The sequence below is a fragment of the Herbaspirillum sp. DW155 genome, from assembly GCF_037076565.1.
Taxonomy (GTDB): domain Bacteria; phylum Pseudomonadota; class Gammaproteobacteria; order Burkholderiales; family Burkholderiaceae_D; genus Herbaspirillum.
The window spans coordinates 3,152,499-3,383,184 of the sequence record NZ_AP029028.1 but is presented as its reverse complement, the minus strand read 5'-3'; the positions used below and the strand labels follow the sequence as shown (position 1 = coordinate 3,383,184).

The following is a 230,686-nucleotide window of genomic DNA, read 5'->3' as shown; positions in this document are numbered from 1 at the left end:
ACTAGCGAGGACACAAGAAGCACGGTGAAGAATCTGACTATCTGCGAACGCGGAAGCAAGAGCAGCAAATGCCAGTAATCTCATTAAAGCGGCATCAGTTTAACCCCGGATAACGGTTCAGCCTTCACGATTCAAGGTTGGGGATGCCATGCAAGCTGCTGGCAAGAAGGCAGTGACCATCAGGTCGTCTGTATGTTGAAAACTAGAACCCATTTCATAAATAGGCGTGAGTGCGAGCGAGTCCCGTTTGGGATGAAGTGCAAGGCGCGAATTTGGGTCAAGACTGGGCGTCTTGACCCAAATTCGTAACGCAGCAATTCGCCCAAACGGGCCGCTCCCTGCGGGTTCTGTCCAGAAAGGGCGCTGGCCGCGTTGCGCTCCTTGCGTGTGGCACCGCCACACGACGCGTCGCGCGCCTTGCCAGCGCCCTTTCTGGACAGAACGCATCTCACGCCTATTTATGAAATGGGTTCTAAAGAACCATATTCATCTTGGAGCGCACAATGCCTGATGAAACGAATAAGCCTGGTGGCAATAACGAATTGATCGATCGATTCGAACTGGAAAAATTTGAATATCTGGTGGCCACCAGAGAGCATGAAACGGCCGGACGGCAACTGGTATTTCTGCTCAATCAGATCGATGCCGCCTTCGGCGGCTATGGCGATAAATTCAAGGCCAGTGCCAGCGGCACCAGTCCATCCGAAATTACCGTCCATCTGGCCACCCGGCTGGCCGGTGCGATCACGAGCCTGTTTTCCGATCCGGCCTTCCATGTGACCGAGGAAGGATTCAAGCAATTGATGGGGCTGCACCGCTGGCTGGCCACCATGTTTGCCATCAGTCCGTATCGCAACGGTGACCATATCATCCGCAACCGTAACGAAGTGGGTGGGCTGGTTCACCCCATTCGCCTGAACCCGCAGAACCTGGCGGTGTTTTGCCTGAGTTTCTATCCGGACTCCGATACGGAACCTGATTTCGATGTGCTCTGGAATTTCAGCCCAGACGCGACCTGCATGCTGGCCATGGCCTTGCTGAGCCATCGCGCGCTGCCGACCGAAACAGCCCATGCACGCCGTGAGTTCCTGCTGGAGTGGCTCCCAGAAAAACTGAGGACGGTCAACAGTCTTCATGCCATCCCCGAACGCATATTGCACGACGTGTATATGCACAGTTCCTATGCGGATCGCTCGGACAAGCATCTCATCAAGGCAGAGATCGGCCGGATACTGCGCCAGGTGCTGCTCGACAGCGGCTATGCCGAAATGACGGAACTGCCGCCGAAGCGGGAGAAGGCGGTGATCGCTGTGGTGCTCGAATGGTTCAGCCGACATCACAGTATCTACCGCACGCACTCCACCACCATCAATGCGCTGCGCGAGAAATATCATGTCGTCGGTATCGCGCAGCGCCACACAAGTGATGAAGTGACGCAGAAGGTCTTTGACGAGTTCCACGAGATTTCAGAAGCCAACCCCGTCAAGGCCTGCTATGACCTGCTCAAGGAAATACGTCCGGACATCATCTATTTCCCTTCCGTCGGGATGTTCCAACTGACGATGTGGCTGGTCAATATACGTCTGGCCCCCTTGCAGCTGATGGCCCTGGGCCATCCTGCGACCACCCATTCCCCGATGATCGATGGCGTACTGGTCGAGGAGGATTATGTCGGCTCGGAGCAGTGTTTCAGCGAAAGACTGCTGATGATTCCGAAGGACGGCTTGCCCTACATTCCGCCGGATGGTGTCAGACGTGCACCGGCCCGTAATCGTGTGCATCGCGATGAGAAAGCCCCGATCAGGATTGCGATCTGTTCATCGGTCATGAAGATCAACCCCGGTTTCATCCGCACCCTGGCCGACGTCAGCCGTCGCAGTTTCCGACCGGTGCAGTTCTGCTTCTACCTGGGGCTGGGCAAGGGCGTGACTGCGGAATATGTGCGACAGACCATCCTGAAGACACTGCCCGATGCGCAAGTGAATGACCATATGGAGATCGACGCTTACCAGGCCTCGCTGAATTGCTGCGACCTGTTTGCCAATCCGTTCCCGTTCGGCAATACCAATGGCTTGGTGGATACGGTGAGACAGGCCTTGCCGGGCGTTTGCCTGACCGGTCCGGAAGTCCATACCCATATTGATGAAGGCCTCTTCCGGCGGCTCGGTTTGCCCGATGAATTGATTGCAGCGGATCGCCAGGCGTATGTCCGGGCCTTGCTCCGTCTGATTGAAGACGACGCTTATCGCAACGCGATTCATCTGCGCTTGCTCAATGAAGATGTGGAGCAGGTGTTGTTCCGCGGGCAGCCGGAGAAGTTTGTTGGCGTCGTGGATGCCGCCTATCGGCAGCGGCTGCAGACCTTGAAGGTGGCCGCGTGAGCTCGCGCGGTGTTGGCAGGCCCGGCGCTTCGCTGATGAAGCGGTTTTTTTTGTTGCGATGAAAAATCTGATTATTTTTCTCTTTGCCGGGCTGTTACAAAACAGTTCGGCCAATTTGCAAGCCTATGTCGGCCAGTGCGTCTTTCCCAGACATGCCGTGGCGGATGATGGCAATCTTCGTTTCGCCGCTGAGATTCCCATTTTCCGCACGGCCAGTGCCGCAGGTGAACCCAGCATCCTGCAGGTGTTTGCCCCCTTCAAGATTGCCGAGGTGGACAATGGCCTGATCCAACTTCTTGAAGTGCCGGGCAGCGACCACGAGAATCCGCTGGCAGGCAGGCCCTTGGGCTGGGCGCATCCTTCCGATTTTGAAGAAGAGGATCCGCGCAATTGCCTGTGAGCGGGCAGCGCGACGAAAGCCACGGGCGGGGTGCGATGCGGGCCTTTGGGCAGCAGGTTGAGCATATCCGGACCGATGACACCGGGCATGTGGATGTCGAGGGTCGCGATGCATCGACATGACAGGCCCTGCAACGCGGTGACCATGACGGGATGATCCTCTGCGATGATGTTGGTGAACGAAAGCATGTCTTAACGCTTGCCGCCCCGCCTGCCGGCCTGCAGCAATTCACGCATGGCCTGCAACGGCAGTTCACGGCTGCGGCCCCGGCGCAGCACCAGCGAGAACTGTGACTGGTAGCCGAACTCGGAGGGCAGCAAAACCTTCAGCCGTCCCTGATCGACCCAGGACTGGGCATAGTGTTCGGGCAGGTAGCCGATGTAGCGGCCCGACAGGATCAGGATCAACTGCGCTTCCATACTCTCCACGGTGGCCACGCTGCGCTTGAAGCCGTGCCGGCTCAGTTCGGTCTGGCTCCAGTAACTGCGGCTGACCACATTGAGTTCCGAGACCATCGAGGCGCGCAGGTTCCGCTGGTGAAAACAGGGATGTCGGTCACTGCAGTACAGCCATTGCTGTTCGCGATAGAGCGGCTGATAGACCAGGCCGTTGGCCTTGGCCGGGAAAAAGCCGACTGCGATGTCGAGATCATTGTCGAGCAAGCCCTTCTGCAATTCGTAGGGACTGCGAATGAGCAGGTTCAGATGCATGGCGGGGTACTTGCTGGAAAACACCCCGATGGCTTCGGCCAGCGGCAAGGACGGGTCGGTCACCGTGGTATCCAGCACCCCGATCTTCAAGGTGCCACCGAGTTCTCCCTTGAGCGATTGGGTATAGCGCTCGAAACTGTCTACCTCACCCAGCACACGCAGGGTCTCCGAGAGCAGCAGCTCGCCCTTGTCGGTCAGCGCAAAGCCGCCCCGTCCGCGTCGGCACACGGTAAAGCCGACCTCGCTTTCCAGTTGCGCCATATAGGTGCTGATGGCCGATGTGGTCAGGTTCAGCTCCTGTTGCGCGCGGGCAAATCCCTGGTGGCGTACTACCGTAGCGAATATCCGCAATAACTTGAAATCAATGCCTGGCGTCATAGAAAAATCATCGGTCGGGTGGGCGGTCGGGAGCCGCCTGCGGCTCCTGACATTAGTTTCGGATTTTAACAACTTATTATTTGGTTACAGCTATCTTTTGAGAACTATTGCCCATTGTATATTCGCCTCGTCGCAGCATGATGTTGCTGCCAGATCAAGGGTGATACGCAATGTCCAAAATCTTCCACCAGCCCCAGAGCGGCAATGACATGCCGCGTTTTGCCGGCCGTTCCACCATGATGCGCCTGCCCGCGATGGACAGTGCCGCAGGCCTGGATGCCGCCTTCATCGGCGTGCCGCTGGATATCGGCACCTCGCTGCGTGCCGGTACCCGTTTCGGTCCGCGCCAGATCCGTGCCGAATCGGTCATGATCCGCCCCTACAACATGGCCACCGGTGCCGCACCATTTGATTCGCTCTCGGTCGCTGACATCGGCGACGTCGCCATCAATACCTACAACCTGCTCGAATCGGTTCGCGTCATCGAGCAAGCCTATGCCAGCCTGCTGGCGCATCCGGTCATTCCGCTCACGCTGGGCGGCGACCACACCATCACCTTGCCGATCCTGCGCGCCATCGCCCGCAAGCACGGCCCGGTCGGCCTGGTGCACGTGGATGCCCACACCGATACCAACGACGACATGTTCGGCGAAAAAATCGCCCACGGCACCACCTTCCGCCGCGCCGTGGAAGAGGGCCTGCTCGATTGCAAGCGCGTGGTGCAGATCGGGCAGCGCGCGCAAGGCTACGCCAGCGGCGATTTCCAATGGGGCGTGGATCAGGGTTTCCGCCTGGTGCAGGCCGAACAATGCTGGCATCGCTCGCTGACGCCGCTCATGGAAGAAGTGCGCGCACAGATGGGTAGCGGCCCGGTCTATCTGAGCTTCGACATCGACGGCATCGACCCGGCCTGGGCGCCCGGCACGGGCACGCCCGAAGTCGGCGGCCTGACTTCCATCCAGGCTCTGGAAATCGTGCGCGGATGCCGTGGCATGAATCTGGTCGGCTGTGATCTGGTGGAGGTCTCGCCGCCTTATGACCTGAGCGGCAATACCTCGCAGCTCGGCGCGAACCTGCTCTACGAAATGCTGTGTGTGCTGCCCGGTGTGAGCTATCGCTGAGAGCGATCGTATGGAACTGAAGATATTGCGCTCCACCTGGGGCGTGCAAGTCCCCTGGAGTACCTGTGTGGCGCAGCTGCGCGAGGCCGGCTGTACCGGTCTGGAGGCGCGCCTGCCGATGGTGGCGCAGGAGCGGCGCGCATTGCGTGATCGCCTGCAGGCCGATGCGCTGGATTACATCGCCACCGTCTTCAGTGGCGCCGATGTCATCCCGCGTCAGGCCGACGGTCCGCAGGTGCATTTGCAGCATCTGGCCCGGGCCTTCGATGCGGCGGCGGAATTGAATCCGCGCTTCGTGAATCTGCTCGCCGGCAACGACCGCTGGTCCTTGTCCGAGCAGGTCGATTTCCTGGGCCGGGCGCAGGCACTGGCCGACAGCGCCGGCGTGCTCTGCTGCTTTGAGACCCATCGCGCCAGTTCGCTCTACAGTCCTTGGGTCACGCTGGACATCGTGCGCCAGCTACCGCAACTGCAATACACCGCCGACATCAGTCACTGGGTAGTGGTGTGCGAGCGCTTGCTGGATGATCCGCTGGATGACCTCACGCCGTTCCTGCAACGTGTGCATCACGTCCAGGCGCGCGTGGGCTACGCCCAGGGACCGCAGGTGCCCGATCCGGCCGCGCCCGAATACGCCCCCGAGCTGGCGTTTCACCAGCGCATCTGGGAGACGATCTGGGCCTTCCAGCGCAGCAAAGGCTACACGACGACCACGCTCACGCCCGAGTTCGGCCCGGATGGTTACCTGCATCTGCTGCCTTATACCCGCAGTCCGGTGGCCGATCTGTGGCAGCTCAATCACTGGATGGCGCAGCAGGAGCGTGCGCATTTCGGGCGCTGGTCGCAGCGACACGGCGTTCTCTCTTCGTAACCGATGCAGTCTCCACCTATCTGAGGACATTGACCATGCACACCGGACAACGCAATTTCACGGCCTTGCCCGTGATCGATATCCGTGGCCTCTACCACGATGATCCCGCACAGCGCCAGGCAGTGGCCGAGCAGCTCGGGGCGGCGGCGCGCGATGTCGGTTTTTTCTACATCGTCGGTCACGGGATTGATCCGCAGCTCATCGCAGGCTTGCGCACAGCCAGCCGCGATCTGTTTGCGCAGGAGATGCAGTGGAAGATGCGTTACTACATCGGCGACTCCTGGGGCCATAAAGGCTACGTGCCCGAAGGCGAAGAGGTCTATTCGAAGGGCCGGCCCGATCACAAGGAAGCCTTCGACATCGGCTACGAGGTGCCCGACGATCATCCGCTGGTGCTGGCCGGTACGCCCCTCATCGGCAACAACAAATGGCCCGATCTGCCTGGTTTCAGGGAGGCCGTTTCCCGCTATTACGAGGCGGTGTTCGCGCTGGGTCGCACCTTGTTCCGTGGCTTTGCCCTGGCGCTGGGACAGCCCGAAGATGCCTTCGAATCCCTGGTGACCTGCCCGCCCTCGAAGCTGCGCCTGATCCATTATCCGGTCGACACGGAAGCGGTCGATGCGCCCGGTATCGGCGCACATACCGATTACGAGTGTTTCACCATGCTGCTGTCGGATCAGCCCGGCCTGGAAGTGATGAACGACCAGGGCGCCTGGATCGATGCGCCGCCGTGTTCGGTGGCAGGTGAAGAGGCTTTCGTCATCAATATCGGCGACATGCTGGAAGTGATGACCGCAGGCGCCTTCCCGGCGACCTCGCACCGCGTGCGCAAGGTCCGGCATGAACGTTATTCCTTTCCGCTGTTCTTCGCCTGCGATTACCACACCCGCATCCGCCCGTTACCGCAGTTTGCCGGCGCCTCGTCGGACGCTACCAGCTATGGCGAGCTGACCATCGGTGAACACATGTATTCGCAGGCCCAGCAAACCTATACCTACCTCAAGCGCAAGGTCGAGGCCGGTGAGATGACCCTGCCTGCGGCGGCCCTGAAGCCCGGCAGTTTCGGTTACACCCGGCCCAAAGCCACGGAAGGCCATTGAGCTTCCGTCCTTGCTCTGCGTTTTTTTTAATTTTTCAGCCCGTCACTCAAGGAGTCCAGCATCATGAGCCCCACCTTCCGCAGCGCTTCGTTCAAGCGCGGTCTGCTTACGTTTGCCTTGTCCGCCTTGCTGCCGCTGGCAGCGTTCTCGCAAACCATCGTCCCCGGCCAGCTCAAGGTCGGCATGGAAATCACCTATCCGCCGTTCGAATCCTGGCAAGGCGACAAGGTGGTCGGTTTCGATCCCGAGTTCGCCGAGATGCTGGGCAAGGTATTGAAGGTCAAGCCGGCCTTTGTCGATACCAAGTTCCCCAGCCTGATTCTGGGTCTGGGCAGCGGGCAATTCGATGCCGTCATTTCCGGCATGTACATCACCCCCGAGCGCACGGCCCAGGCCGATGCCATCGCTTACGGGCGCACTGGTGCAGCCATCATGGTCGACAAGGATGGCGGCGTGATGCCCAAGACCGAAAACGATCTGTGCGGCCTGAAGGTGGGCCTGCAGGCCGGCACCAGCTGGGTCAATGCGTTGAAGAAACTCTCCGGCGACTACTGCGCCGCCCACGGTAAGCCAGCGGTGATCGTGAGCGAGTTCCCGACCGCACCGGAAGTCTCGCAAGCCCTGCTGTCGAAGAACATCCAGGCGCAGATGGAAATCGCCGGTGCCGCCAAGATGCTGGCCGAACGCAGCAGGGGCCGCATCGTGATCAGCTCGCCTGCACTGGTCTATCCGCAGACGCTGGGCATCTACGTGAAGAAGGGCAATACCGCGCTTTACCAGTCGCTGCAAAAAGCGCTGGCAGCAAGCCAGGCTAGTGGCGACTATGCGGCCCTGATCAAGAAGTACGATCTTGAGCCGGTGGCGGCCAAGTAATTTCCAGTCTGACCCACCAGGAGCCCTCGCATGGCATTAGATTGGTCGTATTTCTGGTCCTTGTTTTCGATGGGGATCTTCTGGCGCGCGTGCATCACGGTCGTCGAGCTCGGCTCGCTGGTCTGGGTGCTGGGGATGGTGCTGGGCTTCTTGCTGGCCTGTGCCCGCACCTCCGGCACGCGCTGGGTCAGCTGGGCGGCAGGACTCTACATCTGGCTCTTCCGCAGCCTGCCGCTGCTGGTCGTGGTGGTGGTGGTGTTCAACCTGCCGCAGATTTTCCCGATGAGCCGCAGCATCGTCGGCGATCCCTTCTTTGCCGGCCTGGTCGCCATGGTGCTCACCGAAGCGGCCTACATGGCTGAAATCCATCGCGGCGGTCTGCAGTCGGTCGCCCGCGGTCAGCGCGAAGCCGGACGGGCTCTGGCGTTCAGCCTGTTTGGCACGATGCGGCTGATCGTCATCCCGCAAGCGTTCCGGATCGCCTTACCCACGCTCATCAACGAGTACGTCACCATCATCAAGCTGACCTCGCTGGTGTCGGTGATCTCGCTGCCCGAGTTGCTGATGACGGGGCTGCGGCTGTATTCGCAGAATTTCCTGGTGATGGAAACCCTGCTCGGTGTGGCTGTGTATTACGTGATGCTGGTGACCCTGTTCAGCACGCTGCTGGGTTGGCTCGAGCGCTGGCTGGATTTGCAGAAGCGCCACCCCGCGACCCTCAGCGAGGCCGACTGCAGCGCCTTGCGCACGCAGCTCGGCGCACCTCCGGCCGCGCCGGCGGTGACCCAGGCGGCAGGCCAGCCAAGTGCGTTGGAGCTGGTCAACATCCACAAAGCCTATGGCGTGCATCAGGTGCTCAAAGGGGTGAACCTGAGCGTGGGCGCGGGCGAGGTGATTTCCATCATCGGTCCCTCGGGTTCCGGCAAGACCTCGCTGATCCGCACCATCAATGCGCTGGAGAAGATCGACCAGGGCGAGATCATTCTCTTCGGTGAAGGCTATATCAGCGCCACTGCCTCGCTCGACAGCAGCCTGGTGCGCAATGGCATCGCCCGTATCGGCATGGTGTTCCAGGGCTTCAATCTGTTCCCGCATCTGAGCGTGCTGGAGAACGTGTTGCTGGCGCCGCGCTATCACCGCCAGCCGGCCGATCCGGCGTTGCGGCGGAGCAAGGCCCTGCAACTGCTGGACAAGGTTGGCCTGCTGGCGCACCAGCACAAATACCCGCACCAGCTCTCCGGCGGGCAGCAGCAGCGGGTGGCCATCGCCCGCGCGCTGGCCATGTCGCCTGATGTGATGCTGTTTGACGAACCCACCTCGGCGCTGGACCCCGAACTGGTCGGCGAGGTGTTGAAAGTGATCCAGGATCTGGCCCAGGAGGGCATGACCATGGTGATCGTCACGCACGAAATGGACTTTGCACTGACGATCTCGGACCGCGTGCTGTTCATGGAAAACGGCCTGGTCCAGCTGGACGCCTCGCCCCAGCACATCCGCCAGGCAACGACAACCGACGCCGCGACGCTGCGCGTGCGCCGCTTCATGGGATTGGACGTTTGAGATGACGATGACTTCTGAGGAACTCAGCCTGCGCCGCGACCTGGCCGCCGCTTACCGTCTGGCCGCGCTGTTCGGCTGGGATGACACGCTCTACACGCATTTCTCGGTACGGCTGCCGCGCGCGGCCGATGCCGCACCGGAGGATGATCGTTTCCTGATCAATCCCTTCGGGTTGATGTTCGACGAAGTGCGCGCCAGCGATTTGCTGGTGGTCGACCTGCACGGCCGCGTGGTCTCCGGCAGCGCCGACTACAACGTCGCCGGTTTCACCATCCACAGCGCAGTGCACATGGCCCGTGAGGATGCACATTGCGTACTGCACACCCACACCCTGGCTGGCATGGCGGTAGCGGCCTGCGAGCGGGGGCTGCTGCAGCTCAACCAGATCAGCACCGAGTTCTACCAGCGGGTGGGCGTGCATGCCTATGAAGGCGTGGCCTTCAATCTGGAAGAGCGCGTACGCATCCAGCAATCGCTGGGTAAGAACGTTGCCTTGCTGCTGCGCCACCACGGTTTGTTGTCGGTGGGCACGACGGTGGCCGACGCGTTCTACGTGATGTTTTACCTTAACCGCGCCTGCGAGATTCAGATCGCTGCCGCGCAGATGGCCGCCTTGGCCGGGCCCGTCAGCGAGATACCTGCGCCGCTGAGCCAGCATGCCTGCAAGCAGTTTCAAAGTGTCGAGCATGAGCGCCACATCCTCTGGCAGGCCTGGCTGCGGCGCCTGGACCGGATCGATCCTTCTTACCGCGACTGAGGGGTCCTGCATGTCGACCTTGCTGCTGTGTAGTGCCACCGATGACCTGAGCGATCTGCACGCGGTCTTTCGTGAACACGCCGCGCGCCGCATGCCTGGGCTGCAGGTGCGGCTATGGCCGGATCTGCCCGACCCGGCCGATGTCGAAGCCGTTGCTGGCTGGTATCCGCCTGCGGCGGTCATCGAAGGCTTGCCCAATCTGCGTCTGATCTCCTCGATTGCGGCGGGGGTCGATCATGTGCTCGGCCCGGCGCGGGCCCATCCCGATATTCCCGTCTGCCGTATCGTCGATCCCGCGCTGGCCGCAGGCATGGCCGAATACGTGCTGTGGGCCGTGCTGTATTACCACCGTGCGCTGGACCAGGCGCTGCAGCAGCAGGCGCAGCGCGTGTGGAAGATCCCGGCGCAAAAGCCCGCGCATCAGACCCATGTCGGCCTGATGGGACTGGGTGCACTGGGTAGCCATCTGGCGCGGGTGCTGCGCGATCAGGGCTTTGTCGTCAGTGGCTGGTCGCGTTCCGAGCATCACATCGATGGCGTCAGCACTTATGCCGGTGATGATGCGCTCGCCACATTCCTGCAAGCGCCCGATATCGTGGTCTGCCTCTTGCCGCTGACCCACGCCACCCGCAAGCTGCTCGGCCGCAAAGTGTTTGCAGCGATGAAGCCGGGCGCCGCGCTGGTGCATTGTGGCCGCGGCGAGCATCTGGTGGAGGAGGACTTGCTCGAAGCGCTGGACCGGCAGCACTTGCGGGGGGCAGTGCTGGATGTGTTTGCGCAGGAACCGTTACCGGCATCGAACCCCCTGTGGACGCACCCGCGCGTGGTGGTCACGCCGCACATGGCCTCGAGTGCGCAACCTGAGATTATCGTCGGGCAGATTCTGGATAATCTGCAGCGGGTGCGCAGTGGGCAGGCGGTCCTGCATGGCGTTGATCGCGGCTTGGGGTATTAGAACCCATTTCATCAATAGGCGTGAGATGCGTTCTGTCCAGAAAGGGCGCTGGCCGCGTTGCACTCCTTGCGTGTGGCACTGCCATACGACGCGTTGCGCGCCTTGCACTTCATTCCAAACGAGACGCGCGCGCACTCCGGTCTATGGATGAAATAAATTCATTTCGTATCCTGGAGGATATTGATCAACTGCGCGATATTCTCGATCTCCAGCTTGTCGAAGAGATTGCTCTTGTGCGCGCTCACTGTCTTGGCGCTGATGAAGAGCGAGTCGGCAATGTCCTTGGCCGGCTCGCCGTTGGCCAGGCGTTTGGCGATCAGGTATTCGCGCGGACTCAGGCGCGCCACTTTCTCATGGTGCGGGTTATTGAATCCTGAGAGGGCAGTCTGGACTGCTTCATCCGAGAAGAAGCTGCGGCCATTGCAGACGGATTCGAAAGCGCGCAGGAAATCCTCCACCCCCACGTCCTTGGTGACGAAGCCGCTGGCACCGGAGCGCAGCGCGTTGACTTCCGTCTCCAGCGTTTTGAGCCCCGTATAGATCAACGCCACGGGCGAGCTGCGATGCGGGCCTCTGGGCAGCAGGTGCAGCATATCCAGACCATTGATAGTAGGCATGTCGATGTCGAGGATCACGATGCATCGACGTGACTGCTCGTGCTTGACGATGTGCTTGACGGCTGTCTCCACCTGATCGAAGACGCTGATCTTGTTGACCCGTGAATGGTTGATCAGCAGGCCCTCCAGAGCCATGGCCACGACGGGATGATCATCCACGATGATGATGTTGAAAGAAAGCATGGGTCTTACCTCCGTTGAGTCATGCTGTGCTCGCCGCTATTGCTGCAATTGGCGGCCAGACGGGCGGATATGTCGATGGGGGCTCATGCCCGTTTCTACGAAGGGGGTGCTGTGGAGTCGGCCCGGCGTGGCGCCATGAACACGCCAAAGACATGCGGCATTGGATTATTGCTGTGTGTTATTGCTGTGTGCTCAAAGAGCGTTCTAGTCTATTTGAAGGCAGGTCGTAACGATATAAGAAATGTACGGTGTTGAATTAGGATTTGGCCTATTTCATCTGAATTGGCAAGGTTAATAATCGTTCCGATAGTGAACATCCCGTCAGAGCCGACCAAACTTGATATCGAAAATACGCAAGTCACCTTGCGGATTGGTATCAGGCGCAATCGGGCAAAGGAATTCTTTTACACTCGGAGATTAAAATCGTTCGTCTTCTGATCGTCCCGGCCCTAGGCATCTGCTCGTGGATGCAATACGTTTCTTCCGCATTTACTACTCAGACTTCTTCGCTGACCGCCCTGTGGATACTTCTGCTGTTGCTGCCAGCGTGGCATCGTCATCTGCGCTATGGCCTGGCTGTCCTGGGGTTGGCGCTGGGATGGCACTGGACCATGTTTGCCGATGCCTCCACTTTGTTGTTCTGGGGCGCGGCTTGCCTGAGCTTGTCCTGGCTCGCGTGGCGCAGGCATCCTGCGCTGCGCGTGGATTTCTACGACGCGCTTGCGCTCACTGAGGCAGGGCCCGCATGGCGGGGCATCGCCCTGTCGTTGTTGATGGCGCTGGTGTCCGTCATGGCCGTACCGGCGACGAGTATGGGCAAGCGTTTCGCGGATTTCTCGGGCATGGCGATCATCGTCTTGCAGATGCTGCCCGTCTGCTCCCTGCTGATGCCGCGCACGCAAGCGTCTGCACCGGCGCACCGCGACAGCGAGCGCCGCCGCGAGACGTTGCTGTGGTGGCTGTGCTGCCTGCTGGTCTTCCTGCTGGTTGCAATGGTCGGCGAGGAGATCACCTTCATGGGCATCGTCGATGGCGCCGTCCTGCTCTGGCCGATGATGATCTGGGCCTGCCTGCGCCTGGAGCGCACCAGCGTCTGTCTGGCCATCCTCCTCATTCCCGGCGGCACGATCTACATGCAGCATGCCGGCACCGGCGGCACACCCGCGCCATTCATGATGCTCGGCGCCACGGGGGTGTCACTCATCCCGGCGGTGCATGTGCTGGGCGCGATGGTCCTGTACGGCTGGCGTTGCTGGAGTCTGGCCCCAAGCGAAGCGGCAGAGCGCTACGCCGCTGCCACCCCCGCCTTTGCGTTGCGGCCCACGCTGCTCAGTTGTGCCTGCGCCTTCCTTACCGGGGCGGGCGTGCTGGCGTTTTCGATGCAACAGGCGGGCTGGCAGGCCGGCTTCGTGCTGGATCGTCTGGTCGGGGAAACCGACAGGATCCTCTCCCACGCCGAGACCGGTCTCAAGGACATGCTGGACCAACATATCAGCAGTGGTAGTGGCAACTGCAATGAAGCCGACAAGGCCTATCTGACAGGCAAGGCGCGCCAGATTGCCTTCGTGCGCGATACCGGTATCCTCGATGGTGCGGGCGAAGCACTCTGCCACAGTGGCGATGGATTGCCGCAGGCACTGCTCAGGCGGCAGGTACCGGAGGGCCTGTCCTACCTGATCGCACCGTCCACGCAGCAACAGAGGCTGGAGGTGGCGCTGGCCTACCGCAGCACGGATGGCGTGACGGCCTATGCCTTGCTGGATATCCCGGCCATCACGTGGTATCTCAGCGGATTTTCCCGCCAGAGCGATGAGAGCCTCGTGCTCAAGATCGATGGGAGCGACATCGTGCGGCAGGATGGCGAGGTCAGCGGTGGTCGTCTGGTGCGGCGCACGCTCAAACGCGACGTCCCGCATTTCCTGCTGGAAGCCCGTCTCACCATCGGCCAGCGCGCCATTCTTTCCGGCTCGGTTCCGTACGCCGCTGCGCTGGTCAATCTTGGCGCAGTCATCCTCATCATCGCCATCCTCATCGCCAACCTGCGCGAACAGGAGCGCCGCGCCAGGATCAAGGCCAGAGCTGAGGGAAAGGCCCGCAGCGAGTTCCTGGCCATCATGAGCCATGAAATCCGTACGCCCTTGAACGGCCTGCTCGGCAATCTCGAACTGCTCAAGGTCGCCGCCGCAGACCTGCCGGCGCAGCCGGGGTGTTCTGCTGCGCTGGAGGATGCCTGCGCTTCATCGCGCACGCTGCTGGCGATCATCAACAATGTGCTCGACATGTCGCGCATCGATGCCGGCCGCATGGCACTGGAGCGCGCGCCTTTCCTGCTGCACGAACTGATGGCACGGGTCATGCAGATCCACGCCACCAATGCCCGCAACAAACAGCTGGCGCTGGTGCCGGAGATCGATCCGGCATTACCGCAATGCCTGCTGGGGGATGCAATGCGCATCGAACAGATCCTCGGCAATCTGCTCAGCAATGCCATCAAGTTCACACCGCAGGGCGGACGCATCGTACTGAGTGTCGCGCTGGCCGGGCAGGGCGCATCGGGTGTGCAGGTCGATTTCTCTGTGCAAGACAATGGCGTGGGTATCTTTCCTGAACACATGAAGCGCCTGTGCGAACCCTTCTACCAGGCTGTACCGCAAGCGCAGGGCGGCATCGCGGGCAGCGGCCTGGGATTGAGCATCTGCCACAGACTGGTGGCTCTGATGGGCGGACAATTTTCCGTGAGCAGTCAGCCGGGAGAGGGCGCGCGGTTCATGTTCTCTTTGCCTCTGGACGAGGCCAGGATGCCTGTGACCCAACATTCGCCGAGCGAATCCACGCTGCCCACGAGCTCTCCCGTGAGCGATGCGCCGTGGTCGCGACAATCTCGCAGCAGGCTGCCGGTGCTGGTCGTGGACGATCATCCCATCGCACTGGATCTGCTGGACCGTCAACTGGCCCAACTGAGGATGCAGGCCGTCGCGGCCACGGGGGGCGATCAGGCGTTCTCGCTATTGCTCGAAGCCGGTCCCTTTGCCGCCTTGCTGACCGACCAGAACATGCCCGACCTCAGCGGTATCGATCTGGCCAGGCGGGTGCGCCAGCATGAGTCGCACCCGGACCGGCGCCTGCCCATCATCCTGTGCACGGCCGATCTGACCCTGCAAGCCGATGCACTGAAGGCCGACGGCCTGATCGACGATGTGCTCGTCAAGCCCTATACGCTGGCCGAACTTGCAGCGTTGCTGGCCCGTCACCTTGGCGTCGGCGATGCCGTTGCGAACGCGGCGACGACGGACGCGGGAACGCAGCTGTCCATCCGGTGGAAAGGGGGCAATGTCAAAATGCTGCTGGCTACTGCAGCAGGGGATCGCCTGGGCGCGGCGCGGCTGTTGCGGGCATTGCATCATGCGACCACCACCGATCTGGCGGTGCTGGCGCGTTGTCTTGATGCGTGTGATCTACAGGGGGCAGCCAAGTCGGCTCATCGCATCAAGGGCGCCGCACGCATGATAGGTGCGCATGAAATGGGCGAGGTGAGTGAGCGTTGCGAACGCGCCGTCAAGGAACAGGAGTGGCAAGAGGGTATGATGCTGTTGCCGGCACTGGAAGCGGCCAATGAGGAGCTGCTGCAGATCGCGGCGCAAATGGCCTCCGGATGAGCCGGTCGGGCACAGGACATGTTCAGTGGGTCGGATCGGCGTTCAGGCCCAGCACCGTTTTCCGGAATTCCTCCTTATCCTGGGGCACGTTGTAGAGATAGCCTTGCTGCAACTGGCAGCCCATGTTTTCCAGGATGAGCCGCTGTTCTTCCCGCTCCACGCCTTCGGCAATCACGCTCAGGCCCAGCTCCCGGCTCAGGCTGATGAGCGTGCGCACGATCGCCCCGCTCTTGGCATTGCTGGCGATGTCGTTGACGAAGGAGCGGTCGATCTTGATCTGGTCGATGGGCATGTCGTGCAGGCAGAGCAGGGAAGAATAGCCCACCCCGAAGTCATCGAGCGAGAAGCGCACGCCGATCTCGCGCAGTTGCTGCAACCGGGTCGCCGTGCCGGCGATGTCATCGAAGATGGCCGTCTCCGTCAGTTCGAACTTGAGCTTGCTGGCGGGCGCCTTGAACTCGTGGATGATCTGGCAGACCGAATCGACGAAATCGCTCTGTCGAAATTGTCGCCCGCTCACATTCACTGCCAGCACCAGTTGGCCGAAATTGACATCGCCCTCCCATTCCTTGAGCTGCTTGCACGCTTCCCGGATCACCCACTTGCCGATGGCGCAGATCAGCGAGGATTGTTCGGCAACAGGAATGAACTGCTGTGGTTCCACGATGCCCCGCGTGGGGTGATGCCAGCGTATGAGTCCTTCCGCGCCGATGGGGCGGCTGTTGCGGTTCACCTGGATCTGGTAGTAAAGGCGGAACTGGCCCTGTTGCAAGGCGTGGTTGAGTTCGTTCTCGATGGCGCTGCGCTGTCTGGAGGCGTCTTCCATGCACGGGGTAAAGAAACTGACCTGGTTGCGCGCCTGCACCTTGGACGAATACATGGCCAGGTCCGCCTGCTTGAGCAGGGTTTCCAGCGCGTGCTGCTGATCCTTGAACAGGGTCACGCCGATACTGGCGGTACAGCTGATCTCCATATCCGGTGTGTGCGGCAGCGCGATGCGGTAAGGTCTGCTCAGGCTGATCCGCAACCATTCGGCCAGGGCGCTGACGCGGGCGTGAGCGGCCTCTGCATCCTCGCCCATCTGCTCCAGCAGGAGGGCGAACTCATCGCCGCCGAGCCGCCCAGCCATACCGCCTGCACTGACCGCAGCTTGCAGGCGCTGGCTGACCATCATCAGCAAGCGGTCGCCCACCAGGTGGCCGAAGTTGTCGTTGATGTCCTTGAAGTGATCCAGATCGACCAGGAGCAGGGCGGCATGCTGCCCGATCAGCGCGGTGCGTTGCCGTGCCATGGTGATGCCCTGGCTCAGCAGGATGCGGTTGGGAAGCCCGGTCAGCGGGTCCAGGTGCGCCGACGGCAGAGACGGGCTGTCGGCAGCAACTGGCATATCCTGATAGGTCACCACGCTCAGTGCGCTACGGTACAGATGCTCGGCCTTGATGCGATAGGGAACCTGGCGACCTGGCTCGGGGCGATGGCAATTTGCGCTATAGGTCGGCTGCTGGCTCGTGATCACGGCACGCACGCCCTTGGCGATCTGCGCCGCCACCTGCGGAAAGCCGGAAAAGGAACTGTAATGCGACAGCAGATGGAAGTAGTCCATGCCAAGGATGCTCGGCCAGACATCGAGCTCCTGGCCAGGGTAGAGAAAACCCTTTACATCGCCATTGACGGCCACCACGGTGCCGCGATTGTTGAGGATGCAGATGCCCAAGCCCACGTCCTGCCCGCCTGCTGCGCCGGGCGCACCGTCCATCATCGGCAGTCCGGCTGTATCGCGGACCATTTGGCTGGACACGTCGTCCCTGCGCGTATGCTCTCCAAATTGATGACTCCACTCGTCGCCGTTCATCTTCACCTCTCGAAAAAATTTGATGATCTCAGTGTTGCAAGCCCGGGGGCAGCTTTGAATGAGAAGGAGATTAGTTGGCATCGAGAATTTTCCTAATAATGGCTAGGACAGGTTTGGGTGGGGTGGCGGCTGGTGGTCTCCAAAATAGAAAAGGCCGACTGACTTGCGTCAATCGACCTTTTCTATTCTGCTGCGCACTGAGGCCCTCGGTCACGTCCCACGATCCCGTCCGGTCTTGCAAGGCCGGACTTTCTCATCCCTCCCGCAAGGCGCGCAGGCGCCTTGTTCGTAGACCCCAAAACGCAAAAGGTCGGTTGATTTTCATCAACCGACCTTTTATGTATTGGTGCCCACGGAGGGACTCGAACCCCCACACCTCGCGGCACATGGACCTGAACCATGCGCGTCTACCAATTCCGCCACGTGGGCTTTCGGCAAGTGCGGTAAAACTGCATTGCTTGAAAGAGGCTGCATTCTAAGGGCAAAATTTCATGTTGTCATCTTTTTTTTTTAAAGTTTTTTTGTTCTTGAAATCGCTGCTCTAGAACTCAAGAGCAGGGGTCTGGAACTCATGTCATTAACTGGCATGAAATGCATGCTGCTACAGCCCGGCCGCCGATGCGGCGGCCGGGTCTTTGCTCAGTGCCAGTTTGACGCCAGCACCGGCGCCAGCGCCGTCCGCTGAGGCGGTGGCAGCACTGTCGTGCCCGCTGGTGGCGCGCTAAAACCGCTCATGGCCTGGACCAGTCGTTCTACATCCTTGTTGACCAGGGTGAGGCCATCGGCGGCGCTGATCCGTTCGATCTGGGCAGCACTACCGGCGTACCAATTTTCGATGATGGTCTTGTCTGAGGTGCCGATGACGGAGATCTCAAGATTGTTGCCGACATGGCTGAACCATAAGCGATCACTGGTGATGTCGCTGCCGAATTGGAGCAAATCAGCGTTGCTGCTGGTGTAGTCAAAGTCGCGGATGGTATCGACGCCATCGCCCTGATTGAAGAAGTAGGTGTCGTTGCCGTAGCCACCGCTCAGGTAGTCATTACCTTTTCCACCGGTGAGGGAATCATTGCCATCACCACCATCGAGGCTGTCATTGCCATTGCCGCCCATGAGGGTGTCTTCGCCGGCACCGCCAGACAGCCTGTCATCACCGTCACCACCGTCAAGGGTATCGGCAAGCTGTCCGCCGGAGAGGGCATCATTGCCTGCCATGCCGTACACGCGGTTGGTCTGGTCACCGAGTCCAGTCCAGTTGTCGCTGTTCGAACTTCCCTTCTGCGTCAGTCTGGAGGCCAGGTCGGAATAAGACCAGTTCGTACCGTCAGCAAAGACCAACTTCTCAATCCTGTAGTAGGTTCCTGAGAAGTAGTTCGCGATGGTAATGGCATCCGAATCCCAGGTCAGGGTGAGGTGATCGCCGGACCGTTCCAGCACGGTATCTGCAGCCCATCCGCCGGAGAGGACATCATTGCCTGCCATGCCGTACATGCGGTTGCTCTGGTCACCGAGTCCAGTCCAGTTATCGCTGTTCGAACTTCCGCTCTGCGTGAGCCTGGAGGCCAGGTCGGAACAAGACCAGTTCGTGCCGTCAGCAAAGACCAACTTCTCAATCCTGTAGTCGTTTCCTGAGAAGTAGTTTTCGAAGGTAATGGCATCCGAACCCCAGGTCAGGGTGAGGTGATCACCAGACCTTGTCAGCACGGTAGCGGCAGCATCGATGCCGGTACCGAGCTGCAGGGTGTCGATGTTGCTGGTGGTGTAGTCATAGTCACGGATGGTATCGACGCCATCGCCCTGATTGAAGAAGTAGGTGTCGTTGCCATAGCCGCCGCTCAGGTAGTCATTACCTTTTCCACCGGTGAGGGAGTCGTTGTCACTACCACCATCGAGGATGTCATTACCATTGCCACCCGTGAGGGAATCATTGCCATGGCCTCCATCGAGGATGTCATTACCATTGCCACCGATGAGGGTGTCTTCGCCGGCACTGCTATACAGCCTGTCGTCACCGTCACCGCCGTCGAGGGTATCTGCAGCCCATCCGCCGGAGAGGACATCATTGCCTGCCATGCCGTACATGCGGTTGCTCTGGTCACCGAGTCCAGTCCAGTTGTCGTTGTCCGAGCTCCCCGTCTGCGTGAGCCTGGAGGCCAGGTCGAAATAAGACCAGTTCGTGCCGTCAGCAAAGACCAACTTCTCGATCCGGGAATAGTTTCCCGAGAAGTAGTTTTCGATGGTGATGGCATCAGAACCCCAGGTCAGGGTGAGGTGATCGCCGGACCTTCCCAGCACGGTAGCGGCAGCGTTGATGCCTGCGCCGAGTCGCAGGGTGTCAATGTTGCTGTTGGTGTAATCGTACTCGCTGATGGTGTCGACGCCATCGCCCTGATTGAAGAAGTAGGTGTCGTCACCATAGCCACCGCTCAGGTAGTCATTGCCTTTTCCACCGGTGAGGGAATCATTGCCATCGCCCCCATTGAGGCCGTCATTGCCATTGCCGCCGATGAGGGTGTCGTTGCCGGCATATTGCCGACTGCATCAGTTTGAGTGGTAGTGTTATAAGCCAGCTTGATCGAGCTAATGCCTGCCGTATTCAAATCGATCAGTTCACCGTTGTCGGTGAGTGGAATAGCCCCTTGAATCTCAGGACACGAAGACTCTCTTAAAATAGAGGATAGTCTTATGACCAGTTTTACGACTAGGCAAACCGTGGAGCACATCGAGATTCTGACCGAGCCGGAGCGTCGCAGAAGACGCACGCCCCAAGAAAAAATAGCCATCGTCCAGGAGACCTTGGCTCCTGGAGCTTCCGTATCAGCCGTTGCCAGGCGACACGGGGTGAACGCGAACCAGGTGTTTGGTTGGCGCAAGCAGTACCAGGAAGGCAGTCTGACCGCCGTCAAGGCTGGCGAGACGGTAGTCCCGGCCTCGGAGCTGGCCGCGGCCATCAAGGAAATCAAAGAACTGCAGCGGCTGTTGGGCAAGAAGACCATGGAGAACGAGATTCTGCGCGAGGCCGTCGAATGGGGCCGGTCAAAAAACCTGATTGCGCGCTCGCCCTTGCTGCCGGAGGACGACCAATGAAAGTGGTCTGTGACGTTCTCGGTGTGGCGCGCTCTGCAGTGGCAGTAAAACGAGCCCGGAGCCCGGAATGGCGAGATGGCCGTAGTGCTCGCAAAGTCGGCGACAGCGGCTTGCTCGAAGAGATTGAGCTGTATGTCGCGAGCTTGCCGAGCTATGGCTATCGCCGCATCTGGGCTTTGCTGCGACGTAGCCGGGAATCTCTGGGGCAAGCGTGCGTGAACCATAAGCGGGTCTATCGCGTCATGCGAGAGCACGCGTTGCTGCTGCGCCGACCTGGTGTGAGACGCGACAATCGACGCCACGATGGTCGCGTAGCGGTCAAGCAAAGTAATGCGCGCTGGTGTTCGGACGGCTTCGAATTCCGTTGTGATGACGGGGCTGCATTGAGAGTGACGTTTGCACTGGATTGTTGTGACCGTGAAGCCATCAGCTGGGCGGCCACTACCGGTGGGCATAGCGGGGATGTCGTGCGCGACGTGATGCTGGCCGCCGTGGAGCAGAGGTTTGGAAGCACGCAGACTCCACAGGTGATTGAATGGCTCAGCGACAACGGCTCGGCCTACATCGACCATCGCACACGCAGCTTCGCTCGCGAGCTGGGATTGGAGCCCTTGACCACGCCCGTGCGCTCGCCACAGAGTAACGGCATGGCGGAGCGGTTCGTAAAAACGATGAAGCATGATTACATCGCCTTCATGGACAAGCCCGATGTGCCTACGGCGCTCACGCATCTGGCCTCTGCCTTCGAGCAATACAATGAGCGCCATCCGCACAAGGCCCTGAAATACCGCTCGCCTCGCGAGTTCAGACGGGCTGCAGCATCAGTAACTTAACGATGTCTGAGTGTCCTGAATTGCGGGGGCAACTACAGTGAGACCGTCGCTATTACGATCCTGCCATAGTCTGATGCTGGAGAATGCTGCATCTTCTGCGCTGAAAAGGCCGTCGTTGTTGCTATCCAGGTCGGCTAGGGCTGCGAAGCCATGCGGGGCAAAATTGCCGTTGGTCAATCGCGTATGGTCGCCGAATAGTTCCGCTCCACTGGTAATCTTCCCATCTCCGTTGAGGTCACGTGCCAGCAGTGCATCATCGCGATTGATCCATCCGCTTTGTTCGGCAAAGCCGGAGAGGTCGTGGTCGAAATGGACTCCCGCGCTTCGTGCGATCGTCTCGATACCATCGCCATCCAGATCGACAATGAGCGGATCAATATTACGACTGTTACCCCATTGGTCGTAAATGTTATCAATCGGGTCCCGATTACGACCTGTTGAATTTCGCTCTGGATGTCCCAATGCTTCGTTTGCGATCTCGCTGATACGTTCCAAGGCACCAACTGTCCCGTATTTCTTTTGTAGATCCTCAAAGGTTTGTGCGATCAATGCTTCGGTGTTCATGTTCTCCGAGAGGTCGTCGATCTTGTGGGCGTTGTAACCTGCCCTTATCAGGGCGTTGAGAATGACTTCAAGTGCTTCATACATATTTGCTTACTCCTTATCGAATAGTTAATTGGAAGAGCAGACGATGAAAACAGATAGGGATATGTACACTGCTCCGTAACGGTGCAATGGGTATTCCTACCCTCAGTTCCACGGATTTAAAAAACAAGCCGTAGAAAAACTCTGAATTTTTAGTTGCTACAAAAAGCCAGGGAAAAAGAAAAAGCGAATGAGTGAGAAACCTAATGAATAAGAAAGTGCACGCAAGAAGAAAATGCAAACACGGTTGGATGAATTAGGGCTTATGCGATGATGGCGAATCTCCAGCAGAAGTGATGCAGACGCAAAGGGCAGTAGAAATAAGGTGATCGTCAGAAATCTAAAGGATGAGATGGCTGTTTTATTGGTCAGATAGAGTGCGACACTGGAAGTCACGCAACCACCGATAAACCAGATGAATTCTTTAATAAAAAGGTGTTCCAAGCCGATTGGCGTCGCGTACTTGCGCAACCCATGGAATGGGCGCGTAAATATGGAAAACACGACTTCTAAAAGAGATCGGAGAAAAATAGATAGGAGTTCTTCCATGTTGTCCCATGAGTCATAAGAAAGGCCGCCTTCTGGATCGCCCCCCAATCTTGGTCGTGGATCATGCGAGCGGGAAATAAGCACTGGTCGACGTCAGTTTTTCCACCCACCGCCCCATCTCAACAAACAGCGCCACCCCTCCCGCGCCAGCGAGATAAGGCCCGAACGCCATCACCTGCCCGTGCTCGGGACCGCGCAATCGCATCTGCAACAAACCGACCACTGCCGCCGCAGTCGAGGCCAGCACGATGATGGGCAAGAGAGGCGACCAGCCCAGCCAGGCGCCGAGGGCGGCCAGCAGCTTGAAGTCGCCGTAGCCCATGCCGTCCTTGCCGGTCATGAGCCGGAATATCCAGAAGACGCTCCACAGCACCAGATAGCCGGCAGCCGCGCCCCATACGGCGTCATGCAGGGGCACGAAGGTGGATGACGCGTTCAACAGCAGACCCAGCCAGAGCAAGGGCAGGGTGAGGCTGTCTGGCAGGATCTGGTGATCGAGGTCGATGAAGAAGAGGGCGGTCAGCGTCCACAGCAGCACCAGTGCGCCCGCAAGTTGCACGGTCGCGCCGAAGTGCCAGGCGGCTCCGCCCGAGAGCAGGGCGCTGCCCAGTTCGATGAGCGGATAGCGCAAGGGGATGTGGACCCGGCAGCCGGCGCAGCGCCCACGCAGGAACAGATAACTCACTACCGGAATGTTTTCCACCGCGCGTACCGGGCGTTTGCAGGCGGGGCAGTGCGAGGCCGGCCTGGCCAGCGTCATGCGGGGCTGCGTAGTGTCGCGGACCTCATGCGCATCGGGGTCGGCATAGTCGGCCTCCAGCATTTGCGGCAGGCGATAGATCACTACATTGAGAAAACTGCCGATGCACAGTCCACCCAGCGCCGCCAGGGCAGTGATGAAGACAGGATCGGTGAGAGGCACGAAGGCCGGTGCGATCATGCGATATTCCTTGAAGGGGAAAGAATGCGTTGGCGCAGCGCGGCCCGACTGTCTACATGGCTTGCCTGAGCAGATGGCGCAGGCGACCGATGACCTGTGTGGCGTAGCGGGCGCGCTTGTCGGGGCTCACGGCGTTGTAGGCGCCGATGGCTTCCCAGCTCACGCCCATGCGCTGGAAATTGGAGCCGAGTATCCAGGCGCCGACGTGGATGTTGGTGCAGGCGTCCAGGAGATCGGCTTCGCTGATGTGGTAGCGCGCCAGAAAGCCCAGCCAGCTGGAATTGATCTGCATGAGGCCGATGTCGCGGGTGCCGTTGCGATTGCGGTGCAGGGCGCGCGGATTCATGCCTGATTCCTGCTGGGCGATGGCCTGCAGGATGAGCGGTGAGACGCCATAGCGCTGGCCTGCCTGTTCGAAGCACAGATCGGTTGCCCGTGCGAGGCCGGCGCTCCCGGCGCCGGCCAGCAGGGCAATCAGCACGATGACGTTGCGGGGCCACCGCATTCAGTGTTGCTCCTCTGAACCCGGGGTGACCGGCTTGACCACCTGTGCGGCGGCGAGGAAGAACGCCGGCGCCCCCAGCACCATGGACAGCATGATGGCGCCGGGGTAGCTCAATACCTTGAAGTGGCCCAGTCCATAGGCCAGCAACAAGCTTGCTGCGCACAGCAGAGGCAACGTGGCCGAGCGTGCCCGACTGCGGGTGGCAGTCGGCAGCACCCCGCAGCGCTTGCGCCGCAGGCGGAAGAACAGGCAGCCCAGTACGAACGGGCCGCCATAGGCCAGCAACAGGAACAGTAGAATCAGCGTCATGTCAGTAGCCGGCATCGCTTATTCCGCCATCAGATAGGTGCGGCGGATTTTCTTGAACATGACCAACTGGTAGTAATGGACGCCCCCGTTGTCACTGCCACCATCGTTATAGAAAGCAAAACTCAGTTCGTTCGGCTTGAACAAGACTTCTCTTCTGTTGGGCCCCTTACCCGTTCCGCCATCGTCATCGAGGTAACAATTCTCGCACGTGTAAGCGGGCCTTCTGAAGATGGGAGTGGTCCATTCCGCCGGATTCATGGGCGTATCAAAGACGAACTTGGCAAAGCTGTAGTTCTCATCCGGGTACTTGCCGCCCGAAGGTTTGGACGTCATGTAGAGGCCGCCTTCGGGGCAGAGCGACAAGGTTGGCGGGGCGGTGTTCCAGGAGTTGATGGCTTTGCCGTTTTTCCAGTGCTTCAGAAAGACCGGCCCCCTGACCACCTGGCCCCAGCAGAACGGGCCGTAGAAGAATATATTGCCTGAGCCGTTGTACCAGTCCTTCCAGGAAAAATCGACGGCCAGATATTCGTTGTAGTCGACAGATTCATCCGTATATTTCTTGAACGGCACCCGCCACTGCGCGCCGCCGCTGTCATTGGCGGTACACATCAGGATGCCGGAATCGGCGTCTTTGTTGTTACGCGCCAGGGAATTGATCTGATCGGTATTGCAGTTGGCGCCTTCGCTGGCGAGTTCCGCTTTCGGACGCGCATAGATACTGGACGACCAGCTCAGGCCGCCGTCGCTGCCTGCCTGGCAGACCAGCAGATTGGAGACCCCGTTGGCGGTCGTTTCAGCGGCCATCATGCCTTTGGTGGAGCAGGGCTGTTTCGCGACCTGGGTATTCAGGGCGGCCGCTTGCCAGCTGCCGCCCCTGCAGATCGCCATCAGGCCGTCAGGCAGATAGGCGGCTGCGCCATCGGGACTGCATTTGTCGCCGACCTTGACCTCCTTGAGGCCATATACATCACTGATGGCGGCCTGCCAGGTGCCGGCCGAGCACATCACCAGGCGTCCGTTGCCGTCTTGCGCCAGGGCCCTATCCTGTGCGCAACTTGCGCCCTGCGAGACGAAGTTTCCGTTGGCCTTGAGCATGGCGCCATGACCGGAAAGCTGGGGGCCGTTTTCGACGTTCACTTGGCCGGTGCGCACGCCGCTGATGGCGTTGACCTCGCCGGCCACCTGCAGTGAGTTCTGCATCGTCACCGGCTGTTCGAAGGTGGCCGGTCCGCGCACCACCAGCGACCGGATGTCCGTGGCGCCCTGCACCACCATGTCGGCCAGCGCGGTCAGCTTGCCTTTGACATCCAGCGTGCTGTTGAGCTGGACGGCGCCATCGGCGGTCAGCGTCTGCGTGGTCAGCTTAACGGTACTGACGTCCTTGGCCTTGATTTGATTGAGATTGGTGATGGAATGATCTGCAAAATCCCAGTCCGCAGTGGGCTTGAGCGTGCCATCGCGCCGGACCATCTCCAGCGAGGCAGCGGCGGCAAAGCCGTTGCGCCAGGCCATGATGCCGGGCAGGCCGCGCGTTGCGCCCGCCACTTTCTGTTGCACCGGATTGGTTGCGCTCCAGGCACCGGCGTAGCCCTTCAGGTCGAACTGGGGGTTGATACTGCTGTCAGGGGAACCGCGGTCAGGCAGGCCCGAACTGCCGCCGGCACCGCCCGACATGCGCAGCAGCGCAGACATGTCGGCGTTGACCAGCAGGTAGGGCTGCATATTGAAGACCAGCGATTCGAGATTGACGTCGGTGCCGGCCGGCACGCGCTTGATGATGATGCCGTAGATGTTCTCATGCGCGGGCGCCGCGCCGCCACCGGCAGCGCTGGTGACGACCTTCGGGTTGACCGGCAGCAGCGGCCCGGAGGGAATATCGGCAGGCACCATGCCCAGCGCCTGCAGGTCGGCCAGTGTCGGCTGCAGGATGTTGCTGACCTCCCGGGTTTTGCTGGCGCCGGCGGCGTCGGTGAAGGTAGCCGTGAACTTGCATTTCTCGGTCTCGCTGGCAGGCGTCGAATAGCTTGCAGTGGCGCATTTGTCGGGGTGTTTGATGCGGTCGATGAGATTCGGATAGTACAGCGTCATGTACAGGCCTATGCCATCGTTGATGCGGGAGTAGATCGTGTTCTGCGCCTCCAGTACGGCAGTCTGGCGCTGCTGCGTGGCCCAGTCGGTGCCGACCACGCCGACGCCGCCCAGCACCGCTGCGGTCGCCACGGCCTGGCCGAGCGCGAAACCGCGTTGCCGAAGGCGCTTGCCGCGCCATTGGGTATCAGGGGAGGGGCTGCGCCGGGTCAAGGGCAGGAGCCGCTGTGAGATGCGATGAAGTAAGGGTGTCATCATTTCCTCTGCGAAGTTTGTTGGGTTTTCTTTTGCACAGCACTTTGAAGCTGCTGCGTGGTGGCCATGAAGCCCAGCAGCATGGACGCCAGCGCGACACCGCACATCAGGAGCATCACGCTGTTGAGACGGGAAGAAGATTTTTCAATGGAAGTGGCGATGCGGTCGATGGAGCCGGTGCCGATCTTGACGAACGCTTCTACCGGATCGCGGCGCTCGGAGGCGTCCATGATGCGGTCTTCCAGATCCTGGTTGAGCACGCCGGTGCTGAAGGCGGCGCCAAAGTTTTCTGCATTGGCCGAGCTGATGCCTCTGAGGATGCTGCGCAGGTGCCAGCGCATCCACGGTGTGGAATAGCGCACCGCCTGTTCCAGAGACGAGCGCAGCGAAATGCCCGAGCGCATCAGCGAGGCCAGCGAGACGATCAGCATGGCGCCGGAATAGTCGCGATAGACGCTGTAGGGCAGGCGCCTGTCGAAGAATCGTCGGCTGGTGCCAGCCCAGTGGGCCAGCGAATACAGGAAGGCGATGAAGAGGACCACGTTGATGGCGATGATCGCCACCCCGTACTGGCGCACGCCATTAGCCACCAAGGCCAGCGCCTGGCCCGAAGCAGGCCATTCGTTGACGGGCATGATCGATTCCAGCACCGGAATGGCGTAGAACGAAAAGCCCAGCAAGATGGCGTAGAACAGCATGATCAGGAACAGCGGATACATCACCGCACCCTTGATGGCGGCGGTCATGCGCTCGGTCTTTTCCACCGTCCCCGACAGGAATCGCAAGCCCTCGGCCACGCTGGCGTCACCGGCGGTCTGGGCGGCATCGAGCATCATCAGTTCCGACGCGGGCGCCACGCCCTCCAGGGCGGTGGCCAGCGAGCCGTTCATGACGTTCTTGAGGATATGGCGATAGAGCAGGGCCATGCCGCGGTCGCGCTTGCGGGCGCGCTGCTCATACTTCTTGAAGGTGGAGAACAGCGGCACCCTATCCTCCAGCGACATCGCCAGGTCGAAGTAGAACTCGGCCCGGCGCGCACGCAGTTGGCGCTTGGCCATGTGCAGTTGCAGGCGTTTAAAAAAATTCATGGCGTTCCTTTTTGTACGAGCTGACGGAAGGCCTTGGGATGACCAAAGATGCTCTTGAAGTAATAGGGGTCGACCAGACCCTGCGCTACGTTGTAAAGCGCATGGCCCCAGGCGGCCTTGCCCCGCATGTCGGCCGCGTCGAAGGGGGCCAGCCGGGTCGAGTAGTAGTGGTCGCGCGCATCCAGGTCACGTCCGGCCAGCAACAGGCGCAGCAGGTCGTTGTCGGGCGTGATCACCTCGGCGGCCACGCAGACACCGCTGGTGCCGGCATGTGCCAGCGCGCTGTAGTCCACGCCGGGGATGCGGCAATGCGCGCAGCCGGCATCGCTGGCGCACATGATCCTGTCGGTGTTCAGACCGAACAGCGTTTCGTAAGCGGCCAGCTCCTCGGCAGGCAGGCGCAATCGGGCGGGCATCTTGCAATGCGGGCAGTTCTGGGGCAGCAGCGCCTGATAGACCAGGATGGACAGGAATTCCGGATTGCAGACGGCGTGCCGGTCCAGTCCCACCATCTTGGAGGTCAGGCGCGAGACGATGCCCAGCGCTGAAGTGGCGTGCACGGTGGTGAAGATTTTGTGGCCGGTTTCGATGGCGGCCTGAGCGATCTCGCCCGAGAGCGGGTCGCGCACTTCGCCGAACATGCCGATATCCGGGTCCAGCCGCAGGAAGGCGCGCATGGCGTTGAGGAAGGGGTTCTCGGTGCCGACCTCGTTGGTCCGTTGCACCGACAGATGGGTCACGCCAGGCACGATATATTCGACCGGGTCTTCGATGGAGATGATCTTGCGCTCACCGCCGGCCGCCATCATCGAGAGCATGGAATTGAGCGTGGTGGTCTTGCCCGAGCCGGTCACGCCGGCCACGAACACGCCACCCCAGGCGGCCTGCATGGCCAGTTCCAGCTGCTCTACCTGGGTGGGCAGGTAGCCCAGTTCCGACAGGCTCTTGACCTTGGTGGAGGAGCTGGCGCTGGAACGCAGAATACGCAAGACCACATCGAAACCGCCCACCGCAGGGTGGCTCTGGTAGCGCAGCGTGTAGTCCTTGTCCTTGTCGCGGATCGGGATCATGGCCTGTTGCGGCAGGCGGGCATTGAAGGCGGCATCCGAGCGTGACAATTCCTCGGCCAGCACGGTAAAGGCCGCGCTGACGGCATCGATAACGATCTGCGCCGGGTAGTTGCCGATGCGGCGCATCACCCCACCCACGCGGGCATTGAGCAGGGCATGGTCGCCGCGCACTTCGAGATGGGCATCGCTGGCGCCGATCTCGATGGTGCGCCCAACCATGTCGGCGAAGTAATTCAGCGGCTTGGATTCAGCGATGATCAGGTCGATGCCCGATACCGCCTTGGTAGCGGCATCTTCATGCGTGGCGGCGACGTGATATTCGAGGATCTCGAAGACGATAGGTTCGGCCGTAAAGAACATGCGCGGCATCCTGTCTTTGCGCTTGAAGTTGTCGAGGATATGGAACCAGTCCGCAGACAGGTTCACCCCCCTGGTCGCCACTACCGCAATCACATCCTCCTCTATGCTCAGCACGGCGATGCGCTCGCGATTGACGCTGCGGTTTTTTTCTGCCGGCCACATCTCCAGTACGTCACGGAACTGGGGCAGATCTTCGGCACGCCGCAGATGCACCATTTCCAGTCCGGGGGACTGGGTTTTTCTGAGGAGGTTGCTGATGGCATTCATTTGCGTGACGCGGCTGCCGCGTTGCCAGGATTGATGCGATCACCCGAGGGCTGAGGCTTGCCGCCGAATTCCAGCGCGCGGGCGCCGCCCGGCAACTGGCTGGCCAGCAGACGGGCCTGGGCATCCGGGGCGGCCAGCGAGCGCGAATCACCCCCGCCCTTGGGTACGGACAGGAACAGGCAAGTCTCCTTTTGCTGGCATGCCAGTAGCGTGCTGCCTTGACTCGTGCTTCCCGCCCGGGTGCGGGCAGGCGGGCTGTTTTCCGGCGGCTGCTTGCTCAGGAGCACACCTTCTTCCAGCAGCGCGATGTGTTTCCACGGCCCCATCTTCTGCAGCGGGCCGGGCACCGTCACCACGCGCGACTGGCCGTTGACGTCGAGTTCGGCCTTGTAATTGCGGTCGGTTCCATACAGGGCCAGCAGTACCGGATTCTTCTCCATCACCGGCGCAGCGGCCGCAGTGCTGTCCTTGCCGGCATTGTTCCTGGCCGGATTGAGTTTGGCGGCGAATTCCCGCTCGCCGGCCTGCTTGGCAAGCCTGATCATGTCGCCCACGGTAGCGTTGGGCTTCAGGCTATCGGCCGTGACGGCCGGCGTGCTGGCGTCTTCCGCGCGGGCGCTCGGCAGCGCGCCCAACAGCAGCGCGGTCAGGGCGATCATCGGTGCGGCCATCGACGCCGCCATCGACGTCCATTCAGAAGTCTTTTCCTTTTGCATAATATTTTCCTGAGAGCTTGAAACGGGTCTTTTCTACGGACGCGGCCGTTTGGTCGGCGTCGAAATCGACGGTGAAGGTATCGACGGCCACATAGTTTTCCAGTGCGATGGCATGCAGGGTCCACAGCGGCCCCTCGATGGTCCAGACAGCGTTGACCACCGGGCGCACCAGCTGGTTGACATCGCTTTGTCCGGCAAACAGTTGCGCTGGCTCTACCTTGATCTTGATGTCCACCATCGACAGGTCCTGCAGGATGCTGAAGAACTTGGTGGACACGGCGCTGCGCAGCGGCAGCGTCGAGCGCATCAGTTTGGGCGGCGGTGTTGTCGAAGCGGGTGTGGCCGCTCGCTCGTCGTGCAGGCGATGCTGGGTCACCAGCGTGGCGCTGGTCAGATCCTCGGGCTTGAAAACGTCGTATTCCGGCTTGCCCAGCGCCGAGGCCGGCAGCGCCTGCCCGAACTCGGCGAAGTTGCCGTAGCTGCGCCGCCACGTGGCATTGCACAGGGCCGGGGTGCACTCCACCTTGTTCAGCCGCCAGCCGTTGATCTGCAACGGAATCTGCCGCAGGCCGGCGATCATCTGCTGCAGCGTGGTTTGCCCGGTGCCGGTGACGGAGGCAAGAGCGTCGTCGATCTTGCCGTCGTAGACGATGTTGGGATCGTTGGCGATACGGGCCTGCTCTTCGGCGATCTTGCGGTCCCGCGCCAGCTTGTAGGTGACCGCACCGGCGACGGCTCCCACCAGCACCGCCGAGAGCGCCATGACGGTGAGGATCTGCCTGATGTCGGGGATCTTCTTCAGGCGCACCTTGGCATCGGCTTCCTCCAGCACCAGGTCCCAATCGATCTCTTCCGCATTGCCCAGCAGATCGACCGCGCCCAGCCGCCGTACCGACTTTGCATCGGCCAGCTGCAGGAAGGTATGCAGCCGCTCGGCCACCAGCTCGGTACTGCCGATGACATCGAAGCCTGGCACCGGCTGTCCGTCGCGCAGGGCGATCAGGCAGCTGCGTTCGGCGTCGATATGGAAGGCGAAGAGTTCTTCGCCGCCGAGCGAACAGTTCTTGCTCAGCAGGAGCGCCAGCGAGGCCAATGCGCCGCGTCCCTTGCCGTGACCGCGGGGCGTGGACGCGAAAAATCCGATCTGCGTACCGTCGGGGGTGATGCAGTAGCTGCGCTCGCCCTCGGTCCGCGCCTGGGTGAAGAGCTTGTGCTTCTCGCCCCGGCTCAGCGGCACCCAGCGCAGACCCGCCGCAATGGCCAGCTGCTCCTTCTGGAAGATGCGGCTGTGATCGACCCGCGGCACCGGGGCTGCTTTCCTGGCCGGTTTCTTGTTGAGGAGTGTCTTAAACATCGGTCAGCCGTGGGGTAATCAGGATCACGAAGGATTGCCGGATATTGGACGCGGTCTTGCTGGCCGCCAGGCCATCGACGCTGCCGGCGTTGCTGGAATTGGCCTGGTTCTGGTCATACCCGAGCATGACCAGCGTTTCGCCGGAGGGCACGACCATGCGTTGGCCCACGGTGAAGGCGTTGATGTTGGGCAATTGGATGGTTTGTCCGGACGAGCTGAAGGAGGGCAGACCCTTGAGGCTGGAAATGTTGATGTAGGTCTGCAGCAGCACCTGATTGGAATCGAGCACCACCGGCAGGAAGGCCAGGGACATGCCGGTGTTGATCTGCCCCGGCGTCAGACTGGGACCGGTCGTGTTGACCGCACCCACCAGCGCGCCGCTGACTACCGCCGCCTGGGTCTGCTTCAGATAGGCCTGCTGGTTGATCACCTGCAAGGGAACCGACACCCGGTTGGAAGTCACGGCCACACCGGAATAGGTGGTCGAGACCCGGCCGAAGGTCTTGAGCAGCTTGATCAGCGCGGCGTTGCCATTGCCGTTCTGGTAGCCGATCGTAAAGGGGCTGCCGGACTGGCTGGGCAATAGGGCGTCAGGGGTGGAGGATCTGAAATTGTTGCGCACCACGTTCCAGTCGATGCCGGCCGAGAATTCATCGTTCAGCTGCACCGACAACACCTGGATCTCCAGGCTGACCTGGCGCAGCAGCGACTTGTTGACCTGTTCGATGTAATTTTCCACGCCCTTCATCGCCTCGGCGGCATCGGTCACCGTGACCACGCCCGATTTGGAATCGACCGAGAACTTGCCGCCACCGGAGACCAGCGCACTCAGGGTTTTTTCGATGCCGCCCCAAAAGTCGGACTCGAAATCCAGACTGGCCGATCCGCCGCCTCCGCCGCCCCCGCCGCTGCCACCACCACTTCCGCCGCCCCCGCCACCGCCGCTGCCGCCATCGACGGAAGCCGACAGATTGGCGGTGTACTTGAAGGAGGTGCTCAGGGTCTTGACGAAGAAGGTGCGCGTGCTGACGCGATAGAAGAGGATGCGGTCATCCTCGTATTTCCACTGCAGGCCGGCGCGCACGGCCACGTAGTCCAGCAGACCGGCAAACGTTCCCGCGTAATTGAGTTCATAGGTATTGCCGTAGGCCTGGTTGCTGAAGCTCAGGTCGCTCAGGCCCTTTTCGCCAAATGCACTTTTCTCGCCTGCGCCGCCCTGTGGGCTAGCGCCCGGCGGTGCCCCCACGGTTGCGGCTGTCGCGCCAGCGCTGGCGCCGACGGTGAAGCGTGCAGCCGGCATCAGGGCGTCCGGTGTGAGCAGCATGGGCACGCCGGTCTCGCTGGCGATCCGTTCGACGATGGTGGCCAGGGAATATCGTCCGGGGAAGCGGAAGGCTACCTGGCGCATCGCCTCCGGCAGGGCCGCCTCGCGCGACAGCGGTATGGATCGGGTGGCGATGATGAGGCGCTTGTCCTTGACCGCATAGGCAGGTCGGGGTTGCGGCGAGGTCAGTTCGCCACGGGAGGTTTCGGTGCGCTTGATGGTGTCGTCCAGTGTCCGGTCGGCCCGTTCCCAGGTACTGCATCCGCTGCACAGGACCGTGGCGCTCACCAGGCAGGCAAGCGTGCGCTGGCGTAAGGACGGTAAGGAGGGCAGCGCGACAGGCGAGATGGCTGGCAGACGTAACGCGCTCAGAGGGGGGATGATGTGTTCGATATTCATAAGTTACCTCGATGGCCCTTAGCGGGCCTTGCTTTCCAGATAGCTGCCGATGCGGATGATGCGCAGCTCGCTATTGATGCGGGCCTGCACCGGATGGTCGGTCACGGCCAGCGACTCCACCACGGCGCTGACGACCTGCTCGATACGGCCCGACAACTGCAGTTCGGTCTCGATGGGGAAATCGCGGGGGGCATCCCATAACAGTTGCCAGCCGGCCTCGTGGCCCCAGCGCTGCAACATGCGGCGCACCGATACGTCAGCGCGCCGCACCTGCCATTGCTGCACGCCCGGATCAGGCTGCGGGCCCAGCGCGGAGATGCTGATGCCATCGGACAGATCGGGCGTGACCGGGGTGCCATTGGGCAGCCAGACCGAGGCACGGGCGAGGGCGCCGGTTGCCGCCGGCGCGTCAGGAGCTTGCCCGGCCGCCTCTTGGGCCAGGGCGGGTAGACACACAGCCATCAGCGCGAGGGCGCCTAGCCAGTGACGCGGGCGGCTGGCAGAACGGTCAGATGGCGCAAGGGGAGATGAGAGCATTTTCATAATTGGATGATTTCTTCACAGCGCATGCTTTTTGCCCGCGAGGAAAAGGTTGAAATAAGGCTGCCTGGTTTCGCACAGGTTGCGCAGGGCCAAGGGGTTGATGGGGGTATAAGGAGAGTTCTTCAGCACTTGCACATTGGGTTGCGCTGCGCCGAGCAGATTGTCCGTATTGAGTGCGACCGCGTTGCTGACACGTTGGGTGTCGGCGGCGGCCGCGCCGGCCAGGGTATGACGCAGGGAGGCGGCATTGAGGCTCGATTCCAGGTTCTGCACGATGTCGGCGCACAGACGCATGGGCAGACCTGAAACCTGTAATACCCAATCGCTGTTTTGCCCGGTGATGAGCGGGTCAAGGAACAGCCGGCCGCCCCAGCTATTGGTAATCTGGAGATTGCCGTCGGTGTCGGTGCTGACGTATGCCCGAGCTACGGCATCGCTATTGGTCAGCACATTGTTGTTGATGGGAGCGCTGTTGTTGTCGCCTACAAAAAAATCCTGCAGGGACACCATCGTCTGCTGTAAAAAAAAGGAAGACGAACTCACCAGGGCTTGATCGAGTTGCTGGCGTAGCACCACCAGCGAGGACAACACCAGAATGGCGGCAATGGCCATCGAAACGGATAACTCCACCAGCGTGAAACCACGCTGGTGCAGCCCCTGCATGGGGGCCTCGCCTGGGCGGCCATCAAGGTATTTGGCGCTGCGGCGCAGAGGTAAGGTGAGGCGTTTCATCGTAGTTTGGATCTCACTAGCAGTACACCAAAGTTGTTGCCGACGGCATTGCATGCCTGCCCCAGCGTATTGGGAGCAAGATCGGTGTTCAGGTTCTTGGCGAAGATCGGGGCGCTGCCGCCAAAGCCTGCGGTGACGATGATCGCGGGAAGGGCGGTGTTGATGCCGAGGCTGGGTGCCCAGCCCACAGGGTTGGCCATCCCGTCAGGAAAGACCACCAGCGCATCCGATAGCGGCTCGGCCTGGAACAACAGGTCGCTGCAATACTTTGCAGGGACCGCGTTGAGATACAGCCCCCAGGCCATGAACCCGCCGTTGTTGATCGGAGCCACACCGATGGCGCCGCCGAAGGGATGGGTCACGGTCACGTTGTCGGTGCCGGCGTTGTTGATGATGAACTGGCGGAAAGCCCCGAAGGACACCGCTTGTCTCAGAGACAGACCGTTATAGTTGGACAGCTGGGCATAAACATCGTTGATACGCTTGATGGCATCAGCATTCTGCACGGCGAAGTCGTTGACGCGCTGCTGATCGATCAGCGACATCGTGCCCGCGACGCTGGCCAGCACGATCGTGCCGGCCAAGGCCAGTGCGACGGAGAGCTCTACGAGCGTGTAGCCGGACTGGATTTTTCTCATCGGAATCCTTAAAGGACATCAATACCGATTCCTGAGAGAACCGGCATTGAGCGAAACTTTTTACCGACGGATTACTTCCAGTTGACCAGGCCGATGCTCACGCTGGGTCTGTTAGTACCGCAGGCGCGGGCATCGGCCATCGCCGGAATGTCCAGTGAGCCGTTTGCGAGGTGGCCTTGAACTACTGCAGCGCCACCTGTGGCAGCTGCTGCATCCGCACCGCCCTGTGTGACGGCCTGTATGCCGGCGAGGGTCAAAGTGGCAATGCCAGCCGCAGTAATGGAACGGGTTCCAATGGCACCCTCAGGTTGCACAAGAATTGCCCGCACGCCGGTGGCAGAGGCGGACGAGACGATATCGGCACAGGAGTTGGTAGGAATGCCAGCGAAGGTGATGACGTAGCCAGATGAGGTACCCGCCCCGCTGAAATCGGTGGCGACATCCACGGTGGTGGGAAAGCCGAAACGGTTGCTGGCGCGACGGTTGCCGGTAGCACCGGTAATGTCAAAGACGCCCTCAAAGGCACCGAAGCCAATGGCCGCATCGGTGTTCAGACCGACGTAGTTGGTGGAGCGGCTAAAAATTTTATCGATCTGGGTCATCACGCGTGGAATGGAACTGACCACATCATTAGCCCGCGATTGCCGCAGTACCACCTGCACCAGTGCAATGGCCGAAACCAGCAACACCCCGGCGATGGCCACCGCCACCGACAGTTCGACGATGGTAAAACCGCGTTGCGCCTGCCGCAGGAGGCGCGCCTTGTTACGTATTGTGTGAGTGACAGAGGACATTTTTGTATTCCTTAAAACGTAGCAGAGGCCGACGTAAAGACGGTCGGCCAGGTAGACAATGGGATAGGTGAAAATCAGATGCTCCGGGGAGAGTCATCTCGTGTCTTCATGCCTTTGTTATCAACTCTATGTGGGCATGGAGACTGTCTTGGCGGTCCAACTCCCCTGTTTTTTTGATGTCGTTATTGTGTTAACTCGGTGATTTATGTCATCGCTGGGCTAACTCCTTTCTCGAGGGTCAAAACGTTTGGCCTGCACCGGCAGGACGAAACGGCGGGAGTAACTCAGTATTCGCATGAAGCCGGGCACGCGGAATTGCAGGATGTCGTCTCTGACCACAGCAAACAGGTTTTGCACCGAGATCAGCGCATTGACGTCGGTGTTGCTGGAGAGATGGCCGATGAAGAAGTTTTCGGTCTGCGTCAGCAGCGAATAACTCACCGACATGGGCGACTGGGTGGAATAGACGATGCCGATGCCGAACTTGGCGCCTTCCTTGGCAAAGCGTGCATAGATGTCCGTGGTGCTCTTGCCGGCGGCATCGACGGGAAAGATCATGTGCGCCTCTTCGAAGTAGATCTGCACATAGCGTCCGGCCAGGGTGTCGGTGATGAATTTCTGCTCCTGCTGCTGGAACACGGCGACGGAAATGATGCGCGAAAAATAGCGCACGATACGTTCACTGGCCGCACCCAGATCGATGATGACGGTCTTGCCGGTGTCGATGGCGCGCAGGGTGTCATGCAGAAAATCGCTGGCCCTGGGCGAGTGAAATTGCAGGCATTCGCGCAGGAAGTAGGGACCCACGCCATTGTTCTGGCAGATCAGCCCCTGCATCACCCGGTCTTCTTCGTCAAACAGTTCGGTGCGACCGACGCGCAGGTTGGGATCGTTGGCATACTTGAGCGAAAAGGCCGAGAGCACACGGATTTCTTCGGTCATCTCGGTGAAGCTGGCGGGCATCGGCGGTGGCGCCTTCGCGCGGATGGCCTGCCAGGCTGCCATGCGCAGTGCCTGGGTGAACCCCACATTGCTCAGTCCGCGCACAGCCACTTCGGTGCAGACGGTATCTCCCGGTTCGAAACCTGCATCTTGCAGCAGCGTCCAGAACAGGCAGAGTTTGCGAAAGGCCGCGGCGCTGTCATCGGTGCGGGCATTCTTCAGGGCCGACAGCGCCGGCAGGCGAATCATGAGGAAGTTGCGTACTTCGGCAATCTCCAGCACCGAGGGGCTAAGCAATTCCGAAAAGATCGCCAGGGCGTGTTCCGGGATGTCGTAGAAGTTGTAGCGCAGGAACTCGCCGTCACCGCGTGGCTGGGTCGAGAGGAAGTACACATGTACGCGCTCGGGGTAGGCCGAGGCGATGGAGAAATTGCCGTCCTGGGGATTGTCGTTGGCGTATTCGCCGTTCACGTCGAAGACCAGTTGACCGACGTGGCGGCTCTCACGGGTGGCATTGAGCACGCCCTGCATGAGCAGCTTGACCACGTTGGACTTGCCCAGGCGGGTCTTGCCGAACATGGCGGTGCGCTTGCCCACCACTTCGTTGACGCTCATGGCGACCGGCACCGTGTGCGCCTGCTTGCCGAGATGTTCGCTCCACCGTAGATGGCCCAGTTCGAAGGTTTCGCCGGGCTCGCCGGACAGCGCCAGCAGGGCGCGCATGATGGTCTCGGGCAGGACGTGGCAGGTGCAGGAGGGCGCCAGCAACAGCGTGCCATAGGCGGGCAGGCCGGCATGGTAGGCCAGTTTTCCGCTGCGCTGCTCGATGCGGCAGTTGCCCATGACATGGCAGTGCAGTTCGTAGAGGGCGGTGTCGCGGTTGGCGGCGCCGCTGGTACCCGCTGCCGATGATGAAACATGCTTGAAGTGCATCAGGATGAATTCCTGTGCGCCGTCGCTGATCCACTCAGGCGAAGCGATGGCAAGGAATTGACCGGGTACGATACCGGCCCGGTGCAGCTGCTCGTAAGAGGAGCTGACAATGACATCCAGCCCGGCGTTGTATTGGATTTTTCCCAGGCTATTTTCTTTTGTGAACAGCATATCGTCTTGCTCAGATTGGGTTGGGGCACCGTGATGCGGCACGGTGTTGAAACGGGGTTAAGTATGAAGTTGAGCGATTCCGTTGTTTATGGGCGGGGGCTTAAAGAAAGGTAGGAAAATTCTTATCGTGGATGGCCGGGGAAGGGGGCGCTTCCCTGCCAGACCGTCCGGTGGCGTTGCGGCGATGTCGGTGGAGTGCGTTGCAGGGCGGGCTGACCAATACCTTTGTCCAAATCAATCAAGGTAATTCTTTCGCCAACTGGAGCGCGTGGTCGACGCAAACCGCGGTGGGCGGTTTCTATGCCAAGAACTCTTGTGCTGCGCTGGCGATGGGGGATGTCAATGGTGACGGTCTCCCAGATATCGTTTGTGTATATGACTATGGTTCTGGTATGACGGCCACGGCCGTACAGATTAACCGTGGGAATTCATTTGCCAATTGGGCGGTGTGGGGTCCTACAACAGGCCAGGGTGGGTTCTATGCAAAGAACTCATGTCGGATGTTGAAGGTGGCTGACGTCAATAATGATGGCAAGGCCGATGTGATCTGTGTCTACGATTACGGAAATGCTGCCACCGTCACGACCGTTCAATTGAGTACAGGCAATTCGTTCACACCTTGGACATCGAAGTCACCGTATTTGCCCAACGGCTTTGATGCAAGTTCATGTACTTTATTGACACTCAGCGACGTCAATGGCGATGGTGCGCCAGATGTCTTGTGCCTATACGACTACAGAAATGGGCAGGCTATTTTTACTGCGCAGATGGGAACGCCGGTCAGCTACGGACATAGTCGCGTCTATATCAATAATTGGACATCTACGTCGATGTTTTATACCACCACGGATAACAACGGGGTCTACACCAAAGATGCTGGGGCCAACGCGGCCGCCTATCCTCGTATAGATCTTCACGGCCCTGTCAATGTAGTGCATTTCATTTCCACAGAAAACGGCGTGGGTGGTTCCTTGCGATCAGAGTATCGCTATGGCGGCCTGAAGTTGGATTTGACCAGTGGCCGTGGCTTGCTGGGGTTCCGCTGGATGCAGATAAAGCAATTGGAATCCGGACTGACGTCTTACACCGAGTACTCCCAGGATTGGCCGTACACAGGGCTGCCGGTATTGGAAAAGAAGATGCTGGCCAATGGCGGCAATGGCGGTGTGCTGAGCCAGACGACCACCAGCTATGGCTGCAATGATCCGTCTGCAGGCAGCACGACGGCTTGCACGATAGCCCCAGGGAAACGGTACTTCGTGTATGCGAAGCAAAGCGTGGAAAGCAGTTGGGACTACAACGGCACGGCCTTGCCGGTGATCACGACGAGCAGCGAGTACGACAACTGGGGCAATGTGACGAAGGTGGATGTGACCACGGATGACGGCTTCAAGAAGAGCACAGTGAACACCTACGCCAATGACAGCGTGAACTGGTATCTGGGTCGTTTGCTGAAATCGAGCGTAACGAGTACGTCACCGTAAGCCGAAGTAAAAATAAAGAGATTCAGGGGGAGCGGTGCAGAGCACTGCTCATCAAGCAAAGCTAAATGAGAAATACAAAGGGGTAGTACTGTGCGCAAACGGCCATGGCATGGCGTATTGGGTAAGACTTTGTTGGGCAGTTTGCTGGTATTGGGCCAGGCGCAAGCGGGCACGATGACGCGTACGTCGTCCTTCGAATATGACGCGGCGACGGGCCTGCTGACCAAGGAGGTCATTGAGCCGGACAATGCGCAATTGCGTCTGGAGACCAGCTATACCTATGATGTGTATGGCAACAAGGTCAGCGCGACGACGAGTTCGGCGGCCAGCGGAGCAGCAGCGGTTGCGCCAAGGACGAGTGGCACCACATACGATGCCAACGGACAGTTTCCCGTCACGAGTACGAATGCATTAGGGCAGAGCGAAAGCCGGACCTATGATGCGCGCTTCGGCAAGGTCACCAGCCTGACGGGCCCCAACGGCCTGACGACGCAATGGCAATACGACAGCTTCGGTCGCAAGACCCGGGAGATTCGCGCCGATGGTACGCAGACCAAATGGGAATACTTGTACTGCTCCGGCGTGAATGGTGGAACGATCCCTTGTCCGAGCTATGGTGTGTATGTGGTGGTGACGACCCCGCTGGCATCGGACGGTACCACCGCCAACGGCCCATGGTCGAAGGTGTATTTCGACAGCCTGGATCGGGAAATCAAAACGGAGACGGTGGGATTTGATGGCAGCAGTATCGTCGCCAAGGACACGCAATACGACAGCCTGGGCCGTGTATCTCGGACGAGCCTGCCGTATTACGCGAACCAGACCCAGCAATGGAGCACGGTGACCTATGATGCGCTGAGCCGGGTGGTGCTGACGACCGCACCCGATGGAAGCCAGTCGCAGACGACCTACAATGGCCTGACGACGACGGTCACCAATGCGCTGAACCAGACGCAGACGAAGGTCAAAAATAGCCAGGGCCAGGTGGTCAAGGTCATCGACGCCCAGAACAACAGCCTGACCTACCAATACGATGCCATCGGCAACCTGGTCGCCACCAAGGACCCGAATGGGAACGTGGTGCAACTGAGCTACGACCTGCGCGGCCGCAAGATCGGCATGGTCGATCCCGACATGGGGACATGGAGCTACGAGTACAACGGCTTTGGAGAACTGATCCGCCAGACCGACGCCAAGGGCCAGGTCAGCACGATCAGCTACGACAAGCTGGGCCGGATGACCAGCCGCTCTGAGCCGGATCTGGTGAGCACCTGGACCTATGACAATTGCGCCAAGGGAGTAGGCAAGCTGTGCAGCGTGAGTTCGGACAACGGCTACCAGAAGACGAACAGCTACGACAGCCTAGGTCGCAACGTCAGCACCAGCACGACCATCGATACCGCCTATGCGGAAGGGGTGAGCTACGACGCGAACGGCCGCATCGCCACCCAGACGTATCCGACGGGCCTGGTGGTGAAATACGTCTACACAAGCCTTGGCTACCTGAAGGAAGTACGCAACAACCAGACCAATGCCCTGCTGTGGCGAGGGGACACTCAGAACGCCATGGGCCAGTTGCTGCAGCAGACGTATGGCAACAACGTGGTGACACAGCAGGTGTTCGAGGCGACGACAGGGCGCTTGAAGAACATCTACGCCGGCGCGGGCAACAGCGTGCAGAACTTCAGCTACCAGTACGATTCGCTGGGCAACATGGTATCGCGAGCGGATGGCAACCAGAACCTGACGGAGACCTTCCTGTACGACAGCCTGAACCGGTTGACCAATGCGGTGGTGAATTCGCCGCAGGCGGGGTTGTCGAGCACGAACTACAGCTATGACGCGCTGGGCAATATCACCAACCGCAGTGACATGGGGAGCTATGTCTACGGTGCGGTGAATGGCCGTCCGCATGCGCTGAAGGAGTTGAACTTCATTCACGGTGGCAAGCTGCAATACACGTATGACGCCAATGGTGCCTTGATCGCGGAGGTGGCCGTTGATAGCACCGGTGCGGTGATTGCGGACCGGGGCCGTACGGAGAGCTATACCAGTTACGGCATGTTGAAGACGGTGAGCTCGCCTAGCGTGGCCCTGTCCTTCGTGTATGGTCCGGATCATCAGCGGATCAAGCAGGTAGCCCCGAGTGCGACGACGATCTACCTGAACCCGGACAACACGGGTGGATTGTTCTACGAGAAGGACATCAAGGCGGACGGGACGGTCGAGCACAAGCACTACATCACGGCGGGTGGTAGTGTGATTGCGCTGATCAAGCAGACAGGCACGACGCAAACCATCAATTACATGCACCGAGACCAACTGGGCTCGACGACGACGATCACGGACGAGTCGGGCAATGTGATTGAGCGGCTGGCGTATGAGCCCTTCGGCAAGCGTCGTCAGGCGGGTGGTGCGACCGATAGCGAGGGGACGGTTGTTGGGATCAATACTGACCGAGGATTTACGAACCATGAACACCTGGAGGAACTGGGCCTGATCCATATGAATGGTCGGGTTTATGATCCCGCGCTGGGGCGGTTCATGAGTGCGGATCCGTATATCCAGGCACCGGATAATATCCAAAGCTATAACCGATATGCATACGTGTTCAATAGCCCGTTGACGCTGGCTGATCCGAGCGGATATATCAGTCTGGGTAGTATATTCAGATCTACCCGCAAGGTGGTAAGCAACGTTTGGCAAACGGTTAAAGATCTGAAGCAGCCTATCGCGACCATTGGATGTACGGTTTACACAGGAAGTGCTGGCGCATGCGCTGCACTCGTTACCAAACTATCTGGTGGAAGCTGGAATCAGGCAGTGAAGGCTGGCTTGGTGGCAGATGCTACTCAGTCAGCGTTTTATATGGTTGGTACGTATTTCCCTGGTGCAGCGCAGATTGGAGCTACTCCAGCTTCTGTTTTCCAGAACACTGTGGGCCATGCTGCAGTGGGTTGTGTTTCGTCGATGCTTGGTGGTGGAAGTTGTGGTTCAGGGGCGCTCTCGGCGGGGATCGCTGCTGCCTTTGGAAACTACAATAACGGTGGGGACATCACTCAAAGTGGTTTCTCGAAAGATCCGTATATTGCCGTGTTTCAAAACGCCGTAATTGGAGGAACGGGGTCAGCACTAAGTGGGGGGAAGTTCGGAAATGGTGCTGTTACAGCTTCGTTCGGATACCTCTTTAATCAGCTGAAACATAATGGCCAAGACCCCAATGCACGTGGCAATATTGGTGTTGAGCAAGCAAAAGAGATGTATCTCGAACGGGGGTATTCCATAGAGGGAGATCAGGTAGACGCATACATAGATGGGCGACCGAAGCGAATTTACGATTTTGTCGTCAGAGATCCAGACGGGACGTTGCGAGGAGTTGAGGTTAAAACTACTATTCTTCATTTTTTTAACTTGAACGTTCAACAGGTGACCTTCGATGCTGCCGTATATGAGAATGGTGCAAGTTCCAGACTTGGACAAATTACCTCCGTTGGATATGTCGGGGTTGGTATGGGGATATATCCTAAGGAATTCCAAACGGTGGCCTTGAAAGCTATTTTGTTTTCAAAAGGCGTGGTATTTGACGTAATTACTGGATTGAAAGTCAAATGAAAAAACATGGACTACTGATTGATCGATTTGAAAGCCTTGGGTTTAGGTTGCTTCCGGGGCAGAAAATTAATACGAGCGACATAAGTTATTTTGCTTGTGACGATACCCGAGAGACGAATATCGAAGCATTTATAGCGGTTCGTTATCTTTCCCGGACTCAAAGATATGAATTTGACTTTGGCTTCGAATCCCCAGCTATTCGCTCATTTTTTCGAGGCCAGATGCCGAATTTGTCTCTTGAATTGAAGTCGGCTATCGAAAAGATGAATCAAGAGAGACCCTATTGCTGGTTCACTTTGCCCCTCATATGGCAAGCAATAAACTATCGCTTGAACTTGAACACCAAGGAAGTAGACTTAACAAATCTGTGCGCAGGGGCGCTTAAATCATTCAAGGAAAACGTTCTATTGTCTGTACGATCTGATAAAGATTTGCTCGATGTTTACTTGTCAGATATCCCTCCTTTTGAATGGAAATCCAGTACAAGTTACTTTGCTCGTTTTTGTCAAATCGCATATCTGGTGTCGAATACGAATTCTGATTTTGACTTGGCGGAGCGGCGAGTTTCAGAGAAGCATCGGTTTATGCAAGCGTCAGATCTTTACGGTGCCAAGCTAAAAGCGGATTTTTTTACGAAATTGGTTGAGTTCATTCGGGGGCGTAAGTAGTACAAAAAGCAGGTTGAGCTATCGACCGATCCGTCCCCGCCTCGCACACGATCATTGGTGAAGTCGCGGGCCTGAGGCGCTTTACTACGCATCAGTTCCTTCTGGCTTGCATAGGCGCTGTCTCCGTACACACGTCGCTCCTTGCCGTGCAGTAACGACGTCAACGCATGCTTGTCGTGCACGTTGGCCGACGTCACCATCGCGCTGTGCACCAATCCGCTTTGGCTGTCGACTCCAATGTGCAGTTTCATACCGAAATGCCACTGCTTGCCCTTGCGCGTCTGACGCATCTCCGGATCGCGTTCCTTCTTTGCATTCTTGGTCGAACTCGGTGCAGCAATTAAGGCAACGCTGAACAAGTAAACGAACTTATTTTTCATCCGTTATAGAGGTATCAGAAAGCGGCGAGGAAAGAGCGATGAAACAACAAACCTTAGCGATGGCGCAAGATCAGGGCTTCGAGCAGCACCGCAAGCCGACGAGACGGGAAGTGTTTCTGGAGACGATGAATCGTATCGTTCCGTGGTCGTCGCTGTGCGCGGTAGTAGAGCCGTACTATCCGAAGGCTGGTAATGGAAGGCCGCCGATCGGTCTTGAGCGGATGTTGCGCATTCACTTTTTGCAGCACTGGTTCAATCTGGCGGATCTGGCGTGTGAAGAGGCGTTGTATGACAGCGCCAGTTTGCGACGATTCGTCGGGATTGATCTGGGTCGAGAACCTGTTCCTGATGCCACCAGTGTGCTGCGGTTCCGACATTTGCTGGAGCGACACGAACTGGGCGAGGCCTTGTTTGCCGCTGCAGGAAAGATGTTGCAGGAAAGCGGGATGAGCCTGAAGGCAGGTACGATAGTGGATGCCACGTTAATTGCTGCACCGAGTTCGACCAAGAATGCAAAGAAGGAACGCGATCCGGAGATGCGTCAGACGCGCAAGGGCAAGCAGTGGCATTTCGGTATGAAACTGCACATTGGAGTCGACAGCCAAAGCGGATTGGTGCACAGCGCGATGGTGACGTCGGCCAACGTGCACGACAAGCATGCGTTGACGTCGTTACTGCACGGCAAGGAGCGACGTGTGTACGGAGACAGCGCCTATGCAAGCCAGAAGGAACTGATGCGTAGTAAAGCGCCTCAGGCCCGCGACTTCACCAATGATCGTGTGCGAGGCGGGGACGGATCGGTCGATGAGGTCAAGCGGAGGAAGAACCGTCACAAATCGAAGATTCGCGCTCGCGTTGAGCATGTATTTGCGGTGGTCAAGCGGTTGTGGGGATTTACGAAGGTGCGTTATCGCGGCTTGATGAAGAACGGATGTCGTGCGTTCACCGCTTTGGCGTTGGCCAATATTTACCTGGCTCGCAGTCAGCTGATGGGACAGGTGCGTCCATGACGGGCGCTGGAGGGCGAAAATGCCCTCAAAGTCGCCCGTAAGTGCAGCAAAAACATAGAAATCTCGCCGCATTGAAATGCGTTGTGCTCTATATCTCGCGTCATCAGCGCAATCGAATGCTAATTCAGCGAAGCCTTAACGTGGCATCCACTATCGTGCCTGTCTTCAGGCTCATCCCGCTTTCCTGCAACATCTTTCCTGCAGCGGCAAACAAGGCCTCGCCCAGTTCGTGTCGCTCCAGCAAATGTCGGAACCGCAGCACACTGGTGGCATCAGGAACAGGTTCTCGACCCAGATCAATCCCGACGAATCGTCGCAAACTGGCGCTGTCATACAACGCCTCTTCACACGCCAGATCCGCCAGATTGAACCAGTGCTGCAAAAAGTGAATGCGCAACATCCGCTCAAGACCGATCGGCGGCCTTCCATTACCAGCCTTCGGATAGTACGGCTCTACTACCGCGCACAGCGACGACCACGGAACGATACGATTCATCGTCTCCAGAAACACTTCCCGTCTCGTCGGCTTGCGGTGCTGCTCGAAGCCCTGATCTTGCGCCATCGCTAAGGTTTGTTGTTTCATCGCTCTTTCCTCGCCGCTTTCTGATACCTCTATAACGGATGAAAAATAAGTTCGTTTACTTGTTCAGCGTTGCCTTAAGCTTGCAAGAGAGCGAAGGTGCGAGGGAGGTCCAAGTTATCAATGGGTTTAAATATCAGAACAGGGGTTAGCTAAGTGTATTGCCATCTTTTGAGAAAGCCATTGACTCGCCGGATATTGTCTGGCTTCGTATTGATCGCAGGTAGTTTGCTTGCCACCATCGTCAATGGGCAAATGAGCACGCCGGGTCAATTTCAGGTTAGCGAATCGGGGGGCGCAACGTACACGATCCCCATTCAGATGCCTCCGGGGGGCGGGGGGATGGAGCCGAAACTAACCCTGAACTACAGTAGTCAGGCCAATAATGGATTGCTCGGAGTCGGCTGGAGCTTGGGAGGCCTCGGGGGTATTTCGCGTTGCCCCAGGACGATGGCTCAAGACGGTGCTCGAGGCGCGGTGAACTACGACCTGAACGATCGCTATTGCTTGGATGGGCAGTGGCTTATCGCCATCAGTGGGGCGAACGGTGGCGATGGTACTGAATATCGGACGGAGCGGGAAAGTTTCGCGAAGATCGTGTCATATGGATCTACCGGCAATGGCCCGGCGTGGTTCAAGGTATGGACTAAGTCCGGACAGATCATGTCTTATGGTGCGACGAGTGATTCTTCAATTAAAGCTTTGGGTAAAGTTGCCGTCAGATTTTGGGCGCTCAATCGTATTGAGGACACCGTAGGTAACTATCAAGCCGTCAGCTACTATCAGGATGGCTCAACGGGAGAATTTTATCCGGCGGCTATTGACTACACTGGTAGCTCCAAGGCTGCCACTCCGCCAAAAAATACGGTGCAATTTGTTTATGAAGGTCGGGGAGATGTCACAACCTCCTATATGGCTGGGAGTCTGATCAAAAACACGGTCAAGTTGACACAGATAAAGATGTATAGCTCCAAGGTTCTGGTATTCAATTGGGTCATCGGATATGGAGTGGTCTCGCCCGGAGATGCCTCGAAGATTACTTGGATGCAGATGTGCAATAGCGAGAATAGCTGTTTGCCTGCTATGCAGTTGGATGTCTGAGCAAGGCTGTGGACGCTGGTGTCAACCCTGCAGGAGGTACAAGTCAGGCGGTAAGAATTCGAGCAGCCGGAAAGGAATCGCATGGTAGCTTCATGGATGCTTGTTCTTCTTGTAAAGCACTGCTTGATTATTTTGGAGTGGAACATTAATGGATATTGTGATTGACTTCGTCGAAGCAATGCAGAAGAAGTTTGGGCATGCTGAAGCTTTTCGCCGTGTTTGCGGCTTCATGACCGCATATCTCGGTTTATTCACTTTGCCTTCAGTTGCAGCGGACGCTCTAGAGGTTGCCACGCGCTTTCAGCGATCCCAAGCTTCGGCGGAACAGCTTGAACGCGCCCGTATTCGATGCTGGGAATCTCTGGATGCGAAGTCTGCAAGTACAGATTTTTCGCAACCAGATATTTGTGCGATACGGGCGGCAATATGCTTCCTATATGCTGAGCCGCCGTCCGAAGACGTCGCTGAATTGCTTAGCTGGTTCTTAACTCTTGTAGCGAAAATGGATGCGAGCGAGGGCGTGCCGGATTCTACTTCTTTTCTCCAAACCTATTTCTCTGGGCTTCAGTAGTGTAATGACCCAGCCAAATCTGCTCACATCAAGCAGCTAAAGCAAACGCCTCAGCCGGTGTCTTCATGCCCAGCGCCTGATGCGGCCGGCGGTGGTTATAAAAACCGATCCAGTCGCCAATTATTCGACTGGCGTGTTGCAACGTTTCGAAGCGATACCGATGAGCGCATTGCTCCTTCAGGGTTCCGATGGCGCGTTCGACCATGCCATTCTGCTGCGGGCAATGCAGCGTGATGAACTCCTGCTGCAGTCCGTAACTGCGGACCAACGCTGTGTAACTACGGCTGGTGAACACTAGCCCATTGTCGGACCTCAGCAAGAACGGCGCCGTCACGCGCTCCAGCGAACCATAACGCGCGATCAGCGCTTGCTCCAAGGCTGACTCTGCCGTCTTCGACTTGCCCGAACGCGACAGATGCCAGCCCAGTAATTCCCGCGTGTGGCAATCAATCACCAGGGCCAGCACCGCCCAGCCATCACGCCCTGTCCAGATGCGACACAGATCGGTGGCCCAGCGCTGGTCTGGTCCTGTGGCTACCTACGGCAAGGCCTTCACCCAGGGACGGAAATCAATTGGACGCTTCTTGACCTGCCAGCCTTTGATCTGGAAGATCCTAGTACATCGCAAAGCATTCCCACCATCAAGTGCCACAGGGGTAAAATGGCCCCCAAAACGCAAAAGGCCGGTTGATTTTCATCAACCGGCCTTTTATGTCTTGGTGCCCACGGAGGGACTCGAACCCCCACACCTCGCGGCACATGGACCTGAACCATGCGCGTCTACCAATTCCGCCACGTGGGCCTTCTGGCATCAGCGATAACTTGCTGTGCTTGAAAGAGGCTGCATATTAAGGCCTCTGAGCCTGATGGTCAACACTTAATTGAAAAATTTTTTATTCTTTTTCGCAGCTGCCATCCATGCCCATCAACCACCCAGATAAGCCTCCACCACCTTGGGATTGTCCAGCAGATTCGCACCGCTATCCTCCAGCACGATCTTGCCCGTCTCCAGCACATAACCGCGTTGCGCGATGCGCAGCGCCTGACGCACGTTCTGTTCCACCAGCAGCACGGTCATGCCGGTCTTGTTGATCTCCTGCACGATGCGGAAGATTTCCTGGATGATCAACGGGGCCAGGCCCATCGACGGTTCATCCAGCAGCAAGACCTTGGGCTTGGCCATCAGCGCCCGGCCAATGGCCAGCATCTGCTGCTCGCCGCCGGAGAGATTGCCCGCCAGTCCGGCCGCACGGTTCTTCAGTACCGGGAAGAGGGAATACACCCACTCCAGGTCACGCGCCACGCCGTCCTTGTCACGGCGGGTGTAAGCGCCCAAGGCCAGGTTTTCTTCGACGGTCAACGTGGTCAAGGTCGCGCGGCCTTCGGCCACCTGCACCACGCCGGATTCGACGATCCGGTGCGGCGACATCTGCAAGAGGTCTTGCCCGTTGAGCAGCACGCGCCCGCGCTGCGCCTTCACCAGTCCGGAGATGGCCAGCAGCGACGTGCTCTTGCCGGCGCCATTGGCACCGACCAGCGCGGTGATCTCGCCTTCGTTCAGGGACAGGCTGATGCCTTTGACCGCTTCGATGTGGCCATAGGCCACTGCCAGGTCCTCGACCTGCAGGATGGGTTCTTTGTTGCCGCTGGCGCTCATGCTTCTTCCTTGCCGAGATAGGCCTCGATCACTTCCTGGTTGTTCTTGATCTGGTCCGGGGTGCCCTCGGCGATGATCTTGCCGAAGTTGAGCACGGCGATGCGCTCGCACAGGCCCATGACGAAACGCATGTCATGCTCGATCATGAAGATGGTGAAACCGCGCTGCTTGATGTTGACGATCTCGCTCATCAGCTCGGTCTTCTCAGCCGGGTTCATGCCGGCCACCGGTTCATCCAGCAGCAACAGCCTGGGCTTGGTCGCCAGCGCACGGGCGAACTCCAGCTTGCGTTGCTCGCCATAGGAGAGACTGTCGGCCAGCATGTGCGCCTTGTGATCCAGGCGCACCCAGGACAGCAGTTCCAGCGCGCGTTCACGCGCTTCCTTCTCCGCACGGCGGAAGCCGCCGAGATTGAAGAGCATGCTCGCCACGCCATAGTTCAGGTGATCGTGCATGCCGACCACCACGTTTTCCAGCAGCGTCATTTCCTTGAACACGCGGATGTTCTGGAAGGTGCGGGCGATGCCGCGCTCGGTGATCTTGTGCGGGGCGACCGCGCCGATGTCGTCATCATTGAAGCGGATGCTGCCGGAGGACGCGCGCAGCAGGCCCGTGATGAGGTTGAAGACCGTGGTCTTGCCGGCACCATTGGGGCCGATCAGGCCGAAGATCTCGCCTTGCCGGACGTTGAAGTTCACGCCCTGCAGCACTTGCAGGCCACCGAAGTTCTTGCTGATGTCGTTCAGTTGTAAAAGCATTACTTCACCTTCTTCTCAGCGTTGCGACCCAGGAAGGCGCGGATGCGGCGCGGATCCCAGATGCCCTTTGGCAGGTACAGCACCACCAGGATCAGGATCAGGCCATTGATGGCCAGGCGGAAGTCCTTGAAATGACGCAGCACTTCCGGCAGCAGCGAGAGGATGGTCGAGCCTATCATCGGGCCGATCAGGTTGCTGGTGCCGCCGAAGACGGCCATGGTCAGGATGTCCACGGCATTCTCGAAGCCATAGTTGTTGGGGCCGATGGTGAAGGTAAAGTGCGCGTTCAGGCCACCGGCCACGCCCGCGATGGCCGCACCGATGACGAAGGCCAGCAGCTTGTAGCCGGCCACGTTTACGCCCATCAGGCGCGCGGCGATCTCATCTTCCTTGATGGCCTCGAAGGCACGGCCGATCTTGGAACGGCGCAGGCGCGCCAGCGCATAGATGGTCACGCCCAAGAGCAGCACGATGTGCCACCATTCGGTGATCGGCGGCACGCCGTTCAAGCCCATCGGGCCGCCGGTGATGTCCAGGTTCAGCACGATCACCCGGACCACTTCGCCAAAGCCCAGCGTTGCCATGGCCAGATACACGCCCGACAGGCGCAGCGTCGGGATGCCGATCACCAGCGCCACCAGCGAGGGCAGCACGCCGCCGGCTGCCAGCGCGATGGGGAAGGGCATGTCGAACTGCATCGTCAACAGCGATGCGGTATAGGCGCCGATGCCCATGAAGGCTGCATTGGCCAGCGACAGCAGTCCGCAGGACAGCGTGACGTAGATCGAGAGTGCCAGCATGGCATTGACGCCGATGCTGAAAATGACGGTGTTGTAGGTGGCCCAGAAGCCATCCCACCAATCCATGAAGCCCATCTTATGCCTTCCTTTCCAGCACTTTGCCAAACATGCCGGAGGGTTTTACCAGCAGGATCAGGAACAGGAGGCCAAAGGCCACCGCGTCGCGGAAGTCGCTCGAGATATAGGCCACCGTCAGCACTTCGGCAAAGCCGAGGAAGAGGCCGCCGATCATCGCGCCACGGATATCGCCCATGCCGCCCAGGATGATGACGGCGATGCCCTTGTGCAGCATCGGCTGGCCCATGAAGGGCGAGATCGCATTGAAGGACACGCCCACCAGCACCCCGGCCGCGCCACCCAAAGCCGCTGCGGCAAACGAGGTCAGCAGGAACAGGCCCTCGACGTTGATGCCCAGCAGGTAAGCCGCCTTGGGCGACTCGGCGATGGCGCGCAGCGCGCGGCCCAGCTGGGTCTTGCGCATCACGCCCAGCAGCACCACCATCAGCACGAAGGCGATCACGATGATCGCCACCTGCACGGCGGTGATGTGCAGGTTGCCCAGGCTCACGCTGTCTTCAGGGATGGTGCCCTGGGGGAAGCGTTTGTTCTCGGCGCCGAAGATACCCTGCGAAATGTTGGTGATCATGATGGCCACGCCAATGGTGGCGATCATCGGGATCAGGTGCGGCGCATTGCGGCGGCGCAAGGGCTTCAAGACCAGCACGTCGATGATGAGGCCCAGGAGGCCCGTGGCCACCATGGCCAGCAGCAGGGCCACCCACAGGGGCAGGGCCATCTGCTCCACCAGCAGCAGGGCGGCATAGCTGCCCAGCATGAAGATGGCGCCGTGCGAAAGATTGATCACGCCCAACACGCCAAAGACCAGCGTGAAACCGAGCGCGAAGAGCGCGTACACGCTGCCCAGCGAGAGTGCATTGATGAGCTGTTGTTCTAACATGGGAACCTGCAATAGGTGAGGTGACGCCGGGCGCCGCGTGGCGCCCGATGACTTGCGAGCGGTCGCCGCCGGTGGTCCGGCAGCGACCGTCTTTGCAGCCTTGGGCTGCTTACTTCAGCAGGACGAACTTGCCGCCCTTGGCGATGTTGACGATGGCTTCCTGGTCTGCATCGAAGCCGACCTGCTTGCCGGCCACGGCCGGGGCTGCGCGGAAGGCGAACTTGCCGGTGGCGCCATCGATCTTGACTGCCGGCAGCGCGGCGCGCACGGCGTCACGGTCTTTGGCCAGGTTGCCGGTGAGCTTCACGCTCTTGATCGCATCGGCCATGATGTACATGGCGTCATAGGCTTGCGCGGCGAACTGGTCAGGGTCGGAACCGAACTTGGCCTTGTAGGCCGCGATGAAGGCCTTGTTGGCCGGGGTCTGGTTCTCGGCCGACCAGGGGCTGCCCATCAGGGTGTTGTCGCCGGCATCCTTGGCGATCTCGAACAGCTTGGGCGAGTTCAGGCCATTGCCGCCGATGAAGGGCTGCTTCATGCCCAGCGCGCGGGTCTGCAGGATGATGTTGGCGGCTTCTTCAGCCAGGCAGGAGCAGACGATGGCGTCCGGGTTGCCGGCCTTGATCTTGGTCAGCTGGGCCTTGAAGTCGACGTCGCCCTTGGCATAGGCCTCGGTGGTGGTGACGGGGATCTTCTGCTGTTCCAGGGTGGCCTTGAAGACGTCGTAGCCGGACTTGGTGAAGGCGTCGTCGTTACCGTAGATCACGGCGACCTTCTTGATGCCGAAGTGCTTCACGGCGGCCTTGACGGTGACAGGCAGCACGTCGGCTTCCATCACGGAATTGCGGAAGGTGAAGGGGCCCATGGCCGTGATGCCGTCAGCGGTATTGCTGGTGCCGAACACCACCACCTTGGCGGCATTGGCGATCGGGTCGGCGGCGAAGGCCGAGTTCGACAGGGTGGGACCGAAGACGGCCAGCACCTTGTCCTGGAAGATCAGCTTCTTGAAGACGTTGATGGCTTCTTCCTTCTTGCCTTGTTCGTCTTCGATCACCAGGGCCAGCTTGTCGCCGTTGACGCCGCCCTTGGCATTGATCTCTTCGGAAGCCAGCGTGAAGCCGTTCTTGATGGCTACGCCATACTTGGCGGCCGGGCCGGTCAGCGCTTCGGCGACGCCCAGCTTGATGTCGGCGGCCAGCGCGGCCGAAGACAGGGTGGCACCGATCAGCAGGGCCGGAATGGTCTTGAGCATGGTATTGAATTGCATCGAGTTCTCTCCTCAGTTAGATATTGTAGAAATCGTCCGCATCACGCTGCGCCGTGCGCAACAGCGCGGCGCGACGTCATGAGGCGATTTCTTCATCGAGGATGATGCAAAAGGCGCCCGGGATGGCCGGGACTTGTGCTCCATCCTCTGAAGACCGTTTTGCGGTCTCTTTCGATACAGCCGCCGCAGCCTGCCAAGGCAGGCTGCGCCAGCACTTACAACCCGCTGCAACGCGCCCGGGTAGGGCGCGCCAGAGCGGCATGCGAACATCGTCCGGCCAGCGGACGAGGGGTGGTGCTCTTCTTTGATGCTGGCGCGCAAACCATCTGTTCCCGTTCGGACTGAGTAGGCCCGAAGGGCTGTATCGAAGGCGCAGCGACTGCGCGCCTTCGATACGCGGCTGCGCCGCTACTCAGTCCGAACGGGTGAACGATGGCGCCATGCGTTCGTTTCAGCGGTTAGTTCAGTTCCTTGCGCAGTTGCGCAATGGCCGCACGCACCTGGTTGGGTGCGGTGCCGCCGATATGGTCACGGGCGGCCACCGAGCCTTCCAGCGTCAACACGGCAAAGACGTCTTCACCGATCAGGTCGGAGAAGGCGCGCAGTTCATCCAGCGACAGGTCGGCCAGATCGCAACCCTTGTCCACGCAGGTACGCACGGCGTGGGCGACAGCTTCGTGGGCGTCGCGGAAGGGCAGGCCCTTCTTGACCAGGTAGTCGGCCAGGTCGGTTGCCGTGGCATAGCCTTGCAGGGCCGCCGCGCGCATGGCTTCGGGCTTGACGCTGATGCCGCGGGCCATGTCGGCGAAGATGCGCAGGGTATCGGTGAGCGTGTCGACGGTATCGAACAGCGGTTCCTTGTCTTCCTGGTTGTCCTTGTTGTAGGCCAGGGGCTGGCCCTTCATCAGGGTCAGCAGGGCGATCAGGTGGCCGTTGACGCGGCCGGTCTTGCCACGCGCCAGTTCGGGCACATCCGGGTTCTTCTTCTGCGGCATGATCGACGAGCCGGTGCAGAAGCGGTCGGCGATATCGATGAAGCCCACGCGCGGGCTCATCCAGATCACCAGCTCTTCGGACATGCGCGAGATGTGCGTCATCACCAGTGCCGCGGCGGCGCAGAATTCGATGGCGAAGTCACGGTCCGAGACGGCATCCAGCGAATTGCGGCAGACGTCATCGAAGCCCAGGGTCTTGGCCACGCGCAGACGGTCGATCGGGAAAGTGGTGCCGGCCAGGGCAGCCGCGCCCAGCGGCAGGCGGTTGATGCGCTTGCGGGCGTCGATCATGCGTTCGGCATCGCGGCCGAACATCTCGACATAGGCCAGCACGTGGTGGCCGAAGGTGATCGGCTGCGCTACCTGCATGTGGGTGAAGCCGGGCAGGATGGTGTCGGCGTGCTGCTCGGCCAGGTCCAGCAGGGCCAGGCGCAATTCGCGCAGCAGGCCGATGATGTCGTCGACCGCGCCGCGCATGTAGAGGCGGATGTCGGTAGCCACCTGGTCGTTGCGCGAACGGCCGGTGTGCAGGCGCTTGCCGGCGTCGCCCACCAGTTCGGTCAGGCGCTTCTCGATGTTGAGGTGGACGTCTTCCAGGTCCAGCAGCCATTCGAACTGGCCGGACTCGATTTCACCCTTGATCTGGGCCATGCCGCGCTGGATGTCGGCGTAGTCGGCCGCGCTGATGATGCCCTGATGGGCCAGCATTTCGGCGTGCGCCAGCGAGCCCTGGATGTCGACCTGGGCCATGCGGTTGTCGAAGAACACCGATGCGGTATAGCGCTTGACGAGATCGGAGACGGGTTCAGAAAAGCGAGCCGACCAGGCTTCGCCCTTTTTAGCAAATTGGTCTGTCATATCAGGGAATTCCGGAGAAGGGGCGATTATAGCAAGCACAACTGCGCCAAGCCACGGCAATGCAGCCGGAAATGCTGCCCGGCGCGGATTTTTCGCGTTTTCCTGCGCCCGGGGCGCGGTTTTTTTGCGTCGTTGTGCCAGTTCTTTTTCGTCCATTCCCAGCCGCTGGTGATCGCGGCTTCTCCCTGCGTAGCAAGAAGATGAACGAATCAGCGAGTTTCGCCGTGGCATCAGTGCGGCTTGTTGTTTTTGTGCCCGCCTTCCGGCCGCCAGAAAAAGCCGTGGGTGACTGACATTTGCTGACGTTATACTGAAGGCGCGATGACTGATCCGGGAGAAGTTCTGCAGGTTTCCGGAGAAGAGAGGGCTGCCAGCTACGGCGCAGCCAGGATGATGCCGGGGCCAGTCGGCGTCGTGGGGGGCATCGTCCGGCCGCACATGCCACGGGGGTGGTCCTGATAAGCGCTCAAAAGCGAGATGTCTGGGGGTCGTCTTACAGGAGAGAAGCATGAAATTGGAAGCACTGTTCCAGCAGCAAACTGCCTTGCCGAGTATTCCGAAGGTGGTGCAGGAAGTCATCGAAAGTTTCAACAACGACGCGGTTTCGATTGAACAGATCGCCAGGAAGCTGGCCGCCGACCAGGTGCTCAGCGCCAAGATCCTGCGCCTGGCCAATTCGTCCTATTACCATGTCTCGCGCACCATCGGCACGGTCGATGATGCCGTGCTGATGCTGGGTTTCATGACCGTGCGCACCCTGGTGATCAGTACCGGTATGGCCGGCAGCTTCAAGAAGCTGCCCGGCGTGGACCTCAAGCTGTTCTGGCGCTACAGCCTCGATACGGCCATCATCGCCAAGTGGCTGGCCAAAGAGGTCAAGCTCAATGCCGAATTTGCCTTCACGGTGGGGCTGATGCATGCCATCGGCCAGCTGGTGATGCATGCGGGCATGCCCGAGCAGGCGCTTGAAGTGGACAAGGTGGCCGGGCCGCTGGATGCGCGGCGCCTGGATGTGGAGCGCACTTCCTTCGGCTACGACTTTGCCGACGTGGGTGCCGAACTGGCGCGCCGCTGGCGTTTCCCGGACGAGTTCGCGCAGGTCATCAAGGCTTTCCCGCAGCCGCTGCTGGGGACTTACGATCCCTTTGCCGCCCTCATCCACGTGGCCGCCTGGCGCGCCCGCGCCGAGGAACACAAGTACGACGCCGACGAGCTGGAATCGACCTTCCCGGCCGAGGTGGCCGGCCGGTTGGGCCTGAGCTTGCGGACCTTCACCGAAGCGATGCCGCCGCTGGACGAGCTGAGCGAGGGCATGCGCGACATGCTTGACTGATCTGCCAGGGCACCGGCCGGAGAGCGCCGGTGGACGGTGGTTTCCGGCCGATGTGAAGAAATACGCCGAAGCAGACGACAATGCCGGCTCCCGCAAGGGGCCGGCATTGTTTTTGGTGAAGCAAATTGCCGAAATCCGGGCTGCGCCGGACCGCCGGGCCGCCGGATCGCCGGGCCGCTCAGTAATTCAACTTGGCATCCAGGAAGTTGAGCATGGAGCGATAGGCCTGGCTGCGCGCATCCGGGTTGCCGCCGCTGGTGACGCCTTCGCCGCGTTTGCTGCCCACTCCGGAGACGTCCATGCGCACGTGCACCGGCAGGCCGGGGGCGTCGAAGTCGTGGTAGGTGTCCGGATACAGGCGCAGGGCGATCTCGGTGTCGCTGCCCTGCATCTTTTGCTCGATGGCTTCGCAGGCCTGGGGCGGAGTCCAGTCATCGTTCTTGCCCATCAGGATCAGCAGGGGCGCGGCCGGTTTGAAGGGCTCGCTGGTCTTGGCGTAGGGGCGGCAGTCCGGATAGAAGGCCACCGCCGCGCGCGGCTGGATCTTGCGGATGGCCACGTCGGTCTCGGCCAGGTTGATCGAGGCCAGCAGGGTCGAGGCGCCATGCGACCAGCCCAGCAGGGCGATGCGCTTGACGTCCACGTCCGGTTGCGAGGTCACCCAGTGCATGGCCGCTTCGACGTCGAAACGGCGGTTCATGGCGCTGGCCTCGCGCTGGGCCACGGTGTCCTGGCAGGTCGAGCGGCGGCCGCGCGGGGTGAAGCTGTCCGGGAACAGCACGTTGTAGCCGGCGTCGGCCAGTACCCGCGCCATGGCCAGGTGGCGCGGCGTGAATTCGCCCCGGCCATCCTTGACGATGCTGTAGAGACCACCGCAGCCATGCAGTGCAATCACGGTCGGGAACGGTCCCTTGCCCGATGTTTTGCGCGCCTTGATCCACACGCCATAAAGCGGGGTGGCCTTGCCCCCCTTCTGGTCCACACTGGTGAGCGAAACGCGGCTTGCCTCCAGCGGCGCCGCGTTGGGTGCGGCGTGCGCCCAGCTGCCGGTCAAGGCCAGCGATGCTGCCATGCAGAACGCGGCCAGCGGTTTTGCCCAATGTCGCATGATGTCTGATTCCCCGAGTCGATGCCAGGCCGCCGTCCGCCGACCTTTCCCACCCCTGGGGAAGATGGTCGGTGAAGCAATATCCTTCACGGATTACGACGGCCGGATGTATTTGATATGTTCAGCTTCCATTTTACAAAAGTGAAGCGTCGAGCGGCAGCGAAGAATCGTTTTTGCGCTGCAAAAACCTGATTCAGCACAGGCGCATGGGCGCAGCTGTGCGCCGCCCGCAACAGCTTGTTGCTTCGTCAAATGTCAACTGAGCCATCTGTTATCGGCATGTAAAGAGCGAACTTGAGACGGGGCGTCTCTTCGCTGGACAAGTTCAGGATGCCACCGCGACAACGCGGTGCGGCGGCATCCCCGGGAAGCCCGGCTTCAGAGGTCGATGTTGAGGGTGATGGCCGCATTGCGGCCCGGTTGGGCCGCCCGCTGGAACAGCACGGATTGCGAAGTGGTCAGGCCGCGCACGGTGGCGTAGTCCCAGTACTTGCGGTCGGTCAGGTTATAGATGCCGGCGTGCAGGGTCACGTTGGTGCTCAGCTTCCAGTAGGTGGAGAGGTCGAACAAGGCATAACCGGGCACGTTCACGTAAGCACCACTGGTCGAAGAGACCGACACGTCATCCGCGCTGGCGCGCTTGGACTTCACCGCCGTCATGATGAGGCTGGCGCCGTATCGGCCCGCGGCGTCATCGTAGGCCGCACGCAGCGTGCCCTTGGCCGGTCCCACGGAATTGACCGAGCCGCTGGCACCGGCATCGTTGCGCGAGCGGCCGGCCGACACGCCGACGCTGCTGCCCAGGCTGTAACCGCGCAACGCAGCGGCATAGGTGCCCAGGTCCAGCTGGGCCGACACTTCGGCGCCATAGATATCGACATTGGCAATGTTCTGCAGGCGATAGGCCAGGGCGGTGCCGCTGTAGGTGGTGGTCTGGTAGTCGATGAAGTTCTTGTACCGGGTATAGAACAGCGAGGTGTTCAACGTCAGGCCATCGATCAGCTCACCCTTGGTGCCCAGCTCGAAGGCATCGCTGGTCTCGTTCTTGAGATCGGGATTGCCCAGGATGGCATAGAGGAAGGCCGAGCTGGCGTAGGTGGAGGAATCGTAGGTGCCGGTCTTCTCGGCAGCCGTCGCCACGCGCACGCCGCGGCTGTACTGCGCAAAGAAGTCGTAGGTCGGCGCCAGCGCATAGGCAAAGCGCAGGCTGGGTGCCAGGAAGGCAGTATGGTCGGACTTGATTTCGCTGGCGGCGCTGCCGACGTTGGACAGGTAATTGCGCAGGTCGCCGGGCTGGGTGTGCCAGTACTCGGCCCGCAGGCCCGGGGTCAGCGTGGCACGCGGGGTGAGGTGCCATTCGTCGCGCACGTAGGCCACCAGCTTGTTGGTGCGGGTGGGAGCCATGCGGTCCTTGGTGTAGGGGTAGCCGCTCACCAGCGCGCCGGTGGCATTGGTGTAACGCGCTTCGGTCCAGGGGCGCTGCTCATCCAGTGTGCTCAGCGATAGGCCATAGAACAGGTCATGCGCACCCATGCGCTTGCTGGCATCGGCGCTCAGTCCGGCGCTGGTGGTGGCCAGGTAGGTATCGATGCGGCGGGTGTAGCTGTTGGTCGAGTTGGCGGCGATGGTGTAGTCCTCCTTCTTGCTGTCCTGGTAGAAGGCCTGGATGCGCAGCTTGTCGAAGGCGGCGATGCTGCCGGCTGCGGGGGTGTATTCGTCCTCGACCTGGAGGCGATGGCGGCGCGTGGTCGAGTACTGGGTCGCGCCGGCCGGATAGGCGCTGTAGGTGGCGCCGTCGAGAATGCGGTTGTCGGTGCGGTCGTAGAAGTCCAGCGTCACGCCCAGCTTGTGGTGCGCCAACCCTTCGTAGAAGGCCTTCAAGAGGATGGCATCCGAATGCCAGTTGTCGCGGTTGCCGTCGCTGACGTCCTTGGACTGGGTAAGCGCACCATCGCGATTGGAATACAGGGCCAGCAGTTTCCAGTCGCCCATCTTCTGTGCCGTGGTCAGGGCTTCGGCCCAGGCCTGGTCGGCCGAGGTGTAGCCGAGTTTGGCGCCGAGATAGCTGGTCTTGCCGCCGCTCAGATAGTCGTCCGGCGATTTGGTCTGGAACGAGACGCGCCCGCCCAGGCCGGTGGCACCGTTCTCTCCCGATGAGGTGGTGCCGGAGATGATGTCGACCTTGCGGAAGAGTTCGGGATCGATGTAATCGCGGCCGATACCCACGCCGGTGGCCTTGAGGCTGTCCGGCAAGGGCACGGCCGAGGGCAGCTCGATGCCGTCCACGTCCAGGCCGATGCGGTTGCCTTCCACGCCACGGATGTTGTAGCCCGACGTGCCGCTGCCATCCCACAGGTTGGCCGCACCGCTGAGGGCGGAGGGGGCGCTCACCAGCGGCTGGTAGCGGATCACGCTGGCCATGTCGGTGGTGCCGTTGCGCTGCAGGTCTTCCGCGTTCAGCGAGGTGGCACGACTGGTCTTGTCCGCCGTCACGCTGATTTGCGGGAGGCTGCCTTCGCTACGGGCATTGTCTTCGGCATGGGCCGGGTTGATGGCCAGTGCGGCCAGGGCCAGCTGGATGGCGATGGTCAGGTTCTTGGGCAGGGGACGTGCCGGGATCGGCGCTGGCGCGCGCCGCTTGATTGCTGCAATCATTGCTGCTTCCTCTTCTAGTCTTGTGGGTACCGCCGGCGTTAGCAGGATCGGCGGCGTGATGGATCATCAAATCGCTGACGCTGTTTTCATCGGTACCGGCGGGTGGACTAGAACAAGTGGCTGGCTGATTCACCTTTCGTGAATGAGTTCTGCATTCTAGGATTAAGTTTTTGCAAAGGCAATGCAATTAATAATCATTTGCATCTAGAATATATTCGTCCGAGTCGGGAGTGTCCACGTCGGTTTGTTTTCTTTTCTTCAGGGATCCAAGGACGTGAACACTTTTACCTCCAACTCCACCTCCATCGACACCATCGCTGCGGCGGATTCGAATCATGCGAACCATGATCGCGCCGCCTCCCTGAAACAGGCCACCAGCCGGGCCCATGAGGCGCTGGATGCTGACATCATGCGCTTCGATCCCTTCGGCTCGGCGCAACGCTATGGCTGCTTCCTGCAGATGCAATATGCCTTCCACCGTGATGTCGCGGCCCTGTTCGAGGATGCCGCGCTGAACCGCTTCTTTCCGCGTCTGAGGGAGCGTTCGCGCCTGACGCAGGTCATCGCCGACCTGCAAGATGTGGGCGTGCCGCTGCCGGAGCTTCCGGCGCCGGTGTTCTCTGCGGGCAGCTTCAGCCTGCCGGCTGCGATCGGCTGGTTGTATGTCGAAGAAGGTTCGAATCTGGGCGGGGCGTTTCTCTACAAGATGGCGGCCCGGCTCGGTCTGCACTGCAACCATGGTGCGCGCCATCTGGCGCCGCATCCGGAGGGCCGTGCGCCCAACTGGCGCGGTTTCGTCGCCCAGCTCAATGCCATCGCGCTGGATGCTTCTGCCGAGGCGCAGGTCATTGAGGCGGCGGGTGACGCTTTTGCACGGGTATCGTCCCATGTCAGGCAGTTCTGCCGCGTTCCCTCGGCGGGGATGGCAGCGTGACCAGGCCTGCGGCCGGACAGGGCGATGCGGGAGTGCGCAGGCTGGTGCAGTGGGGCTGGCTGCTGCTGGCTTATGCGAGCCTGGCCGTTGGCGTGATCGCCATCTTCATTCCCGGACTGCCGACCACGGAGTTCATCCTGCTGTCAGCCTGGGCCGCCAGCCGGGGCTCTCCGCGCCTGCAGCACTGGCTGGAAGGGCATCGCCTGTTCGGACCCATGATCTACAACTGGCGTCATGGCCGTGCCGTGACGATTCGCGCCAAGCTCAGCGCCTCGCTGACGATGATGCTGTGTCTGCTCATCATGGGGCTGACCATCCATCATCACCGCTGGATCATCCTCCTGGCGGCACTCGGCATGGCGCTGGGGGCTGCGTGGATGTGGTCTCGCCCCGCGCCCGCCGGGAGCGGGAAGGCTGAGAACGCCCTGCCCGAAAAAAATCCCCCCGGTGCATGACGCAACAGGGGGATGGGAGGCCGGGCGCTTAGCGCTGCTCTGCCTTGTTTCTCTCCTGGCCCGGACTCATCCTGTGTTGCGCAAGCCCGCCGCCACGCCATTGATGGTGAGGTGGATGCCGCGCTGCACGCGCTCTTCCGGCGTGCGCTTGGCCGCTGCGGTAGCACGGTGGCGCCTGATCAGCTCGACCTGCAGGTGGTTCAGCGGATCGAGATAGGCAAAGCGGTTCTTGATCGAGCGCGCCAGCAGCGGATTGCCCGACAGGCGTTCCTTGCTGCCGGTGATGGCCGAGAGCATGGCGCTGGTACGTTCATGCTCGTCGGTGATGCGGCCGAAGATGGTGGTACGCAGCTTGCGGTCGGCCACCAGCCCGGCATAGCGCGAGGCCACGGCCAGGTCGGTCTTGGAGAGCACCATGTCCATGTTCGACAACAGGGCCGCGAAGAACGGCCATTCCTTGCACATGGCGCGCAGGGTGGCCAGGCGTTTTGCGCTTTCCTTGGCGTTGCCGGCTTGCTCCAGCCAGCCCGAGACCGCGCTGCCGAAGCCATACCAGCCCGGGAAGAGCAGGCGGCACTGGCCCCACGAGAAGCCCCAGGGAATCGCGCGCAGATCCTCGATGCGCTGGGTCGCCTTGCGCGAGGCCGGGCGCGAACCGATGTTCAGTTGCGCGATTTCGGCAATGGGCGTGGCCGCGAAGAAGTAATCGGTGAAGCCCGGAGTCTCGTAGACCAGGTTGCGATAGGCGCGATAGGCACGCTCCGACAGTTCTTCCATGACACGCTCGAACTCGGCCAGCTTCCTGGCTTCCTTGCCATCGGTGGCGGCCGGCATCAGGCTCGCTTCCAGCGTGGCGGCGACCAGCAGCTCCAGATTGCGGCGGCCGATTTCCGGATTGGAGAACTTGGAGGCGATGATTTCACCCTGTTCGGTCAGACGGATCTGGCCGTTGACCGTGCCCGGCGGCTGCGCCAGGATGGCCTGATAGCTGGGGCCGCCGCCACGGCCGACGGTGCCGCCGCGGCCGTGGAAGAGGCGCAGCTTCACGCCGGCTTCATTGAACAGTTCCACCAGCTGGTTCTCGGCCTTGTAGAGCTCCCAGTTGGAGGTGAGGAAGCCGCCATCCTTGTTGGAATCCGAATAGCCAAGCATCACTTCCTGCAGCTTGCCGTGCTTGGCGATCAAGCCCTTGACCTGCGGCAGGGTCAGCCATCCGCGCATGATCTCGGCCGCACAGCGCAAGTCGGGGATGGTCTCGAAGAGCGGAATGACCATCAGCTCCAGTTCCTGCAGTTGGTTGCCCTCGATGTGCAGCAGACCCGTTTCCTTTTGCAGCAGCAGGACTTCCAGCAGGTCGGACAGGGTTTCGGTGTGCGAGATGATGTAGTTGCGGATGGCGCGCTCGCCATAGCGGCGGCGGATTTCACGCGCGGCACGCAGGATGGTCAGCTCGGAATTGGTTTCATCGGCGTACTGCAGGTAGGGCGAATACAGCAGGCGCGGGCGCGACAGTTCGCCCAGCAGCAAGGTGATCTTGCGTTCTTCGGTCAGGCCCGCGTAATCGGCCTCGACCTGGGCCTTGGCAAACAGCTCGGCCAGCACGCGCTCATGCACGTCGGAGCTTTGGCGCATGTCCAGCGTAGCCAGGTGGAAGCCGAAGATTTCCACGGCACGCTTCAATCCGGCCAGGCGCGGCTTGACCAGCGCGGCACCGTGATGGGCCTGCAGCGAGGCCACCAGCACCTCCAGTTCGGCCACGCATTCGGCCGGGCTGGCGTAGGGCGCGGCGGTGCCGATTTCCTGGCGCAGGATGTTGACCACGCCCAGCGAACGGGCCGTGGCAGCCAGGCGCGCATAGATGCCGATGAGCGCACGGCGGTAGGGTTCGTCGGCGCGGTGCTCGGAGTGATCCGGCGAGGCATCGGCCAGGGCCAGCAGTTCCGGGCTGGCATCGACCATCAGGGTGGAGATGGACATCTCGGCCCCCAGCGTGTGCACTTCGTCGAGGTAGTAATCGAAGATGGTGGTGGACTGGCGCTTCAACGCATGCTGCATGGTGGCGGCATTGACGTTGGGATTGCCGTCGCGGTCGCCGCCGATCCAGCTGCCCATCTGCAGGTAGGGCGGTAGTTCGGTGGGGCGGGTCTTGGCGCGCGAGGGGAACTGGCTGTCGATCTCGGCTTCGATGTCGTCATACAGGGCTGGCAGTTCGCGCAGGAAAGTGATGCGGTAGTAGGAGAGGGCGTTCTCGATCTCGTCGGCCACCGTCAGCTTGGTATAGCGCAGCATGCGCGTCTGCCACAGCGTGGCGATGCGCGCGCGCAGCAGTTCGGTGTTGTGGCGCAGTTCGCGCGGGGTCAGCGGCAGGTCGCGTTCGGCCACCAGGCGGGCAATCTCGCGCTCGGCGTCCAGGATGGACTTGCGCTGTACTTCGGTGGGGTGGGCGGTCAGCACCGGTGAGACCAGCGCTTCCTTCAGGAAACTGCGCACTTGCGCGCCCGAGACCCCGGCATCATCCAGGCGCGAGAGGGCATAGGCCACGCTGCCGGGCTGGGCTTCGGAACCGGCCAGCAGGTGCGCACGGCGGCGGCGGTTGTGGTGCTGGTCCTCGGCAATGTTGGCCAGGTGTGAGAAATACGAAAACGCGCGTACCACCGAATTGGTCTGGTCGCGGGTCAGTTTCTTCAAGAGCTTGTCCAGTTCGGCACCGGCTTTGGCATCGGATTCGCGGCGAAAACGCACGGCGGTCTGGCGGATGGTTTCCACCACCTCGAAGACTTCATCGCCTTCCTGTTCCCGCACGACTTCGCCCAGGAGGCGGCCGAGCAGGCGGATGTCTTCCTTCAGAGGCGCATCCTTGTCGGTGCTGCGCACGGGTTTGGTGGCGGGTTTGCTGGCCGTGCTGCTCTTGGCGGCAGCGATGGAGCGGGGCGTGGATGTGGAGGAACGGGCACTGCGTTTAGTTGGATTTGTAGTCGCCATGATCAACGGTTGCTGCGGTTTTCGTGAGAGAAAGTCGTGCTGGTGGATCGGATTGCCGTAGGTGTGCGTGCTAGAATTTGCCTCGTTTTTTGTATGCGTCTCGCTTCTGGTCTCGTTTCTGGTTTGTTTGATCGATCGTCGTAGCGGGTCGCTCCTGATCGCTTTTTTTAATCGTATTGTTCAGTCTGGATTCGCCGGTCTCCTGCTTTCCTTGTCTCCTCTGCCGCGTCTGCTACGACTGAATCGGAAAGCCTGTCTTGAAAGAATTTCCTCCTTCCAACATCGTCATCGTCTCGCGTGAAAGCCGCCTTGCCATGTGGCAGGCCGAGTACGTGCGGGACCGTCTGGCCGCATTATATCCGCAGTGCAGCATCAATATCCTCGGAACCACCACGCGGGGCGACCAGATTCTTGATCGTGCGCTGTCCAAGGTCGGCGGCAAGGGCCTGTTCGTCAAGGAATTGGAAGTAGCCATGGCCGAAGGCCGCGCTGATCTCGCCGTGCACTGCCTCAAGGACATGCCGATGGACCTGCCCGAAGGCTTCGAGCTGGCCGCCATCCTGGAGCGCGAAGATGCGCGCGACGCCTTCGTCTCCAATGACTACGATTCGCTCGATGCCCTGCCTGAGGGCGCCATCGTCGGCACCAGCAGCCTGCGTCGCCAGGCCATGATCGCCGCGCGCTATCCGCAACTGGTGGTCAAGCCGCTGCGCGGCAATCTCGATACCCGCCTGGCCAAGCTGGATCGCGGCGACTATGCCGCCATCATCCTGGCCGTGGCCGGGCTGAACCGCCTGGGCCTGAAGGCGCGCATCCGCTCCTTCCTCGATCCCGAACAAAGCCTGCCCTCGCCGGGCCAGGGCACGCTGGCCATCGAGATCCCCGAGGGCCGTGACGATATCAGGCGCCTGCTGGCACCGTTGCATGACGAGCCCGCTGCCGTGGTGTCGGCCGCCGAGCGCTCGGTTTCGCGCATCTTCGGCGCCAGCTGCCAGATTCCGCTGGCCGCCTATGCCACGCTGGACGGTGAACGCCTGCACCTGCGCGCCATGATCGCCACGCCCGACGGTGCGCAAGCCGCCGCTGCCGAGGCCGAGGGTTCGCCGGACGCCCCCGAAGCCCTGGGCGCGCAAGTGGCCGCCCTGCTCAAGTCGCGCGGTGCCGACGCCATCCTGGCGCTGTGCAAGGCCCAGGCCGATGCCGCTTCTGCCTGAGAGCGCAGCGCCGTTGCCGGTGGTCGTGACGCGACCGCTGCAACAGGCCGGCGGCTTTGCCGCGCGCGTCCAGCAACTTGGACGGCGCGCCGTGGTGTTTCCGCTGCTGACCATCGGTCCGGTCGAGGATGCGACCGAACTCAAGGCCACGCTGGCGCGCCTGCCGGAATTTGCGCTGGTGGTCTTCGTCAGTCCCAATGCCATCGATGCCGCCTTTGCGCATCTGCAGGGCTGGCCGCGCCAGTTGCCCATCGGCATCGTCGGCGAGGGCAGCCGGGTTGCCTTGCGCGCGCATGGCGTGGAGGGCTGCAACGCCACGATCTATGGTCCGCAGCGCGCCGACAAGATGGATTCGGAGGAATTGTTCAAATCCCTCCCCTTGGAACAATTGCGCGGCAAGCGCGCTCTGATCGTGCGCGGCCAGGATGGTCGGGATTTCCTCAGTGAAGCTTTGCGACAACAAGGTGTCGAGGTCGAGCACGTGACCGCCTACCGCCGCCTGGCGCCCGAACTGGACGCCCCGGGCCGCCTGCAACTGCTGGAATTGCTGGACGGCGGCGCCGACTGGGTGATCACCAGTTCGGAGGCCTTGCGCAATTTGCTTCATATGGCAAGACTAGCCGGGGGCGAGGAACGTGTGGTAAAACTGCAACGACAACGCATCGTCGTCTCCCACCACAGGATCGCCGAGACCGCGCGGGAGCTGGGTTTCGTGCAGGTCGACCTGACCGGATCGGGGGATGAACGCCTGCTTGCCGCCCTAGCTCCACCCGCTCCCTGAGCGGCCGCGTAATTTGCCGCGTTACAATCCAGCCCATGAACGAACAGCAACCCATTCCCCAATTGCCGGAGCCTCAACCGCAAGCCAGCCACACCGCTGGCACTGCGGCCCCGCAGGCGTCCTATACTTTCACTCCTCCGGACGGCACGGCCGTGCTGCGCCGCCGCCAGCGTGCACAGACCGTCGTGTTGCTGCTGGTCATCGCCGGCCTGGGCGCGCAGTGGTGGGTCTCGCATACCGAACTGCGCGACCTGCGCAGCGAAGTTGCGCAGCGCCTGCAGAATGGCGACAACAACAGCAATGAATTGAAGGGTGTCTTGAAGTCGGTACAGGAAAGCACCAAGGAACTGCAATCCAAGGTCAGCGTGCTCGACAGCAAGCAGGCCGAATCCCAGAGCCAGCAACTGGCGCTGGAGCAGATGTACCAGGATCTGAACAAGAACCGCGACGACTGGGCCCTCTCCGAAATCGAGGAAGTGCTCTCCACCGCCGACCAGCAGCTGGAACTGGCCGGCAACGTGCAAGGCGCGCTGATCGCCCTGCAGAACGCCGACAAGAGCCTGTCGCGCTCGGACAAGGCGCAGTTCATCGCCATCCGCCGCGCGCTGGCGCGTGACATTGAGCGCCTCAAGGCTCTGCCCACGGTGGACATCGCCGGTATCGCCGTGCGCCTGGACAGCGCCATCGGCCAGGTCGACAACCTGCCGTTGCTGGTCGATGAGCGTCCGGTGGAATCGGCCAGCGAGCCCAAGCCGCAGCCGGTGAAGACCGCTGCCGTCGACAAGCCGGCCGCCAAGGGTGACACCAGCCACGCCAAGACCCGCGCCGAAGCAGCGCCCGCCGAAGCTTCCGCCTGGTCGCAATGGCTGGCCGGTGCCCGCGAAACCTGGCAGAGCATGAGTACCGAGATGTGGTCCGAGCTGCGCCAGCTGGTACGTATCCGCGAAGTGCAGACGCCCGAAGCCATCCTGCTCTCGCCGGGTCAGGCCTACTTCGTGCGCGAGAACCTCAAGCTGCGCCTCTTGAATGCGCGCCTGGCACTGCTCTCGCGCAACGAGTTCGCCTTCCGTAACGACCTGGCCTCGGCCCAGGACACCATCGCCAAGTATTTCGATACCCGCGCCAAGCAGGTCCAGACCATCCAGGCGCTGTTGAAGCAGGTGCAGGGCAGCAATGTCTCCATCCAGTTGCCGACGCTGGCCGAAAGCCTCAATGCCGTGCGCAACTACAAGGCCCGTCCGTGAGCCGCTGACGGGAACCTGATATGAAAATACTGCTCTGGCTTCTGACCCTCTTCGCGTCCGCCATCGGCCTGGCCGTGCTGGCGCGCTTCAACCCGGGCAATGTGGTGCTGTTCTATCCGCCGTACCGCATCGACCTGTCGCTGAACTTCTTCCTCTTCGCCCTGCTGGCGGTGTTCCTGACCATCTACGTGGTCATCCGCGCCATCCGCCTGACGCAGAAGTTGCCCGGCCGCGTGATCGCCTATCGCCGTGCCAAGCGCGAGAACGAAAGCAACAAAGCCCTGCGCGATTCCCTGAAAGCCTACTTTGAAGGCCGCTTCGGCCAGGCTGAAAAATCGGCCACACGCGCCGCCGACCTGCCCGACAACGCCGGCATCGCAGCGCTCGTGGCCGCCCGTGCCGCGCACCGCATGCGCCAGGGCGACCGCCGCGACATCTGGCTGGCCAGCACCGAAGTCGATCCGACCTTGAAGGCCGCACGCCTGATGACGGCACTGGAACTGCAAGTGGACGAACACCACTTCAAGCAGGCGCTGGAAACCGTGGAAGAGTTGAACGCCAACGGCACCCGCCACATCCAGGCCCTGCAATGGGCGCTCAAGGCCAACCAGCAAGCCAAGAACTGGCCCGAGGTACTGCGCCTGGTCCAGACCCTGGACAAGCGCAATGCCCTGCATCCGGCCCTCTCCAATCGTCTGCGCGAGATGGCCTACGACGCCTTGCTGTCGGACCGTTCGCACGATGCCGAATCGATCCGCCTCTTGTGGAATGGCGTGCCCGGTGCGGACAAGCTGAAACCCTACATAGCGGTGCGTGCCGCCCACGCCTTCTCCAGCCGTGGCCTGCATGATGAAGCGCGCAGCCTGCTGGAGCGCGCCCTGGCGGCCGACTGGGACATCCGCCTCTTGCGTGCCTATCGCGAATCGACCGCCGAAGCCGGCTCGCCGGCCTTGCTCTCGCAGATCGAGCATTGCGAATCCTGGCTGGCCAGGAATCCGACCGATGCCGAACTGGCGCTGACCCTGGGCATGTTCTGCCTGCGCCAGAAGTTGTGGGGCAAGGCCCAGCGCCATCTGGAGCAAGCCTTGTCGGATGCCATCGAGCCGCGTACCGTGCGTGAATCTCACCTGGCCCTGGCCCAGCTGCATGAAGCCCTGGACCAGCCCGATCAGGCTGCCGGCCACTACAAGCAATGCGCGCTGGCCACGGCCATCCGCTGAACTTGTTGTCGTGACGAATGACCAAGGCGGAAGCGGCGCAAGCCCTTCCGCCTTTTTCATGGCCGCTACCGGGCACTGTCATGTTGGCGTAAGTTGCACCGGCCAAGATGCCGGACAGGTGCCGAATGCCGCTATAATTGCGGCTTTCCGATGTCAGGCTTGCCATCCATGAGCATTAAGCCCCGTTTAATGCTGTTTGATTCAGCGTTAATGCTGATGCAATGCCGACCGGAAACCGCTTTTCCGTTTCTTTCCCTAGTGAGAATCCCATGAGCCTGAACAACGTCCCCGCTGGCCGCGACCTGCCCAATGACTTCAACGTGATCATCGAAATCCCGATGAACGCCGATCCGATCAAGTACGAAGTGGACAAGGACACCGGCGCCATTTTCGTCGACCGTTTCATGGGCACCGCCATGCACTATCCGTGCAACTACGGCTACATCCCCCAGACCCTGTCGCAAGACGGCGATCCGGTGGACGTGCTGGTGATCACCCCGTTCCCGCTGATCCCTGGCGTGGTGGTGCGCTGCCGTCCCATCGGCGTGCTGAAGATGGCCGATGAATCCGGCATCGACGCCAAGCTGCTGGCCGTGCCGGTCGACAAGATCCTGCCGATCTACACCCACTGGCAGAAGCCGGAAGACCTGAACGAACTGCGCCTGAACCAGATCAAGCACTTCTTCGAACACTACAAGGATCTGGAAAAGGGCAAGTGGGTCAAGGTCGAAGGCTGGGAAGGCCCGGACGCCGCCCGCGCTGAAATCCTGGCCGGTGTGGAAGCGTTCAAGAACGCCAAGTAATTCCCCGTCAGCAAGGCATAAAAAATCGCCCGACAGGTTTGTGCCTGTCGGGCGATTTTCATTTCATGACCGGCATGTGGCCGGTCGATGCGGTCAATGTCTGGTCAATCCAGCTTGGCCGCGTGCTCGCGGGTTGCATGGAAGGTGATCTCCGGCCAGCGTTCCTGCGTCAGGCGCAGGTTCACGCCCGAGCTGGCCAGGTAAGCCATGTTGCCGGCCGCATCGATAGCCAGGTTGGCACCGGCCGAGGACTTCTCGAAGTCGGCCAGTTTCTTCTTGTCATCGCAGCTGATCCAGCGGGCGCTGCTGATGCTGGTGCCTTCAAACACCGCATCCACGCCATATTCATTCAGCAGGCGGCTGGCCACCACTTCGAACTGCAGCACGCCCACCGCACCCAGGATCAGGTCGCTGCCGGTCACCGGCTTGAAGACCTGCACCGCACCTTCTTCGCCCAGCTGCTGCAGGCCCTTGTGCAACTGCTTGATCTTGAGCGGATTGCGGATGCGCGCCACGCGGAAGAAGTCCGGGGCGAAGTAGGGAATGCCGGTGAACTGCAGCATCTCGCCTTCGGAGAAGCTGTCGCCGATCTGCATGTTGCCGTGGTTGGGCAGGCCGATGATGTCGCCGGCATAGGCTTCTTCCACCTGTTCGCGGCTGGAGGCCATGAAGGTCACCACCGACGACACCTTGATGTCGCGGTTCAGACGCAGGTGCTTCAGTTTCATGCCGCGTTCGAAGCGGCCCGAGCATACGCGCAGGAAGGCGATGCGGTCGCGGTGCGCCGGGTCCATGTTGGCCTGGATCTTGAAGACGAAACCGGAGAAGGGCTCCTCCGTCGGCTTGACCTCGCGCACGGTGGCGTCGCGCCCACCCGGACCCGGGGCCCAGTCCAGCAGCGCATCCAGAATCTCGCGCACGCCGAAGTTGTTGATGGCCGAACCGAAGAACACCGGGGTCTGCACACCGGCCAGAAAATCGTCCAGGTTGAAGGGATGGGAGGCACCATGCACCAGTTCCACTTCCATCTTGAGCTGTTCGATTTCCAGCGGGAACATCTCGGCCAGCTTGGGATTGTCGATGCCCTTGATGATTTCCACGCTGCCATTGGCGCGCTCTTCACCGGCCTTGAACAACATGATCTCGTCACGCAGCAGGTGATACACCCCACGGAAATTCTTGCCCATGCCGATCGGCCAGGTCACCGGCGCGCACTGAATCTTCAGCACCGACTCCAGCTCATCGAGCAGTTCCAGCGAATCGCGGGTTTCGCGGTCCAGCTTGTTCATGAAGGTGATGATGGGCGTATTGCGCATGCGGCAGACGTTCAACAACTTGATGGTCTGCTCTTCCACGCCCTTGGCGGCATCGATCACCATCAGCGCCGAGTCCACGGCAGTCAACACGCGATAGGTGTCTTCGGAGAAGTCCTGGTGGCCGGGGGTGTCGAGCAGGTTGACCACGTGGTCGCGGTACTCGAACTGCATCACCGAGCTGGCCACCGAGATGCCGCGCTGCTTTTCGATCTCCATCCAGTCCGAGGTCGCATGGCGGCCGCTCTTGCGGGCCTTCACGGTGCCGGCCAGCTGGATCGCGCCGGAGAACAGCAGCAGCTTTTCGGTCAGCGTGGTTTTACCGGCGTCGGGGTGGGAGATGATGCCGAAGGTGCGGCGTCGCTTGACTTCGCGCGCGATCAGGTCGGACGAGACCTTGGGACTGGCGCTGGGCGCACTGGCGCCTTCATCGGCTGCGCCGGTGGCATCGGTGAGTTCGTTGCTGGGTTCTTGCATGGCGGATCGGTCGGGGTCGGAGGCCGCAGGAACGCGGCCCCTGGCGCGGCTGGACGATCCAACCCGCATGGCCGGCCGGCGCGCACTGTCCCTGTTCAATCCAAGGAGGCGCCGCAGGCCCTGTTCCGTAAGCTCTGGAAAACCGGGGATTATAACTGAAGCGGCCCGCTTGCCCGCATGTTTGCCGGATGGCAACGTGCCGGGCAGGCGGGGCCAGGCCCGGCAACATTCACTCAGGAACGCTCGTCGCGGCGCTCATCACGCCTGTCCTCGCGCCGCTGGTGGGCTTCGCGCTGCTGGGCTTGCAGCTGGTGCGCCTGCTGCGCGCGCTGCGCGGCCTGATGCTGCTGTTCACGCTGCTGGTTCAGCATCTGTTGCTGGCGTTGCGATTCATGCAGCTGCTGTTGCTGCTGGCGCATCTGCTCTTCGCGCTGCCGTTGCTGCATCTGCTGCTGCACCTGTTGCTGGTGCTGCTGCCACTGGCGCTCCTGGCCCTGCTGCTGTTGACGCTGCGCCTGTGCCTGCTGTTCACGCTGGCGCTGCTGCTCGCGCATCATCTGCTCGCGTTGCCGCAACTGGTCATTGGCCTGCTGTTCGCGCTGGCGTTGCTGATCGATGGCCTGGCGCTGGCGTAACTGGTCCTGCTGTGCTGCGCGCTGCTGGAGGTTATCGACCACCGGCAACGGATGGGCTGCATTGGCCTGCAGCGACTGTGCCTGCGGCCCACGCGCCTGCGGCTGAGCCTGTACCAGACTCTGCGCCTGCGGCGGCGACAGCGGGCGCTGTCCCGGCGGCGGCGCCAGGGCAGGGGCCGGCTGCTGGGCATAGCGGCCACCGGCGTAGCGGGCATCGTGATGCCATACCACCGGGCGCTGGCTCATCGTTGCGTTGCCATTGATCGTGACGTTGTTGTTGACGATGCGATTATTGATGACGTTGGTGTTGTTGACGTTGGTCACATTGGTGACGTTGTTGATGCGCGTCTGGGTCACCAGCACCTGACGCTGGTGCCAGTCAGGACGGGCATCGCCGAAGACCGCGCTCATCACGCCGATGCCCACGCCAAAGCTGATGCTGGCCGAGAATCCCGGCTCATAGCTGGGCGGACGATAGCGCGGCGGCGGTGCCCACACCACCGGCGGGGCGGACGGCCACCACCAGCTGCCATACACTACGGTCGGGTTGTAGTAGGGCACATAGACCACCTGCGGATTGACCGGCACGATCTCGATCACCTCATCCTGCACCACCACGCGCTGCTGCGGACTGGATTCGAGCGTGCCGGCAATGCGTGCGCGTTCGCGCAGGTTCTGCACCGTATCCATCACGGCCGGCTGCTGTCCCAGGAAGGCCTGGCCCAGTTGCTGCATCCAGTCCAGGCGGTCATTCATCATCGCCAGCACCGACGGAAACTGCACCAGTGCCTTCACGCTCGGATCCCACGGCATCGGTGCCACGGCGCGTGCCAGGCCATCCCCCTGCAGGCCGGGCCGCGCTTCCACGAAGCGCTGGGCTTGTACCACCTCCAGCGGATAGGTCGAGGCCATCAGCACCTGGGCCAGCAGCGAATCCGGATACAGCGCCACGGGCGCCAGCATCTGGTCCAGCTGCTGCTGGGTATAGACCGCCGGTGCGGGCGGGGTAGCGGTCTGTGCCTGCACAGGCATGCCCGAGACCAGCGAAAAGACCAGGCAAGCGGCCCAGGCCAGGGTTGATTTGTTCATGTCGTTCTCCTTGCGGGAATAGGTGCGACGGAAGAGCTGACCGACCAACTGCGGCGTCCAGCGCACCACGTTGAAGCTATGGTCCGTCAGTGCGGACCGGCAAGGTGTAACGGAAGTGCAAGCGATGTTTCAGTCAAAGCGTCGCCGCTTTCATCGCGTTGCCGGACGGAAAGTCTTGCGCAGGGCGGGGTAGCCTGTGGCATCATGAACGGCCACGGAACGAATCTCATCAGCGGCATCGAGCCATCGCGCCCTAAGGATGTGCGCCCCGATCCCTCGCCAATGACCTCACCGGGCTTCGCTACGGCTCGCCACGATGGGCCGCAGCGGCGTCGCACCGGAAGAGGGGAAACGTTCTAAACTGTTTTCGCAAAAGATCGCGTGCAGCAGGCAGCAGGTACCAAGGCAAACTTTTTACGACAACAAGCCAACAAGCAAGGAACGACCATGAGCCATCACCTGATCTGGCGGCGCGATGATTTTCTCATCGACACCGATCCCGACCGGCTGGACATCCCCCTCATCCATGACGTACTGACCCATTCGAGCTGGTCTCCCGGCATCGACCTCAACACCGTGCGCACGGCGCTGGCCAACAGCCTGTGCTTCGGTCTTTATCGCGGCAAGCAGCAGATCGGCTTTGCCCGCGTGGTGACCGATCACGCCACCTTCGGTTATCTGTGCGACGTCTTCGTCGTCGGCGACCTGCGCGGCCAGGGCCTGGGTCGCTGGATGATCGAATCGGTAAATCAGCATCCGACCCTGCAGCGACTGCGCCGCGTCATGCTGACCACCTCCACCGCGCCCTGGCTGTATGCCAGCTGCGGATTCGAAGCCATCAATCGCGGTGACTTCGTGTGGCATATCTCGCGTCCGGATATCTATCGCCAGAACGCGCAGCAGTAACTTCTTCCTCTTCTGAATCAGCGGAGCGCAGGTTGGCTCCGCTGCTTTCTTGTCCAATGCAGATCGGTGGTGGGGAAAAACTTAGTTTTTTTTCTTCACGGACGGCTGTATCGCCTTTTCCCTATGTCGTGCCGTTGATTTCCGCATGTGATTTCGCGCCGCGAGAGAAAACCTTGTTTTTCCGGATTACCTAAGTTTTTTTATTGCATACGCCGCCTTATACGCGTCTTTGCGGCGGATGCAACTAAGTTTTTGCGATCCATTGATTCAGTGTCATTGCGCGCGCCGCAAAGATGATCCGTGTCAAGAATCGACCAGATGTGAAGTTTTAAAATTTTCACAGACTTATAATTTTTTGACACCCTCATTTCAACCCATCGATCCGCTATCCCGGCATCGACGCGCGACACCTGATCATGACCATTGCCAACAAACTCCGCCTTCTGCTGCTCGCCGTCGTCCTCGGCCTGGTCAGCGTCACCGGCCTGAGCGTCTACCACAGCAACCGTATCGCCGATGCCGCCAGCTACTCTTCCATGAACACCGTGCCCAGCCTGCTGGTGCTGGGCGAGGCGGGCGAAGCGATCTTCCGCATTCGGGTCGGCATCTGGCGCTATGCAGCTGCCACCGATCCGGCCACCCGTGCCAGGCTGGAGCAATCGATGAACCTGCAGCGTGAGAAGGTCATCGCCGCCTTCGACCGCTATGAGAAGGAAGATATCTCCGATGCCACCGATCGCCAGTTGCTGCAGGACGACCGTGACACCTTCGCCGACTATGAGAAAAACCGCCAGACCGTCATTGCCCTCGGTGCCCAGGGCAAGACGGAAGAAGCCCTGAAAGCCGTCGAGCAACTGGTCGTCCCGCCCGGCGACAAGCTCATCAAGGCCCTGGCTGCGCATCGCAGCTACAACGATCAGCTCGGCCAGCAGGGCGTGCAGGCCGCGCGCACCAGCCTGCGTTCGGCGGTGTACCAGGCCGTGCTGATGAGCCTGGCGGTGTTTGTGGTGGTGGGCGCGGTGAGCCTGCTGATTTCGCGCACCATTTCCAGGGCCCTGGGCGAAGCCGTCCTGGCTGCCCGCGCCATCGCCAGCGGTGACCTCAGCATGCGCATCCGCCGCCGCACCAACGATGAAGTGGGGCAGTTGATGCAGGCCATCCAGCAGATGACCGACAGCCTGGTGCGCATCGTCAGCAACGTGCGCAACAGTGCCAACACCATCGCCACCGCCACCGCCGAGATCGCGGCCGGCAATCTCGATCTGTCGGCCCGCACCGAGGCCCAGGCAGGTTCCATCGAAGAGACGGCGGCGGCCATGCAGCAGCTCACCACCACCGTGCGCCAGAATGCCGACAGCGCGCAGCAGGCCAATGCACTGGCGGCCTCGGCCTCCAGCGTCGCCGCCGAGGGCGGCCAGGCCGTGCAGCAGGTGGTGCAGACCATGGAGGCCATCAATACTTCCTCGCTGAAGATCGTGGACATCATCAGCGTGATCGACGGTATCGCCTTCCAGACCAACATCCTCGCCCTGAACGCCGCCGTCGAAGCCGCCCGCGCCGGCGAGCAGGGGCGTGGCTTTGCGGTAGTGGCGGCCGAAGTCCGTTCACTGGCGCAGCGCTCGGCCGCTGCCGCGCGCGAGATCAAGGAACTGATCGATGATTCGGTCGGCAAGGTGGAAAGCGGCAGTCATCTCGTCGCGCAGGCTGGCCAGACCATGCAGCAGGTGGTCGACAGCGTGCGCCGCGTGACCGATATCGTCGGACACATCACGGTGGCCAGTGCCGAGCAGAGCGATGGCATCGTTCAGGTCAATCAGGCCGTGGCCCTGATGGATCAGTCCACCCAGCAGAACGCCGCACTGGTGGAGCAGGCTGCCGCGGCATCACAGTCCATGCGCGATCAGGCCATGATGCTGGCCGATGCGATGGCGGTGTTCAAGCTGGGGCATCAGGTGCAGATGATCGGAGAGGGCGAGGCGCCACAGGATAGCGTTACCACGACGCGGCAGGAGGTATTGGCGCTGCCTGCCTGATTTGGGTCTGCGGACTGGCTTGCCTCCCAACCAAGTGCAGGTGATCATTCTTCAATGAAACAACAAGGGCGCATCTCTGCGCCCTTGTTCAGGTTGATGACGAACCCCGTGTTTTCGAACACGGGGTTTTGTTTTTCAGGCGCAGGTAATTTGCAGATGGTCGATGGCGCAGAAGCCAAGCAATGCGCTCATTTTTCTCTGTAGCCACTTTTGTACGCTGGCATAGGCGTTCAAGCCCGGTAAAAGCGCGCGCAAGCGCGCCACCAGCAGGGCAATCTTCTTCATGTTCTGGGCCGCCGCCGCCAACAAGCACTGCTCGGCGACCTTGCGCAAGCCGCGCATGCGGGCATAGCGATGTCCGTGCAATTGCTTGGCGTCGGCGAAGCTGCGTTCTACCGTTTCCTTGCGTCGGGCATAGATGCGCTTGCCCCATTCGGTACGACGCCGATCATCCACCTTCTCCTTGGAACGCTCCCACACATGGCGCGTCACCACCTTGACCGCATTGGCGCTATTGGTGCATTGCTCGCGTACCTTGCAGCCCCGGCATTGTTCAGGCTTGGATTTGTATTCCCGATACCCCTGCCGATTGGTGGTGCTGTAGTGCAAGGACTGGCCCTGCGGGCAGATGTATTCGTCACGGTAGGCATCGTACTCATACGCCCGTTTAAAGAATGTCCCCGGCTTGTGGTTGGGTGTGCGGTAGCCCATCACGCCGCTGATCTCGCGATTCTCCAGTCCCTGGCAGACGGCCGGTGTGAAATAGCCAGCATCCAGGCCAACGGCCTGTACATCAAATCCGAACGTCTGGCGCTGACGATCCAGGCGTGCCAGATAAGGTTGACTGTCATGGACTGAGGCGGGCGTGACATGGGTATCGGTAATGATGCAATGCTTGGCATCGACGGTGCGGTGATCCAGGTAGAAGAAGCCCTTGGGCTTGTCGTCGCGCACCATGTAGCCGCTCTCGGGATCGGTGCGACTAACCTTGATCTCTTTGGTGGGCGGCTCATCATCATCGTCACGTTTGAGCGGCTTCTTGCCATGCTCGGCACGGTCGATATCCACAGCCGCATCCAGTTCGGCCAGATAGGCCGAGGGTGTCTGGGCAACTTGAACGTAGTCGAACTTGTTCTTGTTGGCGTTGGCCTTGAGGTGGGTGCTGTCGCTGTAGAGCACACGGCCATCGACCATGCCGCGTCCAATGGCCTGGCGCACGATCTCGTCGAAGATGTCTTGATAGACGGTGGTATCAATGAAGCGGCGGCGCCGGTTCTGGGAGAAGGTGGAGGAGTCCGGCACCTTGTCGGTCAGACGGAATCCGGCAAACCAGCGATAGGCCACGTTGACCTGGACCTCGCGGATGAGCTGGCGCTCGCTGCGGATACCGAAGAGGTAGCCGATGAACAAGAGCTTGAAGAGTACCACCGGGTCCAGTGCCGGGCGGCCATTGTCGGCGCAATACAGATGCGCCACCTTCTCGCGGATGAACTCGAAATCCACCGCCGCGTCGATCTTGCGCAGCAGGTGGTCCTTGGGCACGAGCATCTCGATGGTCACCATCTCTAACTCGTGCTGGGCGGCTGTCGGTTTTTTGAGCATGACCGATTAAACAACAAAGCCTTGGCTCTCGCCAGGGCTTTGTCATCAATCTGAACAAGGGCGCATCTCTGCGCCCTTGTTGTTTTCATCGTCTGCCTGGAGGGATCAATGCGACGTCGCTTCTCCGGTCTTCTCCGGCATGGCCGAGGAATGATGGCTGCTGATCAGCCAGTCCCGGCCATCCCATTCATAGGTGAAGGTGTAGCGGGCATGCACGACCTGGCCGGTGGTGCCGAAGGTGAAGCTGTAGAGGCCGGCGTCGATGGCGGTATTGCAGCCGATCCAGAGCCAGCGCTGGTCGATCTTGCCGACTGGTTTGTTGTGCAGGAAGTGTTCGAAGTAATCGATGCGCTCTTCGTTGGTAAAGCGGGGCTTGTTGGAAACGGTCGGCAACAGCAGCGAGCGAGGGGCATAGTTGGCGGCCACGGCTTCGGGCTTGAGCGTTTGCAGTGACTGGTTCCAGCGGTCGAACAAGCCGGCGATTTCCTTTCCGCTGGTGACCTTGCAGACCGGGTTGTTGCCGGGGCCTGCAATTGCCATGTCCGGCGCGGGATTGGGCGCTTGGGTCGAGGCGCAGGCGGTGAGGATGAATGCCGATGCGGACAGGCAAAGCACTGATTTCATGTTGGTCTCCCTGGTGATTGATGTATTCAGGTGTTACGCCGGGCATTTTACGAGCCTGCCGGTCAGCATGGCAAATGTCTGACCGGAGTCGTTGCCAAGACATCACGTCTTCTCACAATGGGTGCTTGCTGCACAACAGACAACAGCCTGCCTCAGGATGCCCGTCTGATAAGGTGAAAGGAGACAGCCACCACACCCAGGGCCGCCACGAATACGATCACCATGAACAGTGACTCACTTCTGTACTTTCGATCCAGCTCAGCTTGTGTGGTCGGAGTGCCGTGGTAATAGTTCACGCCATCTGACGTGGCAATCGCCACCAGCGTCTTTCCGCAAAAGCCAGCTGTGATCTCCTTTCCGGCGATTGGCTTGAGGTGTTCATAGAGCGGGGGGCATTGTTTCGTGCAACCGGTGAGGTAGGTGCGGCGAAATGTCTTTCCTTCTCCGCTCTCGATCACGACTGTTCTTCCAAGATAGTGGACGATGCCTTGTACTGATCGGTCGGCGGTGGTGTGGCCGGAGTCCGTGGTGGTGCATGTGTCTGCTTTGGGGGGATGGAAGACTCCCATCAGGAAGGGCGAAATGAAGAGGATGTACAGTACGCCAAAAAATACGCCTAGCAACGGCCCCGTTAAATCCTGATTGGATGATTTCATCATTGAATTGCAGTAGAAGAACGCGATCATTACTTCATAGTTCACTATTTCCGAGCCGACAAAATATGGAAAAGAGTGAACTCCGGCATGGACGTATTTTTATATGGTTAACGGCAAGATCTACATAGAGGAAGACGCGGCCAAATCATATGGTTATCAAGCTCGCTGGTATCGGGTTGAGTCGACTGCAGAGCAGGGTGGTCTGGTCGGGCCAGTGGGAAAACAGGTGCATGTATATTATGACCCGCATGCTTCGGGGCGCTCTGTCCTTGCTCGCCAAGGAGGCAGTTAAACATGGCCTCTAAGTATGGGTATAGGTGTGATACAAACGGCCATGCTGAGAATCCGCATGGTGTTCAATCAGTCTTAATCCCTGGCTTTTAAACGATTCAGTCAGTTCCCGGCCGGCATAGGCGCGCTGATAAAACTGCCAATGCTCCGTGCTGCGTTTCGGCCCGTCTTCTTTCGAGACGGTGAGGGTAGACAGGAATAGCTCATTTCTTTGCTCTGTTATCTGGGTTTGCGCAATATGGGTATAGCGGGCGTTTGCAAAGGTCCACTCGCCTCGACAGTCAAAGTATTTTGAGGAGTGGATTGAATCAACGTCGTAGGCATCGATGAGGAGGCGGGCTGATGGATGCCTGATAAGCGCCGCCTTGAGTGAATGAGCAGCCTGGTCTACCAAGGTATTGCTGTGAAGATAGGCCGTGACAGCGCCCAGCACGACGATCGTGTCGAAACATTCTCGAAAGGGAAGCTGCGTTATATCGGCCTGTATGGCTGACACGTTGGGAAGTCTCTGTCGTCCGATGGCTAACATTTCCGGGTCCAGATCAACGATGACCCAAGAGGAATCGGCGATGGATTTGGCAAGCTCAAAGTAGCTGCCGATCCATAATACTTTTGAAGATCCTTTGATTACCTTATCAAGTCGCGTGTGGTCCAGCCAGTGACTGGACCACGCACTGTAGTAAGCGTTGAGGAACAAGGCTCGGTCAGACGGCATTACGCTGCCAGTCATGCTGCAACAATTCGGAAAGAACATTTATCGCCTTTTTCGTAACTCCGGTAAGGCCGCTTCGGAATAAAGGGTCACATGAGGAGAAAGAAGGACATCGTGTCGGGCACATGGCACCTAAGGTAAGCGGCCCTCTTCGTTTTCATAGACGTGCATTGCCACGCCTTCAATGCTACGGCCTTCCATCGCCATGCACAATGCGTTGCAATTCATAATCGGGTCGCTGCACTTTTTGACCTGCGTCCAAATTAACTGTTCGCCCCAGAGCGGAGACCCCGCTACGCGCCCATTGTTGCCTCGTTCAATTTTTCTCCGCACGTCAATACGGCTCAGCGCCAACGCTTACGTTCAGTATCGCTGTGCTTGGGATGTGCTTTGCACTGTGGGTGCGGTTTTGGTGCAGTAGATGGATCAAGAGGCGACTTTGACGCGGTGAGCGCGTCCCGCCTGATGAATCGCCGGGTACCTGATATGCAAGGAAAACGAGCCAGAGAGATGGCCTGCCCTGAGGGACTCGAACCCCCGACCTATGGCTTAGAAGGCCATTGCTCTATCCAGTTGAGCTAAGGGCAGTTCGGCGTGGCTGGCGGTGTGATGCTGCGCTGATGCGCTACCGCCAACGATCCAGAAAAGAAAACGGGCTGTCTGCGACAGCCCGTTTTTGATGAGTGGTCGGAGTACAAGGATTCGAACCTTGGACCCCCTGGTCCCAAACCAGGTGCGCTACCGGGCTGCGCTACACTCCGAGAAGCGAGATAATAACAGCATCCCTCGCAAACGGTCAACTGCGTTCACGATTTCCTCCTCTCATCGCCTAAGCTGCCGTCTCACGCTCCCTTGCTTCGGCCGCTGCCAGCACCTTGATCTCCACCATCAGCTTCTTGATCTCCGGCACGCAGGAACCACAATTGCCGCCCGCCTTCAGGCAGGCCGTGACCTGACTCACCTCGCTCAAGCCCTGCTCGCGGATGGCATTGCAGATGGTGTTGCGACCCACGCCAAAACAGGAGCAGACGGTCGGTCCGGTGTCGGCACCTTTCTCGATGGGCTGGCCTACCAGCAGGCCCACGCGGTCGGCCTCGGCCAGCTTGTCCTTGGCGAACAGGCCCGCCAGCCACGAGCGGGAGGGCAGGTCAGGGCGGGCCGACATGAACAGGCACATGTCGATGCGGTCATCGACCACGTGCACGGCACGATAGCTGCCGTCGCTCAAGTCTTCATATTCCAGCCAGTCGGCATCGTCCGCCTGCACGCCCAGCAAGGCGCGCGCCCAGGCGGTGTGGTCACTGATCTGATTGCGTCCGGCCAGTTCATAACGCACGAAATCACGGCCCTGCACGCGCGTCCAGTGCGTGATGTCGTCCAGCTCCAGCGCATGGCGGGTCAGGATGAAGCCATGCCAACCCACGCGGAATTCCTCGATGGCTACCGGCGTGTGCTTGAACTCCGGTTCGCCCGAGACCGGATCGACCACCGGATTGACCACCGCACCCACGCGCGCATCGGAAGCGGACTGGCCGTTCCAGTGGATAGGCACGAACACCGCACCACGGGGAATCCCGCCGCCATGCTGCACGCGCGCCACCATCGCGCCCCAGCGGCTGCTGATGCGCGCCAGGCCACCTTCGCGCACACCATACAGCAAGGCATCCTGCGGGTGGATGTCGATGAAGGACTCGGGGATGTGGCTGGCCAGCGTGGCCGATTTGCCCGTGCGCGTCATGGTGTGCCAGTGGTCGCGCACGCGGCCGGTGTTGAGGATCAGCGGGTAATCCTCGCAAACGGCGTGTCCCGGCGTGCGCGGTGCGGTCGGCACGAAACGGGCGCGGCCATCGGCGTGGGTGAAACGATGATCTTCCAGTACGCGTGCCGTGCCGCTGATGCTGCCATCGGACAAGCGCTGCACCGGCCACTGGATCGGTGTCATCGCGTCATAGCCAGCCTTGTCCATCCCCGTCAGGCCGGAGAGATTGAAGACCCGGCGTGCGCGGCGTGCATGCCCTGCATCGGCTTCTCCATTGCGATGCGCGGACAGGCGCGCATGTTCATCGAAGATCGCATGCGGGCCCTCGAAATCAAATCCCGCAAAGCCCATGCGCTGTGCGACGTCGCAGATGATCTGCCAGTCACCGCGTGCCTCGCCCGGTGCCGTGAGGAAAGCCCGCTGCCGGGAAATGCGGCGCTCGGAATTGGTGACCGTGCCATCCTTCTCGCCCCAGGCCAGCGCCGGTAGCAGCACGTGAGCGAAGGCATTGGTATCGGTGCGGGTGATGACGTCGGAGGACACCACCAGCTCGCACTTCTGCAAGGCACGCTGCACCAGGTCGGCATCGGGCAGGCTCACCAATGGATTGGTGGCCATGATCCACACCGCCTTGATGCGACCTTCCTCGATGGCGCGGAACATGTCCACGGCCTTCATGCCCGGCTTGTCCGCGATGCGCGGGGATTGCCAGAATTCCTGCACGATCTCGCGGTGCAATGGCTGGTCCAGGTCCATGTGCGCGGCCAGCATGTTGGCCAGGCCGCCGACCTCGCGTCCGCCCATGGCATTGGGCTGACCGGTGATGGAGAAGGGGCCCATGCCGGGCTTGCCGATGCGGCCGGTGGCCAGATGGCAGTTGATGATGCTGTTCACCTTGTCGCTGCCCACCGAGGACTGGTTCACGCCCATGGAAAAACCGGTAACGACTTTCTCGTTCTGGGCAAAGGCTTCGTAGAAGGCCAGCAGATCGTCGAGGCCGACCTTGCAGATCCGCGCTACCGTGGCGGGATCGGCGCAATCGGCATCGGCCATCGCCAGTGCTTCGTCAAAACCATTCGTATGCGCGGCGATGAAGGCATTGTCACGCAGGCCGCGATGAGCCAGGTAGCTCATCAGTCCATTGAAGAGCCACACATCGGTGCCTGCCTTGACCGGCAAGTGCAGGTCCGCCAGTTCGCAGGTCGCGGTGCGGCGCGGGTCGATCACGATCAGGCGCATGGACGGGCGGGTTTCCTTGAGCCTGGCGATGCGCTGGAACAGGATGGGGTGGCACCACGCCGCATTCGATCCTACCAGCACGATCAGGTCGGCCAGTTCCAGATCTTCATAGCAGACCGGTACCAGGTCTTCACCGAAGGCGCGCTTGTGTCCGGCCACTGCCGAGGACATGCACAGCCGCGAATTGGTATCGATGTTGGCGCTGCCGATATAGCCCTTCATGAGCTTGTTGGCGATGTAGTAGTCCTCGGTCAGCAACTGGCCCGAGACGTAGAGCGCCACTGCATCGGGTCCATGCGCATCGATGATGGCCGAGAACTTGCCGGCCACGTGGTCCAGTGCATGATCCCACGAGACCTGCTGCAGCTGGCCCTGCGCATCGCGCAGTTGCGGATGCAGCAGGCGGCCATCGAGGTCGACCGTTTCACCCAGTGCCGATCCTTTGACGCACAGGCGGCCGAAGTTGGCCGGGTGCTGCGCATCGCCCTGGATGCCCAGGCTGCCATCCTGCTTCATGGAGGCCGTCACCCCGCAACCCACGCCGCAATAGGGGCAGGTGGTCGATGTGGTGGTCACGGCCAGGGCCAGCGGAGTCTGGGAGAGATTCATTGCTATCCTTTGTTACTAATTGCCGTCGGTAGCCTGATGGCTAGGCCGCATGCTGGCACATGGCCTGTCCGAACGGCAGCTCGCGCCGGAAGGCGCTGATGTCGCGTCCGCTCTGGATCAGGTCGAAATACCACGGGCCGTCCTTGACGTCACCATACAGCACCGCACCGACCAGGCGTGTGCCGCGCAGCACCAGCCGCTTGTAGATGCCCCGGCGCGGGTCGCGTACTACCAGGTCTTCGGTATCCTCGCCGCCGATGAAATCGCCCGCCGAATAGAGGTCCACGCCGGTCACCTTCAGTTTGGTGGCGGTGGCCTGCTGCACATAGCGGCGATGACCGGCACCGGCCAGATGAGCACCGCAGACGCGCGCCTGATCCCAGATCGGCGCCACCAGTCCGAAGGTGGCCTTGCGGTGCTGCACGCATTCGCCCACGGCATAGATGCGCGGGTCGTAGGTCTGCAAGGTGTCGTCGACGATGATGGCGCGCTCGCAGTGCAAGCCTGCCGACTTGGCCAGGGCGATGTTGGGACGCACGCCCGCCGTCATCACCACCAGATCGGCGGGAATGCTGTTGCCATCCTTGAAGCGCACGGCGGTGACGCGATCCGGGCCGACGATCTCTTCGGTATGGGCATTGAGCAGGAAGCGCAGGCCCTTGTCTTCCAGCGCTTTCTTCAGCAGGGCGGCGGCGGGTTTGTCGAGTTGCTGATTCATCAGCGCATCGGTGACATGCACCACGGTCACGTCCATGCCCTGGCGCATCAGGCCATTGGCCGCCTCCAGCCCGAGCAGGCCGCCGCCGATCGCCACCGCATGGCGATGGGTGCGTGCGGCTTGCAGCATGGTGTCCACGTCCTGGATGTCGCGAAAGGCGATCACGCCCGGCAGTTGATGGCCCGGCACCGGGATGATGAAGGGCGTGGAACCGGTGGCCAGCAGCAGACGGTCGTATTTCACCGCCAGGCCGGAGCGCGCATGCACGGTGCGCTGGCGGCGGTCGATGCGTTCCACCGGATCGCCCGCATGCAGGGTGATACCGTTGTCGTCGTACCAGGCGCGCGGGTTGAGCATGATGTCATCGATGCTCTTGTCGCCGGCCAGTACCGGCGAGAGCATGATGCGGTTGTAGTTGCCGTGCGGCTCGGCGCCGAAGACGGTGATGTCGTAGAGGTCCGGTGCCAGCTTCAACAATTCCTCCACCGTGCGCATGCCGGCCATGCCATTGCCGACCACGACCAGCGAGGGCTTGGCGGTCGTCATCTCAGCCACCGATCCAGACTTTGCCTTCATCGATGCGCGCCGGCCAGGCGGGTACCGAGTTGGCGGGTTCTTCCAGGCACTGCCCGGTGGTGAGATCGAAGTGATGCTTGTAGATCGGCGAGGCCACCACGATGCGTTCGCCCAGATTACCCACCAGTCCGCGCGAAAGCACGGCGGCCTGCGCATTGGGATCATAGTTGCCGATGGCGAAGACACGCGGCTGCGGCTCGCCCTGGCTGCGGTCGATGACGTGGAAGATGGCTACCTGCTGGTCGCCGATCAGCGCGGCCACGCCGGTATTGGGGACGATCTCTGCCAGTTCGCAGACGGGGGTCCATTGCTTGATTTGTTGGTCGCTGTGCATGCGGTGCTCCTCATGGTTGTACGGCGGGTGCGCCTTCGATACGCGGCCTTGCCGCTACTCAGGACGAACGGTTCCTTCTTCATCGACCACCGTTCGGACTGAGCAGTCGCGCCGTGACGTATCGACGGCGCGACGATGGCCGGATATCACACGGTCTCGACGACGACGGGAATATCGAGCAGCTTCTTCTCGGCCACCGTGGCCGGACGGATCTGCCCGCGTTCCTCGACGAACCTGATGTTGCCGTCGGCCGCCTTGCTGTTGACGAAGTGGCGGAAGCGCTTGCGCGTTTCCGGATCGGTGACGGCCTTCTTCCATTCGCACTGGTAGGTGTCGACCACGCGCTGCATCTCGCTTTCCAGCTCGGCGGCGATGCCCAGCTTATCATCGATGACCACGCTCTTGAGGTAGTCCAGCCCGCCTTCCAGATTCTCGCGCCAGGTGCTGGTGCGTTGCAGGCGGTCGGCGGTGCGCACGTAGAACATCAGGAAACGGTCCACGTAACGGATCAGCGTGGCTTCATCGAGGTCCGAGGCGATCAGTTCGGCATGACGCGGCTTCATGCCGCCATTGCCGCAGACGTACAGGTTCCAGCCCTTCTCGGTGGCGATGATGCCCACGTCCTTGCCCTGTGCTTCAGCGCATTCACGGGTGCAGCCGGAGACGCCGAACTTGATCTTGTGCGGCGAGCGCAGACCCTTGTAGCGGTTTTCCAGACGCACGGCGAAGCCCACGCTGTCGCCCACTCCGTAACGGCACCAGGTCGAGCCGACGCAGGACTTCACCGTGCGCAGCGACTTGCCGTAGGCATGGCCGGTTTCGAAACCGGCAGCGATCAGTTCTTCCCAGATGTCGGGCAACTGGTCCACGCGGGCACCGAACAGGTCTACGCGCTGGCCACCGGTGATCTTGGTGTAGAGGCCGTATTTCTTGGCGATCTGGCCCACGGCGATGAGGCCATCGGGCGTGACTTCGCCACCGGCCATGCGCGGCACCACCGAGTAGGTGCCATCCTTCTGGATGTTGCCGAGGAAGTAGTCGTTGGAATCCTGCAGGCCCGCGTGTTCCTTCTTGAGCACGAAGTCGTTCCACAGCGAGGCCAGTACATTGGCCACCATCGGCTTGCAGACATCGCAGCCCAGGCCCTTGCCATGCTTGGCCAGCAGTTCATCGAAGCTCTTGATCTGACCTACGCGCACGAGGTGGTGGATTTCCTGGCGCGAGTAGGGGAAGTGTTCGCAGACGTGATTGTTGACTGCCAGGCCCTGCTTCTTCATCTCGGCCTTCATTACCTGCGTGACCAGCGGCACGCAGCCGCCGCAAGCGGTGCCGGCCTTGGTGCAAGCCTTCAGGTCGCCGATATTGGTGACACCCGAGGCCACCGCCGCACACAGCTGGCCCTTGGAGACGTTGTTGCAGGAACAGATCTGCGCCGATTCCGGCAGCGCATCCACGCCCAGGCCCGGCTTGGTCTTGCCATCGGATTGCGGCAGGATCAGGAATTCGGGCGACTCCGGCAGTTCGATCTTGTTGAGCATCATCTGCAGCAGCGTGCCGTATTCCGAGGCATCGCCCACCATCACTGCACCCAGCAGGTGCTTGCCGGATTCAGAGACCACGATCTTCTTGTAGATCTGCTTGCGTTCATCGGTGAACTGATACGAGCGGCTGCCGGCCTCCTTGCCGTGCGCATCGCCGATGCTGGCCACGTCCACGCCCATGAGTTTCAATTTGGTGCTCATGTCGGCACCGTTGAAGGCCGGGACTTCAATGGCTTCATCGCGGTGCGAGAGCAGGTGCCTGGCCGCAGTGCGGGCCATGTCGTAACCGGGGGCGACCAGGCCGAAAATCTTGCCGTTCCATAGCGCGCATTCGCCGATGGCATACACGGCCGTATCCGAGGTGAGGCAGCTGTTGTCGATCACGATGCCGCCACGGTCGCCCACCTTCAGACCGGCCTGGCGTGCCAGTTCGTCGCGCGGACGGATGCCGGCGGAGAAGACGATCATGTCGGTTTCCAGGTGCGAGCCGTCTTCGAAATTCATGCGATGGGTGTGCTGCTTGCCATCGACGATCTCCACCGTATTCTTTTGCGTATGGGCGGTCACGCCCAGTTCCTCGATCTTCTGGCGCAGGATGCGGCCACCGCTTTCGTCGACCTGCACGGCCATCAGGCGCGGGGCGAATTCGACCACGTGGGTGTCCAGCTTGAGGTCGCGCAGGGCCTTGGCGCATTCCAGGCCCAGCAGACCGCCGCCGATGACCACGCCGCTCTTGGAACGGCTGCCGCATTCCAGCATCGCTTCCAGGTCTTCGATGGTGCGATAGACGAAGCAATCCTTGCGCTGGTTGCCGGCCACGGTCGGCACGAAGGGGTAGGAGCCGGTGGCCAGCACCAGCTTGTCATAGGTCAGGGTCTCTTCCACGCCGGCCACGTTGACCCGCACCTGCTTGCGTTCCAGGTCGATGTGCTGGGCCTTGGCGTTGAGCTTGAGATCGAACTGCACCGCGCTGCGGCCGGCATCGAAGAAGCCCGGCGCCACCAGAGACAAGTCTTCTGCACTCTTGCCGGCGAAGAATTCGGAGAGGTGCACGCGGTCGTAGGCCGGGCGCGGTTCTTCGCACAGGATGGTGACCTTGAGGTCGCCTGCGCCGCTCTCGGCCAGGCATTCCAGGAATTTGTGGCCGACCATGCCGTGGCCGATGACGATGATGTTCATGGGGTATCTCCTCAGGCTGCAGCTTTGTTGTCGGCCAGGACGGCTTCGCCGTGCTTGTCCGACGCAGTGAAACGGATGGCCACGGCGCACAGGGCCGAGAGGGTCACCAGCACGCCCAGCATCGACAGGGTTTGCTGGGTATTGCCCAGGCCCTTCATCAGGAAGCCCGCCAGTACCGCACCGACGTTGCCACCGGCACCGATGATGCCGGCCACGCCACCGAGTGCCTTGCGGTCGATGAAGGGCACCAGCGCATAGGTGGCGCCGCAGGCCATGTGGGTGAACAGACCAAAGCACAGCATGGCGATGACTGCAGCGACCACGCTGCCGGCATGGGCGAACCACAGCAGGCCCAGGCCTTCGCCCAGCATCATCACGAAGAGCAGGGTGGCGCGGCGGTTCAGGCCGCCACGCAGGGCCACCTTGTCGGAGATGAAGCCGCCCAGGGCGCGGGCAAACAGCGCCAGCAGGCCGAAGCTGGCGGCGGCGAGGCCGGCCGATTCCAGCGAGAGCTGGAAGTGTTCGACGTAATAGATGGCGGCGATGTTGTGGATGAAGATTTCCACGCCGAAGCAGGCGCCATAGGTGATGAAGAGCATCCACACGCGATAGTTGGCAGCGGCCGCACGGAAGCTGGCCCAGCCGCCGCGCTTGCCGCTTTCGATGGTGGTGCCGGCGGCGCGCAGGTCGTCATAGTTGCCGTCCGGGCAGTCCTGGGTAAAGCGCCAGTAGAGCGCGGCCATGATCAGCATCAGCACGCCCGGCACCAGCAGCGCAGCACGCCAGCCCCAGCTGTGCGAGACGCCCAGCATCAGCATGGCCGCCATCAGCAGCGGCATCACGCCCTGCGCCACGCCGCCACCGGCATTGCCCCAGCCGGCCGTGGCCGCGTTGGCGGTGCCGACCACGTTGGGCGCGAACATCACCGAGGTGTGATATTGGGTGATGACGAAGCTGGCACCGACCGCACCGATGAGCAGACGGAAGAACAGGAAGCTCTCATAGCTCTGCGCGAAGGCCACGCCGATGACCGGCACGGCGCCGGCCAGCAAGAGGCCGGTGTAGGTCTTGCGCGGGCCGAAGCGGTCGCACAGGGGGCCGACGATCAGGCGCACCAGGATGGTCACGGCGACTGCGGCGATATTGATGTTGGCGATCTGGCCCGGGGTGAGGTGGAACTCACCCTTGATCACCGGCATCAGCGGTGCGCAGGCGAACCAGGCGAAGAAGCAGACGAAGAAGGCCATCCAGGTCAGGTGGAAGGCGCGCATCTGGGGCGTGCCCAGGGAGAACAGCGCGATACGATTGGATTTGCTCATGTCGGGTCCCGTGAAAACAAAAAGGCGTCCGCTCAACGCCGGGAAACCTTCCCGGTCTGAGCGGACGCCGTTGTCCGTATGCATTGCAGATCCATCGTTAGATCAGCATCAATTTGGTGGATCGTCCTTGATCCTGACGATCAATGAGCAAAGCCCGTGCCAGCCTGTGGAATCTGGCCGGAAAGTCCATCTGGAGCGGGTTTGCGGGGAGGAGGGCAGAACTGCGGCGCGACAATGGCAGGCAGCCATATCACCGATATATATCATTGCATGATGTATCAGGGGGCAGCCTGCGCATTCGTGGTGCAGTGCATCGTGGCAGTGCGCCGCCGACGTGCGGGGCGGGTCTGTTGCCGTAGGGCTATGCCGGGTTGGGGCGCGGAGGGACAAGCGCTTTAGCGCGGCTGGAAGGCAATGAGCGCCATGCCTGCCAGCGCGACCGCTACCCCGGCGCAATCCCAGGCCGAGGGCCGTACGCCATCCACCGCCCACAGCCAGGCCATGGCCACGGCGATGTAGACGCCGCCATAGGCCGCATAGACGCGGCCGGAAGCGGCCTCATGCAGCGTCAGCAGCCAGGCGAACAAAGCCAGGCTGGCCGCGGCCGGCAGCAGCAGCCAGATGCTGCGGTCCTGCTTGAGCCAGAGGTAGGGGAGATAGCAGCCGACGATTTCGGCCAGGGCGGTACAGAGATAGAGGAAAACCGTTTTCATGCGCCGGTGGTTCAGTCTTCTTCGCGGGCGCTGATGTCGGCGCGCTCATCGTCGGTCTTGCGCATCCATTGCTGGTGCAGGAAGTGCTCCAGCGGACGGCCCACCAGGAAGAGGATGAAGATCAGGCCGGTGGCCATCAGCGCTACCAGCCACCAGCCTGCGCCGCAGACGATGCCTACGGCCGCCGTGACCCAGATCGAGGCGGCGGTGGTCAGGCCGCGCACCTTCTCGCTGCGCTGTTCATGGACGATGACCCCGGCCCCCAGAAAACCGATGCCGGTAATGACGCCCTGAATGGCGCGGCTGACGGCATCGCGGTTTTGCTCGTCGGCATCCAGCGCGAAATTCATTGCCGCCAGGGTGACCAGGGCGGACCCCAGCGCCACCAGTCCCAGGGTCTTCATGCCGGTCGGTTTGCCGCGCAGGTTGCGGTCGATGCCGATGGCGCAGCCGATGAGCATGGCGAAGAGCAGGCGGCAAAAGATTTCCAGGTAATCGGTCATGGGAGGCAGGGGCAGTGAGCGAGGGCGACATTGTAACCCCGGCGCGCTGCGCAATTTTCACCTTCCCCGTACCTGCGAGGCCGCGCACAAAAAAGCCCCGCCAGTTTCGACGGGGCAAATCAGGCATGGCGGGAGACTTTGGAGGCTTCGCCATGCTGCGCTCAAGTATCAGACAGCAGTCACTAGCAAGCGCCGGGCAGCGTCATCCACGTATCGGTGGCTGCTGCGTCAGTGTGATTGTTGATCAGGAACCCGAACCACCAGCGCCTCCGGCACCACCGCTGCCGCTACCGCCCGCTGCACCGCCAGCACCTGCACCCGTACCACCGGCACCGCCTGCTCCGCCTCCGACACCGCCGTTGCCGCCCGGCGAGGTTCCCAGCGCGCCATTGCCGCTGCCCGTGGAGCCGGAATTGTTGCCGGACCGGGACTGATGGCCGCTGCTCTTGTCCGACTTGTTGTGGTTGCGCATGCTCCTGCTGGAGGAAGAACTGCCTGCGTCCGAGGCGCTATTGTTGGGCGTGGTCTGTGCGCCGGTGGCACCGGCTGCGCCCGAGCCGGCCGCGCCGGAGCCGGAACCTGCGCTACCGCCTGCACCGGAATTCTGCGCAAAGGCGCCGGTGCTGAAAGCGGCGACCACCAGGGCGGTGCCGAGGAATTTCAAAGTCGGTTTGGACATGGGATTCTCCTAGGGTTGTTGTGGGGGCGTCCCGCCATCGCGAGCCGTTGGAGCCATACTAGGACCTGCCCCGATGGGGGGCAGTCGGACGCAGTTTCAAACGCATGTCGGTGCTTTCGTACCGGGATGACGGCGCTTGTTGTTGAGCCGCGCAGTCCATCGCGCCGGTTTCACCGATGAGCAGGCGCTCACGGCAGTGTCTGGCGCAGTTCGCTCGGACTGATCCCGTAATGCTGGCGAAAGCGCATCGCAAAGCGCGAGGGCGAGTCGTAACCGCAGGCTGAGGCAATGTCGGCAATCGGCAGGGACGAGGCCTGCAACTGGTCCAGTGCCAGCCCCAGCTGCACCTTGTCCAGCAGTTCCCGAAAGCCGGTCTGCTCGCGTGCCAGGCGCCGGCGCAGCGTCGAGACGCTGCAATGAAACGCTGCGGCCACGCGCTCCAGGCTGCGTTCTTCGGGGGCCAGCATCAGCAGATGTTGCTCGATGTGGTGGCTGATGGCGTCGCCCCGTTCACGCAGCAGCCCGCCGATGGCCCCGCGCAGGCTCAGTGCCAGCAACAGACCCTCGGCGGCCTGGCACTGCAGTTCGACGGCGGCATCTTCGCGGATGCAGTCCTGCAGATGGCGCCAGGCGCGCAGGACATCGGCATCCTGGGCCACGCTGCTGACCGCACTGGCATCGCGCGCCTGCACCCCCTGACCGGGATAGTGCAGACGGAAGCGCTCGATGAGCGCCGACGGCAACGAAATCATGTCAGCCGCATACTCGCCCCCCTTGGGCAGGTTGGTGACGTTCATCTGCGTGCCGGGCGCGATGAGCAACAAGACATCCTGGCCACACAGCAGATGGCGATGGCCCCATTGCAGGCGCTTCTTGCCCTGGCGCACGTGGCAGATGCTGGCCAGGCCGATGAAGACCTGGCGCAGTTGCTGTTCGTGACGGGCGCGGATGCGGGTCAGCGTGGGGCGAGGACCATGTGCGAAGGGCAGGATGGCGAGGTCATTTGGCATGTGGGAGATCACGTCCGTAGTAGGCAGTCAGCCGCGCCTGGCCGAGTGCCGAGGCATTCAGGAAGTAGCCGAGCATAGCACCGCTGGCTTGTGCATCCAGTGGCAGGTTTTCGGTTTTCAGTGCCCAAATGACCAATTGATAGCGATGCGGTTTGTCCCCCTGCGGCGGGCAGGCGCCGCCAAAGCCGCTGCTGCCGAAGTCGGTGCGACCCTGCACGGCACCTGCCGGCAAGCCTCGGCCTTTTGCATCGATGCCGCCCGGCAGGCTGGTGGTGGAGGCCGGCAGGTTGAATACGGTCCAGTGCCACCAGCCGCTGCCGGTAGGCGCATCCGGGTCATACAGGGTCACGGCAAAACTCTTGGTGCCCGCCGGGGCGCCGGACCACGACAGCTGCGGTGAGCGGTTCGCACCCATGCAGCCGAAGCCGTTGAAGACCTGCGCGATCGACAGCGTTTGGCCGTCCTTGATGTCGCTGCTGGTGACGGTGAAATCGGCAGCGTGGGCCGACAGTGCAGAAAACGTCAGGGCCAGCGCGGCCAGGCAATTGCGGGGAAAAGACATGAAGACGCTCCAGTCAAGGTTGAGGAGCGCCCATGGTAGAGGACCGAGGACCGCCACATGGTGCAGAAAACGTCAGCTTCGGTGCAGAAAGCGTCAAGGCGCCCCGGTCAGTGCCGGGCGTTCAGAACAGGTTCAGCGAGACCAGGTAATCCAGGCCCTGGAACAGTTCCACATAACGGCTGGCGGCCGACTCATTGATGACGATGAAGCGGGAGAAGTCGAACAGGGCCGGTTCCAGCTGGGCATCGATGGCCTGCTGGGCCGCGAAGCTGGCATAGCTGAGGCCAAAGCCATAGAACTGCTCCTTGAACTGCGGGCTCAGGTTGGCCTCGTCGACCGGATGGAATTTCATCACCAGCCGTGCGTGATGGCTGGCCACCAGTGCGTGCATGGTGCGCAGCGAGCTCATGAGCCCGTGCAGGTTTTTCTGGGATTCTTCGCTGTGCTGGCCGCAGCGCGCCACCATGTTGATGATGTTGGGCAGGAAGCACAGCCAGTGGCGGCCTTGTTCGCGCAGTTTTTCTTGCGGGGCCAGGCTGACCGTATGCACCGCCGGCAGTGCGGCGAAGGCGGCCGGGCAGACGCGATAGGCGCCGCCATACTTCGGACTGGCGGCATCGAACCAGATGGCGGGCACGCTGTTGACCTGCAGGACGGCTTGCGGTGTGAGTCCCAGACGCTGCATCAAGAGGGGCTGGGCTTGCAGCAATTGCAGCAGCATTGCGGCATCGACCGCCGTATCCTGTGCCGGCCGGGCCAGATCGGGATTGCAGGAGGTATTGCCTTCTTCCAGATAGCACACGGTCTGCACCGCCGTGGCCAGCTTGAGCAGCTTGCCCAACAGAAAGCCGGTATGAGGCAGGAAGATGCGCAGCGGCGTCGTCGTCTCGGGCAGTGCCGTCACCAGCCGCGCCAGAAACTCCACGGTGCGCGCAGGATCCCAGATGCCGTCGTCGGTCACCCGCACGAAGGGGGCGTGCCATTTCATGCCGCGCCCGCATACCACCACCGGCGCAACCACCTGACCATCGCGCTCCAGTTGCCGCGCGATGGAATAGGTGATGGGGCTGTGCAGGTAGAGGATGTCCATGAAGATGCCGTGCGCGGCAAGATGCCATCTCGTCATCATCGTGGTAGCCAGCCCCGGTTACCATGGGAAGATCGTTCACAAACGTAACAAGATGTGACGGAATGTGGCCAGGCGCAGCGGTTGGCAAGCGGTGTGCTGCGCGTGATGAATCGAGAGATCGCATGAGCGCCCTGGAATTGTCTTGGGGCGACATGGCGTTGTCGGCCGTCCCGGTGCTGATCAACGCCATCGCATCGCTGGCATTGGGTTTGCAGATTCACCGTCCACTGCTGGTAGCGGCGTTGCGGATGATGGCCTAACTGCTGCTGATGCTCGCCGCCGCCGCGCGAAGTCGGCGGCCATCATCGAAGCCTGCCTGGCACTGGAACAGACTCGTCAGCAAGCGTTGCGTGCGCCGCGCATGGCGGCCATCCGCAGCGGTTTGCTGCCGGTCATCAACCAGATGTCGGCGGCGGGCATCATCACTCGGCCTGGCATCATGACAGGGCAGGTGCTGGCCGGCATGGATGCGCTGGCAGCGGCCAAGTATCAGATCCTGCTCATGTTCATCCTGGCCGGGGCCAGTGGGTTGGCGGCCTTTGGTGCGGCGACGCTCGCCATGTGGCGATTGACGGATGGGCGGCAGCGGTTGCGGTTGGATCGGTTGCGGAATCAGACTCGGAAATAGCCATCTTCATCCGGTGATTGTTTGGTGCTGTGCTTGGCGGCGTTGTGAACGCTCTCGTGCCTCAGCGCTTCGTCGGTATTCATCGTCTTCCCTTCTTCAGGTTCTTCTCATCTCGGAACGTTTGTTTTGCTTGAGATGCGAACCTTTCTTTCTGATTGCCAGGATTTCTGTGGCTCGTTGCGCATCGGGAACTTTCGGTGATATTGCGATATTTCATAAGCTCTGATGCGAGACAAAATTTGTTCGACGGAACTGTAGAAATATCTCGATCCCAATCTCGAATAAATCTTAGAAATTTAGCGTAAGTCGGATTCGGTCAGGAAAATGCTTCCCAATATTCGGATAAAAGTCTGATCATCTCCAGCTTCGTTGCATGGGGGCGATATCGACGTATGAAATGGCGTGACGGTTGGTTCGAATAATTAATTAATAAATTATTTAGCTATTAAAGTCCTGCTTGAAAAGCCACTCTTTATTTTGCTGATCCACGGCTGGAAACGGCCCTATTTCCTTCCCTTTGACAGGACTCTATCCGAATGAAATCGGAGTCGGTATTTTGTCGTCATCAAGATGGCAAGAGCTATGAGGAGAATCGCTCGCAAATTTAGAACCCATTTCATAAATAGCGCCGCATGAGGATGATGGAGAAAGCGAGATGAACGAAGCCTGTGTAATGATCGGCGCAACGCTCCCATCGGGTAAGTACACGCTTGAAGGCATTAAGCCAGGCAAACAGTCGTTCGATCTTCCATCGGCGCCGGTATCGGCGCAGCGCCCGGCCGTCTTGAGTGACCGCTCTTTTTCGATTGCTCTTGTGTGGTGCGATCAGTTCAATGCCTTTGGCAGCAAGTCTTTGATCGAGCGGATCACTATCGTAGGCGCGATCCCCAATAATTCGTTCGGGTCGTCCCACTGTGACAATCTCATCGAGGGTAGCCTCGACAAGGGTGACTTCATGTGGGCTAGCAGAAGACGTGTGCACGCCGAGTGGAAGACCAGTAGCGTCTGCAATAACCATGAGCTTCGTACCCTTGCCCCGCTTGGTCTTTCCGACCTTTGGGCCCCTTTTTTTGCCAACACAAACGTGCCGTCAATAAAGCATTCGGAAAGATTGATTTGGCCAACCTCTTCGAGGTGTTGCGCCAGTGCTTCGAGTATGTGCCGTAGCACGCCACTCTTGACCCAGCGCGAAAATCTTCGGAAGCATGTCGTGCCAGAGGGGAACCGATCTGGCAAATCACACCAGGCCGCACCGGTGCGTAGCACCCAGAGAATCCCGTTCATGACGGCGCGGTTGCTGTGCAATTCCGGGCGTCCACGCCCATCATCACGTCTAGGTGTTTCTGGTATCAGCGGCTCCAGAATCGCCCATTGTTCGTCTGTTAGTTCTTCTCTTCGTGCCATACGAAGAAGTTAACACGCACGATAAAAAGTTAACAGACCCTATTTATGAAATGAATTCTAGTTGTAAATTATTTAGTCGAACCCATTTCATAAATAGCGCCGCATGAGGATGACGGAGAAAGCGAGATGAACGAAGCCTGTGTAATGATCGGCGCAACGCTCCCATCGGGTAAGTACACGCTTGAAGGCATTAAGCCAGGCAAACAGTCGTTCGATCTTCCATCGGCGCCGGTATCGGCGCAGCGCCCGGCCGTCTTGAGTGACCGCTCTTTTTCGATTGCTCTTGTGTGGTGCGATCAGTTCAATGCCTTTGGCAGCAAGTCTTTGATCGAGCGGATCACTATCGTAGGCGCGATCCCCAATAATTCGTTCGGGTCGTCCCACTGTGACAATCTCATCGAGGGTAGCCTCGACAAGGGTGACTTCATGTGGGCTAGCAGAAGACGTGTGCACGCCGAGTGGAAGACCAGTAGCGTCTGCAATAACCATGAGCTTCGTACCCTTGCCCCGCTTGGTCTTTCCGACCTTTGGGCCCCTTTTTTTGCCAACACAAACGTGCCGTCAATAAAGCATTCGGAAAGATTGATTTGGCCAACCTCTTCGAGGTGTTGCGCCAGTGCTTCGAGTATGTGCCGTAGCACGCCACTCTTGACCCAGCGCGAAAATCTTCGGAAGCATGTCGTGCCAGAGGGGAACCGATCTGGCAAATCACACCAGGCCGCACCGGTGCGTAGCACCCAGAGAATCCCGTTCATGACGGCGCGGTTGCTGTGCAATTCCGGGCGTCCACGCCCATCATCACGTCTAGGTGTTTCTGGTATCAGCGGCTCCAGAATCGCCCATTGTTCGTCTGTTAGTTCTTCTCTTCGTGCCATACGAAGAAGTTAACACGCACGATAAAAAGTTAACAGACCCTATTTATGAAATGAATTCTCACTATTGGACGAACTGGGTGCGTTTCTGCTTTGGTTCTTTTGGTTGGGCAAGCTGGCGGAAAAAGAGAGATTTAAATAAGGCGCGCTATGGGATTAATGTCAAATTCTCGAAATGTAAATTTGATGATCTTCATTCTAATTTCAGTTGGATTTGGTGTTGCCTTTGCAAGTCCATTTGCAACGGAAATAGGCGATCAATCGGAAAAATGTTCTTCAAAAATGCGTGAAGAGAATATTGAGGGGTATCAACTGCCAAAGGTGGGAGATGGGGCGATTGACTTAATGGAGGCGCTTCGAATTATTCATGAAAATTTTCTCCTAGTTCGGATGGATTTTATGAATGATGAAAAAATTAAAAGTGTCTTTGGCCCCGGTGAACTCAGTGAAATTGACTTGCATGATCCTTCGGTTACTGCAAAGAAAATGTTGTCTACGGCGAGAATAGATTTATTAGAACCCATTTCATAAATAGGCGTGAGATGCGTTCTGTCCAGAAAGGGCGCTGGCAAGGCGCGCGACGCGTCGTGTGGCGGTGCCACACGCAAGGAGCGCAACGCGGCCAGCGCCCTTTCTGGACAGAACCCGGAGGGAGCGGCCCGTTTGGGCGAATTGCTGCGTTACGAATTTGGGTCAAGACGCCCAGTCTTGACCCAAATTCGCGCCTTGCACTTCATCCCAAACGGGACTCGCTCGCACTCACGCCTATTTATGAAATGGGTTCTAGCTGTTGATTATATTTTGTGGAGGTCAAGACGCTTTGAAGCAACCCGCTTAACAACAAGTAGTTGGATCAAAGTTTCTGCCCAATCCAAAGAAAATGCGTATGAAGCAGACTTAATCGAGAAATACTTGGTACCCAAGCTCACGGGAAGAGATCTCTTAAGAGAACAGGTGCTTACCTCTGTCAATCAGCATGCTCATGCTAGCTATTACAAACGGCGTCCGGCAACGCATCCAAAGGGCTATTTTACTTATCAAGAAAAGCTTGATTCCAAATGTTATCGATCAGACCTGTACTTGCGCCTAGATGCCAATGGTCGATTGATGGACATTGACATCAAACAAGAAGATAAATAAATAAATTTAGATCCAACGATTAAAAAATGCGAAATTTATATAAAAGAATATCGCTTACAAAATTAATTTTGATGATCTTAATTTTTGGATTTCTATACTCCGGGCGTCCATGGGATGAATTCCATCAACATAATCCGATGGAAAGCGATCTGGTTCGATTGGGGCCTATGGAGATTGAGGCGATTCGTGGGAGAAATGCATCTGTGAGGTTTTACTTCAACGATAGGTCTCAGCCAGGATTTCTGGTTGCTTCGTATTCTTTCAATCGAGAATTAGATGTCTTCTCGGTAATTCGGGATCAGAGAAACCAGGGTAAAGCCAAAGCCTATTTATGGATTTATTCAAAAGATGGAAGGACGAGTCTTTGGCGAATAGATATTGGTGAAGTGAATGTTCTCTCCTTTGATGAGGCAAAGAAGAATGAGAAGGGAGAGGAGCGGCAGAGGAAAAGGGAAAATTTTATTGCAGTGATTTTCACTTTATTTCTTATCATGAGTTTTGTTCGCTGGGGCGAGCTGAAGCAACGATGGAGACATCATGACCGGTAGAATTCCATGGGAAGTAATCGCGCAGAAACAAGCTGCAAGGGAGGTCGCGCTAAGATCTAGTCAAGCAGAGGATCTCACAGCCGTTTGGACTTCGTTTTTGACAGTTTCTGGACAAGGTAGTGGAATTTATAGTGCGGCAGGCGACATTAAAACAGCTCTTGTTGATGATGGTATGGTCACTGCCAAGAGCAGAGAGGCAGCCGCTTTTACAGCGGCAGGTAGCACGATACAACTGGGTAGCGGAGCTGCGTCTCTGCTAGTGTCAGGGGCCAATACGTTATCGCGTGCATCTGGACGAGCGACCGCAACGAACTGGATGAACAATCTGGTCAGCGGCCTGCAAGCGCAACTGGCGGGTATCGTGGATGCGCACGGGCAGCCGGTGTATGGCCTGATCACTCCGCGCCTGCCTTCGCTGGGCTACCAATATGATCCTGATGGATTTAATTATTCCAATGGTGCCAAGGGCCATCTCTATCTGAAATGGAGAGATGAAAACGGCCAGGAACAGACCCGCTATTACGATGGCGCCGGCAATCGTAGCGACGGCACCGGCGATACGCTGGTGGGTGACTTCATGAAGCGGGCGCTGCAAGCGGTGGTTCCATCTTGGGAAGCTGAAACGGTCCGCCAGCATTTTCTGCAGGAAGGTTCAGTCGCAGCAGCAATGCCTGCGCACGGGGCGGGAATGCCGGTCGAGGACGCGCAGCATCTGACACAAAGCTTCACAGCACTGACTTTCCAGGCCGTCGCCGCTCCCGGATCGGACAATGCCCCATCCATATTCACGCGAGATAGGTGTCGGTTCACCGCCAGCCCTCGGCCAGAGGGAGAGTTTCGTTCCACGTTGATCTAGATTCGAATCGCTTTGACAGCTTGCAGAAATTCCGTGTACTCGTTGTTATCGCCAGTGATCTCGAAAAAATTTATCGGCTTTAATCCCGAGCAAAATATTTTCGAAATCTCGATAGAAATCGGTCGATTCCAATTTCGAATATATCTTAGGAAATTGGCCTAGTTCGGATTTGATCCTGAAAAGGCTTCCATCAATCTGGGTCAATGAACGAGTATCTCAAGCTTGGTGGTGTGGCAGAGCTGCCGGAATAAAACTTGGATTACGTCGATTTTCTGATTTTCCATAAAAGACTATTTACTCATCCAGTGAATTCAATATTTCCCTTGAGGTGCTCCAGATGAATCTGTGCAAGGCGTTTCCTGTTTTGCTAAATGCAATCTTGATGTTGAGTTCCCATGCTGTCGGCGCGGCAGAAAAAACATTGACGCCTCAGCAGATCGAGGCCAAACGAAAGTGTCCGACGGGACCCTATGATCGCTGCGGAGAGCTGGTGGGTGCCTTCCCAAAATTCAAGAATAATCCTCCTGCGAGTCGCATCATCGGCGGGCGAACGTATTTGATTCCGGCAGACTTTTTTCAAAGCCTTGATCCGACCGGGCAAGGCAATCAATTAACTGCATACTGGATTCCCCTTGCGCACAAGGTAGATGGCAGTGAAATTGCCGGAACTTTGTTCGCCCGGGAAAGTATGAAGTACGGGATGATCTGGCCATTTGGCGTAAGAATTTCAATAAAAACTAATTCTAAAAAAGTTAAAAATCCAAGCACGTATACGAACTGTGCTCCGATCGAAATGGCCAACGAAAAAATCCCGACCAAGATGTACTTCGATATGACGGCTTACAGAGATCGATCAAGAGACTACCATCTGGATACCTGTTACGTATCAGATGATCCGGCATATGAATACTATCCGGGTGTGCCGGTGACTTACAAAGTCTCCTATCCATATAGTCAGCGTAATGGATGGAAGGGTACGCCGGCAGAGGAGAGAGCGGTCGGAGGCTTCGCCATCCACGATGACAAGGTGTATGTGGAGTATATGTTCCAGTCCGCGATGTTTCCTTATTGGAAGGAGATTCATCAGAGTGTTTTAGCTCTCATTAAATCCTGGGAGCGATAAACAATGCCTTATAAATTCACGGACCAACAATTAGAGAAAATCCGGTTGCTCGCGAGCAGCGCTGCGGATACATATAAAGGTGATTCTTCGGCGAAGGGTGCATATGCCGAGGTGTACCAATATATTGCGGATTTGCTTGCCGGAAAAATAGATCAGGTACCTGGATCGGTAGCTCCAGTAACGCTTGGAACCGATGTTCAACAAGTACAGTTGTGGTTTTCCGGTGCCGCCAGAGCAAATGCCGGGCAGGGGCCGTTTTCGGTTTTGATTCGTGAGTACACGCAGGCCCAGGCAGAACTTCGGGGAATGGGGCGGTTTACGGATGCACAAATGCAAACGGCGTCAAATGCGGTTGGTTTCGCGGCGCTGAGTGATGTTCTTTCTCCGGACAATCATGGAGCTCTGATAAGCATTAACGAGATTGCGGAGAAAGATGCCACGGCAGTTGGAAAGGTTTTATTCCCGCGGATCCCCAACGCTGAAAATAATCCAGCTTGGTCCGGCGTAGTTCTATTTGGCATGTTGGGTAGCGATCAGACATGGCGAGTCTATGGGGCAGACGGTCGATACACCGACGTCTCACAATGCATGGATACTGGCTTCGCTCATCAAGCCTTGACCAAGGCGCTGGGTTTTACCGTGTTTGGCGACGATGGCGTGCTTAACGCGAACGTCGGACTGCAAGATCTGGATATCCTGCAAAGGATGTGGACGCTTCAGCACGGAGAAAATAAAAGTACGTCAGGCCTCTCCCCAGGTGCAGTAATTGACGTCACTTTGAGAGAGATGGCTGGGCCATTTCTGAAGCCGGTGGTAAACGCTCAGCAAGTATTGAACACCTTGGCGGCGCGCTACGGGGTGTGCAGTGCGGCGTCACTGTCCGCTGCGACAGAAGAAGTACCATTGGTGATGTGGATTCCGAGGGTGGACGGCAAAGGAGAGATCATTGGCTACTCGGGGGAATCTCCTTCCAGTATCGAATGGAGAGACAGGGGAGGGTACATAGCCTATTTTGACTCCGAAAAAGCGTCGGTAGCGGTAGCAGGCAATGGGGAACAGAGTTGGAGGCTCGGAAATTCAATTCGCCTTGAAAAAAATATGGGCGGAAAAAACGAGGTCTATTTTATTGATGCTGCCAATGTCGATATTCCCATCGTCTCCGGTCATGAGGCCAAGGGCACGTTACCACTGGACAGTGAAAAGGCACAGGCGAACGAGAGCGGTGCGCCGTCAAATCAAGCAAGGTCTTCGTCGAATCCCAACGCTTCTTCCTCATCACATGTCCATGATGGCGGGAGAATATCCTCTGTTGTTGACAAGAATGGACAAGAGCATATCTCCTCTTTTCCGCAGATTAATTCTGATGCTGAACTTGGAGAAGCTCCTTTCTCTAAAGAGCTTGAAAAGGAGGTTCAGAAATCGGTTGACGAGCGAAATATTCGTGACATTGTTTCCCTGTCGAGTGGAATGGATGTTGCTGGTGACCGGTACGTCAGTATTCGTCAATCAATTCAACATCAACTGGATGAGACGACGCTAGCTCTGTTAGATAAACAGCGCGACACTCTAAGCCAGCAGTTGGCTCACCTAGGCTTTGCTGATGCAGATTTCCACCAGATGCCGGACGCCAGTATCGTCATTACCAACAGAGAAGGCACGACGATCGGCCATTTGCAAAGCCAATCTGACGGCTCAATCCGCTACGTTGACGACCATGACAATGGTTTTGAAGTCTCCCCCGATGGCCGATCACAAATGGTCTTCAAGGGCTATAGCGAGAGTGATCGCCAACAAGCCCAACAACTACAATCCGGCCTCGGCGCCGTCCAAAGCGCCCTCTCCCTGATCCAGGCCCTGGAGCAGGGCAATACCTTCTCCGCCGCACTGGCCGGGGTATCGATGATGAACCAGATCATCGCAGCCAGCGGCGGAAACCTGCCGCCGGAACTGGCTTCGATGGTCGGCCCGATGCGCGACATCGGAGCCGGCTTCGGTGCGGTCGCCGCAGCGATGAACCTGGCCGAAGCGATCAAACAGGGTGATGCGATGGGCATCCTGCAATCGTCGGCCAACCTTGGTTCACAGGGTATCCACCTCTATGCAGCGATGGAAGGACTGGAACTGGTCGACAAGGCCGGTAACGCAACAGGTGCTCTGGGCTCGGCAGCACAGGGTCTGGGTATGGTTGCGGCCGGCGTTGGGCTGGTCATGGCCATTGAATCGGGTAATCCGGTGTCGATGGCGACATCAGCGCTGAGCCTGATGTCGAGCGTCGGCATGATCAATCCGTATATCGGGGTCGCCATTGCCATCTATTCGCTGGTCAGCAGTCTTTTCGGCAACTCCGACCAACCGATGCTCGAAGGCCAGGCACAGGCGATCTGGGACGAGAGCGGTACGACCCAGGTTATCACTACGCAGAACAGCCACAATGGCGGAGCGACCGCAACGAACTGGATGAACAATCTGGTCAGCGGCCTGCAAGCGCAACTGGCGGGTATCGTGGATGCGCACGGGCAGCCGGTGTATGGCCTGATCACTCCGCGCCTGCCTTCGCTGGGCTACCAATATGATCCTGATGGATTTAATTATTCCAATGGTGCCAAGGGCCATCTCTATCTGAAATGGAGAGATGAAAACGGCCAGGAACAGACCCGCTATTACGATGGCGCCGGCAATCGTAGCGACGGCACCGGCGATACGCTGGTGGGTGACTTCATGAAGCGGGCGCTGCAAGCGGTGGTTCCATCTTGGGAAGCTGAAACGGTCCGCCAGCATTTTCTGCAGGAAGGTTCAGTCGCAGCAGCAATGCCTGCGCACGGGGCGGGAATGCCGGTCGAGGACGCGCAGCATCTGACACAAAGCTTCACAGCACTGACTTTCCAGGCCGTCGCCGCTCCCGGATCGGACAATGCCCTCATCCATGCCGATATCGACGGTGACGGCTATCTGGAAAAGACCGAGTGGATTGCGGCCAACCAGGGCATCCTAAGCATCGATCTCAACGGCGACGGCAGGATCGGCGCAGGCGAACTGTTGAATCTGGACCCAGCTGCCACGTTGCAGCGAAATAGTTTGCGCTGGCTGGACGCAAACCGGGATGGAATGCTCGATGCACGCGACCCGGCCTTTGCGGTTCTGAAGGTTTGGTTGGACGTCAATCACGACGGGGTCTCGCATGGTGCGGGCGAAAGATCCACGAGCGAATTGCAGGATCTGGCGGCCGCTGGTATTACAGGTATCGACTTTGCGGGCGAAGTGCCGATGTTGGTGAGGGCCGATGGTGCTAAGGTGCGCCTGAATGTCCAGCACCTGACCGGTGACGTCAAGGGTGTGGCATATCTGATGACGCCAGGCGGTTTGCTGGAATCGCAGGAGGGTGGGGAAACGCTTCTCCATGCGATCAATACTCGTGCGTTCGATGGTCAGAAAGCGCATACGCACGGTGGCGATCTGGCGCAGGAGGGCGGCCATGCGCTCATCGAAGTGGGTAATGCTGCGCTCAAATCTGCCTCGGAGCGTACGATCGAGCAGAGTAGTCAGCGCATTGATACGGAAATAAAGGCAGGTGATCGACGTCTTGCTGGTGGCGCTGTCGGCGCGGCATCGGTAGGCCAAGCCGCGACAGCCGGCCCTGCAGCCAGGACGGTGGCGGCTCAGGTGCGTAGCGCGCCACTTGCCTTTCTGCCTGGCAGTGCGACCACGCCCTATCAGCAGTTGCGTCAGGCAACCCAAGAGATGCTTCGCAGCGCAGATAACAGTCTGTTCGGGCTCAATAGTGACAGTGGTGTGCCGCTGGTCGCGGTTGCCGTGGCCGCAGCAGCCACTCAGTGGCCAGTGGTCGCTGCGCCTCAGCAGGCTTTGACGCAACCGACCGATATGCGGGCTGGCGCTTGGATTGCCGAGAGTTCCGCTGCGGAGGATTTGGTGCTGGCAAGCGTCCAGACCGTTGCCGTGAATGGAGAGCAGTCGATAGAAAAGAGCCGGCGTGACAGCGCGGCGCTCTCCGACAGCAATGCTGTTGTAACAGTGCTCTTGCCAGTCTCGTCAGTGAGCAGGGAAGTAGCAGAACTTCGTCCGGAAGAGTCATTTGCGCAAGCGGTCAGCATGACAGTGAACACTGCGCCAGTGACCGTGGAAACCACATCCGAGAGTGAGGTCACGGCCCATGCACCCAAGGTCCGCTACGCAGAGCTAATATCAGCTTCGACTTCTCAAGTTGCTGTATTGGCTGGTCTTACGCTCGACTATCCGACGGTGCTGGGTGAGCACGTCGAGGGCAGCGAGGATATCGGTCTGCGCTTGCCGGAGGCCATGTTGCTGGGCAACGATGCCGCGATCAATGCTGCAGCGAACCCCGAACAGCAGTCGCTGCGTATCACGGCTGTGTTTGACCCTCTGCACGGGCAGGTGTCTTTGGGACGTAGTGCAGACGGCAAGAGTGAAGTCATTTTTGTTCCCGATCAAAATTATCATGGCCCCGCCAGCTTCCGGTACATCGTCACGGATCAATATGGGCTGTCGAGTCAAGCAATGACGAGTCTGGTGATTGCGCCCGTCAATGATGTGCCGCTCATTCAAAACGAAAGCGCGCAAGGCGATGAAGATGGAACGCTGATACTGCGCACAGCCGATCTGCTGGCCAATGATTCCGATGTCGATAGCGCGACAGATGGTGACCAGTTACGCATAACGCGAGTGGGGCAGGCGCTGCATGGGCGGGTCATCCTGGGGGAGGATGGCCTGATTCGCTATTCCCCTGACGCGGATTATCATGGCCCTGCGCAATTTACCTATTGGGTTGGAGATCGTGATAAGCCCGAACTGATCAGAAATGGCGGTGTCGGCAACGAAATCGCCGGTACCGTGAGCCTGAATATTGGCGCTGTCAACGATGCTCCCATCGTGCGCGACGAGTCAGCGTTCGATGATGAAGACAGGATCTTGGTCTTCAGCGTGGCCGAATTGCTGGCCAATGATGCAGATGTGGATGCGGTCAGCGATGGCGACGTATTGCGCATCACTCGGGTCGGACAGGCCGAGCATGGCCAGGTCTTCCTTGGAGATGACGGAAAAATCCGTTTTATCCCTCATCGCGATTACAACGGCCCAGCCCAGTTCACCTATTGGGTCGGAGACCGTGAGCCTGGGCAATTGACCGCGAATGGCGGGGAAGGCTTCGAGACCCCTGGCACGGTACAGCTGACCATCACTCCCATCAATGATGCTCCGGTTGTCTTCAATGAGATGGCCGCAGGCGATGAAGACAATGTTCTGGTCTTCCGTGCCATAGATTTGTTGGCCAACGACGAGGATGTGGATATCGTTACCAATGGCGATGTATTGCGCATCACGCGGGTGGGGCAGGCACAGCATGGCCAGGTTAGCTTGAGCGATGATGGAATGATTCGCTTCACGCCGGACCGGGATTACAACGGTCCAGCCCAATTCAGCTATTGGGTGGGGGATCGCGATCCGGCCGGGTTGATCAGCCAAGGTGGCGTTGGGCAGGAAATTGTCGGGACCGTAAGTCTCTCCATCAGGCCCATCAACGATGCGCCTTTCGTGCGCGATGAATCAGCCTCGGGCGACGAAGACAGAATGTTGATCTTCAGTGCCGCTGATCTGCTGGCCAATGATTCGGATGTGGATGCCGTCAGCGATGGCGATGTATTACGTATCACCCGTGTCGGGCAGGCGCAGCATGGGCAAGCTTTCCTGGGCGACGATGGCAATATCCGTTTTGTGCCTGATCGCGATTACAACGGCCCCGCCCAATTTACCTACTGGGTCGGAGATCGAGAACCTGGGCTATTGAACGCAAGTGGCGGCGAGGGCATCGAGACCGCTGGCACGGTGCATCTGAACATTCTTCCGATCAATGATGCTCCTATCGTCCTGGATGATCAGGCGTCCGGCGATGAGGACAATATTCTGATGTTTCGCGCTGCCGATCTGTTGGCCAATGATTCGGATGTTGATAGTGCCATCAACGGCGACGTACTGCGCATCGCGCGTGTCGGGGAAGCCCAGCATGGACAGGTTTCGTTGGGAGCGGATGGGACGATTCGCTTCAGCCCCGATCCGGACTACAACGGGCCTGCCCAGTTCAGATATTGGGTTAGCGATCGTGATCCAACGCTGTTGGCCGCCGAGGGTGGCGATGGTGTTGAGGTTGCGGGGACGATGTTTCTGAATATTTTATCCATCAACGATCTGCCCGTAGTCACGGGAGAGCAGATCGACAGCGACGAAGACATCGTATTGGAGATTGCGCCGTCCCTCCTGTTGGCTAACGACACGGATGTCGATATCGCCAGCAATGCTCAGGTGCTGCGCATCAGCGCGGTCGGCAATGCGCAGCATGGCTTGGCTGAATTGCTGGAAGACGGAAAGATTCGCTTCGTGCCTGAGCGAGACTATGCAGGTTCTGCTTCTTTCTCTTATCTCGTTGATGATGGTAACGGCGGTCGCGTATGGGCAACAACGTTGATCAAGCTGGCACCCGTCAACGATGTGCCCGATGTGGTCGGAGAGACGATCAGTTTCGATGAAGATGTGATCCAGAATATTGATTCTGAATTGCTATTGGTCAACGACTCGGACGTGGACAATGCGCATGCAATGCTGCGAATCGTCAGCGTCGACGATGCCACGCATGGAGTTGTGACACTCAATTCGGACGGTACTATCGGCTTCGTGCCGGAGCGCGATTACTTCGGTATGGCTGCCTTCGCCTACACGGTGGCCGATGGTGCTGGAGGATTGACCATAGGTATGGCATCGTTGCAGATCAATCCCGTCAACGACGCCCCACGCCTCAAGGGTGAGACGGTGAGTGTGGACGAGGATCAGATCGTCCATCTTGAGGTGAGTACATTGCTTGCCAATGATGCAGACGTCGATAACGATCATGCCCAACTGCAATTGACGTCGGTGGGCAGGGCGGTGCGCGGTGCAGTGCGGCTGGAAAATGGCGAAGTCATCTTCACGCCCCAGCTTAACTATTCGGGACCGGCCAGTTTCAGTTACGTGGTGGAAGATGGTGCCGGCGGAAGAAGCGAGGCCAGAGTTGACCTGCAATTCAACGCCGTCAACGACGCTCCCGTGGTCAACGATGAGCAACTCAACGGCAAACGCAATCTGAGCTACACGCTGACCAAGGCGGCGCTGCTGGCCAATGACAGTGATGTGGAGAATCCCCAGTCGCTTTCCATCGTGGGCGTACGCGCCGCCACCCATGGCACGGTAGTGCTCAATGCCAACGACACGATTAGTTTTTTGCCGGAGGTCAATTATGCCGGTGTCGGTAGCTTTGAGTACGTCGTCCGTGATCCGGATGGCGCGCAGTCCATTGGGACGGTGCGTATCGATTTTTCTCGTGTCAACCAGAATCCGGTGGCTGTTGACGACAGCTTTGTGGGCTTTGAGGATACGGCATTTGTCATTGCGTCTGCACAGTTGCTGGTCAATGATGCGGACCCCGATGCTACAGCGACTTCAAGGTTGTCCGTCACGGCAGTGGGCAATCCGATCAATGGGGCCGTGAGCCTGCAGGGAGATGGCAGTATCCGCTTCACACCTGCACAAGATTACTTTGGTGGTGCCAGTTTCAGGTACTTGGTCTCTGACGGGGAGGGTGGTTCGACTTGGGCGACCGCTTATCTCAATGTGCAGACAGTCAACGATGCGCCCGTCATTGAAGATGTGTGGTACGGACGGCCGATCTACGGCTATCGATGGAGTGAGTTTGGTGACGCAGGTTATGCTTGGTTGGTGCCCGTATCCGATGCACAGACGGCGCTTGCTTTGACTTCAAATCCATATGACAGAGTTGCGCTGGCAGACGGTTCATCCAGATCCAATGACCTGATGGATCAGGCCGGAAATGTAATCGGCTTAAGCTTTTATCGTAATGGGCAGCCCAGGCCAATCGCCATTGATACAGCTGACGCTAAAGAGTTTGATGAGGAGAGCTATTTTGAATATCCGCAAGATGATATCTACCGACAAAACGGCAAGGTCATTGCTTATGATCCCGACGGCTCCAGCACCAATCTGAACTTTGCCGTGCTTGCCGGTCCACAGCACGGCCATGCCTGGGTCAACGAATATACTGATATTTCTGCTCCGCCCAGATTTACTCATAACCATGCACCTCACTACGCCATCCCTGAAAAGGCTGCCTGGCAATACTTCAGCCACTATGGTGATCCTTATTCGGGAGCCGATCCTTTTACAATTCGGGTGACTGATGAGCAGGGGGCTGTTGTTGATGCCGTTATTGCAGCCGTGCACACGGGTACTACCGCTGGTAGTGGCGGTGGCGGAAAGTGTCCTATAGTCATTGACCTTGATGGTGATGGCATCGAACTGGTTCGTCCTGATGCATCCCACATGTTCGCCGACCTGAACGGAGATGGCTGGCGCGAACGTATCGGTTGGGCATCTACCGATGATGGCATCCTCGCCTTTGATGCCAACAATGACGCTCGCATTACCTCTGACAAGGAAATTTCCTTCGTTTCCTACAAGGCTGGCGCACGCACTGATCTGGATGGACTGGTTGCCTTCGATACCGATGGTGATGGAAAGCTGACCGCACAGGATGCACAGTGGTCGGCATTTGGCATCCTCCGTGACATGAACAGGAACGGGATTCAGGATGCGGGCGAGTTCATCTCGCTTGACAAGATGGGCGTCGCTTCCATCGGCTTGCAGCGGCAAGGACTCCCCGAGGTCAACCATGGCAGTGTGATCTTCGGAACGAGCGAGGTCGGCTTTGTGGATGGGCGTCGGTCGCTGGCGGGTGACGTGATGTTCGGTGGCGAAATGTCTCCTTTTCCAGATGCCGTCAATGTGCTGCTGGAGACTGTGAGTTCCGTGCGCAATGTACAGCAACAACCGGCGTTGCCTGACGCTTACGGTCTTTCAGGATCTGCTCCTCATGTTGCGCACGGCTCCGTTTCAGCCGATGCCCACTCATCCATGGACGACATGGCCGCCATCCGTCAGATGGCACTATTGTTCAATCAGATGACCTCAACCAGACTGGAGTCCTCCGAACAAGGCCTGACGTTCCTGCCTTCCGCCACCGATACGATCAGTCTGGTCTCCGGAGAGATTCCAACAGCCGGTGACGGTATTTGCCACGACCCATGTGGTGATGAAGTACGCCCCTTGATGACCCTTTGAAGCCTCCATTCGTGGCGATCTACTCATGAAAATCCATCTATCCGAATTGAAGGATATCGACGACATCATGGCTCTCGGTGCGAGGATGCATCAGGAATCAAGGTTCAGGATATATCCTGCACATGTGGACAAATCGCGTGCTTCCATCGAGAAGCTGATCAACAACCCTCTTGTTGGATGTGTTCTTCTGGCGCGTAACCATGCCGGCATTGCCGTGGGCATGCTGGCCGGCTACGTCGTTGATTACTTCTTCAGCGATGCCCTGGTTGCCCAGGATAGCTACTTCTTCGTCGCGCCCGAGTACCGTGGCAGTTCTGCCGCGCTCAAGCTCCTGATCGCTTTCCGGCGCTGGGCGGAGAATCGCAACGCCGCCGAACTGTGCATCAACATGAGCGTAGATGTCGATCAGGAGCGCTTCAACCGATTCATGACCATCTGGGCTTCAGAAACTGCGGTTCCAACTTCACGACGCCGTTGACGGTCCGTCAAAAGGCTTGAACACCAATGCTCCCGGTGCGGAGCGAAGAGAGAAACAATGACGATGGACAAAGACCGGCCACCAGGCCAGGCCGCTGCATTGGAAGACGCAACATACCATGCTGCCGATAGTGCCAATCTGGACCTGCTGCGCTTGTATGCGCAACTTAACGGACTCAGCCTGGACGCCAGACAGTTGGCGCAGTATTTTTCTGAGCCTGACAAGCCAATCGGGCTGGCGGAGATGGTTGCCGCCCTCCACGCTCTGGAATTTGATGCCTCCGTGGAGAAGGGACGAACAGGGCAATTGGGGGCGAGTCTTTTGCCATTGATCGCAGAAGGACGTGACGGGCGTTTTCTGCTGCTGGGCCGCATCGAGGCCGGCGAGGTCGTCGCGCAAGTGGCCGGCGAGGATCAGCCACGCCAGATGACATTGACAGAGTTCGAGGCAGCCTGGACCTGCCGCTGGATCAAGGCAATGCGCCGTGCCAGCATTCAGGAGCAGAATCGCACTGAGCTTCACAGGTTTGGCATCGGATGGTTCTGGCAAGCCTTGCGCAAGTATCGTGGCCTGATGGGAGAGGTTTTGCTGGCATCTTTTTTCGTACAGGTCTTCGCCCTGATCACCCCCTTGTTTTTCCAGGTAGTGATCGACAAGGTGTTGACGCATCGCTCGCTCTCCACGCTCGATGTCATGGTAGTGGCGATGGTGGGCGTCGCCATTTTCGAGGTGCTGCTCACAGGGATGCGGCACTATCTCTTTTCCCATACCACCAATCGCGTGGACGTGGAACTAGGCGCCAAGCTGTTCCGACATCTGATGCATTTGCCACTGGCCTTCTTCGAGTCGCGCCGTAGCGGCGATACAGTGGCGCGTATGCGTGAACTGGAAAATGCCCGCCATTTCCTGACGGGGCAGGCGCTCACCAGTTGGCTGGATCTGATCTTTGCGCTGGTATTTCTGGTGGTGATGTTTTATTACAGCCCTACGCTGACCTTCATCGTATTGGCCACCTTGCCGATCTTCTTTGGGGCTTCCTGGCTGATCACGCCCTTGCTGCGCAAAAAACTGGAAGACAAGTTCGCCTTGGGCGCAGAAAACCAGACCTTCCTGGTGGAGACCATCACCGCTATGGAAACCCTAAAAGCGCAGGCGGTCGAGCCTCAGTGGCAGCGTGAATGGGAGCGCCGCCTGGGTGATTACGTCAATGCCGCATTCCATGGAGGGCATCTTGCCAGCGCCACCAACCAGTTCATTTCGCTGACCAGCAAGTTGCTGACGGTGATTCTGTTGTGGGCCGGGGCGCGACTGGTGATCGAGGGCGAGCTGACGGTGGGTGGTCTGATTGCCTTCAACATGCTCTCCGGCCGGGTCAATGCCCCTATTCTGAAACTGGCCTCCTTCTGGCAGGATTTTACCCAGATGAAAGTTTCGATCAGGCGCCTGGCCGATATTATGGATGCGCCCGCAGAACCCGCTTTTCAGCTCACTCGCGCGATGCCTTCCGCCATCCGTGGTGATATCAGCCTGCGCGAAGTGACCTTTCGTTACCGGCCGGATGGAGCGAATGTGCTGGAGAACGTGTCGGTCGACGTGGCTGCCGGGCAGATCGTCGGCCTGGTGGGCATATCCGGCGCAGGCAAGACCACGCTGGTCCGGTTGCTGCAGCGACTATATACCCCTCAGCGCGGGCGCATCCTGGTCGATGGCATTGACCTGAACCTGGTGGATGCCGGCTGGCTGCGCCGACAGATTGGTGTAGTAGGGCAGGACACTATCCTGTTCAACCGTTCGGTGCGCGAAAATATCGCTCTTGCCAATAGCGGGCTGAGCATGGAAGAGATCATGCATGCGGCCAGGTTGGCAGGTGCCCATGAATTTATTCTGGAACTACCGGAAGGCTACGATACCGTGATCGGCGAACGCGGGAGCAAGCTTTCGGGAGGGCAGCGGGCACGTATCTCCATCGCCCGCGCCCTGGTTGCCAATCCACGGCTGCTGCTGCTGGATGAAGCTACGGCGGCATTGGATTACGAGTCCGAGCGCATCATCCACGACAATATGGCCGACATCTGCCGAGGGCGCACCGTCTTCATCGTGGCGCATCGCTTGTCGACCTTGCGTCTTGCGCATCGCATTCTCGTACTTGAGCGAGGCAAGATCATCGAGAGCGGCCACCATCAAGAGCTGGTGTCAAGAAAAGGGCGCTATCACGCGCTCTACCAGGCACATCAGGTGCTGGAGGGAGGCCCGTCGATCGTCAACCAGGATCGCACGGAGGCGGCCCATGTCTGAAGCACAGCGTAGCCACCGTGTATCTACCCCTGTTACGGAGATGCATCCGTTCTCGACCGCTGCCATCAACCTGCAGGCGCGTCCGCCGCAGTTCGTGGCGCGCATGATCAGTCTCACGATTTGCCTCATCGCCTTGCTGGTCATCCTCTACGCGGTCCTGGCGCATATCGATATCGTGGTCTCCGCACAAGGCAGAGTCATCCCCTCCGGCAGGAGCAAGGTGATCCAGCCGCTGGAGAGCGGAGTGGTCAAGGAAATCCTTGTGAGGGACGGTCAGAAGGTCCGTGCTGGCGCCGTTTTGCTGATATTGGATCAAACCGCCAGCAATGCTGACCGGCAACGCCTGCAACATGAACTATGGGAAACCGAGACCGACGTGGCAAGGCTGGAGGCCTTGTCCCGAGGAAGCGCTCGTTTAGTACACGCTGAGGGGGTACCCAGGGAAATCGTAGAGAGCCAGCAGGCGATCCTGAGCAGCCGGCTAAGCGAGCAGAACTCAAGGATGGCCTATGCGGAGGCTGAAGTAGCACGTCGACAGGCTGACTATGACGCGATCTTGTCCAGCGTTGAGCAATTGCGTAATAGTCTGCCATTGGTGGAGAAGAAGCATCGGATGCGCGAAGAATTGGCGCAGACAGGACATATCGCAGAAACAGGCCTGATTGAGACCAAGCTTGAACTGATCAATATGCGCAAGGAATTGAGCGTTCAGCAGAATCGTCTGAAAGAATCCGAGGCAACTCGCCGTGCCGCCGTTCAGCAGAAAGCTCAGGCCGTCGCTGAATTCCAGGCAAGGATCTCTTCAGACCGGGTGGAAGCGATAAAGAAACGTAACGCGATCCATCAGGAACTGGTCAAGGCCATGCAGCGCAGTGATCTCCAAGTGTTGAAAGCTCCTCTGGATGGGGTCGTTCAACAACTTGCGGTGACCACGGTCGGCGGCGTGGTCACTCCGGCGCAGGCGCTGATGAGCATTGTTCCCGAGAATGCTGCGCTGGAGGTCGAGGCGCAAGTCAACAATCGGGACATCGGGCATATCCGCGTCGGCCAGCGTGTCATCGCCAAGGTGGAGACCTTCGACTTCACACGCTACGGCTTTATCGAGGGGCAGGTTCAATGGGTGGGAACCGATGCAGTCATGGATCCGAAGCAAGGGCCCGTTTATCCCGTTCGGATTCAGTTGCGGGACTTCAAGACTCCCAATGCCGTGCATGGAAAGCCGGGCATCATCGTCGCGGGAATGAATGTAACGGCTGATATCAAGACCGATGAACGTCGCATGATGGAATATTTTCTTGCGCCTTTGCTGAGGTATAAAGAGGAGTCGATGCGTGAACGCTAATCAGTCTATTCAGACGCCGGCGCGGCCCATGAGGTCGACCAAGGTGGGCAGGCGCGCAGCTTGGCTGGCGGTGGTGCTGATGGGGTTCTCCTCGTTCGCGGACGCGCAGACCATCAGCGAGGCTTATCGTCAGGCCGTGCAGCATGACCCTGTTCTGGAATCCGCCCATCATGCTATGGAAGCAGCAAAGGAGAAACTTCCGCAGGCACGCGCGGGTCTTTTGCCGAATGTCCAGGCGACTTTCGGGACCAATACGCAGCGTGGTGACGTGTCGTTCAGTGATGCGCCATATCTGTCACGCGATGCACGCACACGCTCATGGTCCTTGCAATTGACTCAGCCATTATTCCGCCTGGCCAATTGGGTGGCGCTGGATCAGGCAGATGCGCAGGTCAGGCATGCCGAAGCTGCTTACGCCCAGGCCCAGCAAGAATTGATCCTGCGCGTAGCTCAGGCCTACTTTGATGTGTTGGTGGCCGAGGAAAGTCTGGAGGTGGCGCAGGTGCAATTGGCTGCGGTAGAACAGCAGCTGGCCCTGGCCAAACGCAATTTCGATGTGGGCACGTCCACCATTTCGGATACCTATGAATCCAAGGCGCGTCTCGATCTTGCAAGGTCGCAGCACATCGGTGCGATGCATGTGCTCTCCGGCAAGCGCGCTGAATACGCACGCATTACCGGAGAGGAGCCCCATGCACTGCTGATGCTTGATGCGGATAATGACTTGCCAAAACCCGATCCTGCCGATCTGTCCGCATGGATCGCTACCGCGCGCGAGAACCATCCGTCCGTGCGTCTTCAGCAAGCTGTTCAGGAGGTGGCGAAAAAGGAAATCGCCCGTGCCAGGGCTGCGCACGCGCCTACTATCGACCTGACTGTCTCTCATGGGGGCAACAAAGCTGCCGGGAGCCTGGTTTCGCCGGCCGATATTGATACGCGATCACGTTCAAATCAGATCGGCATACAAATCAATATTCCGATTTTTTCCGGAGGTGCGACCGAATCCAGGGTCAGGGAGAGCGTCGCCCATTACCACAAGGCCCGTGCAGATGTTGATGCCGCAGGCCGGCAAGCCTTGATGGCAGCGCGGCTGGCCTTCAATGCATTTGATAGCGGCAAGTCACAGATCGCCGCCTTGAAGGCGGCGGTACAGTCGAGTATCAGCGCACTCGAAGCCAGCAAGATCGGCTATCGCACAGGCACACGCATCAACATCGATGTACTCAATGCCCAGCAACAATTGGCCAGTGCACGGCGTGATCTGGTCAAGGCCAGATACGAGACCCTCATGGAGGGCTTGAAGCTGAAGGCGGCGGCGGGCGTCCTCGCCGAACAGGACATTTATCAAATCGACGCCATGATGATCAGAAAGATACCGGGACGTATCCAGATCCCGGGGCGGATATCCGAACATTGAACCAGTCCGGTCACGGGTCGGGATACACGGTGAGGTACTTTTCAACCAGTTTCATGGAGCAAGAATGAGCGACGCAGAACAAGAGGTTTCGGGAGAGCAGCTTGGCAAGCTGGCAGAGATGGCCATGGAGCAGGCCCGACGGGTGGGCCAGAAGATTCCGCTACTTGGGCCGATTACCTGGTTGATGATGCAGCAGAGCGCTACCCGGCATGGCTTGATCAGCGATCTGGAATGGCGTGTCATGCCGCCCCTGTTGCTGGACCAGGCCAAGCTCTACTTCCGCCAGGAACTGCCGCTGGCCTTCGTCAGTTGGGCAAGGCTGAACGAAGAGGCTGCGCAGCGCTATCGTGAGCCGCCGCATCGGTTGGCGCCCGCCGACTGGCATGGCGGAGATCAGGTATGGCTTATCGATCTGTTGGCACCTTATGGTGGAGTTCAAGATGTCTTGGACGATCTGCGCAAGAATATCTTTGCTGGTCAGATCATTCGCCAGTTGGCCCCAATGTCTCCGGGAGCGGCCAAGGTCATCAGATGGGAACCGCTTGAGGCTACTGCAGCCCAATAGTTGCTTGATCATTGTTGAGCTGGGTTGCTGATCGGTGGGACGGTGAAGGCGTCGGGCTCTGCTGCAAGGGCAGGATTTGCAGTCGAGCTTTTATAATGATCTCGCCTCCATACTTTCTGCGAGTCATCATGAACCTCCCCCCCCTAGCCATCCTGCTGGTCTTCCAATGCCTGGGCGAAGGCGCCGCGCAATTGCTGGGCCTGCCCGTTCCCGGACCGGTGATCGGCATGCTCCTGCTGCTGATCGCCTTTCTCTCCTCACCACGTCTGGCGCAGCTGATGGAGCCCACTTCCTGGGGCATCCTGCAGCATCTTTCGCTGCTGTTCGTGCCGGCCGGGGTGGGCGTGATTGCCGCGGCCGGCCAGCTCAAGGGCGATCTGCCGGCCATCGTGGTGGCGCTGGTAGTGAGTACCGTGCTGGCCATCGCCGTCGGCGCACTGGTGACCAACGCGGCCATGAAACGCTTCACCAGCGCGCGCCAGGCGCGCAGCGATGAGGAGTCGCACTGATGCACGGCCTGGCTCGCCTGACCGACGTCTGGGTCTATCTCGCCGCCTCGCCGCTGCTGGGGCTGACCACCACGCTGGTGGCCTATCTGTTTGCGGTGTGGGTCTACCGCCGCCTGGGCTACAACCCGCTGGCCAATCCGGTGTTGATTGCCATTGCCATCGTGGTCAGCATCCTCACCCTCACGCACACACCCTACAAGACCTACTTCGAGGGCGCGCAATTCGTCCACTTCATGCTCGGCCCGGCCACCGTGGCGCTGGCCATGCCGCTGTACAAGCAGTGGCACAATTTCCGGCGCGCAGTGCTGCCGCTACTGCTGGGGCTGGCGGCAGGCTCGGTGACCGCCGTCGTGTCGGCAGTGGGGATCGCCTATGCGATGGGCGCCTCGCGCGATATCGTCATCTCCATGGCACCCAAGTCCGCCACCACACCCATTGCCATGGCCATCTCGGAACGCTTCGGCGGCCTGCCGTCGCTGACCGCCGTGCTGGTGATCTGTACCGGCATCCTCGGGGCGGTGCTGGCGCGCTATGTGCTCAACTTCCTGCGCATCGACAGCCATCCGGTGCGCGGCTTTGCGCTGGGCGTAGCCTCGCATGGCATCGGCACGGCGCGCGCCTTGCAGGTCAGTGCCGAGATGGGAGCCTTCGCCGGTTTGGGGATGGGGCTCAACGGTGTCTTCACTGCGGTGCTGGTGCCGGTGCTGATGCCCTTGTTGCTGCGCTGGATGGGACATTGAAGGCGCCGTAAATCATTTACGCATTTCGCAGATCAAGTGTGAACAGGCCCCGGCTTCGGGCACCATGGCGGCACCTTGAATTGCTCCACCAGGAAATCCCGCATGCGCTGCACCTTCGGCGGCAGGTGGGTGCGTGTCGGATAGAGCGTGTGCACGACCAGTTGCTCTCCTGTGGTCCATCCCTCGAACAGTTCCACCAGCTGGCCCGACTGAATGGCGGCGTTGACGATGAAGTCCGGCTGGATCGCAATCCCCTGGCCGGCGATGGCCATGGCGCGGCAGGTGGCGCCGTTGTTGACGTAGACGGTGGAGCGCACGCGCACCTGGCAGGTGTCGCCATGCTCGTGCTTGAAGTGCCACTCGTCGCCACCGTTGCGGTAGCTGTAGGAGATGAAGGGAAAGTCGCGCAATTCCGCCGGGCTTGCCGGCATGCCATGCCGCTGCAGGAACGTCGGCGAGGCGCAGGCGATCATGCGCACCGGCGCCAGCGGGCGCGCCACCATGCGGCTGTCGCCCAGGGTGCTGATGCGGATGGCCATGTCGAAACCTTCTTCGAGCAGGTCGATGGTGCGGTCCGACAGGACGATGTTGAGCGTGATCAGCGGATGCTGTTCGGTGAACCTGCCCCACAGCGGCGCCAGTTGCTCGACCCCGAAATCCTGCGGGGCGCCGATGCGCAGCCGGCCGCAGGCCTGGTCGGAACTGAGTCCGACTTCGCTCTCCGCATCCTGGATGGATTCCAGCAATTCCTTGCAGCGTCTGAAGTAGACCCGGCCCTCATCGGTCAGCGAGAGCCGCCGTGTGGTGCGGTGGAGCAGGCGGATGCCCAGGAACTGTTCCAGTTCCGACACCTGGCGCGAGACCGCCGGTTTGGATTGGCCCGTGACATCTACCGCCGCCACGAAACTGCCGCTCTCGACCACGGCGACAAAGGTTTCCATCGCTTGCAACTTGTCCATGGCTGCTCTCTGATCCGGAAGAAAAATACCGGTCAGCCTGCCACAGACCAGCGGCGTTGCCCATGCTACGTTTGGATAATGGCGCGCCGGCGCAAATCGTTCATCGTACCGTCGCAGCCCAGGCCACGACGTCGGCGGCCAGCCGCGTCGAGGCGCTGCCAAAGGCACTGACCACTTCCGGTACCTTGCTGCCATCGACCGCTTCCACCACCGCAAAGCGCCGCGCGGCCAGCTGCTGGCGGCTGGACGTATCGATCAGGCGGGCATCGTAGACGATCACCACGCTCGGTACTCCCTTCCGGTATTCGGTCTGGAAGGCCGTCAGCGCCCCATCAAGCTCGACCTCGGCTGCGATATTGGTATTGTCGCCAGACAGGCGCGGGAAGCGCCCGTCCGCCTGGAAGGCATCCAGCAGCCGGTCGCGCAGCAACTGCGGTGCCGGGTCGCTCCAGCGCACGCCGGCATAGGACTTGATCACATCGCCTTCGGGCAGCACCAGGATGCGTTCACTGTCGATGCTGCGATTGGCCGCAGGCGTGGCAATGCGCAGCGAGCGATAGGTCGTGCCGGACTGGGGGGAATTGCCGGAGGCCAGCGGCGGCAGGCGATAGACCGTCAGCGGATCGGCCTTGGGCAGGATGGAACACGCCGTCAGGGCCAGGCTGGCGGCGACCAGCGCGGTGCGCAGGAGCGGGGTCATCATGGTTGGAATTCCTGGAGATTGTCTTGGCCCAGCAGGTAAGCGCCGGGATTGCTTTCCAGCTTGCGGCTGATGGACCGCACCGAAGAGAGCGTGCTGCGCAGTTCGCTGATGGCCGGGCCGATCTCGGCCACGCCCTGGGCGCCGTTGTTGAGCGCAGCCTGGTTCTGCTGGATCAGCTTCTCGATCTGCTGGCTGCTGGCGGCCAGCGAACGCATGGCTTGCTGCAGGTTGCCCATGGCATCGTTGCCGCGCGTGGCCAGCAGCTGGTTGGCCGATTGCATGGCCAGATTGGCCTGGCGCGCGGCGGCGGCCAGTTCCTGCATGGCGGTACCGACGTTGCCGCGCTGGGAGGCCAGGGTGTCGGTCAACTGTTCCAGATGGGCCAGGGTCTGATTGAGGCGGCGGGCGTTTTCCGGAGCGAGGAACAGCTTGGCATTGAGCAGCACTTCGTTGACGTTGGAGAGCAGGTCTTCGCCATTGGAAAGCAGCGACGACAGCGGCGAGGGCGAGGCGATGATGACGGGATCACTGCCATCCTTGGATTCCAGCCGCGGACTCTCGGGCGTGCCATTGGTGAGCTGGATCAGGGCAGTGCCGGTGATGCCGGCCAGCGCGAGCTTGGCGCCGGTGTCTTCCTTGATGGGGGCCTTGCCGGTGACGCGGATGCGCGCACGCACCTTGCGCGGATCGGCCGGGTCCAGGCTCAGGCCCACCACGTCGCCCACCTTGATGCCGCTGTACTGCACCGGGCTGCCGCGCGAGAGGCCGCTGACCGCCTCGTTGAAGATCACCGTGTAGTAGTCGACGTCGCGGTCCTGTCCAACCTTGGTCAGCCACAGGCAGAACACCAGCGCCGCCAGGGCGACGAGGATCGTGAAGAGTCCGATGAGGACGTGATGGGCACGCGTTTCCATTAGGCGTTTCCTTGATGCATTGGGGTAGCCGCTGCGCGTAGCGCGGCCTGGCTGGCGGCCCGTCCGCGCGGGCCCTGGAAGTATTGCTGTATCCACGGATCATCGAAAGCCGCCACCGCATCGATGCGGTCGGCTACCAGTACGCGCCTGGCCGAGAGCACCGCCACGCGGTCGCAGATGGCGTAGAGGGTATCGAGGTCATGCGTGACCAGGAACACGGTCAGGCCCAGCGCATCACGCAGGGTCAGGATGAGGCGGTCGAAGGCGGCCGCGCTGATGGGATCGAGCCCGGCCGTGGGTTCGTCCAGAAACAGGATGTCCGGGTCGAGCGCCAGGGCGCGGGCCAGCGCGGCGCGCTTGATCATGCCGCCCGAGAGCGCGGCCGGATACTTGTCCCCGGCGGCGATGGGCAGGCCGGCCAGGGCCAGCTTCATGGCCGAGATGCCGCGCGCTTCGTCGGCATCGAGGCCACCGTATTCGGTCAGGGGCAGGGCGATGTTTTCCAGTACGGTCAGCGAGGAGAACAGCGCACCCTGCTGGAACAGCACCCCGAAGCGTCGTTCGTATTGCGAGCGGGCCTCGGTGGACAAGGCCGACAGGTCTTGCCCGAACACCTTCACCTGACCCGCTGCCGGGTGCTGCAGGCCGACGATGCTGCGTAACAGGACCGACTTGCCGGTGCCGGAGCCGCCCACCACACCGAGGATTTCACCACGCCGCACCTGCAGGTCCAGCTGGTCGTGCACCACCTGGGTACCGAACTGGTTGCGCAGGCCGCGCACGTCGATGATGGACTCCCCGGCGTCCTTGTCGTGAACAGGGTTCACCATCCCATCTCCATGAAGAACAGCGCCGCCAGGGCATCGAGCAGGATCACCACGAAGATCGACTGCACCACGCTGGAGGTGGTGTGCTGGCCCACCGACTGCGCGCTGCCGCTGACCTTGAAACCTTCGTTGCAGCCGATGATGGCGATCACGAAAGCGAACAGCGGCGCCTTGACCATGCCCAGCACGAAGTGGCGGATGCCGACGTCCTGCTGCAGCAGCGAGAGGAACATGGTCGGACTGATGTCCAGCGACAGCGCACATACCATGGCGCCGCCGAAGAGGCCCGACATCATCGCGATGAAGGTGAGCAGAGGCATGGAAATCAACAACGCGATGATGCGCGGCAGGACCAGCAGGTTCACCGGGTCCATGCCCAGCGCGCGGATGGCGTCGATCTCTTCATTGGCCTTCATCGAGCCGATCTGCGCCGTAAAGGAGCTGGCGGTACGTCCGGCCATCAGGATCGCGGTCAGCAGCACGGCGAATTCACGCAGGAAGGAAAAGGCCACCAGATCCACCGTATAGAGACTGGCACCGAAGTCGGCCAGCACGGTGGCGCCCAGGAAGGCCACCACGGCGCCCACCATGAAGGTCAGCAGGGACACGATGGGCACCGCATCCAGCCCGGTCTGCTCGACCTGCGCCACCACGCCGGTGAAGCGCCAGCGCGAAGGACGCCAGAACGAGGCCGCCAGCGTCTGCAGGCACAGCCCGGCAAAGCCCAGCAGCCCGCGCGAACAGGCGCGCAGGTTGAGGGTGGCGATACCGGCGCGCTCCAGCATGTCGGTGATCCAGGCCTGGGAGGGCGGCGCGGCCTTGGGCATGGCGATGGCCTTGGCTTCGGCCACCGCCGCCAACAGGCCGCGCCAGGCACGCGGAAGGCTGCTGTCTTCACCGGTCTGGCGCAGCGCTGCGGGCACGCCCAGCAGATCGACCAGCAGTTTGGCTCCCACGGTGTCGAAGGCGGTCAGTGCAGAAAACGTCAACACCACATCCTCGCCTGCAGCCGGTCGCTGCTGCGCAATCTGGCGCGACAGCGCGCGGTAGTTGCGCAAGGTCCAGTCGCCTTCCACGTGCAGCACGGGCGGGCTGGACGGTTCCAGGCGGAAGGTGGCGGCGGTAGTCAAATCGGATCAGGCCAGCGCGGGCAGAGTTGGAAGAGGGCAGTTTACCGAATTTGCCCGCCGATGCGCAAAAAGCGTCAGCAGGCCGCGCCAAGTATGGCATGCAGGGAGGGTTCTCGCCAGCCGTTGTGCCAGCCGGCTGCACACTATCCCAAGAGGTAATTGCCGGTGTGCAGCGTGGCTTCTACCATGCGCTCTGCCTGGACCCGGCCAGCGCGATTGCACTCCTTCACCCGGCAGAAAGCACCAGGGACGATTTGACGTTTTCTGCACCATGCCGCTTACGGCGCGCTTCTCATGAAAAAACTCATCCTCACTCTTTCAGTGCTGGGCCTTGCCAATGCCGCCCAGCCCGCCCAGGCGCAGACCTCCACCGTCACCCTCTATGGCGTCATCGACATGAGCATGGTCTACACCAGCAAGGTCGGCGCCGGCAACCACAGCCGCGTGAGCCTGGATTCGGGCGACGCCATGGCTTCGCGCATCGGCTTTCGCGGCAGGGAAGAACTGGGCGGCGGACTGGCCGCCATCTTCCAGCTGGAAACCGGATTCGCTGCCGACGACGGCGCCATGGCCACGCCCGGTACCCTGTTCGACCGCAAGTCGGTGGTCGGCCTGAGTGGCCGTTACGGCACGCTCACCGTGGGCCGCCAGACCGATTATCTGGAAGAGATCGGCTTGCAATACAGCTCCTTCCAGATCTTCGGTGGCGGCGGTGTGCGCGCCGGCCACTTCAACAGCCTGGACCGCCTGACCGGCGCGCGCACCAGCAATTCGGTGCGCTTCGATATGGCCGAGATGGAGGGATTGACCGGCAGCCTTTTCTATGGTTTCGGTGAAGTCGCGGGCCAGACCTCGGCCGGGCAAGCCTTTGGCGTGGGGGCCAACTACCGGCGTGGCAATGCCGGCATCGGTGCCGCCTATTACCAGAGCAGGCTGGCCGCTGATGCGCCGCCGTCGTCGGCTGGTGACGCCGACCTGAAGACCTTCACCCTCGGTGCCAGCTACCAGGCCGGCCCGGCCAAGCTGTTCGCGGCCTGGTCGCAGGTGCGCCGTCCGACCCGGCAGCCGCTGGCCGTCACCGGCCTGGTGGCCATCACCAGTGCTACCCGTGCCAACGTGTTCGACGTGGGCGTGGACTATGCGCTGGACGCCAGACTGCATCTGCTGGCCAGCGTCATCCATGACCGCGCCGACCTGGCACGTGCCAATGGCGGAGCGACCCGTGGACACACCACGCAGCTCAACCTCGGTGTGGATTACTTCTTCAGCAAACGCACCGACGTGTATGCCATGGCCAGCCGGCAGAGCGCCAGTGACGTGCTCAATCCCGGCGTGATCAGCGCCGCCTATTCGTCGGCCCCCGCCGACGACAGCAGCCAGAACGTCTTGCGCATCGGCTTGCGGCACAAGTTCTGAGGCCGGGGCGGGACTATCCACCTATCCAGAAATGGCAAAACAGCCTCCGCGTGACGGGGGCTGTGGCGCTTGTGTGGCACGCGGCAAGAGGGCAATGACGGCGGTCAGGCGGCGCGGCATGGGCGTGAGGGAGAGCAAGGGGGCGCAAGCGGGCTTGATCGGCGCCGCGGCAGTCTCATGGAGGTCGCAGGTTTGCCAATTCAGGCTACAGCCGGGCAGGGCGGGAACGCAATAATTCCTCACCACCGTTCTTCACTGATCCGTCCCGACCATGACCTCCTGTACACGTCTTAGCTCTCGCCCTTTGCTCAAGGCCGCATTGACCGCACTGTCGGCCGCCGGCCTGGCCAGCGCCTTGCTGGCACCGCTGCCCGCCGCTGCCCACGGCGCCGCCGCCCACATGTTGCCGCTGAAAAAGACCATGGAAGACTTCGGCGCCACCGTGCGCTGGGATGACTATGCCGGCCTCTGGACCATCCAGCGCAACAGCGTGACCGTGCGTGTCAAGCCGCGCGCCGGTACGGCCCTGGTCAACGGCCAGACCGTGAAGCTGCCGGTACCGCTGGTGATGAAGGGCGGCCAGCCTTATGTCTCCGACGAATTCATCAATACCGTCTTTGCCCCCAGCCTGGACAAGACCTTCCAGATCGAGGCCGTGCCGCATCCGCTCAATCCGCTCAGCGCCGACGAAATCAACGCTACGCTGGCGGTGCTCAAGGCCAGCGGGCGCTGGCAGCCCTCCTATCGCTTCACCGAGATCACCCTGTCCGAACCGCCCAAGGAGCAGGTCTGGAAATTCGCCCTCGGCGATCGCGGTCAGGTCTTTGCGCGACGCGCCGATTTCACGCTGCTCGATGGCAGCCAGGTCATCGAAGGCACGGTGGACCTGGGCCAGCGCAGCCTGGTGCGCTGGGAACCCAAGGCCGGTGTGCACGGCATGGTGCTGGTGGATGATTTCGCTACCGTGCAGAACGCCATGGAGGCCAGCCCGGAATACGCCCAGACTCTCGCCAAGCGTGGCATCACCGATATCAGGAAGGTGGTGGCCACGCCATTGACCGTGGGTTACTTCGGCGGCAAGGATGCCTTGCAGGAAGATGCGCGCCTGCTCAAGGTGGTCAGCTACCTCGATGTGGGCGACGGCAATTACTGGGCGCACCCCATCGAGAATCTGGTGGCGGTGGTCGACCTGGTGCAGAAGAAGGTCATCAAGATCGAAGACAACGGTGTCATCCCCGTCCCCATGAAGGCGACCGGTTACGACGGCAGCGGGCGCGCGCTGGTGCCGCCACCCAAGCCGCTGGACATCAGCGAACCCGAAGGCAAGAACTACACCATCACCGGCAACACCCTGCGCTGGCGCAACTGGGAGATGCACTTCAAGCTCGATTCGCGCGTGGGCCTGATGTTCTCCACGGTGACCTACAACGACCACGGCAAGAAGCGTCAGATCATGTACGAAGGCTCGCTGGGCGGCATGATCGTGCCTTACGGCGATCCGGACGTGGGCTGGTATTTCAAGGCCTATCTGGATTCCGGCGAATACGGCATGGGGACGCTGACCTCTCCCATCGAACGCGGCAAGGATGCGCCCGACAACGTGGTCCTGCTGGATGCCACCCTGTCCGATACCAGCGGCAAGCCGCGCACCATCCCGCGCGCCATCGGGGTATTCGAGCGCTATGCCGGTCCGGAATTCAAGCATCAGGAATACGGCCAGCCCAATCTCTCGGTGGAGCGCCGCGAACTGGTGATCCGCTGGATCAGCACGGTGGGCAACTATGACTACATTTTCGATTGGGTCTTTGCGGAGAACGGCACCATCGGCATCAACGCTGGCGCCACCGGCATCGAGGCGGTCAAGGGCGTGAAGTCCTCCACCATGCGCGACGCCAGCGCGGCCGAGGATACCCGCTACGGCACGCTGATCGATCACAACATCGTCGGCACCACGCACCAGCACATCTACAACTTCCGTCTCGATCTGGACATCGATGGCGAAAACAATTCGCTCACCGAAGTCGATCCGGTGGTGCTGCCCAATACCCGTGGCGGTCCGCGCAGCAGCACCATGCAGACCGTGCAGCGCACCGCCGAGACCGAGCAGCAGGCCGCACAGAAGTTCGATGCCTCGACCATCCGCCTCCTGAGCAACCCCAACAAGTTCAACAAGGTCGGCAATCCGGTGTCCTACCAGCTCATTCCTTATGCGGGCGGCACCCATCCGATTGCCAAGGGCGCCAATTTCTCGCAGGACGAATGGCTCAACAAACGCCTGAGCTTCATGGACCGCCAGCTGTGGGTGACCCGTTATGAGCCGCAGCAGCGCTTCCCCGAAGGCAAGTATCCGAACCGCTCGCACGAGGACACCGGCCTGGGCGCCTTCGTCAAGGACAACCAGTCCATCGTCAACCAGGACGACGTGGTGTGGCTGACCACCGGCACCACCCACGTGGCGCGTGCCGAAGAGTGGCCCATCATGCCCACCGAATGGGTCCACGTCCTGCTGAAGCCCTGGAACTTCTTCGATGAGACCCCGACCCTCGGCTTGAACAAGAAAAAATAAGGCTTCCCAAGCTGAACAATCTTGACCGCCTGCGGCTTTCGCACGGCGGTCTTTTTCACAAGGAGACTCCATGCAGATTGCATCCAACATCATCGGCGGCCAGTTGCGCGCCGGCAGCCGCGCGCTCGATTCCTGCAACCCCGCCACGGGCGAAGTCATGGGCCGCTTCCCGCAGTCCGATGCCATCGAGGTGGCCGCAGCCGTCGCCGCCGCGCGCCAGGCGCAGCCCGCCTGGGCCGCACTGAGCCTGGCTCAGCGGCGCGAGCACCTGCATCGCGTGGCCGATGCCATCGCGGCCGATGCCGAACGCCTGGCGATCCTGGTCACCCAGGAGCAGGGCCGTCCCCTGGGCGGTGTCGGTCCGGATCAGGTGCCGGGCTCGCGCTTTGAACTGTGGGGTTGCGAAGCATGGACGCGCGCCACGGCCAGTCTGGAACTGAGCAGCGAAGTGGTGTTCGAGGACGAGACCCGGCGCGACGAACTGCACCGCAAGCCCTACGGCGTGATCGCCGCAATTGCGCCCTGGAACTGGCCGCTGATGATTTCCATCTGGCAGATCATCCCGGCCCTCTACACCGGTAACACGGTAGTGCTCAAGCCCTCCGAATACACCAGCGTATGCAGCCTGGAACTGGCCCGCGTGATTGCAGAAGCCCTGCCGCCTGGCGTGCTCAACACCGTCAGCGGCGATGGCAGCGTGGGTGCGCTGCTGGTGGAGGATGCCGACGTCAACAAGATCATGTTTACCGGATCGGGCGCGACCGGTGCGCGCATCGTCGCCGCTGCCGCGCGCAACCTCACGCCGACCACCATGGAACTGGGTGGCAACGATGCCGCCATCGTGCTGGACGATGCCGATCCCAAGGCGATTGCGCCGGGCCTGTTCTGGGGGGCCTTCCTGAACATGGGGCAGACCTGTGCCTGCGCCAAGCGGCTGTATGTGCCGGACGCGCTGCATGACCAGATCGTCGCCGAACTTCAGGCCATGATCGCCGCCACGCCCATGGGCGATGGCTTGCAGCCTGGAATGGTCATGGGGCCGGTACAGAACCCGATGCAATTGAAGAAAGTGGCCGCGCTGGTGGACAGCGCGCGCGAAGAGGGCGGCACCATCGTCTGCGGCGGTGTGCTGCCTCAGGGACCGGGCAATTTCTATCCGCTCACGCTGGTGACCGGCTTGCGCGATGGCGCGCGCCTGGTGGACGAAGAACAGTTTGGCCCGGTGCTGCCCATCATCCGCTATAGCGACCTGGAGCAGGCCATCGCCAATGCCAACCGGCTCGACGTCGGCCTGGGGGCGTCGGTCTGGAGCAGCGATACGCAGCGCGCGGCTGCGGTGGCCACCCGCCTGCAGGCCGGCACGGTGTGGATCAACCAGCATGGCATGGTGCATCCCATGGTGCCCTTTGGCGGCAACAAGCGGTCGGGATGGGGGCTGGAGTTCGGCAACGAGGGCCTGAAGGGCGTGACGCAGCCGCAGGTGATCAGTATGAAAAAGTAATCCGCACCGCCCGTTACGCATGCAAAAGAGGATATCCGCGGATATCCTCTTTTGCGTTGCGGCGTTGTTGGCCTGGGCCTACTGGCGAGGCGCACTGGCCTCCAGCTTCGCTTGCCCGCCCTTGCCATAAGCCAGTGGCCGTTCGGCCCGGCCATCCTGCAATTCCAGCGTGGTCAGCGCATCGCGTGCGGCAGCCTTGATGCGCCACTGGCGGCCATCGTCTTCGCTCACCAGCAGCGCACCCGAGAGCGAGCTGGCCATGAGCTGCCGGCCCTCGCTGCGCAAGGCGGTGATGGAGCCGCTGGTGGGTGAAGCGAGCGCCTGCCAGTGCAGGCCGCCATCGTCGCTACGCAGCAGCTTGCCACCCAGCCCGCCCACCACGATGGCGCCGGAGGCGGTGACCACGCCGCTCCACAGAGAAGCCTTGCTGCCGGTGGCCAGCGCCTCCCAGTGCTGACCACCATCGAGGGAGCGATACAGCACGCCTTGTTCGGCGGCGACGAAGAGCGCGCCATCGCGGCCGGGGAACAGATGCAGCAGGTTCAGGTCGCTGCGTTGCTGGCCTGGCGCGGTGGGCAGCTTGACCTGCTGCCAGCTCTTGCCGCCATCGCGCGTGTGCAGCAGCAGGGACCACAGCCCGGCAGCCCAGCCTTCATCGGCATTGGCGAACCAGACCGAGAACAGCGGTTGATCCACCGTGGTATCACTGCGCTGCAAGCGCCAGTGCAGGCCGCCATCGGCGGTATGCAGGATCACGCCGCCATGGCCGGCCGCCCAGCCTTACCGGTCATCGACGAAGCTCACCGAGGTCAGCGTCACGTCCACCGGTACCTGCTCGGCCTGGCGATAGCTGGCTCCCCCATCGTCGGAGAGGATGACGTAGCCATGCGCACCGACGGCGACGATGCGGCTGCCGGCGCGGGCCGCGCCCAGCATCATGTTGTGCAGGGCATGGGCATCGGCGCGCGCCGGGGCCAGGGTGACGGGAGTTGCGGCCTGGGCCAGCGCCGATCCGCAGGCGCCGCCGGCCAGCAGGGCCAGCGACAGCGTGAGGGCAGGTTTGCGGAAGAAAGTCATGAAACGGTCCTTGCGATCAGTGCGCCAGGGCGCTGTTGAGCTTGATGGGCGATTTGCGCGGGAACATCTTTTCCAGCACCACCGCAAACGCAGGCAGGGCGGTCATCGCCATGATGAGGTTCACCAGGAACATGAACGCGAGCAGCTTGCCCATGTCGGCCTGGAACTTGAGGGCCGAGAACGACCAGGTGGCCACGCCGATGGCCAGCGTGATGGCGGTGAAGATGGTGGCGATGCCCACTTCCTGGATCGCATGGTGCAAGGCCTGTTCGATCTCCAGCCCGGCGGCCAGTTGCAATTGCAGACGGTTGTAGATGTAGAACGCATAGTCCACACCGATGCCCACGGCCAGCACCATCACCGGCAGGGTGGCCACCGTCAGCCCGATCTGCAATTGCTTCATGAAGGCATAGCCGATGAAGGTGGCCACCGTCAGAGGCAGGCAGCAGGCGATGATGGCGCGCCAGTCACGGTAGACCACGAACACCAGCAGCACGATGGCGCCATAGACGTAGAGCATCATGGGCAGTTCGGATTTCTCGACTTCATCGTTGACCGCAGCGATCACCCCGGCATTGCCGGCGGCCAGGCGGATCTCCAGCCCCGGCAGACGGTACTGGTCGCGGTACTGCCGGACCGCCGCGAGCACGCCATTGATGGTGGCGGCCTTGTGGTCGGCGAGGAACAGGTGGCTGGCCAACATGTTGCAGTCCTTGGAGAGGAAGCCGCGTACGCGCCCGATTTCCACCGCCAGCGCGGCATAGTTGGCCGCGTCCAGCGGCACCGTGAACATGGCCGGGTTGCCCTCGTTGTAGCCTTCGTTGTAGATCTTCATCTGGTCGGCGAAGGAACTCACCGACAGTACGCCTGGCACATGACGCATGACCGTATCGAACTGGTCCTGGTAGCGGCCGAAGGCGACCTGGTCGCAGGAGTTGGCGGGCGTGGACAGGATCACCGTCAGCCAGTCCAGGCCATTGCCGTAGTTGTCGGCGATCGAACGTGCATCCTGGTTGTAGCGCGCATTGGCGTGCAGTTCCGGGGCGCCCGGCTGCAGCGTGCCGACCAGGCGGTCATGGCTGTACCAGGCCGAGCCGGCCAGCACCAGCAGGGTGAGCACCACGATGCTGCGTGCCACCTTCGGCTGCGCCGAGCGCGACAGCACGGCCAGCCAGCGCCCGCGCGCCTGCTGGGCACGCATGGCGGCATCGGCATAGCGCTGGTCGACCTTGAGCAGGGATGCCGCCAGCGGCAGCATCACCAGGTTGGTGATGATCTTGTAGCCCACGCCGATGGAGGCGGTGATGGCCAGTTCACGCACCATCGGAATGGGGATCATCACCAGCGTCACGAACGACACCAGTGCCGTGACCAGTGCCAGCACACCGGGGATGAGCAGGCTCTTGAAGCTGGCGCGGGCCGCCGCTTCGCAGGATTGCCCGCTGGCGATGCCGCGCACGATGGTATTGATCTGCTGCACCCCGTGCGACACGCCAATGGCAAATACCAGGAAGGGCACCAGTACCGCCAGCGGATCGAGCCCATAGCCCAGCAGGCGCAGCGTACCGAACTGCCATACCAGCGACACCAGCGAGCAGGCCACCGGCAGCAGCGTGAAGGGCAGCGAGCGGCAATACCAGTACACCGCGATGGTGGTCAGCAGCAGTGCCATGGCGCAGAATTTCAGGACGCCTTCGGCGCCATCGGCCACATCGCCGATCTGCTTGGCAAAGCCGATGATCTGGACTTCAAAGTCGGCATTCTCGTAGTTGGCGCGCAAGTCGTTCAACAGCTTGTTGTAAGCCAGGTAGTCGACCTTCTCTCCCTTGGCATCGAACTCGTTGATCTCGGCCACGATCATGGCGCTGTCCTGGTTGCGCGAGATCAGGGTGCCGACGAAGCCACCATTGACGGCGGTGTTGCGGATCTGTTCGATGATCTGCGGCGTGAGCGCCGAGGGGATCACGGTACCGGGAATGACCGGATCGGCGCGAAAGCCTTCCTCGGTGATTTCATTGACGAAGGTGTTGGGTGTCCACAGCGATTGCACACCGAGCCGGCTGATGTTGGGCAGGAACATGACCGCCTGGGTCATCTCGGACAGGCGCGTGAGTCCCTCCCTGGTCCAGATGCTGCCATGGCGTGCGCGCAGGACGATGTTGAGGCGGTTGGCGCCGAGCACGTCATCGCGGTATTGCTTGAAGGTGTCGATGTATTCGTGATGGGTCGGCATCTGTTTTTCGAAACCGGCGTCCATGCGCAACTGCAAGGCGAAGATCGACAGGATCGCGGTGAAGCCCAGCAGCACGAGCAGGATGGGAATGCGCAGACGGAACAGGCGGGCTTCGAGTCTGTCCAGGCTGAACGGGGAAGGGGCGGTGGCCATGGTGCGTTTTTTCTCAGGTGAAGGCAGGGGCCGCCCGCAGGCGGCCGCAAGGGATCAGATCATGCGGGCAAGCGGCTGCACCCGGAGCAGGTGAAGGTCCGGGCGCACCGGCCTTAGAAGTTGCGGCTCACGGTCATGCCATAGAAGCTGCGGTCCCGCAGCGGCTGGTCGAACACGCTGGCGCCGCCCCAGAACTTGGCGAAGTTCAGCGCCACCTGCCACTTGGCCGGGTTCTGGGTAAAGGTGACGGTGAAGTTGGCCATCTTCGCGCCTTCCATGAAGGTGGCCGTGGCGTTGGGCGTGCGGCCCTTGACGGCATGGAAGAAGTAGATCTCCGGGATCACCTGCCAGCCCGGGATCACCGAGCCGTCGTAGACCCAGCTGAAATCGAAGTTGTAGCCATAGGAGGTGGCCGAGCCCACGCCCGCGGTCTTGCCGCCATTGGCCAGCGTGCTGCTGGCGTTGGCGGTGGTGTCATAGCCCCAGCCCCACAGGCCCGCTGCGACCGGGATGCCGTCATAGGAACTCTTCAGGTTGGGATATCGGATCGCCACGGCTTCGGCCATCAGCGTGGCGGTGTCGGCACCCAGTGCCTTCAACACGGCGCCATGCTCGCTGGGCGTCAGGCTCAGCATGCCGGTGACGGCCAACTGGTATCGCTCGGTTTCGACATAGCACTTGCCATTGGTCATGCACAGGCCGCCGTTGGCGTTCGGCACTGAGGTATTGAGCGCGACCGCATCCTTGGGACGGTAGGACAGTTCGGTCCCGATGGCCCAGTTGCCCAGCGGGAAGTTGGCCGACAGGCCGACCATCTTGCGATCTTCCAGATAGGAGTAGCCCAGGCCGCTGGCGGTGTTGGCCGTGGAGAGCACGGGTGACTTGTCGTGGTAGTTCATCACGTACAGGCCGAAGTTCACATCCGCCCCCGGCGGTGTATAGCGCAGCGCCACGCCATATTGGCCGGTCGAGCGCGGGCGGTTGGTGATGGGCACACCCAGCGCATCGGCGCCGCTGCCCACGGTGGCAGTGGACCAGTAGCTGCCCACCGGCGGGAAGTAATTGCTTTCCCAGCCTTGCTGCACGTAGGTCTCCACCGAGAAGCCCCGGCCCAGGCCGGTGGCGAAGTTGACCATGGGCGCGGGCAGGATGGCTTCCTTGAGCTGGGTGCCCGGGTTGGACAGGCGCATCAGGTCGATGGCATTGGTCTGGTTGATGCCACCGGCGATGAACAGGCTCTCGCCCCAGTTCACTACCTGGTTGCCGACGCGGATACGGGCGCGTTCCTCGCCCAGGTCGAAGGATTTGCTGATCCACAGGTCCAGCAGCCGCACCTTGGAATGCAGTTCGTTGGTGGCGTCGTCCGAGAGCGAACGGCCGGTGCTGTTGGCGCCACTGATGTAGCCGCTGGTACTGGTGGCCGAGAAGTCGCGCAGCCAGCTCACGCGGCCGAGGAATTTCACGTCATCGGGCATGTTGAGCAGCAGTTCGTGCGTGCCCTTCAGATAGGTGGTGAAGCGGTCGCCACGGTTGTAGTTCAGGTCGCCCTGGTCATTGAGCGACGACAGCGCATCGGCACAGCCGCCCGGTGCGCCGGCCCCGCTGGCCGCTGCGGCATTGCCACCGCTGCTGCCGATCACCAGGCCGCAAGCCTGTTTGCTGGCGCGCACGCCCACTCCAAGGGATACCGTGGAATCGAAGTTGCCCGACACCGTTTCCCCTTCGAAGGTCATCGCCTGCACGCCGCCACTGCATAAGCTGGCAGCGGCCAGGGCGATGATCTTGTGATGCATTTGCTTGTTCATTGTTATTCCTCTCCCGTTGCAGATGCGTTGGCCCTGGGCTTAGCGGTCGCTGATGGCGCGCAGGTTGTCGGCGCTGTAGAAGCTGGCCTTGGCGCGCGGATTGCCCTTGCCGTCGACATCCCAGGCCATGTCCTTGCCGGTACCGGCGGCGTGCAGGTCGAACACGTAGCGGCCTTCGGCCAGGTTGTACTGGGCAAAGCCGGCCTGGTCGCAGCTGCCGGTTTCGTAGACGGGGATGATGTAGGCTTCGCGATGCTTCCACAGCTTGCCCTGGGCATCGTAGTCGTCGGCGGCGACCAGGTTCCAGCTGTCCTCGTCGATGTAGAAGGTGCGCCTGGGCGCCAGGTGGCGCACGCCGGCCTTGACCGTGGCCTCCACCACCCAGACCCGGTGCAGCTCGTAGCGGCGCGCATTCTCGGCGATGTATTCGTCACCGGCCACCTCCTCGAACTTGCCCTTGAAGTTGGTGGCACCGAAGCTGCCATAGGGCACATACATTTCCTTCTTGCCCACCAGCTTCCAGTCGAAGCGGTCGATGGTGCCGTTGAAGACCATCGGCTCATCCAGGGTGTACTGGTTTTCCATGCCGATCTGCGGCGAGTCGTAGGCATAGGCCGGCATGCGACGCACGCGGCGCTGGCCGGGGAAATAGTAGAAGGTTTCGCCACCGGCCTGGTTGAGGAAGACCGTCAGCGACAGCGCCTGACCCGCCAGTGCAGTGGGCGAGTTGTAGGCGAAGTAGGTGTAATACTCCACCGGTGGCAGCGTGGAGAGGTTCACGCTGCCCTTGGCCGCCCACGGGTAGAACAGGGTCTGCTGCGAACCGGCCTTGATCCACTCGCTGCTGCCCTTGCGCGGGGAGATCGCGGTAATGGTCGACTTCCATTCCTGGAGTACGCCGCGATAGCGCATCTTGCTGTTGTAGATGACCTCGGCGCCGCTCTTGGGCAGCGGGAAGGGGATGCCCGGCACCACGGCCTCGGCCAGACTCCAGCCATCGGCGCCGAGCTTGGCGGCGGTGTTCTTCCTGGTGTTCTCGACCACGAAATCGGGCGCGCTGCAGTAGCGGTGGCTGGGGTAGACATCCATCTTGTAGCCCTTGATCTGCTTGATCAGGGCCACTTGTCCGGGGCTCAGCTTGCTGGCGTACTGGTCCACGTTGGAGGCGTCAATGGTCTCGCTCTTCTTCTCGTCCTTGTACTTGAAAAAGTCGTGACGCAGCTTGCCGTAGGACCAGCCGGGCAAGACCACGTTCTCGTCCTTCCACTCCGGCACGCCATTACCGCCGGCCTTCTCGCCGCCCAGCGGCGTCAGGCTGGCTCCCAGATCGGCTGGCGTGGCGGCGTGCGCGAACGCGCTGGCCAGTGCCAGGGTCACGACGCTCATGTTGATGACCTTCATTGTTCTTCTCCCTGTTGTTGTTCCGAATATGTTTAAGCCGGCGTGCATGCCGGCCCCGATGTGGCGGGCGACGCTGCAGTCCGGATGGATGATCGTCTCCCACAGCGCGCGGGCTGTTCCTGTCGCGGCAACCCGGTCGGGTTGTGCTGCATTCCTGACAAAGAGCTGACGGAATGGGGGGATTCGCTTTTGGCGTTGTCCTCGACAGGTGTTTTTTGGGGAACAGTGGACGACAACGAATGTAGAAGGCGCGCCCCTGCAACTGTTAGCCGCTTTTAGCAATTCTCAGTGGCGGCTCAAGCGTGGCCCGGTCCAAAATGAGGCGGCCATGCCAGACGACAGTGCGCAAGCGGCTTGCGGGAAGGGTGGTGGTGCGCTATCGCGGCCAGGTGTTGCCATGGAAAAGCAAGCTCAATGATGTTGCCTGCTGCAAGTTTGCCGCCGGCGACATGACGATTGTTACCGGAAAAGGAAATAATCAACCATTCGGTCGGTTATATGCAGGTTCCGGCTCGTATTTTGAAAATAGCGTCCACAGAGGGAATTGGTGCCGCGATGCCGCTCATGTCACAGCGTGCGGGCAAGAAAGGGAGGGCCGGCGCAGCGCCGCAGCGTTTTGCCAAAATTGGCTAGGCGCCTGCCCCAAAATTGCTCAGCGTAGCCAACGCTGCGAAGGCGGCAAATGGTAACGAATGATACCAATGCGCCTTTGCGCTGATGCCTTCAGGATTCGGTGACGGTCTTGAGTACCGTTTCCGAAGGCAGGACGCCGAACATCTTCTTGTATTCGGAGGCGAACCGGCTGGGATGGTTGAAGCCGCACAGCGCGGCCAGGTTGCCGATGGTGGCGTGACGCTCGTGGCTGCGCTCGTCGGCGGTACGGCGCTTGATCTCGCGGTGCGCGGCGTTCAGGCGCAGGACCTTGAGGTATTGCAGGGGCGAGATGTCCAGCCGTTCTTCAAAGCAGTATTGCAAGGTGCGGCGGCTGACGTGGGTGGCGCGGCAGACGTCGAGAATGCCGATCTCCTCGCCAGCGTGGATGCGCATGTAGTCGATGGCATTCTGGACGATGCGTTCGCGTCGCTGGCGCGAGGGCAGGGTGGATTCCAGTTCATGGCTGCCGTGGTTCAACGACAGCGCCAGGGCCACATTGCTGATGGCGGTGGAGGCCAGGGCGCGCGGGCTGATCGGTCGTGTCGCCTTGCCGGCCGTGGGGTTGAGCAGGTCGAAGGCGACCGAAAAATAATGCCGCAGCATGCCGGCCGTGGCGGCGTCCAGTTGCAGCACCGACAGGTCCAGCCATTTGCGCACGCTGGCCTCGTCCTGCTCCGGCAATTGCGACAGGAACAGCTCGCGCTGTACCGAGATCCCCTGCAATTCAATGGGACCATTGGTGCGGATATGGTGCGCACGGTTGCCTTCCAGCACGATCAACTGGTCCTGCGTGAGCGGCCGGCCATTGAGCAGGTGCCCCTGCACGGTGGTATTGCAGATACCGATGACCAGTTGCTCGGAGGGCGGGACGATGCGCTCGTGCAGGGCGGTATTGGTGGTCTCCCGGATGAAGGAGAATTCCTCGGTCTCCAGCATGTCCAGCGTACCGACGAAGCGGCCACTGCCCAGTTGCTGGTACTCCTGCTCCCATCCGGTGAGCGTGCTGGCTTGCTCGTCCTCGTCCGAGAACTGCACGGTGTGCACGGAAAAAAAGTCGGAATGCATGGCGCGGGCTCCTTTGTTTTTGGCTGAGCTGATGCAAATTTCGCACCAGCTTGTAAAACGCGCGGAAACGACGAGCCAGGGCGCGCCAGCCTCACGGAGCAGGTCCGGTGGCAGCAGGGGCAGGCAGGGGTGGTTCTCCGTCTCCGTTGTCTCGGAGCGCCTTCGTGGGCGTCTCTCGGACTTTGCTTTTTTTCGCAAATCTACTGAATCAGACGATAAACCACAAGGGCGGATTGGTCACATCAGTATTCAGGAGCATTGCCGGCACTGCGGCAGATGTGCTAGCACATGGGCGGATTTTCGGTGCGGCCCGGCGTGGCAGGATTTTCATTGCGGCGAAGAAAATATGAAGATCCCGTCGCTCGGGTTTTTAGCATGTTTATTCATATAAATAATTTCTGACGACTTTGCCGCCTATGGCGATGCGAAGAAGATTTCACATCGTCCGGAAGCGGCGATGTGGCGGGCTTTCCATGCCGCACCGGCTCAGCACCATGGTGCGATTGTGGGCAGCAGCAAGCTTGGGTTGAATGGCAGCGGGAAGAAGTTTTACGAGTGTTGACACGAATAAATTCGAGATGAGGCCAAAGCACCTGACCGGCAGCAGTGCCGTCCGCAGCGTGCAAATGTGGCCGAACACAAGCCCGATCCGTGTCATTGCTATCGATTCACACCGCTCAGGGAAAATGCCATGACCATCATTATCGCGCCCAATCGGCTCGCGGCGCTGGCTTCGCCGCCGCCGGCCACGTCGGTACGTCAGCGCAAGCCAGCACCGGCCGCGCAGACCAGTTCCGCCAGTTTCGTCCATGCGCCGGCCGTGGCCGGGGAGGGCATCATGCCCATCTCGGCCTTTTCTGCGGACCCGGCGGCCCAGGCCAATCCGTTTTTCGCATCGGTCCCGGCCGCACGCACTGCCCGCACAGGCCGGCGCGATCAGGCCGCACGCACAAAGAACGAGGCGAAGGGAATCGACCTGCCGGCTGCGTCGATGGTCGGGGGAGGGCGTTTGCCAGCCTGGAGCGAGGCGGCTGCCTCCGAGGTGGCCCAGGCCGATCTGGTCAGGGACCGCACGACTATCCCGGCAGCGGGCACGCTGATGATCGCGCCGGGCGAACCCTTGCCGGCCGTGTCCGCAGCGGATGGGGCCGCGCCCGAGCTGGCGCCGGCCGGTCCGGCTATTGCCTTCTCGGTCGGACCCGCTGCTCCCCACCCAGAGCCCGCTGCAGTCCCAGCCTGTCCGGTCGTCCAAGCCGATCCGGGCCAGACGCCATGCGGGAGCACTGACCTGATGCCCCTGGCTGACGCATTCCCCCCTGACATGATCCTCAGCGCCGATTGCGTTCCTGTGCCGATCTCTTTGCTCGTTCCTTGTGCGCTGCCGGTCCCTGTGCCGGCTTGCCCGGGGGCGCCGGCGGGATCGTCCGATGTGCCGTCATCAGTGGCGCCGGCGGTCGCTCCTGCAAGTCCCTCAACGATCTCGACGCTCTCGACGCTCTCAACGCCCTGCGTGCCTACGTCTGCCGCCTATGTGGCACCGCCCGCTGCGGTCTATGCCGCCGCGCCCCCGGAGCCGCCCGTACCCGACAGCAATTTCCGCAGCCTGCGCGACGATGGCAATGCCTTCCGCCTCGACAGCGGCCGCACGCTGAACTTCGGCCCGGGCCAGATCAAGGTGCTTAACAACCGTCCCGGCTGCCTGATCGGCACCGACGGCAATGACCTGCTCGACCCCAACCTGGGCACTTCCAACTACAGCGTCAACATCCAGGCCGGGCCCTTCAGACAGTTCGCCGGAGGCGGCGGTGACGACCTGATCAATGGCAGCAAGGGCGATGACATCCTGTGGGGCGGCGACGGCAAGGATCTGTTGTGGGGCAAGGAGGGCGACGACCAGCTCTATGGCGAAGATGGTGACGACCAGTTGGTCGGTGATGACGGCAACGACCTGCTCTCGGGCGGCGCCGGTGCCGACCATATTTTTGGAGGCATGGGCAATGACCGCATCTGGGGCGGCGACGGCGATGACCAGTTGTATGGCAATGATCTGATCCTCAAGGGCGTCAAGGGGTTGCAAGCCGGGCAGACCGATGACGACCAGATCGTGGGTGGAGCCGGCAATGACAGTATCTCGGGCGGTTTCGGCAACGACCAGCTATGGGGAGGGACGGGCGATGACACGCTCTACGGCGATGACGGCGACGACAGGCTCTATGGTGACCAAGGCAACGACCTTCTCTGTGGCGGCGCTGGCAATGATGTCCTGCAAGGTGGCGACGGCGATGATGTCCTCTATGGTGACAGCCGGCCTGCCTACGCCGCAGTCGCCAATGACCTCGGTGGCGACGACCTGCTTTATGGCGGTGCCGGCAATGACACCTTGCATGGCGGCGCCGGCAATGACCTGCTCGACGGTGGCGCCGGCAATGACTACATGGAAGGCGGCAAGGGCGACGATACCTATGTGGTCGACTGCAGCGGCGACATCGTGGTCGAGCAAGCCAACGAAGGCCGCGATACCGTCATCGCCTCCTGCAGCTACACGCTCACGGCCTATGTGGAAGATCTGCACCTGGCCGAAGGCGGTCGCTTCAACGGCACCGGCAACACCCGGGACAACCTGATCACCGGCAACAGCCAGGACAACCTGCTCGATGGTGGTCAGGGAGCCGACACCCTCATCGGCGGCAAGGGCAACGATACCTACGTGGTCGATGATATCGGCGACAAGGTAGTGGAACTGGCCGGTGAGGGAATCGATACCGTCTACTCCAAGATCAGCCATACCCTGGGCGACAACCTGGAAAACCTGACGCTGATGGACAGCACCAGCGCACAAGCCGGGACCGTCAACGGCAAGGCGGTGTTGGTGTACGGGTTCCCGCACAACGATGACCTGGATTATTCGCAGGGCGACGAAGTGCCGGGCTACCGGGGGACCTGCGGCGAGACCAGCGTGGCCAACATCTGCATCATGTCCGGCCTGCAGGAGACCGAGGCCGATGTGGTCAAGCGCGCCATCGCCAATGGCTGGTGCCGCACACAGGCCGACAACGACGCTTTGCGCGGGGGCAGCAGTCAATACGACCAGATGAAATTGCTCGAGAGCTTCGGCCTGCCGGCCGAGGTCAGCGATGGCTACGACCAGGCCAGGTTGACCCGTCTGCTCAAGGATGGCCGTGGCGTCCTGATCGCCGTCAATGCTGGCAAGCTGTGGGACGAGCCGGATGATGTCGAGGGCGGCGTGCTCAACCATGTGGTCACGGTCACCGGCGTGGCGTGCGATGCCAGCAGCGGTGAGGTACTCGGCTTCTACATCGCCGACTCGGGACGCGGCCAGGTGGCCGATGCCTGCCGCTACCTCTCGGCCGACGACATGCGCAAGGTGGCTGACGCCGACGGTGCCAGCATGGTTTATACACGGGACTCCATCAAGATCCGCAACGAGCACATCGATGCCACCGGCAATGCCCTCGATAACGTGCTGACGGGAAACCGCGGCAACAACATCCTCTCCGGTGGACGCGGCGACGACATCCTCATCGGCGGTACCGGTAACGATACCTATGTCTTTGCCCGCGGCGATGGCCGCGACCAGATCATCGACAGCGATGCCACCCGGGGCAACCAGGATGTGTTGCAGTTCAAGGACATCCGGCAGACCAATCTGTGGTTCAGCCAGGCCGGCCAGGATCTGCAGATCGATGTGCTGGGGAGCAGCGACCGCATCACCATCAGGGACTGGTACCTAGGCGGCAAGAGCGGCGCCGACCATCACGTCGAGCGCATCCGCACCGCCGAGGGCTACACCCTCTACGACACCGATGTGGCCCAGCTGGTGCAGGCCATGGCCAGCTTCGCGCCGCCAGCGCCCTTGCAGGCCGAGTGGAGCAACGGCCAGGCCAGCGCAAGCGGCAAGGTACTGCTGACGGTCAATCACTGAGCGACATGCGGATCGGCGCGCCGCCTGCCGCAGGCTGGGCAGTTGCTGCGGGCCGCGTGGTCGTCCTGCACGACGACAGTCATCTCCTCCTCTTCGGGAACCCTATGAACGAGAGCCATAACGACCCCGGCCAGGCAGTCGTGGACAGCGGTTTGCTGTGCCTGATCATGCTGGCCAAGCTGCACGGCATCGCCGCCGATGCGCAGCAATTGCAGCACCGCTTCGGCCGCCGGCCCTTCGGTGTGCAGAACATCCTGCTGGGCGCGCGCACGCTGGGCATGAAGGCGCGCTGCATCCGCCAGCATCCCGCGCGCCTGGAGCGCACCCCCTTGCCGGCCATCGGCATCGATCATGAGGGCCGTTTCTTTGTGCTGGCCAAGATCGAATCCGAGCAAGGCCAGCCGGGTGCGGGCGCGCGCATGCTGATCCAGCAGCCGGGCCAGCCGCCCCAGGTGATGTCGCGTGCGGAATTCTCCGCCTTCTGGTGCGGCCAGGTCATCCTCATGACGAGCAAGGCGACTTACGCCAGTGAATCGGCGCGCTTCGATTTCACCTGGTTCATTCCGGCCGTGGTCAAGTACCGCAAGGTGCTCGGCGAGGTTTTGCTGATCTCGCTGGTGCTGCAGATTATCGGGCTGGTCACGCCCTTGTTCTTCCAGGTGGTGATGGACAAGGTGCTGGTCAATCACGCCATGATGACCCTGAACGTGATTGCCGTCGGGCTGATCGCGGCCACCATTTTCGAGGCACTGCTCAATGGCATCCGTACCGCCATCTTCGCCAGGGCCAGCAGCAAGATCGATGTGGAACTGGGGGCGCGCCTGTTTGCCCATCTGCTGAGCCTGCCGCTGGCCTACTTCCAGGTCCGCCGTGCGGGCGATTCCATCGCCCGGGTACGCGAGCTGGAAAACATCCGCAGCTTCCTCACCAGCAATGCCATGACGCTGGTACTGGATCTGGTGTTTTCCTTCATCTTCCTGGCGGTGATGCTGTGGTACAGCGTGCCGCTGAGCCTGATCGTGCTGGCTTCCATTCCGGTGTACCTGCTGCTGTCACTGATCTTCACACCGCTGCTGCGCGCCCGTCTGAACGACAAGTTCAACAAGAGCGCCGAGAACCAGTCCTTCCTGGTGGAGACCCTGACCGGCATGGATACCGTCAAGGCCATGGCGGTCGAGCCGCAGTGGCAACGCAAGTGGGATCAGCAACTGGCCGGCTACGTAGCCGCTGGGCTGACCACCACCAACATCAGTCTCTTGGCCAGCGGCGGCGTGACGCTGGTGAGCAAGCTGGTCGGCGTGGGCATCATGTGGCTGGGGGCACTTCAGGTGGTCGACAACGCCTTGTCGGTCGGTGAGCTGGTGGCCTTCAACATGCTGGCCGGGCAGGTCGCCGCGCCCATCCTGCGGCTGGCGCAATTGTGGAACGACTTCCAGCAGGTCGGTATTTCCATGAGCCGGCTGGCTGACGTGCTCGACGCCCGCAGTGAAGTGGCGGGGCATCGCACGCGCCTGCCGCGCGTGACCGGGGCGATTGCTTTCGAGCGGGTGAGCTTTCGCTATCGTCCCGAAACGCCGGAGGTGATTCGCGGGCTGTCCCTGCAGATCCGGCCGGGCGAGGTCATCGGCATCGTCGGTCGTTCCGGTTCCGGCAAGAGCACCCTGGCCAAGCTGGTGCAGCGGCTGTATGTCTGCGAGAGCGGGCGCATCAGCGTGGACGGCCAGGATATTTCCATCATCGATACCGCCTCGTTGCGTCAGCAGATCGGCGTGGTGCTGCAGGAGAATACACTGTTCTCACGCTCCATCCGCGACAACATCGCCCTGGTCGATCCGTCGGCCTCCATCGAGGAAGTGATCGCCGCCGCCCGGCTGGCGGGCGCGCATGACTTCATCTGCGAGCTGCCCGAGGGTTATGACACGCTGGTCGGCGAGCAGGGCACGGGCCTCTCCGGTGGACAGCGCCAGCGCATTGCCATTGCGCGCGCGCTGATCAGCAATCCCGGCATCCTGATCTTCGACGAAGCCACCAGCGCGCTGGACTATGAATCCGAAAAAATCATCCAGGACAACATGCGCCAGATCTGCGCCGGACGCACCGTGCTCATCATTGCGCACCGGCTCTCGGCCGTGCGCGAGGCCGACCGCATTCTTGTGATGGAGCGCGGCAGCGTGGTCGAGAGTGGCCGCCATGATGAGTTGCTGGGGCTGGCCAACGGCATCTATGCCCACCTGCATGCGCTGCAGGCAGGCAAGCCGCTACAGGGAGAATCAGCATGAGTCTGCATCATCGTTCCCAGGCCTGGATGGCCTTGTGGCATCGCTATGGGCGTCGCTTTCTGCAAGCCTGGCGGGAGCGCCATCAGCAGCAGGTGGACCTGTTCAACCAGCAGGAGGCGGAATTCCTGCCGGCGGCGCTGTCGCTGCAGGAGGCGCCTGATTCCGCCAGCCTGCGCTGGACGGCGCGCCTGCTGGTGGCGATGGTGGCGCTGGCGCTGGCGTGGTCATTGATCGGGCAGATCGACATCGTGGTCAGCGCCAACGGCAAGGTCATCGCGTCCGGCCGCACCAAGACCATCGCCTCCGTCGAGGTCGCCAGCGTGCGCGACATCCTGGTGCACGAAGGGCAGCAGGTGCGGGCGGGCCAGCCGCTGGTGGAACTGGACGCGAGCAGTAGCGACGCCGAACGCGACAAGGCCGCCGATGCGGTGGCGCAGGCGCGGCTACAGGTGGCGCGGGCTGCCGCCATGATGCAGGCGGTGCAGCAACTGCGCGCCCCGCACCTGGAGGAGGTGCCCGGCGTGGCGCAGCCGCAATGGGATTCGGTACATCGCCAGCTGCAAGGGCAATACCAGGACTTTCGCGCCCGGCTGGCCCGCCTGGATGACGAGATCATCCGCTACGGTGCCGCGCTGCGCCTGGCCAGCCAGCGCGCCAGCGACTACCGCGCACTGATGGAAGACCATAGCGTTTCGCACCATGCCTGGCTGGAGAAGGAGCAGGCGCGGGTCGATGTGCAGGGCCAGCTGGCCGATGCCCGCAACCAGCGTGCGGCCTTGCTGGCGCAGATCCAGAAGGAGGCACATGACAGCCGCATCGAGGCCGAGAAGATCATCGAGGCTGCCCGCCAGGACCAGCGCCGCGCCGACGAGCACAGCAAGTTGCTGCGCCTGACCGCACCGGTCAGGGGTACCGTGCAGCAACTCAACGTACATACCATCGGTGGCGTGGTGGCGGCGACCCAGCCGCTCATGCAGATCGTGCCGGAGGAAGACAACATCGAAATCGAGGTCCAGATCGAGAACAAGGACGTGGGCTTCGTCGAGGTCGGCCAGGAGGTGGAGGTGAAGGTCGATGCCTTCGACTACACGAAGTACGGCACGCTCCCGGCCAGGGTGGCTTCGGTCTCGCGCGACGCTATCCAGGATGAGAAGAAGGGCCTGATCTACACCGCCCGCATCGCCATGACCCGCAACAGTCTCGACGTGGATGGCCGCCGGCTGGCGCTGTCGCCCGGTCTGGCGGTCAATGTGGGCATCCGCACGGGCAGCCGCCGCCTGATCGAATATGCGCTCTCGCCCTTGTTGCGTCATCAGAAGGAGGCCCTACATGAGCGTTGATCCGCGGTACCGCTGGCCGGTCGTCGTGGGGATGGCGGCCGCGCTGCTGGCGACATCCCCGGCCCGCAGCGGCGAGCCGGGGCGCTTCGATCCCTTGCTCGCGCGGCCGCCCGAACTGGATCATGGCAAGGTGCTGCCGGGCGACCAGCAGGCCGTGGTCTGCACCAGCAGCAGCTTTGTCCCTGGCAAGGTGTTGACGCTGGCGGAGGCGGTGGACATGGCGCTGTGCCACCAGCCGCAGGTGCAGGCCACCTGGGCCAGCATCAAGCTGCAAGCGGCGCAGCTGGGCGAGGCGCGTGCGGCCTATCTGCCCACGCTGGGTGCCGGTGCCAGCCGCTATCGGGACAGCGCCAGTTCGGAGCAGGGCAGCAGCAGCCGTTCGGTCAGCACGCTCTACGCCACGCTGACCTGGCGGCTGCTTGATTTTGGTGGTCGCAGCGCCAACCAGCGTGCCGCCGATGCCTTGCTGCAGGCTGCCCTGGCCAGCCAGGATGCGACCCTGCAAAAGGCCATGGCCGGTGCGGTCGGCCTGTACTACGACGCCCACAGCGCCCGCGCCACTCAACAGGCGCGCGAGCGCAGCCTGCAACTGGCGCGCCAGGTGCTGGAGACGGCCATCAAGCGCGAGCGGCGCGGCGTAGGCGCCTTGCCCGAAACCCTGCAGGCGCGCAGCTTCGTGGCCAGGGCGGAACTGGAACTGGCGCGTGCCACCGGTCAGCACAAGCGCAGCCTGGTGGCGCTGGCGGTGGGGTTGGGTTTGCTGGACGAGGCTGGAGATGCGCCTGCGTTGTCGCTGTCGACGGAGGTGGAAGTAGATCCGCTGGGGCTGGAGCAGAACCTGCCGGGATGGCTGCAATCGGCCAGGCAGTATCACCCCGCCATCCTGGCCGCGCGCGCGCAGGTGGAGGCGGCGCGTGAGAAGGTGAAGGTGACGCGTTCTGAAGGGGCGCCGACGCTGGATTTGACCGCCAGCCGCTTCATCAACGGCCGTCCCAATCAGGGCGGGGGCAGCCGGGGTGAGCGTGAAACGGTGGTGGGACTGAATCTCAATATTCCCGCGTTTGAAGGATTTGCGCGCAACTACAAGATCGATGGCGCGCAGGCTCAGGTTGAATTGCGCGAGGCTGAGCTACGCGATGTGCAGGCGCAGGTGCTGGGTGATATCGCTACCACTTACGTCGAGGCGACCACGGCCTTGCACAGCATGGCCTCTGCAAGGAGCTTGCTGGAGGCGGCGCAGCGGGCGGTGGAGTCGGTGCGGCGCAAGTATGATGCGGGGGCTGCCGATATCGTTGAGATGCTTAATGCGCAATCGGGGCTGAGTGATGCTGAGCTGGAACGCATTCGATCGCTGGGGGAATGGCGGTCGGCGCGGTTGCGGTTGTTGGCCAATGCGGGGGAGATGGGGAGGGCTAGTTTGGGCAAGGCGGGGCGGCGCTGAGGCGAAATCGCTTTTTCGGCGCACTTGGCTTCGCAGTTCGCGGGTTGCGCATGAGGGAAGTGAAGGTGAGCAGACCCCGTGACTGAGCGCTTGCTGTCTTTCATGCCGTGAATGACCAGCACCGGGAGATCTTCTGAAGGGAATTGCCCCAGATCAAGTGCATGCTGACTCGCCAGCGCCGTGGCAGCGGATTGCCCGCCTACCTCTTTGCTGTAGTCCACCATTTCCTCCATCCAGCGAAGATCCTGGCCGTCGTTGCGCGTGGCGACGTTGGCGCGGGCAAAGTCTTTCCACTTGGTACTGGATGCGTCCAGCTCGCGCAAGGTCGCCAGCATTTCCCGGATCAGTGTGTGCCTGCGCATATGCGGGCCGGAATTGATGAGTACCAGTCCTGCGGGAGGCGTGGTCAAGCGTCGTGCCGCCAATGTGGCAATGACCGCCCCGGTGGAATGCCCGACAAGCATGACCTCGCTTTCCGTATGGGCCAGTCGCTGGCACAGCATTTGGGCGATCTCTTCTACACTGCTGTTCGGGCAAGTCCGCATCCAGTCGTAAACCTCGATGGGCATACCGAGCTGTTGAGCAAGTGCATCGAAATTGCTTGGCGGGGTCAAGGTGCCGGGGATCGCAAGGAGCTTTGTCGTCCTGCTGCTGTCACCGCCACGCGACGAGGTCAGCATGGTGGCTTCAATCTTCTGCTGAAGAACAAGGTCGCCATGGTGAGGATGCCCATGGTGCAGGCATACACCGAAACAGGTGTGGAAGAGCCGTATCCTTTCATCAGCGCTGCCGAGATCAAGGGGGCCAGCCCGCCTCCGATGATCGCACCGATGGCATGCCCCAACGCCAGTCCGGAGTAGCGAACCTGTATCGGAAAGATCTCGGCGAAAAATGCCGACTGCGCTCCAAACATTGCGCTGTAACCGAACACGATGCCGAAAACGATCGCCATGAAGACGTAGATGGTTTGGTTGGTGTCCAGCAGCGCAAAGAATACCCAGGCCCATATCGACAGAAAAAGGGCGCCGGCAGCATAGACAGGGCGACGCCCCAGCTTGTCGGATACCCATCCGAAAAACGGGATTGCGTCTGCCACTGCTCAGCGGTTGCATCGACCAAATAGCCTTGTCCAATAAACAGCTCTTGTACCGCAATTTTGTATTTAAGAGAGTCGCCTGTGGCTAGGACGTATTTCACGTCCTTGTGCATGGCGAGCAATTTGGCACCCAGTTCCTGAAACTCATCAACAGTCAGTTCCCCAGCACGTCGCCGCTCTTGGTCTCTGTGAACGCCAACAAGGAAGAGGGCTGCTGCATGGCCAGCCAGATTCGGGGAGTCACCCCTAAGAGTGGTTCTTGGGGCGCCCTTCTTGAGATAAATATCGATTGCTTGGTCAGCACTAACCCCTTGGCGGGCCTCGTAAATAAGTTTGCTGACTTCGGCTTCAAGCCTTTTCCCCTCAAGGGAGGCTGCACGGATGTCCGTGCCCAACGCGCGTTTGAATTCGCTGAGACCGATGGTGTTGCGAACGTCTTTGGGAATGACTTTGCGGAATTGAAGCCCACCATTTGGCAGGCGATAGATATTCGGAGGCAATTTGACCCTTTCGGTCATCAGGGCCTCTGACTGCTTCCGAGCTTTTGTACCTGCCATTTGTACCAACGTAATTCAAAAAGTGCCTGATAGTACGTTAAAACAATGACTTGGGGTAATTGTGGCGGAGGCTGTGAGATTCGAACTCACGGACGGGTCACCCCGTCGGCAGTTTTCAAGACTGCTGGTTTAAACCACTCACCCAAACCTCCTTGCGTGGCAGGCGGGCATGGCGCCCGTCGCACGAGGGCTGCATTATACATCACATCACTTGCTTTGCATCCACCTCGCCATCACCCAACGCACCGGCCCGCGAAGCCCTGAATCAGAACGTTCCCGGATAAGCCCCGCCGTCCATCAACAGATTCTGTCCCGTGATGAACCCGGCCTGCGCACTGCACAGATAAGCGCAGGCATCGCCAAACTCGGCCGGATCTCCAAAGCGCCGCGCAGGGTTGAGCTTGCGGCGCTCGGCCAGCACCTCATCGACCGTACGGCCACTCTCACGGGCGGCGCCCATGGCAGTCGAGCGCAAGCGGTCGGTCTCGAAGGGGCCGGGCAAGAGATTGTTGATGGTCACGTTGTGCGCCACCGTCTTGCGTGCCAGCCCCGCGACAAAACCCGTCAGTCCCGACCTCGCGCCATTGGACAGCCCGAGGATGTCAATCGGCGCACGCACCGCGCTGGAGGTGATGTTGACGATGCGCCCAAAGCCGCGCGCCATCATGCCGTCCACCGTGGCCTTGATGAGTTCGATGGGCGTGAGCATGTTGGCGTCCACCGCCGCAATCCAGTCATCCCGCGTCCACTCCCGGAAATCGCCCGGCTTGGGACCGCCGGCATTGGTGACCAGGATGTCCGGAGCAGGGCAGGCGGCCAGGGCCAAGGCGCGTCCTTGCGGGGTGGTGATGTCGCAGGCGACGGTAGTGATGATGGCGCCGGTGGCGGCGGTTTCTTCGCGGATGGCCTGGGCCGTGGCTTCCAGCGTTTCGGCGCCGCGCGCCAGCAGGGTGACGTGCACGCCTTCGCGCGCGAGCGAGAGCGCGCAGGCGCGGCCCAGGCCCTTGCTCGATGCGCAGACGAGGGCGGTTTTTCCTTTGATGCCGAGATCCATTCTGTCTTCCTTGGCTGAGGGGGATTGCAGGGGCGCACAGGCCGCCAGGACAGCAGGGGCGGGCTGCGCTACACTGTCGGGCCTGACCGGCGGGGCTACTTCTTCATCACCATGTAGATGGCCAGCGCAATGAGGGCGACCACGCCCATCTCCAGCGCAAACACGATGACACCGCTCATGTCAGTCTCCTTTTTTTATCCTTCGATGCGGCCACTGCCATGGGCAGCCGGCCGGCAGAGGCATCACTGTACACCGATGACGGCTTCCTTGTTTTTCTCCGGCGTAGTCAATTTCCTGCTCGGCGGCCTGCTGGGCGCCATGGGCGGTCTGTTTGGCATTGGCGGTGGCCTGATCGCCATTCCGGTGCTGGGCTATCTCTACGGCATGGATCAGCAACTGGCCCAGGGCACGGCGCTGGTGATGATCGTGCCCAACGTGGTCATCGCCTTCTGGCGCTACAAGCAGCGCAACCGCATCGAATGGAGTACGGCGGCGATGATGTGCGTGCCGGCCGTCTTCACCACCTATCTCTCGGCGCGCGTGGCCACGGCGATGGCGGCGCGCAGTCTGCATGTCTGCTTCGCCGCCTTCATGGGGCTGCTGGCGCTGTACTACCTGTGGACCCTGTTGCGCAACAAGCGCAGCGTCGAATCTTCTCTGGTCCTGCCGCGCCGCTGCATTCCGCTGGTGGGCATGTCGGCCGGTGCATCGGCGGGCTTCTTCAGCGTGGGCGGTGCCATCGTGGCGCTGCCCTTGCTGACGGCGCTGTTCGGCGTGACGCAGACGGCAGCGCAAGGTCTGGGGCTGGCGATGGTCACGCCCGGCACACTGGTGGCGTTGTGGACCTATGCCCATGCGGGACATGTGGACTGGTCGGTCGGCCTTCCCATGGCGCTCGGCGGCGTGCTGAGCATTTCCTGGGGCGTGGCGCTGGCGCACCATCTGCCGGAGCGGCGGCTGCGCATTCTCTTCTGCGCGGCGCTGCTGGTGCTGTCGGTCTGGATGATGATCGGCGGCTGAGCCCAACGGTCTTGCCGCGCGCGGCTTCAGGCGCTCTGCTGGTCGAGCAGGGAGACGATCTTGTCCTCTGCATCGGGCCGGGTCATCTCTTCACGGATGAAATCCACCAGGTTGCGCGCATGCGGCGAGAGCGTATCCATGTTCTGGAACACCAGGCTGCGTTCGCGCACGCTCCACGGGTCGCTCAGTTCCACCACCGACAATTGCATGGTCTGCTGATGCCGCTGTGCCGCTGAGCGCGGCAGGATGCCGATGCCGACGTTGGTCTCGATCATGCGGCACATGGCTTCGAAGCTGCGCACCTGGATGCGCAGCTTGAGCCGCTGGCCATGTTCGGAAACGATCTTGTTCAAGAAATGCTGCAAGGTGCTGCCCTCGTGCAGGCCGATGTGTTCGTATTCCAGCGTATCGAGGAAGGGCAGGCTGCCGGCGCCGGCCAGCGGGTGTTCCAGCGCGGTGGCCAATACCAGGCGGTCAGTGGAAAAGTTGAGCACCTGCAGTCCGTCGCCCTGCACCGGTCCGGCGACGATGCCGATGTCGGCCGTGCCTTCCTGAATGCCGCGCAGGATGTCGTGGTTCAGGCGCTCTTCCAGCGCGACGTTGACCTGCGGATGCTTGGCCAGGAACTTCCCCAGGATCTCGGGCATGAATTCGGTAACTGCGGTGGTGTTGGCGAAGATGCGGATGTAACCCTTGATGCCGTTGTTGTACTGCTGCATGTCGCTCTTGAGGTGTTCCACCTGCTGCATGAAAAGCTGCGCATGATGCAGCAGCGTCTGCCCGGCCGGGGTGAGTTGCACGCCCTTGCTCTCGCGATAGAGCAGGCGGGTGCCGAAGCGGGTCTCCAGTTCCTTGATGCGATGGCTGGTGGCGGCCAGCGAGAGGTTCATGCGCTCGGCGCTGCGGGTCAGGCTGTTGAGTTCCGCGATGAGGATGAACAGGCGCAGGTCGGTCAGATCGAAAAGCATGATGTCTCCCGGAAGGATCGCTGAGTTGGCCGAGCGGGCTGAGGACGTGTCGGCGATATCGTTATTGGCCCATGCATGCTACGCCGATTTGCGCCGTTTCATGCGGCCTGATGCAGCTTCGTTGTGCTGCGCCGCCGCAGTTCCTGACCGGGCCTGCCTTCAGTTCTGCGTAAGGCCCCCTTCCAAAAATACAGATTGTCTGCGGCGCGTCGCGGCCACACACTGGCGCCCAACCGATAACGATGCGAGCAGACATGTCCCACCCCGACCTCGATCTCGCCCTGCTGCGGCAGTGGCTGGACAAGACCGACACCCTGCATGACCAGATCAGTCCGGCCCTGGCCGCTGCGCTGGCCGCCACGCTGGATGGACCGCGCCGGCCGATAGCGGGCGATGATCTGCCGCCGCTGTGGCACTGGATTTATTTCTGGAATGTGTGCCGCCAGTCCGACGTGGGGCCCGATGGTCATCCGCAGCGCGGTGGCTTCCTGCCACCGGTGCCCTTGCCGCGCCGCATGTGGGCCGGTGGGCGGCTGCGTTTTGCCGCACCGCTCCCCATCGGCGCACAGGCCGAGAAGGTCTCGCGCATCGCCAGCGTGGAGGTCAAGCAAGGGCGCACCGGGGCGCTGGCTTTCGTCACCGTGCAACACACCATCCGTCATCAAGGCCAGGTCTGCCTGACCGAAGAGCATGACATCGTATACCGCGATCTGCCGCAGCCCGGCGCACCGTTGGTTGAGCCGCGCAGCGCACCCACCGATGCGCTGTGGTCGCGCCGGATGGAGCCGGACCCGGTGCTGCTGTTCCGCTATTCGGCGCTGACCTTCAATGGTCATCGCATCCATTACGACCGCAGTTATGTCACCGAGGTGGAGGGCTATCCCGGACTGATCGTGCATGGCCCGCTGATCGCCACCTTGCTGGCCGATCTGGTGGCGCGCGAGAGACCACATGCGGTCCTGCGCGAATTCAACTTCCGCGCGGTGGGCACTCTCTTCGATACCGAAGCCTTCACGCTGTGCGGCAAGCCCGCAGTCGATGGCAGGAGCGTGGCGCTGTGGGCGCAGAACGAGCGGGGCGAGCTGGCCATGCAGGCGCAAGCCCTGCTGGACTAAACGATATAAATCATTTGAATAATAATTTGGTGGAGACCCTGCATGTCGTATCAAGCCGTTCCCGATGCTCACACCGACCTGCGCGATGCCGTGCGCGACCTGTGCCAGACCTTTGTGCCCGAATACTGGCGCAAGGTCGACGAGGCGCGCGGCTATCCCGAAGCCTTCGTCGATGCGCTCACCAAGGCCGGCTGGATGGCCGCGCTGATTCCGCAGGAATACGGCGGCTCCGGTTTGGGGCTGACCGAAGCCTCGGTCATCATGGAAGAGATCAATCGTAGCGGTGGCAATGCGGGCGCCTGCCACGGCCAGATGTACAACATGGGCACGCTGCTGCGCCACGGCTCCGAGCAGCAGAAGCAGCACTACCTGCCCAGGATCGCCAGCGGTGAACTGCGCCTGCAATCGATGGCCGTGACCGAGCCCACCACCGGCACCGACACCACCCGCATCAAGACGGTGGCGGTGAAGAAGGGCGATCGATACGTGGTCAATGGCCAGAAGGTATGGATCTCGCGGGTACAGCATTCGGACCTGATGATCCTGCTCGCACGGACCACGCCTTTGGAGCAGGTGAAGAAAAAATCCGAAGGCATGTCCATCTTCCTGGTGGATCTGCAGGCGGCGATTGGCCAGGGGCTGGAGGTGCGGCCCATCCTCAACATGGTCAACCATGAGACCAATGAACTGTTCTTCGATAATCTGGAAATTCCTGCCGAGAACCTGATCGGCGAGGAAGGACGGGGCTTTCGCTACATCCTCGATGGCCTCAACGCCGAGCGCACCCTGATTGCGGCCGAATGCATCGGCGATGGTTACTGGTTCATCGACAGGGCCACGGCGTATGCGAAGGAGCGCGTGGTGTTCGACCGGCCCATCGGCATGAACCAGGGCGTGCAGTTCCCGATTGCCGATGCCTATATCGAAATCGAGGCGGCCAACCTGATGCGCTACCAGGCTTGCGCACGCTTCGACGCACAGCAGAACTGCGGCGCCCAGGCCAACATGGCCAAGTACCTGGCGGCCAAGGCGTCGTGGGAGGCGGCCAATGTCTGTCTGCAGACGCATGGCGGCTTCGGGTTTGCCTGCGAATACGACGTCGAGCGCAAGTTCCGCGAGACGCGGCTGTATCAGGTGGCGCCGATTTCGACCAACCTGATTTTTTCCTACGTGGCCGAGCATGTCCTCGGTTTGCCACGGTCCTTCTGAATCCGGCCGATCAAGGGAGTCTCCATGCCGCACGCGCCACGCCCGCTGCAGGGCATCACCGTCATCAGTCTGGAACACGCCATCGCAGCGCCGTTCTGCACGCGCCAGCTGGCGGACCTGGGCGCCCGTGTCATCAAGATCGAGCGTCCCGGCGCGGGCGATTTTGCGCGCGGTTATGACACGCGGGTCAATGGCCTGTCCTCGCATTTCGTCTGGACCAACCGTTCCAAGGAGAGCCTCACGCTCGATCTCAAGGATGAGCAAGGCAAGCGCATCATCGATCAGTTGCTGGCCGGGGCCGACGTGCTGGTACAGAATCTGGCGCCGGGTGCGGCTGCCGGACTGGGGCTGTCGGCCAGGGTGCTGCAGGCGAAGTATCCCGGCCTGATCGTCTGCGATATTTCCGGCTATGGGGAGGACGGGCCTTATCGCGACAAGAAAGCCTACGACCTGTTGATCCAGAGCGAGGCCGGTTTTCTTTCGGTGACCGGCACGCCCGATGAAGTGGTCAAGGCCGGCTGCTCGATTGCCGATATCGCTGCCGGCATGTACGCCTATTCCAACATTCTGGCCGCGCTCATCCAGCGTGGACGCGATGGACGCGGCAGCCACATCGATCTGTCGATGCTGGAAGCGCTCACCGAGTGGATGAGCTTTCCGTTGTATTACGCCTATCAGGGGGCCAGCGCACCGGCGCGCTCTGGGGCGGAGCACGCCACCATCTATCCCTATGGTCCCTTCGCCGCGGGCGATGGCAAGACCGTCATGCTGGGCTTGCAGAACGAGCGCGAATGGAAGGTCTTCTGCGAAGTGGTCTTGCAGGATGCCGCCCTGGCCGGCGATGCACGCTTCTGCAGCAATGCGCTCAGGCATGAGCACCGCGAGGTCTTGCGCCAGCTGATCCTGAGCGTGTTCGCCGACATGACGGCCGAGCAGGTAGTCGCGCGGCTCGATCAGGCGCACATTGCCAATGCCCGCGTCAACACCATGCACGACCTGTGGCAGCACCCGCAACTGGCCGCACGCGAACGCTGGACCGAGGTCGATACGCCTGCGGGCAGGGTCGCTGCGCTCTTGCCGCCGGGCGCCAATGACCGCTATGACTACCGCATGGATGCCATCCCTGCGCTGGGCCAGCATACCGACGCCATCCTGGGCGGGCTGGGTTACGACGCCGCTGCCATCGCGGCGCTGCGTGAACGGGGAGCGGTGTGATGGCGCCGCACATCGGAGCGGCCAGCAGCTACCTCTTCGTACCAGCCAGTCGGCCCGAGCGCTACGCCAGGGCACTGGAGAGCGGCGCCGATGCCGTCATCGTCGACCTGGAAGATGCCGTGGCGCCCTCGCAAAAGGAAGAGGCGCGCGCCACGCTGGCGCGCTGGCTGCAGGGCAATGGCCCGCAACCCCGCCTGTGGGTGCGGATCAACGCAGCCGATACCGAATGGCATGGCGATGACCTGTTGACCTTTTCTGCACCATCGATCGCCGGCATCGTCCTGCCCAAGGCGCAAGAGGCGAGGGTGCTCTCTTGCATTGCGCGACGGCTGGCACGGGGATGCGGCCTGATCGCCCTGATCGAAAGCGCAGCCGGCCTGGCCGCCATGCGCGAGATGGCAGCCGTGCCGGGCGTAGAGCGGCTGGCCTTCGGTTCCATCGATGCCCAGGTGGACCTGGGCATGCAATGCGGACCGGAGGAAGAAGAGCTGATGCATTTGCGTGTGGAAATGGTGATGGCGTCCCGCCTGGCCGGTATTGCGCCGCCCATCGATGGCGTGACTACCGATTTCAATGACGATGCCTTGCTGGCGCGCATGGTGCAGCGGGCGCGCCGCCTGGGCTTCGGCGCCAAGCTGTGCATCCACCCGCGTCAGGTGGCCGTCGTCAGGCGCGGCTTCATGCCCGGCGAAGAGGAGCTGGCCTGGGCCGAGGAGGTGATGGCGGCCGTGCGCGCCGGTGATGGCGGTGCCATTTCGCTCAAGGGTCAGATGATCGACAAGCCGGTGATCCTGCAGGCTCAACGATTCCTGCACGCGGCCGGGCGCTGGTTTGATTGAGCTCGGATCGAGGCGGGCATGGCTCGTGTAATCTAGGCGTTTTCCAACCTGGAGGGAGACGACACCATGAAGATCCATGCCGCCGTGCTGCGCGAAATGACCGAGGTCCAACCGTTTGCGGTAAGCCAGCCGTTGAAGATCGAGGAACTCGACCTCGATGCCCCCGGCCCTGGTGAAGTGCTGGTCAAGATGAAGGCGGCCGGCCTGTGCCACTCCGACCTCTCGGTCATCACCGGGGTGCGTCCGCGCCCGGTGCCGATGGCGCTCGGTCATGAAGCCTCGGCTGAAGTGGTGCAGGTGGGCAGCGGCGTGACCGACCTGCGTGCGGGGGATTTGGTGGTGCTGGTGTTCGTGCCCAGCTGCGGCCATTGCCTGCCCTGTATGGAAGGCCGCCCGGCGTTGTGCGAGCCGGGTGCTGCGACCAATACCGTGGGCCAGTTGCTGAGCGGCCAGCACCGTCTGCATGACGGCAGCGGGCATGTGCATCATCACCTGGGGGTGTCGGCCTTTGCCGATCATGCGGTGGTGTCGCGCCGCTCCTGCGTGAAGATCGAGGCCGACATCGATCCGGTCGAGGCCGCGCTCTTTGGTTGCGCCGTGCTCACCGGCGTGGGCGCGGCGGTCAATACGGCCGAGGTCAAGGCCGGCACCACCGCCGCTGTGCTGGGCCTGGGCGGCGTGGGGCTGTGCGCCATGCTGGGCGCGCTGGCGTCGGGTGCGCGCGAGGTGATCGCGGTCGATCTGCACGACAGCAAGCTGGAGGTGGCGCGCGCACTCGGTGCCACAGCGACCGTCAACGCCCGCGATCCGGACGCGGTGGAGAAGGTCAAGGCGCTCACCCGTGGCGGCGTCGATTACGCCTTCGAGATGGCAGGTTCGGTGCAGGCCATGGAGGCGGCCTATCGCATGACCCGGCGCGGCGGCATGACGGTCACGGCCGGCCTGCCGGCACCGAACCAGAACTGGGCCTTGCAGCAGGTCAGCCTGGTGGCCGAGGAGCGCACCGTCAAGGGCAGCTACATCGGCTCCTGCGTGCCGGTGCGCGACATCCCGCGCTATATCGGCCTGTACCGGGCCGGCAAGCTGCCGGTGGACAAGCTCATGGGCGAGCGCCTGGCGCTGGCCGACATCAATCGCGGCTTTGACCGCCTGCACAGCGGGGAGGGACTGCGCGACCTGATTGTGTTTTAACCCCGGCCGGCCGAGGTCATCGGTCTGCCGGCTTCACCCCCGAGGAGACACGCATGACCATTACCAGAATGCGGGCGGCACTGACCGCCTGCGCCTTTGCCACGCTGGGCCTGTCGGCCACGGCGGCGCTGGCCCAGCAGACCATCGTCATCAAGTTCAGCCACGTGGTGGCCAATGACACGCCCAAGGGCAAGGGCGCGGAACGTTTCAAGGAACTGGCCGAGAAGGCCACCAACGGCCGCGTCAGGGTCGAGGTCTATCCCAACAGCACGCTCTACAAGGACAAGGAAGAGCTGGAAGCGCTGCAGCTGGGCTCGGTGCAAATGCTGGCCCCGTCGCTGGCCAAGTTCGGGCCGCTGGGCGCCAAGGAATTCGAGGTCTTCGATCTGCCTTACATCTTCCCCAACAAGATGGTCTTGAAGCGCGTGACTGAAGGCCCGGTCGGGCAGGGCCTGTTTCAGCGACTGGAGAGCCGTGGCATCAAGGGCCTGGCCTACTGGGATAACGGCATGAAGGTGATGACGGCCAATCGTCCGCTGCACAAGGTATCGGACTTCCGGGCGCTGAAGATGCGCATCCAGTCCTCCAAGGTGCTCGATGAACAGTTCCGCGCACTCAAGGCCAATCCGCAGGTGCTGGCGTTCTCGGAGGTGTACCAGGCCATGCAGACCGGTGTGGTCGACGGCAGCGAGAACACGCCCTCCAATGTCTACACGCAGAAGATGCATGAGGTGCAGTCCAACCTGACCGTCTCTGACCACGGCTACATCGGCTATGCGGTGATCGTGAACAAGAAATTCTGGGATGCCCTGCCGGCGGACGTGCGCAGCCAGCTCGAGGGCGCCATGAAACAAGCCACGGTCTACGCCAACCAGATCGCCCAGAAGGAAAATGACGATGCCCTGGCGGCCATCAAGGCCAGCGGCAAGACCAGGGTCTATACGCTCAGCGAGGAAGAAAAATCCGAGTGGCGGCGCTCGCTGCTACCGGTGCACAAGAGCATGGCTCCGCGCGTGGGGCAGGATCTGATCGATGCGATTTATAAGGAAAGCGAGGCCGCAGGGGTGAAGATGCAGTGAGCCCGATGGCCGCACAGGCGCGCAGGACGGCCGGCAGCGATGCGGGCCGTTTTTCATTGCGCTGCGCGCAGGACAGAAAAACTTATTTTTTCTTGCGTTCGCGGATGTATTGCTCGGCGGCTGTCACGGCATTCTGCAGTGCTGCCATCTTGGAATCGCCTGGCTTGAAATCGCCGAATTCATGCGTGGTGCGGTCCGGGAAGTCGATATGGACGAAGGCAGTCCATTTGCCATCGGTACGCAATACGGGAGTCAGTTTGATCGTCGCGTCGGAATACTTGCACGCGATGGCGCCTAGAGTGGTAGACATCTTGCTTCGAGGGGGGGGGCGGCGGCCAGCTCTGCGGTGGCCGTCGCCATAGGTTTTGTATGGCAAATCGAAGTGCCATCATGCCACAGTCGGCGCAATCTTGCCGCAGCCGCGCAGCCGTCTTTACGCGCATTTACGAGCCACCCTCTTGACGGCAGGCGTTCTGCCCCGAATGGAGTTGGCCGGTGCGGGCCGCCCCGTCTGTCCCGCGATGGCCGATACGCGAGTCAGCGGGCGCGCAACATCAGGTCCAGGTTCTGCACGGCGGCACCGGAGGCTCCCTTGCCCAGATTGTCGAACACCGCGCACAGCAGAATGTGGCCCTCGGCAGCGTTGCCGAATACGCCCAGCGTCATGTCATTGCTGTCGTTGTGGCGGGTCGGGTCAAGCTGGGCGGTTGCGGCGCTCTGTTGGGCATCCAGCACCGCGACGTGGCGCATCCCGGCGTAGTGCGCCTGCAGCGCGGCGCGCAGGCTCTCCTGTGTGACGTGCGCCGGCAGCAGGCGCGTCTGCAAGGCAATGGAGAGGACGATGCCCTGGCGGAAGGCACCGTAGCTGGGCACGAAGATGGGCCGCTGCGACAGGCCCGCGTAGCGTTGCATCTCGGGCGGATGCTTGTGCGCCAGCCCCAGGCCGTACAGCACGTAGGGCGCGGCCTCGGCGGCAGCGGGGCCTTCGTACTGTTCGACCTGGGCACGGCCGCCGCCGGAATAGCCGGAGACCGCATGGATGGTCAGCGGATAATCCGCCGGCACCAGGCCGGCCTGCACCAGCGGACGCAGCAGGGCGATGGCACCGGTCGGGTAGCAGCCGGGATTGGTGACCCGCAGCGCATCGGCAATGGCTTGCGGCTGTCCAGCGGCCATCTCCGGGAAGCCATACACCCAGCCCGGCGTGACGCGATGGGCTGAGCTGGCGTCGATCACGCGCACGCCGGGATTCTCGATCAGGCTGACGGCCTCGCGCGCGGCGGCGTCGGGCAGGCACAGCAAGGCGATGTCGGCGCTGTTGAGGGCCTCGGCGCGGCGCCGTGCATCCTTGCGCTCGGCAGCCGGCAGGGTCAGGATGCGCAGATCGTTGCGGCCGCGCAGGCGTTCGTGGATCTGCAGGCCGGTGGTGCCTTGGTCGCCATCGATGAAGATCAGGGGAAGAGTACTCACGGTTTGCTCCAATGCAGGGATGGGCGCCGAGGAAAAACGGCCGGCGCTTGCCGAAGAGCTGCATGGTGCGCGCAATCGTATAATTGGAAAAGTTGAATATCACAAAGAGATCGTTCAGTTTTCCTGAATGTCGCCTGGATTGCCCCGGAGTCTTGTCATGCGTGAATTGAGCCTGGACCGCCTGCGCACCCTGGTCGCCATCGCCGACCTGGGTTCCTTTGCCGCCGCCGCCCGCGAGCTGCACCTGGCGCCCCCTACGGTAAGCCTGCACATCAGCGAGCTGGAAGAGCGTATCGGAGCGCCGCTGCTGTTGCGCCAGCGCAGCCAGGTGCGGCCCTCGGGTATCGGTGCCACCTTGATTGCACGCGCCCGGCAATTGCTGGCGGCTGCTGATCAGGCATTGGAAGAAGTGGAGCGTCAGGTACAGGGGCTGGCGGGGCGTGTGCGGCTGGGCGCCTCCACGGGCGCCATCGCGACCCTGCTGCCGCAAGTACTGGAGCGGCTGGGCCAGCGGCATCCGGGAATCGACGTACAGATCCACATCCTGACATCGCAGGAAACCTTGTCGCAACTGACTGAAGGGCGGCTCGACATCGGTCTGGTGGCGCTGCCGCAATCGCCAGTGGGCGGCTTGACCGTCAAGCCCTGGCGGCGCGATCCGGTGATGGCATTTCTGCCGGCGGCGTGGAAGGCGCCACGGTGGGTGACGCCCGCGTGGCTGGCGGCGCAGCCGCTGATCCTCAATGCACCGGAGACGCGGCTCTCGCGCCTGACCGGTGAATGGTTTGCCGGCGCCGGAGAAAACCCGATGCCGCGTATTCAGCTCAATTTCAACGATGCGATCAAGAGTCTGGTGGCGGCCGGTTATGGCGCGACGTTGTTGCCGCACGAAGCCACTGCGCGGGCCAGCGCGGTACCGCTGGATCCGCGCATCGTCATGCGGCCATTACGGCCGGCGCTGTGGCGGCCACTGGGTATTGCGCATCGCGCCACCCAACTGGAACCGGCCACGCGTCACGTACTGGAAGCGCTGTGGGAGATCAAGCCGTTGAAGATGGCGCGTTCGCGTTCGTAAGTGCTGCTGTGGTGAGGCTGCGGGTTCAGGACACGGCGGGCTGGTGCAGGCGCTGCTGCACGCAGCGCGTGACCATGGCCATGTAATCGGCCGTGCGTGCGGGCTTGGCGGCATACCAGATGCGGCTGTCCTGCTCCTGCGCGAAATCGGTGGACAAGGGCGCCGCCGTGAAGAGCACCAGTGGGATATGCGCCAGTTGCTGGTAGACGCACAGGGTGCGCAGCAATTCATAGCCCTCCGTGCCCGAGAAGCTGCGCGGGTCCAGCAGGATCATGGCCGGCAGGTCCCTGCTGCGGCACAGCGCCTGCGTGAGCAGGGAGGCATTGGCCAGCTCGGCATCATCGAACCATTCGAACTGGCAGGGCAACTGGCTGCGCCAGAGCGCAAAGCGCGCAGTTTCGATGGCGTCCAGGTCGGCGTCGATGACGAGGATGCGGGGCAGGTGATGAGTCAGGGACATGGCGGCCTCCTTGCTGGTATGGAGGCATCTTAGGAGAGCTGCGCCGGGAGGGGTATCAGGAGCTTCCTGATGGGCTTGCCTGCACGCGAGCGACGCGGGCCAGCCGGAGAAAAGAATGTGGGGAGGGAAGCGCCGGAGCGACGTTCAGGCGCCGTCGCGGGCGCTGTTTTCGAACTGGCGGGCGTATTCGGCGCGACGCGCCTGGTCGGATTCGATCAGCAGGCGATAGCGGGTTTCCGAAACGCGCTGCTGCAGCACCGCCGCGTAGCGTTCGCGCTGCAGCCATTCGATGATGATCGAGGCAGTGGCGACGATGACGGTGTAGACCAGGATCAGGAAGATGTCCTTGTCATTCAATCCGTCGATCGTGTAGTAGGGCTTGCGGAAGAAGAACATGGCCGTGGGGATGCTCACGGCCAGCAGGCCCAGGGAATACAGATAGCCGAAGAGATAGCTCATCACGATGCAATTGACGGCGAAAAACAGCATCGACAGCGATTCTTCGACAAACGGTGCTAGCGCATAGCGCAGTCCGAACGCCGCCACGAAGCCGAACGTGCTGACGTACAGTGGCCGGAAGCCCTGCGGGCGCCAGCTCTTGGCGTTCTTGAGTCGGATCAGGCTCATGATGGTTTGGGAATGGGGGCGGGTCGTGTCCATCTTCATTGACATCGCACCGTGGTGCAATGGGATCATGTTAAGAATGTTGTCTGTCAAAAGGCTGACCGGCGGCGCAAGGACGCGTCGTTGTTGTTCCTGTGCATCAACTCAGTAGCGCCTGTCCTTCAGCGGTGAGGAGTGGGCGAGATATTTGCGGCTGATCTCGTTGCCGTGGATTTCGATGCTGCGCTTGATGAACATCACGGTTTCATTGGTGACGATCTCGCGTTCATTGTCCACCGTGATGATGTGATAACAGTCGCCCAGCCAGACCACCTTGCGCACCTCGGCATTGATCTGCTGCAGGATCATTTCGGCGTTGCGCGGCGAGGCGGTCTCGTCGTCGATGGAATGGATGATCAGGGTATCGGTGCGCACCAGCGGCAGCGAGCTGCGCACGAAGGCGATCATGCGCAGTGCCGCGCGCAGGTGGCGCGCCGGAATGGAGGCCGCCCCCACGGCTGCGACGCCATCCTTTTCCAGCGCGGCAGCCACGCGCCTGCGCATCTCGAAGTTCTTGATGCCGTAGGGTTCGCTTTCCTTGTAGGACCAGTTGCGCAGGCCCAGGTCGTAGACCACGGTGAGGAGCTTCCAGTACCAGGGGACCGACCAGCCGTCGTATTGCAGCACCGGAGAGAGCAGTACCACCGAGAGCAGCTCCTTGCTACGCGCAGCCACTGCCAGCGCCAGCGTGGCACCCATGGACAGGCCGCACAGCGAGACGGTACGGAATTCTTCCTTCAGCCGTGCCACCCGGCTCTCGACCACGGCGCACCAGTCTTCCCAGTCGGGTGAGACGCGCGGATTGGTCAGGGCGGCGGAATAATTGTCGATGTTCAGCGGGATGACGGTGCAGCCGGCCTTCTTCAGCTGCTTGGGGATGGAGCCCATTTCCAGTTGCGAACCGCACAAGCCGTGCAGCAGGATCACTGCGTGGTCCTTGTGGGGACCGCCATGACGCTCTTCGGTGGGCCGCTCGTCGGCAGGCTCGGCAGTCCTGCCCCCCGGCCCGCTGGTGTGAATGGATGACAGTGAGTCCATAAATCTTCAAACGCTTTTCGCACCTTGTCGGCGCGGCCTGGCGAATCGTTCGCCTCCCGTTCAGTACGAGTAAGCGGGACGACGCTTGAGCGCGTTCTGTTTCCCGGCTACCAACTCCGCTGCCGTCCAGGCGGATGACTTTGGGCGAAAGTCTAACTGTCTGAAAGGAATGTTGCCAGCGTTTATCAGATGCACTCCCGGAAACGCCGGGGGAGGGTGGCTTGTATTGCTATCCGGCAGGAAAATGACAATCCGATGACAGGATAACGTTGTAATGGCGCAATGGGTGCACAAGACTTCATATTTTGGCCAAAACAGGCGGAGGGAGGCCGGATGTTGCCGCGTAGCGACAGCCCCAGCAAAAAGCCCTTCGAGCGAACTCGAAGGGCCTTGTTGAACAGGTGGAGCGCGGTCAGCGGGATCAGCCGCGGCCTTCCAGGTGGCCATTGACCACGCGCACCTGGTCGCCGACGCGCCAGTTCTCGCTGCTTTGCGGGAAGCTGCGGGTCTTGCCGTTTTCCATACGGACATCGACCACATAGCTGGTGGTGGCACGCACATTCTTTTCGACCTCGTTACCGGCATAGCCGCCGCCGACGGCACCGGCGATGGTGGCCAGGGTGCGGCCGGTGCCGCCGCCGATCTGGTTGCCCAGCAAGCCACCGACCACGGCGCCACCGGCAATGCCCACGCCGCTGGTGGGGGCGGTATGGCGCACGGCGCGCACGCCGATCACTTCACCGCAGCTGCTGCAGATGGCCGGCGCGCGCTGCGCCGCCGGGGCTGCCGCCTGGGCCGGATAGGCGCCAGGCTGCGGCTGGTAGGAAGTCGATTGCGGGGCCGGCTGCTGCGCCAGCGCCTGCTGTTGTTGCGGCGCAGTCTGAGCGGGTTGCTCCAGGGCCGCGACCTGCTGCGGCGAATTGGCGCTCTTGGAGCTGGGCAGCAGGCCCGTCATGGCGGCCACGCCGATCAGGCTGACCAGGATGACGGCCACCGATGCACCGGCGACCAGCGGATGGATGCGGCCCGACGACGGCTGGGAGGGTTGGGCCAGGGCGTTGTTGTTCGCATTCAGGTTTTGTGGGGTGTTGGTTTCCATGATGACCTCTCTAGTTGTTCTGTTGTCGTTGATGAGTGGATGACTGGATTATGGAGTGGTCATGGGCCAAAAAAAATCCCGATTCTGTGTCAGTTGTAAGGACATGTAATCCTGCAACAGCGGCCCGTAAAGCGGGTTTGCGGCAAGCAACGGCAGGCGGAAAGGGGGGGCTGTGATGCGGGGCGCGCAGCAGGGCAATGACGATATCAGCCCGGGAGTGGCGCAGGGGCGCCGTCTCCCGGTGCAGCGGGATCAGTCTTCGCGGCGCAGGTGCGGGAACAGGATCACGTCGCGGATGTTGGGCGAGTCGGTGATGAGCATCATCAGGCGGTCGATGCCGATGCCGCAGCCACCGGCCGGGGGCATGCCGTATTCCAGGGCACGGATGTAGTCGGCGTCGTAGTACATGGCTTCTTCGTCGCCGGCGTCCTTGGCGGCCACTTGCGCCTGGAAGCGGGCGGCCTGGTCTTCGGCGTCATTCAACTCGGAGAAGCCGTTGGCGATCTCGCGGCCGGTAATGAACAGCTCGAAGCGCTCGGTGATGCCGGCCACCGTGTCGGAAGCGCGCGCCAGCGGCGAGACTTCGACCGGATAGTCGATGATGTAGGTCGGGTTCCACAGCTGCGATTCGGCCGTTTCTTCGAACAGCGCCAGTTGCAGCGCACCGATGCCGGCACCGGCCAGCGGGGCCTGGTCGGTCTTGACGCCGAATTTCTTGAGTTCGGCGCGCAGGAAATCGATGTCGGTCAGTTGTGCTTCGGTGTAGTTGGGGGCGTACTTCAGGATCGCGCCGGTGATGGTCAGGCGGTCGAAGGGCTTGGACAGGTCCAGCTCGCGGCCCTGATAGGTCAGTACCGCAGTGCCGTGGGCGTCGATGGCAGCCTGGCGGATCACTTGTTCGGTGAAGCCCATCAGCCACTGGTAATCCACGTAGGCGGCGTAGAACTCCATCATCGTGAATTCGGGATTGTGACGCGGCGAGACACCTTCGTTGCGGAAGTTGCGGTTGATCTCGAAGACGCGCTCGAAGCCGCCCACCACCAGGCGCTTCAGGTACAGCTCGGGGGCGATGCGCATGAACATCTGCATGTCCAGAGCATTGTGGTGGGTGATGAAGGGCTTGGCCGCCGCGCCGCCCGGGATCGGGTGCAGCATCGGGGTTTCCACTTCCATGAAGCCGTTGGTTTCCATGAAGCGGCGGATCGACGACATCGCGGCGGTACGCGCCTTGAAGGTGCGGCGGGTCTCTTCGCTCATGATCAGGTCGACGTAGCGCTGGCGATACTTCATTTCCTGGTCGGCCAGGCCGTGGAACTTGTCCGGCAGCGGGCGCAGCGACTTGGTGATGAGCTTCAACCTGGTGACCTTGATGGACAGTTCGCCGGTCTTGGTCTTGAAGAGCGACCCTTCGGCGCCCAGGATGTCGCCCAGGTCATAGTGCTTGAAGGCGGCCATGGCTTCTTCGCCGGTGACGTCACGGGTCACGTAGAGCTGGATGCGGCCGTCGGCGCGCGCGCCCGAGGCATCCTGCAGGGTGGCGAAGGCGGCCTTGCCCATGACCCGCTTCAACATCATGCGGCCGGCGACGGTGACGGTGACCGGCTCGGCTTCCAGGGCTTCGTTCTCGAAGCCGTCATATTTCGCATGCAGGTCGGCGGCGTTGTTGGCCGGACGGAAATCGTTGGGGAAGGCGACGCCCTGCTCGCGGATGGCCGCCAGCTTGGCGCGGCGCTCGGCGATGATGCTGTTCTCGTCGGCTGCCGGCTGGGCGGCGGGGGTGTTTTGCGTGGTCATGGTTGGAATTCTTGAAGGTTGAACGGTCGGATCGGCAAGAGCCGGCCGCGCAGCAGGACCGCGCGGCCGCGTGGATCAGACGCCCTGTTTCAGCGAGGCCGCGATGAAGTCGTCGATGTCGCCATCGAGGACGGCCTTGGTGTTGCCGGTTTCGAAGTTGGTGCGCAAGTCCTTGATGCGGGACTGGTCCAGCACGTAGGAGCGGATCTGGTGGCCCCAGCCGACGTCGGTCTTGGAGTCTTCCAGTTTCTGCTGTTCGCTCATGCGCTTGCGCAGTTCCAGTTCGAACAGTTTGGCGCGCAGCATGTCCCAGGCTTCGGCCCGGTTGCGGTGCTGGCTGCGGTCGTTCTGGCATTGCACGACGATGCCCGAGGGCGCGTGCGTGAGACGTACGGCGGAGTCGGTCTTGTTAATGTGCTGGCCACCGGCACCGGAGGCGCGGTAGGTATCGACACGTACGTCGGCCGGGTTGATCTCGATCTCGAAGGATTCATCCACTTCGGGGTAGACGAAGAGGCTGGAGAAGGAGGTATGGCGGCCATTGGACGAGTCGAAGGGCGACTTGCGCACCAGGCGGTGCACGCCCGTTTCGGTACGCAGGAAGCCGTAGGCGTATTCACCCTCGACCTTGATGGTGGCGGTCTTGATGCCGGCCACTTCACCGTCGGACTGTTCCAGGATCTCGGCCTTGAAGCCCTTGCGTTCGCAGTAGCGCAGGTACTGGCGCAGCAGCATGGACGCCCAGTCCTGGGCTTCGGTACCGCCGGCACCGGCCTGGATGTCGATGAAGCAGTTGTTGGCGTCCATGGGGCCGCTGAACATGCGGCGGAATTCCATGTCTTCGACCAGCTTCTTCAGGTTCTCGGCATCGGCTTCGATGGCGACGATGGTGTCCTCGTCCTTTTCCTCGCGCGCCATCTCGAAGAGGTCGCGGGCATCGGTCAGTTCGCTATCGATCTTGATGAGGGTGTGGACGATCGCTTCCAGCGATTTCTTTTCCTTGCCGAGGTCCTGGGCCCGCTTCTGGTCGTTCCAGACGTTGGGGTCTTCCAGTTCGGCGTTGACTTGTTCGAGTTTCTCCGACTTCACATCGAAGTCAAAGATACCTCCGAAGCTCGGTGGCGCGGGTGGCCAGATCATCGAGCAAGGATTGGAGGGAATTGAGGCGTTCTGCTTCCATGATGGTTTCTTTTGCGATCAAACCTTGAATTATACAAGAGGAGGAGGGCAGTTTCACCCCCGTCACGCGCCTGTCATTTTCCCTCGCTACCATCGGCGCGCTTGTTTGACTGACAAAATACTGACGGCAGCGTCCGCCGCTGCCCGACATCTGCTAGCCACTTCCGGAGAATACTCGATGAGACAGCCTGCCCCCACCGCCACCCCCGCCGTCGCCGACCAGCCGCAAGCCGGCCGCCGCAACCTGCTCAAGGCCCTGGGCGCTGCGCCCCTGTTGCCGCTGACCGGCGGCCTGTCGGCCTCGGCCCTGCTGGCCGCGTGTGCCACTCCGGGCACGGGCAAGCCCTTCGCCTCGGCGCGCTTCACCGGCATGCCGGCCCCGACCCTGGACAACCCGGCCGCGATGGCGTCCACCACCGTCGGTTCGGCGCTGGAAGTGACCTTTGCCGATGGCAGCAAGCAGAGCTACAAGCTGGCCTACCAGCCCTTCTTCATGACCGGTGACATGGTGCCCGACGGAAAGGGCGGCACCATCCTGGCCGGCGGCTACCTGGACATCAACAACCAGCCCATCATCGACCGCTCGGTGCCGGGCAAAGAGCGCCAGTTCTATTCCGACTGCCCGGATGGCTCTTCGCTGCTCACCGTGGCCGGTGCCAAGGTGCCCGGCGTGAAGGGCAATGCGGTGTTTGCCGTGGTGCAATTCGAATACACCACGCGCGACCAGAAGCAGGCCGCCATGTACGGCCAGCTGCCGTCACCCATTGCCGTGCTGACGCTGGACCAGGACCCGTCCTCGGGCAAGCTCTCGCTGGTGCAATACCACAACGTCGATACCTCCCGGGTCAACGGCCTGTGGATCACCTGCGGCGCCAGCCTGTCGCCCTGGAATACGCACCTGTCGTCGGAAGAATATGAACCGGACGCCTCGGCCATCGCCTCCAATGCGCAGTTCAAGGCCTTCAGCAAGAATCTCTATGGCGACGAGAACCGCGCCAATCCCTACCACTACGGCCACCTGCCGGAGGTGACCGTCAACCCGGACGGCACCGGCTCCATCAAGAAGCACTACTGCCTGGGCCGCATCTCGCACGAACTGGTGCAGGTCATGCCCGACCAGCGCACGGTGTTGATGGGCGACGATGCCACCAATGGCGGCCTGTTCATGTTCATTGCCGACCGCGCGGCCGACCTGTCCTCGGGCACGCTCTATGTGGCGCGCTGGGAGCAGGTCTCGGGCGTCGGCCCGGGCGCCGGCAAGCTGTCCTGGGTACGCCTGGGCAGCGCCACCAGCGCCGAGGTCAAGGCCATGGCGGACCGCTACAAGGCCGCCGACATCATGGACATCCGCACCACCGATCCGGCCGATGGCTCCTTCTCCAAGATCCCGTTCAATGGCAAGTTCAACTGGGTGCGCGTCAAGCCCGGCATGGAGAAGGCCGCCGCCTTCCTGGAGACCCACCGTTATGCGGCGCTGGCCGGTGGCAGCCTGGGCTTCACCAAGATGGAAGGCACCACCGTCAATGCGCGTGACAAGATCGCCTATTCGGCCATGTCCTATGTGCAGACGTCGATGCTCAATGGCTCCGGCCATATCAAGGTCGAAGGCCCCAAGGCCGGTGCCGTGTATGCCCTGAACCTGCGCGGCGGCCAGCGCGATGCGGCGGGCAAGGCCATCGACAGCGAATGGGTGGCCATCGACATGGCCCCGCCGGCGGCCCTGGTCGGTGTGGACCTGAAGACCCCGGATGCACTGGGCAACCTGGCCGACCAGGAACACATCGCCAATCCGGACAACATCAAGTTCTCCGAAAAGCTGCGCACTTTGTTCATCGGCGAAGACAGTGGTATGCACGTCAACAACTTCCTGTGGGCCTACAACGTCGATACCAAGGCGCTCACCCGCGTGCTGTCCTGCCCGGCGGGTGCCGAATCGACCGGTCTGCATGCGGTCGACGAGATCAATGGCTGGACCTACGTGATGAGCAACTTCCAGCATGCCGGCGACTGGGAAAAGGGCTTGCACGACAAGGTGAAGGACACCCTCGATCCGCTGGTGCGGGCCAACTACAAGGACCGCTTCGGTGCCACGGTGGGTTACCTGACCGGGTTGCCGCATATCGGCAAGGCCTGATGTGAAGTAAAAGGGTTCACCCTGAAGGCGGGTGGACGGAACACATTCTGCCAGGATCAGTCCTAGGAGTTCGTTCCGTCCCGCCCGCCGATGAACAGAAAGCCGCTTTCCTCCCTGCTGCTCTCGCTGCTGTGTGCCACCCTTCTGGCCGCATGCGCCAGTACTCCCGCGCCGCATGGCGAGGTCAAGGGCGCCCCGGCCAGTTCACGCGAGATGGGGCAATCGGACAGCAACCGCGTGGCCACCCTGGCCATGCGGGCCAACCTGGATAGCCTGTATCTGTTGATGTCCAAGCTGTACCGGCGCAATCCGGCCGAATGGAAAAAGACCGCCCCTAGCCGCGAAGAGGCAGAAAAGAAAGTGCGCCAGGCCATCGAAGAGCGCCAGGCCTGGCCCGAGTTGCAAGGCAAGCGCGACATCCAGGCCATGACCCTGGCCTTGTCGGCGGAGTTCAAGGGTGACCGGGTAGCCGCCTTCATCGATGCCACTGCCGATATGATCATCGTTGCGCACGGCAACAAGATCGAATTCTTCCTGGTCGACGGGCTCGATGCCCAGCATCTCTACAATGCCGCGCGCAACGTGGAAATTGCCGCCTGGATTCTGGCCAGCCGGCGCAATGCTGCGGGCGCGCCCCTGCTGTTGTCCGACGAGATCGGCAACGAGGCGCGCAATCTGAGTTTTGAACGTGAATTCGGCAAGATCGTCGGCCGCCTGGACCTGATGGCCGAATTCATGACCGAGCGCTATCGGCGCGCCGGCATCAGTTATGTGCAGAACCTGCTGGGCGGCTCGTTCCTGCAGTTTCTGCCGGTGCGCTGAGTTCTTCTGCCGCTGCCGGCCGCGCCGGGGCAATCACGTAGCAGCCGCGCCCGTTGCCCTTGGCGGCGTACATGGCCTTGTCGGCCGCTTGCAGGAGGCTGTCGGCATCACAACTGCCGTCACAGACGGCAATGCCAACCGACACCCCTAGCTGGAATACGCCCTGAGGCAGGTGTAGCGGCTCGGACACCACCCTGATGCATTTTTCGGCCAGCACCTGGGCGCCAGTTTCAAAGGGCCGGCCGAGGTCGGTGACGAGCAGCACGAATTCGTCTCCGCCCACCCGCGCCAGGGTGTCGCCGTGGCGCGCCACCTGGCGCAGGCGCCGCGTGACTTCCTGCAGCACCTGGTCGCCGGCCTTGTGGCCGAGGGTGTCGTTGATGGGCTTGAAGCCGTCCAGGTCCAGGAACAGCAGCGCCACGCCATTGCGTTCGCGGCAGGCGTGGGTCAGTGCGGCTTGCATGCGCTCGGCCAGCATCATGCGGTTGGGCAGGCCGGTGAGCACGTCATGATGGGCCTGGTGCTGCAGTTCGGCCTGATGCATCTTCAGCCGCGACAGCAAGCCATTGAAGGCCATGGTCAGATGTCCGACTTCATCGCGCCGCTCCACCGGCAGCGGCGACAGCGGCAGCTCGCCGCGCGTCATGCGGCGGGCCAGGTCGGCGGCGCGGTGCAAGGGACGGAAGAACCAGAAATACGCCCCCAGCACCAGCGCCAGGATGATCACCGACTGGATCAGGCCACCGCGTCCGATCAGGGCGCGCGTACTCTCGGCTTTGGGCACGGCCGCCGCCAGCGGCAAGCTCACGGCGACCATCCAGTCGGTGTCCGGTACCGAGGCGAACGCCTTGATCTCGTTGACGCCATTGGCCGCCCGGCCCACGCCATTGCCACGGAAACCTTGCAGGGCCTGGTCCATCAACGGATCCTGGCCGGCAGGGGGCAGCAGCGTCAACTGCAAGGCCTCGTCGCTGGAGGCGATGACCATCCGCTGCGCCGGCGCAATGAGCAAGAAGCTGCCGGTGGGTTCCCGCCGCGCCCGCTGCAGGTGATCGAGCAGGCCCGGCGCGTTCAGTTCGTGGCTGCCGCCCATCACGCCGACGATCTGGCCTGCGGCGTTGCGCAGCGGGGTCAGCATGGCGATGACGGGTTTGCCGGAAACCGGATTGGCCAGAGGCGGGCAGATCACGGTGTCACCCTGCAGCGCCCGCTCGAAGTCGGCGTACCGGGTCAGTGACAGGGCACGACCCCCGTTGAGGGTGGGGTGGTCCACCACGATGCGGCCATGGAGGTCGGCGATGAAGAGGCCTTGCCCGAACAAGGGCAGCAGTTGCTGATGGCCTTCCAGCCAGCCGCGTGCCGCCGCCGGGTCTTCCTGCAGGCCCTGGGGAAGGTGCCGCGACAAGCCTTCCAGATAATGAACGCGCTCCTGCAGACGGTAGCCGATGTCCTCGGCCAGGTAGGTGGCGATGGTGCTTTGCTGGTCGGCGGTGACCTGGGCCTGTTCTTTTTCCAGGAAGCCCACCAGCAGGTAATAGCGCAGCACCGCACTGCCCACGATCAGCGCGAGGCCGAACAGGACGAGCCGGGTCACCAGGCTGCAATTGAAGCGCTTGATCTTCATTCGGGGTTTGATGTTGTTGTTATGGCGGGAGCGCCCGCGTAGCCAGCTTCCCTCAACGCTGGCCGAAAGTCGTCCCGGTCCGACATTGTGCCATTGCAACCAAGCGCCTGGCAGCCTTTTTTGTACACTGTTGTCAGTCTGCGATCCGCGCCTGGCGCGGCTTGCGCGGCCAGGTGTGCGTGTCAGCGTGTCGTCAGGATCAGGCGGGTTCGGCGTGTTCCACCATCAGTTGCACGGTGGTCTTGCCGTTGTACTCATTGGCATCCAGCCGGAAGGCCACCTGGGCATGGTCGGGCAGGGCATCGGTATGGCCGAACCAGATGGCGTCGTACTTGCGGCCGCCTTTTTCCAGTTGCAGCTTGAGGTGCTTGTCCTTGAGGATGCGCTGGCTGAGCACGCGGAAATGGTCGCAGAAGACCGGCGGTGCGAAGCCCTGACCCCACACTTGCTGGTCCATCAGGCTGATGAATTCCACGGAGTAGTAACTCTCTTCCAGTTCGCCATCGGTTTCGATGACGCGCTCCAGCTGGTTTTGCGTCAGCCAGTCGCGGCCGACTGCTTCGAAGGCCTGTGAAAAGGCATCGAAGGCCTCGGCATGGATGGTCAGCCCGGCCGCCATGGCATGGCCGCCGAACTTGGTCATCACCGAGGGCGCATGCTTGGATACCAGGTCCAGCGCATCGCGCAGGTGGAAGCCCGCAATCGAGCGGCCCGACCCCTTGATGAACCCTTCATCGCCCGGCGCGAAGGTGATCGTGGGACGGTAGAACTTGTCCTTCAGGCGCGAGGCCACGATGCCGATCACGCCCTGGTGCCAGGAGGGATCGAAGACCGCGATGGTGCGGCGGTCGGCCGGGTTGAAGTCGTCCAGCAGCAGCAGGGCGGTATCCTGCATGCCGGCTTCGATGTCGCGCCGTTCGCGGTTGATGGCGTCCAGTTGCTGGGCGATGGCCCAGGCGCGGCCTTCGTCGTCGGTGGTCAGGCATTCGATGCCCAGCGACATGTCGGCCAGGCGGCCGGCCGCGTTCAGGCGCGGGCCGACGGCGAAACCGAGGTCGAAGGGCGTGGCCCGGCGCGCCTCGCGGCCGGCCGCGCGGAACAGGGCGGCAATGCCGGGATGCATCTTGCCGCTGCGCATGCGCTTCAAGCCCTGTGCCACCAGGATGCGGTTGTTGGCGTCCAGTTTCACCACGTCGGCCACCGTGCCCAGCGCCACCAGATCGAGCAGGCTGTCCAGGCGCGGCTGGGTCTGGGCGTCGAAGAGGCCGCGCTTGCGCATCTCGGCGCGCAAGGCCAGCAAGACGTAGAACATCACCCCCACGCCCGCCAGGTTCTTGCTGGGGAAGCCGCACTGCGGCTGGTTGGGATTGACGATCACCCGGGCGTCCGGCAGGGCGTCGCCCGGCAGGTGGTGGTCGGTCACCACCACGTCGATGCCGCGCCGCTTGGCCTCGGCCACCCCATCGATGCTGGCGATGCCGTTGTCGACGGTGACGATGATGTCGGGATGCTTCTCGCGCACGGTCAGTTCGACGATCTCGGGCGTGAGGCCATAACCGTACTCGAAGCGATTGGGCACGATGTAGTCCACCTGCGCCCCCAACAGGCGCAGTCCGCGCAGGCCGACCGCGCAGGCGGTGGCGCCGTCGCAGTCATAGTCGGCGACGATGACCAGTTTCTTGCGCGCGGCGATGGCATCGGCCAGGTAGCTGGCGGCGGCATCGATGTGCAGCAGGCCGGACGGGGCGATCAGGGCATTGAGTTCGCTGGCCAGCTCACGCGCGGTGGACAGGCCGCGCGCCGCATAGACGCGCGCCAGCACCGGATGCACGCCTTCGGCAATGAGTTGTTCCGCCTGGGCGATGTCATAGGCACGGGTGGTCACGCGAATCATGCCGACAGCCCCGACAGTGAAGGTTTGCGCCAGAAACGCCGCAGTGCGCCGCGCGTGATGGCGACTTCCTGACTGCGGTCCGCGCCGGTCAGGATCAGGTTCAGCGACTCCAGCGCGCCCGCCCGCAGCGACACCAGCAAGGGCGCCAGCCAGTCGCGGTCCAGGTGTTCCAGATGTTGCAGCCACAGGCCCCATTCCTCGGCGAGCGCGGCTTCGGCCAGAGCATCGAGCACCAGCAGGCGATGGCCGCCGGTTTGCACGATCTGGGCCGCACCACCCTCCTTGGTTTCTTCGCCGAAGGCGCGCAGCCAGCCGCGCAGGCCGAAGCGGGCGGCATAGCGGTCCTGGGCCAGCGTGGCGGCGTTGGCGCCGCCCCAGATCCAGATCGAATTGATGGCCTTCTGGCCGCGCATTTCGCGCTGTTCGTTGAGGGACTCGGCGAACCACTGCATCTGCACCTCATTTTGCAGCTTGCGCCAGGCCAGCTCGCCCGGACCTTCCGGCATCCAGATGTCGACATTGCGTCCGCTGGCCGCCGAAGGCGTGGAGGTGCGCAGCCCCGCCCAGGCATCGGCCCGGATGAACCAGGTGCGGGCGTCGCCATAGACCAGTTCATGACCGATCTCGGTAAAGAGCGGCAGGGCGGCGGCGAACAGGCGGCGCGATTCGTCCTCTTCCAGTTGCAGCTGGCCGATGTCGGTCAGCACCAGATGGTCGCGTGCCACGTGGATGTGCGCGGGGTGGAGCACGAACCAGTGACCGGCTGCAGGCGCGTGGCCCAGGCGTTGCATCAGCGCACTGGCCGCGGCAGGGCTGGAATCCTGCGGCGCAGCGGGCAGGCCGAAGCGCTGGGCCAGCCAGTGTTCATGCGGCAGGGCGCGTGAAAACGGATCATGCGACTGGCGCGGCGCGGCCTTGCCCCGGCCCAGCAGCATGGCCAGGGCCGGCGCCTGGCACTGGCGCAGCAGGTCGCGCGCCAGCTCGGCCGGGGGCAGGGCGAACGGAATGAGGATGTCGAGTTGATTCATGGGGCGCTATTTTAGCGGCTGGCGCGCCGCTTGGCCCCGTCGCCTGCACAAAGCTTCACTTCAAGGCAGTGTCATTGCTTGTTCCAGGCGGTTTTGGCGCGCTGTCGCACCAGCATGCGCACGCTGTCCGGCATGGGCGTGCGGGCGCCGTTGACCTCGGCCGAGAGCCACAGGCTGTCGTCGAAGAAAGGCAGCATGCGCGGCGTGATGAAGCGGCTGCGGATGCCGTTGACGTGGCGGTCGCCCTGCGCGGTCTGCTGGGTGATGTAGAAGCGCTGCGGCACCACCAGATGCAGATACTCCTTGGCGCGCGTCATGGCCACGTACAGCAGCCGCCGCTCTTCGGCGATCTCGGCCTCGCTGCCGGTGGCCAGATCGGACGGGATGCAGCCATCGACCACGTTCAGGACATGCACCGAACGCCATTCCTGGCCCTTGGCGGAGTGGATGGTGGAGAGCGTCAGGTAATCCTCGTCGCGGTAGGGCGGGGCGGAGAAGTCGCTGCTGGCCTCGGGCGGGTCCAGCGTCAGTTCGGTGAGGAATTTCTCGCGCGAGGCGTAGCCATTGGCCAGCGCGGTCAGTTGCTCGATGTCGGCGGCGCGGGCATCGGCATCTTCGTAGCGTTGCTCCAGTTGCGGCAGATACCAGTCGCGTGCGGCCTGGATGTCGGTCGGCCAGGCGGCGCTGGCTCGGCGCATCAGGGCATAGGTGTCGGCAAAGGCCTGCCATTGCAGGGCGATGGCGGAAGGCGCACCGAAGTTCAGCAGCGCATCGGCCGGGTCGCTGGCCGCGGCCATCAGGTCCAGCACTTTCCTGGCGGTCGCCGGACCGACGCCGGGAATCAATTGCAGCGCCCGGAAGCCGGCCATGCGGCCGCTGGGATTGTGCGCCAGGCGCAGCAGCGACAGCAGGTCCTTGACGTGCGTGCTTTCCAGGAACTTGAGGCCGCCGAACTTCACGAAGGGGATGTTGCGCCGGACCAGCTCCAGTTCCAGCGCCGCGCTGTGGGTGGCGGTACGAAACAGCACCGCCTGGGATTTCAGGGTGAGCCCTTCTTCACGATGCGCCAGGATGCGGTTGGCCACCCAGCGCGCCTGTTCGCCCTCATCCGGGATCACGACCAGTTGCGGCTTCTGCGAGGAAGGCTTGTCGCTCCAGAGCTGCTTGACGTGGCGCTCCGGCGCATCGGAGATGACCGCATTGGAAGCCTGCAGGATGGGCTGCGTGGAGCGGTAGTTCTGTTCCAGCGTCAACAGCCGCGCCGGCTGCGTGAACAGCTCGGGGAAGTCGAGGATGTTGCGCACCGTGGCGCCGCGGAAGGAATAGATGGACTGGGCATCGTCGCCCACGGCCGTCACGCCGGCGCCATCGGGTTTCATTCTTTGCAGGATCTCGGCTTGCAGGCGGTTGGTGTCCTGGTATTCATCCACCAGCACATGGTCGAAGCGCGCCCCCACCGACTGCGCGATCTCGGGGTGGGACAGCATGTCGGCCCAGAACAGCAGCAGGTCATCGTAATCCAGCACGTGCTGGGCTTCCTTGGCCTCGACGTAGCGGCTGAACAGCTCGCCCAGCAGCCTTTCCCATTCGCGGCACCAGGGGAACTGGGTCTGCAGCACCGTGCCCAGATCGTGCCGGGTATTGACCGCACGTGAATAAATGGACAGACAGGTGGCCTTCAGCGGAAAGCGTTTGTCGGTGGCCGACAGCCCCATCTCATGGCGCAGCAGTCCGATCAGGTCTTCCGAATCGCCGCGATCCTGGATGGTGAAGTCTTCTTCCAATCCGATGACGGCCGCGTATTCCCGCAACAGGCGCGCGCCGATGGCGTGGAAGGTGCCCGACCACGGCAGTTGCGGCGGGGCATCGGCGGCGCCCAGGCCCAGCACCTGGCGGATCACTTGTTCCACACGGCGGCCCATGTCGGCGGCGGCCCGGCGCGAGAAGGTCAGCAGCAGGATGCGCTGCGGGTCGGCGCCGTCCAGGATCAGCCGCGCCACCCGGTGCGCCAGGGTATTGGTCTTGCCCGAACCGGCCCCGGCCACGATCAGCAGCGGCGGCTGTTGCGCCGGGGGCAGCTTGCTGCCGTGATCGACGGCTTCGCGCTGCCGGGCGTTCAGGCGCGCGAACGGATCGCGCTCGGCAGCGGGAGGGCTGCAGGTGTCGGGCGCGTCCTGGGTCAGTTCGGAGGGCATGGTGCAGGGAAATTCATAGGGGCAATGGGGGAGCAAGCGGATACTGTATATATAAACAGTTTTCGCCGCAACAGCTCACGCATGCTTTATATGAAGCGTGCGGATGCGAACCTCTGCCGTGGAAGTGAATCTATCTGCATCACGGCGAGCAATCGACGGGGCAAGCGCGAGCATGGGGGCCCGGCCAGGGATGGGCCGGGGCGCCAAACTGTGGCAAACTTCGCGCTTTGTCTTCGCCCGTGTTGGCGTGCGGCCAGAGGATTGCGTTCCTGCAACGGGGGCGCGAGGTCACTGGCGGCACATTGTGCAGGCCCTCTCCCGGAGCAATTTTGAGTCTGATTAAAAACCTGCCGTTCGAATGGCTGGTCGGCATCCGCTATACGCGGGCCGGCAAGCGCAGCGGCCGCAACAGTTTCATTTCCTTCATTTCCCTCATTTCCATGGCCGGCATCGCGCTGGGCGTGGCTGCGCTCATCGTGGTGCTGTCGGTCATGAACGGTTTCCAGAAGGAAGTGCGGGACCGCATGCTCTCCGTGCTGGCCCACATCGAGGTGTTCGATGCCTCCGGTTCCATGAAGGACTGGCAGGCCGTGGCCAGGCAGACCTTCCAGAACCCTGAAGTGCTGGGCGCGGCGCCCTACGTGGCGGGCCAGGCCATGATGACGCGCGACGACAACCTGCGCGGCGTGCTGGTGCGCGGCGTGCTGCCCGAGGAAGAGCCCAAGGTCTCGGATGTGGCCAAGCAGGTCAAGCAGGGCAGCTTCGATTCGCTCAAGCCCGGCGAATTCAACATCGTCATCGGCGGCGAGCTGGCGCGCGGCATGCGCGTGGGACTGGGCGACAAGGTGACGGTGATCGTGCCGCAAGGGCAGGTGACCCCGGCCGGCGTGCTGCCGCGGCTGAAGCAATTCACCGTGACCGGCATCTTCGAGGCCGGCCATTATGAATTCGATTCCACCCTGGCCTTCATCCATCTTCAGGATGCCGAAACCCTGTTCCGCATGGATGCCCCGACCGGCGTGCGCCTGCGCATCCGCGACATGCTGCAGGCGCCGGAAGTGACCCAGCAGCTGGCACGCACCCTGACGGGCGACCTCTACCTGCGCGACTGGTCGCAGCAGAACAGCAACTGGTTCGCGGCGGTGAAGACCGAAAAACGCATGATGTTCATCATCCTCACCCTCATCATTGCGGTGGCGGCCTTCAACCTGGTGTCCACGCTGGTCATGACGGTGACCGACAAGCAGGCTGACATCGCCATCCTGCGCACGCTGGGTGCTTCGCCTGCGTCCATCATGAAGATCTTCGTGATCCAGGGGGCGCTGGTGGGGCTGATCGGCACGGCCATCGGCGTCGGCCTGGGAGTCTTGGTGGCGCTCAACATCGATGTGCTGGTGCCGGCCATCGAGCACGCCTTCCATGTGCAGTTCCTGCCCAAGAGTATCTATGTGATTTCTGAATTGCCTTCCGAGCTGATCTGGTCGGATGTCTACACCATCGGCGGCGTGGCCGTGGTGCTGGCTTTCCTGGCCACGCTGTATCCGAGCTGGGCTGCCGCCCGCGTCAAACCGGCGGAGGCGCTGCGCTATGAATAATCCCGATCCGATCAAGAACCGCCAGGCCGTGCTGTCGTCGCGCGGCCTCGGCAAGACCTTCACTCAGGGTAAATATTCAGTGAAGGTATTGGGCAATGTCGACATCGACGTCTACCACGGCGAGCAGGTCGCCATCGTCGGCGCCTCGGGCTCCGGCAAGTCGACCCTGCTGCACCTGCTGGGCGGGCTCGATACCCCCAGTACCGGCACCGTCAGCCTGCTGGGCAAGGATTTCGCCAGCCTGGGCGAGAGCGAGCGGGGCACGCTGCGCAACCAGTCGCTGGGCTTCGTCTACCAGTTCCATCATCTGCTGCCGGAATTCTCGGCCCTGGACAACGTGGCCATGCCGCTGATGATCCGCCGCGTCAAGCGGGCCGAAGCGCAGGAGCAGGCGCGCGAGATGCTGGAGAAGGTCGGTCTGGCGCAGCGCGTGACGCACGTGCCGGGTGAGCTTTCCGGGGGCGAGCGCCAGCGGGTGGCCCTGGCGCGCGCGCTGGTGACGCGTCCGGCCTGCGTGCTGGCCGATGAGCCGACCGGCAATCTGGACCGCAGCACGGCCGATCGCACCTTCGAACTGATGATCGAACTCTCGCGCACGCTGGGCACGGCCTTCGTCATCGTCACCCACGACATCGAACTGGCGGGCCGCTGTGCACGTGTGCTGCGCTTGTCCGACCAGGGCCTGAAGGTGGCCGCTCAGCAGCCTTGAGGCAATCCGGGTAAGCTAACGCCCTGACGCCGCCGTCTTCATGCAAGACGGCGGTGTGCTTTTGACGATATGAATATCTGAACAGATGGACACTGGAGCAACACAATGAACACCCGCCAATGGCTAGAGACCCTGGTCGCCTTCGATACCACCAGCCGCAATTCCAACCTGGAACTGATCACGACCGTGCGTGACAGCCTGGAAAAGCAGGGCATCTCCTCCTGGCTGGCGCACAACAAGGAGCAGACCAAGGCCAACCTGTTCGCCACCTTGCCCGCCACCGCCGGCCCCAATGCCGGCAGCACCGAGGGCGGCATCGTGCTCTCGGGCCACACCGACGTGGTGCCGGTGGATGGCCAGAAATGGGACACCGATCCCTTCAAGCTGACCGAGAAGGATGGCAGCCTGTACGGCCGTGGTACCTGCGACATGAAGGGTTTCATCGCCACTTCGCTGGCCTTGGTGCCGGAATTCCTGGCCATGCCACGCGTCAAGCCGATTCACCTGGCGTTCTCCTATGATGAAGAAATCGGCTGCATCGGCGCGCCCGTGATGCTGGAAGAAATCGTCAAGCGCGGCATCAAGGTCGATGGCTGCGTGGTGGGTGAGCCCACCAGCATGAACGTGGTGGTGGCGCACAAGGGTATCAACGTGTTTGCCTGCAAGGTGCACGGCAAGTCGGCCCACTCTTCGCTGACCCCGCAGGGCTGCAACGCCATCGAGCACGCCGCGCGCCTGATCTGCGCCATCCGCGATTTCGCCGATGGTTACAAGGCTAACGGCCCATATGACCAATTCTTCGATGTGCCTTTCAGCACCATGACCACCAATCAGATCCGTGGCGGCATCGCGGTCAACACCATTCCCGAGCTATGTGAATTTACTTACGAATTCCGCAACTTGCCCGGCATGAGCGTGGCCGACATCCAGGCGCAGATCGACAAATACATTGCCGAGGTGCTGTTGCCCAGGATGCGCAGCGAATTCCCGGACGCCCGCGTGGAGATCGACAACTTCGCCGGCAGCCCGGCGCTGGAAGCGGTCGAACAGGCGGCCATCACCGAGCTGGTGCGCGCGCTCACGGGCGACCGCGAAACCCGCAAGGTGGCCTATGGCACCGAAGCGGGGCTGTTCCAGCAGATCGGCATTCCGACCATCGTCTGCGGCCCCGGCGATATCGGCAACGCCCACAAGCCCAACGAGTTCGTCAGCTTGTCGCAGATGGAGCGCTGCGAGCAGTTCCTGCGCAAGCTGGGCAAGTCGCTGCAGGCGGCCTGATCGCGCCGGGCGGAGAGGAAGGAAATGAAGAGGGCGCGAGTGATCGCGTCCTTTTTTGCATCCACGCCTTTGATGAGGATTCTTTACGATTGTTAATTCCTGAAAGAGGGTGTTAAACGGTACACTCCCGTTTCTATATCCTGCACGAACAGGATACGCTGTACAAATAACAAGACGCTTCGGGGGAGGCGAGCCGGATCGTGCCGGGTAGCGACTCCCATTGCGTGTGTCGTCATCCGGAACTGGCGCGCAATGCGCTGGTCTTTCCGATTTTCGCCAAGCCAGCCAGTCCATGTGGGTTGATACGCATTGCCATCTCGATGCCGGAGAATTCGGCGCCCGTTCCGCCGCCGTGGCCGCCGAGGCCGCGCAGGCGGGGGTGCGTGCCATCGTCATCCCGGCCATCGCCCGGGCCAATTTCCAGGAAGTCGGCCGGCTGGCGCGCGAGGCCGGCAATGCCGTCTATGCGCTGGGCATTCATCCGCTGTACGTCCCCACGGCCCAGGAATCCGACCTTGAACTGCTGCGCACGGCCATTGCCGACGCGCTGGCCGATCCGCTTTTCGTGGGCATCGGCGAGATCGGCCTGGATTTCTTCGTGCCCGCCCTGAAGGAAACCCCGCTGCGCGAGAAGCAGGAATTCTTCTTTGCCGAACAGCTCAAGCTGGCGCGCGACTTTGACCTGCCGGTGCTGCTGCACGTGCGGCGCTCGCAGGACGTCATCCTCAAGTACCTGCGCCGCATCCGTGTGCCGGGCGGCATCGCCCACGCTTTCAATGGCAGTGACCAGCAGGCGCGTACCTTCGTCGGGCTGGGTCTGCATCTGGGCTTCGGGGGCGCCATGACTTTCCCGCGCTCACTGCAGATCCGGCGCCTGGCGACGGAATTGCCCTTGTCTTGCATCGTGCTGGAGACCGATGCGCCCGACATTGCGCCGGCCTGGCGCCATCCGGGGATCAACACGCCTGACCAGATCCCGCGCATCGGCGAGGTACTGGCCGGGCTGCGCCAGTTGCCGCTGCACGACATCGCTGCCGCCACCACGGCCAATGCCCAGGCCGCGCTGCCGCGCCTGGCCCATGCGGGACTGGCCCTCTGATGCGCGCGCTGATCATTGGTTTTGCCATCGGCGTGGGCTTGCTGCAGGTGCAGGGGCAGTTGCCGGGTATGGAATGGGGGGCGGTCGGGCTGGTGTTTTCCGCGTTGCTGGCCTTCACCGCCTGGAAGTTCTGGCAGCCCCTGCTGCGCGTGCCTTCGCTGCTGACCTGCGGCGCCTGGCTAGGTTTCCTGTGGGCGGCCGCCTTTGCGCTCTATTATCTTGACCAGGAATTGCCGAGCGCCTGGGAAGGGCGCGACATCACCGTCATTGGCACGGTCGCCGATCTGCCCGTGCACAACGAGCAGGGAGTGCGCTTCCGCTTCGACGTCGAGCAGGTGGTGGTGCAGGGCGGCGTGAAACCACCTGTGCCGCCCCGGCTGGCGCTGTCCTGGTACGGCAGCCAGCGTTACCAGATGCCCTCCGAAGATGGCGAACAGGCGGCCCCGCCCCGGCTGGCGGTGCCCGATCTGCGGCCCGGCGAGCGCTGGCGGCTGCAGGTGCGGCTCAAGCGTCCGCATGGCAATGCCAATCCCGATGGTTTCGACTATGAATTGTGGCTGCTGCAGGATGACGTGCGCGCCACCGGCTACGTGGTCGGCCGCCCGGCTGCGGCGGGGGCGCCGGAGACGGCGGAGACGGCGCTCAACCGGCGCGTCGATGCCTTCGTATGGACACCTTCACATGTGATCGATAGTGCACGCGGCTGGCTGCGCGACCGTATCTATGCCGCTTTGCCGGGGGCGCCGTATGCCGGTGTCGTCGCAGCCCTGGTCATGGGCGACCAGCGCGGCATCAATCAGGCCGACTGGACCGTCTTCAACCGCACCGGTGTCGGCCACCTGATGGCCATCTCGGGCCTGCACATCACCATGCTGGCGGCGCTGTGCGGCGGTCTGGCGAGCTGGCTGTGGCGGCGTTCCTTCTTCACGGGCGCGCAATTGCCGCTGCGCCTGCCGGCCCAGAAGGTGGCGGTGATCGTGGGCATGCTGGCGGCTTTGCTCTATGTCTTGCTGGCCGGCTTCGGGGTGCCGGCCCAGCGCACGCTTTATATGCTGATCGTGGTCGGCATCGCGTTCTGGCGCGGCCGCATCGTGCGCGTCTCGGTGGTGCAGTGCCTGGCGCTGGGGCTGGTCCTGCTGCTGGATCCGTGGGCTGTGCTGTGGCCGGGCTTCTGGCTGTCCTTCGGGGCGGTGGCGTTGTTGCTGTATGGCTCGGTGGGGCGCATGCAGCCACCGCAGGCCATGGCGGCGGCGGCCTCGCGCAAGCATTGGTGGCCGGCGCTGCTGCAGCGGATCAAGGAGGCCGGCTACGCCCAATATGTGGTGACGCTGGGGCTGGTGCCGCTGACGGTGCTGCTGTTCGGGCAGTATTCCCTGGTCAGCCCGATTGCCAATGCGCTCGCCATTCCGCTGGTCTCGCTGGTGATCACGCCGCTGGCCCTGCTGGGTAGCATCTTGCCGGCGGTGCTGGCGCAATTCGTCCTGCAGGTGCCGCATCAGTTGCTGGCATGGCTGGCTGACTTCCTGCAAACCTTGAGTGACATGCCCTGGGCCGTCTGGGAAACGCCGCTGCCCAGCGCCTGGATGTTCGCCCTGGCCCTGGGCGGCACCTTGCTGGTGCTGGCGCCACGCGGCTGGCCGGTGCGCTGGCTGGGCCTGTTCGGCTGGCTGCCGCTGCTGCTCAATGCGCCGGTGGCACCGGCCGAGGGCAGCATGCGCGTGACCGCGTTCGACGTCGGCCAGGGCATGGCCGTGCTGGTGGAAACGCCCGGCCATCGCCTGCTCTACGACACCGGCCCCTATTACACCCCCGACTCGGACGGGGCCACCCGGGTGATCCTGCCTTACCTGCGCGCCCGCGGCATCGATCGTCTGGATCGCGTGGTGATCTCGCACAATGACAACGACCATTCCGGTGGCGCCTTGTCGCTGTTCAAGCAACTGCCGGTGCAGAGCGTCTATTCCTCGCTGGCCCCGGACAGCCCCATCCTGCGTTCCGCGCCCGAACATACACGCTGCCAGGCCGGGCAATCCTGGAACTGGGATGGTATCGGTTTCACGGTCCTGCACCCGCAGGCCGCCAGCTACGACAGTGACAAATGGCGTCCGAATGCCCTCAGTTGCGTGCTGAAGGTGCAGATCGGCCGACAGTCGATCCTGCTGGCGGGCGATATCGAGGCGGTCCAGGAGGATGAACTGGTCAACGGTCCGCTGGCCGAGCGCCTGCCCTCTACCGTATTGCTGGCGCCGCATCACGGTAGCGGCACCTCGTCCACCGAGCCCTTCCTGCGGGCAGTCCGGCCGGAGCTGGCGATTTTCCAGGTGGGCTATCGCAACCGTTTCAATCACCCCAAGCCAGAAGTATATGAACGTTACGGCCGCCTGGGCATCCGCCGCCTGCGCACCGACGAGACCGGCGCACTGACCCTGACGATGGGGGACCAGTTACAGGTGGAGCAATACCGCAAGCAGCACGCCCGTTACTGGTACGGGCATTGAGGGGAGGGCCGCTGCAGCGCGGCCCGGACACACATTTCGCAATGCGGGAAAATAGCACGCTCGCGGCGCTGGCCGTTTTGCTATGCTGCCGCCATTGCCTAGCCTGTGCCTGTCCATGAGCCTTCCCATTCTTCATTTCGCCCACGCCAACAGTTATCCGGCGGGGACTTACGGCATGTTCTTCGAACAGTTGCGCGCCCATTACGATGTGCGCGCCTTGCCCATCCACGCTCACAATCCGCGCTTTCCGGTCGACGACGGCTGGCGCACGCTGGCCCGCGAACTGCGCGAGGAACTGGAGCGCAGTTATACGGCGCCGGTGATCCTGGTCGGCCATTCCATGGGCGGCATCCTGGCGCTGATGGCTGCGCGCAAGCGTCCGGCGCTGGTGCGTTGCGTGGTGCTGCTGGATTCGCCCATCGTGGCGGGCTGGCGTGCCCATGTTTTGCGGGTGCTCAAGCTGCTCAAGATTGAAAGCCGCCATTCACCCTCGGTGGCCTCGGCGCGCCGCCGGGACACCTGGCCCGACATGGAGGCGGCTTACCAGCACTACGCGGCCAAGGCCCTGTTCGCGGCCTGGCCGCAGCAGGTATTGCGTGACTACGTGCAGCATGGTTTGGTGGCGCAGCCCGGGGGCGGGGTGCGCCTGCGCTTCTCGCGCGAGACCGAAACCCAGGTCTATCGCACCATTCCCCATCATCTGGGTCGCCTGGTACGCCAGCCTTATCCCTTGCCGGTGGGCTTCGTTGGTGGCCGCGATTCGGTGGAGTGCCGCATGGCCGGACTGGAGGCCACCCGGCGCCTGGTCGGCCCGCATTTCCGCCAGATTGCGGGCGGTCACCTGTTCCCGATGGAGTCGCCCGTGGAGGCGGCCCAGGCCACGCACGACATGATCGTGCAGCTGTTGCAGGGCAGGGCGCAGAAGCCTTGATGAACCAATCTTCTTGCCCGGTGGTCAAGAGGCAGGCGCCCGGAACGTGCATGTTTTCCTGCTGCAAGTTTGTCGACGTACAGATACTTATCGCAGGGAGTCTTAAAAAACGAGCGCATTTTGGGGTATAATTTGAATTTCCCGCATGTGCCGTTCGGCACTCATCTGTAATGACCAAGTTTGTATTTGTCACTGGCGGCGTCGTGTCTTCCCTCGGTAAAGGGATTGCCGCCGCGTCCCTGGCTGCGATCCTCGAATCGCGCGGCCTCAAAGTCACCCTCCTCAAGCTCGATCCCTACATCAACGTCGACCCCGGCACGATGAGCCCGTTGCAGCATGGTGAAGTGTTCGTCACCGACGACGGCGCCGAAACCGACCTGGATCTGGGTCACTACGAGCGTTTCATCTCGGCCAAGATGAAGAAGGTGAACAATTTCACCACCGGCCAGGTGTATGAATCGGTGATCCGCAAAGAGCGCCGTGGCGAATACCTGGGCAAGACCGTCCAGGTCATCCCGCACATCACCAACGAAATCCAGGAATTCATCCATCGCGGCGCCGAAGGTTTCGAAGTGGCGCTGGTGGAAATCGGCGGCACCGTCGGTGACATCGAGTCGCTGCCCTTCCTGGAAGCCGCGCGCCAGTTGAGCCTGCGTTCCGGCCGCAACGCCACCGCCTTCGTGCACCTGACCCTGGTGCCGTTCCTGGCCTCGGCCGGCGAACTCAAGACCAAGCCCACCCAGCACAGCGTGCAGAAGCTGCGCGAGATCGGCATCTTGCCCGACGCGCTCTTGTGCCGTGCCGACCGTCGCATTCCTGACGACGAACGCGACAAGATCTCGCTGTTCTCCAACGTTGCCGCCGATGCCGTCATCTCGGTGTGGGATGCCGACACCATCTACAAGATCCCGCAGATGCTGCATGACCAGGGTCTGGACACCATCATCTGCGAAAAGCTGGGCCTCTCGCCCAAGCCGGCCGACCTGTCGATGTGGGACAAGCTGATCGACGCGCAAAACAATCCTTCGCACGAAGTCACCATCGGCATGGTCGGCAAGTATGTCGACCTGACCGAATCCTACAAGTCGCTCACCGAAGCGCTGCGCCACGCCGGCATCCATACCGGCAGTCGCGTCAACATCGAATACCTGGATTCGGAAGAGATCGAAGCCAACGGCACCGACAGCCTGGCCAAGTACGACGCCATCCTGGTGCCCGGCGGTTTCGGCAAGCGCGGTGTGGAAGGCAAGATCGCCGCTGCCCGCTATGCCCGCGAAAACAAGGTGCCTTACCTGGGCATCTGCCTGGGCATGCAAGTGGCGTTGCTGGAATATGCGCGCAACAAGGCCGGCCTGTCCAAGGCCAATTCGACCGAGTTCGATCCGGATACCGAGCAGCCGGTGGTGGCCCTGATCGATGAATGGCAGAACCACGACGGCAAGGTCGAGCGCCGCGATGCCAACTCCGACCTGGGCGGCACCATGCGCCTGGGTGCGCAGACCTGTGCGGTCAAGCCGGGTACCCTGGCTGCCGAAATCTACGGCGACAGCGTGACCGAACGTCATCGCCATCGCTATGAAGCCAACAACTTCTACCTGCCCCGCGTGGAAGAGGCGGGCATGATCGTCTCGGCCCGTACCCCGAGCGAAGACCTGTGCGAAATCATGGAACTGCCGCGTACCGGCGAGAACGCCCACCCGTTCTACATCGGCGTGCAGTATCACCCGGAGTTCAAGTCCACTCCGCGTGACGGCCATCCGCTGTTCATTTCGTACATCCGCGCGGCGCTGGCGCATCATGCGGCGTTGAAGGGCCAGGCATAAGCTGCTGGCCAGGTGCATGAAACGGCTGCCGTCGGGCGGCCGTTTCAACATGGGCGCCCCGGCCACCGGGCCTGCACCCGCCCACCATTTTTAAAACCTGATGGAGATCTGGAATGAGTGCAATCGTTGATATTATCGGCCGCGAAGTGATCGACTCGCGTGGCAATCCCACCGTCGAATGCGACGTGCTGCTGGAATCCGGCGTGCTGGGCCGCGCTGCCGTGCCTTCGGGCGCATCCACCGGTTCGCGCGAAGCGATCGAACTGCGTGACGGCGACAAGAGCCGCTACTTCGGCAAGGGCGTGCTGCAAGCCTGCGAGAACATCAACACCGAGATCTCGGAAGCCATCATGGGCCTGGACGCCAATGAACAAGCCTTCCTGGACCGCACCCTGATCGACCTGGACGGCACCGAGAACAAGAGCCGCCTGGGCGCCAACGCCATGCTGGCCGTCTCGATGGCCGTGGCCAAGGCCGCTGCCGAAGAATCGGGCCTGCCGCTGTATCGCTACTTCGGTGGCAGCGGGTCCATGCAGATGCCGGTGCCGATGATGAACGTCATCAACGGCGGTGCACACGCCGACAACAACCTGGACATCCAGGAATTCATGATCATCCCGGTTGGCGCACCGAGCTTCCGTGAAGCCCTGCGCTACGGCGCCGAGGTGTTCCATACCCTGAAGAAGATCCTGCACGATCGCGGCCTGGCCACTTCCGTCGGTGATGAAGGCGGTTTCGCCCCCAACGTCTCCAGCCACGAAGAAGCCATCAAGCTGATCATCGAAGCCATCGAGAAGGCCGGTTACGAGCCCGGTACGCAAGTCGCCCTCGGCCTGGACTGCGCTGCCTCCGAATACTACAAGGACGGCAACTACCACCTGGCCGGTGAAAACATGGTGCTGACCCCGGCCCAGAAGACGGGTCTCTTGGCTTCCTGGTGCGACAAGTACCCCATCATCAGCATCGAAGACGGCATGGCCGAGAACGACTGGGCCGGCTGGAAGCTCTTGACCGAAACCCTGGGCAAGAAGGTGCAGCTGGTGGGCGACGACCTGTTCGTCACCAACACCAAGATCCTGAAGGAAGGCATCGACAAGGGCATCGCCAACTCGATCCTGATCAAGATCAACCAGATCGGCACCCTGACCGAGACCTTCGCCGCCATCGAAATGGCCAAGCGCGCCGGCTACACCGCCGTGATCTCCCACCGTTCGGGCGAAACCGAAGACTCGACCATCGCCGATATCGCCGTGGGCATGAACGCCCTGCAGATCAAGACCGGCTCCATGTCGCGTTCGGATCGCATGGCCAAGTACAACCAGCTGCTGCGTATCGAAGAAGACCTGGGCGACATCGCCAGCTATCCCGGCCGCGCTGCGTTCTACAACCTGAAGTAAGAAGCTTGCGGCGCCCACCCTGAAGGCAGGCGCCGCATTGAGAGCTCCCGGCTATGCGCCTGATCATCCTCTGCCTGTCCTTCCTGCTGGTCGTCATCCAGTATCCGCTCTGGCTGGGCAAGGGTGGCTGGTTCAAGGTCTGGGAGCTCGACCGCCAGGTCCAACTGGCGCACAAGAAGAATGACGAACTCAAGGAACGCAACGCCAAGCTGGCCTCCGAAGTCGACGATCTGAAGCAGTCCAAGGGGGCGGTCGAAGAGCGTGCGCGTTTCGAGCTGGGCATGATCAAGCAGAACGAAGTGTTCGTCCAGCTGCTCGACGGCAGTACCGGCAAGCCCGCCTCCGCCGTCAACCCCAATCCCTACATGCCCGGTTCCGGGCAGCCTGGCAGTGTCTCCGTTCCCGCCAGCGCGCCGGCTGCGTCCAGCCACGCCAGCCGCTGAAACCTCGCTTCCTGGTCCGATCTGCCGGTGGCTGCATGAGTCTTGATACCCCGCTGAACTGGCTTGGCCTGAGCACGACGCCGCTGGAGCTGGTCTCCTTCGTGCTGGCCGTCATCACGGTCTGGCTCAACATCGCCCAGAACCATTGGGCGTGGCTCTTTTCCATCCTGTCTTCCCTGCTGTATGCGGCCGTGTTTGCCGATGCCCGCCTGTATGGCGACGCCGGCCTGCAGTTTGTCTTCGTGGCGGTGTCGGTGTGGGGCTGGTACCAGTGGTTGCGCGGCGGCGAGCAGCACCAGCCGCTTCAGGTCTCCACGCTGGCCGCGCGTGGCTGGTGGCTCATGGCCCTGGCCTGGCTGGTGGGGTGGGCAGTGCTGTCCTGGTTCCTGCGGCGCTATACCGATACGGACGTGCCGCACATGGATGGCTTCCTGACCGCAGGCAGCCTGGTCGGGCAATTCCTGCTCTCGCGCAAGAAGCTGGAAAACTGGCTGGTGTGGATTGCCGTCGATGTACTCTACGTCGGCCTGTACCTGTACAAGCACCTGACGCTGACCGCCATCCTCTATGCCTTGTTCGTGCTGATGGCGGCGGCCGGCTGGCGCAGCTGGCGAGGCGCCAAAGGAGAGGTCGGCGCAGCCTGAGCGCAGCTCAGGCGTCCGGTGATGCGGCCGGAGGCTCGGCGAAGACGATGCGGTTCTTGCCGGCGTTCTTGGCCTTGTACAGCGCCACGTCGGCGCGTTTGAGCACCTCGGCCTGCGACTCGCCCGGGGAATACAGGGCCAGCCCGGCGCTGAAGGTGATGAGCAGGCGCTGGCTTTCATGCATGAAGATGCGCTTGGTCAGCTCGCGCTGCACGCGGGTGATGATCTGCACCGCATCCTGGGGCTCGGTCTCGGGCATGAGCACCACGAATTCCTCGCCACCGAAGCGGGCGATCACGTCCAGGCGGCGCAGGGTTTCGCGAATCACCTGGACCAGATGGACCAGCACTTCGTCGCCGGTAGCGTGACCGTGGGTATCGTTGATGCGCTTGAAATCATCCAGGTCGAGCAAGGCCACGCACAGCGGCGTTTCGCGCCGCAAGGCGTTGGCGATCTCGCGGTCCAGTGATTCATCCATGCCGCGCCGGTTGAGGCTACCCGTCAACTGGTCTTCGCGGACCAGTTCACCCATCTGCAGCAGTTGCTGTTCCAGCGCCTGGATGCGGTCCTCGGCCTTTTCCACTTCCTGGCGCGCATCTTCCATGGCGTCGCGCGAGCGGGTGGCTTCTTCCTGGGCCTTCTGCGTCTCGGTCATGATTTCGCTGAGCACGCTGTTGAGGTCGGCGATGTTACCGGCCTGGCTGATCTGCTGCGAGAAGCCGCGAATGGTGCGCTGGTAATTGTCGGTGGTGGACACCATGGCCGAAAGCCGGTCCACGAAGGTCAGCATCATGTTCTTGACCACCACCTTTTCCTCGGACAGGGTGTTCTTCAGCAAGCCCTGCTTGTAGATCACTTCCTTGAGGTTCTTGGTGGCATCGGCCAGCGAGGTGCTGCTGAGCGGTCCGGCGATCAGGCTTTGCACCGTCTCGATCTGGCTCGACAGCCAGGAGCCCTGTTCCAGCAGGCCATTGATGTTTTCCAGCAGCAACTGGAACAGGCGCATCAGCAATTCCTGCTGCTGGGCCATGTCGTCGGTCTTGAGCTCGATCTGGAAGCTCAGCTGCTTCACGCGGGTGATGATGTCGTTCATCGCCTGCTCGGAGAACGCCATCTTGAGATCCTGGCCGCTGTTGCGCGACTCGGTGGCCAGTTCCGGCGCGGTCGAGAGCAGCGAGGGCAAGTTGAAGATCAGGATGCGGGCCAGCATTTCGCGCAGCATCTTCTCTTTTACGCTGTCACGGATGAACTGGCGTTCCAGATCGATCGGTACCAGTTCGCCGTGGGGGACGGCGGGCTTGGCCGGTACGATGGGGCGGCTTTGCCAGTTGGCGTCGGCAAATTCGATCAGCTGGCGCTCGAATTCGGCCCAGTCACCATTGTCACGCGCCCGCACCAGGCGGGTACCCAGCAGGCCGTTTTCGCCCGGCTGGCGCGAGAGCTTGGTGGCGAACGCGCTCAGGATCGACTCGGCGGTCACGCCCGGTGCTGCGCCCTGGATCTCTTCATAGGCCGTCCGGTAGGCATCCGGAGTGGGCGAGATGCGCCGCGCCCCAAGCCGCTGGAAAGCTTCTCGGGCAATCTCGACAGGCGTGAGCGTGGTCGGTTTCTTGGACATGCCGGCTGACTATATTGTTGGTGTGGTTCTCGGTGTGCCACGGGGAACTGCTGACGATATCGGCGCTGGCAGGTACGGCTTGAGCACCCGCTACCATCATCATCGTGCCAGACACGGCCTGGTCCGCCCCCTGCTGCCGGGTCCGTTGTTGGTCTCCCTGAGGGGAGAAGCAAAATGACAACGAATTGTACGTCAGCGCTTGTTTTCTGGATGCATTTAATAGGAGGAGAAAATCCCCTTTTCAGCAAGGAAGCGAGGTCTTGCGCCCGCTACCGGGCAGGGGGTCATTCCACCAGGTTGTTCTTGAGTGCGTAGTGGGTCAGCTCGGCGTTGTGGCGCATTTTCATCTTGGTCAGCACCCGCGAGCGATACATGCTGATGGTCTTGACCGACAGCAGCAGCTCGCCGGCGATGTCGCTGACGGTCTTGCCGGAGGCGATCATGACCATGGTCTGGTATTCGCGGTCCGAGAGGGTTTCATGCAGGGGCGTGTCGTGGTCGAAACCGATCTGGTTGGCCAGTTCCTGCGCCAGCGAGGGGCTGACGTACTTGCGCCCGGCGGCAGCCTGGCGGATCGCTGCCAGCAGTTCGCCCGGACTGGCCTGCTTGTTGAGGAAGCCGGCCGCGCCCGCCTTGAGCGAGCGGATGGCGTACTGGTCTTCGCGGTGGATGGACAGGATCAGTACCGGCAGTTCCGGTTGCTCCTTGCGGATCTGCTTGAGGATGTCGATGCCGCTGCGGTCAGGCAGCACGATGTCCAGCAGCATGACGTCGCCATTGCCTTCGCGGGCCAGCTTGATGGCTTCCAGTCCATTGGCGGCATTGCCGGCCACGACGATATCCTTGCTGCCGGCGCAGATCTGGCGCAGGCTTTCACGCACGATGGCGTGGTCATCGGCGATCAGCACTCTGATGGCGGCGGTGGCTTTCTTGCTCATGGGTGGACTGCGAAACTCCTTTGGACTGGCGTGCTTCAGGTCTTCACACCCGGCCGGAGAGGCCGGTCGGGCGAGGGCGTATTCTATAGCGTTCGTTCAGTGTGTGACAGGCACGTCCACCCGCACCACGGTCCCGCCCCCCGGGCGCGCTGCCAGTGCCAGGCTGCCGCCCAGTGCTTCTGCGCGCAGGCGCATGTTGGTCAGGCCGTGGCCTGGCCTGCCGCCGCGCAGCGCGCGTTGCGGATCGAGCCCGCAGCCATCGTCGGACACGCTCAGGTGCAGTCGTTCGCCTTCGGCATGCAGACCGACCTCGATATGGCGGGCACGGGCGTGGCGCGCAGCATTGTTGAGCGCTTCGCGCAGGATGCGCAACAGGCTCAGGACCACGAATTCATCGCTGACCTGCAGCCCCGGCTCGCACTGCAGCTTGCAGTCCAGTCCGCTCTGGCGGCTGAAATGGCGGCACTGCCAGGTCAGCGCATCGACCAGTCCGAACTCCACGATGGCCGGGTGCAGATCGTCGATGATGCGCTCCATGCCTTCGCTGGCCTGCTGCAGCAATTGCTGCGCGTAGTCCACCTGGGGCAGCCAGGGATGTTTTTCCCGGGCCAGCTGTTCGCGCAACTGGCCCAGCGCCATGCCGATGCCGGTCAGTTGGCCGCCCAGTTCATCATGCAGGTCGCGGGCGATGCGCGCGCGCTCTTGTTCGCGCAGGCGCTGTGCTTGCGACGGGTTTGAGGATGACGGGTCGGACATGAAAGGGTGGTTTGAGGGGGATATGAACAAGGCTTCATCATAGCGTCCTGGAAGGGCCGGGTCATCTGTCGCGTGCAACAGGGCTGATGAAGAAGCTGGCAGAAAATGGCAAGCTGCGCCGTCCGCGCGGATGGGCCCTCAGCAAAAAAAAGATGCCAAGGGGCTATTCAAATGGCAAAACATGCTGCTATAATATTGTTTTTCGCGGCTGTAGCTCAGCTGGATAGAGTACTTGGCTACGAACCAAGGGGTCGTGGGTTCGATTCCTGCCAGCCGCACCAGATATAAAGGGTCCATCGCAAGATGGGCCCTTTTTTCTTTTCTGCTTCCGTTTTCTTCACTTCATTCGTGCTTGAGCTGAGCTTTTCGGCGCCGTCACCGTGTCAGCCCGTCAGCCTGCCTGTGCGGCCAGCCAGTGGTTCACGGTCTGGTTGACCAGTTGCATGAATTCCCGCGCATCCACCGGTTTGACCAGATAGTCGTTGGCGCCCGCTTCCCGCGAGCGCCTGGCATCGGTCTCGTCGTAGGAGGTCGCGAACATGATGACGGGCAGTGCATGGGTATGTGGCTGGCTGCGCAGCATGTGCAACAGGTCCACGCCTTCCATGCGCGGCAAGCGCGGTTCCAGCAGGATCAGGCAGGGCAGGGTCTCGGGGTGGTGCTGCGCGTGCGCACTGAAGAGCGATTCCATGGCCCGTTCCGCATCCTCGAACCAGCCGAAATCGCACTCCAGCTTGCTGCGCCAAAGGCTGAAGCGCGCCAGTTCCACCGACTCAGGACTGGGATCGACCATCAATATGCTGGGGCGGGACATGCGTTATGTGCGGAGCCGGTATTGTTTTTTGAATGTTGCATTTCTGGTTTTCGGCAAGTTTGACATAGCAGGTTGCAGAAATCCATTGCTGAATGCGCCCGCAAGCCCGATGCTGCCTGTGTCGGCGCGGTCCTGCGGCGCTCTTGACGCGCATGTGCCATAGCGCAATGAGCTTACGTGATAATTACAAACGCCGCTTGATTGCTTGTCATCTTGTCCATTCGCCGCGCTCGGCGGCGTTGCTGCAGCGTCATTCATTTTCTGAATGCCAGATATACACGAATAAAATCTCGCACTGCAACATTAAAACGTTGCTGCTCGGCTATATTCTGGGCAGCAAGCATCATCTTGACGATGCTTTACGTAGGAACAATGCCTTGTTCTCACGACGGCGATGCCTCCGATGCGTCGCACAATAATCCGGCAAAACCGGCGCAATGCCGCCAAAGTCAACAAGGGGAATGCAATGAAGGGGTCGCCACGACGAAACAGAAAGGCGCTGGTCATCGGGGGCGGGGCGCCCAATTCGACCTTGATTGCCGGGGCCCTGGCGGCTTTTCTTGCCGAGGGGGTGGAATTCGATGTCATTTCGGCCTCCGGTGCCGGTGTGCTCATGGGGCTGCTGGCCACGGCACCGCGCGATGCTTCGCCGCAGGCCGCGCTGATGCAATGGGCCCAGGTAGGCGTGGCCGACAGCATCTACAAGCTTTTCCCGGTCAATTACAAGGTGTTCAAGAAGCCCGGTGCCCAGGCCGAGAGCTATCGCGAGTCCATGCTGGCGCAGATGCAGCAGTTGCCGGGGCTGGCCGCTTCGCCCTTTGCGGCGCTCTTTACCCGGCACTTTGCCGACGCCTCGGCCAAGTGGAACGACTGGATGCATCTGCTGATGTCGGCCTTGTCGCCCTCGGACCTGCATTCGGGCAGCCTGGGCTTGTGTGCCCATCTGCCTTTCCTGGAGCAGTCCATCGATTTTTCGGCGGTGCCGCGCATGGCGCCCGAGTTCTACATCAACGCCTACAACCTTGACCGCCAGCGCATGCAGATCTGGAACAAGGATCAGATCACCCCTGCGCATGTGCGGGCCTCGCTGTCCTTCCCCTTCCTCTATGCGCCCACCGAGATCGATGGCGAGCATTACATCGAAGGGGCTGCGCTCGATACCCTCAATTTCACGCCCTTCATCGCCGATCCCGCCACCGGCGTGGCGCCGGCCGGGGAAGTCGATACTCTGGTGGTGCTGGACATCCTGGGCGAGAACCGCCTGATCCGCAAGCCCCGCAATCTGTATGACGCCTGGGTACGCTCGATCATCACGCCGCTGGTGAAGATCTCGCAGGCCGAGCAGCGCCTCTTTGAACTGGAACACAACCGGGATCCCGCCACGGGCGCCTCCTTGCGCCAGGTGCTCAAGGTCGACCTGATGGCTGGCGTGCCGCAGGACCACTGGCCGCAGGTGTTGGACTGGTCGGCCTCCAACATGCAGCTGCTGTTCGACGTGGGTTATCGCGCCGGAGTGGATTTCTGTCGCCAGCACGGCGAGCTGCTCGGCGCCGATGTCGAGGAGGCTCCGCTGGCGGCGTGACCTGGCGTTGCGACCACGCGGTGTGATTCGGCAGCTTGCTCAACACGCCTGTTTCTTCATCTTGTTTTCTCGTTCCTTGGCTGAACCCGCGCGCTGCGGCGCGCTTCTTTTCCTTTGGTGAATTTTCCATCATGACCATTACCAAGCGCCTCATTCTCACCCTGTCGACAGCCCTGGTGGCGCTGCTGTTCGTCGGTGCAGACGGACTCTGGCAACTGCAGCGTGCCCAGCAGCGACTGGAGCTGATCCAGAACCGCATCATCCCCGGCATGGACAGCCTGAACCTGCTCAAGGGCTACCTGGCCGATTCGCGCCTGGCCGGCTATCGCCTGTCGGTGTTTGCCAATCTGCCCGACAAGACCGCGCTGCAGAAGGCGGTCGATGCCGCCAACAAGGCGCTGGATGAAGAATTCGCCCACTATGAGCGCGATCTGATTTTCGATGACCAGGACCGCGCCCTGATCCAGGCGGACAGAGCCAATATCGAGGCCTACCGCAAGGCGCTGGTGCCGTTCTTCGCCGCGGCTTATGCCAATGACATGGATGGCGTGCGTGCCACTCTGCAGGCTGGCACGCCGCTCGCGCTGTCGGCTGCGGCCGCCAAGAAGGGCTTCGAGGATCACATCCTGATCGGTCGCAAGAGGATCGATGCCGTCAAGCAGGAGAGCGACGACGCCTACGCCTTCGCCCTGCGCGCGATGATCGCGGTCATCGTGCTCGCCGTGCTGCTCACGGCGGTGCTGGGAATTCGTACCCTGCGCAGTGTCACGCGCAGCCTGGGCACGATCCAGCAGACCTTCGAACACGTCAGCCAGACCCTGGATCTGTCGCGCCCGGTGCCGGTGGAACGCATGGATGAAATCGGCCGCACCGCTGCCGCCTTCAACAAGCTGCTGGCGCGCATCGTCGAGGTGGTGGCGACCACCCGCAGTTCCACCGATTCGGTTACCGTGGCTGCGCGCCAGATCGCCGCCGGCAACGCCGACCTGTCGGCGCGCACCGAGCAGCAGGCCGCTGCCCTCGAAGAAAGCGCTTCCAGCCTGGAGGAGCTGACCTCGGTGGTCCTGCAGAACACCCAGAACGCGCGCCAGGCCAACGAGCTGGCGCAATCGGCCTCGCACATCGCCTCACAGGGTGGCAGTGTGGTGCGCCAGGTGGTCGATACGATGAATTCCATCAATGCCTCTTCGCGCAAGATCGTGGACATTATTGCGGTCATCGATGGCATTGCCTTCCAGACCAACATCCTGGCCTTGAACGCCGCCGTGGAAGCCGCCCGCGCCGGCGAGCAGGGGCGCGGCTTTGCCGTGGTGGCCTCGGAAGTGCGTTCGCTGGCCCAGCGCTCGGCGGCGGCCGCCAAGGAAATCAAGGAACTGATCGATGATTCCGTCGATAAGGTCGATAGCGGCAGCAAGCTGGTCGAACAGGCCGGTTCCACCATGAGCGATATCGTCGATAGCGTCCAGCGCGTGACCCAGATCGTGGGCAACATCGCCGACGCCAGCGAGGAACAGAGCGCCGGCATCACCCAGGTCAACCAGGCCATCGCCCAGATGGACCAGGGCACCCAGCAGAATGCCGCGCTGGTGGAAGAGGCTGCCGCCGCCGCCCAGGCCCTGCAGGTGCAAGCCGAGAAGCTGGAGAGCGTGGTGGCGGTGTTCCAACTGGAGGGGCGCGCGGCGACCACCTTGCGCAGCGCGGAAATGAAGCCGGCGGCCAGCCTTGTGCAGGCGCCAGTCACCATCGAGGCACGCCAGGTGGCCGGGTTGGAACAGTTCTGATCGTATTGACGGGCGGCTTGCCAGCCGCCTTCGCAAAGCCTTGCCTTCTATCTCCAACGCCCGGTTTTTGCCGGGCGTTGTTTATTTTCTGCGCGTTTCTGCCTATCAGGTCAGCATTGCTGTGAAGGATTGCACTAAAGGGGCAACGCTGGCTGCCTCAAGGGTGATATACTTAATGCTAATCATTATCATTTGACCACCAGGAGAATACGCAATGATCGGTTTAAAGAAACTGGCTGTGGCCGCGGCGCTGAGCCTGTCCTTCGCCGGCGCCGCCTCGGCCGCCGAGTACCCCATCGGTAAACCGCAGATCCAGAACGGTATTGAAGTCAGCGCCGTCTACCTGCAGCCCGTCAAGATGGAGCCGGACGGCATGATGCGCAAGGCCGAAGAATCCGACATCCACCTCGAAGCCGACATCCACGCCGTGGCCAAGAACCCCAACGGTTTCGCCGAAGGCGACTGGATGCCCTACCTGGTCATCAAGTACGAACTGACCAAGGTCGGTTCCACCAAGTCCATCAAGGGCGACATGATGCCCATGGTCGCCAACGATGGTCCGCACTATGGCGATAACGTCAAGCTGGAAGGCCCGGGCAAGTACAAGCTCAAGCTGACCATCTCCTCTCCGCAGGCCAATGAGCACGCCCACTTCGGCCGTCACGTCGACAAGGAAACCGGCGTCGGCCCGTGGTTCAAGACCTTCGAACTGAACTACGACTTCACCTTCGCCGGCATCGGCAAGAAGGGCGGCTACTAAGCCGGTTCCTGGATCGGGTGATCCAGGCCGCAAGCCTGCAGTTGCGATGCCGGTCCGCGCCGTGATGGCGGGCCGGCTTCACTGTTTTCAGAGTTCCGGAGTCTTCATGATTGCAAGAATCGTCCGACTGATCTGCCTGTCCTGCCTGTGGCTGGCTGCCCTGGCCATGCCCGGCGTCAGTGTGCAGGCCTCCGACCTGCCCACCTTCAAGCTGGAGATGCAGGATGGCAAGCTGATCCCGCCGCGCATCGAAGTGCCGGCCGGGCAGCGCATCAAGATCGAAGTGCACAACACCGGCAAGTCCGCCGCCGAGTTCGAAAGCGTCGAACTGCGCAAGGAAAAGGTACTGGCACCGGGTGCGCAGTCCTTCGTGGTGATTGCTCCCTTGCGCCCCGGCGAATACAAGTTTTTCGATGACTTCCACCTCAACATGCCGCAGGGCGTGATCGTCGCCAAGTAAGACGCCGACATACCCCGACATACGCAGGCGACAGGGAAGTTCAGGTTTTCAGGAAGGGAAGAGTTTCATGGGACAAGTCATGTTCATCGTCTGGCGTGAAAGCGTCGAGGCGCTTCTGGTGGTCGGGATTCTGTATGCCTGGCTGAAGAATGGCGACGCCGGCGCGCGGCGCGGCATCCCCTATCTGTGGGGCGGCGTGGTCGCCGGCGTGGTGCTGGCGGCCGCCTTGGGTGCAGCCCTGCTGGGCTTTTCGGAACTGCTCTCGGGCGACGCCCAGACCTACTTCCAGATCGCCATCGTGTTGATTGCCGCGGTGCTGATCGTGCAGATGGTGTTCTGGATGCGCAAGCATGGCCGCACCCTCAAAAAGGAAATGGAAAGCTCCATGCAGTCCAGCTATGAAAGCGGTAACTGGTGGGGTGTGTTCGTGCTGGTGATGCTGGCCATCGCCCGCGAAGGCAGCGAGACGGCGGTGTTCCTCTACGGCATCGGCCTGGGCCAGCAGGATGCCAGCACGACGTCCCTGGTGCTGGCCGGGGCGATCGGGTTTGGCCTGGCCTTCCTGACCTTCTATCTGCTGCAGCTGGGCGGCAAGATCTTCTCCTGGCGCCGTTTCTTCCAGGTCACCGAAGTGATCCTGCTGCTGCTGGCGGCGGGCCTCCTGGTGACAGGCGTGGAAAAGCTCTTCGACGTCCTGCTGGAAAGCTCCGACATGCTGGCCTCAGCCAACTGGACCATGACCCTGACCGGCCAGCTCTGGGATACCTCGGCGCTGCTGGATGATTCCTCCACGCTGGGCAGCCTGGTATCTACCCTGACGGGCTATCGTGCCCGTCCGGCGCTGCTGTCGGTGATCGTCTATGTCCTCTACTGGGTCGTGGTATGCTCGGCCCTTTATCGAAAACCCCAGCCTCAGCCCAAGAGCACGAGGCAGGAAGCAGTCTGACTCTGATGACGACCTGTACGCAATCGCCGACTCTGCTCACGCGTACCGGAGACTGGATGCGCCGCCATGGCGCATTCATCCGAGGCCTGCAATGGATCGTGGTGGCCGTTTATGCGCTGCTGATCCTGGTCCCGGTGTTCCTCCCGCTGCCTGACGAAACCGCCCATCTCTGGTCCAACCTGACCCTGATCGCCCAGTTCGCCTTCTGGGGTATCTGGTGGCCCTTCGTGCTGGTGAGCATGGTGTTGATGGGGCGTGTGTGGTGCGGCGTGCTCTGTCCGGAAGGCGCGCTCACCGAATTCGCCAGCCGCCATGGACGCGGACGCGCCATCCCCAGGTGGGTGCGCTGGGGCGGCTGGCCCTTCGTGGCCTTCGCCCTGACCACCGTCTATGGTCAGATGGTCAGCGTCTATCAGTATCCCAAGGCCGTACTGCTGGTACTGGGTGGCTCCACCGTCGGTGCCATGATCATCGGCTACCTGTATGGCCGCGACAAGCGGGTCTGGTGCAAGTACCTGTGCCCGGTCAATGGGGTCTTCGGCCTGCTGGCCAAGCTGGCCCCGGTTCACTACAAGGTGAACGAAGACGCATGGCGCGCTTCCTACCATCCCGAACACAAGATCATTCCCGTCAACTGTGCGCCCTTGGTCCCCCTGCGCAATATGAAGGGTGCTTCCGATTGCCACATGTGCGGCCGCTGCAGCGGGCACCGTGACGCCATCGCCCTGAGCTTCCGTCCGCCAGCGGTGGAAGTGGTGCAGTTCGGCAAGACCCAGAACAACCTCTGGGAAAGCGCCCTGGTGCTGTATGGCCTGCTGGGCATCGCCATCGGCGCCTTCCACTGGACAGTCAGTCCCTGGTTCATCGCCATCAAGCAGGACATCGCCACCTGGCTGATCGACCGCGACATCATGTGGCCCTTCGGTACCCAGGCACCGTGGTGGCTGCTGACCAATTATCCGCAGCAAAGCGATGTCTTTACCTGGCTCGATGGCGCCATGGTAGTGGGCTACATCCTCACCACCGGCCTGGTGCTGGGCACCGGCGTGGCACTGATGTTCGGCCTGGCCACGCGAGTGCTGGGCAAGTGGGAGTGGAGCCGCTTCAACCACCTGGTGCAGGCCCTGATCCCGCTGGCAGGCTGCGGCGTTTTCATCGGTCTGTCGGCCACCACCATCAGCCTCTTGCGCGCCGAACACTGGCCGGTGTACTGGGCCAACGACGTGCGCGCCGCCTTGCTCAGCGCCATGACCCTGTGGAGCCTGTGGCTGTGCTGGAAGGTGGTGGCGCGCCACGCCACCCACTGGCTGCAACAGGTGCTGGCCATGCTGCCCTTGATCAGCGGTCTGGCGCTGGTGAACGGGGCCTGGTGGTTGATGTTCTGGGGCTGGTAAGGTCGGTCTGGCCTCGTTCATATGAAGGAAAACGGCAGGTTTGCTCGCAAGCCTGCCGTTTTTATTTGTGCTTTATTTGACCGCCGGAGCTTGGGCTTATAGCGCAGTTAGCCTCTGAAGCAGTACAATCGCTGCCTTTTCAAGCCAATTGCCGGAGTTTTCATGAGTACCTTGCCCGCCTGTCCCCAATGCCAGTCCGAATTCACCTATGAGGACGGCGGCCAGTACGTCTGCCCCGAATGCGCCCACGAGTGGAGCGCCCAGGCCGCGCCCGCCGAAGAGGCCCGCGTGTGGCGCGATGCTTCCGGCAATGTGCTGCAGGATGGCGATACCGTCACCGTCATCAAGGACCTGAAACTGAAGGGCGGTGGCGGCGTGGTCAAGATGGGCACCAAGGTCAAGAACATCCGTCTGGTCGACGGCGACCACGATATCGACTGCAAGATCGACGGTTTCGGCTCCATGGGCCTGAAGACCGAATTCGTGCGCAAGGCCTGATGCAGCGCCCGCGCCGGGAGAGCGCCCTGCAAGCCAGGGCGGCTCTCACGTAAAATGGCGGTTTGCCCGCAGCCGCAGTCACTGCCGGAGATGGTGCGGGCAAGCTGATCACGACAACCAACAAACCGCCATGGCCCGTCCTCGCTTCCTGCCCGATAACATGACCCTGATGCTGCTGGCCGTCGTGCTGACCGCATCCTTCCTTCCCTGTACCGGCCAGGTGGCCGAGGTCTTCGATGGCCTGACCACCTTCATGATCGGCTTGCTGTTCTTCATGCACGGCGCCAAGCTCTCGCGCGAAGCGGTCGTAGCCGGCTTCACACACTGGAAGCTGCATGTGACGGTATTGCTCTGCACCTTTGCGCTGTTCCCGCTGATCGGCCTGGGCTTGAAGCCGCTGCTGCTGCAATTCATTACGCCCGAGCTTTACCTGGGCCTGCTGTTCCTGTGCGTGCTGCCCTCTACTGTTCAATCCTCGATCGCATTTACCTCGGTGGCGCGCGGCAATGTGCCGGCGGCGATCTGTGCAGCGTCGGCCTCCAACCTGCTGGGCATCTTCCTGACGCCGCTGCTGGTGAGCGTGCTGGTGGTGGCCCACGATGGCCAAGGCCATTCTTCGCTCGATTCCATCCTGAAAATCGTTTATCAGTTGCTGCTGCCCTTCGTGGCCGGCCAGATCGCGCGCCCCTTCATCGGCCGCTGGGTCGAGCGCAACAAGTCCTGGCTCAAGTTCGTTGACCAGAGTTCCATCCTGCTGGTGGTCTACGTGGCCTTCAGCGAGGCGGTGGTGCAGGGCCTGTGGCACCAGGTGCCGGTGACGATGCTGTTGGCGCTGCTGGTCATCAACGCGGTGCTGCTGGCCATCATCATGGGCTTTACCATCTTGGCCAGCCGCCGCCTGGGTTTCAACAAGGAAGACGAGATCACCATCGTCTTCTGCGGCTCCAAGAAGAGCCTGGCTTCCGGCGTGCCCATGGCCAAGGTGCTGTTTTCCAGCGGCGCCATCGGGATGGTGATCCTGCCGGTGATGCTGTTCCACCAGATTCAGCTGATGGTCTGCGCCGTCATGGCTGCCCGTTATGGCGCCCGCCAGGAACAGGTGCAGGCGGCCGTGGCTACCGAAAGCGGTGGCGACTGATCTCCCGGGCAGCGGCATGACACCCAACAAAAAAACCGGCACGCAGCCGGTTTTTTGTTGCCTGCATTGACCGTCCGGCCTCGCTCAGGGCGCCGGATTGGGTTGCCGGCGATGAATCGCCTCGATCCCCGCCAGCACGTCATCGCTCAGTTGCAACTGTGCGCTGTCGATGTTGCTGCGCAGTTGTTCCAGCGTGGTCGCACCGATGATGTTGGAAGTCAGGAAGCCGCGGCTGTTCACGTAGGCCAGCGCCATCTGCGCCGGGTCCAGTCCGTGCTGGCGGGCCAGGGCGACATACTCGGCGGTGGCACGTTCGGCCTGCGGATTGTTGTAGCGCACGAAGCGTTCGAACAGGGTCAGGCGCCCACCGGCCGGACGTGCACCGTCCAGGTACTTGCCACTGAGCATGCCGAAGGCCAGCGGCGAATAGGCCAGCAGGCCGACCTGCTCGCGATGGGCGAATTCGGCCAGGTTGATTTCGAAGCTGCGGTTGAGCAGGTTGTACGGATTCTGGATGGTGACGATGCGCTCCAGCCCGTGCTGTTCGGCCGCGCGCAGGAATTGCGCCACGCCCCAGGCGGTCTCGTTGGACAAGCCGATGGTGCGGATCTTGCCGGCCTTCACGAATTCGCTCAGTACCGTCAGGGTTTCCTCGATGGGCACCGTCACCTCATCGGCCACATGCTCATAGCCTAGCTGGCCGAAGCTGTTGACGCTGCGGTCCGGCCAGTGCAGCTGGTACAGGTCCACATGATCCAGTTGGAGGCGCTCCAGGCTGCCGTGCAGGGCATCGGTCAAGCCCTTGCGGTCGAGGTCGTTGATGCCGCCGCGAATGTGGCGCGGGTTGTGCGGCTTGCGGGCCGGGCCGGTGCACTTGGTGGCGATCAGCAGCTGGTCGCGTTTGCCGGATTTCTTCAGCCAGGTACCGAGGTAGCGTTCGGTCAGGCCTTGCGTTTCCGCCTTGGGCGGGACCGGATACATTTCGGCGGCGTCGATCAGGTTGATGCCGCGCTCGACGGCATAGTCCAGTTGCGCGTGGGCATCGGCTTCGGTGTTCTGTTCGCCCCAGGTCATGGTGCCCAGCGTGATGAGGCTGACCTTGAGGTCGGTGCGGCCGAGTTGGCGGTACTGCATGGAGTTCTCCTTGTGATGCGCAGGCAGGTGCGGGTTCTGCCGGCTGGCGCGGGATCGGGTAGTATAGCGGCGCCCGTCCTGCCTTGCAGGGCAGGGCCGCAGCGGCACCAGAACCGCTCCCGTCAAGGCTGGCAACTGCACGCAGAGGCCGGACTCCACAACGCCAGAACGCCCGTATTCCCATCCACGAGACATGTCATCCACTTCCTCCAGCACCACCCCTGATGAGGCCGGCGAGCCGCTGCAGCCCCTGCGCCATCACACTCCCTTCAAACTCTTCTGGTGCGCCAGCGTGGCCTCCACCATTGCCCTGCAGATGCAGATCGTGGCGGTCGGCTGGCAGGTCTACCAGCTTACCCACAGCGCCTTCGACCTGGGCATCGTGGGACTGGTGCAGTTCATTCCTTCGCTGATCCTGGTCTTCGTGGTGGGCCACGTGGCCGACCGTTTTGACCGCCGCAACGTGGCCCGCGTAAGCGCCCTGGTGGAGGCGGCAGCCGCCGCCACGCTGGCCGCAGGCAGCCTGGGCGGCTGGCTCAACCGGGAAATGATCTTCATGATCGTGGCCGTCATCGGCGCCGGCCGCGCCTTTTCCAAACCTACCATGTCGGCATTGCTGCCCAGCCTGATGTCGCCCAGGGCCTTGCCGGGTGCCGTGGCAGGTTCGGCCTCGGCGACCCAGTTCGCCATCATCATCGGCCCGGCCCTGGGCGGCTTTCTCTATGTGGCGGGCCCGGCCGTGGTGTATGCCAGCAGTTGTGCCTTGTTCGTCTCGTGCAGTGTGCTGTTGTCGCTGATCCGGCGTCCGGTGCAGGCTGCGCCTGCCAAACCGACCGGGGCCAGCCTCTCGTCGGTATTTGCCGGGCTGGCCTTTATCCGCAGCAAGCCCGCTATCTTCGGCGCCATCTCACTGGACATGTTTGCCGTGTTGCTGGGTGGCGCGACCGCCTTGCTGCCGGTCTATGCCAACGACATCCTGCACACCGGTGCGGTCGGCCTGGGCCTGCTGCGCTCGGCCCCGGCAGCCGGCGCCTTGATCGTGGCGCTGCTGCTGGCGCGTTTTCCGCTGGGCGGCAGGGTAGGGCGCACCATGTTCATTGCGGTGGGTGTGTTCGGACTGGCCACCATCGTCTTCGGCCTGTCGCGTTCCTTCCCGCTCTCGCTGGCGGCGCTGGCGGTGCTGGGCGCGGCCGACATGATCAGCGTGGTGGTGCGCTCTTCCTTCGTCCAGCTGGAAACGCCCGATGCCATGCGCGGCCGGGTTGCGGCCGTCAATTCCGTCTTCATCGGGACCTCCAACCAGTTGGGAGAATTCGAATCCGGACTCACCGCCGCCTGGTTCGGTGCGGTGCCGGCCGTACTCATTGGCGGGATTGGTACCCTCTTGATCGTGCTGCTGTGGATCCGCCTGTTCCCCTTGCTCTACCAGGTGGATCGCCTGTCGGCGCGCAGTTCCTGAAAGCCTCACCCCACAGGGCTCAGGGCGGGTCACCCTCGGTCACCAGCATCTGGCCGGCCTGGCGCGCGGCCTGCTGCTGCACCAGCAGCATCTGCAGGAACTGCGCATAGGGCACCGGCTTGCTGAAGTAATAGCCCTGGTATTCATCCGAACCGAATTCGCGCAGGGCCTGCAACTGTTTCTCGGTCTCCACGCCTTCGGTCACCACCTTCAGGTTCAGGGCGTGGCTCATCGCGATGATGGCCTGCACGATGGCGCTGCTGTTGGCGTCGTCGGGGATGTCGTTGATGAAGGATTTGTCGATCTTCAGCGTATTGACGGGGAAACGCTTCAGGTAGGCCAGCGAGGAATAGCCGGTGCCGAAGTCATCGATGGAGATGGTGAAGCCTTCTGCACGGATGCCATCCATGATGGCGATGGCACGGTCGCGGTTGTGCATCACCATGCTCTCGGTGATCTCGAATTCCAGGCAGGACGGCGGTGTGCCGTGGTGCTGGACCACGCTCTTGATATCGTCCAGCAAGCGCGCGTCACCGAACTGGCTGCCGGTCAGGTTGATGGAAATGCGTCCGCATACCAGGTCGCGTTCCAGCATCAGCCCGATGTCATGGCAGGCCACGTCTAGCACTGCCAGACCGATCTGGTCGATCAGCCGGGTTTCTTCCGCCAGCGGAATGAATTCCCCGGGCGGCACCAGGCCGCGCACCGGATGCTGCCAGCGCACCAGAGCCTCGGCACCGACGATACTGCCGCTGGCCAGGTTGATCTTGGGCTGGTAATGCACCACGAACTCGGCGCGCTCGATGGCACGGCGCAGCTCGGCTTCCAGCGCGATGCGCTCCACCGTGTTGGTGTTGACCTCATCGGAGAAGAATCGATAGTCGTCCTTGCCATGGTGCTTGGCGCGGTACATGGCGATGTCGGCGTTCTTGATCAGGGTCTGCGCGTTGTCGCCATCGCCGGGGTAGGTGGCAATGCCGATGCTGGCCGAGAGCATGGCTTCCTGGCCATCGATGATGAAGGGCTTGCGCGCCTCGGCCAGCAACTTCTGCGCGATCTCGCCCAATTGCAGAGGATCGTCGAAGTCGTCCACCAGCACGATGAATTCATCCCCACCCACGCGCGCCAGGATGTCCAGTTCGCGCAGCGTACTGCGAAAGCGCAGGGCGATTTCCTGCAGCACCGCTTCGCCCGCTTCGTGGCCGAAGGTGTCGTTGATATTCTTGAAGCGGTCCAGGTCCATCAGCAGCACCGCCACCATGCCGTTGCGGTGCTCGGCGTGGGTGATGGCGTTGGAGACGTGCTGGGTACAGAGGAAGCGGTTGGGCAGGCCGGTCAGCTCATCGTAGTGCGCCAGGTGGCGGATGCGCTCGTCGGCGCGGCGGCTCTCGATGGCCACGCTGGCCAGGTCGGCAGCGATGTTGGCCAGTTGCAGGTATTCGTTGCTCGGGGCCTGGTTTTCCTTGAGCAGGGCGGCAAACACGCCCAGCAACTGGCCTTCCTTGCCGATGATGGGCCAGGCGCCGCAGGAGGGATAGATTTCCACGTCGATGAGCACGCGCAGATGCTCGGTCACCGGATCGCGGGCGATATCGGTGACGATGCAGGGCCCGCGCCGCAAGGCGGCTTCGGCCGCCACGCCGCAGCCGTGGCGGATCGGCATCCCCTGCAGGGCGCGCAGCAGACGCGGCGGGTAGCGCTTGCTCAATACCGAGGTGAAGTGCGAGGCCTGTTCGTTGACCAGCATCACGCTGGAAGCGCCATAAGGAATCTGGGCATCGGCAAAGCCGACGATTTCATTGAGGATGGTATCGAGGTCTTCATCGGCCATCACCATGTGCAGGACCCGGTTCTGTTCGCTCTGCAGCAGCTCGGCGCGCTTGCGGGCACTGATGTCGCGCAGGATGGCGAAGATGGCATAGCCGCGCTCGAATTCGGCACGGTTGAGGGTGACGTCGGTGTGGATGATCTTGTTGCGGCGTACCGTCACCCATTCGAACTGCTGCGGCTGGCCCGACAAAACCCGCCCGACCAGTTCGTCGATGTCGGGCTGGTCGGGCTGGTGTGCCTTCTGGCGCGAGAACAGTCCGACCTTGCGGCCGATGATGCGCTCCTTGTCGGGTACGCCGAAAAAGCGCAGCGCCGCGGCATTGCAGTCCAGATAGCGCAGCTCGGAAGAGATCAGAACGATGGGATCGCTGCCTTCCTCGTAGAGCTTGCGGTAGCGGTATTCGCTGGAGGACAGCGCGCGGTCCAGGCGGCGCTGGTAGCGGTAGTACAACAAGAAGGCAATCAGTGCGATGAGGATGAAGCCGAGGATGCCCGTGGTCAGCAAAATGCGGTTTTCGGTACGACTGCGCCAGGGTGCCAGCACGTCTTCCATGCGCCGCGCATAGACTGCCACCAGGGACCATTTGTCCAGCCGTTTGTAGGAGAACAGCAGGGGTTCCCCGGTCAGATACGAAACCTCTTCGAACGCGCCTTCTTCGGCCCCGGCGCGGATGCGCGCCATGCTCCTGGCATCGGCCAGGCTGACGTTGAGCCAGCGCTCCTCGAACGGCGAGCGCAGCATCATCGAGCCGCTATCGGTGCGCAGCGAGACGATGGACTCGAAATTGGTGATGCGCTTGTAGAACTCGAAGAAGGTCGAGGCCTTCAGCTCGGCCACCAGGAGTCCGATGGGCCGGTTGCTCCAGTCGTACAGATTCATGGCCACGGGTAGCACCAGCTCGCGGTTGTAGCGGCTGCGCATGAGCTGGCCCACGAACAGGTTGGGCCGTGCCGGGTTGCCATCCACGTGGGTCAGCTTGCGGTCTTCCGGAATGCTGGTGGTATCGAAAGCGCGCAGCGAACTTGCACGGGTACGGCCGTTGCGGTCGATATAGCGCACCACCATCACGGTGGGCAGACGCTGCTGGGCGTCCGACAGCAGGCGGTACAAGGCCTGGTCATCGTCCAGCAGATCGGGACCGGCGCCATGGATGTGCTCCGCGCTGGACCACAGCAGGCGGTCCAGTTCGCCAAACACCCGCTCGGCGTGTTCCTGCACGCTGCGCACGGCCGCCATCGAGCTGGAACGCTCGGCGTCGATGGTCAGCTGGCGGTCCTGGCGGATCTCCCACCAGGTCTGCACGACGATGAACGACCCGACGAAGCCGACGAAGAGCAGCAAGATCTTCAGGGTGTTGCCTGGGCGCCCCGGCGATTTGTTCTGTTTTCCCATGTGACCGATATCACATTACCTGTCATCACCTGTCATCAGGCAGCCGCTGCCTGCCGTCTTGGCCCGCAAAGATCCCGGACGGCCGTTTCGACAGCCTTCTCACGCAATTGGCGCGTTCCCTGCACCCGCGCAACCGTGGCCCTTCACCATGGCCGCAATGACCGCTCATGGCGCTGCAGCAAGCCCCGGGCATTCACCCGGCGTGAATGCCCATGCAAAAGTGTCGCGGATGCCCCCAACTTGTTGATACGCGAGATGCTCATCTGCCATCTCGTCTCCAGCAGCGCTTTGACCGCGCTTGTCCTTGCTTTTTGCACTTGATTTGTGTCGATCAGTGGCTGCATTGCCGGCCACGTCCATCGTTTGTTTTGTAGCAACCTTACCGCAAGCCAAAGGCTTTGTCATCCAGCCCGCAACGTCGCCGCAACGCGACAGTGTGATTTTCATGTGAGACGTGAATTTTCACTTGTTACGATATCAACATGAAGATGTAAAGCGCCACTCATGCGTTTTCGTTTGCAATGCGATAATACGGTCCGGACAGTAGCTTCGTTTGCAACATCGTTTTACTGAATTTCCTGACGGCGCCCGCATGCCGGCCAGGAGGTTGACTTCACATCCCATCAAGCAAAGGACCCATCCCTATGAAGACAAGAGCAGCGGTAGCATGGCAGGCAGGCAAGCCCTTGACGATCGAGGAAGTCGAACTCGGCGGCCCCAAGGCCGGCGAAGTCCTGGTCGAGATCAAGGCCACCGGCATCTGCCACACCGACTACTACACGCTCTCGGGCGCCGATCCGGAGGGTATCTTCCCTGCCATTCTCGGCCATGAGGGCGCGGGTGTGGTGGTCGACGTCGGCCCGGGCGTGAAGTCGCTGAAAAAGGATGATCACGTCATCCCGCTGTACACCCCCGAATGCCGCGAGTGCAAGTTCTGCCTCTCCCAGAAGACCAACCTGTGCCAGGCCATCCGCGCCACCCAGGGCCGTGGCCTGATGCCGGACGCCACCAGTCGCTTCTCGCTGGATGGCAAGCCGCTGTTCCACTACATGGGCACGTCGACCTTCTCCAACTACATCGTCGTGCCGGAAATCGCCCTGGCCAAGATCCGTTCCGATGCGCCCTTCGACAAGGTGTGCTACATCGGCTGTGGCGTGACCACCGGCGTGGGTGCGGTGCTGTTTACCGCCAAGGTGGAGGCGGGTGCCAACGTGGTGGTATTCGGTTTGGGCGGCATTGGCCTGAACGTCATCCAGGCGGCCAAGATGGTCGGCGCCAACAAGATCATCGGGGTGGACCTGAACCCGGCCCGTGAATCCATGGCACGCAAGTTCGGCATGACCGACTTCATCAATCCCAAGGATGTGCCCAACGTGGTCGATGCCATCATCGGCATGACCGATGGCGGCGCCGACTACAGCTTCGAGTGCATCGGCAACACCACCACCATGCGCCAGGCGCTGGAGTGCTGCCACAAGGGCTGGGGCCAGTCCATCATCATCGGCGTGGCCGCTGCCGGCCAGGAAATCTCCACCCGTCCGTTCCAGCTGGTGACCGGACGCGTCTGGAAGGGCTCGGCCTTTGGCGGCGCACGCGGCCGCACGGACGTGCCCAAGATCGTTGACTGGTACATGGAAGGCAAGCTCAACATCGATGACCTGATCACCCACAAGCTGCCGCTGGAACGCATCAATGAAGGGTTCGACCTGATGAAGAGCGGCGAGTCGATCCGCTCCGTGGTCGAGTTCTGAGGAGAGCGCGATGCTGGAGACCCTCTCCGAGCACGGTTGCTTTGGCGGCGTGCAGGGCTTCTATCGGCATGCTTCGCCTGCCATCGGGCTGGACATGCGCTTTTCGGTCTTCGTGCCGCCCCAGGGCAGCAAGGGTGGTGCGAAGCTGCCCGTGCTGTTCTACCTGGCCGGCCTGACCTGTACTGAAGAAACCTTCATGATCAAGGCCGGCGCACAGCGCGTGGCGGCCGAGCTGGGCATGATCCTGGTGAGCAGTGACACCAGCCCGCGCGGGGCCGGCATTGCCGGGGAAAGCGACAGCTGGGATGTCGGCGTGGCGGCCGGTTTTTACCTGGACGCCACCCAGGCGCCCTGGAGCCGGCACTACCGCATGGAGAGCTACGTGGTCGAGGACCTGCGCCAGGCCGTGCTGGAGAACTTCCCGGCCGACCCGCAGCGCATGGGCATCTTTGGCCACTCCATGGGCGGACACGGGGCGCTGACACTGGCCTTGCGTCACCGCGAGCTGTACCGTTCGGTCTCGGCCTTTGCGCCGATTGCCGCGCCGGTGCACTGCCCTTGGGGACAGAAGGCCTTCAGTCACTACCTCGGCGAGGATCAGGAGCGCTGGCAGGAACATGACGCCAGCGAACTCATGCGCAAGCTTTATGCGCCTTTCCCGCAGGGCATTCTGATCGATCAGGGGCTGGCCGATAAATTCCTGTCCGAGCAGTTGCTGCCGGAACGCTTCGAGGCAGCGTGCAAGGAGGCGTCACAGCCGCTGAGCTTGCGTCGGCATGCGGGTTATGACCACGGGTATTACTTCATCGAGAGTTTTGTGGAAGATCATTTGCGCTTCCATCATGCGAATTTGATGGGTTGAACAACCCGTCCGCAACGCGACTATCGGGCAGTGGCAATTGCCCGATAGTCGCGTTTTTTATACGAACGCGTCCGTGACGATATGCTCCCCCAGCATGAACGCATCGGCCACATGCCGCAGCGGCGCCACGTCCACATCCGAAGATCCATTCCGGATCAATTTGCAGAAGTGTGCATACAGCGAGGGATACTCGCCCTCCACCGGCAGTGCGCACGGCGCGCCATTGATCGACAGTTCATGTCCGCCCTTTTTCAGGTGGAGCTGGGTGCTGTCGGTCTCGATGAGGATGTCCCAGGTCTGTTCACCCGTCTGGCGCCAGTCGAAGTCGGCTTGCACATCGGTGCCCAGCACGTCGGTGAAGCCCAGGCGCGCGGCGATGGGGGTCTGGCGGTTCGACGGCACTTCCAGTGCAGCCTGCTTCAGGAACATCGCCTGCGGCAGGATCTCGGTGACGATGGACAGGGCATTGATGCCCGGATCGAACACGCCCAGGCCGCCCGGCTGCCAGATCCATTCCTGGTCGGGGTGCCAGTGGCGCACGTCTTCGCGCCAGATCACCTTGACCTTGCGCGGCGCATGCTCCTGCAGATGGCGCTTGACCACCTGCACTGCAGGGGCATGGCGCGAGTGCCAGCTGGCGAACAGCGTCACGCCCTGTTCGGCCGCCAGGTTCTTCAATGACTCCACCTCGGAGAGGGTGGCGCCGGGCGGCTTTTCGAGGAAGACGTGCTTGCCCGCGCGCAGGGCTTCACGCGCCGCTTCATAGCGGTACTGCGGCGGCATGCACAGCGAGATGGCCTCGATGGCCGTGCCCGAGGCGAGCATCTCGGCCATGGTCTTGTAGGCGGTCACGCCCTCGATGCGGTGGTTGCGGCTGGCGGTCGCCACCAGCTGGAAATCCTGGTTGCCGCCGATGGCAGGGGCATGCTGGTCATAAACGATCTTGCCGACGCCGGCGATGGCGAGCTGGATGGGTTTCATGGTGTCCTTGTTTATTGTTGATGACATGAAGCGGAGGGGCCACAGATTACCAGCGTTGATGCACGTGTGGGGCAATGTCGTGCAGATACAGTTCGCGCAGCGCCTGCATCAGCTCGGCCGTTATCGGCGGGAGCGCGCTGGCGGCGCTGTTGGATTGGGCCTGCTGCACGTTGCGCGCACCGGGAATGACGGTGCTTACGCCGTTTTCCATCAGGATCCAGCGCAACGCAAATTGCGCCATGGGAACGCCCTCCGGCAGCAGCGCGCGAATCTTCTCCACGGCCCCCAGGGCCACGTCGTAAGGTACGCCCGAGAAGGTCTCGCCGACATCGAAGGCTTCGCCGTGGCGGTTGAACTGGCGATGGTCGTCAGCAGCAAAGGTGGTCTGTGCGCTCATCTTGCCGGTCAGCAAGCCCGAGGCCAATGGCACGCGGGCGATGACGGCGATATCGCGGCGCTGCGCTTCCTGCAGGAACAGGGAGATCGGGCGCTGGCGGAAGATGTTGAAGATGATCTGCACCGATTTCACGTTCGGATATTCGATGGCCTTGAGCGCTTCTTCCACCTTCTCTACCGACACCCCGTAATGGCGGATCTTGCCGGCCGCCACCAGATCGTCCAGATGGCCAAACACTTCCGGCTGGTAATACACCTCGGTAGGCGGGCAATGCAGTTGCACCAGGTCCAGGCAATCTACCTCCAGGTTCTGCAGCGAACGGTCGATGAAGGCAGTCAGGTTTTGCTTGCTGTTGTAGCCGCTGGCCACATGCGGCGAGAGGCGGCGACCGGCCTTGGTGGCGACGAACGGGCGCTCGCCGCCGCGTTCCTTCAGGACTTGGGCAATCAGCTGTTCGGAGCGCCCATCGCCATACACGTCGGCCGTGTCGATGAAGCTCACGCCCGCGTCCAGCGCGGCGTGCAGGGCGGCCCTGGCATCCTGGGCCGAGACGTCGCCCCACGAGCCACCAATGGCCCAGGCGCCAAATCCAATCTCCGATACCTGCGCGCCGGTGCGGCCAAAGCGTCTTGATTTCATCTCTGTTCCTTGTGAGCGTAAAGCCGTAGTTATACCGTTTCACACGCGCGAAGGCGGCTGGTTTAAGATGAGCAGTATTCATTTTAGAAGTGATTGAAATTCATCCATGTCACTGCTCGACCATATCGATTTTTCTGACCTGCGGGTGTTCGTGACGATCCTGCGCACCGGCAGCTTCAAGGCGGCCGCGATCCAGCTGGGTCTGACGCCTTCGGCCACCAGCCACGCCATGAAGAGGCTGGAAGAGCGGCTCGATACGCAGTTGCTGTACCGCTCCAGCCGCGCCATCTCACCCACGGCCGCAGGCAGCGAACTGGCGTCCAGGCTGGAGGAGGGCTTCGAGCAGATCGCGGTGGCGCTGAGCCACCTGGAAAGTTCGGCAGAAGGCAGCCTCGGCGAGCTGCGCATCAACGTCTTCGCCGACGCCGCTCATCTGCTGATTGAGCCGGCCATTCCCGAGTTCGTGCGGCAGTGTCCCAAGGTCAAGCTGACCATCGTGGTCGATGACAAGCCCATCGATATCGTCAGCGAAGGCTATGACGCCGGCATCCGCTACGGTCACTATGTGCCCGAGGGCATGGTGACCGCACCCCTGACGCGGGCGCATCGCTGGGTGGCGGCGGCCTCGCCCGCGTACCTGGACCGGCACGGCCGGCCGCTCACGCTGGACGACCTGGCGCAGCATACCTGCCTGCAACTGCTGCTGGGCGACAATTCGAGCTACCAGTGGGAATTCGGAAAAGGCAAGTACCGACGGCGCATCCGCGTGCCGGGCCTGGTGACGATCAACAATACCGCCGCCACCATCGCGGCGGCCAAGGCCGGGGTCGGGATCGCCTATCTGCTGGAGGGAAGAATCAGCCGGGAAATCGACGAAGGATCGCTGGAGGTGATCCTGGAGGAGTGGGCGGCCCCCAGCGAGCCCTTCCACATGTACTACAGCAGCCGGCGCCATGCGCATCCGGCGCTGCGCAAGCTCATCGACATCATCCGGCTGCAGCATGGCCTGTCCCGGCTGCGTTAGCCGGGACAAGGCAGCGTCGTCAGTGGGCTGCTGAGGCCTCCGCCGCACCGGCACCGCCCTTGGAGGGCTTGATGACCCAGATCAGCGGAATGATGACGATGAAGATCACCGCCGAGATATAGAAGATGTCGTTGATCCCCAGCATGGCTGCCTGGAAGGTAATGGTGCGCTCCAGCATCCCGGCCGTCTGTTCGGCATTCAGCCCGAGCGTACTGCTGAGGTTGTTGACCGTTTCCTGCAGCCAGGGGCTGTAGGGCGTGGCGTGTTCGGTCAGCTGGGCGTGATGCAGGATGGTGCGGTTGTTCCATGCGGTGGTCGAGATGGAGGTGCCGACCGCGCCGCAGAACACCCGCACGAAGGACGACAGGCCGGCGGCAGCCGGGATGCGCTCCGGTGGCAGGCCCGAGAGCAGCAGCACCGTCAGCGGCACGAAGAACATGGCCGTGGGGATGCCCTGCAAGAGCGTCGGCAGGATCACCGTCATCTGGTCCACCTGCAGGTTGTAGCGCGAGCGCAGCCAGAACACGATGGCAAAGCCGACGAAGGAAGCCGTGGCCACCTTGCGCGCATCCACCAGCGGCAGGAAGCGCCCGATCAGCGGCATCAGGATCACCGCGAAGATGCCGATGGGTGCCGTCGACAGGCCCGAATCGATCGAGCGATAGCCCAGGTATTGCTGCAGCCATTGCGGCAGGATCACCAGGTTGCCGAAGAAGACGCCATAGCCGATGGAAATGGCGATGGTACCTCCGGCAAAATTGCGCCGGCCGAACAGGCGCAAATCCACCACCGGATGGTCATTGTTCAGCTCCCACACCACGAAGTAGGCAAAGGCGATCAGCGCGACGATGCCCAGCGTGACGATGGTGGGCGAGGCGAACCAGTCCAGGTCCTTGCCCTTGTCCAGCATGATCTGGAAGGCCGCGACCCAGGTCACCAGCAGCGCCAGGCCGATCTTGTCGATGGGCAGCTTGTGGGTGGGGGTCTCGCGCGAGCGGTAGATGGCCAGCGTGATGCCGGCCGCGATCAGGCCCACCGGGATGTTGATGTAGAAGATCCAGGGCCAGGTGTAGCTGTCGGTGATCCAGCCGCCCAGCGCCGGACCGGCCACCGGAGCCACCACCGCCGTCATCCCCCACAGCGCCAGGGCGAAGGAGGACTTCGATTTGGGGTAGGCCCCCAGCAGCAGCGATTGCGACAGCGGCACCATGGGGCCGGCGACCAGCCCCTGCAGCACGCGGGCCGCCAGCAGGATGGGCAGGGTGGGCGCCAGTCCGCACAGCCAGGAGGCCAGCACGAACAGCAGCACCGACGTGACGAAGAGGCGCACCGCGCCCAGGCGCTGCGTCAGCCATCCGGTCAAGGGGATCGAGATGGCATTGGCAGCGGCAAAGGACGTGATGACCCAGGTGCCTTCATCGACCGACACGCCCAGGTTGCCCGAGATGGTCGGAATGGCGACGTTGGCGATGGAGGAATCCAGCACGTTCATGAACACCGCCAGCGACACCGACAAGGTGCCCAGCACCAGGTTGGCACCGCTCAGCGGTGGCGGCGGCGTGTAGGGTTTGGGGGGAGTGGGGCTAGTGGCCATGGAACTCAGTCATTGTCCTGTGGATGTGCTGTGAGGGCAGCATCGGTTCAGGTATGCGGCACCATCACGGGGGCGGCCGCCGCCTTGCTCTTGTGCGGCTGCGGCAAGCCGCTGGCGTTGTCGCTGATGATGCGCTCGACGATGGCATCGGCCTCTTTGCCGAGGTCGTCATAGACCTTGGTCTGGTAATTGGTCGGCACCGCTTCCAGGGCCCGACCGTCGCCATGGATGTCGACGGTGGCGGTGGTGGACAGGCCAATGCGCAGCGGATGCGCGCGCACCTGTTCCGGGTCCAGCGCGATGCGCACCGGCACGCGCTGCACTACCTTGATCCAGTTGCCGGTGGCGTTCTGCGCCGGCAGCAGCGAGAAGGCGCCGCCAGTTCCGGCCGAGAAACCGATCACGGTGCCCTTGTACTTGACGCTGGAGCCGTAGACGTCAGCGATCACTTCCACCGGCTGGCCTATGCGGATGTGTTGCAACTGGCTCTCCTTGAAGTTGGCGTCGATCCAGATCTGTTCCAGCGGCACGATGGCCATGAGCGGATTGCCGGCCGCGATGCGCTGGCCGACCTGCACGGAGCGCTTGGAGACGAAGCCCGAGACCGGCGCCACGATATTCACGCGGGCATAGTTGAGATAGGCATTGCGTACGGCCGTCGCGGCCTGCAAGACGTTGGGATGTTCGGTCACGCTGGTGTGATCGGTCAGCGCGCGGTTGGCCGCTGCGGCCGCACGCGCCTGGTCCAGCGCTGCCACGGCGCTCTTGACGGCATCGCGGGCGTGCGAGACGTCTTCCTGCGAGACCGCGCCGGAGGACAGGCCGGCCTGGCGGCGCTGCAGGTCTTCCTGTGCCCGCGCCAGGCTGGTCTCGGCGGCGGCCACGTTGGCGGCCAGCGTGTCATTGTTCAGGAACAGCTGGCGGGTCTGGCGCACGGCCTGGGCCAGTGCGGCCTGCGCCTGGTCCAGGGCCAGCCTGGTATCGGCGGCATCGAGCGCGACCAGCGGCTGGCCGGCCTTGACCACCTGGGTATCGTCGGCTTTCACGGCCACGACGGTACCGCCAACCTGGGCCGAGATCTGGACCACGTTGCCGCCGACATAGGCGTCATCGGTTTCTTCGAAGAAGCGCGCATGCAGGAACCAGTACAGGAAGCAGGCTGCGGCGATCACCAGCAGGAGCAGGGTCAGCAGGAACAGCTGGCGCTTGCGTTTGCCGTTGCCGTTTCCATTGCCGTTGCCGTTGGTGGGCGGATTCTGTTGGGTGGTGCTGTCACTCATGGAGGACTCCGTTCAATCTCTTTGTAGTCGGTCGATCAGCCTTGCCACAGGGCAGGGCCGTCCCGGTCACCGGCGGCATGGTGGAGAAGCCGGTGGCGGGCTGGGTTCAGTTCAATGGCGGGTGCAGTCCTTGCAGGCGCTCAGCGCGACTGCGCCGGGGCATAGGCCAGCCCGGCCTGCTGGGCGTCGAAGCCGCCGCCCAGGGCCTTGTAGAGCGCCACCTGCTGGTCCTGGCGCTGGGCTTGCAGGGCGACCAGCGACTGGCGCTGGGCCAGCACGCTGGTTTCGGTGGACAGCAGCGTCAGTTGCGAGATCAGGCCCAGACGATAGCGTTCGCGCGCCAGGTCATAGGAACGCTCGGCTGCCTGCAGGGCTTCGCGGCGGATCGGCAGCTGGCGGTCGATGGAGTGGACCGCCGCAATTTGGCGCGCCACCTCGGCGTAGGCATCGTTCAGGGTTTTGTTGTAGGTGGCCACGGCCAGCTCGTAGTTGGCATATTCCCCCTTGAGCCCGGCCCGCAGCGCGCCGCCCTCGAAGACCGGCAGCGTGACCGCCGGGCCGAAGGCAATGCTCTTGCTGGCCGCCGTGAAGGGATTGCTGTCGATGAGGCTGTCGAAGCCGATCATGGCGCTCAGGTTGATGTTGGGATAGAAGCGCGCCTTGGCCACGTCCACGCCCCGGCTGGCGGCTTCCACCTGCCAGCGCGCAGCCACGATGTCCGGACGGCGGCCCAGCAGGCTCAGCGGCAGGTCGGCCGGCAGGGCCGGGGTGGACAGGTTCTGCAGCGAGGGCGGCGCCAGTTGCAGGCCACGGTCGGGGCCCTTGCCGGTCAGGGCGCCCAGCTGCTGGCGCAGCAGCACGATCTGGCCGGCGCTTTGTTCCAGCTGGGCGCGCGCATCGGCGCTGCTGGTACGGGACTGGTTGCGTTCGATCTGGCTGTCCAGACCCGTGCGTACACGGTCTGCCGTGATGGTTTCCAGGGCGCTGCGTTGCTGCACGGTACGCTGCAGGAGGTCCTGCACTGCATACTGGGCCGCCAGCTGGCTGTAGACCGAGACGATGGAGGCCGTCAGCGCCAGGCGCGCTTCCTGCTCGCTGGCCTGGGCGGCTTTTTCGCGGGAGATGGCTTGTTCCAGGGCGGCCTGGTTCTTGTTCCAGAGATCGAGTTCATAGCCGACGTTGAGGCCCGCTTTTTTCTCGTTGTACCAGTTGCCACCATAAGGCGGCGGATAGATGGAGGTACTGGAGAACTGGTTGCGAACTACCGACGCCTGCGCATCGACGCCGGGCAGCAGCGGGGCGCCGCGCGATTCGGACAGGGCGGCGGCCGCGGCAATGCGGGCGCGCGCCTGTTGCAGGCTGGGGCTGGAGGCCAGCGCCTCCTCGATCAGCGCGGTGAGTTGGGCGTCGCCGAACTGGCGCACCCAGTCACTGCCAGGCCATTGCCCCTGGGGCGCGCCGGGATTGGGATCGGACAGGCTCTGCTGCGTGCTGAAATCGCGTGCCTGTGCCGGCTGCTTGTCGCTACCGATGCCGGCGAAGCTGGCACAGCCCGCCAGCCCGATGGCGCCGATCAGGGCAACCAGCATGGCGCCGGCCGCCTTCGCCCGCGGCCGGGGGTCGGGCGAGGTGATGCGTTTCATAGAATTCTCCACGAAGAAATATTTGGCGATACGAGTTATTTGGCGAGTTTTGCGACCTGCGGTGATCGGGACGACCTGCAATGTGCTGCAAGGCCCCGCAGGAACGGGAGGATGGGGCAACAAGCGCTTGCCAGAATTTACGAGTACCATCCGAAGGTCGGCGAGTAAAAACTCATTTTTCGTATTATACTGTGATATACGAACATTCACTCATGTTGTGAATTCGCGTCGGGGGCGGGCGAATTCCTTACCAAATCTGCCAATGAAACTGCAACCCAGAAAAGAACCTCGCCAGGCGCGTTCGCGGGCGATGGTCGATACCATCCTTGATGCCATGTCGCGCGTGCTGGTCGAGCGTGGCTACGCCAAGACCAATACCAATCTCGTGGCCGAATCGGCGGGCATCAGCGTCGGTTCGCTGTACCAGTATTTCCCCAACAAGGATTCGCTGATCTTTGCCCTGCGCGAACGCCACAGCACGCGCATGCTCACCCTGTTCCAGGACGTGGTAGCGCATATCGATGCCAACGGCACGCTCTCGGGCGACTTCGAGAAGTTGATCAACGCGCTGGTGGCGGCCCATTTGCTGGAGCCGGAACTCAACCGGATCCTGGAAGAAGAATTCCCAGCCTACAACCTGCCGGTGTCGCAAGAGATCCAGCAGGGCTTCTTTGAAGCCATCCGCCGCGTGCTGGATAAGCATCGCGCGATGCTGACCCCGCCCGACCTGGATGTGGCTGCCTTTGTGGTCCAGCGCATCATGAAGGCGCTCATCAAGGCGGTGGTCCTGACCGGTTATGGCGGGGTCTCGCCGACCTGCGTGCGCACCGAAATCCTGCCCGCCGTGATCGGCTACCTGACGGCTGAACGCAGCCAGTGAGGCCGGGCACTGCGTGAATCCGGCGCAGGAATTCACGGGCATAATTGTCAAACTGAAGATGCAGACGGCGGACGGGGCGACTCCCGGCCGCCGGGGTGGCTGTCGGCTTCTGGTATATTGGCTTGCAGCAAGTCAGAAACTCCCCGATAGTCAGAATTGAGCGCATGCGTATAGTGCCGGGTAAACAATGCTGGATGGGTGCGCTATTGCCAGGGCCGCCGCCGGATGTTTCGTTGCCCTTATTTCCCCACTCACAGCGATATGCAGAAACAGAACATGCGCAGTGCCCGCTTCTTGGTCTCTTTCCTGGCCGTCTTCCTGTTGTGGGCAGCTGCGTGGCCGCTCGGCGCCCAGGCCGCCGTCTCGGTGCAGGTGCTCGACAGCGCCGGCCAGCCTGTTCCCAACGCCGTGGTCTATGCCGAGCCGGCCGGTGGCACCGCCGCACCGGCCAAGCCACCGCGCCAGGTCGAGATCGAGCAGAAGAACAAAACCTTCATTCCGCTGGTCACGGTGGTGCAGACGGGTACGCCCATCCTGTTCCCCAACCACGACACCGTGCGCCATCACGTCTATTCGTTTTCGCCGGCCAAGACCTTTGAACTGAAGCTTTATTCCGGTGTGCCGGGCAGTCCGGTGGTGTTCGACAAGGCCGGGACCGTGGTGCTGGGCTGCAATATCCATGACGACATGGTGGCCTACGTCCAGGTGGTCAATACACCGCATTTCGGCGTGAGCGACCGCAGCGGCGTGGTGCGGCTGGAGGGGATGCCCAACGGCAGGTACGCGCTCAAGGCCTGGTACTTCACCATGGGACCGAACCAGGCCGCCGTGGAGCAGCCGCTGGAGGTGCAGGGCGAAGGCCGGGCCATCATCAAACTCAACGTCAAGGCGGTACCGCTGTAAGCCCGGCCGAGCGGCCGGGGACCGATTGACATCACTACAGGAAACGGGGCAGGGGTGCGTCTTTACCGTCTGGAAAGCAAGATTGTCGCGCTGTTCATCATCCTCATCGTGGTGGTGCAGCTGGCCGGCTTCGTGGCGATCCGAACCGCCATCGATCGCAATGCCCGCAGCGCCATCAGCGAGGAGCTGGTCATCGGCGAGCGCGTCTTTACGCGCCTGCTGGACCAGAACGCCCAGAAGCTGACCCAGGGCGCGCGCCTGCTGGCCTCGGATTTCGGCTTCCGCCAGGCCATCGGCACCGATGACCGCGCCACCATCGCCTCGGCGCTGGCCAATCACGGTGCGCGCATCGGCGCTTCCATCGGCATGCTGGTGGGCACCGACGGGCTCCTCCACGCTTCCACCCTCGACTATCCCGATACCGATCTGCAGCGCAGCAGCCTGGAGCTGGTGCGCCGCGCCGGCAACGGGAATGGCAATGGGGCCGCCGACAGCGCCGTGGTCGGTGACCGCCTGTTCCAGATCGTGGCCGTGCCGGTCAAGGCACCGGTCACCATCGCCTGGGTGGTGATGGGCTTCCCGGTGGACCGCGATCTGGTCAACGACATGCGCGCGCTGTCGCAATTGCAGGTCTCCGTCCTGGTACGCCAGCGCGGCAGCGCGGGCTGGTCGGCCGACGTCTCGACCTTGCCCGACGCCCAGGCCAGGATGATGGCCAGGGAAGCCAGCAGCCGGCAGATGGGCCAGGCCGGCGCTACCGATGTGCAGATCGAGGGCAACCAGTATCGTGCCCGCGTGCTGCCGCTGGCGCGCGCCAGCAACGGCCAGGAAGCGGTGGCCGTGCTGCAGCGTTCGGTCAGCGAGGCGGTGGCGCCTTACCAGCGCCTGCAATTGATCCTGCTCAGCATCACGGTGCTGGGGGTGCTGGGCGCGGCCGTGGCCAGCGCCGTGATGGCGCGTCGCATCACCAGCCCCTTGCGCGAGCTGGCCACGGTGGCCAAGCGGCTGGGCGAGGGCGATTACAGCGAAGGCCCCTACATCCGCCGCCAGGATGAAATCGGCCGCCTGGGTGCGGCCTTCGAAACCATGCGTTCGGAAATCGCCAGCCGCGAACTCAAGATCAGCCGCCTGGCTTATCAGGACCAGCTTACCGGCCTGCCCAACCGGGTACAGTTTGCCGATCTGCTGCGCGAGGCCATCGGCCAGGCCCAGGTGCGGCCGGGCAGCAGTTGTCACATCCTGATGCTGGACCTGGATCGCTTCCAGCACGTCAATGACGTGCTGGGCCACAGTTTCGGCGACGCGCTGCTGCGCCAGGTGGCTGCGCGTCTGTCGGCCCAATTGCAGCATCCGGGGGCCAAGCTGGCGCGCCTCGGTGGCGATGAGTTTGCCATTCTGCTGCCGGATGTCGATCTCGATGGGGCACTGGATCAGGCCGCCCACATCCTGCGTGCGCTGGAGCAACCGCTGTCGCTGCAGGAGCAGACCGTGGACCTGGGCGCCGGTATCGGCGTGGCCGGATATCCGGTCCACGGCCAGAGCAGCGAGGTGCTGCTCAGCCGGGTCGAGGTCGCCATGTATGCCGCCAAGCGCAAGGGCAGCGGCGTGGTGGTCTATGACCCCGCCATCGACCAGAGCAGCCAGGAAAACCTGTCGCTACTGTCTGAGCTGCGCCGTGCGCTGGAACGCGACGAATTCATGCTCTACCTGCAACCCAAGCTGGACCTGGCCAGCGGTGCGGTGGTGGGCGGCGAGGCGCTGGTGCGCTGGGTGCATCCTGAAAAGGGCTTCATCGGGCCGGACAATTTCATTCCCTTCGCCGAGACCACCGGCTTCGTCCGCATGCTGACGCTCTGGATGATGGAAAAAGTAGCTCGCCTGTCGGCCGAGCTGCGCGCGCAGGGCGTGTTCCTGAAGTTCTCGGTCAACCTGTCCACCCGCGACCTGCTCGACCCGGAACTGCCGGCCGCCTTTGGCGCCATCCTCGAACGTCATCGCCTGACGCCTTCCGCGCTCTGCCTGGAAATTACCGAAAGCGCCATCATGGATGACCCGGCGCGTGCTCAGAGCACCCTGGACCGTCTCGCGGCCATGGGCTTTGCGCTGAGCATCGACGACTTCGGCACCGGCTATTCCTCGCTGGCCTATCTCAAGCGCCTGCCGGTGGATGAACTGAAGATCGACAAGTCCTTCGTCATGAAGATGGCGCAGGACCAGGATGACGCCAAGATCGTGCGCTCCACCGTGGACCTGGGTCACAACCTGGGCCTGCGGGTGGTGGCCGAAGGCGTGGAAAGCGAGGAGGTCTGGTTCCTGCTGCGTCAGATGGGTTGCGACCAGGGGCAGGGCTATTTCATGGGCAAGCCGATGCCGGTTGAACGCTTCATGGAGTGGCTGCCCCGATGGCGTGCGCCGCAAGTGCTGGATCAGTCCGAAAATATCGCGATATGAATAATGGCGCAGGGGGCCGCGCCAGCAAAGGATGAACGAGAGGGGTGCAGGGGGAGCATGAAGAAATTGACCAAAAACGCGGCATTTTTGCTGCTGGGCACGCTGGCCATGCCGGTAATGGCGCAGATGAACGACGCCGAGCGTGATGCCTGGCTGCAGGCCCGGCAACGCAAGGCGGCACAGGCCATGCGCGCCTCGGCTGCGGCGGCAGGCGAGCCGGCTGCCACGTCGGACAATACGGCGCACACTACGCCGGACAACACACGCTGGATGCCCGACCTCGGCAAGCTCATCGCCACTGGCGGCGTCATCCAGGTCGAAGGTGCCGGGGGCGGGGGCTTGACGCCCTGGGCACTCATCACCGGCTACGGCAGCCGCGACAGCTATGGTGCCAACGCCCACGCCACCTACCTGGCCACGCAGGACTACACGCTCAGATCCTACGGTGTGGCCGTGGGCCTGAGAGACCGGGTGGAATTGTCGCTGGCCAGGCAGGAGTTCTACGGCAGCCTGGCGCCGCTGGCCGATCTCAAGATCACCCAGGACATCGTGGGCATCAAGGTCAAGCTGGCCGGCGATGCCGTCTACGACCAGGACCGCTGGCTGCCGCAACTGGCTGCCGGTGCCATGTTCAAGCACAACAACGGCATCGGCGGGCTGGGCAGCGTGACCAGCGTGAAGCAACTGGGCGCGGCCAGCGATGCCGGCATCGACTATTACCTGTCGGCGACCAAGATCCTGCTGGCGCAGAGCCTGCTGCTCAATGGCACGCTGCGGCTGACCAAGGCCAACCAGATGGGGCTGCTGGGCTTTGGCGGCGATCTCAATGACCGCTACCAGGCCATGGGGGAATTCTCGCTGGCTTATCTCATCAATCGCAAGCTGGCGCTGGGCGTGGAATACCGCATGAAGCCGCGCAATCTTTCCGCCGATCGTGAAAAGGATTATTACGATGCCTTCCTGGCCTGGTTCCCCGGCAAGAACCTGTCGGTGACCCTGGCCTACGTGGCGCTGGGCGACATCACCATCTACAACCCCAAACCGCAGCGTGGCGTCTATCTGTCGCTGCAAGCCGGTTTCTGAATGTGAGGAAGCAGCGATGAACCACTTCAGGATGAAGCACATAATCACCGCCCTGATCCTGACCGGCACATTGGGTCTGGCGCGGGCACAGACGGCCCCTGACGACAGCCTGTTCCGTGCGCTCGGCGGTTTGCCCGTGATCGAGCGGGTGGTGCAGGACTTCATGGATACCATGCTGGCCGACGCCCGTATCCGCCATACTTTCGACAATTCCAACCTCAAGCGCGTCCAGCAAAAGCTGGTCGAGCAGTTCTGCCAGCTTAGCGGCGGCGGTTGCGTCTATACGGGCGATCCGATGCGCGAAGTGCATCAGGGCCTGAAGCTGACCAATGCTGATTTCAACGCCCTGGTCGAGGATCTGCAGTTGGCCATGGACAAGAACGGCATTGCCTCGCGCACGCAAAACCGCCTGCTGGCGCTGCTGGCACCCATGCAGCGCGAGACCGTGACCCGTTAGCAAAAATATTTTCCGGGGGCGGGAATAAAGCAGGTCCGCTTTCCGTATACGTCGGCATGGGTTGGCATACCGCACGACCCGACCACGAGAAAAGGAAATACCATGAGACTGCTCGCAACCTCCCTGCTGGCCTTGGCCTGCGCTTCGGTTTCTTTCACCGCCTCGGCGCAGAGCGCCGGCGTCAAGACCATGGATGGCATCCTGGTCGACGCCAACGGCATGACCGTCTACACCTTCGACAAGGACACCGCCAACAGCGGCAAGAGCGTCTGCAATGGTCCCTGCGCCAAGCTGTGGCCGCCGGTGGCGCCCATGGGCGTGCCGGCAGCGCCGTATTCCACCGTGACCCGCGACGATGGCAGTGCCCAACTGGCCTACCAGGGCAAGCCGCTGTACCTGTACGAAGCCGACAAGAAACCGGGTGACCGCACGGGCGACAACTTCAAGGACATCTGGCACATCGTCAAGCCCTGACCGGACCCAGGGCACGCCATGTTCGGACGCACCGCCAGGCTGCAGCGGCAGCAACGGGAACGGCAGGCCGACGAGCAAGCCATGCTCGCCTGCCTGCCGCGCCTGCGCCGCTACGCCCGCGCCCTGACTGGCGGGCGCGACAGTGCCGACGACCTGGTGCAGGACACCCTGGAACGCGCCTGGCAAAAACTGGACAGCTGGAAGCGCGGCAGCGACATGCGACCCTGGCTCTTCGCCATCATGCACAACCTGCATGCCGACCAGCGGCGCCAGCCGGCGCTGGTCACGGTGGAGCTGGAGCAGGCGGCCGATGCGGCAGCGCCCGCACCAGCGGCCGAGCACGCGCTGGTGCTGGATCTGGAAGCAGCCCTGCAACTGTTGCCGGCCGAACAGCGCGAAGTGCTGCTGCTGGTAGTGCTGGAAGAAATGCGATATGAAGAAGTCGCCGCCACGCTGGGCATTCCCACCGGCACCGTGATGTCGCGCCTGTCGCGCGCCCGCGAGCGGCTGCGCCAATGGATGGAGGGGCCTGGCGGGCGCAGCGAGGCCGGCTCGACCCTGAAGGTGGTGAAATGAAGATCCCGGCAATTTCAGAAGAAGATCTGCATGCCTATGCCGACGGCCGGTTGCCGCCGGCGCGCGCCACCGAGATCGCCGCCTGGCTGGAGCAGGACGCGGCGCACTCGCAGCGTGTACGCGGCTGGCGAGCCCAGAACCGGGCCTTGCACGCGTATTACGATCCGGTGCTGGAAGAACCCCTGCCGCCACGCCTGGCGGCAGCCGTGCTGGCCGGTGACGGGCAGTCCCATCAGCGCCGCGATCAAGCCCGGCCGCGAGCGGCGGCCAACAGCCCGGCCTGGTGGCGTCACGCCGCCATGCTGCTGCTGACGCTGGCTGGCGCTGCGGGCGGCTGGATGGCCCACGATCTGGTGGCGGGCAGCCGCTCCCGCAACACGCTGGCCGCCGCGCCGGTCATGCTGGCGCGCCAGGCAGCCGTGGCGCATACCGTTTTCAGCGCCGACATGCGGCGTCCGGTGGAAGTCGGCGCCGACCAGGAACAGGCGCTGGTGACCTGGCTTTCCAGGCGGCTTGGGGCCAACGTGCGTGCGCCCAAACTCGCGCCCTTGGGCTATGACCTGATCGGCGGCCGTCTGCTGCCGGGCCAGAGCGGCCCGGTCGCGCAGTTCATGTACCAGGATGCGGCCGGCCAGCGGCTGACCTTGTATGTCTCCCATGATCAGGTGCAGAACCGTGAGACCGGCTTCCGTTTTGCCCAGGAGGGCAGGGTCAACGTCTTCTACTGGATCGATGGTCAGTTCGGGTATGCCCTGTCCGGCAGCATCCCCCGCGCCGAACTCTCCCGTATTGCCAGCTCGGTCTATGAGCAGCTGGCCTCTCTTCCTCCCGCACCGACGCGTTGAGCTGCGCAGCGCCAGCCTGAGCGCGCGGCGCGTTTACACATGAAAAAGCGGGTAAGGAACAGGCAATAACCATCAAGATGGGAGCATGCTTGTCGCCAACACATTTGCACATGACGTAAAGACCGATCAGTCATGTTGTGGTGAACGGGTAAATATGCGCGATCAGGCTGCCGCGGTGGTCCGGTCGTTCTTCAGACAGGGAGGTTCATATGGTGGAGTTGGCAACGATCGCCAGCGGTGTGGCAACGGCCTGGTTGGCCGACAAGGCGGCGCAGTCCGTGGGCGTGGACGTGGGCAAGGTGGCCCAGGCGGCGGTGGGGGAGGTGGTAGACGCAGCCAAATCCGTGGCGCGTTTGCCGGCCAATGTGAATATTGGTCGCATCATCAATACCATCGCCTAGATGTGGCACTGGTGCCAGGGCTGACATGGATATCGATGTCGTGACCGAGCCGAGGGGCAGGCTGTTTGATCGTGTCTCGAAGAATTTTCTTGATTGATGTAAAGAAATGGCATCCAGTGCCGTAATGAAAGCACCGGCCAACGCATCCTGTTTCCCGGTATCCCTCAAAAGGAGAGCTTCATGGATGTCACTCAAATCGCATCATTGGCCACCAGCATGGCCGCGGCGCAGACTTCCGATTCAGTCAACGTGCTGATGCTGAAGAAGGCGCTCGATAGCCAGGCTGCCACAGCAGCTGGCTTGCTGCAGGCACTGCCGTTGCCGGCCAACCCGAACATCGGGCGCAACGTCAATACCACCGCCTGAATACGCTGGCAGTCTTGAAATCGCAGTCCCCCGGGGCTGCGATTTTTTTATTCCCTTTTCACCCTGAACCTGCTTCGCGTTCCTTTTTTGAATCAAAAGTACCAATTAATTGGTCTAAAATCATAAAGTACAATTAATTGGTCTTGCATTCAGCCGAATGTTCAATAAAATGGTCTTATATAAAAAGTGCCATTTAATTGGATCTTCTCATGACCAGTCTGCAAGACATCGGCCAGCGCATCCGCAGCGCCCGCAAGGCGCGCGGGATGACGGCCATCACCCTGGCCGAGCGCGCCGGCATGCATCGCAATACCTTGCTGGCCCTGGAAACGGGGCGCGGCAATATCGAGCTGGTCAAGCTGCTGGCGTTGTGTGAGACGCTGGAACTGGACCTGCTGCTGCTGCCACGGCAAGCGGCTCCGCTGCGTGCGGCCGAGGCACAAGGCAATGGCAGCCAGACCGAACTGGGCGCGCGCCTGGAAGCGCTCATGGGCGAAGGAGGCAAGGCATGAGCATGCTGCGATCCCTGCGCATCCGCCTGGGCCGTGTCGAGGTCGGCTCCCTGTTCGCGCTGGACGATGGCCGCTGCTATTTCCGTTTCGATGACGCCTATGCCTTGCAGGGGGCGGATCGTCCGGTCCTCTCCCAGCTCTATCTGGCCTCCACCGAAGAGCGCACCCGCGCCCAGTTGCTCGATCCCACGCTGGCCGCCAATCGGGGCGATGGCCGGGGTGGCTTGCCGCCTTTCTTCCAGAACCTGCTACCGGAAGGCCAGTTGCGCAAGCACCTGGTACAGCGCGCCGGGTTGGCGCCGGATGATGAATTCGGCCTCCTGGCCTATTGCGGACGCGACCTGCCCGGCGATGTCTCGGCCCTGGCCGAAGAGCTGGATGAACGCGGACTGGGCCGCTTGCTGGGGCAGGGGCACGACAGCTACGAAATGAGCTCCGGCCAGTTGCCGGTGCCGGGCGGGGAATCGCTTTCGGGCGTGCAGCCCAAGCTGGCCCTGGTCAGGGAGAGCGGCGGTCGCTACGTGATGCGCTCCAAGGACAGCCAGGGTAGCCACTTCATCGCCAAGCTGCCGGCCACCGATTATCCCAACATGCCGCAAGTGGAGTTCGCTTCGCTCACCCTGGCAGCGGCGGCCGGCGTGCAGACCTGCCGCTTCAGTCTGGAACCGCTCTCGGCCATTGCCGAGCACCTGCCGTTCGGCCTGCGCAATGACGCCAGCCGTTTCCTGCTGGTGCAGCGCTTCGACCGCGATGCCCCTACGCCCACCGGCCGTCTGCATATGGAAGATTTCGCCCAGGTCACCGGCACCACGCCGGCGGCCAAGTACGTCGGCACCTATGCCGCCATCGGCGTGGTCTTGCTGGAGCGCAGTACGCGCGGTGCGGAAGATGTTTATGAATTGCTGCGCCGGATCAAGGTCAACGAACTGCTCGGAAATTTCGACGCGCATCTGAAGAACTTCAGCCTGCTCTATCACACCCCGCAGCAGGCCGCGCTGTCGCCGGCCTATGACATCGTGGCCTATGCCGCCTATGTGGGCGGCGACGGCCATGCGCTGGCCTTCATGCCCGGCCAGAAGGGCAAGCAATTGCTGACCCCGGCCATCCTGCGCCAGCTCGCCAACCTGTGGCGTCTGCCCGAACCCCGTCTGCAGGCGGTGCTGGTGGAGACCGTGGAACGCGCCATGACCCTGTGGCCGGGCCTGATCGACAGGCTGCCCTTCACCGACGCCCAGCGCGGCAAGCTGCTGGCGCACCTGGATGCCAATGCCAGCGTGGCCGCCTGGCGCCGCCGCGCTGCGCGCAGGAAACCGGCGAAGGGGGAGGGTGCATGAGACCCACACCGACCCTGCCCATGCGCGAGGGACTCTCGCCCAGCTACCTCTGGCTGCAACCGGGGCCGTGGCGCGACATGCTGTCCTTCCTGGCTGAACGTTTTACGGCAGTGCCCGAAGCGATCTGGCGCGAGCGCCTTCTGCGCGGAGAGGTGCGCAATCAGCAAGGTGAACAGTTGCGTCCGGAGTCGCCCTATCGCAGCGGGGATTGCATTTTCTATTACCGCGAATTGCCCCAGGGTGAAGAACGCATCCCCGTGGAAGAAAAGATCCTGCATCTCGACGATCACCTGCTGGTGGCCGACAAGCCGCATTTCCTGCCGGTGATCCCGACCGGCCGCTTCGTGCAGGAAACTTTGCTGGTGCGCCTGAAGAAGGCCACTGGCCTGCAGGACCTGGTGCCGATCCACCGGCTGGACCGCGAGACGGCCGGGGTGATCGTCTTTTCGCATCAGCCGGCCAGCCGGGGCAAGTATCAGTCGATGTTTCAGCAACGGGCGATGTTCAAGGTATATGAAGCGATTGCCCCGCTGCGCCCGGAGCTTGAGTTGCCACGGGTGCACCGCAGCCGGATCGAAGAGATTCCTGAACAGTTCTTCAAGATGCACGAGGCCGAAGGTACGCCTAATTCCGAAACCCATATTTCCCTGCTGGAGCGGCGCGGAGAACTGGGCCTCTACCAGCTGGAGCCGGTCACCGGGCGGCGTCACCAGTTGCGGGTGCACATGGCCTCATTGGGCATCCCTATCCTCAACGATCTGTTCTACCCGCACGCCGTGCCCGTGGGCGTGGCCGATGATCTGGACAACCCCCTCAAACTGCTGGCGCGTTCGCTGTTCTTCATTGATCCGCTGGACGGCAGCGAGCGTCATTTCGTCAGCCAGCGCAGCCTGTAATCCGCTGGCATCCGCTGGCCGCGCCTCATGCGGCCGACCTGAGCTGATGCAGGGACGCCACCAGGTCGGCAAAGCGCTGCCCCTGGATCATGATGTGCTGGCGTAGCAGCTCCACGGTACGCTCGGGATCGCCGGCAATGATGGCATCGACCACGGCCTGGTGTTCGTCAAAGGACATCCTGAGGCGATCCCGCACCCGCAACTGCAGGCGCCGGTAGGGCCGCAGGCGGCGGTGCAGGGCGCGCGCCTGCTCGGCCAGGAAACCGTTGTGGCTGCCGGCGTAGATGTGGTCGTGGAAGGCCTCATTCAGATAGAAATAAGCATCCGGGTCACTGGCATCGCGCGCGGCCTGGCAGGCCTCGTGTGCCGCCAGCAGCTGGGCATGCTCGGCCGGCGTCATGCGGCGCGCGGCCAGGCGGCCGCACATGGCCTCGAATTCGGCCATCACTTCAAACATCTCGATCAACTGCTGCGGGCCGATGTCGGCCACGATGGCGCCCCGGCGCGGGCGCATCTCGACGATGCCCATCGAGGCCAGCTGGATCAGCGCCTCCCGAATGGGCGTGCGCGAAACACCGAATTCCTCGGCCAGCGAAGTTTCATCCAGATGCTGGCCGGGCGCCAGCTTGCCGACGGCGATCAATTCTTCGATCGATTCGCGCAGGGTTTCGGAACGGGTCTTTGGCGTGTCCATGATGATTTTTTAAGCAAGCAATGTAAAGGGAGCGGCTTCCAGTGGATTTATGCTTGACAATGTATGCGTTTCGCCTGAAATTGTATACACGATGAGAGCATAAAAACACAGTAGTTCCATCAATTCCTGGAGGAGATACCAGCATGACCGCATTGACCCGCCGCCACTTCCTTGGCACCTTAGCCGCCGCACCGCTTGCCGCCGCCCTGCCCGCCGCATGGGCGCAAACGGCCAGTCTGAAGATTTCTCACCAGTTCCCCGGTGGCACCCTGACCGAAGGCGACTTCCGCGACCGGCTGGTACGCATGTTCGCCCAGCAGGTGAACGAAAAGACCAAAGGTGCCTTGAAGTTCGAGATCTATCCCGGCTCGTCCCTGATGAAGACCAATGCCCAGTTCTCGGCCCTGCGCAAGGGCGCGCTGGACATGTCGCTGGTGCCGCTGAACTATGCCGGCGGCGAAGTCCCCGAAACCAATATCGGCCTCATGCCCGGCCTGGTGACCTCCTACCAGCAGGGTGCGGCCTGGAAGAATGCCGAAGTGGGCAAGGAATTGGCCCGCGTGCTGGGCGAGAAGGGCGTGGTCATCATCAGCTGGATCTGGCAGGCGGGTGGGGTGGCCTCGCGCAGCAAGCCCATCGTCGATCCATCCGACGTCAAGGGCATGAAGGTGCGCGGCGGTTCGCGTGAGATGGACCTGATCCTGAAGGAAGCGGGCGCCGCCGTGGTGACGCTGCCCTCCAATGAAATCTATGCGGCCATGCAGACCGGCGCCATGGATGCGGCGATGACTTCCTCGACGTCCTTCATGTCCTTCCGTCTGGAAGAAGTGGCCAAGGCGCTCACCACCGGGCGCGACAAAGCCTACTGGTACATGTTCGAGCCGCTGATGATGTCCAAGGCCGTCTTCGAGCGCCTGCCCAAGGATCAGCAGGCCATCATCATGGCGGTTGGCGCCGAGATGGAGCAGTTCGCCACCAAGGCCGCCCAGGCCGATGACATTGCCGTGGCCCAGGTCTACCAGAAGGCCGGCGCCAAGGTGGTCGATCTGAACGCCGAGGTCGTCAAGAAGTGGCAGGACATCGCCCGCAATACCGCCTGGAAGGACTTCGCCGGGCGTAATGCCAGCTGCGCCAAGCTGCTGGCCCTGGCGGAGAAGACCGTATGAGCCACGGCTTCGAGATGCCCGGCGCGGCGGCAGCGCGTCCGGCGGTGCCGGCCAGCGCCCCGGTGGCGTGGCTGGCGGCCTTCCTGCAGGGCTACCATCGGGTGGCCGTGTTCCTGGGAATGATCGCCTTGCTGGTCACCTCCTGCATCCTCACCTATTCGGTGGTGGTGCGTTACTTCTACCATCAGCCTACGGACTGGCAGGATGAAGCCTCGGTCTTCATGCTGGTGGGCGTGATCTTCCTGTGTTCGGCCTATGTGCAGTCGCTGCGCGGCCACATCGGCATCGAGGCGCTGGCGGGCATGCTTTCGCCGCTGGCCAACAAGGTGCGCATGTTCATCGTGGATGTGCTGTCCTTCCTGTTCTGCGCCTTCTTCACCTGGAAGTCGTGGGCGCTGTTCCATGAAGCCTGGGTGGAAGGGCAGACTACCTCGTCGACGTTTGCGCCGCCCTTGTGGATTCCTTATTCCCTGATGGCCCTGGGCATGACCATGCTCACCCTGCAGCTGCTGGTGCAAGTGCTGGCGCGCATCACCGGCACCGTTCCCGCCCCGCAAGCCGGAGGTGCGCAATGAGTCCGCTGACCCTGGGAGTCCTGTATGGCGTGGTCACCATCCTGGTGATGTGTTCGGGCATGCCGATCGCTTTTGCGCTGGGCGTGGTGGCGACTGGCTTCATGTATTTCTTCATGCCGGAGTCGTCGCTGGATACCATCACGCAGAACGTTTATGAAGAAATCGCTTCCATCACGCTTCTCTCCATTCCGCTGTTCATCCTGAAGGGGGCGGCCATCGGCAAATCCCCTGCAGGCAAGGACTTGTATTCGGCCATCCACGCCTGGTTGAACAAGGTGCCGGGCGGCCTGGGCATCGCCAACGTGTTTGCCTGCGCGTTGTTTGCGGCTATGGCAGGTTCTTCTCCTGCGACCTGCTCGGCCATCGGTTCGGCGGGCATTCCGGAGATGCGCCGTCGCGGTTACTCGCCCGGGTTTGCCGCCGGCATCATCGCCGCCGGCGGCACGCTGGGCATCCTGCTGCCGCCGTCCATCACCATGATTCTCTATGCCGTGGCCGCCGAACAATCGCTGGGCCGCCTGTTCCTGGCCGGTATCGGACCAGGCGTGCTGCTGGTGATCCTGTTTGCCGGCTATGCCGTCTTCCGGGCGCGCAAGGAATACAAGCTGGCGCATGCGGTCTACACCGCCGGTGGAGCCAAGTCGGCCTATCTGGATGACGAGCATTTCACGCTGACGCAGAAGGTGGAAATGCTGCCGCGCGTGCTGCCTTTCCTGATCCTGCTGATCGGCGTGATGGTGGCGCTCTACGGTGGTCTCGCCACGCCGTCCGAGACGGCCGGCCTGGGTGCGCTGCTGGCGCTGGTGTTGATCGCGGTGGTGTATCGCATCTACAAGCCGAAAGAGATCGCGCCTTTCCTCAGTTCCACCATCAAGGAATCGGGAATGCTGCTGCTCATCATCGGCATGTCGCTGCTGTATTCCTACGTGATGAGCTACCTGCACATCAGCCAGTCGGCGGCGCAGTGGGTGGTCGATCTGCATCTGTCGAAATGGCTGCTGCTGGCGGTGATCCTGGGCATGGTGATCGTGCTGGGCTTCTTCCTGCCGCCGGTGTCGATCATCCTCATGACCGCGCCCATCATCCTGCCGCCGTTGAAAGCCGCCGGTTTCGACCTGATCTGGTTCGGCATCGTCATGACCGTGGTCATGGAGATGGGCCTGATCCACCCGCCGGTGGGGCTGAACCTGTTTGTCATCAAGAACATCGCACCCGATATCGCACTGGGCGATGTCATCAAGGGGACGATTCCTTTCCTGGCGCTGATGTTTCTCGCGGTCCTGCTCTTGTGCATGTTCCCGGGCATCGCGACCGTATTGCCTGACCTGTTGATGGGAGCCAAGTAAATGAGGTGTAGCGAACGCGTGTGGAATGCGCGCCAGACAAACCGTGAACAGCGGCTGGCGCGCGCCACCGCCGCATTGGGTAGCCAGTTGCAGGGCAAGATCGCGCCTGCGGAGAAGCTGGCCGACCTGCTCTATGCGGTGCTGGAAAACGGCGACCGGGTCTGTGTCGAGGGCAACAACCAGAAGCAGGCCGATTTCCTGGCCAAGGGACTGGCCGCGCTCGATCCGGCCCGGGTCCATGGCCTGCACATGCTGTTCTCGGTGCTGGCCTTGCCGGAACATCTGGACGTGTTCGAAAAGGGCATCGCCGACCGGCTGGACTTTTCCTTCTCCGGCCCGCAGGCCGGCCGCCTGGCCAAGCTGGCCTCGGCCGGCAAGCTCAACATCGGCGCCATCCATACCTATCTGGAACTGTTTGGCCGCTACTTCGTGGACCTGACCCCGCGCGTGGCGCTGGTGGCCGCGCAGGCGGCCGACCGCCACGGCAATCTCTATACCGGCCCCAATACGGAAGATACGCCCGCCATTGCCGAAGCGACGGCCTTCTCCAGCGGCATCGTGATTGCCCAGGTGAACGAAATTGTCGATGAGCTGCCGCGCGTGGATATCCCGGCCGACTGGGTGAGTTTCGCCATCAAGGCGCCCACGCCGCATTACATCGAACCGCTCTTCACACGTGACCCGGCGCAGATTTCCGAGATCCAGGTGC

The 230,686-nt window shown here is 61.8% G+C and carries 186 protein-coding genes, 6 tRNA genes and 6 pseudogenes (2 of these 198 only partly in view); 103 read left to right on the top strand and 95 right to left on the bottom strand.

Going from position 1 to position 230,686, the window contains the following annotated elements; all coding sequences use genetic code 11:
* The 3 genes from AACH55_RS15400 to AACH55_RS15390 all read left to right on the top strand — a co-directional run.
* Nucleotides 1-78 carry the end of an ESPR-type extended signal peptide-containing protein gene (locus AACH55_RS15400; protein ID WP_338715496.1) on the top strand. The gene continues 5,340 nt to the left of window position 1, outside the view, so 78 of the gene's 5,418 nt are visible here — the last part of the coding sequence; its start codon lies off the left edge, out of view; it ends in the stop codon at nt 76-78.
* 425 nt (nt 79-503) lie between these two features.
* Nucleotides 504-2,381, top strand: a complete 1,878-nt coding sequence (locus AACH55_RS15395) for a peptide transporter (protein WP_338715494.1) — start codon at nt 504-506, stop codon at nt 2,379-2,381.
* Between the two features lie 58 nt (nt 2,382-2,439).
* On the top strand, nt 2,440-2,781 hold the full coding sequence (locus tag AACH55_RS15390) for a hypothetical protein (protein ID WP_338715493.1): 342 nt from the start codon (nt 2,440-2,442) through the stop codon (nt 2,779-2,781).
* 191 nt (nt 2,782-2,972) lie between these two features.
* On the opposite strand, the gene AACH55_RS15385 is transcribed toward AACH55_RS15390, so the two are convergent.
* Complete coding sequence (locus AACH55_RS15385; protein ID WP_338715492.1) at nt 2,973-3,869, bottom strand: LysR family transcriptional regulator; 897 nt, start codon at nt 3,867-3,869, stop codon at nt 2,973-2,975.
* 170 nt (nt 3,870-4,039) lie between these two features.
* Between AACH55_RS15385 and speB the strand changes: the two genes are divergently transcribed.
* The 7 genes from speB (at nt 4,040) to AACH55_RS15350 (ending at nt 11,106) form a co-directional block, all read left to right on the top strand.
* Nucleotides 4,040-4,990 carry an agmatinase gene (speB, locus tag AACH55_RS15380; protein ID WP_338715491.1) on the top strand — a complete coding sequence of 317 codons (951 nt, stop codon included), beginning with the start codon at nt 4,040-4,042 and terminating at the stop codon, nt 4,988-4,990.
* Between the two features lie 10 nt (nt 4,991-5,000).
* Nucleotides 5,001-5,861, top strand: a complete 861-nt coding sequence (locus tag AACH55_RS15375; RefSeq protein WP_338715490.1) for a TIM barrel protein — start codon at nt 5,001-5,003, stop codon at nt 5,859-5,861.
* A 35-nt stretch (nt 5,862-5,896) separates the two neighbouring features.
* Nucleotides 5,897-6,961, top strand: coding sequence for a 2-oxoglutarate and iron-dependent oxygenase domain-containing protein (locus tag AACH55_RS15370; protein ID WP_338715489.1), 1,065 nt, complete (start codon nt 5,897-5,899; stop codon nt 6,959-6,961).
* Nucleotides 6,962-7,024: 63 nt separating this feature from the next.
* Complete coding sequence (locus AACH55_RS15365; RefSeq protein ID WP_338715487.1) at nt 7,025-7,834, top strand: transporter substrate-binding domain-containing protein; 810 nt, start codon at nt 7,025-7,027, stop codon at nt 7,832-7,834.
* Between the two features lie 30 nt (nt 7,835-7,864).
* A complete protein-coding gene (locus AACH55_RS15360; protein WP_338715484.1) occupies nt 7,865-9,394 on the top strand; it encodes an amino acid ABC transporter permease/ATP-binding protein in 1,530 nt (509 codons plus the stop codon).
* A 1-nt stretch (nt 9,395) separates the two neighbouring features.
* Nucleotides 9,396-10,151: a class II aldolase/adducin family protein gene (locus AACH55_RS15355; protein WP_338715482.1), complete on the top strand. Its 756-nt coding sequence runs from the start codon at nt 9,396-9,398 to the stop codon at nt 10,149-10,151.
* A gap of 10 nt (nt 10,152-10,161) precedes the next feature.
* Nucleotides 10,162-11,106, top strand: a complete 945-nt coding sequence (locus tag AACH55_RS15350) for a glyoxylate/hydroxypyruvate reductase A (protein WP_338715481.1) — start codon at nt 10,162-10,164, stop codon at nt 11,104-11,106.
* A gap of 158 nt (nt 11,107-11,264) precedes the next feature.
* Here AACH55_RS15350 and AACH55_RS15345 read toward each other — a convergent pair whose 3' ends face one another.
* Complete coding sequence (locus AACH55_RS15345) at nt 11,265-11,906, bottom strand: response regulator transcription factor (protein ID WP_338715480.1); 642 nt, start codon at nt 11,904-11,906, stop codon at nt 11,265-11,267.
* A 467-nt stretch (nt 11,907-12,373) separates the two neighbouring features.
* Here AACH55_RS15345 and AACH55_RS15340 point away from each other — a divergent pair, with 467 nt between their 5' ends.
* Entirely contained in the window at nt 12,374-15,562 is a 3,189-nt protein-coding gene (locus tag AACH55_RS15340) for an ATP-binding protein (protein ID WP_338715479.1), read from the top strand.
* Between the two features lie 22 nt (nt 15,563-15,584).
* Here the strand turns inward: AACH55_RS15340 and AACH55_RS15335 are convergent, their stop codons facing one another.
* The 3 genes from AACH55_RS15335 to AACH55_RS15325 form a co-directional block, all read right to left on the bottom strand.
* Complete coding sequence (locus tag AACH55_RS15335) at nt 15,585-17,348, bottom strand: EAL domain-containing protein (RefSeq protein WP_338715478.1); 1,764 nt, start codon at nt 17,346-17,348, stop codon at nt 15,585-15,587.
* A gap of 410 nt (nt 17,349-17,758) precedes the next feature.
* Nucleotides 17,759-17,843, bottom strand: a tRNA-Leu gene (locus tag AACH55_RS15330).
* Between the two features lie 210 nt (nt 17,844-18,053).
* Entirely contained in the window at nt 18,054-19,709 is a 1,656-nt protein-coding gene (locus AACH55_RS15325) for a calcium-binding protein (RefSeq protein WP_338715477.1), read from the bottom strand.
* Here AACH55_RS15325 and AACH55_RS15320 point away from each other — a divergent pair.
* On the top strand, nt 19,686-19,964 hold the full coding sequence (locus tag AACH55_RS15320) for a hypothetical protein (RefSeq protein ID WP_338715476.1): 279 nt from the start codon (nt 19,686-19,688) through the stop codon (nt 19,962-19,964). The genes AACH55_RS15325 and AACH55_RS15320 overlap by 24 nt on opposite strands.
* Nucleotides 19,965-20,099: 135 nt before the next feature.
* Nucleotides 20,100-21,334 (top strand): IS3 family transposase gene (locus AACH55_RS15315; RefSeq protein ID WP_338715475.1). Its coding sequence is split into 2 segments (ribosomal slippage): nt 20,100-20,460 and nt 20,460-21,334, totalling 1,236 coding nucleotides; the frame shifts between segments, so codons are not numbered across the junction.
* On the opposite strand, the gene AACH55_RS15310 is transcribed toward AACH55_RS15315, so the two are convergent.
* The 16 genes from AACH55_RS15310 to AACH55_RS15235 form a co-directional block, all read right to left on the bottom strand.
* Nucleotides 21,323-21,982, bottom strand: a complete 660-nt coding sequence (locus AACH55_RS15310) for a hypothetical protein (RefSeq protein ID WP_338715474.1) — start codon at nt 21,980-21,982, stop codon at nt 21,323-21,325. The genes AACH55_RS15315 and AACH55_RS15310 overlap by 12 nt on opposite strands.
* Nucleotides 21,983-22,138: 156 nt before the next feature.
* Nucleotides 22,139-22,528: a hypothetical protein gene (locus AACH55_RS15305; RefSeq protein WP_338715473.1), complete on the bottom strand. Its 390-nt coding sequence runs from the start codon at nt 22,526-22,528 to the stop codon at nt 22,139-22,141.
* Nucleotides 22,529-22,589: 61 nt separating this feature from the next.
* On the bottom strand, nt 22,590-23,468 hold the full coding sequence (locus AACH55_RS15300; RefSeq protein WP_338715472.1) for an A24 family peptidase: 879 nt from the start codon (nt 23,466-23,468) through the stop codon (nt 22,590-22,592).
* 52 nt (nt 23,469-23,520) lie between these two features.
* Nucleotides 23,521-23,973 carry a lytic transglycosylase domain-containing protein gene (locus AACH55_RS15295; protein WP_338715471.1) on the bottom strand — a complete coding sequence of 151 codons (453 nt, stop codon included), beginning with the start codon at nt 23,971-23,973 and terminating at the stop codon, nt 23,521-23,523.
* A complete protein-coding gene (locus AACH55_RS15290) occupies nt 23,974-24,282 on the bottom strand; it encodes a hypothetical protein (RefSeq protein WP_338715470.1) in 309 nt (102 codons plus the stop codon).
* Nucleotides 24,283-24,300: 18 nt separating this feature from the next.
* Nucleotides 24,301-26,628 (bottom strand): hypothetical protein, encoded by a 2,328-nt coding sequence (locus AACH55_RS15285; protein ID WP_338715468.1) that lies wholly within the window; start codon nt 26,626-26,628, stop codon nt 24,301-24,303.
* Complete coding sequence (locus tag AACH55_RS15280) at nt 26,625-27,713, bottom strand: hypothetical protein (RefSeq protein ID WP_338715467.1); 1,089 nt, start codon at nt 27,711-27,713, stop codon at nt 26,625-26,627. Before AACH55_RS15280 ends, AACH55_RS15285 begins: the two co-directional genes overlap by 4 nt.
* On the bottom strand, nt 27,710-29,410 hold the full coding sequence (locus AACH55_RS15275; protein WP_338715466.1) for an ATPase, T2SS/T4P/T4SS family: 1,701 nt from the start codon (nt 29,408-29,410) through the stop codon (nt 27,710-27,712). Before AACH55_RS15275 ends, AACH55_RS15280 begins: the two co-directional genes overlap by 4 nt.
* Nucleotides 29,407-30,126 carry a hypothetical protein gene (locus AACH55_RS15270; RefSeq protein WP_338715465.1) on the bottom strand — a complete coding sequence of 240 codons (720 nt, stop codon included), beginning with the start codon at nt 30,124-30,126 and terminating at the stop codon, nt 29,407-29,409. Before AACH55_RS15270 ends, AACH55_RS15275 begins: the two co-directional genes overlap by 4 nt.
* Nucleotides 30,104-31,480, bottom strand: a complete 1,377-nt coding sequence (gene pilO2 / locus AACH55_RS15265; RefSeq protein WP_338715464.1) for a type 4b pilus protein PilO2 — start codon at nt 31,478-31,480, stop codon at nt 30,104-30,106. The genes AACH55_RS15270 and pilO2 overlap by 23 nt, the downstream gene beginning before the upstream one ends.
* A complete protein-coding gene (locus AACH55_RS15260; RefSeq protein ID WP_338715463.1) occupies nt 31,473-33,203 on the bottom strand; it encodes a secretin N-terminal domain-containing protein in 1,731 nt (576 codons plus the stop codon). The genes pilO2 and AACH55_RS15260 overlap by 8 nt, the downstream gene beginning before the upstream one ends.
* Nucleotides 33,204-33,221: 18 nt before the next feature.
* Nucleotides 33,222-33,665 carry a TcpQ domain-containing protein gene (locus AACH55_RS15255; protein WP_338715461.1) on the bottom strand — a complete coding sequence of 148 codons (444 nt, stop codon included), beginning with the start codon at nt 33,663-33,665 and terminating at the stop codon, nt 33,222-33,224.
* 96 nt (nt 33,666-33,761) lie between these two features.
* Complete coding sequence (locus AACH55_RS15250; RefSeq protein WP_338715459.1) at nt 33,762-34,478, bottom strand: prepilin-type N-terminal cleavage/methylation domain-containing protein; 717 nt, start codon at nt 34,476-34,478, stop codon at nt 33,762-33,764.
* The gene (locus AACH55_RS15245; protein WP_338715458.1) at nt 34,475-35,116 is read right to left on the bottom strand and encodes a prepilin-type N-terminal cleavage/methylation domain-containing protein; all 642 of its coding nucleotides are present in this window, start codon (nt 35,114-35,116) and stop codon (nt 34,475-34,477) included. Before AACH55_RS15245 ends, AACH55_RS15250 begins: the two co-directional genes overlap by 4 nt.
* Nucleotides 35,117-35,187: 71 nt before the next feature.
* Nucleotides 35,188-35,910: a type 4 pilus major pilin gene (locus AACH55_RS15240; protein ID WP_338715456.1), complete on the bottom strand. Its 723-nt coding sequence runs from the start codon at nt 35,908-35,910 to the stop codon at nt 35,188-35,190.
* Nucleotides 35,911-36,129: 219 nt separating this feature from the next.
* Nucleotides 36,130-37,785, bottom strand: coding sequence for a DUF87 domain-containing protein (locus tag AACH55_RS15235; protein WP_338715454.1), 1,656 nt, complete (start codon nt 37,783-37,785; stop codon nt 36,130-36,132).
* Between AACH55_RS15235 and AACH55_RS15230 the strand changes: the two genes are divergently transcribed.
* The 4 genes from AACH55_RS15230 (at nt 37,771) to AACH55_RS15215 (ending at nt 43,720) form a co-directional block, all read left to right on the top strand.
* The gene (locus tag AACH55_RS15230) at nt 37,771-38,070 is read left to right on the top strand and encodes a hypothetical protein (protein WP_338715453.1); all 300 of its coding nucleotides are present in this window, start codon (nt 37,771-37,773) and stop codon (nt 38,068-38,070) included. The two genes, AACH55_RS15235 and AACH55_RS15230, sit on opposite strands and share 15 nt — an antisense overlap.
* Nucleotides 38,071-38,087: 17 nt before the next feature.
* Entirely contained in the window at nt 38,088-39,440 is a 1,353-nt protein-coding gene (locus tag AACH55_RS15225) for a VCBS repeat-containing protein (protein ID WP_338715452.1), read from the top strand.
* A 117-nt stretch (nt 39,441-39,557) separates the two neighbouring features.
* The gene (locus AACH55_RS15220) at nt 39,558-43,052 is read left to right on the top strand and encodes an RHS repeat-associated core domain-containing protein (RefSeq protein WP_338715450.1); all 3,495 of its coding nucleotides are present in this window, start codon (nt 39,558-39,560) and stop codon (nt 43,050-43,052) included.
* On the top strand, nt 43,049-43,720 hold the full coding sequence (locus AACH55_RS15215) for a hypothetical protein (protein WP_338715448.1): 672 nt from the start codon (nt 43,049-43,051) through the stop codon (nt 43,718-43,720). Before AACH55_RS15220 ends, AACH55_RS15215 begins: the two co-directional genes overlap by 4 nt.
* 53 nt (nt 43,721-43,773) lie before the next feature.
* Here AACH55_RS15215 and AACH55_RS15210 read toward each other — a convergent pair.
* Nucleotides 43,774-44,064, bottom strand: a pseudogene (locus AACH55_RS15210) (transposase); the annotation flags it as partial.
* 74 nt (nt 44,065-44,138) lie between these two features.
* Here AACH55_RS15210 and AACH55_RS15205 point away from each other — a divergent pair.
* On the top strand, nt 44,139-45,110 hold the full coding sequence (locus tag AACH55_RS15205) for an IS5 family transposase (RefSeq protein ID WP_338715446.1): 972 nt from the start codon (nt 44,139-44,141) through the stop codon (nt 45,108-45,110).
* A gap of 136 nt (nt 45,111-45,246) precedes the next feature.
* Here AACH55_RS15205 and AACH55_RS15200 read toward each other — a convergent pair.
* Nucleotides 45,247-45,693, bottom strand: a pseudogene (locus tag AACH55_RS15200) (IS5 family transposase); the annotation flags it as partial.
* A 225-nt stretch (nt 45,694-45,918) separates the two neighbouring features.
* On the opposite strand from AACH55_RS15200, the gene AACH55_RS15195 reads away from it, so the two are divergent.
* Both AACH55_RS15195 and AACH55_RS15190 read left to right on the top strand, forming a co-directional pair.
* On the top strand, nt 45,919-46,791 hold the full coding sequence (locus AACH55_RS15195; RefSeq protein WP_338715444.1) for a SpvB/TcaC N-terminal domain-containing protein: 873 nt from the start codon (nt 45,919-45,921) through the stop codon (nt 46,789-46,791).
* Nucleotides 46,792-46,939: 148 nt separating this feature from the next.
* Complete coding sequence (locus AACH55_RS15190) at nt 46,940-47,362, top strand: hypothetical protein (RefSeq protein ID WP_338715443.1); 423 nt, start codon at nt 46,940-46,942, stop codon at nt 47,360-47,362.
* Between the two features lie 28 nt (nt 47,363-47,390).
* Here AACH55_RS15190 and AACH55_RS15185 read toward each other — a convergent pair.
* From AACH55_RS15185 to argH, 8 genes and pseudogenes are all read right to left on the bottom strand, one after another.
* A pseudogene (locus AACH55_RS15185) lies at nt 47,391-47,885 on the bottom strand (integrase core domain-containing protein); the annotation flags it as partial.
* Between the two features lie 194 nt (nt 47,886-48,079).
* Nucleotides 48,080-48,164, bottom strand: a tRNA-Leu gene (locus AACH55_RS15180).
* A gap of 123 nt (nt 48,165-48,287) precedes the next feature.
* Nucleotides 48,288-49,019 (bottom strand): ABC transporter ATP-binding protein, encoded by a 732-nt coding sequence (locus AACH55_RS15175; RefSeq protein WP_338715442.1) that lies wholly within the window; start codon nt 49,017-49,019, stop codon nt 48,288-48,290.
* Nucleotides 49,016-49,777 (bottom strand): ABC transporter ATP-binding protein, encoded by a 762-nt coding sequence (locus tag AACH55_RS15170; protein ID WP_338715441.1) that lies wholly within the window; start codon nt 49,775-49,777, stop codon nt 49,016-49,018. Before AACH55_RS15170 ends, AACH55_RS15175 begins: the two co-directional genes overlap by 4 nt.
* Nucleotides 49,777-50,652: a branched-chain amino acid ABC transporter permease gene (locus AACH55_RS15165; protein WP_338715439.1), complete on the bottom strand. Its 876-nt coding sequence runs from the start codon at nt 50,650-50,652 to the stop codon at nt 49,777-49,779. Before AACH55_RS15165 ends, AACH55_RS15170 begins: the two co-directional genes overlap by 1 nt.
* Before the next feature lies 1 nt (nt 50,653).
* On the bottom strand, nt 50,654-51,535 hold the full coding sequence (locus AACH55_RS15160) for a branched-chain amino acid ABC transporter permease (protein WP_338715437.1): 882 nt from the start codon (nt 51,533-51,535) through the stop codon (nt 50,654-50,656).
* Between the two features lie 109 nt (nt 51,536-51,644).
* The gene (locus AACH55_RS15155) at nt 51,645-52,802 is read right to left on the bottom strand and encodes an ABC transporter substrate-binding protein (RefSeq protein WP_338715436.1); all 1,158 of its coding nucleotides are present in this window, start codon (nt 52,800-52,802) and stop codon (nt 51,645-51,647) included.
* Nucleotides 52,803-53,260: 458 nt separating this feature from the next.
* Entirely contained in the window at nt 53,261-54,655 is a 1,395-nt protein-coding gene (argH, locus tag AACH55_RS15150) for an argininosuccinate lyase (RefSeq protein WP_338715435.1), read from the bottom strand.
* Nucleotides 54,656-55,163: 508 nt separating this feature from the next.
* Here argH and AACH55_RS15145 point away from each other — a divergent pair.
* Entirely contained in the window at nt 55,164-55,988 is an 825-nt protein-coding gene (locus AACH55_RS15145) for an HDOD domain-containing protein (RefSeq protein WP_338715433.1), read from the top strand.
* A gap of 178 nt (nt 55,989-56,166) precedes the next feature.
* Here the strand turns inward: AACH55_RS15145 and AACH55_RS15140 are convergent, their stop codons facing one another.
* A complete protein-coding gene (locus AACH55_RS15140) occupies nt 56,167-57,096 on the bottom strand; it encodes a dienelactone hydrolase family protein (RefSeq protein WP_338715432.1) in 930 nt (309 codons plus the stop codon).
* Between the two features lie 378 nt (nt 57,097-57,474).
* The gene (locus tag AACH55_RS15135; protein ID WP_338715431.1) at nt 57,475-59,751 is read right to left on the bottom strand and encodes a TonB-dependent receptor; all 2,277 of its coding nucleotides are present in this window, start codon (nt 59,749-59,751) and stop codon (nt 57,475-57,477) included.
* Nucleotides 59,752-60,025: 274 nt separating this feature from the next.
* Here AACH55_RS15135 and AACH55_RS15130 point away from each other — a divergent pair, with 274 nt between their 5' ends.
* Together AACH55_RS15130 and AACH55_RS15125 are read left to right on the top strand one after the other, a co-directional pair.
* Nucleotides 60,026-60,685 carry a biliverdin-producing heme oxygenase gene (locus AACH55_RS15130; protein ID WP_338715429.1) on the top strand — a complete coding sequence of 220 codons (660 nt, stop codon included), beginning with the start codon at nt 60,026-60,028 and terminating at the stop codon, nt 60,683-60,685.
* A complete protein-coding gene (locus AACH55_RS15125) occupies nt 60,682-61,140 on the top strand; it encodes a YbaN family protein (protein WP_338715427.1) in 459 nt (152 codons plus the stop codon). Before AACH55_RS15130 ends, AACH55_RS15125 begins: the two co-directional genes overlap by 4 nt.
* Nucleotides 61,141-61,206: 66 nt before the next feature.
* Here AACH55_RS15125 and ppc read toward each other — a convergent pair whose 3' ends face one another.
* Complete coding sequence (gene ppc / locus AACH55_RS15120) at nt 61,207-64,122, bottom strand: phosphoenolpyruvate carboxylase (protein WP_338715426.1); 2,916 nt, start codon at nt 64,120-64,122, stop codon at nt 61,207-61,209.
* 257 nt (nt 64,123-64,379) lie between these two features.
* Here ppc and hemC point away from each other — a divergent pair, with 257 nt between their 5' ends.
* From hemC to ppa, 5 genes are all read left to right on the top strand, one after another.
* Nucleotides 64,380-65,336 carry a hydroxymethylbilane synthase gene (gene hemC, locus AACH55_RS15115; protein ID WP_338715424.1) on the top strand — a complete coding sequence of 319 codons (957 nt, stop codon included), beginning with the start codon at nt 64,380-64,382 and terminating at the stop codon, nt 65,334-65,336.
* Nucleotides 65,320-66,117: a uroporphyrinogen-III synthase gene (locus AACH55_RS15110; protein ID WP_338715422.1), complete on the top strand. Its 798-nt coding sequence runs from the start codon at nt 65,320-65,322 to the stop codon at nt 66,115-66,117. Before hemC ends, AACH55_RS15110 begins: the two co-directional genes overlap by 17 nt.
* 35 nt (nt 66,118-66,152) lie before the next feature.
* Nucleotides 66,153-67,361 (top strand): uroporphyrinogen-III C-methyltransferase, encoded by a 1,209-nt coding sequence (locus AACH55_RS15105; protein WP_338715420.1) that lies wholly within the window; start codon nt 66,153-66,155, stop codon nt 67,359-67,361.
* Between the two features lie 20 nt (nt 67,362-67,381).
* On the top strand, nt 67,382-68,581 hold the full coding sequence (locus AACH55_RS15100; protein WP_338715419.1) for a heme biosynthesis protein HemY: 1,200 nt from the start codon (nt 67,382-67,384) through the stop codon (nt 68,579-68,581).
* A gap of 269 nt (nt 68,582-68,850) precedes the next feature.
* Nucleotides 68,851-69,384: an inorganic diphosphatase gene (gene ppa, locus AACH55_RS15095; RefSeq protein ID WP_006463345.1), complete on the top strand. Its 534-nt coding sequence runs from the start codon at nt 68,851-68,853 to the stop codon at nt 69,382-69,384.
* Nucleotides 69,385-69,488: 104 nt separating this feature from the next.
* Here the strand turns inward: ppa and AACH55_RS15090 are convergent, their stop codons facing one another.
* On the bottom strand, nt 69,489-71,174 hold the full coding sequence (locus tag AACH55_RS15090) for a peptide chain release factor 3 (protein ID WP_338715412.1): 1,686 nt from the start codon (nt 71,172-71,174) through the stop codon (nt 69,489-69,491).
* A 233-nt stretch (nt 71,175-71,407) separates the two neighbouring features.
* A complete protein-coding gene (locus tag AACH55_RS15085; protein WP_338715411.1) occupies nt 71,408-72,898 on the bottom strand; it encodes a DUF3300 domain-containing protein in 1,491 nt (496 codons plus the stop codon).
* 447 nt (nt 72,899-73,345) lie between these two features.
* Here AACH55_RS15085 and AACH55_RS15080 point away from each other — a divergent pair, with 447 nt between their 5' ends.
* Together AACH55_RS15080 and AACH55_RS15075 are read left to right on the top strand one after the other, a co-directional pair.
* Entirely contained in the window at nt 73,346-73,804 is a 459-nt protein-coding gene (locus tag AACH55_RS15080) for a GNAT family N-acetyltransferase (RefSeq protein WP_338715410.1), read from the top strand.
* Between the two features lie 416 nt (nt 73,805-74,220).
* Entirely contained in the window at nt 74,221-75,837 is a 1,617-nt protein-coding gene (locus AACH55_RS15075) for a methyl-accepting chemotaxis protein (protein ID WP_338715409.1), read from the top strand.
* A 135-nt stretch (nt 75,838-75,972) separates the two neighbouring features.
* Here AACH55_RS15075 and AACH55_RS15070 read toward each other — a convergent pair whose 3' ends face one another.
* The 17 genes from AACH55_RS15070 to AACH55_RS14990 all read right to left on the bottom strand — a co-directional run bounded on the left by AACH55_RS15070 (nt 75,973) and on the right by AACH55_RS14990 (nt 93,592).
* Nucleotides 75,973-77,439: an IS1182 family transposase gene (locus tag AACH55_RS15070; protein ID WP_338714814.1), complete on the bottom strand. Its 1,467-nt coding sequence runs from the start codon at nt 77,437-77,439 to the stop codon at nt 75,973-75,975.
* Between the two features lie 105 nt (nt 77,440-77,544).
* A complete protein-coding gene (locus AACH55_RS15065) occupies nt 77,545-78,063 on the bottom strand; it encodes a DUF4440 domain-containing protein (protein WP_338715408.1) in 519 nt (172 codons plus the stop codon).
* A 152-nt stretch (nt 78,064-78,215) separates the two neighbouring features.
* Complete coding sequence (locus AACH55_RS15060) at nt 78,216-78,764, bottom strand: hypothetical protein (RefSeq protein WP_338715407.1); 549 nt, start codon at nt 78,762-78,764, stop codon at nt 78,216-78,218.
* A gap of 256 nt (nt 78,765-79,020) precedes the next feature.
* Complete coding sequence (locus tag AACH55_RS15055; RefSeq protein WP_338715406.1) at nt 79,021-79,740, bottom strand: class I SAM-dependent methyltransferase; 720 nt, start codon at nt 79,738-79,740, stop codon at nt 79,021-79,023.
* Between the two features lie 493 nt (nt 79,741-80,233).
* Nucleotides 80,234-80,310, bottom strand: a tRNA-Arg gene (locus AACH55_RS15050).
* A 96-nt stretch (nt 80,311-80,406) separates the two neighbouring features.
* Nucleotides 80,407-80,483, bottom strand: a tRNA-Pro gene (locus AACH55_RS15045).
* A 68-nt stretch (nt 80,484-80,551) separates the two neighbouring features.
* A complete protein-coding gene (locus AACH55_RS15040; protein ID WP_338715405.1) occupies nt 80,552-83,329 on the bottom strand; it encodes a molybdopterin-dependent oxidoreductase in 2,778 nt (925 codons plus the stop codon).
* A gap of 40 nt (nt 83,330-83,369) precedes the next feature.
* On the bottom strand, nt 83,370-84,593 hold the full coding sequence (locus AACH55_RS15035) for an FAD-dependent oxidoreductase (RefSeq protein ID WP_338715404.1): 1,224 nt from the start codon (nt 84,591-84,593) through the stop codon (nt 83,370-83,372).
* A 1-nt stretch (nt 84,594) separates the two neighbouring features.
* Nucleotides 84,595-84,957, bottom strand: a complete 363-nt coding sequence (gene nirD, locus AACH55_RS15030) for a nitrite reductase small subunit NirD (RefSeq protein ID WP_338715403.1) — start codon at nt 84,955-84,957, stop codon at nt 84,595-84,597.
* Between the two features lie 146 nt (nt 84,958-85,103).
* Nucleotides 85,104-87,677 carry a nitrite reductase large subunit NirB gene (gene nirB / locus AACH55_RS15025; protein ID WP_338715402.1) on the bottom strand — a complete coding sequence of 858 codons (2,574 nt, stop codon included), beginning with the start codon at nt 87,675-87,677 and terminating at the stop codon, nt 85,104-85,106.
* An 11-nt stretch (nt 87,678-87,688) separates the two neighbouring features.
* Nucleotides 87,689-88,996: an MFS transporter gene (locus tag AACH55_RS15020; protein ID WP_338715401.1), complete on the bottom strand. Its 1,308-nt coding sequence runs from the start codon at nt 88,994-88,996 to the stop codon at nt 87,689-87,691.
* Between the two features lie 395 nt (nt 88,997-89,391).
* On the bottom strand, nt 89,392-89,709 hold the full coding sequence (locus tag AACH55_RS15015) for a YnfA family protein (RefSeq protein ID WP_338715400.1): 318 nt from the start codon (nt 89,707-89,709) through the stop codon (nt 89,392-89,394).
* Between the two features lie 11 nt (nt 89,710-89,720).
* Nucleotides 89,721-90,212, bottom strand: coding sequence for an MgtC/SapB family protein (locus tag AACH55_RS15010; RefSeq protein ID WP_338715399.1), 492 nt, complete (start codon nt 90,210-90,212; stop codon nt 89,721-89,723).
* Between the two features lie 244 nt (nt 90,213-90,456).
* Nucleotides 90,457-90,891, bottom strand: coding sequence for a hypothetical protein (locus AACH55_RS15005; protein WP_338715398.1), 435 nt, complete (start codon nt 90,889-90,891; stop codon nt 90,457-90,459).
* Nucleotides 90,892-91,079: 188 nt separating this feature from the next.
* Nucleotides 91,080-91,901, bottom strand: a complete 822-nt coding sequence (locus tag AACH55_RS15000; protein ID WP_338715397.1) for a helix-turn-helix transcriptional regulator — start codon at nt 91,899-91,901, stop codon at nt 91,080-91,082.
* Nucleotides 91,891-92,463, bottom strand: coding sequence for a YbhB/YbcL family Raf kinase inhibitor-like protein (locus AACH55_RS14995; protein WP_338715396.1), 573 nt, complete (start codon nt 92,461-92,463; stop codon nt 91,891-91,893). Before AACH55_RS14995 ends, AACH55_RS15000 begins: the two co-directional genes overlap by 11 nt.
* Nucleotides 92,464-92,584: 121 nt before the next feature.
* Nucleotides 92,585-93,592, bottom strand: a complete 1,008-nt coding sequence (locus AACH55_RS14990; RefSeq protein WP_338715395.1) for a hypothetical protein — start codon at nt 93,590-93,592, stop codon at nt 92,585-92,587.
* A gap of 122 nt (nt 93,593-93,714) precedes the next feature.
* On the opposite strand from AACH55_RS14990, the gene AACH55_RS14985 reads away from it, so the two are divergent.
* Both AACH55_RS14985 and AACH55_RS14980 read left to right on the top strand, forming a co-directional pair.
* Complete coding sequence (locus AACH55_RS14985) at nt 93,715-93,852, top strand: hypothetical protein (RefSeq protein WP_338720439.1); 138 nt, start codon at nt 93,715-93,717, stop codon at nt 93,850-93,852.
* 86 nt (nt 93,853-93,938) lie between these two features.
* Entirely contained in the window at nt 93,939-94,220 is a 282-nt protein-coding gene (locus AACH55_RS14980; RefSeq protein ID WP_338720308.1) for an ABC transporter permease, read from the top strand.
* Nucleotides 94,221-94,836: 616 nt separating this feature from the next.
* On the opposite strand, the pseudogene AACH55_RS14975 reads toward AACH55_RS14980, so the two are convergent.
* A pseudogene (locus tag AACH55_RS14975) lies at nt 94,837-95,624 on the bottom strand (IS5 family transposase).
* Nucleotides 95,625-95,711: 87 nt separating this feature from the next.
* Nucleotides 95,712-96,499: pseudogene (locus tag AACH55_RS14970) on the bottom strand (IS5 family transposase).
* Between the two features lie 183 nt (nt 96,500-96,682).
* Here AACH55_RS14970 and AACH55_RS14965 point away from each other — a divergent pair.
* From AACH55_RS14965 to AACH55_RS14905, 13 genes are all read left to right on the top strand, one after another.
* Nucleotides 96,683-97,027, top strand: coding sequence for a hypothetical protein (locus tag AACH55_RS14965; protein ID WP_338715394.1), 345 nt, complete (start codon nt 96,683-96,685; stop codon nt 97,025-97,027).
* A gap of 240 nt (nt 97,028-97,267) precedes the next feature.
* Complete coding sequence (locus AACH55_RS14960) at nt 97,268-97,636, top strand: hypothetical protein (RefSeq protein ID WP_338715393.1); 369 nt, start codon at nt 97,268-97,270, stop codon at nt 97,634-97,636.
* A gap of 137 nt (nt 97,637-97,773) precedes the next feature.
* Nucleotides 97,774-98,184, top strand: a complete 411-nt coding sequence (locus AACH55_RS14955) for a hypothetical protein (RefSeq protein ID WP_338715392.1) — start codon at nt 97,774-97,776, stop codon at nt 98,182-98,184.
* A gap of 316 nt (nt 98,185-98,500) precedes the next feature.
* Nucleotides 98,501-99,040 carry a hypothetical protein gene (locus AACH55_RS14950; RefSeq protein ID WP_338715391.1) on the top strand — a complete coding sequence of 180 codons (540 nt, stop codon included), beginning with the start codon at nt 98,501-98,503 and terminating at the stop codon, nt 99,038-99,040.
* A 337-nt stretch (nt 99,041-99,377) separates the two neighbouring features.
* Nucleotides 99,378-100,163: a hypothetical protein gene (locus AACH55_RS14945; RefSeq protein ID WP_338715390.1), complete on the top strand. Its 786-nt coding sequence runs from the start codon at nt 99,378-99,380 to the stop codon at nt 100,161-100,163.
* Between the two features lie 3 nt (nt 100,164-100,166).
* Nucleotides 100,167-109,358 carry a cadherin-like domain-containing protein gene (locus AACH55_RS14940; RefSeq protein WP_338715389.1) on the top strand — a complete coding sequence of 3,064 codons (9,192 nt, stop codon included), beginning with the start codon at nt 100,167-100,169 and terminating at the stop codon, nt 109,356-109,358.
* Nucleotides 109,359-109,383: 25 nt separating this feature from the next.
* Nucleotides 109,384-109,836: a GNAT family N-acetyltransferase gene (locus tag AACH55_RS14935; RefSeq protein ID WP_338715388.1), complete on the top strand. Its 453-nt coding sequence runs from the start codon at nt 109,384-109,386 to the stop codon at nt 109,834-109,836.
* A gap of 57 nt (nt 109,837-109,893) precedes the next feature.
* Complete coding sequence (locus tag AACH55_RS14930; RefSeq protein WP_338715387.1) at nt 109,894-112,131, top strand: type I secretion system permease/ATPase; 2,238 nt, start codon at nt 109,894-109,896, stop codon at nt 112,129-112,131.
* Nucleotides 112,124-113,473 (top strand): HlyD family type I secretion periplasmic adaptor subunit, encoded by a 1,350-nt coding sequence (locus AACH55_RS14925; RefSeq protein WP_338715386.1) that lies wholly within the window; start codon nt 112,124-112,126, stop codon nt 113,471-113,473. The genes AACH55_RS14930 and AACH55_RS14925 overlap by 8 nt, the downstream gene beginning before the upstream one ends.
* Before the next feature lie 28 nt (nt 113,474-113,501).
* Nucleotides 113,502-114,890, top strand: a complete 1,389-nt coding sequence (locus AACH55_RS14920; protein WP_338715385.1) for a TolC family outer membrane protein — start codon at nt 113,502-113,504, stop codon at nt 114,888-114,890.
* Between the two features lie 64 nt (nt 114,891-114,954).
* Nucleotides 114,955-115,455, top strand: a complete 501-nt coding sequence (locus AACH55_RS14915) for a toxin-activating lysine-acyltransferase (RefSeq protein ID WP_338715384.1) — start codon at nt 114,955-114,957, stop codon at nt 115,453-115,455.
* A 128-nt stretch (nt 115,456-115,583) separates the two neighbouring features.
* The gene (locus tag AACH55_RS14910; RefSeq protein WP_338715383.1) at nt 115,584-115,964 is read left to right on the top strand and encodes a CidA/LrgA family protein; all 381 of its coding nucleotides are present in this window, start codon (nt 115,584-115,586) and stop codon (nt 115,962-115,964) included.
* A complete protein-coding gene (locus AACH55_RS14905) occupies nt 115,964-116,704 on the top strand; it encodes an LrgB family protein (protein ID WP_338715381.1) in 741 nt (246 codons plus the stop codon). The genes AACH55_RS14910 and AACH55_RS14905 overlap by 1 nt, the downstream gene beginning before the upstream one ends.
* A 32-nt stretch (nt 116,705-116,736) precedes the next feature.
* Here the strand turns inward: AACH55_RS14905 and AACH55_RS14900 are convergent, their stop codons facing one another.
* The 5 genes from AACH55_RS14900 to AACH55_RS14880 all read right to left on the bottom strand — a co-directional run bounded on the left by AACH55_RS14900 (nt 116,737) and on the right by AACH55_RS14880 (nt 121,237).
* A complete protein-coding gene (locus AACH55_RS14900) occupies nt 116,737-117,663 on the bottom strand; it encodes a LysR family transcriptional regulator (protein WP_338715379.1) in 927 nt (308 codons plus the stop codon).
* A 100-nt stretch (nt 117,664-117,763) separates the two neighbouring features.
* A complete protein-coding gene (locus tag AACH55_RS14895) occupies nt 117,764-118,366 on the bottom strand; it encodes an ABC-type transport auxiliary lipoprotein family protein (protein WP_338715378.1) in 603 nt (200 codons plus the stop codon).
* The gene (locus AACH55_RS14890) at nt 118,363-119,280 is read right to left on the bottom strand and encodes an MlaD family protein (RefSeq protein WP_338715377.1); all 918 of its coding nucleotides are present in this window, start codon (nt 119,278-119,280) and stop codon (nt 118,363-118,365) included. Before AACH55_RS14890 ends, AACH55_RS14895 begins: the two co-directional genes overlap by 4 nt.
* Nucleotides 119,280-120,110 carry an ATP-binding cassette domain-containing protein gene (locus tag AACH55_RS14885; protein WP_338715375.1) on the bottom strand — a complete coding sequence of 277 codons (831 nt, stop codon included), beginning with the start codon at nt 120,108-120,110 and terminating at the stop codon, nt 119,280-119,282. The genes AACH55_RS14890 and AACH55_RS14885 overlap by 1 nt, the downstream gene beginning before the upstream one ends.
* Nucleotides 120,104-121,237, bottom strand: a complete 1,134-nt coding sequence (locus tag AACH55_RS14880; RefSeq protein WP_338715373.1) for an ABC transporter permease — start codon at nt 121,235-121,237, stop codon at nt 120,104-120,106. The genes AACH55_RS14885 and AACH55_RS14880 overlap by 7 nt, the downstream gene beginning before the upstream one ends.
* 294 nt (nt 121,238-121,531) lie before the next feature.
* Here AACH55_RS14880 and AACH55_RS14875 point away from each other — a divergent pair, with 294 nt between their 5' ends.
* The 3 genes from AACH55_RS14875 to AACH55_RS14865 all read left to right on the top strand — a co-directional run bounded on the left by AACH55_RS14875 (nt 121,532) and on the right by AACH55_RS14865 (nt 126,720).
* A complete protein-coding gene (locus AACH55_RS14875) occupies nt 121,532-122,653 on the top strand; it encodes a porin (RefSeq protein WP_338715371.1) in 1,122 nt (373 codons plus the stop codon).
* 271 nt (nt 122,654-122,924) lie between these two features.
* Nucleotides 122,925-125,219, top strand: coding sequence for a primary-amine oxidase (gene tynA, locus AACH55_RS14870; RefSeq protein ID WP_338715370.1), 2,295 nt, complete (start codon nt 122,925-122,927; stop codon nt 125,217-125,219).
* A gap of 70 nt (nt 125,220-125,289) precedes the next feature.
* A complete protein-coding gene (locus AACH55_RS14865; protein WP_338715369.1) occupies nt 125,290-126,720 on the top strand; it encodes an aldehyde dehydrogenase family protein in 1,431 nt (476 codons plus the stop codon).
* A 78-nt stretch (nt 126,721-126,798) separates the two neighbouring features.
* Here the strand turns inward: AACH55_RS14865 and AACH55_RS14860 are convergent.
* The 6 genes and pseudogenes from AACH55_RS14860 to AACH55_RS14835 all read right to left on the bottom strand — a co-directional run.
* Nucleotides 126,799-127,488 (bottom strand): annotated as a pseudogene (locus tag AACH55_RS14860) (YCF48-related protein); the annotation flags it as partial.
* Nucleotides 127,489-127,500: 12 nt separating this feature from the next.
* The gene (locus AACH55_RS14855) at nt 127,501-127,797 is read right to left on the bottom strand and encodes a hypothetical protein (RefSeq protein ID WP_338715368.1); all 297 of its coding nucleotides are present in this window, start codon (nt 127,795-127,797) and stop codon (nt 127,501-127,503) included.
* Nucleotides 127,798-127,813: 16 nt separating this feature from the next.
* Nucleotides 127,814-130,183 carry an efflux RND transporter permease subunit gene (locus AACH55_RS14850; protein ID WP_338715366.1) on the bottom strand — a complete coding sequence of 790 codons (2,370 nt, stop codon included), beginning with the start codon at nt 130,181-130,183 and terminating at the stop codon, nt 127,814-127,816.
* Nucleotides 130,184-130,296: 113 nt separating this feature from the next.
* On the bottom strand, nt 130,297-131,988 hold the full coding sequence (locus AACH55_RS14845; protein WP_338715365.1) for a DUF1302 domain-containing protein: 1,692 nt from the start codon (nt 131,986-131,988) through the stop codon (nt 130,297-130,299).
* Nucleotides 131,989-132,027: 39 nt separating this feature from the next.
* On the bottom strand, nt 132,028-133,389 hold the full coding sequence (locus tag AACH55_RS14840; RefSeq protein ID WP_338715363.1) for a DUF1329 domain-containing protein: 1,362 nt from the start codon (nt 133,387-133,389) through the stop codon (nt 132,028-132,030).
* A 723-nt stretch (nt 133,390-134,112) separates the two neighbouring features.
* A complete protein-coding gene (locus AACH55_RS14835; RefSeq protein ID WP_338715362.1) occupies nt 134,113-135,108 on the bottom strand; it encodes a helix-turn-helix domain-containing protein in 996 nt (331 codons plus the stop codon).
* Nucleotides 135,109-135,799: 691 nt separating this feature from the next.
* Here AACH55_RS14835 and AACH55_RS14830 point away from each other — a divergent pair.
* The 4 genes from AACH55_RS14830 to AACH55_RS14815 all read left to right on the top strand — a co-directional run bounded on the left by AACH55_RS14830 (nt 135,800) and on the right by AACH55_RS14815 (nt 144,111).
* Complete coding sequence (locus tag AACH55_RS14830; protein ID WP_338715361.1) at nt 135,800-139,051, top strand: calcium-binding protein; 3,252 nt, start codon at nt 135,800-135,802, stop codon at nt 139,049-139,051.
* A gap of 104 nt (nt 139,052-139,155) precedes the next feature.
* Nucleotides 139,156-141,330, top strand: a complete 2,175-nt coding sequence (locus AACH55_RS14825) for a type I secretion system permease/ATPase (protein WP_338715360.1) — start codon at nt 139,156-139,158, stop codon at nt 141,328-141,330.
* Complete coding sequence (locus AACH55_RS14820) at nt 141,327-142,670, top strand: HlyD family type I secretion periplasmic adaptor subunit (protein WP_338715358.1); 1,344 nt, start codon at nt 141,327-141,329, stop codon at nt 142,668-142,670. Before AACH55_RS14825 ends, AACH55_RS14820 begins: the two co-directional genes overlap by 4 nt.
* Entirely contained in the window at nt 142,660-144,111 is a 1,452-nt protein-coding gene (locus AACH55_RS14815) for a TolC family protein (RefSeq protein WP_338715357.1), read from the top strand. The genes AACH55_RS14820 and AACH55_RS14815 overlap by 11 nt, the downstream gene beginning before the upstream one ends.
* A 673-nt stretch (nt 144,112-144,784) precedes the next feature.
* Here AACH55_RS14815 and AACH55_RS14810 read toward each other — a convergent pair.
* Nucleotides 144,785-145,207 (bottom strand): MFS transporter, encoded by a 423-nt coding sequence (locus AACH55_RS14810; protein ID WP_338715355.1) that lies wholly within the window; start codon nt 145,205-145,207, stop codon nt 144,785-144,787.
* 218 nt (nt 145,208-145,425) lie between these two features.
* On the opposite strand from AACH55_RS14810, the gene AACH55_RS14805 reads away from it, so the two are divergent.
* Nucleotides 145,426-145,737 carry a hypothetical protein gene (locus tag AACH55_RS14805; protein WP_338715354.1) on the top strand — a complete coding sequence of 104 codons (312 nt, stop codon included), beginning with the start codon at nt 145,426-145,428 and terminating at the stop codon, nt 145,735-145,737.
* A gap of 89 nt (nt 145,738-145,826) precedes the next feature.
* On the opposite strand, the gene AACH55_RS14800 is transcribed toward AACH55_RS14805, so the two are convergent.
* Nucleotides 145,827-145,916, bottom strand: a tRNA-Ser gene (locus AACH55_RS14800).
* Between the two features lie 113 nt (nt 145,917-146,029).
* Complete coding sequence (locus tag AACH55_RS14795; RefSeq protein WP_338715352.1) at nt 146,030-146,818, bottom strand: SDR family oxidoreductase; 789 nt, start codon at nt 146,816-146,818, stop codon at nt 146,030-146,032.
* Between the two features lie 255 nt (nt 146,819-147,073).
* On the opposite strand from AACH55_RS14795, the gene AACH55_RS14790 reads away from it, so the two are divergent.
* Nucleotides 147,074-147,838, top strand: coding sequence for a sulfite exporter TauE/SafE family protein (locus tag AACH55_RS14790; RefSeq protein WP_338715350.1), 765 nt, complete (start codon nt 147,074-147,076; stop codon nt 147,836-147,838).
* A 26-nt stretch (nt 147,839-147,864) separates the two neighbouring features.
* Here AACH55_RS14790 and AACH55_RS14785 read toward each other — a convergent pair whose 3' ends face one another.
* A complete protein-coding gene (locus tag AACH55_RS14785; protein WP_338715348.1) occupies nt 147,865-148,806 on the bottom strand; it encodes a LysR family transcriptional regulator in 942 nt (313 codons plus the stop codon).
* Nucleotides 148,807-149,060: 254 nt separating this feature from the next.
* On the opposite strand from AACH55_RS14785, the gene AACH55_RS14780 reads away from it, so the two are divergent.
* From AACH55_RS14780 to AACH55_RS14755, 6 genes are all read left to right on the top strand, one after another.
* Nucleotides 149,061-149,921, top strand: a complete 861-nt coding sequence (locus AACH55_RS14780; protein WP_338715347.1) for a MaoC family dehydratase N-terminal domain-containing protein — start codon at nt 149,061-149,063, stop codon at nt 149,919-149,921.
* A gap of 42 nt (nt 149,922-149,963) precedes the next feature.
* Nucleotides 149,964-151,130 (top strand): acyl-CoA dehydrogenase family protein, encoded by a 1,167-nt coding sequence (locus tag AACH55_RS14775; RefSeq protein WP_338715345.1) that lies wholly within the window; start codon nt 149,964-149,966, stop codon nt 151,128-151,130.
* A 24-nt stretch (nt 151,131-151,154) separates the two neighbouring features.
* Complete coding sequence (locus AACH55_RS14770) at nt 151,155-152,345, top strand: CaiB/BaiF CoA-transferase family protein (protein WP_338715344.1); 1,191 nt, start codon at nt 151,155-151,157, stop codon at nt 152,343-152,345.
* A complete protein-coding gene (locus AACH55_RS14765) occupies nt 152,345-153,184 on the top strand; it encodes a CoA ester lyase (RefSeq protein WP_338715342.1) in 840 nt (279 codons plus the stop codon). The genes AACH55_RS14770 and AACH55_RS14765 overlap by 1 nt, the downstream gene beginning before the upstream one ends.
* 66 nt (nt 153,185-153,250) lie before the next feature.
* Nucleotides 153,251-154,375: a zinc-dependent alcohol dehydrogenase family protein gene (locus AACH55_RS14760; protein WP_338715341.1), complete on the top strand. Its 1,125-nt coding sequence runs from the start codon at nt 153,251-153,253 to the stop codon at nt 154,373-154,375.
* Between the two features lie 53 nt (nt 154,376-154,428).
* Complete coding sequence (locus AACH55_RS14755) at nt 154,429-155,454, top strand: TRAP transporter substrate-binding protein (protein WP_338715340.1); 1,026 nt, start codon at nt 154,429-154,431, stop codon at nt 155,452-155,454.
* 82 nt (nt 155,455-155,536) lie between these two features.
* Here the strand turns inward: AACH55_RS14755 and AACH55_RS14750 are convergent, their stop codons facing one another.
* Together AACH55_RS14750 and argC are read right to left on the bottom strand one after the other, a co-directional pair.
* Nucleotides 155,537-155,764 (bottom strand): hypothetical protein, encoded by a 228-nt coding sequence (locus AACH55_RS14750; protein WP_338715339.1) that lies wholly within the window; start codon nt 155,762-155,764, stop codon nt 155,537-155,539.
* A 227-nt stretch (nt 155,765-155,991) separates the two neighbouring features.
* Nucleotides 155,992-156,924, bottom strand: coding sequence for an N-acetyl-gamma-glutamyl-phosphate reductase (argC, locus tag AACH55_RS14745; protein ID WP_338715338.1), 933 nt, complete (start codon nt 156,922-156,924; stop codon nt 155,992-155,994).
* 157 nt (nt 156,925-157,081) lie between these two features.
* On the opposite strand from argC, the gene AACH55_RS14740 reads away from it, so the two are divergent.
* Nucleotides 157,082-157,999 carry a LysR family transcriptional regulator gene (locus AACH55_RS14740; RefSeq protein WP_338715337.1) on the top strand — a complete coding sequence of 306 codons (918 nt, stop codon included), beginning with the start codon at nt 157,082-157,084 and terminating at the stop codon, nt 157,997-157,999.
* Nucleotides 158,000-158,024: 25 nt separating this feature from the next.
* On the opposite strand, the gene AACH55_RS14735 is transcribed toward AACH55_RS14740, so the two are convergent.
* The 6 genes from AACH55_RS14735 to prfB all read right to left on the bottom strand — a co-directional run bounded on the left by AACH55_RS14735 (nt 158,025) and on the right by prfB (nt 164,233).
* Nucleotides 158,025-158,459 carry a response regulator gene (locus AACH55_RS14735; RefSeq protein ID WP_338715335.1) on the bottom strand — a complete coding sequence of 145 codons (435 nt, stop codon included), beginning with the start codon at nt 158,457-158,459 and terminating at the stop codon, nt 158,025-158,027.
* Nucleotides 158,460-158,603: 144 nt separating this feature from the next.
* A complete protein-coding gene (locus AACH55_RS14730; RefSeq protein WP_338715333.1) occupies nt 158,604-159,086 on the bottom strand; it encodes a DUF4118 domain-containing protein in 483 nt (160 codons plus the stop codon).
* A gap of 141 nt (nt 159,087-159,227) precedes the next feature.
* The gene (locus tag AACH55_RS14725) at nt 159,228-160,160 is read right to left on the bottom strand and encodes an alpha/beta fold hydrolase (RefSeq protein ID WP_338715332.1); all 933 of its coding nucleotides are present in this window, start codon (nt 160,158-160,160) and stop codon (nt 159,228-159,230) included.
* 421 nt (nt 160,161-160,581) lie between these two features.
* The gene (locus AACH55_RS14720) at nt 160,582-161,259 is read right to left on the bottom strand and encodes a glycine zipper 2TM domain-containing protein (protein ID WP_338715331.1); all 678 of its coding nucleotides are present in this window, start codon (nt 161,257-161,259) and stop codon (nt 160,582-160,584) included.
* Between the two features lie 252 nt (nt 161,260-161,511).
* Nucleotides 161,512-163,053, bottom strand: a complete 1,542-nt coding sequence (lysS, locus tag AACH55_RS14715) for a lysine--tRNA ligase (RefSeq protein ID WP_338715330.1) — start codon at nt 163,051-163,053, stop codon at nt 161,512-161,514.
* Nucleotides 163,054-163,128: 75 nt separating this feature from the next.
* Nucleotides 163,129-164,233, bottom strand: a protein-coding gene (gene prfB, locus AACH55_RS14710; protein WP_338715329.1) for a peptide chain release factor 2 whose coding sequence is annotated in 2 segments (ribosomal slippage) — nt 163,129-164,151 and nt 164,153-164,233 — 1,104 coding nt in all. Because the reading frame shifts where the segments join, the coding sequence is not laid out codon by codon here.
* A 177-nt stretch (nt 164,234-164,410) separates the two neighbouring features.
* On the opposite strand from prfB, the gene AACH55_RS14705 reads away from it, so the two are divergent.
* Both AACH55_RS14705 and AACH55_RS14700 read left to right on the top strand, forming a co-directional pair.
* Nucleotides 164,411-166,366, top strand: a complete 1,956-nt coding sequence (locus AACH55_RS14705) for an alkaline phosphatase PhoX (protein WP_338715328.1) — start codon at nt 164,411-164,413, stop codon at nt 166,364-166,366.
* Between the two features lie 90 nt (nt 166,367-166,456).
* Nucleotides 166,457-167,188 carry a hypothetical protein gene (locus tag AACH55_RS14700; RefSeq protein WP_338715327.1) on the top strand — a complete coding sequence of 244 codons (732 nt, stop codon included), beginning with the start codon at nt 166,457-166,459 and terminating at the stop codon, nt 167,186-167,188.
* On the opposite strand, the gene AACH55_RS14695 is transcribed toward AACH55_RS14700, so the two are convergent.
* The 4 genes from AACH55_RS14695 to AACH55_RS14680 form a co-directional block, all read right to left on the bottom strand.
* Nucleotides 167,130-168,812: a diguanylate cyclase gene (locus tag AACH55_RS14695; protein WP_338715326.1), complete on the bottom strand. Its 1,683-nt coding sequence runs from the start codon at nt 168,810-168,812 to the stop codon at nt 167,130-167,132. The two genes, AACH55_RS14700 and AACH55_RS14695, sit on opposite strands and share 59 nt — an antisense overlap.
* A gap of 199 nt (nt 168,813-169,011) precedes the next feature.
* A complete protein-coding gene (gene recJ / locus AACH55_RS14690; RefSeq protein ID WP_338715325.1) occupies nt 169,012-170,706 on the bottom strand; it encodes a single-stranded-DNA-specific exonuclease RecJ in 1,695 nt (564 codons plus the stop codon).
* Nucleotides 170,703-171,734, bottom strand: a complete 1,032-nt coding sequence (locus AACH55_RS14685) for a hypothetical protein (RefSeq protein WP_338715324.1) — start codon at nt 171,732-171,734, stop codon at nt 170,703-170,705. Before AACH55_RS14685 ends, recJ begins: the two co-directional genes overlap by 4 nt.
* Nucleotides 171,735-171,805: 71 nt before the next feature.
* Nucleotides 171,806-173,929 carry an ATP-dependent helicase gene (locus AACH55_RS14680; RefSeq protein WP_338715323.1) on the bottom strand — a complete coding sequence of 708 codons (2,124 nt, stop codon included), beginning with the start codon at nt 173,927-173,929 and terminating at the stop codon, nt 171,806-171,808.
* 329 nt (nt 173,930-174,258) lie between these two features.
* Between AACH55_RS14680 and AACH55_RS14675 the strand changes: the two genes are divergently transcribed.
* From AACH55_RS14675 to pnuC, 10 genes are all read left to right on the top strand, one after another.
* The gene (locus tag AACH55_RS14675) at nt 174,259-175,524 is read left to right on the top strand and encodes a lipoprotein-releasing ABC transporter permease subunit (RefSeq protein WP_338715322.1); all 1,266 of its coding nucleotides are present in this window, start codon (nt 174,259-174,261) and stop codon (nt 175,522-175,524) included.
* Nucleotides 175,517-176,233, top strand: coding sequence for a lipoprotein-releasing ABC transporter ATP-binding protein LolD (lolD, locus tag AACH55_RS14670; RefSeq protein WP_338715321.1), 717 nt, complete (start codon nt 175,517-175,519; stop codon nt 176,231-176,233). Before AACH55_RS14675 ends, lolD begins: the two co-directional genes overlap by 8 nt.
* A gap of 105 nt (nt 176,234-176,338) precedes the next feature.
* Nucleotides 176,339-177,511, top strand: a complete 1,173-nt coding sequence (gene argE, locus AACH55_RS14665) for an acetylornithine deacetylase (RefSeq protein WP_338715320.1) — start codon at nt 176,339-176,341, stop codon at nt 177,509-177,511.
* A gap of 292 nt (nt 177,512-177,803) precedes the next feature.
* On the top strand, nt 177,804-178,610 hold the full coding sequence (locus AACH55_RS14660; protein WP_338715319.1) for a TatD family hydrolase: 807 nt from the start codon (nt 177,804-177,806) through the stop codon (nt 178,608-178,610).
* The gene (locus tag AACH55_RS14655) at nt 178,610-181,108 is read left to right on the top strand and encodes a DNA internalization-related competence protein ComEC/Rec2 (RefSeq protein ID WP_338715318.1); all 2,499 of its coding nucleotides are present in this window, start codon (nt 178,610-178,612) and stop codon (nt 181,106-181,108) included. Before AACH55_RS14660 ends, AACH55_RS14655 begins: the two co-directional genes overlap by 1 nt.
* 115 nt (nt 181,109-181,223) lie before the next feature.
* Nucleotides 181,224-182,039 carry an alpha/beta hydrolase gene (locus AACH55_RS14650; RefSeq protein ID WP_338715316.1) on the top strand — a complete coding sequence of 272 codons (816 nt, stop codon included), beginning with the start codon at nt 181,224-181,226 and terminating at the stop codon, nt 182,037-182,039.
* Between the two features lie 170 nt (nt 182,040-182,209).
* Nucleotides 182,210-183,862 carry a CTP synthase gene (locus tag AACH55_RS14645; protein WP_338715315.1) on the top strand — a complete coding sequence of 551 codons (1,653 nt, stop codon included), beginning with the start codon at nt 182,210-182,212 and terminating at the stop codon, nt 183,860-183,862.
* 113 nt (nt 183,863-183,975) lie between these two features.
* A complete protein-coding gene (gene eno / locus AACH55_RS14640; RefSeq protein WP_017450249.1) occupies nt 183,976-185,259 on the top strand; it encodes a phosphopyruvate hydratase in 1,284 nt (427 codons plus the stop codon).
* Nucleotides 185,260-185,312: 53 nt separating this feature from the next.
* Entirely contained in the window at nt 185,313-185,702 is a 390-nt protein-coding gene (ftsB, locus tag AACH55_RS14635) for a cell division protein FtsB (protein WP_338715314.1), read from the top strand.
* A gap of 35 nt (nt 185,703-185,737) precedes the next feature.
* A complete protein-coding gene (gene pnuC / locus AACH55_RS14630; protein WP_338715313.1) occupies nt 185,738-186,346 on the top strand; it encodes a nicotinamide riboside transporter PnuC in 609 nt (202 codons plus the stop codon).
* 7 nt (nt 186,347-186,353) lie between these two features.
* Here the strand turns inward: pnuC and AACH55_RS14625 are convergent, their stop codons facing one another.
* The 3 genes from AACH55_RS14625 to AACH55_RS14615 all read right to left on the bottom strand — a co-directional run bounded on the left by AACH55_RS14625 (nt 186,354) and on the right by AACH55_RS14615 (nt 189,658).
* The gene (locus tag AACH55_RS14625; RefSeq protein WP_338715311.1) at nt 186,354-187,964 is read right to left on the bottom strand and encodes a diguanylate cyclase; all 1,611 of its coding nucleotides are present in this window, start codon (nt 187,962-187,964) and stop codon (nt 186,354-186,356) included.
* 284 nt (nt 187,965-188,248) lie between these two features.
* Nucleotides 188,249-188,902, bottom strand: a complete 654-nt coding sequence (locus AACH55_RS14620; protein WP_338715310.1) for a response regulator transcription factor — start codon at nt 188,900-188,902, stop codon at nt 188,249-188,251.
* Nucleotides 188,903-188,998: 96 nt separating this feature from the next.
* The gene (locus AACH55_RS14615) at nt 188,999-189,658 is read right to left on the bottom strand and encodes a sensor histidine kinase (protein ID WP_338715309.1); all 660 of its coding nucleotides are present in this window, start codon (nt 189,656-189,658) and stop codon (nt 188,999-189,001) included.
* Nucleotides 189,659-189,862: 204 nt separating this feature from the next.
* Here AACH55_RS14615 and AACH55_RS14610 point away from each other — a divergent pair.
* Nucleotides 189,863-189,939, top strand: a tRNA-Arg gene (locus AACH55_RS14610).
* Nucleotides 189,940-190,049: 110 nt separating this feature from the next.
* On the opposite strand, the gene AACH55_RS14605 is transcribed toward AACH55_RS14610, so the two are convergent.
* Nucleotides 190,050-190,472 carry a response regulator gene (locus AACH55_RS14605; protein ID WP_338715307.1) on the bottom strand — a complete coding sequence of 141 codons (423 nt, stop codon included), beginning with the start codon at nt 190,470-190,472 and terminating at the stop codon, nt 190,050-190,052.
* Nucleotides 190,473-190,938: 466 nt separating this feature from the next.
* Between AACH55_RS14605 and AACH55_RS14600 the strand changes: the two genes are divergently transcribed.
* The 8 genes from AACH55_RS14600 (at nt 190,939) to AACH55_RS14565 (ending at nt 199,031) form a co-directional block, all read left to right on the top strand.
* The gene (locus AACH55_RS14600; RefSeq protein ID WP_338715306.1) at nt 190,939-192,054 is read left to right on the top strand and encodes a patatin-like phospholipase family protein; all 1,116 of its coding nucleotides are present in this window, start codon (nt 190,939-190,941) and stop codon (nt 192,052-192,054) included.
* 131 nt (nt 192,055-192,185) lie between these two features.
* Entirely contained in the window at nt 192,186-193,835 is a 1,650-nt protein-coding gene (locus AACH55_RS14595) for a methyl-accepting chemotaxis protein (protein WP_338715305.1), read from the top strand.
* Between the two features lie 214 nt (nt 193,836-194,049).
* Complete coding sequence (locus AACH55_RS14590) at nt 194,050-194,595, top strand: iron transporter (protein WP_338715304.1); 546 nt, start codon at nt 194,050-194,052, stop codon at nt 194,593-194,595.
* 106 nt (nt 194,596-194,701) lie between these two features.
* A complete protein-coding gene (locus tag AACH55_RS14585) occupies nt 194,702-195,055 on the top strand; it encodes a cupredoxin domain-containing protein (protein ID WP_338715303.1) in 354 nt (117 codons plus the stop codon).
* A 67-nt stretch (nt 195,056-195,122) separates the two neighbouring features.
* A complete protein-coding gene (locus tag AACH55_RS14580) occupies nt 195,123-196,001 on the top strand; it encodes an FTR1 family protein (RefSeq protein ID WP_338715302.1) in 879 nt (292 codons plus the stop codon).
* 56 nt (nt 196,002-196,057) lie between these two features.
* The gene (locus tag AACH55_RS14575; RefSeq protein ID WP_338720306.1) at nt 196,058-197,395 is read left to right on the top strand and encodes a 4Fe-4S binding protein; all 1,338 of its coding nucleotides are present in this window, start codon (nt 196,058-196,060) and stop codon (nt 197,393-197,395) included.
* A 162-nt stretch (nt 197,396-197,557) separates the two neighbouring features.
* Nucleotides 197,558-197,893 (top strand): zinc ribbon domain-containing protein YjdM, encoded by a 336-nt coding sequence (locus tag AACH55_RS14570; RefSeq protein WP_338715301.1) that lies wholly within the window; start codon nt 197,558-197,560, stop codon nt 197,891-197,893.
* A gap of 130 nt (nt 197,894-198,023) precedes the next feature.
* Entirely contained in the window at nt 198,024-199,031 is a 1,008-nt protein-coding gene (locus tag AACH55_RS14565) for a bile acid:sodium symporter family protein (RefSeq protein ID WP_338715299.1), read from the top strand.
* 84 nt (nt 199,032-199,115) lie between these two features.
* Here the strand turns inward: AACH55_RS14565 and AACH55_RS14560 are convergent, their stop codons facing one another.
* The gene (locus tag AACH55_RS14560) at nt 199,116-200,165 is read right to left on the bottom strand and encodes an NADP(H)-dependent aldo-keto reductase (protein ID WP_338715297.1); all 1,050 of its coding nucleotides are present in this window, start codon (nt 200,163-200,165) and stop codon (nt 199,116-199,118) included.
* 193 nt (nt 200,166-200,358) lie between these two features.
* On the opposite strand from AACH55_RS14560, the gene AACH55_RS14555 reads away from it, so the two are divergent.
* Entirely contained in the window at nt 200,359-201,624 is a 1,266-nt protein-coding gene (locus tag AACH55_RS14555) for an MFS transporter (RefSeq protein WP_338715296.1), read from the top strand.
* Nucleotides 201,625-201,643: 19 nt separating this feature from the next.
* Here AACH55_RS14555 and AACH55_RS14550 read toward each other — a convergent pair whose 3' ends face one another.
* Entirely contained in the window at nt 201,644-204,847 is a 3,204-nt protein-coding gene (locus AACH55_RS14550) for an EAL domain-containing protein (RefSeq protein ID WP_338715295.1), read from the bottom strand.
* A gap of 165 nt (nt 204,848-205,012) precedes the next feature.
* Nucleotides 205,013-205,294, bottom strand: a complete 282-nt coding sequence (locus tag AACH55_RS14545; protein ID WP_338715294.1) for a hypothetical protein — start codon at nt 205,292-205,294, stop codon at nt 205,013-205,015.
* A gap of 197 nt (nt 205,295-205,491) precedes the next feature.
* Between AACH55_RS14545 and AACH55_RS14540 the strand changes: the two genes are divergently transcribed.
* Both AACH55_RS14540 and fghA read left to right on the top strand, forming a co-directional pair.
* Nucleotides 205,492-206,598, top strand: a complete 1,107-nt coding sequence (locus tag AACH55_RS14540) for an S-(hydroxymethyl)glutathione dehydrogenase/class III alcohol dehydrogenase (protein ID WP_017450265.1) — start codon at nt 205,492-205,494, stop codon at nt 206,596-206,598.
* A gap of 10 nt (nt 206,599-206,608) precedes the next feature.
* Entirely contained in the window at nt 206,609-207,460 is an 852-nt protein-coding gene (fghA, locus tag AACH55_RS14535) for an S-formylglutathione hydrolase (RefSeq protein WP_338715292.1), read from the top strand.
* Nucleotides 207,461-207,517: 57 nt separating this feature from the next.
* Here fghA and AACH55_RS14530 read toward each other — a convergent pair whose 3' ends face one another.
* Nucleotides 207,518-208,441 carry a Gfo/Idh/MocA family oxidoreductase gene (locus tag AACH55_RS14530; protein ID WP_338715291.1) on the bottom strand — a complete coding sequence of 308 codons (924 nt, stop codon included), beginning with the start codon at nt 208,439-208,441 and terminating at the stop codon, nt 207,518-207,520.
* A gap of 46 nt (nt 208,442-208,487) precedes the next feature.
* Complete coding sequence (locus tag AACH55_RS14525; RefSeq protein WP_338715289.1) at nt 208,488-209,477, bottom strand: aldo/keto reductase; 990 nt, start codon at nt 209,475-209,477, stop codon at nt 208,488-208,490.
* A 106-nt stretch (nt 209,478-209,583) separates the two neighbouring features.
* Between AACH55_RS14525 and AACH55_RS14520 the strand changes: the two genes are divergently transcribed.
* Nucleotides 209,584-210,501 carry a LysR family transcriptional regulator gene (locus AACH55_RS14520; RefSeq protein WP_338715288.1) on the top strand — a complete coding sequence of 306 codons (918 nt, stop codon included), beginning with the start codon at nt 209,584-209,586 and terminating at the stop codon, nt 210,499-210,501.
* 19 nt (nt 210,502-210,520) lie between these two features.
* Here the strand turns inward: AACH55_RS14520 and AACH55_RS14515 are convergent, their stop codons facing one another.
* The 3 genes from AACH55_RS14515 to AACH55_RS14505 form a co-directional block, all read right to left on the bottom strand.
* Nucleotides 210,521-212,095, bottom strand: coding sequence for a DHA2 family efflux MFS transporter permease subunit (locus tag AACH55_RS14515; RefSeq protein WP_338715287.1), 1,575 nt, complete (start codon nt 212,093-212,095; stop codon nt 210,521-210,523).
* 47 nt (nt 212,096-212,142) lie between these two features.
* Nucleotides 212,143-213,375, bottom strand: a complete 1,233-nt coding sequence (locus AACH55_RS14510) for an HlyD family efflux transporter periplasmic adaptor subunit (RefSeq protein WP_338715286.1) — start codon at nt 213,373-213,375, stop codon at nt 212,143-212,145.
* Between the two features lie 140 nt (nt 213,376-213,515).
* Nucleotides 213,516-215,018: an efflux transporter outer membrane subunit gene (locus AACH55_RS14505; protein ID WP_338715285.1), complete on the bottom strand. Its 1,503-nt coding sequence runs from the start codon at nt 215,016-215,018 to the stop codon at nt 213,516-213,518.
* A gap of 262 nt (nt 215,019-215,280) precedes the next feature.
* On the opposite strand from AACH55_RS14505, the gene AACH55_RS14500 reads away from it, so the two are divergent.
* The 13 genes from AACH55_RS14500 to AACH55_RS14440 all read left to right on the top strand — a co-directional run bounded on the left by AACH55_RS14500 (nt 215,281) and on the right by AACH55_RS14440 (nt 226,196).
* The gene (locus AACH55_RS14500) at nt 215,281-215,898 is read left to right on the top strand and encodes a TetR/AcrR family transcriptional regulator (protein WP_338715284.1); all 618 of its coding nucleotides are present in this window, start codon (nt 215,281-215,283) and stop codon (nt 215,896-215,898) included.
* A gap of 276 nt (nt 215,899-216,174) precedes the next feature.
* Nucleotides 216,175-216,801 (top strand): methylamine utilization protein, encoded by a 627-nt coding sequence (locus AACH55_RS14495; RefSeq protein WP_338715283.1) that lies wholly within the window; start codon nt 216,175-216,177, stop codon nt 216,799-216,801.
* Between the two features lie 54 nt (nt 216,802-216,855).
* Entirely contained in the window at nt 216,856-219,252 is a 2,397-nt protein-coding gene (locus AACH55_RS14490; protein ID WP_338715282.1) for an EAL domain-containing protein, read from the top strand.
* A gap of 57 nt (nt 219,253-219,309) precedes the next feature.
* A complete protein-coding gene (locus AACH55_RS14485) occupies nt 219,310-220,335 on the top strand; it encodes a DUF3034 family protein (RefSeq protein ID WP_338715281.1) in 1,026 nt (341 codons plus the stop codon).
* A gap of 31 nt (nt 220,336-220,366) precedes the next feature.
* Nucleotides 220,367-220,792, top strand: a complete 426-nt coding sequence (locus tag AACH55_RS14480) for a group 1 truncated hemoglobin (RefSeq protein ID WP_338715280.1) — start codon at nt 220,367-220,369, stop codon at nt 220,790-220,792.
* A gap of 102 nt (nt 220,793-220,894) precedes the next feature.
* On the top strand, nt 220,895-221,266 hold the full coding sequence (locus AACH55_RS14475; protein WP_338715279.1) for a hypothetical protein: 372 nt from the start codon (nt 220,895-220,897) through the stop codon (nt 221,264-221,266).
* A gap of 18 nt (nt 221,267-221,284) precedes the next feature.
* Nucleotides 221,285-221,842: an RNA polymerase sigma factor gene (locus AACH55_RS14470; protein ID WP_338715278.1), complete on the top strand. Its 558-nt coding sequence runs from the start codon at nt 221,285-221,287 to the stop codon at nt 221,840-221,842.
* Complete coding sequence (locus tag AACH55_RS14465) at nt 221,839-222,687, top strand: anti-sigma factor (RefSeq protein ID WP_338715277.1); 849 nt, start codon at nt 221,839-221,841, stop codon at nt 222,685-222,687. Before AACH55_RS14470 ends, AACH55_RS14465 begins: the two co-directional genes overlap by 4 nt.
* Before the next feature lie 209 nt (nt 222,688-222,896).
* Nucleotides 222,897-223,088 carry a hypothetical protein gene (locus AACH55_RS14460; RefSeq protein WP_338715276.1) on the top strand — a complete coding sequence of 64 codons (192 nt, stop codon included), beginning with the start codon at nt 222,897-222,899 and terminating at the stop codon, nt 223,086-223,088.
* A gap of 180 nt (nt 223,089-223,268) precedes the next feature.
* Nucleotides 223,269-223,454, top strand: a complete 186-nt coding sequence (locus AACH55_RS14455) for a YjfB family protein (protein ID WP_338715275.1) — start codon at nt 223,269-223,271, stop codon at nt 223,452-223,454.
* A gap of 209 nt (nt 223,455-223,663) precedes the next feature.
* Nucleotides 223,664-223,966: a helix-turn-helix transcriptional regulator gene (locus AACH55_RS14450; RefSeq protein ID WP_338715274.1), complete on the top strand. Its 303-nt coding sequence runs from the start codon at nt 223,664-223,666 to the stop codon at nt 223,964-223,966.
* The gene (locus tag AACH55_RS14445) at nt 223,963-225,300 is read left to right on the top strand and encodes a type II toxin-antitoxin system HipA family toxin (RefSeq protein ID WP_338715273.1); all 1,338 of its coding nucleotides are present in this window, start codon (nt 223,963-223,965) and stop codon (nt 225,298-225,300) included. The genes AACH55_RS14450 and AACH55_RS14445 overlap by 4 nt, the downstream gene beginning before the upstream one ends.
* Nucleotides 225,297-226,196, top strand: coding sequence for a pseudouridine synthase (locus tag AACH55_RS14440; protein ID WP_338715272.1), 900 nt, complete (start codon nt 225,297-225,299; stop codon nt 226,194-226,196). The genes AACH55_RS14445 and AACH55_RS14440 overlap by 4 nt, the downstream gene beginning before the upstream one ends.
* A 25-nt stretch (nt 226,197-226,221) precedes the next feature.
* On the opposite strand, the gene AACH55_RS14435 is transcribed toward AACH55_RS14440, so the two are convergent.
* The gene (locus AACH55_RS14435; RefSeq protein ID WP_338715271.1) at nt 226,222-226,890 is read right to left on the bottom strand and encodes a GntR family transcriptional regulator; all 669 of its coding nucleotides are present in this window, start codon (nt 226,888-226,890) and stop codon (nt 226,222-226,224) included.
* Nucleotides 226,891-227,033: 143 nt separating this feature from the next.
* On the opposite strand from AACH55_RS14435, the gene dctP reads away from it, so the two are divergent.
* The 4 genes in view from dctP to mdcA are tightly spaced (each overlapping or abutting the next) and all read left to right on the top strand, a layout consistent with a single transcriptional unit that may run on beyond the window.
* The gene (dctP, locus tag AACH55_RS14430; protein ID WP_338715270.1) at nt 227,034-228,056 is read left to right on the top strand and encodes a TRAP transporter substrate-binding protein DctP; all 1,023 of its coding nucleotides are present in this window, start codon (nt 227,034-227,036) and stop codon (nt 228,054-228,056) included.
* Nucleotides 228,053-228,631, top strand: a complete 579-nt coding sequence (locus AACH55_RS14425; protein ID WP_338715269.1) for a TRAP transporter small permease subunit — start codon at nt 228,053-228,055, stop codon at nt 228,629-228,631. Before dctP ends, AACH55_RS14425 begins: the two co-directional genes overlap by 4 nt.
* The gene (locus AACH55_RS14420) at nt 228,628-229,977 is read left to right on the top strand and encodes a TRAP transporter large permease (protein WP_338715268.1); all 1,350 of its coding nucleotides are present in this window, start codon (nt 228,628-228,630) and stop codon (nt 229,975-229,977) included. The genes AACH55_RS14425 and AACH55_RS14420 overlap by 4 nt, the downstream gene beginning before the upstream one ends.
* On the top strand, nt 229,978-230,686 hold the 5' end (the start) of the coding sequence (gene mdcA, locus AACH55_RS14415) for a malonate decarboxylase subunit alpha (RefSeq protein WP_338715267.1). The gene runs 959 nt beyond the window's last position; only the first 709 of its 1,668 coding nucleotides appear in the window; the start codon lies at nt 229,978-229,980; its stop codon lies beyond the right edge, outside the window.

Bases quoted from the DNA above. Each gene is read 5' to 3' on its own strand.
- AACH55_RS15395 (WP_338715494.1), top strand. From the start codon at position 504: ATGCCTGATGAAACGAATAAGCCTGGTGGCAATAACGAATTGATCGAT.
- AACH55_RS15390 (WP_338715493.1), top strand. From the start codon at position 2,440: ATGAAAAATCTGATTATTTTTCTCTTTGCCGGGCTGTTACAAAACAGT.
- AACH55_RS15385 (WP_338715492.1), bottom strand. From the start codon at position 3,869: ATGACGCCAGGCATTGATTTCAAGTTATTGCGGATATTCGCTACGGTA.
- speB (WP_338715491.1), top strand. From the start codon at position 4,040: ATGTCCAAAATCTTCCACCAGCCCCAGAGCGGCAATGACATGCCGCGT.
- AACH55_RS15375 (WP_338715490.1), top strand. From the start codon at position 5,001: ATGGAACTGAAGATATTGCGCTCCACCTGGGGCGTGCAAGTCCCCTGG.
- AACH55_RS15370 (WP_338715489.1), top strand. From the start codon at position 5,897: ATGCACACCGGACAACGCAATTTCACGGCCTTGCCCGTGATCGATATC.
- AACH55_RS15365 (WP_338715487.1), top strand. From the start codon at position 7,025: ATGAGCCCCACCTTCCGCAGCGCTTCGTTCAAGCGCGGTCTGCTTACG.
- AACH55_RS15360 (WP_338715484.1), top strand. From the start codon at position 7,865: ATGGCATTAGATTGGTCGTATTTCTGGTCCTTGTTTTCGATGGGGATC.
- AACH55_RS15355 (WP_338715482.1), top strand. From the start codon at position 9,396: ATGACGATGACTTCTGAGGAACTCAGCCTGCGCCGCGACCTGGCCGCC.
- AACH55_RS15350 (WP_338715481.1), top strand. From the start codon at position 10,162: ATGTCGACCTTGCTGCTGTGTAGTGCCACCGATGACCTGAGCGATCTG.
- AACH55_RS15345 (WP_338715480.1), bottom strand. From the start codon at position 11,906: ATGCTTTCTTTCAACATCATCATCGTGGATGATCATCCCGTCGTGGCC.
- AACH55_RS15340 (WP_338715479.1), top strand. From the start codon at position 12,374: ATGCAATACGTTTCTTCCGCATTTACTACTCAGACTTCTTCGCTGACC.
- AACH55_RS15335 (WP_338715478.1), bottom strand. From the start codon at position 17,348: ATGGTCCGCGATACAGCCGGACTGCCGATGATGGACGGTGCGCCCGGC.
- AACH55_RS15310 (WP_338715474.1), bottom strand. From the start codon at position 21,982: ATGTATGAAGCACTTGAAGTCATTCTCAACGCCCTGATAAGGGCAGGT.
- AACH55_RS15305 (WP_338715473.1), bottom strand. From the start codon at position 22,528: ATGGAAGAACTCCTATCTATTTTTCTCCGATCTCTTTTAGAAGTCGTG.
- AACH55_RS15300 (WP_338715472.1), bottom strand. From the start codon at position 23,468: ATGATCGCACCGGCCTTCGTGCCTCTCACCGATCCTGTCTTCATCACT.
- AACH55_RS15295 (WP_338715471.1), bottom strand. From the start codon at position 23,973: ATGCGGTGGCCCCGCAACGTCATCGTGCTGATTGCCCTGCTGGCCGGC.
- AACH55_RS15290 (WP_338715470.1), bottom strand. From the start codon at position 24,282: ATGACGCTGATTCTACTGTTCCTGTTGCTGGCCTATGGCGGCCCGTTC.
- AACH55_RS15285 (WP_338715468.1), bottom strand. From the start codon at position 26,628: ATGATGACACCCTTACTTCATCGCATCTCACAGCGGCTCCTGCCCTTG.
- AACH55_RS15280 (WP_338715467.1), bottom strand. From the start codon at position 27,713: ATGAATTTTTTTAAACGCCTGCAACTGCACATGGCCAAGCGCCAACTG.
- AACH55_RS15275 (WP_338715466.1), bottom strand. From the start codon at position 29,410: ATGAATGCCATCAGCAACCTCCTCAGAAAAACCCAGTCCCCCGGACTG.
- AACH55_RS15270 (WP_338715465.1), bottom strand. From the start codon at position 30,126: ATGCAAAAGGAAAAGACTTCTGAATGGACGTCGATGGCGGCGTCGATG.
- pilO2 (WP_338715464.1), bottom strand. From the start codon at position 31,480: ATGTTTAAGACACTCCTCAACAAGAAACCGGCCAGGAAAGCAGCCCCG.
- AACH55_RS15260 (WP_338715463.1), bottom strand. From the start codon at position 33,203: ATGAATATCGAACACATCATCCCCCCTCTGAGCGCGTTACGTCTGCCA.
- AACH55_RS15255 (WP_338715461.1), bottom strand. From the start codon at position 33,665: ATGGCTGTGTGTCTACCCGCCCTGGCCCAAGAGGCGGCCGGGCAAGCT.
- AACH55_RS15250 (WP_338715459.1), bottom strand. From the start codon at position 34,478: ATGAAACGCCTCACCTTACCTCTGCGCCGCAGCGCCAAATACCTTGAT.
- AACH55_RS15245 (WP_338715458.1), bottom strand. From the start codon at position 35,116: ATGAGAAAAATCCAGTCCGGCTACACGCTCGTAGAGCTCTCCGTCGCA.
- AACH55_RS15240 (WP_338715456.1), bottom strand. From the start codon at position 35,910: ATGTCCTCTGTCACTCACACAATACGTAACAAGGCGCGCCTCCTGCGG.
- AACH55_RS15230 (WP_338715453.1), top strand. From the start codon at position 37,771: ATGCTTGAAGTGCATCAGGATGAATTCCTGTGCGCCGTCGCTGATCCA.
- AACH55_RS15235 (WP_338715454.1), bottom strand. From the start codon at position 37,785: ATGCACTTCAAGCATGTTTCATCATCGGCAGCGGGTACCAGCGGCGCC.
- AACH55_RS15225 (WP_338715452.1), top strand. From the start codon at position 38,088: ATGGCCGGGGAAGGGGGCGCTTCCCTGCCAGACCGTCCGGTGGCGTTG.
- AACH55_RS15215 (WP_338715448.1), top strand. From the start codon at position 43,049: ATGAAAAAACATGGACTACTGATTGATCGATTTGAAAGCCTTGGGTTT.
- AACH55_RS15205 (WP_338715446.1), top strand. From the start codon at position 44,139: ATGAAACAACAAACCTTAGCGATGGCGCAAGATCAGGGCTTCGAGCAG.
- AACH55_RS15190 (WP_338715443.1), top strand. From the start codon at position 46,940: ATGGATATTGTGATTGACTTCGTCGAAGCAATGCAGAAGAAGTTTGGG.
- AACH55_RS15175 (WP_338715442.1), bottom strand. From the start codon at position 49,019: ATGAGCGCCAGCGGCAACAAAGAACCCATCCTGCAGGTCGAGGACCTG.
- AACH55_RS15170 (WP_338715441.1), bottom strand. From the start codon at position 49,777: ATGCTTTTACAACTGAACGACATCAGCAAGAACTTCGGTGGCCTGCAA.
- AACH55_RS15165 (WP_338715439.1), bottom strand. From the start codon at position 50,652: ATGGGCTTCATGGATTGGTGGGATGGCTTCTGGGCCACCTACAACACC.
- AACH55_RS15160 (WP_338715437.1), bottom strand. From the start codon at position 51,535: ATGTTAGAACAACAGCTCATCAATGCACTCTCGCTGGGCAGCGTGTAC.
- AACH55_RS15155 (WP_338715436.1), bottom strand. From the start codon at position 52,802: ATGCAATTCAATACCATGCTCAAGACCATTCCGGCCCTGCTGATCGGT.
- argH (WP_338715435.1), bottom strand. From the start codon at position 54,655: ATGACAGACCAATTTGCTAAAAAGGGCGAAGCCTGGTCGGCTCGCTTT.
- AACH55_RS15145 (WP_338715433.1), top strand. From the start codon at position 55,164: ATGAAATTGGAAGCACTGTTCCAGCAGCAAACTGCCTTGCCGAGTATT.
- AACH55_RS15140 (WP_338715432.1), bottom strand. From the start codon at position 57,096: ATGCGACATTGGGCAAAACCGCTGGCCGCGTTCTGCATGGCAGCATCG.
- AACH55_RS15135 (WP_338715431.1), bottom strand. From the start codon at position 59,751: ATGATTGCAGCAATCAAGCGGCGCGCGCCAGCGCCGATCCCGGCACGT.
- ppc (WP_338715426.1), bottom strand. From the start codon at position 64,122: ATGGCGACTACAAATCCAACTAAACGCAGTGCCCGTTCCTCCACATCC.
- AACH55_RS15110 (WP_338715422.1), top strand. From the start codon at position 65,320: ATGCCGCTTCTGCCTGAGAGCGCAGCGCCGTTGCCGGTGGTCGTGACG.
- AACH55_RS15105 (WP_338715420.1), top strand. From the start codon at position 66,153: ATGAACGAACAGCAACCCATTCCCCAATTGCCGGAGCCTCAACCGCAA.
- AACH55_RS15100 (WP_338715419.1), top strand. From the start codon at position 67,382: ATGAAAATACTGCTCTGGCTTCTGACCCTCTTCGCGTCCGCCATCGGC.
- ppa (WP_006463345.1), top strand. From the start codon at position 68,851: ATGAGCCTGAACAACGTCCCCGCTGGCCGCGACCTGCCCAATGACTTC.
- AACH55_RS15090 (WP_338715412.1), bottom strand. From the start codon at position 71,174: ATGCAAGAACCCAGCAACGAACTCACCGATGCCACCGGCGCAGCCGAT.
- AACH55_RS15085 (WP_338715411.1), bottom strand. From the start codon at position 72,898: ATGAACAAATCAACCCTGGCCTGGGCCGCTTGCCTGGTCTTTTCGCTG.
- AACH55_RS15080 (WP_338715410.1), top strand. From the start codon at position 73,346: ATGAGCCATCACCTGATCTGGCGGCGCGATGATTTTCTCATCGACACC.
- AACH55_RS15075 (WP_338715409.1), top strand. From the start codon at position 74,221: ATGACCATTGCCAACAAACTCCGCCTTCTGCTGCTCGCCGTCGTCCTC.
- AACH55_RS15070 (WP_338714814.1), bottom strand. From the start codon at position 77,439: ATGCTCAAAAAACCGACAGCCGCCCAGCACGAGTTAGAGATGGTGACC.
- AACH55_RS15065 (WP_338715408.1), bottom strand. From the start codon at position 78,063: ATGAAATCAGTGCTTTGCCTGTCCGCATCGGCATTCATCCTCACCGCC.
- AACH55_RS15055 (WP_338715406.1), bottom strand. From the start codon at position 79,740: ATGACTGGCAGCGTAATGCCGTCTGACCGAGCCTTGTTCCTCAACGCT.
- AACH55_RS15040 (WP_338715405.1), bottom strand. From the start codon at position 83,329: ATGAATCTCTCCCAGACTCCGCTGGCCCTGGCCGTGACCACCACATCG.
- AACH55_RS15035 (WP_338715404.1), bottom strand. From the start codon at position 84,593: ATGACGACCGCCAAGCCCTCGCTGGTCGTGGTCGGCAATGGCATGGCC.
- nirD (WP_338715403.1), bottom strand. From the start codon at position 84,957: ATGCACAGCGACCAACAAATCAAGCAATGGACCCCCGTCTGCGAACTG.
- nirB (WP_338715402.1), bottom strand. From the start codon at position 87,677: ATGAACATCATCGTCATCGGCCACGGCATGGTCGGCCACAAATTCCTG.
- AACH55_RS15020 (WP_338715401.1), bottom strand. From the start codon at position 88,996: ATGAGCAAATCCAATCGTATCGCGCTGTTCTCCCTGGGCACGCCCCAG.
- AACH55_RS15015 (WP_338715400.1), bottom strand. From the start codon at position 89,709: ATGAAAACGGTTTTCCTCTATCTCTGTACCGCCCTGGCCGAAATCGTC.
- AACH55_RS15010 (WP_338715399.1), bottom strand. From the start codon at position 90,212: ATGACCGATTACCTGGAAATCTTTTGCCGCCTGCTCTTCGCCATGCTC.
- AACH55_RS15005 (WP_338715398.1), bottom strand. From the start codon at position 90,891: ATGTCCAAACCGACTTTGAAATTCCTCGGCACCGCCCTGGTGGTCGCC.
- AACH55_RS15000 (WP_338715397.1), bottom strand. From the start codon at position 91,901: ATGCCAAATGACCTCGCCATCCTGCCCTTCGCACATGGTCCTCGCCCC.
- AACH55_RS14995 (WP_338715396.1), bottom strand. From the start codon at position 92,463: ATGTCTTTTCCCCGCAATTGCCTGGCCGCGCTGGCCCTGACGTTTTCT.
- AACH55_RS14990 (WP_338715395.1), bottom strand. From the start codon at position 93,592: ATGATGACGAGATGGCATCTTGCCGCGCACGGCATCTTCATGGACATC.
- AACH55_RS14985 (WP_338720439.1), top strand. From the start codon at position 93,715: ATGAGCGCCCTGGAATTGTCTTGGGGCGACATGGCGTTGTCGGCCGTC.
- AACH55_RS14965 (WP_338715394.1), top strand. From the start codon at position 96,683: ATGATCTTCATTCTAATTTCAGTTGGATTTGGTGTTGCCTTTGCAAGT.
- AACH55_RS14960 (WP_338715393.1), top strand. From the start codon at position 97,268: ATGAAATGGGTTCTAGCTGTTGATTATATTTTGTGGAGGTCAAGACGC.
- AACH55_RS14955 (WP_338715392.1), top strand. From the start codon at position 97,774: ATGGAAAGCGATCTGGTTCGATTGGGGCCTATGGAGATTGAGGCGATT.
- AACH55_RS14950 (WP_338715391.1), top strand. From the start codon at position 98,501: ATGAACAATCTGGTCAGCGGCCTGCAAGCGCAACTGGCGGGTATCGTG.
- AACH55_RS14945 (WP_338715390.1), top strand. From the start codon at position 99,378: ATGAATCTGTGCAAGGCGTTTCCTGTTTTGCTAAATGCAATCTTGATG.
- AACH55_RS14940 (WP_338715389.1), top strand. From the start codon at position 100,167: ATGCCTTATAAATTCACGGACCAACAATTAGAGAAAATCCGGTTGCTC.
- AACH55_RS14935 (WP_338715388.1), top strand. From the start codon at position 109,384: ATGAAAATCCATCTATCCGAATTGAAGGATATCGACGACATCATGGCT.
- AACH55_RS14930 (WP_338715387.1), top strand. From the start codon at position 109,894: ATGACGATGGACAAAGACCGGCCACCAGGCCAGGCCGCTGCATTGGAA.
- AACH55_RS14925 (WP_338715386.1), top strand. From the start codon at position 112,124: ATGTCTGAAGCACAGCGTAGCCACCGTGTATCTACCCCTGTTACGGAG.
- AACH55_RS14920 (WP_338715385.1), top strand. From the start codon at position 113,502: ATGAGGTCGACCAAGGTGGGCAGGCGCGCAGCTTGGCTGGCGGTGGTG.
- AACH55_RS14915 (WP_338715384.1), top strand. From the start codon at position 114,955: ATGAGCGACGCAGAACAAGAGGTTTCGGGAGAGCAGCTTGGCAAGCTG.
- AACH55_RS14910 (WP_338715383.1), top strand. From the start codon at position 115,584: ATGAACCTCCCCCCCCTAGCCATCCTGCTGGTCTTCCAATGCCTGGGC.
- AACH55_RS14905 (WP_338715381.1), top strand. From the start codon at position 115,964: ATGCACGGCCTGGCTCGCCTGACCGACGTCTGGGTCTATCTCGCCGCC.
- AACH55_RS14900 (WP_338715379.1), bottom strand. From the start codon at position 117,663: ATGGACAAGTTGCAAGCGATGGAAACCTTTGTCGCCGTGGTCGAGAGC.
- AACH55_RS14895 (WP_338715378.1), bottom strand. From the start codon at position 118,366: ATGATGACCCCGCTCCTGCGCACCGCGCTGGTCGCCGCCAGCCTGGCC.
- AACH55_RS14890 (WP_338715377.1), bottom strand. From the start codon at position 119,280: ATGGAAACGCGTGCCCATCACGTCCTCATCGGACTCTTCACGATCCTC.
- AACH55_RS14885 (WP_338715375.1), bottom strand. From the start codon at position 120,110: ATGGTGAACCCTGTTCACGACAAGGACGCCGGGGAGTCCATCATCGAC.
- AACH55_RS14875 (WP_338715371.1), top strand. From the start codon at position 121,532: ATGAAAAAACTCATCCTCACTCTTTCAGTGCTGGGCCTTGCCAATGCC.
- tynA (WP_338715370.1), top strand. From the start codon at position 122,925: ATGACCTCCTGTACACGTCTTAGCTCTCGCCCTTTGCTCAAGGCCGCA.
- AACH55_RS14865 (WP_338715369.1), top strand. From the start codon at position 125,290: ATGCAGATTGCATCCAACATCATCGGCGGCCAGTTGCGCGCCGGCAGC.
- AACH55_RS14855 (WP_338715368.1), bottom strand. From the start codon at position 127,797: ATGACTTTCTTCCGCAAACCTGCCCTCACGCTGTCGCTGGCCCTGCTG.
- AACH55_RS14850 (WP_338715366.1), bottom strand. From the start codon at position 130,183: ATGGCCACCGCCCCTTCCCCGTTCAGCCTGGACAGACTCGAAGCCCGC.
- AACH55_RS14845 (WP_338715365.1), bottom strand. From the start codon at position 131,988: ATGAACAAGCAAATGCATCACAAGATCATCGCCCTGGCCGCTGCCAGC.
- AACH55_RS14840 (WP_338715363.1), bottom strand. From the start codon at position 133,389: ATGAAGGTCATCAACATGAGCGTCGTGACCCTGGCACTGGCCAGCGCG.
- AACH55_RS14835 (WP_338715362.1), bottom strand. From the start codon at position 135,108: ATGCATTCCGACTTTTTTTCCGTGCACACCGTGCAGTTCTCGGACGAG.
- AACH55_RS14830 (WP_338715361.1), top strand. From the start codon at position 135,800: ATGACCATCATTATCGCGCCCAATCGGCTCGCGGCGCTGGCTTCGCCG.
- AACH55_RS14825 (WP_338715360.1), top strand. From the start codon at position 139,156: ATGAACGAGAGCCATAACGACCCCGGCCAGGCAGTCGTGGACAGCGGT.
- AACH55_RS14820 (WP_338715358.1), top strand. From the start codon at position 141,327: ATGAGTCTGCATCATCGTTCCCAGGCCTGGATGGCCTTGTGGCATCGC.
- AACH55_RS14815 (WP_338715357.1), top strand. From the start codon at position 142,660: ATGAGCGTTGATCCGCGGTACCGCTGGCCGGTCGTCGTGGGGATGGCG.
- AACH55_RS14805 (WP_338715354.1), top strand. From the start codon at position 145,426: ATGGCCAGCCAGATTCGGGGAGTCACCCCTAAGAGTGGTTCTTGGGGC.
- AACH55_RS14795 (WP_338715352.1), bottom strand. From the start codon at position 146,818: ATGGATCTCGGCATCAAAGGAAAAACCGCCCTCGTCTGCGCATCGAGC.
- AACH55_RS14790 (WP_338715350.1), top strand. From the start codon at position 147,074: ATGACGGCTTCCTTGTTTTTCTCCGGCGTAGTCAATTTCCTGCTCGGC.
- AACH55_RS14785 (WP_338715348.1), bottom strand. From the start codon at position 148,806: ATGCTTTTCGATCTGACCGACCTGCGCCTGTTCATCCTCATCGCGGAA.
- AACH55_RS14780 (WP_338715347.1), top strand. From the start codon at position 149,061: ATGTCCCACCCCGACCTCGATCTCGCCCTGCTGCGGCAGTGGCTGGAC.
- AACH55_RS14775 (WP_338715345.1), top strand. From the start codon at position 149,964: ATGTCGTATCAAGCCGTTCCCGATGCTCACACCGACCTGCGCGATGCC.
- AACH55_RS14770 (WP_338715344.1), top strand. From the start codon at position 151,155: ATGCCGCACGCGCCACGCCCGCTGCAGGGCATCACCGTCATCAGTCTG.
- AACH55_RS14765 (WP_338715342.1), top strand. From the start codon at position 152,345: ATGGCGCCGCACATCGGAGCGGCCAGCAGCTACCTCTTCGTACCAGCC.
- AACH55_RS14760 (WP_338715341.1), top strand. From the start codon at position 153,251: ATGAAGATCCATGCCGCCGTGCTGCGCGAAATGACCGAGGTCCAACCG.
- AACH55_RS14755 (WP_338715340.1), top strand. From the start codon at position 154,429: ATGACCATTACCAGAATGCGGGCGGCACTGACCGCCTGCGCCTTTGCC.
- AACH55_RS14750 (WP_338715339.1), bottom strand. From the start codon at position 155,764: ATGTCTACCACTCTAGGCGCCATCGCGTGCAAGTATTCCGACGCGACG.
- AACH55_RS14740 (WP_338715337.1), top strand. From the start codon at position 157,082: ATGCGTGAATTGAGCCTGGACCGCCTGCGCACCCTGGTCGCCATCGCC.
- AACH55_RS14735 (WP_338715335.1), bottom strand. From the start codon at position 158,459: ATGTCCCTGACTCATCACCTGCCCCGCATCCTCGTCATCGACGCCGAC.
- AACH55_RS14730 (WP_338715333.1), bottom strand. From the start codon at position 159,086: ATGAGCCTGATCCGACTCAAGAACGCCAAGAGCTGGCGCCCGCAGGGC.
- AACH55_RS14725 (WP_338715332.1), bottom strand. From the start codon at position 160,160: ATGGACTCACTGTCATCCATTCACACCAGCGGGCCGGGGGGCAGGACT.
- AACH55_RS14720 (WP_338715331.1), bottom strand. From the start codon at position 161,259: ATGGAAACCAACACCCCACAAAACCTGAATGCGAACAACAACGCCCTG.
- lysS (WP_338715330.1), bottom strand. From the start codon at position 163,053: ATGACCACGCAAAACACCCCCGCCGCCCAGCCGGCAGCCGACGAGAAC.
- AACH55_RS14705 (WP_338715328.1), top strand. From the start codon at position 164,411: ATGAGACAGCCTGCCCCCACCGCCACCCCCGCCGTCGCCGACCAGCCG.
- AACH55_RS14700 (WP_338715327.1), top strand. From the start codon at position 166,457: ATGAACAGAAAGCCGCTTTCCTCCCTGCTGCTCTCGCTGCTGTGTGCC.
- AACH55_RS14695 (WP_338715326.1), bottom strand. From the start codon at position 168,812: ATGAAGATCAAGCGCTTCAATTGCAGCCTGGTGACCCGGCTCGTCCTG.
- recJ (WP_338715325.1), bottom strand. From the start codon at position 170,706: ATGATTCGCGTGACCACCCGTGCCTATGACATCGCCCAGGCGGAACAA.
- AACH55_RS14685 (WP_338715324.1), bottom strand. From the start codon at position 171,734: ATGAATCAACTCGACATCCTCATTCCGTTCGCCCTGCCCCCGGCCGAG.
- AACH55_RS14680 (WP_338715323.1), bottom strand. From the start codon at position 173,929: ATGCCCTCCGAACTGACCCAGGACGCGCCCGACACCTGCAGCCCTCCC.
- lolD (WP_338715321.1), top strand. From the start codon at position 175,517: ATGAATAATCCCGATCCGATCAAGAACCGCCAGGCCGTGCTGTCGTCG.
- argE (WP_338715320.1), top strand. From the start codon at position 176,339: ATGAACACCCGCCAATGGCTAGAGACCCTGGTCGCCTTCGATACCACC.
- AACH55_RS14660 (WP_338715319.1), top strand. From the start codon at position 177,804: ATGTGGGTTGATACGCATTGCCATCTCGATGCCGGAGAATTCGGCGCC.
- AACH55_RS14655 (WP_338715318.1), top strand. From the start codon at position 178,610: ATGCGCGCGCTGATCATTGGTTTTGCCATCGGCGTGGGCTTGCTGCAG.
- AACH55_RS14650 (WP_338715316.1), top strand. From the start codon at position 181,224: ATGAGCCTTCCCATTCTTCATTTCGCCCACGCCAACAGTTATCCGGCG.
- AACH55_RS14645 (WP_338715315.1), top strand. From the start codon at position 182,210: ATGACCAAGTTTGTATTTGTCACTGGCGGCGTCGTGTCTTCCCTCGGT.
- eno (WP_017450249.1), top strand. From the start codon at position 183,976: ATGAGTGCAATCGTTGATATTATCGGCCGCGAAGTGATCGACTCGCGT.
- ftsB (WP_338715314.1), top strand. From the start codon at position 185,313: ATGCGCCTGATCATCCTCTGCCTGTCCTTCCTGCTGGTCGTCATCCAG.
- pnuC (WP_338715313.1), top strand. From the start codon at position 185,738: ATGAGTCTTGATACCCCGCTGAACTGGCTTGGCCTGAGCACGACGCCG.
- AACH55_RS14625 (WP_338715311.1), bottom strand. From the start codon at position 187,964: ATGTCCAAGAAACCGACCACGCTCACGCCTGTCGAGATTGCCCGAGAA.
- AACH55_RS14620 (WP_338715310.1), bottom strand. From the start codon at position 188,902: ATGAGCAAGAAAGCCACCGCCGCCATCAGAGTGCTGATCGCCGATGAC.
- AACH55_RS14615 (WP_338715309.1), bottom strand. From the start codon at position 189,658: ATGTCCGACCCGTCATCCTCAAACCCGTCGCAAGCACAGCGCCTGCGC.
- AACH55_RS14605 (WP_338715307.1), bottom strand. From the start codon at position 190,472: ATGTCCCGCCCCAGCATATTGATGGTCGATCCCAGTCCTGAGTCGGTG.
- AACH55_RS14600 (WP_338715306.1), top strand. From the start codon at position 190,939: ATGAAGGGGTCGCCACGACGAAACAGAAAGGCGCTGGTCATCGGGGGC.
- AACH55_RS14595 (WP_338715305.1), top strand. From the start codon at position 192,186: ATGACCATTACCAAGCGCCTCATTCTCACCCTGTCGACAGCCCTGGTG.
- AACH55_RS14590 (WP_338715304.1), top strand. From the start codon at position 194,050: ATGATCGGTTTAAAGAAACTGGCTGTGGCCGCGGCGCTGAGCCTGTCC.
- AACH55_RS14585 (WP_338715303.1), top strand. From the start codon at position 194,702: ATGATTGCAAGAATCGTCCGACTGATCTGCCTGTCCTGCCTGTGGCTG.
- AACH55_RS14580 (WP_338715302.1), top strand. From the start codon at position 195,123: ATGGGACAAGTCATGTTCATCGTCTGGCGTGAAAGCGTCGAGGCGCTT.
- AACH55_RS14575 (WP_338720306.1), top strand. From the start codon at position 196,058: ATGCGCCGCCATGGCGCATTCATCCGAGGCCTGCAATGGATCGTGGTG.
- AACH55_RS14570 (WP_338715301.1), top strand. From the start codon at position 197,558: ATGAGTACCTTGCCCGCCTGTCCCCAATGCCAGTCCGAATTCACCTAT.
- AACH55_RS14565 (WP_338715299.1), top strand. From the start codon at position 198,024: ATGGCCCGTCCTCGCTTCCTGCCCGATAACATGACCCTGATGCTGCTG.
- AACH55_RS14560 (WP_338715297.1), bottom strand. From the start codon at position 200,165: ATGCAGTACCGCCAACTCGGCCGCACCGACCTCAAGGTCAGCCTCATC.
- AACH55_RS14555 (WP_338715296.1), top strand. From the start codon at position 200,359: ATGTCATCCACTTCCTCCAGCACCACCCCTGATGAGGCCGGCGAGCCG.
- AACH55_RS14550 (WP_338715295.1), bottom strand. From the start codon at position 204,847: ATGGGAAAACAGAACAAATCGCCGGGGCGCCCAGGCAACACCCTGAAG.
- AACH55_RS14545 (WP_338715294.1), bottom strand. From the start codon at position 205,294: ATGAAAATCACACTGTCGCGTTGCGGCGACGTTGCGGGCTGGATGACA.
- AACH55_RS14540 (WP_017450265.1), top strand. From the start codon at position 205,492: ATGAAGACAAGAGCAGCGGTAGCATGGCAGGCAGGCAAGCCCTTGACG.
- fghA (WP_338715292.1), top strand. From the start codon at position 206,609: ATGCTGGAGACCCTCTCCGAGCACGGTTGCTTTGGCGGCGTGCAGGGC.
- AACH55_RS14530 (WP_338715291.1), bottom strand. From the start codon at position 208,441: ATGAAACCCATCCAGCTCGCCATCGCCGGCGTCGGCAAGATCGTTTAT.
- AACH55_RS14525 (WP_338715289.1), bottom strand. From the start codon at position 209,477: ATGAAATCAAGACGCTTTGGCCGCACCGGCGCGCAGGTATCGGAGATT.
- AACH55_RS14520 (WP_338715288.1), top strand. From the start codon at position 209,584: ATGTCACTGCTCGACCATATCGATTTTTCTGACCTGCGGGTGTTCGTG.
- AACH55_RS14515 (WP_338715287.1), bottom strand. From the start codon at position 212,095: ATGGCCACTAGCCCCACTCCCCCCAAACCCTACACGCCGCCGCCACCG.
- AACH55_RS14510 (WP_338715286.1), bottom strand. From the start codon at position 213,375: ATGAGTGACAGCACCACCCAACAGAATCCGCCCACCAACGGCAACGGC.
- AACH55_RS14505 (WP_338715285.1), bottom strand. From the start codon at position 215,018: ATGAAACGCATCACCTCGCCCGACCCCCGGCCGCGGGCGAAGGCGGCC.
- AACH55_RS14500 (WP_338715284.1), top strand. From the start codon at position 215,281: ATGAAACTGCAACCCAGAAAAGAACCTCGCCAGGCGCGTTCGCGGGCG.
- AACH55_RS14495 (WP_338715283.1), top strand. From the start codon at position 216,175: ATGCGCAGTGCCCGCTTCTTGGTCTCTTTCCTGGCCGTCTTCCTGTTG.
- AACH55_RS14485 (WP_338715281.1), top strand. From the start codon at position 219,310: ATGAAGAAATTGACCAAAAACGCGGCATTTTTGCTGCTGGGCACGCTG.
- AACH55_RS14480 (WP_338715280.1), top strand. From the start codon at position 220,367: ATGAAGCACATAATCACCGCCCTGATCCTGACCGGCACATTGGGTCTG.
- AACH55_RS14475 (WP_338715279.1), top strand. From the start codon at position 220,895: ATGAGACTGCTCGCAACCTCCCTGCTGGCCTTGGCCTGCGCTTCGGTT.
- AACH55_RS14470 (WP_338715278.1), top strand. From the start codon at position 221,285: ATGTTCGGACGCACCGCCAGGCTGCAGCGGCAGCAACGGGAACGGCAG.
- AACH55_RS14465 (WP_338715277.1), top strand. From the start codon at position 221,839: ATGAAGATCCCGGCAATTTCAGAAGAAGATCTGCATGCCTATGCCGAC.
- AACH55_RS14460 (WP_338715276.1), top strand. From the start codon at position 222,897: ATGGTGGAGTTGGCAACGATCGCCAGCGGTGTGGCAACGGCCTGGTTG.
- AACH55_RS14455 (WP_338715275.1), top strand. From the start codon at position 223,269: ATGGATGTCACTCAAATCGCATCATTGGCCACCAGCATGGCCGCGGCG.
- AACH55_RS14450 (WP_338715274.1), top strand. From the start codon at position 223,664: ATGACCAGTCTGCAAGACATCGGCCAGCGCATCCGCAGCGCCCGCAAG.
- AACH55_RS14445 (WP_338715273.1), top strand. From the start codon at position 223,963: ATGAGCATGCTGCGATCCCTGCGCATCCGCCTGGGCCGTGTCGAGGTC.
- AACH55_RS14440 (WP_338715272.1), top strand. From the start codon at position 225,297: ATGAGACCCACACCGACCCTGCCCATGCGCGAGGGACTCTCGCCCAGC.
- AACH55_RS14435 (WP_338715271.1), bottom strand. From the start codon at position 226,890: ATGGACACGCCAAAGACCCGTTCCGAAACCCTGCGCGAATCGATCGAA.
- dctP (WP_338715270.1), top strand. From the start codon at position 227,034: ATGACCGCATTGACCCGCCGCCACTTCCTTGGCACCTTAGCCGCCGCA.
- AACH55_RS14425 (WP_338715269.1), top strand. From the start codon at position 228,053: ATGAGCCACGGCTTCGAGATGCCCGGCGCGGCGGCAGCGCGTCCGGCG.
- AACH55_RS14420 (WP_338715268.1), top strand. From the start codon at position 228,628: ATGAGTCCGCTGACCCTGGGAGTCCTGTATGGCGTGGTCACCATCCTG.